Here is a 174,186-nt window from a genome sequence, read left to right on the forward strand (position 1 = left end):
AACAATTTACTGATTATCAGTAAGATGAACAACTTTTTTCTTTTAAATCATAATGCACAACGGGTTTGTTGATATTTAAATCGAACTCACGTTAATAATATTTAGTATATTATGCTGAATCATTGAAATTTTCAATCTCAATGCAAACAGAAAAACATATGAAGAGAGTACTCCTTTTAATCTTAATACTGTCTTGCCTATCCATGGGAAAGAAAGCTGAAAAAGCACTTCCCATCTTGGGAATAGCCCATGTAGGGTTTCAGGTGTCAAGCTTAGAGCAATCACGTGCCTTCTATACGGCTTTCTATGGATTTGAATTTGCCTTTGCGGCCTATGAAGATCGAGAGGCCTGGTATTTAAAAATCAATGACGACCAGTTTGTGAAGTTGGTCTCAAAGCCCGAGGGGACGGATGACAATCGCTTAGTGGAAGTCGCATTTCAGGTTTCGGACATCGAAACTACCGTCGTGATGCTCCGAGAAAGAGGCCTCGATCCAACACCTGTGAAAAAAAGGCCGGATGGCACATTGGCGAGCGTTCTTGTGGATCCGAACGGACATAACCTGATTTTTGTGGAATACACTTCCGATTCCAAGCAAACACTAGCACGAGGCAAGCATCTAGGGTCCAGACGGGTTTCCGATCGTTTGCTTCATGTGGGCATCACCATTACGGACGAAGATGCGGCCAACAAATTGTATCGAGACGCTTTGGGCTTTCAGGAGATTTGGCGCGGATCACGCGAGGAAGGTGGTCCAGATGCTTGGGTTAATATGCAGTTACCAGGAGATAGAGGCGACTACGTTGAATATATTCTCATTAACGATATGAAACTAAATCGAAGGCAAATGGGAACAATGCACCATATGTGCCTTTTAACTGATGATATTCAAAAGGCGCATCGCGATATGTTATTTAATGCCTTGCCCGATCTTGAACGCTATGGGCCATTGATTGCCCGTAACAACCGCTGGGTGTGCAATGTGCACGATCTCGATGGTACACGTTGTGAATTAATGGAATCAAAACCGGCCGTAACAAAATGATGAATACAATAATACCTTCACGTTTCTCCCTGTTGGCAATCCTATTTTTAATGTTGAGTCCATTTATTCTTCCGCAAGCAGTTTTTGCTCAGGACGAATTAGCCACTACTTCGATTGGAAAAGAAAGTCCTCGTTTCTTCGGTGCAAGACGCGGCGCCTTGCCAGACGTTAAACAAGGTATTGCGCGAGGTGAAACCTCGCTTATGCCCGCCTACGAAGCCCTGTTGAGGGTGGCGGACGAAGCTTTAGGGATAAAACCCCCAACGGTAACAGACAAAAAACAACATCCCGTCACCGGGAATCTAAATGACTACTATACTCAGGCGCCCTACCTTTGGCCCGACCCTTCGAAATCAGACGGTCTGCCCTACCTGCCGAAGGACGGCATAATAAATCCGGAATCCAGAAACCCAGATTTCGCCGACTACTCACGCGGTCATGAAATCGGCCGTTTGGTGGAATCTCTCGCCCTCGCTTATTACCTTTCGGGTAAAGAATCATACGCCGCACATGCAGCTCGGTGCCTGCGAGTTTGGTTTATCGACTCCGCTACGCGAATGAACCCCCACCTTAAGTATGCACAGGCGGTGCCCGGCCGAAACCAAGGGCGGTATATTGGAATGATCGAAGCAGGCGGTGTAGTGAAGGCGGTGGACGCTGCGGGGCTATTGGATGGATCGAGGCATTGGAGCGAAGACGATCGGGCTACACTAGAGATTTGGATATCGGAATTTCTGGATTGGTTTATGAATAGCGATTATGGTCGCGAAGAGATTCAGATGCGACAGAATCATGGTACTATGTTCGACGTAAGAGTCGTGCGCATGGCTCTCGCTTTGGGCAAGCACGACCTAGCTCGTGAAAGGCTAGAGTCGGTAAAAGAAAACCGTATCGCTCGACAAATAGAACCGGATGGAGCCCAGCCCATGGAGCTGCGCCGCACCAAGTCGTTTAACTACTCCGAAATGAATTTGACGGGACTTGCCGAGCTAGCAACTCTTGGCGAGTGGGTCGGGGTGGACTTGTGGACCTACGAGACAGCTGATGGCCGTAGCATTCGGCGAGCGCTGGAGTTCCTTAGGCCTTATGTTGAGGAAGTGCCAGAAGGTTGGCCTCCCAGGGTCTGGCACTACAAGCAAGTAGTTCCCTTTCTGCCAGAGATTCTCGCTCCTGCATTTCGTATGGCGAGCATAGGGTATCAGGATGAGGAGTACGAAGCAATTGTTTCGCAGTTCCCTAGTTTTAGGGAATCAAGCTTTCAGCTAAAGCATCCAAAACGCTCGTTTTGAGCTTGCTCGTCATGGAGCATTCGGTTGCATTGTATTTAATAATTAACACATCAATAGCGCCCCAGAATCAATAATCGATTTTAAAAAGATTAAAAGAACCTGAAGGCCACGGCTTTATATGCAAATACTGAAGATTTATCCGAGGCTATGCGCAATCCATTGACATGTTGACGCAAGTATCTGTCAAACAAATATTTAATACACCTTTAATAGTAAGGCAACTAACGAACACTACAATGCAAAATCGAAGAAAATTTATTAAAAACTCGTCCATGGCGACTATCGGATTGACATCTGGTTTACTGACATCAGCCATGTCTATGACATCGGTCATAGGGGCGAACGAAAAAATCCGGATGGGGTTTATCGGCCTTGGTAATCGCGGGACTCTGTTGTTGAACTGGTTTATGGAAAACCCTGATGTGGAAGTGGTCGCCTTGTGTGATGTTTACGAACCCTACACCCTGCGCGACCGCTCAAAGGTGACCGAACGTTATCTTGAAATCGGCAAAGTCCCAAAAATGGGAGAAGACTTCGGATCGAAGGTAAAACGCTATACCGATTTCCGAAAACTACTTGAGCAAAAAGATATAGATGCGGTATGTATCGCCACCCCGGATCACTGGCATGCGATACAGACGATTGCCGCTTTGGAGGCCGGAAAACACGTTTATGTTGAAAAACCATTGACCATTACCATTAAAGAGGGTCGGGCCATGGTAAATGCACAAAAGAAATCCGGTAAGGTCTGTGCGGTCGGATTGAACCGCAGGGGCTCATCGATTTACCAACATTTGGCCAAAGAAGTCCAGAGTGGTATTATCGGTAAGGTCACTACTGCCCGCGCACAACGTACCAGCAATATGTACCCTAACGGCATTGGTATGCTTCAACCGGAGGAACCACCAAAGGATTTTGATTGGGATATGTGGTTGGGGCCTCGGGCTTTCCGACCGTATCAATATAATATCGCCCCATATTTTTTCCGTTGGTGGAAAGAATACTCATCACAAATGGGCAATTGGGGTGTGCATTTTATGGATGTCATCCGTTGGATGTTGAATGAGCAGGCTCCCGTTGCCATAACCGCTACCGGCGGAAAATTTGCGGTTCAAGATGATCGTAATATTCCCGATACCATGGAAGTTCTCTTTGAAATGCCTTCAAAAACGATAATAAAATTCAGTATCCATGAAGCCAGTGGAGGTGGTGCTATTTCAGGAGGAGAAGTTGAATTACACGGGGCAAAGGGTAATTTAATCGCCGACCAAAATGGCTATTCGATATCATCCGCGCAACCCGGACAGTTTCAGACCTGGAACACCTTGGTCGAGCCAATTGAAAAGAAATTGGAGGGCAGTGCCGAATTCGGAGATATGGGAAGCAAAGAGAATTCCACGGGTAACCTCATCCGTAATTTTTTGGATTGTATAAAAGATGGTGGAGAGCCGCTTTGCTCGTTGGAAGAGGGCCACCGCTCCACAAGTTTTGCGCATTTGGCCAATATTTCATTGGAACTAGGGCAACGCATTGAATGGGATGCGGTAAACGAACGTATCACCAATAGCGAAAAGGCAAACGATTACCTGCACTACGAATATCGCGCCCCTTGGAGACTCTAAATTAATAAGACTATGAAGAATAATCGAAGAAAGTTTATAAAGCAAACAGCGCTTGCGACAGCGGCCATTCCCTTTTCAAATGTAATAGCTGCAACCAAAAGTGCGCCAAAATTAAAACAATATCCAATCAATTTCTTTACCAAGCCTCTCGATAAATATGACCCAGATTTTTTGATGGATACCGTAAAAATGGCAGGTTTTGATGGACTAGACCCCACAGTTAGGCCAAAAGGTTGTGTATTGCCGGAAGCGGTGGAAGACGATTTACCCAAAATCATCGAAATGGCAAAACAAAAAGGATTGACCGTTGAGATGATGGTAAGTAACATCACAAAGGCTGACGACCCAATGGCTGAAAAGGTATTATCTACCGCTGCCAAACATGGGATTAAACATTATCGTTTAGGGTACTATAAATATGATATGAAGCTTGGGGTACGATCTTCCATTGAAAAGATAAAAAGCGAAATGGAAGCACTAGCCGAAATCAATAGACATATAGGAATCCAAGGAGGCTATCAAAATCATGCAGGAACCTGGTTCGGAGCTTCTATGTGGGATTTGGCGGAAGTGCTGAACGATATTCCCAAAGCGTGGATGAGTAATCAGTTCGATATTCGACATGCGGTTTGCGAAGGCAACAAATCGTGGATAACATCCATGCACCTATTGGCAGAAAAAATAGGCTCACTTGCGATAAAGGATTTCACATGGGATATTCAAGGAAGTCAATCAAAAGTCAAAAAACTTCCGCTTGGAGAGGGCATCGTCGATTTCGATTTATATTTTAAAACCCTGAAAACTTTGGGTATTGTTGCGCCCATAACGATTCATGCGGAATATGAGTTGTTAAGTGCTGAAGAAGAAAGATTATCGCCAGGGCAACAACAGAAAATTTTGGTTTCAAAACTTAAAAAAGATGTGGATTTCATCCGCGAGAACCTTGTAAAACATCAGTTAAACTAACCACATGGGAACTAACTCACGAAGAACATTTATAAAAAACGGATTGTTAGCCTCTGGGGCAATGGCCGTTACCCATCCTGTAAATCTATTTGCCAATTCAAAAGAACAACCCATGAAAAACATTACGATAAAAACCGTAAACTCTAATTTTGAGAGAGAACCGCTCATCCGCCCCTTTGGATTTAAAGGCGGGTATATGTCCGAAATCTGGCAAACCATCAGTTATCTTGAGAGTACTTCCGGACAGCACCAAATCGGTCTCTGTACTCAAAATGTGCTCTGGTCCGATGCGAAGGTTTTTGCCAATAATTCAGAAAGTGCCGGCAATGCACTGATGTATGCCATAACGGAACGGGCACAACAAATGATCAAGGGGCAAAGTTTTACGAGTCCCGTTGATTTGCTTGACCAAATGCTTCCTGAAGTGTACGAATATGCCAAGAAAGTAACTTCCAATCCAGATTTGAGAAAGACCTTTGCGCTTAATGCATTGGTCGGTGTCGATAATGCCTTATGGCTTTTGTATGCCCAAGAAAACGGATTTACCACTTTCGATGACATGATTCCGAAAGCGTACAAACCTTCTCTTTCACATAATCATGAAAAAGCGGCGGCCATTCCATTGATGGCTTATACGATTCCCATTGATGAGATTAAAACAGCGGTGGATAAAGGCTATTTTTTCATGAAGATAAAAATCGGGCAACCGGGTACACAAGCAGAAATGCTTGAAAAGGACAAAGCTAGATTATCAGCCATTCACAAAGCCATTGGCGCTGTACGCACACCCTATTCCAAAAATGGAAAATTACCCTATTATTTTGATGCTAATGGAAGATATGAGAAGAAAGAGACTTTGCTAAAGCTTCTGGACCATGCCAAAAAAATAGGTGCTTTCGAACAAATAGCCATCATCGAAGAACCTTTTGCCGAGGAGTTGGAATTCGACGTTTCTGATATTCCCGTTCGGTTAGCGGCCGATGAAAGCGCCCACACCGACGAAGACGCCATTAAGCGAATGGAAATGGGCTATAAGGCCATAGCTTTAAAGGCGATAGCGAAAACCTTAAGCATGACAATGAAAATTGCTCAAGCGGCCTATGAACGTGATATTCCCTGTTTCTGTGCCGACCTAACGGTCAATCCGATATTGGTCGAATGGAACAAAAATGTAGCGGCACGACTAAAGCCATTCCCAGGAATGGGAAATCTCGGTCTTGTTGAAAGTAACGGCCATCAAAACTATAAAAACTGGAACACCATGTTAACATACCATCCACATTCAAATGCCAGCTGGGTAAACGCGAAAAAAGGTGTATACAAGTTGAATGAGGATTTCTATCGGAAAAGCGGCGGTATTTTTGACCGTTCGGAACATTATGAATCTATCTTTGCAAAGCCCTAGTTAAATTTAAAAATTGTCGCATTAGCTGTTTCCTTTGGTGGGTTCTTAACAACCTGATATTCCAATACGTTCTTTACAACCTTAAGAGAAAAAGATGACCGGCACCTCTAGTAAGCCACTAGCTTGAAGACCGTTTTAGTTCGCCTCTTTTCTTCTGGCAATTTAATAATTCAAAGTAAGGGAGACCGTTAGCTATAATTTGTACAAAAATTCAGTACCATAATATTGACATGTGTTTTAATCCTCTCTTTTGTGCTTTCTTGTTTATATTCTACTTCACACCCTCAATATGATTCCCAACAGTCCTTAAACCTTCATCAACATATACATAATCACGATCTATTTGCTCAACATTTTGAAGGTAAGCATATTACAAACTAATTTGCAGTTACCAAACTCTTGATATAACAAGAGGGAAGCGAACGGAAATAAGGCAATCTTTACTAAATACCTAATAATATTTTAGTATCTTAAACTCGCTCATAGTGCTTTTCAATCTCAATCTAAACACAAAAACGTATGAAGAAATTACTCGTTTTAATCCTAATAGTATCTTGGCTATCGATGGGAATGAAAACTAAAAAAACACTGCCCATCTTGGGAATAGCCCACGTGGCGTTTCAAGTATCAAGTTTGGAGCAATCGTGTGCCTTCTATTCGGATATCTATGGATTCGAATTCGCCTTTGCGGCGGATGAGGATCAGGAGGCTTGGTATTTAAAAATCAACGACGACCAGTTCGTGAAGTTGGTCTCAAAGCCTGGGGGGACGGATGACAATCGGTTAGTGGAAATTGCTTTTCAGGTTTCGGACATCGAAACTACCTTAAAGATACTCCGAGAAAGAGGGCTCGATCCGACACCCGTGGAAAAAAAGCCAGATGGCACCTTGGCGAGCAGTCTTGAAGACCCCAGCGGACATCAATTGATTTTTGTTGAATACACCTCCGATTCCAAGCAGGCGCTATCACGAGGCAAGCATCTAGGATCGAGACGGATTTCCGATCGTTTACTCCATGTGGGCATCACAATTACGGACGAAGAGGCGGCCAACGAATTATATCGAGATGCTTTAGCCTTTCAGGAGATTAGGCGGGAACCGGCTAAGGATGGCGGTCCGTATGGTTGGGTGAATATGCAGATGCCAGGAGATAGGGGTGACTATGTTGAGTTTATAATTATAAACGATATGAAACTGAGTAGAAAGCAAATGGGAACAATGCATCATATGTGCATTATGACTGATGATACTCGAAAGGCGCATCGCGATATGTTATTTAATGGCTTGCCCGATCTTAAGCGCTACAAGCCGATGATTGGTCGCAGTAAGCGCTGGCTGTGCAATGTGCATGATATCGATGGTACGCGCGTTGAATTAATGGAATCAAAAGAAGCCGATACAAAATGATGAAGAGGTACAGATGCGACAGCATCATGGCACGATGTTCAACGTAAGCGTTGTGCACTTAGCGCTCTCTTTGGGCAAGCAAGACCTAACCCTTAAAAAGCTAGAGTCGGTAAAAGAAAATCGTATCGCTCAACAAACAGAACCGGATGGCGCATTGCGCTTGGTATTTGACCACTAATCGGACACGATTTCCCAGCTACACTTGGTTTTTCGGCGATACAGACTTTCATTTCATGGATTGGATTCCCGCCTACACTTCGACTACGCTCAGTGACCACGCGGGAATGACAGTTTCAGCGTATATTTCTATGCAAGCGCATAGAAAAGATTTTTTTTCAAAGCGATGCAAAATAGAAATTAAAGCAAGTATTTAAAAAGGGAGTTGTTCCGAGTTATTAATGGGTACTTCCTTTGTTTTGAAACTTGTCTTTATGAAAATATTTAGCCTGCTTTTGTTTACAGCTAGTATCAATTATAAAAGCACCTCTCGTTACTGTAAATCTGTAATACTTCATACTAATCCCATCACACATCCAGTCATTTAGCTTATTCCCTGTTCTCAAGCCAAAACTGAAAAACTAAAAGACATGTTCTTTTCCGACGATAAAATCTGCGTTGACAAAATTGTTAAGAAAATACATTTTAAACTGAGAATAAAATATTATATTCTTTGCATCTTTACGAAATGGAAATGAGCAAAAAATATTCTGATATCAAAGAAAAATTACAAATCGTTGTAGACAAAAAAACTACCAACGATATTGCTCATTTGACCCACTACTTTCAGAATCACAAAAACGGAGTTTCTCAATATTACAAGCCAACAGCGGAAAATTATTTAGCTGAATTACACGAGGACTTGAATATTATTGAGGAACCTGAATTTCAATATTATTTGCCCATAAAATGGGACATTCCATTTCCACCACCTGAAAACCCGATGTTCAAATTTGTCGACTTATTTGCTGGGATTGGGGGAATAAGACTCGCATTTCAAAACAATGGTGGGAAATGCGTTTTTACAAGTGAATGGGACTCATTTGCTAAAAAAACTTACGAAGCTAATTTTGGAGAAGTTCCCTTTGGAGACATCACACAAATATCCGAGAAAGAAATTCCTGACCACGATATTTTGCTTGGAGGTTTTCCTTGTCAACCCTTTTCAATTGCTGGTGTTTCAAAGAAAAAATCTTTAGGTAGGCAACACGGTTTTTTAGATAAAACTCAAGGAACATTGTTTTTTGACATTGCAAGAATAATAGAACATAAAAAACCCAAGGTTTTCATGTTAGAAAATGTAAAAAACCTTGTTTCTCACGACAAAAAGAAAACTTTTAAAGTAATCACTGAAACACTATCCGAATTAGGTTATTCAATTCATTACAAAGTTTTAGATGCAAAATATTACGTTCCACAGCATCGAGAAAGAATCATAATTGTTGGGTTTAAGAAATCCCTTTTTAACGAAAAAGAATCTTTCGAATTTCCTGAACCACCAAGTACTGAATTAGCAATTAGAGAAATACTGCAAAAGCGAGTTGACCAAAAATATACCTTATCAGACAAGCTTTGGAATTATCTTCAAGAATATAAAAAGAAGCATCAGGCAAAAGGTAATGGATTTGGTTTTGGCTTAACCAACTTAAATGGTATTTCGCGGACTTTGAGTGCACGATATTATAAAGACGGTGCAGAAATTCTAATCCCGCAAAGAGGAAAAAATCCAAGACGGTTAACACCAAGAGAGTGTGCTAGAATCCAAGGATTTCCTGATAATTTTATTATTCCAGTTTCTAACAATCAAGCATACAAGCAATTTGGCAATTCTGTTGCAGTTCCATTAATTCAAGCGGTTGGAAAGAACATTGTAAAAGAACTTTTAAAAATCAATGAATCTACAGAACCTAAAATCGCTATTCATCAATAATGGTTGTGATGAAATCTATGTAAAAAAACTCGTACCAAATGACAATTCAAAAAACCAAGTTTACTTCGGTGGAAATTTTGAAATCCTAAACGTTTTACCAATTTCAGACATAACAACGGTTGAAGCTGGAGATTGGAGAAGAGAACGCTTTAAAGCATCATTAAATTTTGCTTGGGTAACCGATGAGGGAAATCTATCACCTGCCAATCACGCTCAATTAATTCTATATCCAAAATATCCAGAAGTTAGATTTTCGGGTTTTCTAAAAGGCTCAAAAAATGCAGCTTCGGAATTAATGACTCAAAGACTTTCGGACAGATTACTATTTATTGCTGTTGGCAAAACAGGAACTGTTTTAGGATATGTTACTCATCCAAATTCGCAAATAGCAAATGAATTCAATAAAGAAAAGAATTTGGGAGAACATGGAGTATTTTCGATTATAGAATTACCTCAAATAGCAAATAATCGCTCTCTTTTGCTTAAGGAGCTTACAAGAGTTCATAATCAAGGATGGATAGATTCAAAAAGTTTAACTAAAAATGGATTAGTTCCTTGTAGAAACACTCAATGTGGAGGTTATACGTTGGAGGCAGAACTAGGAATAGTTAGAAATGGATTTTCCGAACCTGATTTTAAGGGTTGGGAGGTCAAAAACTTTGGCGTCCGTAATTTCAAAAATTTAAACTCATCTGTAATAACCTTATTTACACCCGAACCTACCGATGGGCTTTATAAGACGAAAGGGGCTGAATATTTTATCAAAACCTATGGTTATCCAGATAAAAAGGGACGACCTGACCGAATGAATTTTGGAGGAGTTCATAAAGCAGGACAAATACATCCAACGACAAACTTGGAAATGAAATTAATCGGATTTGACCAAGAGTCTGGCAAAATCAGAAATACAAATGGTCGAATTGCACTGATTGACCAAAACGACAATGAAACAGCTTCTTGGAGTTTCTCTTCGATGTTATTACATTGGAATAGAAAGCACGACAAGGCTTGTTATGTTCCGTCATTATCGGATACAAAAGGAGATAGGAAATACAAGTATGGTAGTAACATAATTTTGGGAACTGGAACAGATTTTCAGCTCTTTCTTGGACAAATGGCAAACGGAAATATTTATTATGATCCGGGAATTAAACTAGAAAATATGTCGACTAATCCAAAGATCAAGAAAAGAAGTCAATTTAGGATTAAATCAAGATTTCTGCCAAATTTGTACAAAAAGAACGAAATAATAAATCTGACTGAATAATGCCAACAACGAAAAGCACACTCAAAAAAAATAATACTACCAGTCTTAGAAACTGAAGTTAGCAAACACCCCCGCGTTAAGGATTGTAGTGGCATCCTTTTTAAAATATTGAGGAAAGCCAAAGTTCATGAAGAACAGCCATTATTGAGATTGCCACGTCGTACCTCCTCGCAATGACAGATTATTTTAAAAAGATATAACGAAAAGCCCGACCCGAGGACGGGGTTTCATAAAACGTTCTGAGGTGACATCGAGGGGAACGCCCAAATCATAATCCTTCAACAACTACTGCTCTGGCATAATCCTCTTTAAAAAGTAAGGTCAAAACTAAAAACTGCAAGTCTCGATTTCAGTAACCCTTAACGTATTCACCATCCCTTTTGCCTGGATGGGCATTGCCGCCAAACTTACCAACATATCGCCAACATCTAAATAGCCCTTTTTACAGGCAATGGAGTTTACATCTTCAATAGTTTCATCAGTACTAACAAACTTATCGTAGAAAAAGGCGCGTACTCCCCACAATAGACTTAATCTAGTTAAAATCCGCTTATTTGAGGTGAAGACCAAAATATGACAGGATGGTCTCCAGGCGGAAATCTGAAAAGCTGTGTACCCACTATTGGTTAGCGTGGAAATAGCCTTTGCGTTGATTTCGTTTGCCATTAACGCGGCATGATAGCAAACTGATTTTGTGATATAGCGATTGGTTCGTATATGCGGTGGCAATTCTGGCACCTTTATCAAAGGGGAATTCTCCACCCCTTTTAAGATATCACTCATTTGCCTGATGACCTGAACAGGATATTGTCCCACTGAAGTCTCTCCTGAAAGCATTACGGCATCGGCTCCGTCCATTACCGAGTTGGCCACGTCGTTTACTTCAGCCCGTGTTGGGGTTAAACTGGAAATCATAGTTTCCATCATCTGTGTGGCAATAATTACAGGGATTCTTGCTTTTTTGGCTCGTAGTACTAACTGCTTTTGAATCAATGGCACTTCCTCTGCAGGTACCTCAACACCCAAATCACCTCGGGCTACCATGATACCATCACATTGGGTGACGATTTTATCAATATTTTCAACAGCCTCCGGCTTTTCAATTTTTGCAACAATCGGTATTTTGTAATCGCTGTGTTCCTTTATCAAATCGCGAAGTTGCATCAAATCTTCTGCATGGCGTACAAAGGACAATGCAATCCAATCCACGTCCTGACTTACTGCAAAAATAGCATCTTCAATATCCTTCTCTGTTAGTGCTGGCTGGGAAATATCCGTATTTGGAAGGTTTACTCCCTTCTTAGATTTTAAGGGTCCACCTTGGATAACCTTTGCTTTTACCTCAGATTTTTTATCAGTGGACACAACTTCAAAAATCAATTTTCCATCATCTAATAGGATACGCTCTCCTGCTTTTGCATCCTGCGGAAAATTATCGTATGTCATGTACACGCGCTCCTTGGTACCTTCAAAACGGTTTCCTGTGGCGAAAATAATTTCATCACCTGGATTTACAATCACTTCTTCCTTCATTACACCAACGCGAAGTTTTGGCCCCTGTAAATCGGCTAAAATCGCGGCGTTGTAACCGAACTCTTCATTCAACTCCCTAATCATGCCAATGCGCTCCTTAACGTCGTCGTAGTTGGCATGTGAAAAATTTATCCGGAATACATTAGCACCCTCGTCGAGCATCCCCTTCAATACTTCCTTCGTACTGGTTGCTGGACCTAATGTTGCAACTATTTTGGTTTTTTTTGTCTGCGCCATTAATCAAAAATTAAATTCTCCTTTGATTTCAATCGGTTTACATCAATAGCATATGCCATGGCTATATGCGAAATCTTAAGAAGGTTATTTATAAAATACTTTTCCTTGTTACCGTTAAACTCACTGTCTATCTTCAAAAAATAATTCACCTTCCTAAATTCTGGAATCAAATGATAGGTTTTGATGATTTTTTGTTGCGTATTAAACAAGGTTTGGTAATCCATCTCTACCACGGTTTCCGTTTTACAAATGTTGGAAACCAAATTCCAGGTAACGAGTTGCTTTTTATCCTCCCATTCGTAAATGGAATACTTGCTCATGCCTTTGTTGAAATCTAAATCTTCGGCTTTTCTCGTTAAATTAATACTTAGATTTTTATTTAAAAGATATGCCAAACGATAGTCTTCGATAGTACAGTGCAAAGCAATCAAGGTACACGAAATATCTTCAAAAATATCATCTAAAATAAGTTTGTGTACTGCCATAACCTGACTTATTCGCGTGTAAATATAGTGCTATTTCTATTTAGAAGTAAACCGATTTACCGTTTCTTAATATGAAAAATGAACTAAAACGTTATAGTTGCGTCCCTTTTGCTTAAATCATTTTAGACATTTTACTTTGAAACGCAAAAAATGCACGTTTTGATGCCTTTTCCTCGGCTTTTTTCTTGGAGGTAGCTCTTGCTTTGGCAACAATTTTGTCGTCTATTGACAATTTTACCGAAAAATGTCTAACGTCATCATTTCCGGTGTCCTCATAAACATTATATCCAAACAACTTTTTTTCCTTTTGGCACCATTCAATTAATAAGCTCTTGTAGCTGATGACCTTACCTTCCAATTGTTCGATATCCACATGGGGATCAATAATGCGCTTGTAGATAAACTTTTCGCAGTACTTATACCCTCTATCGAGAAAAATGGCTCCAACCAAAGCTTCAAATAAATTGCCATGAATATTATCACCAAACTGCCCTGCAGGTATTTTACTTTCAACGAGTTCAATCAAATTGAGCTCTTTTCCCAGTTCATTTAGATGTTCGCGACTGACTACTTTGGAGCGCATTTTGGTAAGATACCCTTCGTCTCCTCCGGGCACCTCTTGAAATAGGTGTGAGGCTATTACTGCACTAAGCATGGCATCGCCAAGAAATTCCATACGCTCGTAATTGATGGCATTTCCCATTTTGTCCCGTATGTTCATAGAACGGTGGGTAAAAGCCGTCTGGTAAATTTCTATCTTCTTGGGTTTATAGCCTAAAATCTTAGTTAATCGCACAAAAAAATTCCCGTTTCGCTTGGAACGGGAATTTAATATGTTACGAATGTTTTTCATCTGATTTGCAATAGTTTAGCTTAATGTCAGATGTAATAAACCAAGTTTCATATGTAAAAATTAATTTATCGTTATGGTTTATTGCACTCGGGATTTAATATGCTTTCTTGAATACTACACAGGCGTTATGACCACCAAATCCGAAGGTATTACTCATGGCAACCTTTACATCTCTTTTTTGTGCCTTGTTCAATGTTAAATTTAACTCTGGATCGATATTCTCGTCAACGGTTGTATGATTAATCGTTGGAGGCACAATACCATTTTCTATTGCCAAAATACTGGAAATGGCCTCAATAGCTCCGGCTGCTCCCAAAAGATGACCGGTCATTGATTTTGTTGAATTTATATTGATGTTTTTGGCATGGTCCCCAAATACTTTGGAAATCGCCTTTAACTCGGCTACATCGCCTAACGGTGTTGAAGTGCCATGTGTGTTTATATGATCTACATCTTCAGGTTTTAAACCTGCGTTTTCTAAACAATTTTTCATGACTTCAACTACACCAATGCCCTCTGGATGAGGCGCAGTCATATGATAAGCGTCAGAGGATAAACCACCCCCTGCTACTTCAGCATATATTTTTGCCCCTCTTGCCTTGGCATGCTCGTATTCCTCTAGAACAAGTGCACCAGCACCTTCCCCCAAAACAAAGCCATCTCTTGTTGCGTCAAAAGGACGAGATGCCGTTTCTGGGCTTTCATTTCTAGTGGACAGGGCATGCATAGCGTTAAAACCACCCATACCGGCAATGGTTACTGCTGCTTCACTTCCTCCTGTTACAATCACATCGCAATGACCCAAACGTATCATGTTCAAGGCATCGAACAATGCATTTGCCGAAGAGGCACAGGCAGAAACCGTAGTGTAATTAGGCCCCATAAAACCATATTTTATGGAGATGTTTGCAGGTGCTATATCTGCAATCATTTTAGGAATAAAGAAAGGATTAAATCTCGGGGTACCATCGCCTCCAGCAAAGTTTAAAACTTCTTGCTGAAAGGTTTCAAGGCCTCCAATACCTGCTCCCCATATCACACCCACACGCAATTTATCTACCGCATCAACGTCCAGTTTGGCATCTGCAATAGCTTCGTCCGAAGCCACCATAGCATATTGCGCAAACTTATCCATTTTGCGGGCTTCTTTTCTGTCGATAAACTCGGTCGCATCAAAATTCTTGACCTCGCAAGCGAATTTGGTCTTGAATTTTTCGGTGTCATAATATGTTATAGGCGCAGCACCGCTTTTACCACCAATTAAGCCTTGCCAATATTCGTCCTTGGTATTGCCAATCGGGGTTAAAGCTCCTAATCCTGTGACTACAACGCGCTTTAGTTCCATAAAATGCTATGCTTATTTTGCTTCTTCTATATAAGAGATAGCTTGACCAACTGTAGCAATGTTCTCAGCTTGATCATCCGGAATTTGAATATCGAATTCTTTCTCAAACTCCATAATTAATTCTACAGTGTCTAAAGAGTCTGCTCCCAAATCGTTAGTGAAGCTAGCTTCAGCAACTACTTCGTTTTCATCTACTCCTAACTTGTCTACAATAATCGCTTTAACTCTTGATGCAATGTCTGACATAATCTTGTAATTTTAATGGTTTAATTAGTTGGCAAAAATAAAAAACTTTATTTTAATCCGTGCTTTTACGTTAAAAATGTGTTCGTAATTTACGAAAAATTCGAATTAAGTAATTATGAATTACCAGCTAATTGTTAATAATTATTCTCTTAACTGGCTTAAACTTTTTTTAATTGGCTCCAAAATGCTCTTTTTCACCCACTTTGTGCCTTTTTATCATTCCATAGCGAAACTATGCAATTCAAAAAAGTCTTCAATTGAGCAAAAAATTCCTATTTTTCGCGTCATTAAAAAAGCCCAAACCAGTTCTTTTTGTTTGAACAATCTTTAACACTATAGTCTGTAAATGAAACGTATTGTAATTTTTGCGTCCGGAAGTGGTACTAATGCTGAAAATTTAATCAGGTTTTTTCACAACAGCGATAATGCATCTGTTATTCAAGTACTGACCAACAATCCCCGTGCCAAAGTTTTGGAACGCGCCAAAAATTTAAAAGTTAGTGCCTTGTCGTTCAATAGGATAGCCTTTTCAAAATCGGATGATGTGTTAAATGTCTTAAAGGCATCCCAACCAGATTTAATTGTTTTGGCTGGTTTTTTATGGAAGTTTCCTGAGTTTATTTTAAATGAGTTTCCCAATAAAGTGATTAATGTGCATCCCGCATTATTGCCCAAGTTTGGCGGAAAGGGAATGTACGGGATGCATGTACACGAGGCCGTTGTAGCCCAGGGTGAAGCTGAAACGGGTATCACTATTCATTATGTAAATGAAAATTATGACGAGGGCGCAATTATTTTTCAGGCGAAATGCGATGTAAATAAAAACGATACGGCTGAGGATGTGGCATCTAAAATTCATGAATTGGAGATGGCACATTTTCCGAAAGTGGTTGAAAGTGTCCTCAAATCACAATCCCGTTAACTATCGAGACAAAAAACTAAATCCTAACGCAATCACTGAAAATCCGAGTTATCCGTGTCTAAAAAGAAAAAGAAATACTATACCGTTTGGAAAGGCCATCATACGGGTGTTTTTGAAACTTGGGATGATTGCAAGGCACAAATTAAAAATTTTGAGGGTGCTATCTATAAATCCTTCTCAACATTTGAAGCAGCTAAAAAAGCATTTAAAGGCAATTACAAGGATTACGTCGGCAAAAGCAAAACCTTTAAAAGTGAACTTTCAGAGGAACAATTGAAAAAAATTGGCCAACCCAATTACAATTCCATTGCAGTGGATGCGGCCTCTTCTGGGAATCCAGGCAAAATGGAATACCGCGGTGTGGACACCAAAACCAAAAAGCAACTGTTTATCCAAGGGCCTTTTGAGGAAGGCACTAATAATATTGGCGAGTTTTTAGCCATCGTTCACGCCCTTGCCCTATTGAAAAAAAAGAACAGTGATCGTATTGTTTACACAGATTCCAGGACTGCAATAAGTTGGGTAAAAAAGAAAAAATGCAATACCAAGCTGGAACGAAATGAGAAAAATAAGCCCGTTTTTGAGTTGGTGGACAGAGCCGTAGATTGGCTCAAAAACAATACTTACACCACTATAATCGTTAAATGGGAAACCAAAGCTTGGGGTGAGATCCCTGCTGATTTTGGGCGAAAATAGCGTTAGTTTTAGTGCCCATCTCTGTTGAAAAAATAATATGATTTAAGCATTTAAATAACTTATATTTGCAAAAAATCAGGATTCCTCTTCATGGGCAAATTAGTAATTGTTGGCACCGTAGCATTTGATGCTATTGAAACGCCATTCGGTAAGACCGATAAAATTCTAGGTGGTGCTGCAACTTTTATCGGCCTTTCTGCTTCAAATTTTAATGTGGATGCCACTTTGGTATCTGTGGTTGGCGGTGATTTTCCACAGGAATATTTAGATCTGTTATCGAATAAAAACCTTGATATCTCGGGAATCGAAATCGTAAAGGAGGGCAAAACATTTTTTTGGAGTGGTCGGTATCATAATGACATGAATACAAGGGACACTCTAATTACGGAGCTAAATACACTTGCTGATTTTAAACCTGTTGTTCCAGACGACTACAAGGATGCCGAAGTAGTGATGTTAGGAAACCTGCATCCAATCGTCCAAAGCAGTGTATTGGATCAAATGGAGAAAAGGCCAAAGTTGACAATTTTGGATACAATGAATTTTTGGATGGACAATGCTTGGGACGATTTAATCAATGTTATAAAACGAATTGACGTTATTACCATTAATGATGAAGAAGCCCGTCAGCTAACTGGGGAGTACTCGCTAGTGGTGGCAGCCAGAAAAATTCATGAAATGGGCCCAAAATATGTAGTGATAAAAAAAGGTGAGCACGGCGCATTGTTATTTCACAATGGTGAAGTATTTTATGCCCCGGCATTACCGCTAGAAGAAGTATTTGACCCTACTGGGGCTGGAGATACATTTGCCGGTGGATTTGCGGGATATTTGGCCAAAACCAATGACTATTCATTTGAAAACATGAAAAACGCAGTCATTCTTGGTTCGACATTGGCATCGTTCTGTGTTGAAAAATTTGGCACCGAGCGGATGCAGAATTTAACTCCCCGAGAGGTGGAAAAACGATTATTGCGGTTTAAACAACTGACGCAGTTTGAAATTGAATTAACATAATGCATCGCACTCTAAACGGGTGCGTTTTTATTTAAGATAACACTCCAAAATGAAAACCATTTTGGTTTCAAAAATTTGTCATTCCTGCGGAGGCAGGAATCTAAATACGTATTAAAATAATGAGTGACGCCATTAAACACGAATGCGGCATTGCAATGATAAGGTTGTTGAAACCTTTGGAATATTACAAGGAAAAATACGGCAGTGCATTTTATGGGGTAAACAAAATGTACCTCATGATGGAAAAACAGCACAATCGTGGGCAGGACGGTGCTGGGTTTGCCAGTATTAAACTGGATGTTAAACCTGGGCAACGTTATATTAGCAGGATTAGGTCTGTTGCTCAACAGCCGATTCAGGATATTTTTGACCAAATAAATGAAAGGGTGAACACAGCCTTTAAGGAGCACCCTGAATATCATGATGATGTTGCGCTTCAAAAAAGAAGCATCCCCTACATTGGTGAGCTGCTTCTAGGTCATGTACGCTACGGCACTTTTGGAAAAAATAGTGTTGAGAGCGTACACCCATTTTTAAGACAGAACAACTGGATGCACCGTAACCTGATTATGGCGGGAAACTTTAATATGACCAATGTTAAGGAGCTTTTCCAGAATTTAATTGAATTGGGCCAGCATCCAAAGGAATATACAGACACCATTACTGTAATGGAAAAAATCGGGCATTTTCTAGATGATGCCGTCAGCAAAATTTATAAAGACCTGAAAAAGGAAGGCTATAACAAACAGGAAGCCTCCCCGCTAATTGCCGAGCGGCTTAAGGTGGGCAAAATACTAAAGCGTGCGGCAAAAAACTGGGATGGGGGCTATGCTATGGCCGGACTAATTGGGCATGGTGACTCCTTTGTATTAAGAGACCCTGCCGGTATCAGGCCTTGTTATTATTACACGGACGACGAAGTCATTGTTGTGGCATCCGAGCGACCAGTTATTCAAACTGTTTTCAATGTAAAGTTTGAAAACGTAAAAGAACTTCCTCCCGGGCATGCGATTATCACTAAAAAGTCCGGTGAATTTTCGATAAAACAAATTTTAGAGCCTCTGGAAAGGAAGGCCTGTTCGTTTGAGCGTATTTATTTTTCCAGAGGAAGCGATGCCGAAATTTACCAAGAACGAAAAATGTTGGGTAAATTATTGATGCCAAAGGTTTTGGAAGCTATTGACAATGATCTTAAAAACTCTGTGTTTTCGTATATTCCAAACACTGCTGAGACTTCCTTTTTTGGCATGATTGAAACGGCGGAATCGGAATTGAACAAAGAGAAAACCTCATATATATTAAAAGGCAAACGTAGTATTTCTTCCGAAAAAGTCACTCAAATCCTTTCTGAGCGGATCCGTGTAGAGAAGATTGCCATAAAAGACGTAAAGCTTAGAACTTTTATTACCGAGGATAGCAGTCGGGATGATTTGGTAGCTCATGTTTATGATGTTACTTACGGCGTTATTAAACCTAACGATAACTTGGTGATTATTGACGACAGTATAGTACGAGGAACCACTTTGAAAAAAAGTATCCTAAAAATGCTGGACCGTTTAAATCCTAAACGTATTGTGGTTGTCTCTTCGGCCCCACAAATTCGCTATCCGGATTGCTATGGTATCGATATGGCTAAATTGGAAGACTTGGTGGCTTTTAGGGCAACACTTGCGCTTTTAAAAGAAAGGGATATCTACAATATTATTGAAGAGGTTTACAAAAAGTGTAAGGCCCAGGAAAATTTGGAGGACAAGAATGTTCAAAACTTTGTAAAGGAAGTGTATGCACCTTTCACTGATGATGAAATTTCTAATAAAATATCGGAATTGCTGAGTGACAACACTGTTAATGCCGAAGTAAAGATTCTTTTCCAGCCGGTTGAGAATTTACACAAGGCCTGTCCGGAGCACTTAGGCGACTGGTATTTTACAGGTGACTATCCTACCGACGGTGGCAACCGTGTTGTGAATCGTGCGTTTATTAATTTTTATGAAGGAAATAACGAACGCGCCTATTAATTAGCAAATCGATAAAATTCAGCGCTTTAACTGCAAAAAATGCGACTTCAACCATAAAAAATGTATTTTATCCGATAAATATGCTATTCATCTAATAAATATTTTCTTTATCTTAAATAGATATAAATTGGTCTCACCATAACATAAGTAGGTTAAGTTCATGGTAGATTTGGGGCAAAAAAAGGTGAGGACTTCCTCGCCTTTTTTTATTTATACCTCTTTCAAATTAATTTCAGCTTTCTTCTGGAAATCCCCGTACCGTGCCGTTTAACCGTATTTTCTAGCATTACCTCGGTTAAGCCAATTTATCTAGCACTTTAGCCAAAATATTTTCGCAATCTCTAGTACCCCTCTATCTTTGAACCACCATAACATAAGTAGGTTAAGTTTATGGTAGATTTGGGGCAAAAAGGTGGACATCTCGTCCACCTTTTTCATTTTACAAAGATTGTGCATCCTCGATAATATGCTCTCAAGATTATTCCAATAAAAAAACTGCCTCATAAAATGAAACAGTTCCTAGTTGAGTTATAATCTGTAGTACATCAATTTTCCTTTGCCACTTCCAACGCTGTAAGCTTGTATTCCAATATGGATAATTCTTCTCCTTTTTCTATGACCTGTTCCACAGTTAAATTATCGTTGGAATTTATAAATTCCAAAATGCCATTGATTTTAGTATTATAATACGCAATAGTTTTGTCAATTTTATCCATACAACTTGCTTTAACTACTGAATAATATGCTTTATCTCCTTACGGTAATTGGAGGCACTTTTACCAATAATCTCATTAAACTGTTTATTGAAATGCGAAAAATTATTGAATCCGCACTCATAACAAATGTCTGCTATACTCATATTACTTTCGTTGAGTAGCTTTGTAGCATGCACCACTCGATATTCGTTAACCAATTGGGTAAATGTCTTTCCAGTAGTTTTCTTGAAATAACGGCAAAAGGCAGGCACGGTCATACTTACCTTATCTGCAATTTCCTCCAAAGCAATATGTTCCTGAAAATTGGCATTTACGTATTTATAAATAGTTTTGATCTTGTCGGTATCCTGCGGCTCCGTCTCAAAAACCAAGCCCTCGGCATTCAAAATGGTATAGTCATCTGTTGTGGCCAGATATTGCAAAATCTCGAGTAGTTTTAAAATTCTTTCAAAACCGTCATATTCATTTAGTTTTTCAATCTTAGGCCCGACGGTATTCTTTGCGGTTCTATTAAACTTGATGCCTTTTTTTGCCTTTTCAAACAGCGAAATTATGGCGCCAGCCTCCTGCACACTCTCAAAGAAGTCCTTGCCTAAAAAGTCCGGTTTGAACTGAACGGTAGTCTCAATGCCTTCCGCTGTCAATCTATCCGTAAAACCATTATGAGGTAAATTAGACCCGATCAAAATCAACTGACTATTGTTAAAATAAGATAAATGATTGCCTATATGCGTTTTCCCTTGGCCTTGGTTTACATATATAAGCTCCAATTCAGGGTGAAAGTGCCAAAACATATCGTTTCTGTCCTGTTTATCCGTATGCTGATTCACCAATATACTATTACCAAATGAAGGTGAAAGCTTTTTAAATGTAGGTTTCTTATTAATCATGGGCAGCAATTTTAAAACAAATTTACCATTTATTATGCATACATTATATTCTTAATTACCACAAATGTATGCTATATTAACCTCATGGTTTATTAACATTGATTTAACAGTTAAAATAGCATATAAATATGCCAAAATTGATGTTTTCCTGCACCCATTTGGCCCATATCTTTGCAGTGTAAAGCGTGACAAATCCCAAATCATGAGTAACGTCATGAGTAACGTATTTATCAAGTTAAAAAAAGAAATCCTGATTTTAGCAATTATGGTTACGTTTATGACACTGATAAAATTATTTTAAAAGATGCAAAAAAAGCAGCTTTCGTTCTTTCAAATGTAAAACAAGGTAAACTCCTTTCTAATAAAGATTCTAACGGTTCTATAATTGATAAGGAATCGATTGAGAAAGACGGAGTATATTATAAAGGATACAACAGTGTTTCTGAACACTTAGGAACTAGTATTCCTTGAAAGCATATAGAGTACCTAAAACTTGGAGCGTATTTACAAAGGCTCCAGAAAAGGAAACTTTAAAATAGTTTATCATTCTCAAGGAAGAGAATTACAGTATACATTAATAATTAATTTTAATGTCTTATTTAGTTTAGTTGGTTGAAAGTGGGCTGTGGTGGCCCACTTTTTTCTACTCCATTTTTAAAGAGTGCTTTAGCCTTAAGGGGTTTTGATAAAACTCTTTCAAATTCGTCACGAAAGTTTTCCATAGGATGTTGCGATTAAAATAAGCAAAATTTGCCTGGGCAAAATATTTTAGTTGTGCAAAGGGTTCTCTAAATAATACTTGGCGCCACAAAATTACCTGAACTTCCTTATAATTTTTTATTTAAAACACTCACTAGGTTTTATTAATCTTTGTTTTCTGCACATGCATTGTTAAAATTTCATTAAGGAAATTAAGCCCAACTCCTGAAAAGCCATCAACCATTACAATTATATCATATTAACCCTACAATATACCATATTAACTTAACCTAAACCTAACACAAATTTAACGGATAATTTTGAATATAAATTCATCAATATCAATGTTTTACATCAGTCAACTCCTTTATAATTTTGACCTATAAAACGTTAAAAACCCAAATTATGAAAAACGTGATTAAACATTCAAAAAAAGTATTCTTAATGGTAGCTCTATTTGCTACGGTTATGGGATACGCAAACGAGTCCTTATTCTACGCCTCAACTAATGAGGACGATAGAATTGTTCTTACTTTAACTAACGTAAAGGAAGGTAACCTTTTTACTATTAAGGATCAAAATGGTGTCATTCTGTATAAAGAGTCGATTCAGAAATCTGGAAACTATACTAAAGGGTTCGATTTCACTAAACTCCCCAATGGAAGCTATATTGTAGAACTGGATAAAGATGTAGAAATCAATGTCATTCCTTTAACCGTAAAGGGCCTTGACGTATCATTCGACAAAAGTATGATCCAGACTTTTTATAAGCCTGTAACCCGCATAAAGAGTGATAAGGTATTTGTTACCAAGTTAGCCTTGGATAGATCTCCTCTTTCAATAAAGATTTACTTTGAAAATAGTGATTTTGGCTCAACAGAAGAACTGGTATATGCTGAAACTATTGAAAACGCTAAAGTAATTGAAAGAATTTACAAGCTAACAGGCTTAGAAGAAGGAAATTACAAGATAGTCTATAAATCCAAAGGAAGAACATTTGTAGAGTATATTTAGTTAACTATCTCAATGAATTTATGATGAAAAGCGGGCGATTGCCCGCTTTTTTATATCCTTAAAACAGTTTTAGTTGTCCGTCCTTAAAGGACTCGTGCAGCTCTCCATTCAATCGTGGCATACCTTTATCCTTAAAGTACCTGATTTTCGCCAGCGCCATCATTTTATTGATTTGCTCGGCAATTTTACCTTCGCCACGCATTCTTGCGCCATATCGGGAATCATTTAACGTACCCCCGTGGCAATCTTCAATTTGGTGCAGTACCTTATCGGCTCTATCCGGCATGGTTTTCTTTAACCAATCGGTAAATATCCTCCCTATGGCACCATTCAACCTCACGATCGTATGCCCAATGGATACAGCTCCGTTGTCTGAAGCGGCCTTTGCTATTGATAAAATTTCATGGCTATTGATTGACGGTATAATTGGGGCTATCATCACATTGACAGGAATACCGTTGTTACTCAAACTTTTTACCGTTTCTAGCCGTTTTTTTATCATGGCTGTCCTTGGTTCTAAAATACGTCTTATGTCTTCAGATAGGGAGGTAATAGAGATATTTACTCCGACCAATCCATCTTTTGCCAAAGCCGTCAAAACATCCAAATCCTCCAAAATTCTAGCATTTTTCGTAATAATTCCAACAGGATGTTTGTACTTTAAAAACACCTCCAAACATTGTCTGGTGATTTTGAATTTTTGTTCTGCAGGCTGGTAGCAATCCGTATTCCCAGAAAGCACTATAGTTTGCGCTTTCCATGTCTTCTTTTTTAGCAGTTGCTCTAATAGTTTTGGAGCATCTTTTTTAACTAAAATGCGTCGTTCAAAGTCGAGACCAGGGCTGTAGCCCCAATATTCATGTGTATTTCTGGCATAGCAATAAATACATCCATGCTCGCAACCCTGGTACGGGTTCATGGAATACAACATCCCAACATCTGGGCTTTCTACTTTGTTGACAATAGTTTTCGGAAATACTTCTAAATATCGGGTTTTGTTTTTGTCGGCCTCCTCGCCTTCTTTTTGGCAAAATTCCAGAAAATCGTCGCGCATTTCGTGGTGTTGTTCGAAGAAACGGTTTGGGACGTTAAGCTGTGCGCCACGCCCTTTTATAACAGACTTGGGGTTCATAAAACTAAAATTTAAGGTGCAAATGGAGTAACCTGACTCTTTAAAATTACTCATAAATCTTATTCAATAATGTTAAAAGAAATATGGGTTATCAACAAATCAGACAAACCTAAGCTAGCATTGAAAAAAATTCAATTAACTTAGCTTTTTACTGTCAATTGTCAGATGAATTGCCTATTGGAAAGTCTAAATTCAATATGAAAAAACTAAAGTTCCCTTCCGCCCAAACCATTCTTATTTTAATTGCTGTTTTTGTCGCCTTGCTGACCTGGCTAGTACCATCAGGGAAATACGATAGTCTTGGCTATGATGATGCCAATAATACCTTTCGGGTAAAAAGTTTGGATAAAACCAAGACCTTACCAGCTACCCAGAACGTTTTAGATTCCCTTGGAGTAAACATTCCCATTGAAAAATTTACTAACGGCGATATTTATAAACCCATCGGTATTCCAAACACTTATAAGGAACTACCTCCCAATCCGCAGGGGTTGGCGGATTTGGCGAAATCTCCCGTCAAAGGAATTGTCGCCGCCGCAGATATTATATTTTTGATACTTATCATTGGTGGGCTGATTGGCATAATGAATGCCACGGGAGCATTTGATGCAGGAATTTCGTGGATGGCCAAAACCTTAAAAGGCAGGGAGTTTATTTTAATAATTTTGGTTACTACTCTAATAGCGGCAGGGGGCACTACATTTGGTCTAGCTGAAGAAACCATGGCGTTTTATCCCATTTTGATTCCCGTATTTCTTGCTGCTAGGTATGACGCACTTACGGGTTTGGCCTGTGTTTTTTTAGGTTCTGCCATAGGAACAATGTGTTCCACCATAAATCCATTTTCAACGATTATTGCTTCGGATGCGGCTGGAATCAGTTGGACCAGTGGGCTTCAAAACAGATTGATTATGCTGATTATCTGTGTTGCTATCACTATATCATACATTTTGAGATATGCTAAAAAGGTCAAAGCAGACCCTTCTAAATCCCTTATTTATTCACAAAAAGAAGAAATTGAAGTTCTTTTTGGAATGAAAAAAGAAGTACAAGGTGTAGTTTTCACCAACAGACTAAGGTTCATTATTATGGTGTTTTCACTTTGTTTTGTCATTATGATTATCGGAGTATCGTTCTTGGATTGGTGGTTTGTTGAAATGACTACTGTATTTTTAATAGGCGCCATTATCATAGGATTTATAGGCAGAATAAAGGAAAGCGTATTTATAGAAACTTTTGCCAGAGGTGCTGCCGATTTGCTAAGTGTAGCTTTTATTGTGGGTATTGCAAGGGGCATCACTATTTTGATGGAAGACGGCCTAATAAGCGATACTATTTTGTACCATGCCAGCAGCATTACCGAGGGGATGAACAAAGGAGTTTTTGCCAACGCCATGCTGTTTATTTATAGTGGGTTATCTTTTTTTATGCCATCATCGTCTGGCATGGCGGTTTTGACAATGCCCATTATGTCTCCATTGGCAGATACTGTGAACATGGGCCGGGAAATCATTGTAGATGCCTATAATTATGGCATGGGGCTGTTTTTCTTAATTAACCCCACAGGGTTAATTTTGGCCGCCCTGGCCATCGTCAACATAGGATTTGATAAATGGTTGAAATTCATCATGCCTTTAGTCATTGTTTTGACCTTGGTGACTATGGCTTGGCTGACGTTTTTGGTGTATTAGCAATTACTGGTAAATTTTGACCTTTCATTAAAAAATTTGAACTTGGACTTATATAATTTAAGTATTACAAAAGGAGATTAATCCTCGAAAACTTAATGCGAATATATTTGTGAACCGCGAAATAATAGACATAAATGATTGTACCATTTTATTGGAGGAAGCCTCAACCGATAAGACAATGGTCGACTCTTGCTTTTTTGACGAACCGGTTATTGCAATTGCATTTTACGGCGCAGGAGATGTGGGGTTAAAAGTAAAATACGATAATGAGACCAAAACATTTCATCATACCAAGGGCATGGTGCTTTCGTTTTACGCGGATGATCGGGTAGAGTTTGAGCATCATGTTTCACATGAAAAGCCATTACAATGCTTGGTCATTGCAACCACCATTAAAAACTTGGATAAAATGCCTAACGGTGAAGGACAGTTTTTGGAACAATTTCTGTCGCCATTGGTTCATCCACAGGACCATTATGTTGAAGGTCCGGTATTTAACATGAGTCCAGAAATGTTTTTATTGGTAGAACAGTTCTTTAATAATAAGCATGAAGGCCATCTTAAAATGATGTTTTATAGGAGTCATATGACAGCCTTGCTTTCACATTACTTTGGACAATTAGCGCTTCAAAAGGTTAATGAAATTAAAGCTCCAGAACTTGAAAAAATTTATCTCGCGCAGGATATTTTATTGTCCAATTTGGAAAACCCGCCATCTTTAACAGAGCTGGCCCAAAGAATTGGGACCAATACCAATACACTGAAAAAAGAATTCAAAGCGCAGTTCGGTGTTCCTGTTTTCAAGTATTTACAGAACGAACGCTTAAAAAAAGCCTATAACCTAATTAAGTATGAGCAAAAAACGGTTCAGGAAACGGCTTGGGCAGTGGGTTACGATAGTTTAGGTTCTTTTTCCAACGCCTTTGAAAAAAAGTTTGGCTACAGGCCTAGTCAAGTATAAAATTCTTTTCGAATAAATCATAATGCTTTTTGAATAAGTCACTGGTTTACAGTGGTAATAGATTTGCATCATAATTAAAAACCAAAAATTATGATACGCAACAGATTACTTAGCATTGCAAGCGCCATTCTAGTTTGGGCTTTGGCCGTTAGTTTTTACCTATTATCCTTTTATGCCCCCATTTTAGACAATTCAGAGCAACAGGGAAATGTTGTGCTGGCATTAGCTATCATTCCCTCTGCGTGCTTAGGAACTTATTTATTCTATAGAAAAGGTCAAATGAAACCATCAGCATTGGCTACTACCTTTGTGGCCATAGCAGCTGTCCTAGATATCCTTGTGACAGTACCTGTGTTTGTTATTCCAGCTGGAGGTACCTATTCTGAATTCTTCAAAGACCCCATGTTTTACTTCATTGTGGTTGAGTTTTACTGTGTGGTATTGTTTTACGGAAACCATTTAACCAAAACGTTAAAAGCATGAAAACTGCTCTTATTTTCACAACCGTTTTATTAAATGCACTTTCCTCAGGCTTTTTCTTCACTTGGTCTGTTTCGGTCATCTTAGGCACAAAAAAAGTTGGCAACCTTACTTATCTGGAAACCATGCAGAATATCAATAAGGAAATCTTAAATCCAATATTCTTTATCGTGTTTTTTGGAAGCCTAATTAGCCTGATTATTGTTACATGCCTAGAATTTAACAACAAACCCCTGTTTTGGTTGACCTTGGCATCAACTATCATATATCTAGTAGGCACCTTTGGCGTAACAGCTTTTGGAAATGTACCACTAAATAATGCTTTAGAAGCACTAAACATCAACTCCTTGAGTGTATTGGAACTAGAGAATTTCAGAACCAATTATGAAAACACATGGAATTGGTATCACAACATCAGAACAGTTTCAGGATTGATTTCATTCATCCTATTACTTATACCAATATGTATTCAAAAATTAAATTAAAAAAACGTATTATGAACACAAACATTTTAGTCATCGGCGGAACTGGTAAAACTGGTCGCCGAGTAGTCGAACAATTACAAAACAAAGGTATTAACCCCAGAATAGGCTCAAGGAATGCGTCCCCCAGTTTCGATTGGGGCAATAAAGACACTTGGGTAAACGCTTTGCACGGTATCGAAAGCATGTATGTTACCTATTACCCTGATTTGGCCGTTCCGGGAGCAAAAGAAGCCATACAGAGCTTGACGTATTTGGCCAAAGAATTGGGGGTTAAAAAAATGGTTTTACTTTCTGGAAAAGGCGAAACTGAAGCTGAAGCTTGCGAAAAGATTGTTATGGGGTCAGGTATAAAATATACTATTGTTAGAGCATCATGGTTTAATCAAAATTGGAGCGAAAGTTTCTTTTTAGAGCCTGTACTATCGGGGGAAGTAGCGCTACCTATGTCTGATGTTTTAATTCCATTTGTAGACGCCAATGATATTGCCGAGGTTGTTGCCACTGTTTTGTTGGACGATGCTTACAATGGCCAAATCATTGAGGTGACGGGCCCGGAGCTAATTACTTTTAAGGATATTGTAAACACCATTGCAAAGGTGAGCAATAGAGATTTAAACTTTTATGATATCACTTTAGAACAATATGTTGAAGGCATGAAACAAATGCAAATTCCTAACGATGTGGTTTGGCTCATTGAGTATTTATTCAGCCATGTATTGACCAATCCAAAAAATCAGCTAGTGGTTCACGACGTGGAGCGTGTTTTAGGCAGACCTGCAAAAAAGTTCTCTATATATGCGGAAGAAACTGCCAAAACGGGTGTTTGGAGTCAGGTTGAGGTGAGTCAACACTAGTTGCCAGATAGAGAGAAATGTATTGAAGCGATTTGGTAATTAACCCAAATCGCTTTTAATTAGCTCGGTTTTATCTGAATATGACAACTTTTTTATAGTTATATTTCAGTATGCAAATTGATATCACCACCCAGGAAAATCAGCCTTCCGTTTTTCCAAAAATGCTGTAGTGCCTTCTTCAAAATCTTCGGTACCAAAACAGTTACCAAATTCGGTAATTTCAGTTTGAAAGCCGTTAACGCCTTTTTTAGCACTAGCATTTACGGCCTTTATGGCTGCCCCAATGGCTACGGGTGAGTTTTCCAGAATTTTAAGTGCTATTTTTTTACACAGCGGCAACAATTCTTCCTGAGCCGTCACATGGTTGACGAGGCCATAATTTAAAGCTTGATTAGCATCAATCATACTACCCGTCATAATTAGTTCCATTGCCCGACCTTTCCCTATGAGTTGTGGCAAACGTTGTGTGCCTCCATACCCTGGAATGAGACCTAAAGACACTTCGGGCAGACCCACTCTGGCATTATCGCTAGCCACCCTAAAATGGCATGCCATAGCCAGTTCCAATCCGCCACCTAATGCAAAACCGTTGACGGCTGCGATAACCGGTGTGGATAAATTCTCTACAAAATCAAAAAGTATTTTTTGGCCATTGGCCGCTAAATGTGTGCCTTCTTCTACGTCGAAATCGGCGAATTCACTAATGTCGGCACCCGCAACAAAGGCCTTTTCTCCACTTCCAGTCACAATAATAACTTTTATGTTTTTATCTTCATTTGCAACAGTAAATGCCTCATGTAACTCCTGAATTGTTTCTTGATTTAACGCATTCAACTTTTTAGGTCGATTGATGGTTATTGTTGAAATACCGTCTTCCGATTGAACTAAAATATTATTATAAACCATAATTTGAATATTTGAAACTAGTACTTATCCTTTTGGAAACACTACTTTAAACACAGTACCCTTACCTTTTTCCGACTCAAAAGAAATAGTGCCATTATACGTTTCTACTATGTTTTTGACCATAGCCAGACCTAAGCCCATCCCACTGGTTTTTGTAGTAAACTTGGGTTCGAAAACCTTACTTTTATTCTCCTCTGAAACCCCTGTACCATTGTCCGCAACCGTGATATGCACATCGGTATCCTTTTCGCTAACCTGCACCACAATTTGGGGTGTTTTATCATCCGTAGTAGCCTGGATGCCGTTCTTCACCAAATTGGTTACCACACGGATTAATTGTGTCCTATCAAATTTAGCAATTATCTCCTTTTTATCCGAAGTGAATACGATATAATCTTCGTTGAAAATTTCCAGTGCCAGCTTTACAATGTTCACAACGTTTAGAGTTTCGTTTTTCTGCGCTGGCATTTTAGCAAAGTTTGAAAATGCGGAGGCAATCGAGCTCATTGTATCAATCTGCTGAATTAGGGTTTTACTGTATTCGTCAACCTTTGTGGTAATGTTTTCGTCATCGGGATTGAACTTCCTTTGGAAATTTTGTACCGTTAAGCGCATCGGCGTCAAAGGATTTTTTATCTCGTGCGCCACTTGTTTTGCCATTTCACGCCAGGCCTGTTCGCGCTCGCTAGTCGCCAGTTTTACTGCACTTTCTTCCAATTCGTCAATCATTGAATTATAGGAATTGACTAGGGTTGAAATCTCTTCGCTGGTGTCGTCAATAACAATCTTTTCATTGCGCTTTTCCAAACTCGTAGCATTGATTTTGTCACTAATGGTCTTCAATGATTTGGTAATATAACTTGACAGGAAAAAGGCAATAGCGATTGCGGCACCCAATATAAACAAGTATGCATAGCCCAAACGCCCTAAAAACTCGCTCAGCTCCCGTGCCAGAAAATCATCTTTTTCTAAATAAGGTAGGTTTAAAATAGCAAGAGGTTTAGACCTGTTATCGTATAAATATGTATAGGAGGATTGATAGGCTTCTCCGTTTTCCTCAATTTTATCCACAAAGCGATGAGAGGGTCTATTAGAAATAGTATTTAGTATTTCTGTTTCTATACACTTGTCAGCTTCGTTTGGCTTTAGGTCGGCTTTTGAGGTAATCAACAAATTACCTTCCAAATCATATAAATTGATTTGCAGTTTGTGGATGTCGGCAATATTGCTGATTTGATCCTTAAAAATAAGGGGGATATTCCTTGTTTTGACTTCCCAAGTGTTTTGTCTGCCGTTGAGTACCCTGCGCAAATGGGTTTTTATATTATCCTCTTTTCGTTGTAGCCGTTGTGTATGATAATCGGTAGTTTCTTCGTTATACTGATAAATGGCCACTGCGGCGATAAGTACCGAAGCGAGTACCACAAGCAGAATCATAACGATAAAAATACGGGTACGTAAGGATAGGGTTCTTAGTTTCATCTATGGTTTCAATGGACTAAATATAGCAATAATCAAACCAAAAAAAAATGCCCCACCTAACCTCCCCAAAGAATGAGGAACCCATGAACCTATTGAAATAAAAGCCAAAAGATAAATTGTTCACATTGATATAGTGAGAAAATTGGGAAACCGTTACTCTAAACCGAAAATTTTGCGAACAGGTTACCTTAGGGATTTGAATAATGAAAGATTTTTCGATTGTACTAAACAGGTGCCAAAACATTTCAGATACTTACTGTACTATTGATCATTTTAGTACTGTTTAAAACCTTGCCTGTATATTCAAACTAAAGCAAGGTTCTTTATTTACAAATCAAATTTTATCCCCTGTGCCAAAGGCAATTCGGTAGTATAATTAATCGTATTGGTTTGACGGCGCATATAAATTTTCCAAGCATCGGAGCCAGATTCTCGGCCACCTCCGGTTTCCTTTTCACCCCCAAAGGCGCCACCTATTTCAGCACCCGAAGTTCCAATATTGACGTTTGCAATACCGCAATCGGAACCTGCGTGGGATAGAAAACGTTCTGCCTCCCTCAAATTATTGGTCATTATAGCTGAAGACAATCCTTGGGCTACATTATTCTGAATCTCGATAGCATTTTCCACATCACCCCAATATTTCAAAAGGTATAACACAGGCGCAAAGGTTTCGTGTTGTACAATTTCAAAATGAGGTTCCGCCTCAGCAATGGCAGGTTTTACATAGCAACCACTTTCGTAGCCATCACCTGAAAGCGCAGCACCTTCCACAACTATAGTCCCACCTTCATCAACGACTTTTTCTAAGGCCTCTTTGTACATTTTTACTGCATCGGTATCAATTAATGGCCCAACATGATTGTTTTCATCAAGTGGATTTCCGATTTGTAATTGCTCATAAGCATCAACTACTGCATTTTTCACCTTATCGTAAATGGATTCATGGATGATAAGTCTTCGAGTAGACGTACAGCGTTGGCCGGCAGTACCCACTGCCCCAAAAACAGCTCCGATTACGGTCATTTTTATGTCGGCATCAGGGGTAACTATAATGGCATTGTTGCCTCCCAATTCTAAAAGCGATTTGCCTAAACGTCCTGCCACTTCTTGCGCTACAATTTTACCCATTCGAGTAGAACCGGTAGCCGAAATTAATGGGATTCGGTTGTCCTTCGTCATAAATTCACCAACTTTATAGTCACCATTGATTAAACATGAAATCCCTTCAGGCAAATCATTTTCTTTTAAGACTTCTGCAATAATATTTTGACAAGCTACACCACAAATCGGTGTTTTTTCAGAAGGTTTCCAAACACAAACGTCACCACAAATCCAAGCCAAAGCGGTATTCCAAGACCACACGGCGACTGGGAAATTAAAGGCTGAAATAATGCCGACAACGCCCAGCGGATGATACTGCTCGTACATGCGGTGTCCGGGGCGTTCGGAATGCATGGTTAGTCCGTGCAATTGCCGAGATAATCCCACCGCAAAATCACAGATATCAATCATTTCCTGAACTTCTCCCAATCCCTCTTGGTAACTTTTGCCCATTTCGTAGGATACTAGCTTGCCCAACGCCTCCTTCTTTTCACGGAGCTTTTCCCCAAACTGACGTACAATTTCACCACGTTGTGGCGCGGGCATCAAGCGCCAAGTTTTAAAAGCAGAGGTTGCCACCTTCATAACAGTTTCATAATCCGCCTTTGTGGTAGACTTCACTTTTGCAATCAACTGTCCATCCACTGGCGAGTAACTTTCAATAATGTCGCCATTTGAAAAATGAAATGACCCTGTTGAGGTGCCTTCGTTCACCGCTATTATTCCTAAGGTTTGTAATGCGTCATTTATACCAAAATCCGTCCCAATTGCACTCATTAATTATTGATTTTATAGTTATATTGAAATTATTTGCGAATATACCAATTAAAAGTCGATTTTGTTAAACTTATTGAAAGTTAAATTTAATTACCTTTAGAGGCAAATTCATATCAACAGCAATGAAAAACATCCTTTGTATTCTAAGTGCTATTATCATTTGCTATTCTTGTAAAGAAAGCTCAAAGAAAGTTGAAGAACCCACTCAAAATACAACCGAAAAAGTATCATTTGCCATTTTAATTCATGGGGGAGCAGGCAACATTCAGCAAAAAAACATGTCTGATGCCAAACAAATACAATATCGCCAGATATTAGAGGAGGCCATTCGGGCTGGACACAGTATTTTAAAAAACAGAGGTGCTAGCTTGGATGCTGTTCAAAAAACAATCACTATCCTTGAAGATTCACCGCTTTTCAATGCAGGACGAGGTGCTGTTTTGACGAATACTGGAACCTGTGAGCACGATGCCTCAATTATGGATGGTAAAATGTTGAACGCCGGGGCTTCTGCAGGCACCAAAACCGTAAAAAATCCTATTACTTTAGCACGGGCCGTCATGGAGCATTCTCCTCATGTAATGCTTGCCAGAGATGGAGCGGAAACCTTTGCAAAGGAGCAAGGATTGGCTATTGTGGAACCCTCCTATTTTTACACTGAAAAAAGCCGGAAATCCTTAGAGTACATAAAAGCGTTGGAAAAAAATAATGAAGTTTCTTTTTACAATGCCGATATAAAAGATTCAAAATTTGGAACCGTAGGCTGTGTGGCATTGGACAAACATGGGAATTTAGCTGCCGGAACCTCAACCGGAGGCATGACCAACAAACGCTGGGGGCGAATCGGGGATTCGCCGATTATCGGAGCAGGAACATACGCCAACAACAAGACCTGTGCTGTATCCTGCACAGGTTGGGGCGAGTATTTTATCCGGGGGATGGTAGCTCACGATATTTCTGCACTCGTGGAATACAAAGGTTTAAGTTTGAAAGAAGCTTCTAAAGAAGTGATTCAAAAGAAACTACCGAGTATTGGGGATGGTGCCGGAGGTGGGGGCATCATTGCTATTGATAAAAACGGCATGATGGTAACGGAGTTTAATACCAAAGGTATGTTTCGAGCATCGATGGACGATAAGGGCGAATTAAATATAGGAATGTTCAATAAGTGATGTAACAATTTAATATATTTAGTACTTATTAATACGCCAACCCTCTCTACACTTATAACTTAGCTAGCTTTTAAGCCTTGCTAAATGATTAAATTCTTTAGGCGTATTCGCCAAAAACTCCTCTCTGAGAACAAGTTTTCAAAATATCTACTGTACGCCATTGGCGAAATTGTGCTTGTGGTGATTGGGATATTGATTGCCCTTCAGATAAATAATCAAAATGAACTTAGAAAAGAACAATTAATTACAGACAAATACTTGCAAGGTTTTGTAGAAGACCTAACAGCAGATAAAGCATTGTTGGATACATTAATTTATGTGCGTAACAAACAACGAGTTTGTGCAAAGGCCTTAATTGAATCTGTTGAACGAAAGGAAATCCAATTAGATTCATTCTATAATAATTATTACTATATATTTCCCTTTTGGAAGTTTAGCCCAAGTACAAATACTATGGAAGAAGTTTTGAACAGTTCCCAGCTTAGACTGATTACCGATGAAACTATAAAAACGAAACTACTTGAACTTCGCAGTTTATACAGTAGGATCAAAGTAGCCGAAGATCATGTTTATGAACATCGAGCAGTCTATTTATACAATCATAGAACATTGGATCATATTGAATTCAATGGACTCTACATAAATGCCGAAAACAAATCGTTTTTAGAAAGTAAGGATGTGGAGCAATATAAAAAGGACGCCGAATATTTTTTGAATGATAGGTACTTTAAGAATTTTATGAATCTTTTGACTTTGAATTTGGATTACCTGATTCCATTGCTCGAGGAAGCCATTAAAGAATGTAATCTCATACTTGAACTGATTGAAAATGATTAAATTCTTTAGAAAAATTAGACAAAAACTGCTCTCTGAAAATAAGTTTTCAAAGTATTTGCTATATGCCATAGGCGAAATTGTTCTCGTTGTGATTGGGATTTTGATTGCGCTTCAGATTAATAACTGGAATGAGAACAGGGTTGCAAAAATTGAAGAAAAAACAATACTAAAAAACATTAATACAGAATTTTTACAGAATAAGAAAGTTATACAACAGACTTACGAATATTTTGAAATAGGGAATAATTCAATAAAAACTATTATGTCTCTTATCGGTAAACCCAAAGAAGAAATAGGCAGGTATAATATTGATAGCTTATTATTCACGGCTTTAGAAACGGGGTCGTTTAGACCTTCAGAAAACACAATTTCAGATCTTTTACAATCTGGTCGTTTACAACTATTACAAAATGAAAATTTAAAACATTTGCTTTATCAATGGACGAGAAATCTAAAAGCTTCCAACGTTAGGTATGAGAGAGTAGAACAAAAAGTTGATAATGAATTAGTGCCCTACTTATCCAAAAATTATGCGCTTAAAGATATTGATATGTTTGGAGAGCTTGGATGGAAAACCAAATCGCTTTTAAAAATTGACAAACTTAAAATATTTGAAGATATAGAGTTTGAAAATATAATGGATGATTATATGTATAGAGCACAGGTTGCCCAAAATGGATTGAATGAATTAACCATTGTTATTGATAACATCATTAAAGAAACGAAACCTTACAATGATTAAATTCTTCCGTAAAGCCCGCCAAAAACTACTCTCTGAAAACAAGTTTTCAAAGTATTTGCTTTATGCTATTGGCGAAATTGTGTTAGTAGTTATTGGGATTCTTATTGCACTTCAAGTCAATAACCAAAATCAAATCAAAAACGAAAAAAAAGCCCTCAAGAACTACTTGGATAAAATCGCAATAAATGTAAAAAGTGATATTAAAGTTGCAGAATCTATGATTGAGACAAGGACGCAACAGTCAAAATTGTGTGCACAAGCAACGGAATTGATTTCCAAAAAAGACTGGAGTGACCAACAAAAAATCACCAATGCTGTATTTGCAATGATAATAGAACAACCTTTGAATTTTAATCGTAGTGGGTTTGAATCTTTAAAAAACTCTGGATATTTACAACATCTTGACGACTCTAAAATAGAAGAATTGATATATAAGTATTACAATTCAGTTGACAAGGTAATATTTGAGGAAACAAGTTTACAAGTATGGGCTAATGATTTGGATTTGGAATTACATAAAAGCGGTTTCTTTTCAAGGTGGTTGGAACTTGAAAAAAGACCTAACCAGAAAATGCGAGAAGCCTTAGGTAACTACACAGATACATTGACCGAACACAAAGGAAATGATATTGTATTATCAATTTTATATAGAGGTTTTTTGTTCACAGCAGAACTAACAGGCTTTTATGAAGAACAAGTCACCTTTGGAAATGAATTATTAACAGCGATAGAAAACTATAATTAAAGATTACGAAATCACAACAACGTGCGCTTCATTATAACCAACCATTAACCAATGATAAAATTCTTCCGTAAAATCCGCCAAAAACTACTCTCAGAAAACAAATTTTCAAAGTACCTACTTTATGCTATCGGAGAAATCGTGTTGGTGGTGATTGGGATTTTGATTGCGCTTCAGATTAATGATTGGAACGAACAACGTAAAAACCAAGACAAATATCAAAGTATTTATACCTCAGTATATGCTGATATTGAAAATGACTTGAATGATTTACAAACCAATAGAGATTTCTTCCTTCAAAAGAAACCAGTGTTTGAACGCGTGCTTAATGATTCCATCACCCCAGATTTGCTAGATTTAGGATTGTCCAGATTATTGGCCCATGGCACAAAAACTTCTCTGAATACTTCTGGTATCAACCAATTAAGAGAACTTGAAAACAAGGATAGTCTTGCGCTCGCCATAATTGATGTTTACGACCGGATGAGAACCCAATTGTTAAGTGCTGAAGTTCGAGTAACTACTGATATCACTGAACATTCAAAATATGTAAGAGACAACTATGAATGGTATGGCGAATGGATAAGTAAAACGATAATGAAAGATAATAGTAGTGATGCTTTACAAAACTATTTCTTAAGGGGAATAGATTACAGAAATCGAGTTATATACGCGTATCAACAGCTGTACAATAGCTACAACTATATTCCGTCCGTAAACTACTTTATCGAGCGTTTAACACAACTTAAACCGGAAATACAAAACGTTTTATCTAAAAGCAATGATTAAACTACTTTAAAAAATATGCCAAACCAACCATTTAAACCCATTTCCAAAAGCGAACGGATAGCCTATCTGGATATTCTTAGAGGTATAGCTATTCTTTTTATTTATTCGGCCAATATTTTGATGTTTTCCGGTATTTGGTTTTTTCCTGAAGACACTCCGCGAAGGATTTACACTTTGCCCACTGATGATGTGCTTAACTTCCTTAATTACGTCTTGGTAGATGGTAAGTTTTATTCCCTCTTCTCTTTACTTTTTGGTATCGGCTGTATGATACAATACAATAACATTAGGGCCCACAACAAGGCATTTGCTCCATTTTTTAGACGAAGAATGTTTTGGTTGTTGATTATCGGTCTAATTCATTTAGTATGCTTTTGGCCAGGGGATATTTTAACACTGTATGCGGTTTTGGGTTTCTTTCTTGTTTGGTTTGTCAATACCCCTAGTAAAACACTTTTGATTACCGCCTCATTATTGATTTTATTCCCCATTGTGAATTGGGCATTCATCCATTTTACGGATATCTTTTATCCGTTAGTGGTCTTTCAGAAAAGCACCGAAGTCTACCAGCATTTTGGCATGCCGGTCACGGAAATGGACGGCTTTTTACAGCCAGATGTGGTTCAATTTTTGCTGAATCAAAACGTGGTCGATTTTTTTAAAATGAATTTTGGCAACACGTTTATCCGAATCGGGATGATTTTGGAAGAAGGTAGAATATTCAAAGTTTTCGGTATCTTTTTAATTGGACTTTGGGCAGGGCGGAAAATATTGAATGAAGGACTATTGGACAACACCAAATTCCTAAAAAAAGTATTCCTTTTAGGGATGCTGATAGGCTTACCAGTTAACTTGATTCGAGGGTGTTTTGAGTTTTATGCTGAAGGAGGCGAATACGACAAATTATTCCATATTTTAGCTTATGCCGTGGGTACGGTACCCTTAGCCTTGGGCTATGCTGCCGGCATTGCACTATTGGTAAAACGCAAAGTAAAACTGCTCAATTGGTTCAAGCCCGTTGGCAAAACTGCATTGTCCAATTACCTGTTCCAAACGGGTATTTCAATTATTATTTTTTATGGTTTTGGATTTAATTTAACAGGTGTTTTTGGCTTTACCTACGTTATGCTGATTGGGGCTGGGATTTTTGTTTTCCAAATCATCTGCAGTAAAATTTGGCTCTCCTATTTTAAATACGGTCCTATGGAATGGGTATGGCGAAAATTAACCTATGGTGTCAGGCTAAAGTTCAAAAGATAATACGTTTTGCTAAGGCCTCTTTCAAACAAATGGCTTGAAATGATTTTGAAAAAGCGATTGATGAGCTAAAAACCCACCCCTAGCCCCTCCAAGGAGGGGACTAAGGGGTGGGTTCAAAATTAGATATTATTTGAATCACCTCGCTTCTTAAAAAACAGTTGAGTGAAATAATAAGTTTCATTACCATTCTTAATAACCGCAATACCAATATGCGTAAACTCACCTTCAATATTTCTGCGATGGCCAGCACTGTTTAACCAAGCGTCCATAACGGCTTGAGCGGAACGTTGTCCGTAAGCCACGTTCTCGCCAGTTCTAGAGGCACTTTCTTCATCAAACAATCTGTCCGAACGCTCATCAAAATCGTCATGACTGATGTCTCTTTGGTCTATCATATACAAGGTATGTTCATAGGCTAAATCGTTTGCCAAAGTATTAAAAGACAGGGCATTTTTTCCAATACTGGCTCTATGTGCATTTACCAATTGCAGAATTTCATCGGCCATCGACAGCGTTTCAGATAGTTCAATATTTTCTTCTGAAATATCATCTTTAGAACAAGATGTAATGGCTACCACCAATGCAAAACAGCATAGAACTCCGTAGGTTTTTAATCGAAAAATTTTCATGACTTAAGTAGATTGGGTTCTGGAAATATACGAGTATCAATGATTTAGAGATGGATTAATTCCTGAAATTCGACTATTTGACACAAAAACCTACCATTCATCGATGCTTTTGCGGTGCTACTTAAACCTTAAGACTTATTTAACATTTGCCAAAGACTAAACCTCAAATTTCGAACGTAATTAAATTAACGAGATTCTACCTACGTTTTCGTTTTTAAGAGATTATTTAAGAATGTGTGATTAGAATTTTTATTGATCATTTTTGATGCACTTTTAGGCAAGATTTTTTAGCATAGCCGTAGCTATGGTAAAAAAAATTAACGAAGAAGGGCGCAAAAAGGGGTATAAAAAAATAATTGACATATTTTTAAAGAGTCTCATAGTAATTTGTTCATTTAAATATTTTCTTCATGTCATTCAAAAAACTCCTTGTTATCGCATTCGTAATTGCGCTAGCTACTTCCTGTAAAAAGAAAGCCGTAGAAACCGATAACATTTTCAAGTTTAGGGATTATGTGAGTTACACTACCTCTGGAATGACCTCTGTAGCGAGTCCCATTCAAATTAATTTAGCCAATGAAGTTGAAGCTTGGGAAATGGGAAATGAAATTACCGACAATATTGTTTCAATAAAACCTCATGTTGAAGGCACTTTAAAAATTGCCAACAAACATAGCCTAATATTTACTCCTGACGAGCATTTAGATTCAGATACTGAATACACGGTTATCGTTAAGCTTACTGATATTTACAAAAACATGCCAAAGGGTTTTGAGAATTACACCTTTCAGTTTAAAACCATTACCCCAAGTTATAATGTGCTTACCAATAGTTTACAATCTTATAGCAAGGAGTGGCAATATTTAGAAGGTGCTATAAAATCAGCAGATATTATTACCATTGAAGATGCAAAAACCTTAGTTGAAGCGTCGCAAAACGGAAAAAAATTAGCAGTAGTTTTTAATGAATTAAATAAAAGTTCAAAACACTTTGAGTTCAAAATTGATAGTATTCATCGTTTGGTAGACGATAGCAAAATAGTGGTAAAATGGAACGGAAACCCTATTAAAGCTGACAATAAAGGAGAAAATACCGTGAATATTCCTGGGCGAAATCATTTCACTATTGTAGATACCGAAGTAGTACAATCGCCAGAGCAATATTTGTCTATTAACTTCTCAGATCCTCTTAAAAAACAGCAAAATTTTGATGGCTTAGTCTCCATTCAAAAAGTTAAAAACCCAAGATATATTGTTGAAGGGAACTTACTTAAAGTATATCCTGACGGTAAATTGGTGGGCAATATTCAAGTAGATGTATTTCAAGGCATTAAAAATGACGAAGGTTATAAATTGAAAACGCCTTTCTCTGAAACAATTGCTTTTGAAGATTTAAAACCACAGGTAAGATTGATTAGCAATGGTACTATTTTGCCAAATTCTCAAGAATTGAAATTCAATTTTGAAGCAGTGAATTTGAGTGCAGTAGATGTTCGAGTGATTAAAATATTTGAAGACAATGTGCTTCAGTTTTTACAGGACAACAACCTAAATAGTAATAACCAATACGATATTAAAAAAGTTGGGAGACGCATTGCGAAACAAACCATTAAGCTACAAACCGCCTCTGAAAACACTGGAAAATGGAAAGCCTATAGCATCGATTTATCTCAATTTTTTCAAGCCGATGCAGGCGCTATTTATCGCATTGAATTGAGTTATAACAGACGTTATTCTTTATACGATTGTGAAGCCAATGCTGGAATTTCAAATGCTGAAAATGATGATTATGATGACTATTACGAGGAAGAATACTATGATGATAGCTACAGCGATATGGCTTCGGAAGATGAAGATTTACGCGAAGAACAGTATTGGGACAACCTGTTATACCGCTATAAAAACTACACCTACAACTGGCGCGAAGAACAAAATCCTTGTCACGATGCGTATTATAACGAGCGCAAAATCGTATCGCAAAATTTATTAGCATCAAACCTTGGTGTTATTGCAAAACGTGGTGGCAATAATTCCTATTACTTTGCCGTAACCAATATTTTAAATACAGAACCCGAAGCCAATGCTAAAGTGTCTTTATACAACTTCCAACAACAAGAATTGGCAAGTAGAACAACAGATGCTGAGGGTTTAACCACCATTGATGCAGATAAGCATGCCAACTTCGCTATTATTTCAAAAGGAAATAATACCACTTACGTAAAGTTACAAGATGGAAACTCGCTATCGTTAAGTAAGTTTGACGTTTCTGGTCATCGTTTACAACGCGGATTAAAAGGTTATTTATATGGAGAACGTGGGGTTTGGCGACCTGGAGACACGCTTCATTTAACGTTTATGTTGAATGATAATGCAAATCCACTTCCAAAACGACATCCTATAAAATTGGAAATCACTGATCCAAACGGAAAATTGGTGTACAAAAATGTAACAGCAGATAACCTCAACAATTTTTACAAGTTCACGGTGCCAACTTCCACTGAGGATAAAACTGGAAATTACAATGCCAAGGTTTCTGTAGGTGGTGCCACTTTTAACAAAGGTTTAAAAATTGAAACCGTAAAACCTAACCGTTTAAAAATAAAGATTGATTTTGATGATGATATCCTTTCAAGTACTAAACCTCTCAACGGCGATTTGGATATAACTTGGTTACACGGTGCCCCAGGAAAAAACTTGAAAGCTGAAGTTAAGGCGAAATTTAGTTCAGTATATACCGCTTTTGAAAACTACAAAAACTATACGTTTAACGACCCAACACGCAAATTTCAAACGGAAGAAACCAATGTGTTTGAAGGGAAAGTAAATGCTGAAGGCTTAGCTACAATTAATAAAAAACTTAACATAGGGAAGAATGCTCCAGGGATGTTGAACGTCCAATTTTTAGTCCGAGCTTTTGAAAATGGAGGCGATTTCTCTTTAGATGCCTTTACCAAAAAATATGCGCCTTATGATGCTTTTGTCGGGTTGCGATCGCCTAAAGGCAATACCTACGGCTCTTTTTTTACGGATGAAAATCAAACCTTTGATGTAATTGTGGTTGACAAAAACGGTAATCCCAAACAGCGTAACAATCTAGAAGTTAAAATCTACAAGGTGGAATGGCGCTGGTGGTGGAATTCCTCCTACGATGATTTGGCAAGCTATGTGTCGAGCAATTATCACCGTCCTTTTAAATCTTTTAAAGTGAAGACTGATGCCAACGGAAAAGCGAATTTTAAAGTCAATATTCCAAATAATGAGCGTGGGCGTTATTTAATTCGTGTAGTAGATCCTATTAGTGGTCATGCCACAGGACGTACCGCCTATTTTTATAAAAACTGGTGGAAAAAAGCGCCATCGAGTGATAAAGAGGCCTCTAAAATGCTGGTATTTTCGGCAGATAAAGAAAACTATAATGTAGGTGAAACGGCTAAGGTTACGTTTGCCTCAGGAAGTGAAGGTCGCGCCTTGGTGAGCATTGAAAATGGCACCGAAGTATTGGATCATAAATGGGTAAAAACATCAAAAGGGGAAACAGTGGTTGATATTCCTATTACAGAAGAAATGGCGCCCAATGTCTTTGTGAATATTTCGCTATTGCAACCACATGTGATTACCGCTAATGATTTACCCATTCGATTATACGGCGTCATGCCAATTATGGTGGAAAATCCGAGCACCAAATTGCATCCAGAATTACAGATGCCCGATAAATTGAAGCCTGAACAAATCTTTGAGGTTAAGGTATCTGAGAAAAATGACAAACCCATGACCTACACCATCTCCATGGTAGAAGAAGGCTTGTTGGATTTAACCCGATTTAAAACCCCAAATGCATGGAACGAATTTTATAAACGAGAAGCTTTGGGTGTAAAAACCTGGGATGTTTTTGATGATGTGATTGGGGCCTATTCTGGAAGTATTGACCAAGTATTTGCCATTGGTGGTGATGGCAGTGCTGCAGGTGGCAAAAACAAAAAAGCAAACCGTTTTAAACCAGTGGTGACTTATTTAGGGCCTTTTACATTAGAGGCTGGAAAAACCAAAACCCACCAAATAAAACTACCAAATTATATTGGTTCGGTGCGTACCATGGTAGTGGCTGGAAATAATACAAATGAAGCTTACGGAAGCACAGACAAAACCGTACCAGTTAAAAAACCTTTGATGGTTTTAGCTACTTTGCCACGGAAATTAAGTCCAGGTGAAAAAGTAACCTTACCGGTTACTGTTTTTGCTATGGAACCTAAAGTAAAAAACGTAAACATCAGCTTGAAATTAAGTGATGGTATTTCCATTGTTGGCGATACCAGAAAGACCTTAAGTTTTGCAAAACCCGATGAGCAAATGGCGTATTTTGAATTAGACGTGAGTAAAGCCAAAGGCATCAATACGGTTGAAGTGATTGCCACCGGACATGGTGAAACCTCTAAATATAAAGTAGAATTGGATGTGGTAAACACCAACCCGATTACCTCAAAATCTATTGATAAAACATTAACAGCTAATGCTTCTGAAACCTTAAACTTTTCAACCTTTGGTGTTGCAGGTACAAATTCAGCCACGGTAGAATTTTCGACGTTGCCACCAATGGATTTTACAAGACGATTGGAATACCTGATTCGTTATCCTCACGGATGTGTAGAACAAACCACATCAAGCGTATTTCCACAGTTATTTTTGGAGGATATTTTTGATCTAACCTTTGACAAGAAAAAGAACATACGTGACAATGTTGAAAAAGGTATTAAACGTTTAGGACGTTTTCAAAGACCACACGGAGGTTTAAGCTATTGGATGGGAGAAAACAATGCCAACGATTGGGGCACAAGTTACGCTGGACATTTTATGATTGAGGCCGAAAAGAAAGGTTACGTTTTGCCATTAACCTTTAAGAACAATTGGTTGAAATACCAAAAACAAACGGCTAGAAATTGGAGACCGAGTTACAGACATTATAATTCTGATTTAGCTCAGGCATATCGTTTATACACATTGGCTTTGGCGGGCAGTCCAGATTTAGCAAGTATGAATCGGTTGCGGGAATTCAGCGAAATTTCCAATGAAGCCAAATGGCGATTGGCAGGAGCTTATGCCTTGGCAGGTCAAAAAGAGGCTAGCGACCAATTGTCGCAAACGGCTAATGTTGAGTTTAAACCACATCGCTATAACTATTACACCTATGGTTCTGTGGACAGAAACCGTGCCATGGCTCTTGAAACTATGGTGTTGTCTAAAAACCCTAAAACGCGCGAGTTGGCAGAAACCATTGCCAAGGATTTATCGAGTAACCGCTGGATGAGTACCCAGACAACCGCTTATAGCCTATCGGCGATGGCCAAAATGGTAACGGCCAATGGAGGCAAAGCCTTAAATATCAATTACAGCATCAACGGAAAAACCGAAACTATAGCTACTAAAAATGCAATCGCACAACGGCAACTGAATATTGGGGACGGTGCCAATAGTTTAGTGCTGAATAATACGAAAGACAATGTGGTATATGTCCGCATATTGAATTCGGGGAAATTGCCTTTGGGTCAGGAATTGACAGAGCAACGTGGTTTAAGTGTGTCGATTCGATACAAAGATTTGAGGGGGAATACTATCGATATTTCCAATTTACAACAAGGGCAGGACTTTGTGGCAACGGTGAGTGTAAGTAATCTTAAAAACAATGCCGTTAAGGATGTTGCGCTCACTGAAATTTTTCCATCAGGCTGGGAAATCGTCAATACCCGTTTTACCGCTTTTGGAAATTCAACCACAAGTCAGGCTAGACATAGCGATATTCGCGACGACCGTGTGTATTTCTATTTTGATTTGCCAGAAAAAGGAAAACACGGTACCAAAACCTTTAACGTGATGCTGAATGCGGCTTATTTAGGCACTTATTATTTGCCTGGTATCCAAGCGGAAGCGATGTATGATAATGAATTTTTGGTAAGGACCAAGGGGAAGTGGGTTACTGTTGGGAAGTGAAACACCTCTTGACTTTATCAGAAAAAAATACGAATTTCGTTTAATGTCTAATATAAGCCATTGAAACGGCGCATATCCGTGCCAACATTAGCGACAAATATCCGACCTTAATTAGGATGAAAAAAACACTAATTTTATCATTATTGATTATTGCGATTGGCTATAAATTGCAAGCTCAGGACACATTGGTAAATATTCACAATTCAGCTGATAGCTATCTTTTCTATCTTCATGGTGGAGTGGTTCAAGCACAAGGAATTCCTGCTGTAAGTGAATATTTTGGAACATACAAATACCTTGCGATTCTTGATAGCCTAAGTAATTACCACACAAATATCATAAGTGAAGTAAGACCCAAGGATTCCACAATTGAAGGATATGGCCAAAAAATATTTTTTCAAGTAGACTCTCTTCTCAATATGGGAATCTTACCCGAAAAGATAACTGTGGTTGGTGCTTCGCTGGGAGCATATATGACAGTAGAGGCTTCTTTGCTAGTGAACAATCCGTCTGTTAATTATGTATTAATTGGACTTTGTAGTGACTCTGCTGTTAATCGCTTCAGGAAATACAACGGACAGTTAATAGGAAGATTCCTTTCCATCTACGAGAGCTCTGATGCTAAAGGATCATGCTCTACATTATTTGAAGGATTATCCCCAGCTTCGAGCTTTGATGAAATAAGACTTAATATGGGTATAGATCATTCATTTCTATTCAAACCCTACGATGACTGGGTTAAGCCTATGATGAAATGGATCAAAAAAGCTTGTGATGAACAAAGAAGAGGATTTGCTAAAGGAAATGGGGCACTACATTGAGCTCCATTCAGTAGATGGAATCAAGAACTGTTTTAAAAAGGGTTTAAACCCTAATGCTCAATATGAAGGCAAAACTCTTTTTGAGCTTCTCACCAGCATGTATACCCGAACTTCTAGGTTTAGGAATTGTGTCCAACTTTTTGTGGATTACGGGCTTGAATTTGAAAACGAATCCCTACTGTGTGTTCTTCTAGATGATTCAAGCGAATTAAGTAGACAAATTCAAAAGAACCCTGAATTGGTCAAACAGAGAATCACTTTGGAGTGCGCATACACACCATTAGAAAGAGCCTCCTTGCTTCATGTCTGCGCTGAATTTAATCACATTCACTGTGCTCAAGTGTTACTTGATTCGGGAATGGATGTTGATATCAAATCAGGATTTGATGAAAATGGTTTTGGAGGCCAAACCCCAATATTCCATACAGTTAATCAAAATATGAATAACTCCAAAGAAATGATGCACTTATTGCTTGATAATGGCGCTGATCTAAAATACAATGTGCAAGGTTTAATCTGGGGTAAGGGTTTTCCGTGGGAAACGTTTATCCCGTGTATCAATCCTATTAGCTACGCGATGTTTGGACTTTTGCCTCAAATGCATAGAAACGAACACATAATAAATGATGTCGTGAAAGAACTGATGAGAAGAGCATTTGGTATGGATTACGAAATTCCAAATATTCCAAATGTTTATTTAAGTCAGAACTAAAAATTGACTATCAGTAGCTAACAAACGTTAAACGAAACTCCAAAAAAATAGTAGCCCCGAATTTTGGAATTACTTTGGCAAACACACCCGCGTTAGGGATTGAACGGCATGTTGGAGCTCCCGACCTAAGGAGGAGCGACTAGTGAAAGCCCGACCCTTGTGGTAGCGCCAAAAAAACCTAAAGTTTTGATGTAACAGTGTACGTTCTTTTTACGCAATTATAACCATAGACAGCTTTGTAATATAAGGTTTCGTTTATAATCGTTTCGCCTAGGGCGTGTCCTTTTTTTATAACCTTTTCTGTGGTTTGAACATACTTGCCTACGGCGCCATCTATCCATACTTTGTCTGTAATAATTTTACATCCGTTTTTTACGATAATAACGTCTTTGTAGGTTTTAGCAAGTCCTTTTCTATCAATATACATGCGGGTTATTCTTGGTTCTTCTATAGAAATATTTACTCGAGTCAATCCCTTTTTTACTAAGTCTGTTGTTTTTTTAACCTCAGGTCTTTTTAATACTATAGGCTTTTCTTTTGAAATACTTATTTCATAAAAATCTGAATACGAATAACACAACGCATTATTTAAATTTTGAGGGTTTTCGGCAACTTTTGCCCTGTAAAACACTTTAGAGCTTGTAGCGGGCACTTTATAAGTTTCCTTTTTGGCACCTGGAATATCCTCCCAATTTTTGCCATCTTTACTTGTTTGCCACTGGTAAAAGTGATTGGAAAAAACAGTATAATCTGGCTTTAACCTTAATATGGTTGAAAATGGCAAATAACTCTTGTTAACAGATATACCCATTTTATTATTCTTGTCTTCAATTACTACGTTATCTCCACATGGTTTAAATTCAATATCATCTAATGCTAAATCGTTACCACAACCACCTTTTCCGTTATTTCTGATTTTTAAAATGACTGATGTTTCATTTGGTCTGGTTTGAAATACTAATGCATATTGCCTCCATGTTGGCTTAGAGCCTCCGTATATTGCTCCTGTGCTTCCACTAGCAAGTAGTGTTTTATTTGATTTATTCCATATTTCAAAAGTAACGTCAATGGGAATACCTCGACCACATGCTTTTGTATACTCTCTGGTTAGATTGACTATCCATGATGAAAATTCATAGGATGTATTTTCACAAAGCCCAGAAACTGGTACCCTAAAAAACTCTCCAGGTTCATAACCAGCGTTAACAATAAGCATTCTTCCGTTTTTGTCACCAGATGTATGGTCCTTAAGTTTATACCAATTATAATGTTTATGCGTGTTCGAAACCACATAACAACCATCTTTTGGCCTGTTTGCTGTAAACTTGTATGTGGTTGTTCCGAATGGAAGCTTCACATTACCGACCCCACTCCCAAAATCTTCTGTAAAAATAGGATCGCCCGTATTTCCATTACAAAAGCCTAATTGCGCCTCTACGGTTAAGGGGAATAAAAAAATAAGCAGAATTGTTGTTGTAGTTTTTGACAAAACTAATTGCATGATTTTATGTTGATTGATGTAAGTTTATTTGTATGTAAATGTTATTGATGCTTTGTTACAGTTTTAATCTGTTAATTCTAAAAAAACTTCGAAATTTAGTTTTAAATCCCAATTAGTGAATAAGTACGCCTAGGATTAAGACCGCGATAGCCATCGGGATTGAAGCTCCTAGACAGGAGTGAGCGACTCCCGAAAGCCAGACCCTTCCGATAGCTATCGGTAGTAGGTAACGCCCAAAAAATGAAGATTTCAATTTCTAATCTTAAAAAAAAGATGTAGGTTTGCATCACTAAAAAAGAAGCATATTATGTCGTTTTCAGATTTGTTCGATAGTGGATTTAAAAGGCGTAACGAAAGCCATTTTGCAGCAATTGTTCGCGTGGCTATGGCCGATGGTGTAATCACTGATGATGAAAAGGCCTTTTTGGATCGATTGGCTCAGAGATTGGAAATTGGGGAGGGTGATTATAAATCCATTTTAAAGAATTATAATTCACACCCAATCAATCCGCCAGTATCTTATGACCTTCGCTTGGAACGTCTATACGATTTAGTGCGTATGATTCATGTGGATACCATTACTGGAGATCCGGAGATGTTGTTGTTGAAGAAAATTGCAGTTGGACTTGGATTTCATGCGGTAAACGTAAAATATATCATCGACAAGGCACTGACTTTGGTAAGCCATGGTGCTGATTTGGATGATTTTGCGGACCAAATAAAGAATATGAATAGATAAAAATTTAGATATTCAATATAATTTAAAAGCGTCCAACATTTTTGGACGCTTTTTTTATGGCCTCACCCGAACTGCCCAAAAGCAGTTTCGACCTCTCCAAAGGAAAGGTATCGAGGAAAGCGTAAAAAATATTTTGAAAAATTTGATACAGAAATTTAAACACTAAAATACTAGGCATTGAAACGTAAGCAACTGGGAGACAAACTTTTGCCATACAACGTAACTATCTGTTGAAAAACGGACGGCCATTTCTATATCCAACAATTAAATTAACTATTTGATTATAAGTAAATTACATTGATATTTATTTGGAAGTTTCAAAAATTCCATTTTATATTTGCACCGCAGTTTTGAGTTAACAACTCCAAGAAAAAATAATTAAAAACTATAAGCCATGTTGAAGCATTATATAGCATTTCAGGATTGGAGTTGTAACCCAGGATTATGGCTCAGGCTTCGGTTTTTTCTGGCCGCCTGCTTTAAGTAGGTAAATTACTTTCCAGAAAAAAATCCGAAGCAATATAAACTGTTTCGGATTTTTTTATTCGGATTCCCGTCCCGATAGCTATCGGGATCACGGGAATGACAAATTCAAACGGAACCTCTATAGAGGAAGTTTTCTAGAATTTTCGATTATATCAATCTGAATCGGAGTTAGGTTCACAAAAATTTTGTGTGCCAATAAATTAGTTATGAATCAAAAAGAAAGGAGGTTATGGAAACTAATATGCACAATATATACTTGTTTAGGGCCATTGAGGCTTACCCCTACGAATTGGAGAGGGCTGTTGAAGCATTGAACTATGCTTTGGCCTATGATCCAAATAGCGTAATGGCGCTTTGCCTCATGGCTAGAGTATATGACGAACAACTTGGAGACAAAGCCACAGCAAAAACATACTATGAAAGGGCTATGGCCAATAATATGGATATTCCGGCAATCTATCCTGATTTTATTCGCCTATTGATAAACAATGGCGATTTTGAGGAAGCTCAGAAATTGATAGACTTTGCGATGACAATAAAAGGTATCGATAAAGCCGGAATACTTTTGAACCAAGGGTACTTGTTTGAAGCTCAAAAGGATTTTAAACGAGCTGCTGAAGTATTGCAGGATGCTAAACTATTTGCATTGAACAACGACTTTATTTATTTCGCAGATGAAGTGATAAAGCGAGTGGACAAAAAAGCAAAAATGCAAAACAACAAAAATCGAAAGGATGAGGCAGTAACCAAAAAAGAGGCTGAAAAGCCCAAAGTCAACTGGTTTCAAAATCGATTGAACAATTTGCTGTGATATCAATATCGCTTTTTATATGCGCTAGTAATAATGCTAGCGCATATTTTATTTTCTACCTTTACCCTCTTATGAACAACCATTTCAAATCCATAATTCTACAAAAAACGGGAGCCACTTCTTTAGTTGAAAAAGAGCTAATACAAGAACTTTGGAGCGGTTATGGTATGATTGTTCGAATTACCTTAGAAAACGCCGATTTGGAAAGTGTGGTTGTAAAGCATGTGCAACTACCAAGAAGAAATAATCACCCCAGAGGATGGAACTCGGACATTGGCCATCAACGAAAGTTGAAATCCTACGAAGTAGAAACCACTTGGTATCAGCAATACAGTAGAATGAGTATGGCGCGCTTGCCAAAATGTTTTGCTATTGAACGTTATCAAAATGAAGTCCTGATAGTCCTTGAAGATTTGGACAAAGCAGGTTTCCCCCTGCGAAAACATAGTGTAAAATGGGAAGATATAGATAGGTGCCTAGAATGGTTGGCAAAATTTCATGCGAGTTATTTGGGGAAAGTACCCGACGGACTTTGGTATGTTGGTACCTATTGGCATTTGGACACCAGACCTCAAGAATTGGAAGTTTTAGAAGATAAGGCATTGCAGAGGACTGCTTCAGCTATTGATGAAAAATTGAATTCCTGCACTTTCAAAACGTTCGTTCACGGCGATGCCAAATTGGCCAACTTTTGTTTTTCTGAGAACGGCGAAGTAGCTGGGGTAGATTTTCAATATGTTGGTGGTGGATGTGGCATGAAGGATGTGGCTTATTTTATTGGGAGTTGCCTCAATGAAAGTGATTGCGAACGTTTGGAACTGAAAATACTAGACACCTATTTTTCACATTTGCATATAGCTTTAGGTGAAAAAAATGAAGCACTGGAAAACGAATGGCGATCGTTGTACCGTGTGGCCTGGGCAGATTTTCATCGGTTTTTAAAGGGTTGGAGCCCTGGACACTGGAAAATTAATAGTTACAGTGAACGAATCACTGCCGAAGTCATTAAAAATCCATAATAATGGATTTACAATACCTAGCAAACATAGCCATTGAAGCAGCGCTTTCAGCTGGAAAAATCATTCAAAAGTATATGAATGATGACATCGTTGTAGAGACAAAAGAAGGAGGTTCAACTTATGCTTCTCAAGTTGTGACCAAAGTAGATCGGGAATGCGAAAGCACAATTTTATCACACTTAAACGCCACCTGCAAAGCGTTTGACATTGGGCTACTTTCTGAAGAAACAAAAGATGACGGCAGCCGATTTAAAAAGGAATATTTTTGGTGTATTGACCCAATGGATGGCACACTTGCTTTCATTAATAAACGCCCTGGGTTTTCGGTTTCAATCGCTTTAATTTCCAAAGATGGAACACCTATAATTGGGGTTATATTTGACCCAAGTTCCGAAACCTTATACCATGCCATAAAACGCAAAGGAGCTTATAAAAACCAAAAGCCTTGGGCCATTAAAAACACAAATGATTACCTAACCTACGCGACGGATAAAAAATTAAAGGACACCCCTAGGGCTGATGAAATTCAGAATATTCTCAACACACATCAAACAAATTTAGGGTTGAAACGCATTAAAGAAACTTCAGGAAAAGGGGCTGTAATGTGCGCCATTTCAGTTTTAGAAAACGGACCGGCCTGCTTTTTAAAACTCCCAAAAAAAGATATTGGTGGAGGTAGCACTTGGGATTATGCCGCCTCTGTTTGTATATATCGTGAACTGGGTTTACCAGCAACATCCTTTAATGGCGAACAGCTAGATTTAAATAAAAGGGACGGTACTTTTATGAATCGCGAAGGGGTTTATTATTCCAACTTAAATACGGAATAACAAAAAAAGGGATTTGTATTACGTTGTGCTGAAAAACAAACCCCATCAAAAAAACTTTTGACGGGTTTTCACATTCAATGTATTGAATTAGTCAATATCTTGGGGATAACCCAACATAATTATGTAGGTAGTGTTTAGTCTAAGGCAGGAATGCGCAATACTTGTCCCGGATAAATTTTATCAGGATCGGTAAGCATTGGCTTATTCGCTTCAAATATTACTGGATATTTCATGGCATTGCCATAATATTTTTTTGCTATTTTCCCCAAGGTATCTCCGCTTACAACAGTGTGAAATTGGGCTTCTGGCTCAACATTTTCAACCGTCATTTGGTCATCAACAAATGCAATGCCACTGGAATTTCCAACCACCAATACAACCTTCTCTTTCGTAGCTTGGTCATTAGCAGCTCCACTTACCGTCGCAGTTTCATCATCGATAAATACATTTAAGTTTTCTACCTGCAGTTGCAAGTCGTTAATGGTTTCTTCCAACTTTTGAGCTGCCAATTGCTCCATTTTTAATTCTTTGGCCGCCACCTCCGCAGCTTCTTCTGCATCCGTCTTTCCGATTCCGAATACTTTGGCACCCGCGTTTTTAATGAATGAAAATAATCCCATTTTAATTTATTTTTTAGGGTTAATACTCTATTTAATCTTTAACAGAAAGTGTTCACCTAAAGCTACACATTTTTAAGACACGGAGAATTTGGATTGGTCACAATTTTAACAAAAAAAGAAACCGCTTAATGCACAGTGCCTTAAACGGTTTCTAAACTAAATAACCAACCAAAATTTTTATGCGTTTACCCTGGTATTTTCTCTAGGGTTTTCTTTTCTTTCTTTTTTAAACTTACGCTTCTTCTCAGTTTTAGTAGTCGCAGTTTTTCCTTTTACATTACCAGTTTTTAAATACTGGATATAGCCTCTTCCCTTAAATTCATAAATCGTTTCCGAAGAAGGGTGGAACAACTCTATGGTTCCGTCATCAATAACGCTCAATTCAAAGAATTCATTGTCGAAGAAATCATAATCTAATGTTAAAGTTTTCAAGTAAAAATTATTTGCCACATTACCTACGCCATACACTCCCGTATAATCCCAATATAAATTGTTGGGGTGTACTCCAAAATCATCCTGAGAACTTCTAAAGGTAGAATCATTACCGCCAGCTAAAAACTGTATATAATTCTCATTATCAAATTCGTTCAGCACCCCCATTTCGCTGGTATATGTTTTTTCCCAAGCTTCATATTCCTGAAGGAAATAGTGGATGTTATCATAAAACACAAAATCATAATCGAAATTGTTGCGCTGATAGCCCTCCAAAAAGTAGGAGGTATCATTGTTTGGATTGTACAATTCAATCGTATTGCCGTCAACTTGAAACACATCAAACGTATGGAACCCATCCAAATCGTGGTTCACGTCAAGAATCATATTATAGGCATCGTATTCGGCCACATCAATCCCAAAACCATTGCCACTATTTCCAATGCCCACCAAATTGTTATTGGCATAAATTACCCCGTTTCTAAACGAAATGGTAAATGCCTTTTGCAGAAAGGGTGTCTCACCGTATCCAACCGTTTGGTTAATATCCACATACCATAATTCGTGGGAGTTCAATAGTTGATGTATCGAAATTCCGGGTGCGCCGTTGTCAAAATCATCTACCACAACTTCGGTATAACAGGAAGTCAACATTAGGGATGCCAAAACAGCGCTCAAAAATAATTTTACAGTCCTCATAATTCGTCTTTTTTTGATTTCAATTAGTTAATTTCAAAACGCGTGCCAAAAACCGTTTTTATAATTTCTATAGTTCAAAAGTCTTCTTTAAATTCCTTATTTTTGGACATAACTCAGTTGAGAATTCTATGAACAACCCTTTAAAGTACGCGGTATTTGGAGCAGGCAGTTGGGCCACGGCCATTGTGAAAATGCTTTGTGAGAATTTGGATGAAGTGGGCTGGTACATGCGAAGCGTTTACACTAAGGAGCATTTGCTGAGAGAGCAACACAACCCCAACTATTTAAGCTCGGTAGAGTTCCATTTGGAGCAGTTGAAATTGAGCAACGATATTAACGAAATGGCTGAATGGGCCGATGTTCTAATTTTCGTGATTCCTTCCGCATTTATGCATAGTGAACTGGAAAAATTGTCGGTGGATATCTCCGATAAAACCATTGTATCCGCGGTAAAAGGCATCGTTCCGGAAACAGGCCTTTTGGTTGGTGAACATTTCAACGAGCATTATAAAGTACCGTTTGATAGCATCGCTGTTATTGCGGGGCCTTGCCATGCCGAGGAGGTAGCTTTGGAGCGCCTGTCCTATCTTACCATTTCCTGTTGGGATGCCAAAAAAGCGCAGCACATTGCCGATAGCCTTTCCAGCGATTATATAAAAACGAAAATAAGTGACGATGTGATTGGCGTGGAGTACGGGGTAATGCTGAAAAATATTTACGCCATTGCCGCCGGAATCGCCCACGGTTTAGGTTATGGGGACAATTTCCAGAGTATTTTAATGAGCAATGCCATTCGTGAAATGAAGCGCTATATAAAGCGGGTTCACAAAATGAAACGCAACATCAATAATTCTGCATACCTGGGCGATTTATTGGTAACGGGTTATTCTACGTTTTCCAGAAACCGCATGTTTGGCAATATGATCGGAAAAGGCTATACCGTGAAGTCTGCACAAATGGAAATGAGTATGGTAGCCGAGGGTTATTATGCCACAAAAAGTGCGTATCTAATGAACGAAAAAAATGAGAAAAAGGCGGATACCCCCATCATCGATGCAGTTTACGAGATACTTTACGAAAACAAAAACCCAAAAAAAGTGTTTCAACGGTTAACTGAGAAGTTGGATTAGAGGCCTCCTCTATCCCGATGGATATCGGGTTATTTTGTTTTCTGTAATTGCATTAATGAATTCAATCCATAAATACCTTTACAGCCAACCAATTCCTTCCCTTTTTAAGGGAAGGTGGATTTAATTCTTCTCAAAAGAATTAAATTCGGAAGGGTTAAAACACGCTCTTTTATGACAAAAATCCATAACCATAAATATCTGGAAGAACGTAGAAAGGAATTACGAAAGAATTTAACTTCGGCAGAGGCCACCTTATGGAAATCACTTCAAAGAAAACAATTAAATGGGCGAAAATTTAGAAGACAACATAGTATTGAACACTTTATCGTGGATTTTTACTGTCCAAGTGAAAAACTCATCATTGAATTAGATGGTGCCGTACATTTTGATTTTGCACAAGCCAATTATGACCTCGAACGAACTCGGCGTTTAGAAGAACTAGGATTTAAAGTAATAAGGTTTGAAAACAAATCCGTTTTTGAGAATTTGCCCATAGTACTTAATGAGATATCGCTTTGTTTTAAAGATAAATAAACCACCTCGTCTTTATCCCCTCAATGGGATAAAGCCACTCCTCCTTTTAAAGGAGGAGAGTTATTTTACTTATCTATTTCAGACTATGCAGGCGCTTCGAACCAATATCTTCCGCTTTTTTAATTTCCAGCGACACCCTAAAGAAGGGTCGCACAGACAGCTAGTATTGAGAACTGCGAGAACGAGTTTAATCACTACATATCCATAGGCAGCACTAATGTACTAATCCGTCAAAGTCAAAGCTCCCAATAAGTAAGGCATACTTGCTATAAGATTCCTGTTTTCACAGGAATTGGTTACTTAACCAAAACACCTTTTACATCCATCAATGGGATGGGTTGCAACGCTTTGGAATTAATGGTGTTCTTTCTAAAAACATAAGTTTTATCAAACATCTGATTACCCTCAAAAAAAGACACTTTAAAGCTATTGTTAAGCACGAAAAGTTCCTTTGGCATCAATTCAACTTTAGCATAACTTTTTGCAGGTAGTTTGTCAATTCGCTTCCTAAATGTTGCGGTCTTTTTAGTTTCGGAGTAACCTTCTGAAACAATAATCACCATTTCTAGTTCTAAATCTTTATCGTTTATGATGTAGGCATTCCAGTCTTCCGTTTTATAAATAGCGTTAAACTCGCTGACGACAGCCATATAAACGCCTTCTACCTTTGGAACTTCAATATCTTTTTTCAACGATGGTCTATTTTTATGATGCAAAAATAAAGATTTCCTTAGGTATTGCGTAACTTCACAAATCCATAAAATAACTTGTTATGAAATTAGTATCTCTTTTGAAAATCACACTGTTTATTTTCTTATTTGGTTTGAATGTCTCTGCACAACAAACAGATGAAAAAGCAATAACAATAGCCAACAAAGTTGTTGATGCCATGGGGGGCATGGAAAATTACAACAATACCCGGTTTATAAAATGGGACTTTGGCAAACGCATCTTGTTTTGGGATAAATGGAGCGGTGATGTTAGGGTGGAAAGCCCAAAGGATTCGATTGTTATTTTGGTTAACATCCATACCCTTAAAGGAAAGGTTTTTGAAAAAGACAAACAACTTGATGAGCGTTCAGCTAAAAAATGGCTTAATAAAGGCAAAAACTGGTGGATCAACGATTCGTATTGGTTGGTAATGCCCTGGAAACTGCAGGATCCGGGGGTTACATTGAAGCATATCAAATCCGAAAAACTTGAAAACGGAAATACGGCCGATGTACTGCAGTTGACCTTTAGCGAGGTGGGCGTTACGCCAGACAATAAATACTATGTTTATGTTGACCAGACCGATAACCTGATTAAACAATGGGCTTTTTTCAAAAATTTTGAGGATCCAGAACCCAAGTTTATCCATCCTTGGGATAATTATCAAAAGACTGGGAATATTCTACTCTCTTTTGACCGGAGCAAGTTTGGACCAAAAAATGTTGTAGTAAAGCAGGATTTTAACGAAAAACTGTTCAAGGATTTGGTGTATGAATGATGACATAAAAAAGTATATCCACCAAAGTGTATTGTGTTGGTTGGCCACCTCTTCCGAAGACAATATCCCAAATGTTTCACCGAAAGAAATATTCGCTTATTTTGGTGATGCTATCATTATTGCCAATATCGCCTCTCCTCAATCCGTTAGAAACATCAAACAAAACCCCAACATATGCGTAAGTTTTATCGATATTTTGGTGCAAAAAGGGTTTCAGCTAAAAGGAGAAGCAACAATTCTAACAAAGTTAGATGACGACTTTTCAGCCATGGAAGCGGAGCTTTTAAAACTAACCGAAGGCAAGTTTCCTTTTTCGGAAATTATAAAGGTAGATATTAACAGCTCGAAACCCATTATTGCGCCCAAATATTTGCTGTATCCTGAGACTACGGAAGCAGAGCAGATTGAGAGTGCTAAATGTGCTTATGGGGTCTAAAACGCCGATTTAAACTGCTCCAAAAACCGCACATCGTTTTCACTCAACAAACGAATATCACTGATTTGATGTAATAACAAAGCAATACGGTCTATCCCCATTCCGAAGGCAAAACCCGAGTATTCCTTTGAGTCGATGCCACAATTTTCCAATACATTGGGATCCACCATACCGCAGCCCATAATTTCTAGCCAACCTGTGCCTTTGGTCATTTTGTAATCGGTTTCGGTTTCCAAGCCCCAATATACATCCACCTCGGCGCTTGGTTCTGTAAACGGAAAGTACGACGGACGCAAACGTATTTTACTTTTCCCAAACATTTCGGTAGTAAAGTGTTGTAAAGTCTGCTTTAAATCTGCAAAACTTACATCCTTATCAATATACAAACCTTCCACTTGATGGAAAAAACAGTGCGAACGTGCTGAAATCGCTTCGTTTCGATACACACGCCCTGGGGAAATTGTCCGGATTGGTGGTTTGTTATTTTCCATATAACGTACTTGCACCGAACTGGTGTGCGTACGCAATAAAATATCTGGATTGGTTTGGATAAAAAATGTATCCTGCATATCCCGTGCTGGGTGATGCTCGGGCAAGTTTAAAGCCGTAAAATTATGCCAGTCATCCTCAATTTCTGGGCCCTCGCTTACATTAAAACCAATTCTAGAAAATATGTCAATAATTTGATTCTTGACTATGGAAATAGGATGGCGTGCTCCAATTTCAATAGGTTGCCCCGGTCGGGACAGGTCGCCGTAAATACCTTTGACTTCTTCCTTGCTTTCCAATTCAGCTTTTAAGGTATTTACCCTTTCTTCGGCAGTTGTTTTTAGCTTGTTAATGATTTGGCCAAACTCCCGTTTTTGATCGTTCGCCACATTTTTTAACTCACTGTAAAACTCCTTCAACAGGCCTTTGGAGCCCAAATATTTTATTCTGAACGCTTCAACCTCTTCCTTCGTTTGCGCTTTAAAGGTTTCGGCTTCAGCTATTAATTCTTGGATTTTATCTATCATGATATTCTGAAACTGATGGCAAATTTAATTAATTTATTGAGATTTACTCTAGTGATTGCTATCGTTTAAGCAGGTAAATAGTCACTTTAGTTTTTAAAGAAAAAAAAGGGCTTTGAACGAAAATTACTAAATTCTTTGAATCACTCCTACAAAATTCTCTACTTTTAGATTCTTACAGTCTTGGGAAGAAAATTAAACCATCTTAAATAAAAAAACAGTCTATATTAATTCAAAACTTAGTTAACGGCATGAATCTATCAAAAATCAAAAACTTACTTGTAGGATTAACAATTATATTTTTTATGGGCTGTGAAGGAGAACAAGGCGCAGTTGGCCCAACAGGTTTAGATGGCTTGAACAGCTTAGTGAATATTGCTAATGAACCAGCAGGCAATAATTGTGAAAATGGTGGCATTAAGGTGGAAGTTGGTATTGATAACAATTCAAACGGGACATTGGACAGTAACGAAATTCTTAATACCAGCTATGTATGTAATGGTGTTGATGGTAATAGCAGCCTAACTACTGTAACAACTGAGCCCTCTGGTGACAACTGTGAAAATGGTGGTGTTAAAATTGATTCTGGAATCGATGAAAACGGAGATGGAACGCTAGACAATACTGAAATTACGGCTACGGCTTACGTTTGTAATGGTATTGATGGCAATGATGGACTAATAAAAACTACTAATGAAGCCGTAGGAACTAACTGTGAAAATGGAGGTATAAAGATTGACTCTGGAATAGACACGAATGGAAATGGCTCACTTGATGTTGAAGAAATAACTGCAACCACCTATGTATGTAACGGTATTGATGGTAACAATAGCTTAACTAAAATGACTAACGAAGCCGCAGGAACCAATTGTGAAACTGGTGGCGTTAAAATTGATTCGGGTATTGATACCAACGGAGATGGAACTCTTGATGAGTCTGAAATAACGGCAACTGCTTATGTTTGCAACGGTATTGATGGTAATGATAGCCTTACCAAAATCACTAATGAAGCCGCAGGGTCTAACTGCGAAAATGGCGGACTAAAAATTGATACTGGAGTTGATACTGATGCTAACGGCATTCTTGACGATACTGAAATTAGAGCCACAGCTTATACTTGTAATGGTGTAGATGGTAATATTAGTTTAGTAAATGTTACTGATGAACTCGCAGGAGAAAACTGTGAAAACGGTGGGGTTAAAATAGAATCTGGAGTTGATGATAATGCCAATGGCACCTTGGATGAGGAAGAAGTCAGCATTGAAAGGTTCATTTGTAATGGTGTTGATGGTGGATTTGATTTACAAGTAAGGCTTTTTCTTTTAAGCGGAAGTGTTGCTAGAGGTACTAATGGCCCTCCAACCCTAGGGGGAGAATTCCTTGATTTTGATAAACGCAATTATATTGGTGTAGATTCCATAATTTTTTCACCAAGACTAAAAGCAGATAGAGCAAATAACGCCGTGACTGTTGAATTATATGATGTTACTAATGATAGAGTTATTGATAATACGGCTCTCTCAACAAACAGTACTGATGTTATTCGTATGAAATCTCCTGATATTTTCGACGATTTACCAGAAGAAGAAATTGATTTAGCTGTTCAAATGTCATCGGAAAATTTCGTTTGTGATGTTTGTACTACTGGTTTAATTCAAGGCGAAACTTATTTAATTTTATATCGTAGTAATTAATAAAAAGTGAAATAGCTTTTAAATTTAAACCTTAGCTAGCAAGTAATTGCGTTAGGGATTGTAGTGGAAATCCTTTTTTGAGGCAAGAAAAAAAGATTGGGAACGGAGAGCCCGATCGAAGCGATCCCGCAAGGTTTTACTTGTGCTGAGCTTGCCGAAGTAAAAACCTTGTAGGTATGAGCGAAGGTAACGCCCTAATTAACGTGAGCTCGATGTATTACTATTTGATAATCAATTATTTAAAGGCATTTGTTGTTATTAGTATGTCATTCCGAATGAGGAACGAGGAGGAATCTCATCATTATGAGATATCTCGTCGCTCATCCTTCGCTCTGTCGATATGACAAAGCGCGGTTTTCAATATTTTAATAATAATTTATTTGTTGATATTTAAATCGAAGTCACGTTAATTAATATATTCCGTCTCCAAAAAATAATTGACCATAGCTTTAGCAATTCATTCGTTGATTTTATCTATCATGTCATTCCGAAACTGATGACCAATTAGATGAAATTTAGCCATAAAAAAACTCCCTCTGACCGAGGGAGCTTTATTTTTTGAATGCTTTTTTACTGCTTTTGGAAAACTTGAACAACAGTATCACCATCATCCATTACAGTTACTGAAAAAGTATTACCGCTGAAGGTAAATGGCGCCGTAAATTCGTCTTCATCCGGAGTTCCTATTTCAGATGTAATCTTATAAGAACCTCCGCCAACATTTTCCCATCTACCGTTGTCTATTCCATCTGAATCACAACCTCCAGAGCCATTGTCATCAAAAGATTCCGAAGTGAAGGTACCGTTTGAACTTACGATGATGGTTTCCATCTTTTGGCAGGCATCCAATACTACTAAATTTCCGTTAATAGAACCCGATATAAGCTTCCAAGTTCCAACAAGAGGATCGCTACCACCTGATGTGTCGCCACCGCCACCACCATCATCCTCACCACAAGAGGAAAAAGTCAACGCCAGTACACTAAAAATTAAGAATAGTTTTTTCATGATTTTTTGTTTAGATTTATTGTTGCTTAAATATAACGTTAAATTCTGAAGAAAAAAACGATTCAATATTATAAATAGCTACAAAACAGATAATTAATCAATAAAGTCCGTTTCCAAAAAGTAATTGACGATAGCCTCTTTCATCAAAACAGATTGCTCGCCCGCTTTTAAAAATGGTAAAGCCTCTAAAGGCTTATAATGGGGCCACCCATCGTCATCCACAAAATCTAACTCGTAGTAACCATAAGGCGACAACAACTTGCAGATGGCAATATGCATTAAATCGATTTTTTGATCCTTTTTAAAGGTTCTGTTCAGTTGTCCCAGCTCTTGAACGCCAATAAGGTAAATTATGGCATCTAAATCCAAGATATCCCCATCGGCAAATTGATTAGACAACTTATTTACTACCAATTCCCAACGTTCTTTTAATTTTTCGTCTCTGGACATACTTTCAGTTCAAAGTTCAAAGTTAGTAAACGTTTATCGACTTTTTTACGTTTTAAATAACAAGGTTAGAATTTGTCTATATTTACAAAAACGAAACAACCATGGCAGTTATCGATATTATCTTAGGCGCCCTGATTCTTTTCGGTGTAATACGAGGGTTTTCTAAAGGGCTTTTTGTAGAAGTGGCTTCTTTGGTAGCTTTGGTAGCCGGAGTTTACGGTGCTATTCACTTTAATTATTTTGCCTCTGATTTTTTAATGGAAAAGGTGTCGTGGGACGAAAAATACATCAATATTATGGCATTTGCGATTACCTTTATAGTAATTGTTATAGCCATTGCCATGGCTGGAAAGGCTTTGACAAAATTAGCCAACTTTGCGGCCTTGGGAATTTTAAACCGTCTACTTGGTGCTATTTTTGGAGGCCTGAAAATTGGGGTTATTTTGAGTGTTGTCCTAATGGTTTTTGCTAATTTAAACAACACGATTCCATTTGCAAGTGAAGATGATCTGGAAGATTCCGTATTATACGAACCTGTCAAATCCCTTGCGCCGATGCTGTTCCCAAATCTAATCAAGACTGACAAAACGGAAAATTCCGAAAAAACTCAAAGTGCATAAAAAAAGTCGCCAATGGGCGACTTTCCGTGTTTTATATCATTTCGACCTTTCCCGAAGACAGCATATAAACGCCTCCAACAATTTTAATCTCGCCGTCCAGCTCCATTTGCCTTAAAATAGCACTACGTTCACGAATGCGTTCTATGGTAAGCTTTACATTATTTTCGACCGTTTTAGCCACAAAAGTTTTGTTAGTGGAATCATGAGTACCATCTACCTCGTCTTCGCTTTGCTTTACTGCTGGTAGAATGTTATACAATAACGGGGTGATATTTCCTAACTCCACTCTATCACAAGCCGCTTTTACGGCACCACAGCTTTCGTGACCCAAAACCATTACCAACTTACTACCTGCCACTTTACAGGAATATTCCATACTCCCCAAAATATCGGTGTTTTCAAAATTCCCTGCCACACGGGCTACGAAAATATCGCCAATAGCCTGATCTAAAACGGTTTCAACAGGCACTCTAGAATCAATACACGATAGCACAACTGCCTTAGGGTACTGCCCGCTTACGGTTAGTGATACCAAGGCTGAATGGTCAATTTCCTGCATATCATTCTCTACAAATCTTTTATTGCCTTCCAGCAAGTCATTTAACACATCTGAGGGAGTTAAACTACTTTGAATGTCCTTTGTTATTGCTATATTTTTCATTGTTCTATTTTATCTTAATTAATATTCGTCTTTAACGTTGACTTTTATCCATACTATACAGCCCTTAAATGTATCAAATACATGCTTGTTTGGCACAAAATACAGAGTAATATCAAGATCAAGTTCCATCAGATACCTTGGTTACCAATTCAAAATCTAATCTATCTGGTAATTTTATCTAATTTGAAAAATTCAATATAACTTTCGGGATTATCGATAGTCCCTCGTTCCGAAATCAATTTGATATCAATATTTCGTTCTTTTGCCTTCACGGCAAAATCTTCAAGAATTTCTATGATGTCATTATCCAAATAACGTGTTTTAGTGACATCCAGTTCCAAAAATGAATCTGATGGCAATCGATCCAATTCCTTCAAAATAGCACCTTTATTAAAAAAGGTAACTTCCTCCGCCAGCGTCATTTTTATCTTACCGTCATCTACATCCTCGCCTTCCTTGTGCAGAAAATGGGAATTCTGAAAACTTTTTATCAAAATAACAATAATCCCTACACCCAGCCCGAGCCCAATGCCATACAATAAATCCACGAACACAATTCCAACAATAGTGACAATAAATGGAATAAACTGCTTCCAACCTAAATTATACATTTTTTTGAACAACATGGGCTTTGCCAATTTATAGCCTACAACCAATAAAATAGCTGCTAAAACGGAAAGTGGAATCATATTCAGCAAATCAGGAATCAATATAATAGATATCAAAAGAAAGAAACCATGGATAATGGCTGACATCTTGGATACACCTCCTGATTGAATATTAGCGGAACTCCGCACAATTACTTGTGTGATTGGCAGACCACCAATCATACCCGAAATAATATTACCAGTGCCCTGAGCCAAAAGTTCCCTATTAGTGGGTGTTACGTTTTTATGTGGGTCCAACTTATCGGTAGCCTCAACACAAAGTAGGGTTTCCAAACTTGCAACCAGAGCAATAGTAAATGCTACGACCCATACCTCACCAGTGGTGATGATATTAAAATTAGGAAAGCTAAATTGCGCTAAAAAAGAGGCAGCGTCTTCCGGAACCGGTACACTTACCAAATGAGAACTGTTAATAGCAAGCGTATCGTGTCCTTTTGTTAATATATAGAAAATAATACCTATGATTACTGCCACAAGCGGGCCTTGAACCAACTGAAATATTTTGGCCTTCTTGGTGAGGACCCTTTCCCATAAAATGAGAATTCCTAAACTAACTATTCCAATAACCGCTGAACCAGGTGTAATATAATTTAGGGTTTTGATCAGATCTGAAAATGTGTTTTCGCTATCGACTTGGAAAAATGCAAAATCCCCTGTGGGATCAGCATCGTAACCAAAAAAATGCGGAATTTGTTTTAAAATGATGATGACACCAATACCTGTTAGCATCCCTTTTATCACGGAAGACGGAAAATAATAGCCGATAATACCTGCCTTTAAAAATCCGAATATCAACTGAATCACACCACCCAATACTACAGCAACCAAAAAGTTTTGATAACCTCCTAACGTACCAATGGCGGTTAATACAATGGCTGCCAATCCGGCTGCCGGCCCACTTACTCCAATTTTGGAGCCACTTAGGCTACCTACTAGAATACCACCGACAATTCCAGCAATCAGGCCTGAAAACAAGGGCGCCCCACTAGCGAGGGCAATACCCAAACACAAGGGCAACGCCACAAAAAATACGACTATACTCGCTGGTAAATCATTCTTAAGAGTTTTAAACATTCTAAAATGAATTGTGCTTTCAAAATCTTTTTTAAAAGCTATTAGTTAAAATAATGTTGTCGGAGATATCAAGAAATCCGTAAAGCTAAATCTAAATTAAAGCGTGAAGCTTTCGGGAGGTGGGGAAATGATGTTTATGTAAGGCCTCCAATAGCGTTTTATAAAATACTGCGAATTGTTGTCTTTATCACCTAAATCAAAATCGTACTCCCCATTTAAAAAGGGATTCAACACCAATAGTTTATCAACATCCTTTTCTTGCCCTTTTTTTTCCTCTTCCTCACTGGCTGCATAAAACGCAGACACATCCGACGTTTCATCAATCATCATGATGACCGTAGGCGCGGTTAGGAACAAAAGGAATAGTGCCGAAAGCACAATGGCTGTTATACGATTTAGCATAGTTTGATTTGTGTTGGTAATTTCAAATATAAGATTTTCGAAGCAATGTGGGTTAATTCTTCGTTAACATTCTTATATCTTCGGTTGGAATCCACCCCGTTTTTCCGTCCGTTAGCTGTATCTGTTTCCAGTTGTTTACAGTATCCAAAATTTGAACCTTCGTGCCCTCGTGCAACCTAAAGGCTTCCTCACTACGATTATTGGGTTCTGTTTTTACCTTGGTTTCCTGAGCAAAAACAATAGCGGGGTTATCTTTTTTGTCTATTTCATATTTATAAAAGGCGAATGCCAATGCAATACACATAGCCAATAAACAGATATTACTTGCGATAAAGGTAATGCGCTTTTTCAAGGATGAATGCGAGAAGTAATAAATTAAGAATAAAATCACATAAAGGAATACCATGAGGACAGCCAAGATTGCCCAAGTATCAAACCTGAACGTATTCGTCAAATTTTTAATGAGTTTTGAAAACCCAACCTCTGGCACATTATCAATCGCATCAATGGTCATATTTTGAGCAAAACCTAAATTGTTTTTAATGCCCTCATCCTTTGGAGCCAATTGTAAGGCTTTTTCATAATAGAAAACACTGGGTGCTACATTATTCAATTTATAATGGGCATTGGCCAGATTAAAATACAATTCCGGTGAGTGGTGTTCCGTCTCAAGAATGGCCATGTATTTATCAATAGCTTCGGCATACTTACCTTCGTTATACAGCCTATTGGCATCCTCAAATAGTTGCAGGTTCTGTGCTCCTAAAACCCAGCAACTAAACAATATAAAACATATGCAAAAAACGTGTTTCATACCTATCTCGCCTGTTTATCGATTAATGAAATTGTTTTTGCCGCCTTATCGTAATCCTCTTGCATGGTAACGTTGGTGATGGGTGTGTATCGTGCCAGTTCGCAATTTTCAAAAATGGCAATAAAATCACCCACAACCTCAGTCTCAATCCCACGTTCATTCAGCAGATTTTGGATTCTTTCCTTGCTCAACTCACTGGTTTCAATACGAAGTTTGGCTTTCAAATAATTATGCAACGCCTTCTCCAATGCCTCATAAAATGCTTCCTTTTTACCCAATTGCTTTTTGGCGCCTTTAAGATACTTTCTGGCCAATTTATCAGCCTGGCGTATCCTATTTCCAATCACATCTGCATCCCTGTAAGCCTTTTTCCGTCTGATGACTATTGCCAACGGAATGGCTAAAAACGGCAATAAAAGTGCGCTCCAAAATATCCTAGACTTAAAAAAATAGGTGTTATGGACGGAAGTAAATTCCGTTTTTGTCTTGATAAATGCAAATTGATTGCTCGTATTCAAAACGGGTTGTTTGGTAGTATTAGTTCCTGAAGTATTCGATGTTGAATTAGAAGCTGTTGGCCCCTCTAAAACATCAATAATGATTTCATCCGAAGAGATGCGCTTATAGCTTTCCGTCTTTAAATCGAAATAGGAAAATGAAATACTTGGGATAGGATACTTTCCTTTATATTGGGGGACCACAGTATAACTATCGGAAATACTGCCCTGCATCCCTCTGGAGTTGGTGCTTACATTTTCACTATGCTCTGGTTCATATACCTCCAATGAGCTAGGAAGCGAAATCTTTGGCAGTTTAAACAACTTTAAATTGCCCTTGCCCCTTACCTCAACCTTGGCCTGCAAGGATTCAGTGGCATTCAATTCATTCTTTGTCGTGGACACCTTAAAGCTAAAATCGCCAACAGCACCTGTGAAATCAGCTGGTCTGCCTTTTTCGGGTAATGGTTTAACATCAATGGTTCTATTACCTGCGGATACTGTTTTGTTTACCCGGGTCATTAATCGGCTTCCAAAAATGTCACGCTTGTTGGTGGGCACTTGTACAGACACATCCAAACTGAGCGGTTCAATATTTAATTTCCCCGTTCGTTGTGGATACAACACTGTTTTTCTCAAAACTAAAAATCGATAATCTTCACCGTTATATGTGCCATTTTGAACGCGCTGTCCTTTGGTATCAATACTTTGGCTCCAAAAATCATCGTATCTCGGAATATCCATTTCTCGCCAATTGCTCACTCCGGTCCCTGGCGCCACGTATAGCTTATAAACCACCGTGATAGCTTCGTTTAAATAAGGATTAGCTTTTGAAACCTCAGCTACTAAGTGGATGCTTTCCGACGCTACATAATCGGGGTCATTCGGGTCTTTAGGTTTGTCAACTGCAGCCGTAATTTCAACTTTTACAGGCGTGGTTTTATAGGTTTCACCTTCAATAACAATGGTAGCTTGACCAATGGTGAACGTACCCCGTTTCTTTGGTGCTAAAAAATAAGTATACGTTTTTTTGTAGGTGTGTTTCCCATTCACCCATGAATTACTAACGGACTGACTTGGACCACCAACTACGGTAAAGCCGGAAAAACTCGGAGGGCTAAAATTGTCCCCATCCTTATTCATTTCAAAATTTATCTGGAGGCGTTCGTTGATGCCCAGTTTTTTCTTGCTGAGCTTCGCCACAAAGTCCACCTGTGCAACAACACCTTGGGCCAAAAGGATAAAAATTGATATGTAGAGTAACTTTATAAGTTTCATTTTTTCTTTTCTATACTAACGCTCATGGTACTTCGCGCTTCTAACCTCAGGCTTCTAATTTTCTACCAATCCTTTTCAGAATAGACACGTTGGCCTTTGGCTTCCTTCATTTTTTCCTCCTTTACTTTTTCCTGAACCTTTTTCTCTTGATTGTTCATGGCCTCTAAAAGACTTCTGATTTGTTGTGGCGATAATTGTTGCTGGCCACGCTTTCCTTGGCTGTCATCACCTTCATTATCAAAATTCCCGTCCTTCTTTCGCTCTTCATCCTCTTCTTTGTTTTTATCATTTTCATCGCCTTCAGACTTATCCTCTTTATCTTCTTCCGAATTTTTTTCATCATCATTCTTGCCGTCTTGGCCCTCTTTTTCACCTTTATCTTTGTTGGACTCGTCTTCGTTTTGATTCTCCTTGTTTTGCTCGTCCTCTTTTTTATCCTCGTTTTCTTGGTCCTCGTTTTCTTCGTTTTCTTTGTTTTGTTCTTGTTGGTTATCCTGATTCTGATCTTGCTTTTCGTTATTCTCCTGGTCCTGGTTTTTATCTTGCTTGTCGTCGTTTTTCTGTTCCTCGGCACATTTTTGAGCTAAGACCAAATTGTAACGGGTTTCATCATCCGTAGGGTTGTTTCTCAGCGCATTTTTGTAGGCTTCAACAGCGAGTTTGCACTGCTTATTCTTCATGAAGATATTTCCCATATTGTGAAATGCCTTATGTTTTTCACTTTTAGAAGTGGACAATTTTGCAGTTTGTTGGTGACGATATAAAGCCTCATCCAGATTACCATTATTGTAATAAGAATTCCCTAAATTATAATGCCCAGCGATGTTGTCGGATTGGTTTGAAAGCGCTTTTCTATAGGCCATTTCCGCCTCCACAAAATCTTCATCTACCAAATCATTGCCTTCATATACATAATTATTGGCCTTCTTTTGCGCCAATTGTAACTCCTTATCCTCTTGGGAATAAACGATATAGGATAAACACAATATGATAATAAAAATTAACCGTTTCATTTTACTAAAATTCATTATTCCGAAATTATAAAACCCTGTTTTTAATGGCGTTAAAAAAAATATAAAAATCCCAAAGCCACATTTCTACAAATTCTCATTGAACAAATTCAGTTTCTTTAGCCAAGCTGTTTTGCGCTCCAAAAGGAAAACATCCACAAATAAAAAGAAAATGGCAAAGCCCAAAAACCATTGGAACTGGTCTTTGAAATCCGAAAATTCCTTGGCCTCAAATTCAGTTTTATCCATTTTATTCAAAATCTCCCGGATGCTTTCAACCACCTTATCCGTGTTCTTTCCATTGATATACAACCCGTCAGCACTGGATGCGATACCTTCCAAATTTTCAGCATTCAAACGGGTAATCACCGTTTCGCCCTGAGCGTCTTTTTTATAGCTGACCACCACGCCGTTTCGTTTTATCGGAATAGGTTTACCCTTTTCCTCACCCACACCAATAGTGAAAATTTTAATGCCTTTTTGCTCACTGGCTTCCTCTGCCGAGCGAATGGCGGCATCCCCGAAATGGTCTTCACCGTCAGATACGATAATCAATACCCGATTCGTTTGCTCTTCGTTATCAAAGTATGTCTGGGCTAGTTCAATCGCGCCACCGATTGCGGTACCACTTGAAGGCAACATATCGGTATCCATATTGCCCAAAAACATTTTTGCTGAGGCGTAATCGGTTGTAATGGGCAACTGTGGATAGGCTCTTCCGGCATAGGCAATAATACCAACTCGGTCGCTGGCCAAATTATTGATAATTTGAGTAACAAGCTGTTTGCCCTTTTCCAAACGATTTGGGGCAATGTCCTCGGCCAGCATACTTTTCGATACGTCTACTGCAAAAACGATATCTACACCTTCACGTTTTACAGTTTCCAGTTTTGTTCCAATTTTTGGATTCACAAGAGCTATACTCAGGCACAAAAAAGCTAAACATAACACTGCGATCTTCAAAAATGACTTGAAAATCGAACGGTCTGGGCTTAATCTTTTAAGCAAGCCAGAGTCGGCAAACTTCTTCTGAGCTTTTCTTTTCCAAAGTTGAAGCAATAAAAAGAACAGCACAATTACCGGGATAATTCCCAGTGTCCAAAACCATATTTGCTCTTCTAATTGATACATTTACTGTTTATTTGTTTGCCGTGGAGTTGTTTAGTTGTTTTACCACGGATTCACTATCTTATCTTTATAAATACCTACAAGGTTTTTACTTTGGCAAGCTCAGCACAAGCAAAACCTTGCAGGAGGGTTTAAACAAAACTTCTGAAAATTGTAAATCGCAACAACAATTCCAAAAGCAGAAAAATACCGGCTAACCACACTAGCGGACGGAATTTTTCATCGTAATTATAAAATTTAAATTCCTCTATTTCTGTTTTTTCCAGTTTGTTAATTTCTGAATAAATTTCCTCCAGCTTTTTATTGTTGGTGGCCCTAAAATATTTTCCTCCCGTAGCCTCGGCAATTTCTTTTAAAAGGTCCTCATCAATTTCAACTTGAACCCGACCATATTGCAATCTCCCGGTTCGGCTATCAATTGCAATAGGCGACAGTGCCATCCCATTACTACCCAATCCAATAGTATAGGTTTTAATGCCGTACTCCACTGCCAATTCACTGGCCGTCCTAGGGTCGATAAAACCTGTGTTGTTCACCCCATCGGTCAATAAAATAATCACTTTACTTTTGGCCTTGCTGTCTTTAATACGGTTTACCGCCGTGGCCAACCCCATACCTATTGCCGTACCCCCCTCAATAATGGTGTTGTATTTTATATCGCTTAAAGAGCGTAACACGATTGACTTATCACTGGTAATCGGGGTTTTTGTATAGCTTTCACCAGCATATTCTACAAGACCGATTCTATCGTTAGGGCGACCCATAATGAATTCTGCTGCCACTTCTTTTAGTGCTTCCAGTCTGTTTGGTTTTAGATCCTTGGCAAGCATACTAGCAGACACGTCAATAGCCATCACAATGTCAATTCCTCTTGTGGTTTTGGTTTTGGTTGACACATCCACAGATTGAGGTCGCGCTATGGCCATTATTAACAGGGTCAAAGCTAAAAGTCTAAACACAAACAGTGAATGCTTCAGTTTAGGCAACCAGGAATTGGTAATCTTAAACCCTTTTAAACTTGAAATCTTTAGTTCGGCCGTTTGTTTTTTATGCTTGAAGACATACCATGCTATGGCTATTGGCAAAAGCAAAAGCAACCAAAACAATTCTTTATTTAAAAACTGAATACCTTCTAACATTTATTGCGCTTCATTTTGTACTTCAATAGAATTTAAAATGCGTTCTATCATCTGTTCAGCATAACTATCATCGGCCTTTCGCGTGAGCATCACTTGCTGAATAACGTTTTTAGCATTAAAAATTAGTATCACATAGTTACCCGACTCCTTTTCATCATTGATTAAAGATGGAAAACTACCTGAGCCATGAATTTTTAAACCCTTTCCTCCATTTGGGGTTTCAAACTCCTCTGTTTTAACCAAAATATTTTCAACACCTTGGGATTCCATCAATTTGATGGCCTGATCAGAAACCTGTTCCAAATCCACTTTGGCCTGTCCTTTAATTTTTGTGGTTGCCACAACAACGCTAAACTTATCCAGCAAACTTCCATAGGCGAACATGCTAATTTCCACTTGTTGTTTGACTTCTTCAGGAATTGGAGCAGGTGTTCGTTTAAGTACCTTTGGTGTTGTGACCGTAATGGGTGGCGCTCCATATTCGCTAGTAACCCATTCACCCTCCAAAAGTTCTTTGCTTTCATGACCAATGATAGTATCTTTTACAAAGTCGAAGCCATATTTTACCGAAAACCCAGTGATGGTCATCAACAACAGGAAAATACATATTCCCACGGTGAGCCATACTTTTTTACGCTTCTTTTTGCGCTCCTGCTCCTCACGATATGCTTCATCCAGTAATTTCTCTTCTTCTGAAGGCTCGGGCAGTATTTCTTTTACATGATCTATTTCCGCATCAATAGTGTTTCTGTCCATTTCGGCTAAGGCGATGTCCGGGGAGGACTTTGCAAATTTCACCAAATCGGCACGCTTTAGAATGCTTTCCAAATTTTTGATCGTTTCAGCACTTAAATCGATTTGATTGCCGTCCTTTAGCAACCTCAATCTGCTAATTAATTCATCCGTAGTACTTTCCAAGGCGTGGTCATAGACTTTTTCGTCTAGATACTTTCGGATGATTAAGGTCAATTCCGAATAGTAGTCCTTTAATTGTTCGTGTTCCAAATAATGGCTTTCGTCCAATTTTTGAAGTGCCATTTTTGCCCTGTCATAGGGTGGCAACAAAGCAATTTTTTCTTCTTCTGTCAGCGGTTTTTGTCGCCAAATAAACCACCAAAGAATGGCTGCTATAATCCCTACCGCCAAAAGACCAATTAACAGATATTTCCACCAATTGCCACCACTTTTCTTGACTTCAATAATGGGTTTGATGTCGTAAAGCTTCTGTTTTGTGGTATCAACTTCAATGGTATTGACTTCAACCATCAAGGAATCGGTGAAAACCGTTCTATTGTTAATTAGGACTTTCTGTTTTGGAATTATATAGGTTCCCGAATCAAATTGCGTAAGTCCGTATTTTTTAATCAGGTTGAATTTATCCTTGTTTTTGATGGTATCCACTGGGTAAGAATCCACCATTTCAACCGGCATAAAGGTTTGCCCTTCGGGGAATACGACCAGATTTGTAGTGTCGGTTTCTACTTCAATTTTATAGGTGATTTGCTCGCCTATTTTGATGGAATTTGTATCGATTGAAGAGGTTACTTGTGAAAATGAGACAAGAGAAAAAAGAGACAAGATACAAGAAAAAATGACCGAAGACGGAAGACCGAAGACGGAACTTTTAGTTTTCATAAATCGCAAATCGTAAATCATAAATCGTACTTCCCTTATCCTCTTCGTTTAAAATAACCTAACAACTTTTTTACATAGCTTTCGTCTACCCTGCAATTGATAACTCCGGCTCCGGAGCGCGAAAACGTTTCCTGATAGTACCTTACTTTATTTCTATAAAACTTTGCATAGTTGTTACGTACTGTTTTTGAACTCGTATTCACCAGCATCAGTTCCCCAGTTTCTCCATCCTGCATTTGCACTACTCCCAAATTTGGAATTTCTTCCTCTCGTTTATCATATACCCTGATTCCAGTAACGTCGTGTTTGTTGGATGCGATTTTCATAGTCTGCTCGTAGTCGTCAGCAATAAAATCGGAAAGCACAAAAACGATGGCCTTCTTCTTCATCACGTTTTGCATGAACTTAAGAGCTTCGGCCAAATTGGTTTGTTTGCTTTCAGGTTCAAATTCAATTAACTCCCTAATAATCCGTAATACGTGCGATCGTCCCTTCTTCGGCGGAATATAAAGCTCCACCTGGTCTGAAAATAAAATAAGTCCTATTTTATCATTGTTTTGTGTTGCCGAAAACGCCAATGTTGCGGCAATTTCGGTAACGACTTCATTCTTAAATTGTTCGCCCGTCCCAAATAATTCCGAACCCGAAATATCCACCATAAGCATCATGGTGAGTTCGCGCTCTTCTTCAAAAACTTTAACAAAAGGCTCGTTGTATCTGGCCGTAACGTTCCAGTCGATATTCCGCACATCATCTCCATAATGGTACTGCCTTACTTCACTAAAGGTCATACCACGCCCCTTGAAGGTAGAATGGTATTCCCCTCCAAAAATATGATCAGACAACCGTCGTGTCTTAATCTCTATTTTGCGTACTTTTTTTAGTAATTCTTTAGTATCCATTTGGAATGTTCAAGGTTTAGGGTTTATGGTTCAAGGTTAAAAAAACTTTGAACTTGAAACTTGGAACTTGGAACTGCTATGGAACTTCTATTTCGTTTACAATCTTGTTGATGATGTCTTCAGAGGTAATATTTTCGGCTTCAGCTTCATAAGTGATCCCAATTCTATGGCGAAGCACATCATGAACCACAGCGCGAACATCTTCTGGCACCACGTAACCTCTACGTTTGATAAAGGCATAACACTTGGCCGCAGTGGCTAAATTGATACTTCCACGCGGTGAAGCTCCAAATGAGATTAAAGGTTTCAAGCTGGTGAGCCTATATTTCTCAGGATATCGGGTAGCAAAAATGATATCCAAAATGTATTTTTCAATTTTTTCGTCCATGTAAACCTCACGCACTGCTTCTTGAGCAGTAAGAATCTGTTTCAGCGAAACCACTGGCTTCACTTTTTCAAAAGCGCCTTTTAAATTAGCTCGAACTATGAGCTGTTCCTCGTCCAGCTTTGGGTAATCAATTACCGTTTTCAACATAAAACGGTCTACCTGCGCTTCCGGTAATGGATAGGTTCCTTCCTGTTCTACAGGGTTTTGAGTAGCCATTACCAAAAACGGTTTGTCCAAAACAAAGGTCTCGTCCCCAATGGTCACTTGCTTTTCCTGCATGGCTTCAAGTAAGGCAGATTGCACTTTAGCTGGTGCCCTGTTAATCTCATCCGCCAAAACGAAATTCGCGAAAATGGGACCTTTCTTTATAGAAAAGTCATTTACCTTCATATTATAAATCAAGGTACCCGTAACATCGGCCGGCAATAAATCCGGAGTAAACTGGATCCGGCTAAAACTGCCGTCCACCGCCTGAGCCAAGGTGTTAATGGCTAAGGTTTTTGCCAGCCCTGGCACGCCCTCCAAAAGGATATGCCCCTGACCCAAAAGCCCAATAAGCAACCGCTCCACCATGTGCTTTTGGCCTACAATAACTTTATTCATCTCCAAGGTAAGTAAATCAACAAAAGCACTCTCCTTTTCAATTTTCTCGTTTATCGACTTAATATCAATTGTACTTGTTTCTTCCATCATCTTTAAGTTTTTATCGCCCGAATATAGCGCCCTATTTTGAGCATTGCAAATTGTTAAAATTTTTATTTTAATCCTGTTAAAGATTGGTTAAAAAAAATGGGGATGCGCCATGAGGACTGACTTTAACCAATAATTATGATAAGATTGTCTTAAAGGTGGTGTAATGGTGAATAACTATTGATTATTTCTTTCTTAAAGAAAACCGTTTTCATTGTCTTTTAGGTATTTTTAAAGGAAATATTCGGCATGAAAAAAACAGCATTAATAACCGGAGCCACAAGTGGCATTGGAGAGGCAACGGCCTATGAATTTGCTAAACAAGGCATTAGGCTGATTCTTTGTGGAAGGCGCTTACCTAGACTGGAAACTATAAAGGAAGCCCTAGCCCGTTTGACGGATGTGCATATTCTAAATTTTGATGTACGTGACAGACCCGAGGTTTTAAAGGCCATTGATGGTTTACCTGAAGATTTTAAGCAAATCGACATTTTAATTAATAATGCAGGCAATGCCCACGGGTTAGACCCTATTCATCAAGGTAATTTGGACGACTGGGACGCGATGATGGATATCAATGTGAAAGGCTTGCTGTATGTCAGCAAAGCGATTATCCCTCAAATGACTGCACGGAAATCTGGGCATATCATTAATATTGGTTCTTCGGCGGGAAAAGAAGTGTACCCAAAAGGCAATGTGTATTGTGGCAGTAAGCATGCGGTGTTGGCCATTACCGAGGGGATGCGAGTGGATTTAAATCCATTTGGGATAAAAGTGGGTGCGGTAAATCCGGGCTTAGTGGAAACCGAATTCTCAAAAGTGCGTTTTAAAGGAGGAGAGGAAGCTGATTCCGTTTATACAGGGTTTAAGGCTTTACAGGCTGAGGATGTTGCTGAGGTGATTTACTTCGCGGTGTCCAGACCGGCCCATGTGAATATTGCAGATGTGCTTATGTTTTGCACAGCCCAAGCGAACTCGGTAACGGTTAAAAAGGAAAACTAAATAAGATTCCCGCCTTCGCAGGAATAGGATTATGATCAACAAACGCCTTCTAATCAAACACCTTTTGGCTCACAATGACGAAAACAGCTTTTATGACAAAAAGCGCAAAATCGATATTGGGCAAAAGGAAGGGAAGGCCAAGTTTTTAAAGCACATTTGTGCGCTTTCCAACAGTAATCCTAAAAACAATTCTTATATCGTCATAGGGGTGGACGACGCAGACAACAACATCATAGGTGTAGATTTTTTTGACGACAGCAAAATTCAAAACCTGATTAATGCCTATTTGACCAATCCGCCCATTGTACAATATGAAAACATCCCTTTTCCGCATTTGCCCGATGATAAAGTAGTGGGGTTGGTAACCATAAGGCCCATTGGCAAATTGACCGCATTAAGGAAAAACATCTGGAAATACTACGGTGGCTCGGTGTTTTTTAGGGATGGGAGCATCAGTATGCCCAAGGTTTTTGAAAGCGATATCAAAGATGTGAATTCCAAAATTGTGGAGGCTATTGAAAAAAATGCCCAAAACAATATTGAACACACTTTGGACGGCGTCATTGATTTTATGGACAAACGAAAGGATTTCAATGCGCAATACAAGGTGTTTAAAGAATATTTTGTGGTGTGCTGGGCGGGGCAGAAAAAAACAGTAAAAAAGGAAGTATTTTATTCCAGGGTGGACATTGAACTCATCAACGAGCAGGTACGCCTATTTTTTTCAGCATTGGACGAAGTGGCCATCACCATTACCGATGACACCTTCGAAATTATCGAATACGTCAACCTAGGTTTTCAAAAAAGTTTTAAATATTATCCTTTGGAGGAAACCATCATTCATTTTCAGGACAATGCCCATTATAATATTGAAACCAAATTACTTTTTGAACCTCCACAATTCAATAAAAAAACACTACATCATATTTATAATAGCAATAATGCGCTCCTGGAAAAACTAAAAAAAGGACTGGCCCTAACGGAAAATGAAACTTTGGACCTAAAAAATCTGCCATCTGCCTATTTAATTTGTTATCTCAATCTTTTTCATGAGGCATTGGACAAATTGACCGAAGCCAAACCTTACTTAAAATCCTATAGCAAGGATATTTATGCCATTTACAAGGAAACGATACGCATCCTGAGGAAGGTGAAATACAATTAACATTTGTTAATAAATTTAACCATAAATTAACATTAAAATTTTTGGGTTTTACGGAAAAACCGTAGTTTCGCACCGCTATTAATCATTTTAATTAAACCTTGTGCTCCAAATCGAAAACAGAGTCAAGGTTTTTTTATTTTCCGCCATTAAGAAATATTCAATTTCTAAATATTTCCGGTTACAAATCTGAAGATAATCCATTTTAAATCTTAGGGTTTGATATTCATTGATAGATATTACCCATCAGGGTATTAGATTTTTTCAGTATTTTAGCATCTCACTAACTAGAAATTTTAAAAATTATGTTAAAAGAATTCAAAGAGTTTGCAATGAAGGGCAACCTTGTGGACATTGCAGTTGGTTTCGTTATGGGTGCTGCCTTTAAAGAAGTAGTATCCTCATTTACCGGAGGAATTGTATCGCCATTGATTGGTTTGATATTCGATTCGGACTTTAAGGCATTAAGATATAAATTAAAAGACGGTACATTAAACGACGCAGGTGAAATGGTAGGAGAAGTGTTTTTAGAATACGGTACATTTATTACCAACGTAATTGACTTTATTATTGTGGCATTTGTGATGTTCCTAGTAGTAAAAGGTGTTAACAAAATGAAGAAAGAAGAGGAGCCTGCTCCGGAACCGCCAGCAGGACCAACTCAAGAAGAACTATTAATGGAAATCAGAGATGCTTTAAAAAAATAACAAATTGTTAATTAAATAACAGACTGTTATATGTTGTTAAAAAGCCCACACTTCTCAGAAATGTGGGCTTTTTTTAATTTTATAATTGGAATTAATACTTAGTTTTGCACACGCAAATTATTTAAAAACGTAAAAATATACAGATGAAAGTAGCTGTAGTTGGTGCCACTGGAATGGTAGGCGAAGTGATGTTAAGAGTACTTGCAGAACGCAATTTTCCCGTTACAGAATTAATCCCGGTAGCGTCTGAGCGCTCGGTGGGCAAAACTATTTCTTATAACGGAAAGGATTATAGTGTAGTTGGCCTGGAAACAGCAGTTTCCATGCAACCAGATATTGCTTTATTCTCCGCTGGCGGAGGCACTTCCTTGGAGTGGGCGCCAAAATTTGCCGAGGTCGGCACCACTGTTGTCGACAATTCCTCAGCATGGCGTATGGATCCCACTAAAAAATTAGTAGTGCCTGAAATCAATGCAACTGAGCTGACCGAGGCGGATAAAATTATTGCCAACCCAAATTGCTCCACTATTCAATTGGTGATGGCCTTAAACCCATTGCACAAAAAATATAAAATGAAGCGTGTTGTAGTTTCAACCTATCAATCCGTTTCAGGTACTGGGGTTAAAGCGGTACGTCAGTTGGAAAATGAAATTGCAGGAGTGGAGGGTGAAATGGCCTATCCATACCCTATTGGACGCAATGCGTTACCACATTGTGATGTGTTTGAAGACAACGGTTATACCAAGGAAGAAATGAAATTGGCCAGAGAACCGCAAAAAATTATGAACGACAGAACATTCTCCGTATCAGCTACTGCGGTAAGAATCCCAACGGCAGGAGGACATTCGGAATCAGTAAATGTGGAATTCGAAAACGATTTTGATTTAGCTGAAGTACGTCAATTATTAAGTGCAACCCCTGGTGTTGTGGTGCAGGATGACACCGCCAATAATAGCTACCCAATGCCTATTTTTGCCCACAATAAAGATGAAGTTTTTGTGGGTCGCATCCGCAGGGATGAAACACAACCTAATACATTAAACATGTGGATTGTTGCCGATAATTTACGCAAAGGCGCAGCAACAAATACCATTCAAATTGCTGAATATCTAGTTGAAAATAATTTAGTGTAAATTAGATTTTAAGAGTGTTAATTTAAAACTCCTTCTAAAACCGGAAGGAGTTTTTGTTTTTATATGCTCCGTTCAATTTGATTAGCTTTTATTGCACCTGGTCGAAATCATTCGGTGCATTACCCCTCATAATCTTTCATTTTACTTATTTTTGAACCGATTAACGTTTTTGCCAAATTACTAATATCAATTAATAGACTTTTTTCGCATTGCGCAACATTTGATTTTAGCTTCTCCCGGTAAAACTATTGGGAATAAAAAAGACAAACCATGAGTCTAACTGCCCTAAAAGAATCCCTGAAAACCAAAAAGGTTAAGGCCATATTCACTGACTACTATGACACCCTTATTCATAGAACGGTACACCCGAACTACGCCTTAAGGCTTTGGGCCAAGTTTTTGATTAAAGAATGTGGTTTAACGGCTTCTATTGATGAAATTTATTTCTTTAGAACCTCTGCAAATAAGTACCTATCTGAAAAGTTTAAGACCGATGTGCTAGAGGTGCCATATGCCGTTCTTAAAGAAGAAATTTATCGTAGGTTAGTCAATCATAACGTATTACAAGGCTATTCAAAATCAGAGTTCTTCGAAGTTTTTGAAAAGGCCGATTTGAAGGCTGAAACCCAAGTGCAGTTTCTAAATGATGGTGTGGTTCAATTGTTGAAAGACTTCAAAGCCGATGGAGGCAGAGTGTATTTGGTTTCGGATTTTTATGGTTCAAAATCCCTATTTGAAAGCCTACTTTCCCATCACGGCATTTTAGAAATCTTTGATGGTATTTTTAGCTCGGCGGATATGGAGTTGAGCAAAGCAAATGGGTCTATTTTTGAACCGCTTTTAGTCAAACTTTCGCTTCAACCAGAGGAGGTAATGATGATTGGAGACAATAAAGTGAGTGATTTTGAAAATTCCCGAAAGCATGGACTCCATGCTTTTCAATTGCCTCATGGGAAACATTTAAGGCGCAACAAGCTCAACAATTTTGGTAATGATCATAAAGCTTTTAAAAATACAATCGAGGACATTCATTCCGAGTGTACCAAAAGCTCGGTAATGCCTTTTGTAGAATACATTATTTTCTATCATTTTTTTACGGAGCGTCTATATGAACAATGCAAGCGAAATAAAGTTAAAAACCTCTTTTTTCTGTCACGGGAAGGCATGTACTTGAAAAAGTTGTTCGATGCCTATCAGGCGCGTCATCAATTGGATAAGACATCTGCTATCAAAACACACTACCTCAAAATATCAAGACAGGCCTCTATGCAGATTAACCTTAAAGAACTGGAGAAAGAGGAGTTTAAATACCTAAAGGAAAAATACCCAGCCATGAGCTTGGAGGACTTTTTGTCCTTTTTTAGCTGTCCAGAATCCGCCAAAGCCACTATCGCCAAGGAATTGAGTGCAGACAGTTCTGCCATTTTGGAGGACTTTTTTAATTCGAAATTATTTCAAAGTTTACTGGCCAGCCCATCATTTAAAAGCTTTTATAAAAATCATAGAACTTCCAATAAAAAAGATTTTGAAGCCTATATGAATTCCTTTGGTACGGATTACAAAAAAGAGGGCATCCATTTGGTAGATATCGGCTGGGGTGGCACCATGCAGGAATCTATTTTTGGTTTTCTGAATGAAGACGTTCCCGTTACCGGCTACTATTTGGGTATCCGCGATATTTATAATTTACAGGAAGCAACGAAACGTTCAGGATTATTGTTTTCATTACTTCCCTATACGGATTACAACGACCATATATTGATGGCCAATACCCAATTCTATGAACAGTTTTCGGCTGCAAACCACGGCAGTGCTCTAGGTTATACCAGTGAAGAAAATGGTTTTGTTTTAGAAAAACACAACCCACAGGAAAAATGGCTGTACGACACCTATATTGAGCAACATCAACAACAGATGTTTGATATTCATTTAGAAATGCTAAAACGATTAAGTCCAATATGTTACAACCAAAACATGGTGCAAAAAGCATTGAGTGAATTGGCATTAAAAACTGGACTTTTTGTCAATTCCAGAAAATTAAAATTTGTTCAGGAACTTAACAGCGGATTCTTTCAAAATATTGGAACAAATAAGGTTGGCCTGGAGTACAAAAAAGAAAAAGGTACAGGAGTGTTGGGCTACCTAAAAACCTTTATAATGAAGCCGGAAGTGCTGTTTAGATATGTGGTAAAGCTAAAACCGGTACTCTATTCGAAAAACAAAGTTTTGGCATTTTTTACACCAGTTTACTTCATTTATCTTTATTATAAGTTCAATAAATTTGTGAGGTACTCGGTGTTGAGGCATTCATTTTTATTGAAATCCAATTATTTTAGAACAGATAAAACACAATAGTTTTTGAATTCCCAATTGCTCTATGCTTAAAGCGCAAAACATTTCTTTCAAGTATAAAACGCAATATGTCCTAAAGAATGTTTCATTTGAAGTGAAGCAAGGCGAGCACTTTTCCATTATTGGCGAAAGCGGTTCTGGGAAAAGTACCCTTTTGAAACTTTTGTATGGTACCTATGATTTGAATGAAGGTAAACTGTTTTGGAAAAAGCAACCTATTTTAGGTCCAAAATTTAACCTAATTATTGGTCCCGAATACATGAAACATGTAGCACAGGAGTTTGATTTAATGCCTTTTACAACCGTTTCTGAAAACATAGGTGAGTTTCTTTCCAATTTTTATCCAGAGGAAAAGCAAGAACGCATCAAAGAATTGCTGGAAGTTGTAGAACTAACTTCCGTGGCCAACGTGAAAGTAAAGGAGTTAAGTGGTGGGCAGAAACAACGGGTGGCATTGGCACGAGCGATGGCTAAACAACCAGAAATAGTTTTGCTTGATGAACCCTTTAGTCATATTGATAACTTTAAAAAACAATCTCTGCGCCGCAGTCTGTTCAAATATTTAAAGGATAAAAATATCACATGTATTGTAGCAACGCATGATAAAGACGATGTGCTTTCTTTTTCAGACCGAATGATTGTCTTGCACGACGCGCAAATTTTGGCCCAAGGAACTCCAAAAGACCTTTATGGGAGTCCTAATCATCAACTTGTTGCTTCTTTCTTTGGTGAATTCAACGAAATAAATGGGCAACTAGTTTATGCCAGCCAGCTTGAAATTGTTGAAAAATCCAAGCTGAAGGCATCGGTGGTGCAATCCTATTATAAAGGTTCTCATTATTTAATCGAGGTAATGTTAGACGGGAAATCGGTATTTTTTGAGCACCCTACAGCTATTACATCTAAAGAAAACATTTATTTAGGGGTTAAGGCAAATGCTTTATAATACCATTTGAACCTTAAACTCCTGCCCCCTAAAAGAAACCCTATCCCCTGTGGTTTTACCAATAAGTAACTTAGCTATAGGTGTATTGGGAGAAATAGCGTAAAAGGTTTGGGTTTCAACCATTAATTCCCCAGCACTTATCGAAATAAAATAATTATGGATTGAAGTATATACAACACTTCCGAGGCTAATAGTGTCGGAAGGATTATCTAGATTTATTTTGGAAAGGGTGTTTTTAGTTTTTTGAATTTCGGCCAGTTGTTGTCCAGCTTTTTCCCGTTCCAATTGCATCATGGCCCGACCTGTTTCGTGCTTATCTCCTGCCGAACTTTTAGTTTCAGATAATAATGCGTTTTGAATGTCTTCAATACTTTTCTGAACCGTTACTAAACGGTTTTCAATAAAGACTTCGCATTGCTGGTAGAGTTGTTTTTTTATGTCCATCTGTTCGTAAAAAGTAGATTCCTGCCTTCAGTTCGACCCCGCTCCCTGTGACACGCAAGAATGAAATAGTCAAACTAATTCGGCCAATTCCTTTCCCACCAAGCTTCCAATGGCAACGCCCATTCCTCCGAGACGCACCCCACAATATACATGGTTTGAAATCTGCTTCACTATGGGTTTCTTTTGACTACCAATTCCCATAATACCTGACCAGCGATGTTCGATTTCGAAATTGGTTTTAGGCAGAATCATTGTTTTTAAAAGGTGTTCCAATTGTTCTTGAATTAAATTGGTTTGTCCAAATTCAGTGGTGCTTTCACCTTTAAAATCAAGATTTCGGCCTCCACCAAATAATATTCTGTTATCTATATTTCGAAAGTAATAATAGCCTTTATCCAAATGAAATGTGCCTTTGATTTCAAGATCTTGGATGGGCTTAGTGATCAGTACTTGCGCCCTGGCAGGGTTGACGCTTTCATCTAGGAGTTGCGATGCAAAACCATTAGTAGCTATCAAAAGTTTGCCACAAGCGAATTCAAAATCATCGATGTAAAGTTTTACGGTATCGTTGACCTCCGAAAAGGCTCTAACTTCAGCATTGTTAAGTATCTTAACGCCCTTGGATTGCACTTTGTACAGCAGTGCCTCCATCATTTTGCCCGTATCGATTTGGGCCTCAAATGCATTGTATATGTATTGCGAGCCCACATTTTCGAAGCCGAATTTATTTTCAGCTACAGAAAACACCTCATCCTTAAAAACCGGAAGTAGCATTTTATTTGCACTATCTATTTGTGCCAAACAGTTTTCAAACAAATCTGCATGGGTGTCCAAAAAAAGTTCGTAGCCTCCATTTTGCTGATAGCCCAAGGCTTTATCACCTAAAGTATGGCGAAGTAATTGAAGGCCATCAACCCGCTTTTTTGCGATTTGAACCACTTCCTGCTCTGAGTGTGTTTTTAAGTCTTCTAGAATTTCGCTTAAACTACCAAAACAGGCGAAACCCGCATTTTTGGTACTTGCGCCTTGTGGTAACATCCCTTTTTCAAGAATTAGGATTTTAGATTTGGGATACCTTTGCTGCAATACCAAGGCACAATTTAGTCCGACAATGCCACTTCCAACGATACAGAAATCAACGTTAGAGAACCACGATTTTATTTCCCAATAGGATAGATGCATATTGCTAAGGTAGTATTTTCCTGATCGATTTTGTGGCTTTCAAATTTGACCAAATAGAAATAAAAAACTCCGAAAATTATTTCGGAGTCTCAGTAGTTTAATCTTCAGCTGGCTTTTGCATTTCGAAGTCTTCCATAAACTTCGTGGTGTAATTCCCGGCTACATAATCGGGATGATCCATCAATTGCCTATGGAATGGAATTGTGGTTTTTATACCTTCAATCACAAATTCATCAAGCGCACGCTTCATTTTACTAATAGCTTCCTCTCGGGTTTGTGCCGTAGTAATCAATTTTGCAATCATAGAATCGTAATTTGGCGGAATAGCGTAACCCGCGTATACGTGAGTATCTAATCGTATCCCATGCCCGCCCGGTGCATGCAAGGTTGTAATCATTCCTGGTGAAGGCCTAAAGTTATTAAAGGGATCCTCGGCATTGATTCTACATTCGATGGAATGCAAATTAGGGGTATAGTTTTTACCAGAAATCGGCACACCTGCAGCTACTAATATCTGCTCGCGAATCAAGTCGAAATCAATTACCTGCTCGGTAATTGGATGTTCCACTTGGATTCGAGTATTCATTTCCATGAAGTAGAAGTTCCTGTGTTTATCCACTAAAAATTCTACGGTTCCAGCACCTTCATATTTGATGTATTCGGCGGCCCTAACAGCGGCTTCACCCATTTTTTTACGAAGAGCGTCCGTCATAAATGGTGATGGCGTTTCTTCGGTCAATTTTTGATGGCGTCGTTGTACGGAACAATCTCTTTCAGAAAGATGGCAAGCTTTCCCTCGAGAATCACCAACTACTTGGATTTCAATATGTCTTGGTTCTTCAATGAGCTTTTCCATGTACATATCGTCATTCCCAAAAGCAGCTTTACTTTCCTGCCTAGCAGAATCCCAAGCATCTTTTAACTTGTCTTCGGACCAAACGCCACGCATCCCTTTTCCTCCTCCTCCGGCACTGGCCTTCAGCATTACGGGATAACCAGTTTCCTTGGCCAATTTTTTACACTCCTCAAAACTCTCAATAACACCATCACTTCCTGGAACGCAAGGCACCCCAGCCGCTTTCATTGTCGCTTTGGCATTGGCTTTATCCCCCATTCTATCGATCATTTCCGCAGAGGCACCAATAAATTTGATACCGTGCTCTTCGCATATTTTGGAAAATTTCGCATTTTCAGAAAGAAATCCGTAACCTGGATGTATGGCATCGGCATTGGTAATTTCAGCAGCAGAAATGACGTTAGCCATTTTTAAATAAGAATCCGTACTTGGCGGAGGGCCAATACACACAGCCTCATCGGCAAATTTTACGTGCAAACTTTCCGCATCAGCCGTGGAATAGACCGCAACAGTCTTTATCCCCATTTCTTTACAGGTTCTAATAACGCGCAAGGCTATTTCACCTCTATTGGCAATCAATATTTTTTTAAACATAACTTTTCTAATTAAAAATTTCAATTTCCAAGCTCCAAATTCCAAGAATTGGGTTTTGGGATTTGTGGATTGGAATTTTCAATGGTTATGATGGATCTACTAAAAATAGCGGTTGGTCAAATTCAACCGGAGAAGAATCGTCCACTAAAATCTTAACAACCTTTCCTGAAACTTCGGATTCTATTTCATTGAAAAGCTTCATGGCCTCAATGATACACAACACATCACCCTCGGCAATGGTCTGTCCTACCTCAACAAAAAGTGGTTTGTCCGGGGATGGCTTTCTATAGAATGTACCTATCATTGGGGATTTTATAGTGATGTACTTAGAGTCGTCATCTTTAGCCTCGGCTGCAGGCGCCTCTGCCGCAGATTTTGCTGGAGCCACTTCAGCTGGCGGCGCAACTGCCTGAGGGATTTGTGGTGCCGCAACAGGAGCATATTGAACTGTTGGCGCATCTTGATCCGAACTTGTTTTAATGGTGATTTTTACGTCTTCCATTTCCAATTTAACCTCGCTTGCTCCCGATTTGGCTACAAACCTGATTAAGTTTTGAATCTCTTTTAAATCCATAATTTAGCTATTAGTTTTAATGGTTAGTCTTTAAGAATTATAGGCCCATTTTAAATAGATGGCGCCCCAATTAAATCCGCCCCCAAAGGCGGCAAAGATCATATTATCGCCTTTTTTTAATTGCGATTCATAGTCATACAAAAGCAAAGGTAAGGTGGCTGATGTTGTATTTCCGTATTTGTGGATATTTACCATCACCTTTTCTTCCTCTAAATTTATCCGTTGCGCGGTGGCATCAATTATTCGCTTATTGGCCTGATGGGCCGCGAGCCAATTTACGGTATCCCGTGTGAGGTTATTGCGCTCTAAAATTTTTACAGTAGAATCCGCCATATTAAACACAGCATTTTTAAAAACCGTTCGCCCCTCTTGGAAAGCATACTGTCCTCCTTTTTCCATAGCTTCAGGGGTCAAAGGATGTGATGACCCGCCATAGGTAGCCTGTAAAAACTCCCTTCCAGTACCATCACTTCTCAAATATTCATCCTGAAGACCAAGGTTTTCTGTATTCGACTCAAAAAGCACGGCTCCTGCGCCATCACCGAAAATGATACACGTAGCTCTGTCTTTGTAATTAATGATGGAAGACATTTTATCGGCTCCAATTAAAAGTACGTTTTTGTAACGTCCAGACTCAATATAGGAAGCCGCCACAGACATGCCATATAAAAAACTAGAACATGCCGCGTCCATGTCAAACGAAAAGGCATTAACTGCACCGATTCCCGCGGCAGTGAAAGAGGCCGTTGAGGCCGCCTTCATATCTGGTGTTGCAGTAGCTACAATCACCAATTCTATATCCTTTGGGTCCAACCCCTTTTTATCGATGAGGTCTTTTGCGGCCTTTATAGCCAAGTAAGAAGTTCCTTTGCCTTCGTCTTTTAGAATCCGACGTTCCTTGATTCCAGTTCTTGTCGTAATCCATTCGTCATTGGTATCAACCATGTTTTCAAGCATTTGATTGGTCAATACATAGTCAGGAACATAGCCCCCGACCGCAGTTATCGCTGCTGAGATTTTACTCATACCGTGTAGTTAATTGAATAAAAAACGCCTAAAATGAACAGAAATCATCCAAATTTGATGTAAAATATGAAATTTTGGATAAATATATTCAAATTCGATCGATTTTTAACCCAGAAAAGCGCAAAACAAAAAAAACGCCCACAAGTGAGCGTTTAATTATGATGCATGCATATTACCTATGCCAAATTTTCTTCTTCTGAATTGTCGATAAGCACCTGCCCTCTGTAGTATAATTTACCTTCATGCCAGTGCGCTCTGTGGTATAAATGAGCCTCTCCCGTAGTTGGGCAAGTTGCAATAGTTGGCGCAGTTGCTTTATAGTGCGTTCTTCTTTTATCCCTTCTCGTTTTAGAGATTTTTCTTTTAGGATGTGCCATTTTATATGTTATTTATTGTCCGTTAATAATTTTTTCAAAGTATCCCATCTTGGGTCAGTTTCGTCAACTGTTTTTTCATTTTTTTCGCCAGGACTTAGTTCCTCTAATTTGTTCAGTATGTCTGATTTTAAAGTGCCGTCCTCAATTCCTGGATGAATCCGTTTTAAGGGTACGGCCAAAATAATCAACTCGTAAATGTATTGCTGAATATTCACTTCGTGTTCACCATGTGGAATAATGAGGATATCAATATTTTCATCATTGAAATCCTGGCCAAACTTTACCACCAAATCAAATTCATTTTCAATATCTTGATTATAAGGCTCATTGGTTAGATCACAATTCACATTTACAAAACCCGAAATCTTAAAATGTAACTCTAGCAATGTTGTTTTCTTATCCAATTCAACATTGACTTTAACAGTTACATCATTAAAATCATCATACTCAAAATAATCAAAGAACGTTTTGTCTATTCCGTACTCAAAGTCGTGTTTTCCAATCTTTAATCCCTTAAAAGGAATCGAATACGCTTTAATCGGCTTCATTACCACAACTTTTTGAGCCTGCAAATATAAAAATTTTTATTATAAGCCCAGACAGTTATTTTTATTTTTTTGCTCCTACTTTTCTTGGTGCTTTTTTTAATATGTTGGCTGTAAGTTTCTCAAAATCAAGTCTGTTTCTAAAAACATGTATCCCCATAAACAGCGCTTCTTTAAAAGACCCAGGGTCTGCCAAGCCCTTTCCAGCAATTTCGTAAGCCGTTCCATGGTCCGGAGAGGTTCTTATCCGTTTGAGCCCGGCCGTATAATTTACACCTTGACCAAAGGACAAGGTTTTAAACGGTATGAGCCCTTGATCGTGATAGGAAGCGATAATCGCATCAAAGTTTTTATAATTGTCGGAGCCAAAAAAACTATCCGCTGCATATGGGCCAAACACCAATTTGCCGTCTTCCTTTATTTTTTTCAGGGTAGGGCGCATTACGTCGTCGTCCTCGTTACCAATCACGCCATTGTCGCCCGTGTGCGGATTAATGCCAAGTACAGCAATTTTTGGCTTTCCGATACCAAAATCCTTTCGAAGTGTATCGTAAACTGTATTAATTTTCTGAGTAATCAATTCTGGGGATATGTGCGTTGATACATCCTTCACCGGAACATGGTCCGTCAACAAACCTACTTTCAAGGTATCGGTTACCATAAACATTAAACTTTGTCCGCCCAGCTCTTGCGCCAAATAGTCTGTATGGCCAGGAAAGGTAAATGCTTGGGATTGAATATTTTTCTTGTTGATCGGCGCAGTCAATAAAATATCAATGGTTTCGCTTTTTAAGGCTTTGGTGGCCGCTTCTAATGATTTGAAGGCAAACTCTCCTATTTTTTCATCCTCTTTTCCAAACTCAATGGAGACCCCTTCCTTCCAACAGTTAAAAACGTTTAATTTGTCATCAACCGCCTGCTCCATCTTATGAATGCTATTGAGGTTTACTGCAGAACCAAAGTGTTTCTTCAAGAAATCCATCACCTTAATGGAAGCAAAAACTACGGGCGTGCAGAACTCAAAAATCCTGGAATCCTCAAAAGTTTTTAGAATGATTTCACCTCCAATTCCGTTCAGATCACCAACAGAAATACCTACAACAATTTTTTCTTCTTTCATTATTAAGAATCCTAGCTTTTGTTCGTAATTTTGAATTTTGATGTGCAAATTTAACCAATTAAACACAGATTAAAATGTTTACTGGAATTATTGAATCCCTTGGAACGGTTACTGACTTAAAAAAGGAACTTGACAATCTACATATCTCTATCAAAAGCAATATTACGGATGAATTGAAAATCGACCAAAGTGTAGCACACAATGGGGTATGCCTTACAGTAGTAGATATAAATAATGATATTTATACTGTTACCGCCATAAAGGAAACCTTGGACAAGTCCAATCTGGGGAGTTTAAAATCAGGTGATAGGGTGAACCTTGAACGCGCCATGAAATTAGGCGATAGGCTTGATGGCCATATCGTTCAAGGGCATGTTGACCAAACGGCAACATGCACCAATGTAGAAAACGCCGACGGCAGTTGGGTTTTTACTTTTGAATATGACCCTTCATTGAACAATGTTACCATAGAAAAAGGCTCCATTACTGTCAATGGAACGAGTTTGACCGTCGTGAATTCAGGGGACAATAGTTTTAGTGTGGCCATAATTCCTTATACATACGAACATACCAACTTCAATACCTTCGAAATTGGCACTGCGGTTAATCTAGAATTTGATGTTTTGGGAAAATATGTGGCCAAGCTAATGGCAACGCGATAGCGTCTACTTTTTCAACATTTTTTTACCGCCGTAAAATAAAGCAACGAATATCCCAACAAGAACACCACCATCGATTGGGAAACCGGGTGGAGGGGGCGGTGCAGGTGGCGGAGGCCCTTGGGCTACGCATACAATGCTTATTAATACAAATAAGACTGAGGCAAATATTCTTTTATTTTGTATCATCATTGGGACGCAAATGTAACAAAAAAAGGGTCTTAGCAAAAGAAATATACTAAAAAAACATCCATAAAGCGTTAAATATTATCGATGAAATGCATATTTCTTAATTGAAATTGCTATTCTAGCAAACGTCAAAAACCATTAAAAAGTATAATCCTGGCTAAATTAATCCCTTTATTTTTACATGATTACAGCACAAATATAAAAAAGTTTAGACGACACGGGGGTTAAAGCCAATAAATTATTAACAAATGTAAAGTTAATAATTTGGAAGACCTTCTTTAGGGCTAAAACAAGTACTATATAAAGGCATAGTTATGCCAAAATTGAAGTAATAATTTCACTTATTCCGTTTAAATCCCCAGTTTGAATATAATAGTTGGAAGCATCCATTTTAGTTCTTCCGTTTAGAAGTGCGCTTTGCGGAAGAATCCGTTTTTTGGAAATAATTTCTTGAAGAAATATTGAGTGGGTCATAAACCCGGGGATGTCATAAAACCAATCTTCGGCTGAAATCAATCCAAATAGTTCGTTTTTTTCAACTTTATCCGAATAAAACAACCTGTTTTTTCTAAGGATATTTTTAATGTCCGGCTTTATTCTGATAAATACGAAAAAATCATATCGATAGGTGTTGCCGTTTTCTAAATTGGGAAGGTAATGCCCTTTGTGATTCCAATCTTTTTCTTCAAGCAACAACAAGTTGGAAAAAAAAGCGGCCGATTTTACATTGATATGCTTTCCATTCACCACAAAATCAGAATCGTCCCAAAGATTTTGTCCCATAATTCTAAAATCTACTGGGGAGCATTCCAAGCCACTTGACGTGAAAAACTGAAACAAAGCTATCTCAGCCAATTTTCCCTGAAAGGTATTTGAAAATTTCTCGCCATTGCGCCTGTTGGACTGACCGCCAGACCTGTGGTCTCGGTGAAACCCACTACCGAAACACATTTCATAAGCAAAATCAAAGGCCTTTTTTATGTCATTTTTATGGAGACGGTTGCCATTAAAAGGTCGCTTAGAATTGATGAAATACCCATTGGGGGCGTTGAATGATAATGGCCTCACGATTTAAAGCACTTTTACGATTTGCTTTGCAATCCTTTCCACCAATGGCATGGTGACCGAATTACCAGCTTGCATATACAGTTTGCTATTCGCAATGTTTGGCAAAACATAATTGTCCATCGGATAACCCTGAAACGCAAAGCATTCCTTTGGGGTCAATTTTCTAATACCAAAATCGTCTTTAATTAATGGCACATTGTGTCCGCCAGTACCCATATTGGCCGTTAAGGTTGGGCACACATTGCTTTTGTTTTCGCGCACATATACCCTTCGCCATTGATACATTGTATTCGGATTAGTCATGGTTTTCACCAATTCCGGATAATACTTGTGTTGTGGCGAATAGTAATATTTCTCGTCCTTTTTGTCGCTTTCCAAAAGGTCGTGAATGGTTTTGGTCAAAGGTACTTTCTCTGGAAAATTAAAGTCTTTATAATTTGTTACTTGTTTAGGGTCAAAAGCCACGACGAATATGCGCTCCCTGTTCTGCGGAATATTGGCATGCGTCATAGAATTTAGCACCTCATAGTACACCTGGTACCCAAGTTTTTTCTCCAAAATCTCTAAAATGACTTTGAAGGTTTTCCCTTTATCATGGGATACCAGATTTTTCACGTTTTCAAGAAATACCGCTTTTGGTTGGTGTTTTTCAATAATTTGCTCCACATCAAAAAACAAAGTACCTCGTGTATCAGAAAAGCCCTTTCTATAGCCCGCAATGGAGAAGGCTTGACAAGGAAAACCAGCGCAAAGAACATCAAATTTTTCAGGAATAAACTGCTTTATGGATTCATCAGTAATATCTCCAAAAGGAACCTCGCCAAAATTGTCTGCATAGGTAACCTTGGCCTCTTTGTTCCATTCACTTGTAAATACGCATTTACCCCCAACATTTTGCAATGCCAATCGAAAACCTCCAATACCGGCGAAAAGGTCAATGAATTTGAATTTTGGGGATTCCGGTGATGGGAAAGGAATGTTAATTTTAAAAGATTCGGTTTTAATCTCTTTCAGATTTTCTACTAATTGCATCCTGTATATTGCCAAAATTTACTCGAACAAGATAGGAAGTCTTTTAAAAAGTATTGGTTTTAAAATTGGATGGTTTTACATTTTTTTTGAACAGGATGCTGATAGATACGATTAAAAAAGCCTAAACTACATCAGTAATTTAGGCTTTTTAGTGGTCCCACCTGGGCTCGAACCAGGGACTTTCTGATTATGAGTCAGATACTCTAACCAACTGAGTTATAGGACCCATTGCAAGTAAACTGCAATCCTCTTAAATAAAGAGTGTGCAATATTACTATATATTTTAAAATCCTACAAGAGAATTTAGTTCAAAAGAACACTCTAAGGCACATCGTTCCTTAGTTTCCAAAAAATTGTCACTCCCGCGAATGTGGGAGCCTAATCTCTTGGCACAACTCAATCAACACCCCATTGGAGGACTTCGGGTGTAGGAACGCCACCAACTTGTTATCCGCCCCTTTTTTAGGGGTTTCATTCAATACTTTGAATCCCTCTTTGGTCAATCGTTTTATCTCTGCTTCAATATCATCCACATCGAATGCAATATGGTGGATGCCCTCACCTTTTTTTTCAATAAACTTGGCTATGGGGCTATCTTCTTTTGTGGCTTCCAGCAGTTCTATTTTGCTCTCGCCAACCTTAAAAAAGGAAGTACTCACCCCCTCACTGGCTACTTCCTCCACTTTATAATGTGGTTCGCCAAAAAGCTTTTCAAATAAGGCGTTTGAGTCTTTTAAGCTCTTTACCGCTATCCCGATATGTTCTATTTTGTTCATTCCCTGTTACTTTTAAAGAAAGATACAAAATATGCACTATTTTTGCACCAAAGGTGTATCAATATTTCTATGGAAGAAACGCAAAGACAAAAAAAAATAAGTTCGGTATTGCAACGCGATTTGGCCGATATTTTACAACGCTCGGCAACGGATGGTGGCATGCATGGGGTGATTATTTCGGTTTCAAAAGTAAAGGTGACCGTAGATTTGTCGGTGGCCAAAATATACCTGAGTATTTTTCCGAACGATAAAGGGAAGGAACTTGTTGAAGGTATCAGAAGCAATACACCGCTTATTCGGCATGAATTGGCGCAACGCACTAAGAATCAGTTAAGGCGCATGCCCCAACTGGAATTCTTCATTGACGATTCATTGGAATATATTGACCGCATCGAACAATCCTTAAAAGGCAAGGAAAACCCCATTGACAATCCCGATTTACTGGATAAAAGAAAAAAGTCTTAGTCGGTTTTAAAAAAAACCTTCAATAATTACGTTATAGTTTTTAATTATCTTTTTTATTAGACAATAGTATTGAATGTTCCGTTTTATATAGCCAAACGTTACCTGCGCTCCAAGAGCAGTAATAATGCTATTAATTTTATCACCATCATCGCGCTTATCGGCGTGGTTTTAGGCGCCGCATCCTTGTTTGTGGTGCTGTCCGGTTTTGCTGGTTTAAAGGATTTTACCTTGCAATTTTCCACTATCGTTGATCCCGATTTAAAGGCTGAAACGGTGGTTGGGAAGTCTTTCGTTTTAAGCCCATTCCAACGAAAAGCACTTGATTCTATTGATGGCATAGCCCTCTATTCCGAAGTGATTGAAGAACGGGTTATCGTACTGTCCGATGGCAAAAATTACCTGGCCAGCATCAAAGGTGTTGATGGGAACTATAACAAAGTAAGCGCCATAGACTCCGTAATTAGTTATGGCAATTGGCTCGAACAAAAAACCAACCAAATTGTGGCTGGTTGGGGGGTGTCTCAAAACCTGTCTTTCGGAGTGTTGGACTACGGAAAAGCTGTTAACCTTTATGTGCCCAAACCAGGAACAGGTCAGATCCAATCGATCAAAAATGCTTTTAACTCCGTTCGGGCTATAAATGTAGGTATATTTGATATTAATGAAGAGCTGAACGATACCTATGTATATACTTCCATCAGTTTGGCAAGGCGGTTGTTAAGTTATCAACCGAATCAAATATCGGCCATTGAATTCAAGCTTAAACCTAATGCTGATGAAGCCCATATAAAATCGCAAATCCAATCTATTTTAGGGAATAACGTAGCGCTAAAAAACCGTGTCCAACTTAATGATGCGCTCTATAAAATGCTCAACAGCGAAAACCTGTTGATTTACCTACTGCTCACACTGGTATCGGCACTGTTGATATTCAACGTTATCGGCTCCATCATCATGATGATACTGGAAAAAAAGCCATCGCTCAGCACGCTTTTCAACTTGGGCGTACCCCTTAAAAACATGCGCAAAATCTTCTTCCTTCAAGGATCGGCCATTACGCTTATCGGTTGTGTGGTTGGTTTGTGTTTAGGGTTTTTAGTAGTGTTGCTTCAACAAACTTTTGGGCTTGTGCCCATCACGCCAACATTGGCCTATCCCGTTAGTATTAAACTGGAAAACTTTGTCATCGTATTCCTTACCATTTCGATTTTGGGCATTTTATCTTCTAAAATAAGTGCTACGAAAATTACTGAGAAGTTGGTTACTGGGTATTGATGTTTTGGGCGAGTTGCCATTTCCAAAAAAAATGGCAACCGAGCTTTCGGTAACTGCTTTCTCCCAAGAGGGAATTCAACAAACCCCAGCTGAACGCAGTCTAAGCATGCCTCAATCCCTATCGCGGGTTATATTTGCAAAGGTTTTTTCTTAATCAACGCCTAGTTTATTTGCTAATACGTTTGTAATAGCATCTTTATGCACGGTAATACTGATAGCTTTCAAACGCATGTAGCTTCGGCTAAAATATATATAACCCCCATTGGCATTTCTATTAACATCTGTACCCCAACTGTTTTTTACCTTGTAATATTTAGTCCCATTTTCGTCTTTTAAAATGCCCGTAATGTGCATTAAATGATCGTCGGTAGTGGTGAAGTTTTCAAATTCGTCCTGACGGTATTGTTGCGTAATTTGTTTTTCAGGATAAATGGCCTCTAAGGCTTTTTCGTTGTTTTCTGTTGATGCTGGAATTATTGCCACACCGCTTTTGGAGGAAAATGTTGGTTCGCTCACATCGCAGTCTAACTCTACTGTAAATCCATTTTCCAGAGCATTATCAATAGTTTGTATCATCTCGTCCAAATTCACATTATAAAAACTGCCATAGCTCCAATTATCTGGAATATTTAAAATAAATTTTGAATAAAATGGCGCATGCGTAAAGGACGTGATGCTTACATAATCTGACGGATTAATTTTTGTCATTTCTAAAAACGACTGCGGTGTATAGGTTTTGCCGTCATACTCAAATGTCTTTGGGTTTTCGCCAATATATGTCGACAGCACAGCTTCTATGGCTGGTTTCCATTTTTTGCTTAATTTTTTTCCAGGATTATCCACATAGGTTTCTACCATTCCGCTTAAAACTGCCACTAATTCAGCATGGTTATGATAGGTTTCGCCTCCAAATAAACCACTAAATGCAGTATTCGGCACCAAGCCGTATTCTGCTACAGAATTAAGGACATCATGCGCTAAACCACCTTCACTAAATTGCGCTTTGCCTTGGCGCATCACAAAATTATCTGCCTTTTTGGGATAGGTATTGCGTACCGTGTACATTTCAGATAAGTCAATTTGCTGTCCTATAAGTCTAATAATTTCTGATTCTAAAAACGACGTGCTTGAAAAGCTCCAACATGTCCCAGTGCGACCTTGACTAATGACAGGCGTTGCTTCTAAATCAATAACTTCGGTAAACTGATAGGGCTCTTGTGCTTTAAGACCTGTAAATGAAAGTGAAACTGTGAGTAGCGAAAAAATGAATTTAAACATAGCGAGTAATACTTTTAGATAAATAGTATGCTAAGGTATAGAAATGATTCTGCTTAATACAACGACCAATATTGATTATTTTTTACGATCAATATGCCCCAAATCCTTGTCAGGTGCAATCACATCCCGAACAAGGCGTTTCAATTCGGTTATTTCCGGAAAGCCGTTCATCGCCTTTCGTGACCAAACTTGTGCCTCATTAGCATAAACTTCAAAAACACCTCCAGAGCCAGGAACCAAGGTCAATTCATCGATTTCATCAGCAAAAGTAGTTAACAGTTCTTGGGACATCCAAGTGGCGCGTAACAGCCATCGGCATTGGGTGCAGTAGATAATTTTGATTGTATTTTTCATTAATCAATCTGGGTTTTAAAAACTATGCTAAAGGAACAAAAAAATTACACGGTGTTGTCATTCCTGCGAAGGCAGGAATCTAAAATCGTTACTAAAAGAGGTGGATTCCTGCCTTCGCAGGAATGACAGAACGTTTTTCAGGTGGTTCTTAGCTCGTAAACTCATATCCCGCAAATCGCTCCAAAACCTCATCAAAAGTCGCAAAAACATCCTCGGAATGATCGCTGGTCACCATTTTCATGCGGTAGTCCTTAAAATGCGGAATGCCTTTAAAGTAGTTGGTATAATGACGACGGGTTTCAAAAACCCCAAGCTTTTCGCCTTTCCAATCAATGGACATTTGCAAATGGCGACGGGCAGCTTCCACACGTTCCTCTAAAGATATCGGAGGCAAATGCTTACCTGTTTTAAAATAATGTTTCACCTGTTTAAAAAACCAAGGGTTTCCTATACTGGCACGACCAATCATGGCACCGTCCAAGCCATAGCTGTCGCGCATTTCAACAGCACGCTCAGGGGTATCTACATCCCCGTTTCCAAATACGGGAATATGCATTCGTGGATTGTTTTTTACCGCCGCAATGGGTTTCCAATCGGCATGGCCCTTGTACATCTGCGCCCGTGTACGCCCATGTATAGCGATTGCCTTGCAACCCACATCCTGCAAGCGTTCGGCAACCTCAACAATTTTTATAGAATCGTGATCCCATCCCAAACGGGTTTTTACCGTGATTGGTAAGTTGGTACGCTTTACCATTTCGGCAGTAAGCTTCTCCATCAAACAGATGTCCTTTAAAATGCCGGCTCCAGCGCCCTTGCTAACCACCTTTTTCACTGGGCAACCAAAGTTGATATCAATAATATCCGGGTTGGATTTTTCAACGATATCAATCGTTTGGAGCATACTGCCCAAATTAGCCCCAAAGATTTGGATACCCACAGGACGCTCCTTTTCGTAAATATCCAGTTTCATCACGCTCTTGGCTGCATTTCGTATCAATCCTTCACTGGACACAAATTCGGTATAGACCACATCTGCCCCCTGCTCCTTGCACAAGGCTCGGAACGGCGGGTCGCTGACGTCCTCCATCGGTGCTAAAAGCAACGGGAAATCAGGCAGTTCTATGTTGTCTATTTTGACCACGTGTATAAATTTTGCGCAAAAATAAAAGAATTTCCTGAAACCAACTACCTCCACAGCAAGCCACAGGGGTGTTTCGCTCGTTTCATTTTTACGAAAGGGTTCTCTTACTGTTTTACCACACGTTTCATGAGTGAGGTTTGGTCCTGAAAATTCACCCTCACCAAATAAACGCCCGAGGACATATTGCTCATATCTATTTGTGTTTGCTGGCCTCTAGACAGCAATACTGACTTTGTATCGAAAAGCTCCACTGAGACTATATCTTCTCCATTTATGTACAGAACATCAACTACTGGGTTTGGAAGAATTTTGATGCTTTCGTTGTTTTCAAAATTGGAATTACCAAGCGCGCCCTCATCTATTGAAAACGCCATTAGCTTGGCATCATCAGAAAAGGTAATTCCCAAACGAGTGACGGAAAAAGATTCCGAAGTCATTAAATAGCGGTTTGCGCTAACGGAAGCAATACCCTCAATTTGTTCCTGCCCAACATCCAAAGCTGATTTTGTATTGGTTCCTGAAAACACATCGTTCCCGTTAAAACTCTCACTTGTCCAAATAAAAGGCACCAAAAGACTGGAATAGCCCACCAAATACAATTTCCCCGAAGCATCATTAAAAAACCCACCCGTAATGAGGCCATCACTTTCCAAAGTGGAATTTAACCGATTTACGGCAAATGTCCCCGGCGTTTTTGGAATAAGATAGCTTTTCGTAATGTTATTAACCCAATCTTTTGTGAACAGTATTAAATGCGTATCACTGTAAGATACTAAAGCCTCCGCATCCCATTCGGTATTATTTAAATTTGGCGTAAAATCGGATTGATCGGCATAACTGAAGCCAATCGTTTCCGCGTTAATATTGGTAGAATTGAGATAATCTACTTTACTGATTTTATAAACCTTTAAGTCGGTTCGGTCACCACTATTGTTGCCAATATCGCCAATAAAAATCGATGTATCGTCCTGCGTCAAAGCTTCCCAATCGAAATTCGTGGCGTTGGAGATAGTCACGGTTCTTGTGATATTTCCAGACAGGGTGTCCAATTCGTAAAGCTTGTTTTCCCCTCCCGAATCTGTAATCGTAATCAATTTATCATTAAAAAAGATGGCTCCCGAAGACTCCGTCAAAGTACTGGGCAAATTGAATTTCTGAGACACCTCGATGGTTTGCCCGAATATGGGATTCAGTCCGCAAACAACAATAACAACCAACACAAAAAGCCTCATACCTAAGGGATATACTGCAAAAGTAGCACAAAACAGGTATATTTAGAAAATTTTACGATTTGGACATCCCCTTTGAGCCCCAACTTTTTGGCTACGCCATTAATGTACATTTGGTACTGGAATATCTGGCCTTTTTTGTGGCATTTAGGTACTACGTAGTATTAAGGCGAAAAAGTAGCGACCGTATTTCCTCAAATAACCGACTGTCCATCATCCTTGGGGCTGCTTTGGGCGCCTTAATCGGGTCGCGTGTGGTTGGGTTTTTAGAAAATCCTGTTCTTACGATTTCACAAGAAAACTTGATTCAATTATTAAACACCAAAACCATTATGGGCGGTTTGTTCGGTGGGCTTTTGGGTGTGGAACTGATGAAAAAATATATTGGCGAAACCCAATCCTCAGGGGATTTATTTACGTTCCCAATTATTTTGGGCATTTTTATTGGAAGGATTGGTTGCTTTTTATCCGGTACCAATGAATTTACCTTTGGCAAGGAAACTTCATTTTTTGCGGGAATGGATTTGGGGGATGGCCTTTTGAGACACCCTACTTCGCTTTATGAAATGGTGTTTTTGGTGCTATTGTTTTATGGTTTGAAACAATTACAAAACAAAGCAACTTTAAAAAACGGCGACCTCTTTAAATGGTTTATGATACTTTACTTTGGGTTTCGGTTTTTCATTGAATTTTTAAAACCGAATGTGTTTTATGTTTTTGGATTGAGTACGATTCAAATATTGTGTTTAGTTTGTTTACTTTACTACGGGAATACGATAGTTAAGGTAATTAAAATTAGATGGTTTTGTAATAAAAATGTTTTTAAATGAAATTCCTTTATAAAACAATAATCTTATCGTGTTTATTTTTTTCCATAACCTCTTATGCTCAAATAAAAGGGAAGTGTGTAGATATCTTTGGAAAAGGAATCGCGTATGTTAATATCTCTGTTAAAGGAAAATCTATTGGTACTGTGAGCAATCAAAAAGGAGATTTTTATTTAAATCATTCTTCTATCAACCAAAATGATTCTTTAATTTTTTCACACTTAAATTTTAACAAAAAAACAGTTGCAATTCCTTTAAGTGTTAAAGAAATTGAACTCACGCCTAAAGTAGAAACTTTAGAAGAAATTGTTATTTCTCATAAAAAAAGAAAATTAAAAATTGTTGGGACTAAAATAGTAAGTAGAGGAGATTCTAAACTCTTTACCCGTTCTAACAATCTGGGGTATGAGTCTGGGAAGATAATTAAAGTAAAAAAGAATAAAATTTACGATATAAAAAATGTTCAATTTACTATTGAAGAATTTGGATTTAAGTCTGCAACTTTTAGAATCAATTTTTATAATATCAGAGATGATATTATTGATTTAGAAAAAATAAATAGAACTGACTTTATCTATAAAATCATTGATAATGGAATCGTTAACATTGATTTATCAAAACAACATCTATCGTTCCGTAATAAATTTTTAGTTTCGATTGAATGGATTGATTTTGAAAACGATGATGATATAGAAGAAGGATGGAAAAGAATTGATATTCCCTTAGCTAATGATGCTGGTCCTATCTGCTCTAGAAAGAATGTAAATGAAAAATGGCGTATAAAAAGAATCGGTAATAATCTTGGATTGGGAATACACTTAGAGGTTGAACAATATTCTCAATAAAAACTAATGCAATAGAAAAAACTATTGAATTCTCAAAAATTAACTTAACAAACTCAAACTATACTAAAAATAATTTTCAATGAAATTACTTAATAAATCAATAATCTTATTTTGTTTATTTTTTTCTATAACCTCTTATGCTCAAATAAAAGGAAAGTGTGTAGATACATTAGGTATAGGAATCGCTTACGTTAATATTTCTATTAAAGGAAAATCTATTGGTACTGTAAGCAATCAAAAAGGGGACTTTTTTTTAGAACATTCTTCTATAAAAGAAAATGATTCTTTAATCTTTTCACACTTGAATTTTAACAAAAAAATCGTTTCAATTCCTCTAAGTACTCAGAAAATTGAACTCACACCTAAAGTAGAAACTTTAGAAGAAATTGTTGTTTCAAATAAAAAAAGAAAATTAAAAATTGTTGGGACCAAAATAGAAGATAGAGGAGATGTTGCTTTTGCGTTTACTCGTAAAAGTCCCATGGGTGTTGAGGCCGGAAAAATAATTAAAGTAAGAAAGAATAAAGTTTACGATATAAAGAATATGCAATTTACAATTATAGAATTTGGATTTAAGTCTGCAACTTTTAGAATCAATTTTTATAATGTTATAGATGGTGTTGTTGATTTAGAAAAAACAAATAAAACCGATTTAATCTATAAAATTATTGATGATGGAATCGTTAAAATTGATTTATCAAAACAAGATCTATCGTTCAGTAATAATTTTTTAGTTTCAATTGAATGGATTGATCTTGAAATCGATGATACTATAGAAAAAAAATGGAGAAGAATTTTTATTCCTATGGCTAATGATACTGGCCCTATGTGTGGTAGACCTACTGCACATCAAAAATGGAAAATAGGAGGATCTCGCAATAATAAGGGGTTGGGAATACATTTAGAGGTTGAACAATATTCTCAATAAAAACTAATAGCTATAGTAAAAAACTATTGAATACTCAATATCTTAACGCAACAAACACAAACTATAATAAAAATGTTTTTAAATGAAATTCCTTTATAAATCAATAATCTTATCGTGTTTATTTTTTTCTACAGCCTCTTATGCTCAAATAAAAGGGAAGTGTGTAGATACATCGGGAAAAGGAATCGCTTACGTTAATATTTCTATTAAAGGAAAATCTATTGGTACTGTAAGCAATCAAAAAGGGGACTTTTTTTTAGAACATTCTTCAACAAAAGAAAATGATTCTTTAATCTTTTCACACTTAAATTTTAACAAAAAAATCGTTTCAATTCCTCTAAGTACTCAGAAAATTGAACTCACCCCTAAAGTAGAAACTTTAGAAGAAATTGTTATTTCTCATAAAAAAAGAAAACTAAAAATTGTTGGGACTAAAATAGAATTTGGAGGAGATATTGATCTATCAATTCGTCCTCAAGATTTGGGGTATGAGTTTGGGAAGATAATTCAGGTAAAAAAGAATAAAATTTACGATATAAAGAATGTTCAATTTACTATTAAACGATTTGGATTTAAGTCTGCAACTTTTAGAATTAATTTTTATAATATTATAGATGGTATTGTTGATTTAGAAAAAATAAATAGAACTGACTTTATCTATAAAATAATTGGTCAAGGAAGCGTTAAAATTGATTTATCAAAACAACAGCTATCGTTCAGCAATAATTTTTTAGTTGCAATAGAATGGATTGATTTTGAAAACGATGATGATATAGAAGAAGAATGGAAAAGAATTCATATTCCCTTAGCCTTTTATACTGGTCCTTCATGCAATAGAGCTAATGTACATGAAAAATGGCGTATAAAAAGACACCGTAATGATACAGGATTGGGAATACATTTAGAGGTTACACAATATTCTAAATAAAAACTACTGGAAATAGTAAAACATACATTAAAATCTAATGGCTAAATCACAAATAATCATATCGTTTTTTTTACTTTTTGTTTTTAAATTGACTGCTCAAATAAATTTAAGAGGAACTGTTTATTTTGACAATAAACCAAAGAGCGATGTAACTGTATATCTCAATAATACTACAATAGGAGCTATTACAGATAACAACGGTGAATTTAATTTAGAGGTAAACAATGGGGTTTATGAATTAATAATTTCACATATAGGTTTCAAGACTATGAAGTATAATTTTGATACCTCCAATTACACAAAACCACTCGTTTTTTCACTTTTAGAAGAAGAAGTTGTATTGGATGAAGTTGTTATAAAAGAGAAAAAAAACAATGATGAATGGGAACATAATTTTTCCGTTTTCTTTCGTGAATTTATGGGTACTACTAAGTTTTCGAAATCTTGCACTATACAAAATCCAGATGTTTTGTTTTTTGAATTTGATTCAGAAAATAATATTTTAAGAGCAGAAGCTATAGAGCCATTGCAAATAAGAAATGAAGCTCTAGGCTATGATATTTTCTGCGATTTGAAATACTTCTCAGTAGAAAAAAATAACTTTAAATATTTGGGATATTCTTATTTTTTAGAATTAAAAGGGAGTAAAAATAAGCAGAAGAAATGGCGAAAAAACAGGTTAAAGGCCTATAATGGTTCGCCAATACACTTTTACAAAAGTATTTTGAAAAATTCATCTAAGGAAGAAGGTTTTGTTATAGATGCGTTTGTAAGAAAGAAAAATAAAGATAAACCTAGTGAAGAGGAATTATTAAAAGCTAGAAAGGAATTATCTAAATCCAATGTAATACTTAATTTTTCAAGAAAACATATTGACTATTTATACAAATCCGATATAGCCTCTTCAGAAATCATTCATAAAGAGAATAATAAAACGTACCTAAAATTTGATAATAATTTAAGAATTACATATCTCAAAGAAAAGCAAGAAAAAGGTTATGTTTTAAGATACAAATCTAATCCACCTATTGTGGCGTTACCACAAGTATCGAACATAATTCCATTAACAGAAAAAATCATAATTTCCCCACAAGGAATTTTAGCCAATCCGCTAAATAATGTGTTATATGAAGAATACTGGGCTTATGAAAGATCTGCACATGCTTTACCTCTTGATTATGAACCAAATTATGGGAATTAAAAAACCTTATAGGTATGAGCGAAGAGTAACCTACCTGCAAGCAGGCAGACGCCCAAATAAAAATTAAACTATGCCAACAAGAAAATATACCTATTACGATTTTACCCTGAGCCTTTGCCCGGAATGTTTGCAACGGGTGGATGCGAAAATTGTGTTTGAAAACGGGAAGGTGTACATGCTGAAACGTTGCGATGTGCACGGCAATTCTAAGGTGCTGATTGCGGACGATATCGAGTATTACAAAAATATTAGAAACTACAATAAGCCGAGCGAAACGCCGCATACGTTTAACACGAAAACGCACTATGGGTGCCCGTACGACTGCGGGTTGTGCCCGGACCACGAACAGCATTCGTGCCTTACGGTGGTGGAGGTGACGGACCGTTGTAATTTAACCTGTCCAACCTGCTATGCGGGGTCGTCGCCCACATACGGGAGACACCGCAGTTTGGAGGAAGTCAAGGCTATGTTGGATGCTGTAGTCCGAAACGAAAAGGAACCGGATGTGGTACAAATTTCGGGTGGGGAGCCGACCATTCATCCGGAGTTTTGGGCCATTTTGGATTATGCAAAATCGCTACCCATTCGGCATTTGATGCTGAATACCAACGGGATTAAAATTGCTAAGGATTTTGGGTTCGCTGAGCGCTTAAAAAGCTATGCACCTGATTTTGAAATTTACTTGCAATTCGACTCTTTTGAGAATACGGTTTTGCAGGAATTGCGCGGTGCGGATTTGTGGGATATCCGGGTGAAGGCTTTGGAACATTTGAATGCAATGAATTTGTCGACGACACTGGTGGTAACACTTCAAAAGGGTTTGAATGATACTGAAATTGGAAAAATTATCGACTTTGCACTACAACAAAAGTGCGTGCGCGGGGTGACGTTTCAGCCCACTCAGATTGCGGGGCGATTGGACAATTTTAATCCCGAAACGAATCGAATGACCCTCACCGAAGTGCGCCGTAATATTATGGAGCAGACTGATATTTTTACTTCGGACGATTTATTGCCCGTACCCTGCAATCCGGATGCTTTAGTGATGGGTTATGCACTTAAATTGGACGGCGAAGTGTTCCCCTTGACACGCTACATCAACCCCAACGATTTACTGGATAATAGCAAAAACACCATTATTTATGAGCAGGACGAGCAATTGCACGGGAAAATGATTGAACTCTTTAGTACGGGAAATTCCGTTGAGGTTGCCGAAGAAAACTTAAAAAGTATTATGTGCTGTTTGCCAGATATCGATGCGCCGAATCTGGGATATGACAATTTATTTCGTATTATTATCATGCAATTTATTGACGCTTACAACTTTGACGTGCGTGCGATAAAAAAATCCTGCGTGCATATTGTGGATAAGGACAATAAAATTATTCCGTTTGAAACTATGAATTTATTGTATAGAGATGAGAAGAAAAAACAACTGGACGCACTTAGGTCGAATATATTATGAACACATTATTAATAGAAGCAAACTACGACGCCCTGTTATATTTGGTCTTGGCCATTATGTTCGGCCCTGCCATAATATTGACTATCATTGGCCTGCTGGTTCGAAAGAGCAACAAAAAGGCGGCCAAGGTACTTTTTATTATTGCCGTTGTTTACTGTATCATCAGCTTGGGCATTTGTGGTGCTTTGGCTGCTGGGTTTTAAAATTTAGTACAAAAATATCTTCTGTTTTTCGCATTTGAACCCATTTCTATTTACTGAAAAAATATCCACATTTTTCTCAATTTATTGAGACCTGACACGTTTTCGAAACCTGTGAAGTATGGTACGAAGTCTGACCAAAAAACAACTATATTTGCAACATCTTTTTTTAGGTGAATTGATTTATGAAGCACATTAGGAATTTTTGTATTATTGCGCATATTGATCATGGGAAAAGCACACTGGCCGACCGTTTGTTGGATTACACGGGTTCGGTAACTGCACGTGAAAAGCAGGACCAGCTGTTGGACAACATGGATTTGGAGCGCGAACGTGGGATAACCATCAAATCGCACGCCATTCAAATGGACTATGAATATGAAGGTGAAAAATATATCTTAAACCTCATCGATACCCCTGGTCATGTGGATTTTTCATATGAGGTATCACGTTCTATTGCAGCATGCGAAGGTGCCCTTTTAATTGTTGATGCAGCACAAAGCATCCAAGCCCAAACCATTTCCAATTTATATCTGGCTTTGGAAAACGATTTGGAAATTATTCCAGTATTAAATAAAGTGGATTTGCCAAGCGCCAACCCCGAAGAAGTAACCGATGATATCGTGGATTTATTGGGTTGCGACCCCGAGGAAGTGATTCACGCCAGCGGTAAAACTGGTTTTGGCGTAGATAACATTTTAGCCGCTATTATTGAGCGTATCCCTGCACCAAAAGGGGACCCAAATGCACCCTTACAGGCCTTGATTTTTGATTCGGTTTACAACACCTTTCGGGGGATCGAAACTTATTTCAGGGTATTTAATGGTGAAATCAAAAAAGGACAGCATATTAAATTTGTCGCTACCGGTAAAGATTATTATGCTGATGAAATCGGTACTTTAAAGCTAAATCAAGTTGCAAAACAAAATGTAAAAGCAGGTGATGTTGGCTACTTAATTACAGGTATAAAAACAGCTAAAGAAGTTAAAGTTGGTGATACGATTACTGATTTTGCAAAACCAACACAAAACATTGTTGAAGGATTTGAAGACGTAAAACCAATGGTATTTGCCGGTATTTATCCAGTGGATACTGAGGATTATGAAGAGCTTCGCGCTTCCATGGAAAAACTGCAATTGAATGATGCCTCTTTGGTCTTTCAGCCCGAAAGTTCTGCGGCATTAGGTTTTGGTTTCCGATGTGGGTTTTTGGGGATGTTGCACATGGAAATTATCCAGGAACGTTTGGAGCGTGAGTTTGATATGACGGTAATTACTACAGTACCCAACGTGTCCTATCATGCATTTACAAACAAAGAACCCGACGAGATAATTATTGTAAACAACCCGTCTGATTTGCCCGATCCTTCCACCTTAAACCGTGTGGAGGAACCTTATATCAAGGCTACTATTATTACCAAGGCCGATTTTGTGGGTAACGTGATGTCATTGTGTATTGAAAAGCGTGGCATCATCACCAATCAAACGTATTTGACCACCGAACGGGTAGAGCTGACTTTTGAAATGCCTTTAGCAGAAATCGTTTTTGATTTTTATGATAGGCTCAAAACAGTTTCAAAAGGGTATGCGTCTTTTGATTACCACCCCATTGGGATGAAGCCTTCAAAGTTGGTAAGGCTGGATATACTTTTAAATGCACAACCCGTGGATGCGCTTTCAGCTTTAATTCATGCAGAAAATGCGCAGACCATCGGTCGTAAAATGTGTGAGAAATTAAAAGAATTAATTCCACGCCAACAATTTGATATTCCTATTCAAGCGGCCATTGGCGCAAAAATCATTTCCAGGGAAACTGTAAAAGCTCTGAGAAAAGACGTGACGGCAAAATGTTACGGGGGCGATATTTCGCGTAAGCGTAAACTTTTGGAAAAACAGAAAAAAGGTAAGAAACGTATGCGCCAGGTAGGTAATGTAGAGATCCCACAACAGGCGTTTATGGCGGTATTGAAGTTGAATGATTAAGCACAGGCTATCAAACAGGTGCGTTAGGGATTGTAGTGGCATCCTTTTTAAGGCTCATAAAAACTAAATTGTAATTAGAAACCCATTGTTTGAGATTGCCACGTCGCTGTGCTCCTCGCAATGATGCCTTAAAAAGATATAACGGAAAGCCCGACCCTTGTGGTAACGCCCAAAAACTTATTGTTCTAACCATTTTCTAAAATCTGATGTGGTGGAGGAACTCGTCATTACTTTTTCTTTTACATGCGTCATTTGGATAAGTAACCTGTTCTTAAAATGGCTTTCTATGTTTTCGATATAATCGATATTTATAATCTCGCTACGGTTAATTTTAAAGAACTTTGTGGGGTGCAGTTGTTGATGAATGGCGCCTAGATTTTGCGATATGGTATGGCGTTTTCCATTGTTATCTGTAGCAATACAAAAATCTCCCGAAGCCTCAATAAGATTGATGTCTGACACATTTAACAGCTGAATACCTTTTGCTTTTTTGATGACAAAACGTTTTTTGTAATTGTTGTGCTCTGCTCTTAAAGCCGATTTGAGTTCGGCAATGGTTTGCTGATTTAACTTGTTATAATTTCCTTTTTGAAATAGCGATTGGTATTTCTCAATGGCTTTTTTAAAATCGGATTGTGTATAGGGTTTTAAGATATAGGCGATACCATTGGTGTTAAAGGCTTGAAATAAATACTCGTCGTGTGCCGAACAGAATATAATTGGAGATTCTATGAAAATTTCATTGTACAAATCGAATGACACACCATCTAACAATTGAATGTCTGATAAAATAAAATCGTATTTGTTTTTGAGAATTAATGCTTTACCATCGTTATTTGAGCGTGCCCAATCATGAGAAACTTCTTCTTCAAAATAATCATTTACAAAAGAAACTAATTTCTTGTATGCAGGTATTTCGTCTTCTAAAATTAAAATTTTCATACTTGAAAATTATTCAATAAGTTTAATAATTGGGATGGAAATAGTGTATTCTTTATCTGTGTTAATAATGACAACTTTTTTGTCCGATAGTAATTGATATCTTGCTTTTAAATTATCTAATCCAGTTCCAAAAGATTCGTTTTTAGAAAGGATACTCGATTTTGTATTTATAACTTTTAGTGCATTGTCTTCTACTAATATAGTAGCTTTAATTGCTTCGTTATTTTGAGGTTTGTTATGTTTTACCACATTTTCTAAAAGGGTTTGTATAGCTCCAGTGGGAATAAATTTATCTTCAATAGCAGTATTAACATCGACCTTAAAATCGTAATCATTTTCAAAGCGCGTTTTAATTAAAAAAATATAGTTCTCTGTCAATTCAATTTCTTCGGCCAATTCCATGACCTCGGCATCCTTCGTTTTAATTAAATAACGGTAAATTAAAGATAATCTGTTAATATATTCTTTTGCTTTATTTGGGTTACCATCAATTAAACAGTCTAAGGTATTTAGGTTATTAAACAAAAAATGCGGGTCTATTTGAGAACGTAATAATTTTAGCTCGTTTTCTTTTTGTTGCTTTTCAACAGTTAATAACAATGTTTGGCTTTCATAGAATTTTTTGGTTAAAAGTAATCCGAAAAGAAACCCTGTATTGTCTGAAGCTGTCGAAATTCCCAGAATAGCAAGCTTGTGCCATTTTGGGAGTTCGCTCCAGCTATAACCTTTTGCAAAAAAAACAATAGTTTCAAGTAAGGCCCCAAAAAAGGACAATATTAAAACTCCAAAGACAATAAAATAAAAGTACCTTTTCTTAAATAAATACTTTGGAATTAACACATAAAAGAAAACAACAATAATACTTACCGAAATTAATATAGATGAAAAAGTATCAGCTATAAAAACGCTGTACAGGTCATTTTTAGAATGGTATGTAACTGTCATTAAAAGGACAAATACCCCATAGTAAATTACCAATAAGATTCTATCTGATGTATTAAATTTAGTTATCATTAATTAGTATTTACCTCTAGTTTCCCGTACGCCCTTTTTCTGCTGTATTTCCAGTTTGATGTCTTTTAGCTTTAATGTTTTTATTGCCAAATTTGTAGCTCACAGATAGTTGAAACGATCTGCTGTCATAATAATATCTTGCTGTTTGAAATACGCCATTAACCCTGCTTTCATTTCTTTCTGCAGAACTTTTAAAAATATCATTTCCTCTCAAGGATATATTTAAATCCTTTTTCAACAATAAATATTGCAGGGATAAAGATAACGAACTGGCTGATTTCGTGTTAAAAATACCATTTACACCAGGAAAGCTATACCAAAAATAAACTCCCAATAGCAATGTTTTATCCGTATTCACATTAAAATCATTATAGGTTGAAATGGTTGCATTTATTCCTTTTTGATCCTCTTGTTGCTCTTCTAAATTAAATTCTGATTTGGAATAATTTACATCGAAGCTATTACTACTGCTCCACCATTTAATTTTATTGAATGAGTAGTTTTCTGAAAAGCCAATTCGATTTGTATTTATAAAATTTTCATTGGTAAAACGAATAATATTTGTAGTAGTATCTGCTAATGGCACTTGTGAAAACAAATTATCTTCATAGCTATAGTATAGTTTTGTTACGAAGTTTTTATACGTATTTATTAATTCAAAATTATCTATGAAGGCTGGTTGTAAAAAAGCATTTCCTTCGATGGTTTGAAACGGGTTGACAAAATATAAATTTGGATTCAACTCAAAAAAACTTGGTCTATCAATGCGTTTGCTATAATTAAACGAAAAATTAGCGTTTTCTGTTGCGCTATACGACAGGTAAAACGTTGGAAACAATTTTGTGTAGTTATTTTTAACAGATATATTTAAATTAGTAGATTTAGAGTTTGTTTGGGTCGCTTCCATTCTTAACCCAAATTGTACACTCCATTTATCATTTAGATTTTTATTGGCAGAAATATATAATGCTTGAATGTTTTCTTTATAATGAAAATCATTTTCGGATAATGGCAAATTTGTAACAGGAGCGTTAACCAATCCACTGTTAAAAAACAAAATATCGTTTAATGAGTTTGAGTTAGATATTTTCCCTCCAAAACTTAAATCTAACCTGTTTAAAGGATATTCAATATCTAATTTAGCAGATACATTTGTTACATCTTGTTTATTTGTGTTTGTGCCTCTATAAAATTGTTCTGAAAATGGGTTTTTTATAATTGAAACCCCATTATAGGTTTTGGTATCTGGGTTTTTATATGCGAAGTAATCCAAATTAAAAGTTATTTTTCGCCCTAAAGTATCTATGGCAACCTCATTGTTATAGTTTAATGAATGAATTTCTGGGCTTAAATCCATTGTTCCGTCCGATTGGAGAGATCTTAAAGTTTCATTGGTATTGTAATCAAAAACAGGAGTAAAAGGCGTATCTGTTACACCAAAATTTATGTTATTGTATAAATACTGTCCGCCCATTGTCCATTTAGAGGTGATTTGGTAATTTATGTCTATTCTTCCATTAAGCCTCTTAATATCGGCTTTAAAAGGAGAAGACGTGTACCAAAGCCCATCCGGAAAATAGGCATAATCGTCTTGTTCTTGATAATAAGTTCCGTTGCTATAATTATATGACGTTGCTATACTAAACTTATCTTTATTAAAATTAAAATTCCCTCCAAAGGAGCCCGTAGAATAGCGCTGTTGTCTGTAAGCAGATTTTAACTGGGCATTCCACGAATCCTTCTTGACTTGTTTTAAAGTAATATTAACCAACCCGCTATTGCCCGACGCTTCATACTTTGCTGGGGGCGTTGTAATAACTTCTATGTTTTTAATATCTTCTGATGCTATTGATTTTAAAAATTCGGAAAGATCCTCGTCTGATAATTGTACTATTTTATCGTTGACCATTACCTGAAGACTACTTTTTCCTATCATCATAATTCTGTTGTTTTGTACGCGTATTGCGGGAGTAACCCTTAAAACTTCTAAAGCATCCCCCTGAGAGGCTTTTGACGAATTTTCAACATTAAAAACTAGGCGGTCTATTTTTCGTTGAATTAGCTTCTTTTTTGCTTCAACAACAACTTCATCCAATTCTTGCGAACTTACAACACTTATAACTCCTAAGTTAATAGATTCCTCTGCTACAGTAATCTGCTTGGTGTAAAGTATTTGCCCAACATAGGTAACTTGAAAGGTGTAATTTCCTCGTTTGGCATTGAATTTAAACGTGCCCTTTTTGTCCGTTATACCGCCCGTAACAATTGAAGATTGATTAATAAGTAACGTTATTTCAGCAAACTCTAGAGGTTGTTTGTTTTCATCTGTTATTGTTCCTGAAACTTGGTTTTGAGCGTGTAATGAAATTAAGCTTAAAAGGAATGCTATGATAATTTTGATTAATACATTCATAACTGCTCGTTTTTGATTGATAGCATAAATTTATGCACACAACCTTGGTTTTGGAAACAGTTTCTGACGAATCGGGGTTAAAACAAGTTAAAGGCTGTTTTTTTGTTGATGAGTATAAAAACTAATATGCCAAGTAGGTAATGTTGAAATTCCGCAACAAGCGTTTATGGCGGTATTGAAGTTGAACGATTAATCTTTTTTGTATCTTTCTTCATGTATATTGCTTGCATGGAGGGCCGACCAAAACACATCCTTATTTGCGAAGACCATCAAATCGTTGTTGATGGCCTGCTTTCTATTTTTGAAAACCAGCCTGATTATCAGGTTAAGGGCTATATTTCAGACGGAAATAAAGTCATTCCGGAAGTAAAAAAGCATAATCCCGATGCTATTTTATTAGACCTAAATCTTCCCAATAAAAACGGTGTTGATATTTTAAGGGAACTCAAGCTTTTGTTTCCAAAGTTAAAGGTGATTATACTCACCATGTACAATAAGGAAAGTATCGTTAAAAAAGTGCAACAGCTAAAAGCGGATGGATTTTTGCTGAAAAATTGTACCTCCAATGACCTTTTAAATGCCTTTGATTCAGTTTTTGAAAATGGCAAATTTTACCTTGGGAAAGGGGTAAAAAAAACAATTGACGAAACCGATGGCTTCATTCAAAAAATAAATATCACCCGAAGGGAAAAGGAAATTATTGCAGAGCTTATTGAAGGCCTAAATGTTCCGGAAATAGCAGAAAAGCTTTTTATTAGTGCCTACACAGTAGAAACCCACAAAAAAAATATCTTCAAAAAATTAAATATCCATAATTCCATTGACCTTGTAAAACTTGTAAATGAAAAAAAGTTACTTTCATAATAGTATTCTTTTTTTCCTCATAGCGTGCTTAGGCTCTTGTCTCAGTACAAAAGCGCAGATGGATACCCTTGTATTAGACTCAAACTTCAAGACCATCAACCTAAAGCAGTTTTCGGTAATTAATCAAAGTGAAAGGCATCAGGAGCCCGACACTAGAAACTACTTTTATTTCAGTTTCAACAACACCTTCAACACTATTGATTTCGCACTAAAAAATGAGACCGACGTGGATAGAACTGTCATGTTACAGTTGAGTTATGCGTACATTAAAGAAATTGTTTTGAGTAAACATGAAAAAGGTGGTTTAATCCCGCTCTTTACGACCGGCATTGAGCACCCTATTTCCAGTAAAGCAGTTTCGCATAGGTTATTTACGTTCCCCATTCGGCTCAACCCAAAAGAAACAGGGGCTTACCAACTAAAATTGAAAAAAGAGGAAGGGAAACCATTGGCCACTTCGGTGTGCTTAAAAAGTGAAAACACCTTTGCAAAACAAAATTTTAAGCAACAGTTACTAATTGGGGGCTATTTTGGGGTGAGCCTCTTGTCCTTCGTTTTCAGTCTGTTTATCTTTTTCTTTCTAAGGAATAGTATTTATGTCATTTATGCTGCCTATATAGTTTCTTTGGGCCTGTTTATCAGTGCCTACATCGGAGTATTTTCACAGGTGTTTTTAGATGAAAACCGTACAGTAAATAAATATGCCAATTATGTAGTATTTAGTGAAGTTTCCTTAATCCTTTTTGCATTGTTTTCGCAAAAAATATTGGAGACCAAAACTTACACACCCAAACTAAAAAAAGGTATTGAGGTTTTTTTAGGTGTCGTAATAGCACTAAGGCTATCGATACACTTTGTTTTTACACATATTTTTGAAAATGCAGTTGCCGTATTTATGAAAATCTGGTATGGTTTTTTTATCATTCTCATCAGTATCATAATTGTACAAATAACGGTGTATTACAGAAAGAACAATAAGCGCACATCTCTTTTTGCGCTCGCCTATGTTTTTATGATTTTTGGCACATTTGCAAGTATTTTATACCACAGCTACGGTTTAATCGACACCTATTTTTATGATTTACCAGTGCTTTTTTACACTTCGTTTTTAGAAATACTATTCCTAACATTTACAGTGGTATTTATGGTGAAGGACATTTATGACGAACGTAATGTGCTTTCTGAAAAAATTGTCATTGAGGAACGTAAAAACTTAACGGCATTTATAAAAGGCGAGGACGAAGAAAGAAAGCGCATAGGCAAGGAATTGCACGATAACATAGGAAGCAAGCTTAGTGTTTTGAAACGTTTTGTTTCCGATAAGTTTAATGATGAAAAAGTTACCGAAACCATTGACGCCATTTGTAATGATGTTAGAAATTTATCCCATGAAATTTCGCCATCGGATTTAAAAATCGTGGGGTTTAAAAATGCGGTGGAAGACCTTTCAAAAACACTTACAGATCAAACATCGCTACAAGTTAATTTTAACAGCTTTCAATTTCCAGAGACTTTAGACGAAGAAACCTCGATTCAATTATATAGAGTTATTCAAGAAGCATTTAATAATATTTTAAAGCATGCCAACGCAAAACAAGTGGACGTACAACTTATGGGGCATGATGATAGCTTTGCCATATCCATAGAAGACGATGGCAATGGTTTTGATTTAGCGCATACTAAAAATGGTTTGGGCTTAAAAAATATGCAATCTAGAATTCAGCAAATAGGAGGTTCAATTTCTATTGATACCTCTCCTCAAAAAGGCGCATCTATTCTTATTTCAATACCAAATTAATTTAAAAATCTACCTGAACTCTGGTATTGCGCCTGATGGTGATTTTAGCCTAGTTTTACACTAATCAATTTAAAGCATACCCTAATGAAAACACAATTAGTAATTCTGATGGTGTTAGTTTGCCTTTTCAAACTAAACGCCCAAACCGATGGCTGGCACCTATTTACAAAGCCAAGCGAGATCAGCAAAATTATACCAGACGACATTAACGCCAGCGAGTTGCATATAGCTACCGACATAGGTTATATAAAATACAACACCAGTAGCAATATGGTCACCGACATGTTGAATCTGACGAGCCAGGTTCCTGCAATAACCAATGTAAAAGATATTGCCCTGGATCCAACTAGCAACGATATAGCCATGACTATCAAAAATGGAATCGCCATTTATAACGGGAGTACGCTGTCTGTTTACACATACGATACCTCCGATTTAACCATTGGCGAAAGCACCTCGCAGTTTCGTTATTTAAAAGTGGCTTATGCCAAAGATGGTACTCTTTACATTTTTAAGGAAGATGCTTTTGGCTATCAAATTTTTGATAATGGTGTTTTTCAAACTGAAAACACAACTACGTTTAGACCTCAAGATGTTGTGGAAAACAGTGCCGGCACCAAAGCATTTTTTGCCACAAGCAGTAAAGGCCTTTGGGAACTGGATAAAGGTACTGATACTTGGACAAATTTTACGCCATCAAACTCCAACGTAGTTTCAAACAACCTCACTTCGTTATTTATGAGTACCACCGATTTGCTATATATTGGCGGATATTCCGGTTTGAATACACTTAGCGATTCCGGAGTGTGGAACACATATCAGGAAAATGATCCCGTAAATGCCTTTCCCTATAATATTTTTGATATTTCTTTAAACGAAACATCAGGCGAACTGCTTTTACAAACCTCCCTCGCAAACTCATATTATTTTGGAATAACTTTGGCAAATTTAAGCACGTCTACATGGACCAATTACAGAAACGACAATGCCAATTGCCTTAATGAAAATGTTTTTACTGCAACAACTTTTGATCCGGCAGGAAAAATCTATGTTGCGCCACAAATTTTTTCAAGTATCCCCGATATAGGTAAATTAGTTGAGTTTACCCCTTCGCCAGAAAATTGTTCTACTTTAAACATTAATTATTTAAATGCTCCAGTGGCCACCAGTTCTAATACGGTTGCGGATTTTTCAATACGCAAAAAACCCTCGGGGAACTTTGATATTGGATTTACCAGAACAAACGATGTTCATATTTCTGAAATAAATCCTAACACCTTTAATGGAACATTTTCGGCACCCTCAACATTAACGCCTTCTGCTGGAAACTTTACGTACAGCATAATTGGCGATAGCAACTACTTCATAGTTGAAAACAACGCAGGTTGGGTGTTTATTGATGAAAATAATACCTTGGTGCCTTATGCTCATGGCATATCTGATTACCTGGCGATAGTGACTAAAAAATCAACCGTCGCTGATTCGAACGACGGTTTCATTACTTTGATACACAAAGGTTTTGATGCTTCCTTTAATTATCGCGTTTATAAAACCCGTTGTAATACTGCCACAGGAACTTGTACTCCACCCGAGGAACTATTTACAAACGACAGGGACCTAACTAAAAACATAATTTTTGGTTCTTCGGAAAACTCCAGTACAAACAAAACACATACTGTTGCCCTCAAAACCGATAATTCTGGAAATTTAAAACGAACCCAAGAAAGCTGGGAACCGAACCAACCCGCCGTAAATAATTGGGATAGGATACATGACGTTTTTCCTCGTTTTGACCCCGTTGTATTTTCCTTTGTATTAGATGATTTGGTAACAATTGCATCGTTATTTGCACCAGCACAAGAAACCGATCTAGATATTAGAGAGGATGATAGTGATGGAGGTACATTTACCGAAACTAAAACCTTTGACAGCAACAATAATGGCAATAATGAAGATATTGAAACAGTTACAGAACTGGTTTTAACGGATGATGAAGCCACCAAATTTATTGCAGCTATTATGATAGGACTAGAGCAATTTAATAGTGATCCCAGGTTTAATCATTTTGCGACAAAATATTTGTATTTGAAAAATATCGATCCCATAACCAAAAGACTTAATTCGGAAGAACGTGATTTGACCGACACATCTTGGGACACCAGCAACCTCCCTGAAGACTTTTCAATTAGGAAAGCTGAAATAAAGCAGTACAGTAGTACGCAAGCATTTATGGTTTTGTTTACCAACTATGGGATGCTTATTAAAACCGCAATCGATATTTCAAACTTACTGTTAGATGTCAAGCAATACCAATCAAACATTAATCGCATTGCGCTTTTCCCAAATCCCGCCTTGGACACCATAAGTTTTTCGAATAAAAGTATTTTAAAAACCGAAATATTTGATCTAAATGGAAGAAAATTACTAAGCACAAATGGATACACCATCTCAATAAAATCATTGCCAAATGGATTATATGTAGCCAAAGGTGCTACCCAGGATAATAAGACAATTTCAAGAAAATTAATAAAAATATAAACAATGCTATTAATCAGCCCTTTTGGGGTAACCAACCAAATCAAGATGTATGTTTTAAATTGATTTAACAGGTATCTTGAAAAAGGAGGTTTCAACTGAATCTGGAGCCTCCTTTACTTTAGATTATCTCAACTTTAGTATATGGAATGCTTGCTTTACAAAACTCTATGATTTCAATTTAAGATAAATATTATGACAACATTTCAACTTAATTTTACCATAAGACACTATAAGCCAATATATTATTCGATTTTTTATCGTATATTTAAACTGTCCACACCTCAACTTTCTGCTTTTTTCAATCTTCTTAAGTTAGAAAACGTAACCAATTCAAACTATATATTATGAAAACAAGACACCTTAACTTCGTTTGCATTTTAGTGCTCTTTCTTTTTTCAAACAGCATGTTTTCCCAGGACTACAACATGTTTAAATTGATTGCCGATGCTACAGAGAACACCTTTGAAATTGCCCCAACAGCAATCGAGATTGCTGAAGATGCGCCTTCGGCATTAATGGGCGTTTCGGATGATTTTAGAGAATCTTACGCCCTTGAGCCGCATGACCCTGAAGGGGCATATCTACTCTCTGCTACAATGTTGGCCCTTGGTGTGGGAATTGCTTTTGGCAATGATAATTTTTTATACTGTTTACATGCCGCCTATTTCATGCGACTGGCCTCATTAGGCAAATCATTCCTCTACGCCGCCGCTGGTTTAGCTTTAATTGGAGCAAGCAACGACTTTTTTACCCAATTTTTAGTGGAACCCTCATTACGGTTGCTGATGTTCTCACCCCTTACTATGTTTAGTCAGGTCTATTTGTTTTATGGGCTCATGCTGGCCTACGCCTTCGGCTCAGAAGATTTTGATAGTGGTGGTAAGGATGATATCACAAGATTTACCGCGGCCCTTGTGGTTGGCTTTGCCATTATCATAAGCTCTGTCTTAACATTGAGATTGGAGACCAATCTTGTGACGCATACAAGACTTACTCGAGAGCCTGACGGAGGTGGCACTAAATTTGAAACCAATAATACCATTGGAACCATAATGCAAAACAATTTCCTCTTGTTCGGAGTGCTGATAAATTTATAAATTACAAGGACAATTATAAAAGTTTAAAAAAACTCTTAAAAGCCTTCGGCAATTTACCGAGGGCTTTTTCTTATTGCGCCATGCTTTAATAAGCGGTTTTTAACCAATTATTCCATTTTATTTATGCTTTTGTAGAATTTCATAATAATTCTTTAACATCTCCATCGGATTGGCATTTTTTTTTATTGAAAATTTCCTTTTCTTTTCAAAACACCTTTTTTTTCATAAAAATTTCGTAGCCCAAAATTGTTAATAATTAATTTTGTAAATTTAGAACTGAGACTTTTACATGAAAGTCTCATTTTTGTCAAAACCCCAAAAACACTATAAGTTTCAACCATTTTTTGTAGGTAGGCAATAGTCTCAAAATTAAAAATTGTTATTAACAATTTAACATTTGTTTGGACTGTATTTTATTATATGTCAAACAATTACAACGTTCTAAAATCATATTCGTAATTATTAAAAGTAGCATCGAGAAAAGGATGTCGCGTTGCTTAAATTCCTTTCTTTTGATGAGAATTAGACTAAAAACTGACACTAAACTTTATGAAAGCACTTTTTTACACTAGGGAATTTCCGCCATATGTCTATGGGGGAGCAGGGGTACATGTTGAATATCTAGCCGATGAGCTATCCAAATTGATGGATCTGGACGTAAGATGTTTCGGCGATCAGGACACAAAAAATGGTAGTTTGAGTGTAAAAGGCTTTCCCTTTGAAGACGGGGTTTTTGCGGATAGTGACGACAAACTAAAATCGGTATTTAAAACCTTAAGCACGGCGCTGCATATGAATGCCGATGCCGTAGATGCCGATGTCGTGCATTGCCACACATGGTACTCGCATTTTGCCGGCATCATTTCCAAACTTTGCTACGGGACGCCATTGGTTATCACAACACATTCATTAGAACCATTGCGCCCATGGAAACGGGAGCAATTGGGCCGAGGTTACGATGCCTCTGCCTGGGTAGAAAAAACAGCGATTGAAATGGCGGATGCCCTAATTGCAGTTTCAGAAGAAACTAAAGAAGATGTGATTAAGCATTTTGATGTGGATGAAAATAAAGTCAAAGTCATTTACAACGGGATCAACTTGCAACAGTACGTACAAACTTCTGAGACTTCGACTTTAGATGCCTACGGTGTCGATAAAAGCAAGCCTTATGTGCTTTTCGTGGGGAGAATTACACGTCAAAAAGGGATTATTCATTTAGTAAATGCGATAAAATATATTGACCCAGACACGCAAATCGTACTTTGTGCCGGCGCTCCAGACACCAAGGAAATTGGGCAAGAAATGGAAGATGCGGTAAATGTGGTGAAAAAAACCAGGGATAACGTTATTTGGATCGATAAAATGGTCACCAAAGAGGAAATTATCCAATTGTATTCCCATGCCGATGTATTTTGTTGCCCATCAATTTATGAGCCTTTTGGCATCATCAATATTGAAGCCATGGCCTGTAATACGGCGGTTGTAGCCAGTGCGGTAGGCGGCATAAAAGAAGTAATCGTTCATGGTGAAACAGGCCTGTTAATTCCTTTGGAGCAGCAAAAAGTTGCGCCTTTTGAGCCTATCGATCCGGATAAATTTGCACGGGACTTGGCTGATGGCGTTAATAAAGTCATCAATGACGATGCCTTAAGAGCATCGATGGCCAAAAAAGGCAGAAAGCGCGTGGAAGATTACTTTGATTGGATTGCGATTGCCAAACAAACAGAAGAACTATATAAATCATTGATTTAAACTAAACATTCAACTAAATAAAAACAACTACAATATGATTAACAATAAAGTTTTAGCCATTATATTAGGTGGCGGTCAGGGCTCCAGATTGTATCCGTTAACCGAAAAACGTTCTAAGCCGGCAGTTCCGATTGCGGGAAAGTACAGGTTGGTGGACATCCCAATCTCAAATTGCATAAATGCTGATATTAAACGCATTTTTGTGTTAACTCAATTTAACTCCGCAGGTTTAAATAAGCATGTTAAAAACACGTATCAGTTTAGTTTTTTTAGCAGTGCATTTGTAGATGTTTTGGCCGCTGAGCAAACACCGGAAAACAAAACATGGTTTCAAGGAACCGCCGATGCGGTAAGACAATGTATGCCACATTTTTTAGGTAATGATTTTGAATACGCCCTAATTTTGTCTGGTGACCAATTGTATCAAATGGATTATGATAAAATGATTGAAGCCCATGAGGAGGCTGGCGCAGAAATTTCCATTGCAACAATTCCCGTTAATGCTAAAGACGCTACCGGCTTTGGGATCCTAAAGGCAGACAACGAAAATATTATCACCTCCTTTATTGAAAAACCGGACGCTAGTTTATTGCCGGAATGGACATCAGAAGTAAGTGACGACATGAAGGCTCAAGAGCGCCATTATTTGGCTTCAATGGGTATTTATATCTTCAACAAAGATTTGTTGGTTAAGCTAATGGCAAACAAGGACACCATGGACTTTGGCAAAGAAATCATTCCGCAGTCTATTGATTCACACAAAACCTTAAGCTATCAATATGAAGGCTACTGGACTGACATCGGAACCGTAGAATCATTTTTTGAAGCTAATTTAGGGCTAACCGATGCAATCCCTAAATTTGATCTTTACGACAATAACAGAAGGATTTACACACATGCCAGAATGCTACCCACCACAAAGATTGCGGGAACCGTTTTGGATGCCGCTGTTATCTCTGAAGGTTGTATTATAGCCGCTTCGAAAATTGAAAAATCTGTTATTGGCATTCGGTCAAGGATAGGAAAAGAAACCACTGTTAGTAGTACTTATATGATGGGTAACGACTTTTACGAAACCCTTGAAGAAATGGAGGCTAATAACATAGAAATTCTAATGGGTATCGGCGAACGTTGCGTTATTAAAAATGCTATCTTGGATAAAAACTGTCGCATTGGTGATGACGTTAAAATTATCGGAGGAAAGCACCTTGAGGACATTGAAACGGACACCTACTGCATTAAGGACGGTGTTGTAGTTGTCAAAAAAGATGCAACAATTCCTAAAAACACAATCATAGAATAAAAATTTTCAAATAACTTTTATATCACTATTGACCAAAACTATGCAAGACCAAAGACGTGTTGTAATTGACCATGTATCACCAAGTGTAAACAGTGGTGAGTTTTACATCAAAAGAGTTGTAAACGAAATTGTAAATGTTAGAGCACATATCCTAGCAGACGGCCACGATGTTTTAGGGGCGACCATTTATTATAAGCACGAAAATGAGAAAAAGTGGCGCGAAACTAGAATGACCCTCGATTTCAACAATGAATGGCAGGGAGCTTTTACTGTCAAAAAACAGGGGTTTTACAGCTATAAAGTTGAGGCTTGGGTAGACTACGCTTTAAATTGGAGGCACGGGATCATAAGAAAAATTGATGACGGACAATATGTGCGTTCCGAATTATTGGAAGGTGCCGATTATGTAAAAGACATCGTCGACAAAGTAGCTTCTGCTGAAGATAAAGCATATCTAAAGGAATTACAGGCCATTTTCAGCAATGAAGACAAATACGGTGAAGCGTTGAATGAAGCAACTTCCGAAAGATTATATAAATTATTTTATGATAACCCTGTAAAACTTTTAGAAGCTACTTCAAAGGAGTATGATGCATATGTAGACCGGAAAAAAGCACGTTTTAGTACATGGTACGAATTCTTTCCGCGTTCGGCCTCCGAAAAGGAAGGAGTTCACGGTACTTTTAAAGACTGTGAACGCCTATTGCCCCGTATTAAAAACATGGGGTTTGATGTGGTATATCTACCTCCAATTCACCCCATCGGCGAAGTTAACCGAAAAGGTAAAAACAATACAACCGATGCAAAACCAGATGATGTCGGCTCCACTTGGGGTGTGGGTTCCAAATATGGTGGACACAAGGATATCCATCCAAAACTGGGGTCTTTAGAGGATTTCAAATCCCTGGTACAAAGAGCAAAGGACAACAATCTGGAAATAGCCATGGACTATGCCCTGCAAGCTGCACCCGATCATCCATGGGTGAAAGAACATCCCTCATGGTTTAAATGGCGACCTGATGGGACCGTTCAGTATGCGGAAAACCCGCCTAAAAAATATCAGGACATATTACCGATTTATTGGGAAACTGAAGATTATCAAAACCTATGGCACGAGTGTTTGGACATTTTGCTACATTGGATTGATTGCGGTATTGAAATTTTCAGGGTGGATAACCCGCATACCAAGCCCTTTCACTTTTGGAATTGGATCATTACCCAGGTGAAATTGAAACATCCCAACGTTATCTTTTTGGCCGAAGCGTTTACAGCACCAAAGGTAATGGCACAATTGGCAAAACAAGGCTATACGCAATCTTATACTTACTTCACTTGGAGAAACACCAAACACGAATTGACCGAATATGTTGAGGAATTGACCAGAACGGAATTACGTGAGTACATGCAACCAAACTTTTGGCCAAATACTCCAGATATCAACCCGTTCCATTTGCAAAGTACGGGTGAATCCAAACATATGCAGCGCTATGCGTTGGCGGGGACCTTAAGTTCTTGTATTGGTATTTATGGACCTGTTTTTGAGTATATGCTATCTGATTCCCTTTTGGGAAAAGAGGAATATTTAAATTCCGAAAAATTCCAAATAGCACATTACGATTGGAACATTCAAAATAAATTGACCACGGTAATTGCCAAAATCAACTACATCAGGCACTTAAATGAAGCGTTGCAACAGACCAATAATATTAAATTCTGCTATGTAGATAACGATAATTTAATGGCCTACTACAAGTGGAACGATGCCAAAACCAACCACATTTTTGTGATTATTAGCCTTGATGCCCACAATTCGCAACAAGGAACAGTACAATTGCCCTTGCATGAACTTGGGGTACAGGCCGGCCATCACATGGAAATGCACGACTTAATAACCGACAGCCGTTATACTTGGCACAACGAATGGAATTTTGTGGAGTTGCACCCAACGTTACCATTCCACATATTTCAGGTAAACAAATAAGCCTATGCTTGAAGCTTCTTCTAAAACAACAGATAAAACCTCGTTGGTATTTGATGTAGTCTGGGAACAGCTCCTGGACGACACCAATTTTATATCTGTGTTTCTGTCTGATGTTTTGGAAGACTATATTCAACAACAACGATGGTACGGAGGTAAAGCCAGTAAATTGAAATACATCGAGCTTGAAGAATATTTCAGGATTCAGCAAAACGAAGAGGTATACTACGGGCTAATTTTAGAGGTGAATTTTGTTGAGGCCTTCTATCAGCATTATTTCCTCCCAATCGCCTTTGTAACGGATGAATCTTTTGCCAAAAAAGATAGAATCTTACCAATTTCAATAGGAGGCAAAGAAGGCTATATTGTTGATGCTATCAATTTGGAAGCATTCAGAAAACTGGTTTTTGAAAGGATAATGACCGCTGAACCCATTGACCGCACCAAAGTGCAATACCACAAAAGTGCGCGCTTTCAGGATACAGCGTATCAATCCTCAAGATTTATGGGGCTAGAGCAAAGCAACACCTCAATTATCTATAATGATACCTGTGTGTTAAAATTCTTCAGAAGAATATATGCTGATAAGAATCCTGATTACGAAATGAGCCGATACCTTTCGGAAAAAAGGGAATTTAAAAACACGCCACCTTATTTGGGAAGCATCAATATTTTAGATTCCGAAAAGGAACTAATTACCATTGGACTGATGCAGGAAATGATTCCTAATGAAGGGGATGCATGGGATTACATGTTAAAAGAATTCAAAAGGATTTTTAAGGCGTTCGATGATAAAGGTATTAATGCCTCGGCTATACCTAAAACAAAGCCCTTTTTGAAGATAGGGATAGAAGATCTCCCTGCCGTATTGGTAGATTGGGTAGGCCTGGATGTTTTGAAAAAGGTACAAACCTTGGCCAAGCGCACAGCCGAAATGCACATCGCACTCGGCTCAGAGTTTGAAGAGACTGCTTTTGCGCCAACGCATTACAATGGTGATTATGAAGTTTGGCTGAAAAATCGCCTGTTGTATCAATTTCAAAATCGGTTGAATACGGTTGAAAATAATCTGGATAAACTCGAAGGTTTAGCTAGAGATATGGCACGCGAGTTTCTTGACAAGAAGAACCTTATTAGAAAACGTTTTGTGAATTTTGATTGGACTCAGTTGAAAGGACAGCGCATTCGTATTCATGGAGATTATCACCTCGGTCAAATTTTAGTTAAAGACAATGATTTTTACATTTTAGATTTTGAAGGTGAACCCGAAAGCACCATTAGAGACAGAAAGGTAAAACAACCTCCGTTAAAGGACGTAGCAGGCCTATTCCGAAGTTTTCATTATGCTATTTATACCACTATTTTCAACCACTTAAATAACCAGAAGAACAACGAAGCAATTTTTTCGGCTGGCGAAACCTTGTATGACTACATAATTGGATTATTTTTGGGCACCTACATTACAGATATAAGAGATGCTAACTTAAATATAGGCTACAGTCAGGAACGTATTTTTTTATTGAAATATGCCTTGCTGGAAAAGGCCGTTTACGAATTGGGTTATGAACTTAATTCGCGCCCGCAGTGGGCAATAATTCCTTTAAAAGGAATTTCTAATATTATTAATAACTAACAAACCATGGCACACGTTAAACCGTACAGTTTATTTACAGAATTTGATATTAATCTATTTAAAGCGGGGAAGCATTTCAGGCTTTACGAAAAATTTGGTTCCCACCTAGTTACCGTTGATGGTATTGAGGGTACCTACTTTGCTGTTTGGGCGCCAAGTGCGAAGCAGGTTTCCGTAATTGGAGATTTTAACTATTGGATGGAAGGCGAACACCAGTTGAACGTACGTTGGGATTCAAGCGGTATTTGGGAAGGCTTTATCCCTATGGTAGGCAAAGGAGCCATTTACAAATACAAAATACAAAGCCATCATAGTGATATAAAAACCGAAAAAGCAGACCCCTATGCGCGCCGCGCGGAACATCCTCCTAAAACAGCATCCATTGTTTGGGAAGACAGCTATAAATGGAAGGACAGCAAATGGATGAAAAACCGCAAAAAAAACAATGCCATTGATGCGCCATTTTCTGTGTACGAAGTGCATTTAGGCTCGTGGAAAAAACATGTTGAAGAAGACCGCTTTATGTCCTACTATGAATTGGCGGATGATTTAGTGAAATATGTTCAGGAAATGAACTTTACGCATGTAGAGTTGATGCCAATTATGGAATATCCATATGATCCATCTTGGGGTTATCAATTAACGGGCTATTTTGCACCAACCTCGCGTTATGGCTACCCTGAAGAATTTAAATATTTGGTAGATAAACTACATCAGGCCGGTGTTGGGATTATCTTGGACTGGGTGCCGTCCCATTTCCCAGAAGATGCCCACGGATTAGGCTTTTTCGATGGGTCTAATTTATACGAACACCCTGATAGACGAAAAGGCTATCATCAGGACTGGAAGAGTTTGATTTTTAATTATGAACGCAATGAAGTACGTTCGTTCCTTATCAGTAATGCCATTTTTTGGCTGGATCAATATCACGCTGACGGATTAAGAGTGGATGCAGTAGCTTCAATGCTATTCTTGGATTACTCTAGAGAAGATGGTGAATGGGAACCCAATATTTACGGTGGTCGCGAAAACCTTGCAGTGATCGACTTCCTAAAGCAATTGAATGAAGAAGTATATGCCTCTTTCCCCGATGTACAGACAATTGCCGAAGAATCCACAGCTTTCCCAATGGTTTCTAAACCCACATTTTTAGGAGGCCTAGGGTTTGGTATGAAATGGATGATGGGATGGATGCACGATACTTTGGAGTATTTTGCAAAAGATCCAGTATATCGTAAATACCATCATAATGAAATCACCTTTAGTTTGGCCTATGCCTTCACCGAGAATTTTATGTTGCCATTATCGCACGACGAAGTGGTGTATGGTAAAAATTCTATTTTGGGAAGAATGCCAGGGGATGAGTGGCAACGTTTTGCCAACCTAAGACTGTTATATGGCTACATGTTCACACACCCCGGTACCAAATTATTATTTATGGGTGGCGAATTTGGTCAGTACAACGAATGGGATTTTCAAGAAAGTTTAGATTGGAACCTGTTGGATTTCAAACCACATCAAGATGTTCAAAATTATTTCAAGAACTTGAACAAGCTATACAAATCCACGCCAGCGCTATATGAAAAAGGGTTTAGCCATGAAGGGTTTGAATGGATCAGTTATGACGATTATGAAAACTGTGTGATTTCATATATCAGAAAAGGCTATAAGGAAGAGGAAAACGTGGTTGTGGTTTGTAATTTAACCCCAGCAGTTAGGAAAAACTACAAGATTGGGGTGCCTTCCAAAGGAAAACTTAAAGAAGTTTTTAATAGTGATGCCAAAGAATTTGGTGGTAGCGGTATTTCAAATTCAAGGCAGATCACCATTAAAAAAGATGCCTGGAATGGAAAGGACTATTCTGCTGAAATTACCTTACCACCTCTGGCAGTAACCGTGTTTGAGTTTAAGTCGTAGAAAAAGTAAAATACAGGCTCAAAAATTTCCCTAATTAATATAATAAGGGGGGTTTTTGAGTTTTCTTTTGGAATCGACTCCTTCAATAATCTTAACTCATTTAATGCCAAACATTTCAACAAATTTTTGGGCATTTTGTCGTTTTTGGCTTCCGCTAAAAGTTATTGAATTCCCGTCGTTTTGCCCTTTCTTTAAAAATCAATAATTATACCCCCCTTAAATTGTATTTTATCCAACTAATTAACTGTTTTTTTGATAAAAAGAAACAATGCAAGCATTTAAAATTTAGTACTTTCGTGGATTAATATTAATACCATTTTACATGATATTAAATACAGAATTAGAATATAAAGGGAACTTATTTCCCTCTAAAATAGTTAAGTACGAAAAGAATCTTAACGTACTCTCATTCACCGCCGAAAACGGTGTAGTCCTTCAAGTAACAGTCCGCAGGGACAGTATCCTTCGTTTTAGATTTACCACCACTGGAATTTTTGAAAATGACTTTTCTTATGCCATTACCAAATATGCCAGTAGAGGTTACAACCACCTTGAAGTTACCGAAGATGATGATTATTACATAATTACCACTGCAAAATTAATTTGCCATATCTCAAAAACTGACCTAAGAGCTTCCATCTACGATGCAAAAGATAAAACTTTAATCTGTGAGGATGAGCTTGGATTCCACTGGGAAGAAAGCTACGAATTTGGTGGGGATGTTGTGAAAATGTCTAAAACGGCTCAACCCGGGGAAAGCTATTACGGATTAGGTGATAAACCAGTAGATAACAACCTGAAAGGTAAACGTTTTGAAAACTGGGTAACCGATTCGTATGCGTATGGTAGGGAAACCGACCCAATTTATAAAGCGATTCCTTTTTACACGGGGCTTCATAATAAAAAAGCTTACGGTATTTTCTTCGATAATACCTTCCGTTCGTTCTTTGATTTTTGTAATGAACGTAGAAATATTACCAGTTTTTGGGCACATGGTGGTGAAATGAACTACTATTTCATCTATGGCCCTAAAATGTCGGACGTTGTTGCCAATTACACAGATTTGACCGGTAAACCACATGAAATGCCAGCACTTTGGGCGTTGGGGTACCATCAGTGTAAATGGAGTTATTATCCAGAATCCAACGTAAAGGAAATCACCGCAAAGTTTAGGGAATTGGAAATTCCATGTGATGCCATTTATTTGGATATCGATTACATGGAGGGCTTTAGATGTTTTACTTGGAGCAAAGAATATTTCCCAGACCCAAAACGAATGGTGAAAGAATTGGCCGATGATGGCTTCAAGACCATTGTTATCATTGATCCGGGTATCAAAATAGATATGGATTATTCGGTGTTTAAGGAAGGGCTTGAAAACGACTACTTCTGTAAGCGAGCCGATGGCCCTTACATGAAGGGTAAAGTATGGCCCGGGGAGTGTTACTTCCCAGATTTTACAAGACCGGAAGTTAGGGAGTGGTGGTCTGACTTGTTTAAGGAATTGATTGAAGACATTGGGGTAAAAGGTGTTTGGAACGATATGAACGAGCCTGCAGTTATGGACGTTCCGGGGAAAACCTTCCCTAATGATGTTCGACATGATTATGACGGAAACCCTTGTAGCCATAGAAAAGCGCACAACGTTTACGGAATGCAAATGGCACGTGCAACGTATCAAGGGTTAAAGAAATTTTCATATCCAAAACGTCCGTTTGTAATTACTCGTGCCGCTTATTCGGGTACCCAACGTTATACCTCAAGTTGGACGGGAGATAACATCGCCACTTGGGACCACTTGAATATTGCAAACCTACAGGCACAGCGTATGTGCATGTCAGGATTCTCGTTTGTGGGGTCCGATATTGGTGGATTTGCAGAGCAACCTAACGGCGAATTGTATGCCCGTTGGATCCAATTGGGTATTTTCCACCCATTCTGTAGAACGCACTCTTCGGGAGACCATGGAGACCAAGAACCTTGGGCATTCGGTAAAACCATTACGGATGTAGTTCGAAAGTTTATTGAGATCAGATACCAATTATTACCTTACTTATATACCGCGTTTTGGAGGTATGTGGAAGAAGGTATTCCAATCTTAAAATCCTTGGTGCTTTACGACCAAGAAGATCCGCAAACGCATTATAGAAACGATGAGTTCATCTTTGGTGAAAAGATATTGGCCTGTCCAGTAAATGCACCAAACCAGAAGGGAAGACGTATGTATATCCCAAGAGGTAATTGGTACAATTTCTGGAACGACGAGATTGTTGAAGGTGGTTCTGAGCAATGGGTAGATGCGGATTTGGACAGTATGCCAATTTTCGTAAAAGAAGGTTCTATCATCCCTAAATACCCAATTCAGCAGTATGTTGGTGAAAAGGTGATTGACGAACTGTTATTGGATGTATATTATAAATTAGGCAAGGAAACTTCAGAAGTGTATGAGGATGCTACTGATGGTTATGATTACATCAAAGGCCGATACAGCCACAGAAGCTTTAAATTGCTTGGAAAAAAGAAAGAATTGATCATCCAGCAACACAAAACTGGCAAGTTTGTAACCACTTATAAGACCTTTAAATTAAACTTACATGGGTTACCATTTAAAATTAAAAAGGTACAGGTAGACAACGTGGATATCCTATTAAAAGATCTGAAAATCAACGGCGATAACACCTTGACCTTAACCAAGGAGTTTACAGAATTACACATTGTTGGATAACACATATCTTACTTTTTAGGTATAGGCCCTGCTTTGATGAAAGCGGGGTTTTTGTTTATGTATCAGCTGTAATTTTCATATGTTTTATTAAATTAGTACTATACCACGCTTGTTAAGCACAATTTCAATCACATGAGAAATACTACTATTATCTTTCGAAGTGCTTTGTTCTCAATTCTTACGTCATGTGCAACGTCTTTAACGCCAGTACAAGTAAATAACATCTTGCCTAGTTTGACCAAATCTACATTTTATAATCAGCCTCAGGCAGAAGAAGCACAGAAGAGCAAGAAGTGCAAATTGTTGGTTAAAGGAAGAAACTACGTTGCACCAATAGGACTTACCGCCAAAGAAGATTTAAAAAATGGTGCAAGAGGCATTGACGAGTGGGTAAAAATGGATGGGGGCAATGCTTTTATACTTCTAAACTATAAATGGGTGACCGTTGATTTTAACGGAACAACACAACTTCACATTGATTTTGATACAATGGCTTGCGAGAGAAAAACAAATTAAAACTTTTAACACCCCCTCAGGTGGGTTTTAGATATTTTAATCCAACCTTATAGTCTTAATAATAGACTCCAACTCGAAAATATAATTACGCTTTTCAACAGAGGGTGCAAAGGCAAAACCTTCGGCTATCAGCCAACGGTTGTTGGCCTTATCCTCAATGGCGTAATTGATATACGGACCACTCATAAAGGCGTTTTTCACTTCCCATAGCCCTTTGGTTTCCAATGTAGGCTTTCTATCCAATATTATCTCACTTTGAAAGGGCGTATAGGCGTACTCAGTAATCATATAACTGCCCTCTGTAGGGCCCTCGATATGGGCCTTCCCTATGGAATCCCTGATTTTTACAATCTGGTTGATGATGCTGTCGTTTCGTTGTATGGCATCGTAAGGCAACTCATAAAGCATTAAATTCAAAGTACCTGTTCGAACATCCTTTCTAATCCAGAAAAAAGTGTCGTCGTCCTTGGCAATCCGGTAGGCCGTTTGAAATTCAATATTCACCCCCAGTTTGTCCTTGATTACTTTGGTGTTATATAATGATTTTCGTGTTAGCTTTTGCTTGTATTTCAGCTCAATCCCTTTAAAGGTCTCAATGATTTTAGAGGCATTTTCCTTTAAAAGTCCTATGACTTCCTGCTTGTTCCCAGATATTACAATCACCTTTTGGGGTTTTGCGTAAACATTATCTGCAAATACTATTCCAGCGGGTTTGCCTAGCTCTATCTTTAAAACAGTTCTTGTACGAGTAATAAAATCCGAAAATACTTGTGGTGGAATTTGATTGATGATAAAGGTAGGTTCATCCTGAGGTAGTCCATAAATCGGGGTGGCCAAAACGTCCCTGATAGCTTCGCCCACGCTTCCTTTCCAATTATCATTGCCAATCACCACTGAAACATCATTAAGTTTTCCTTCTGAATCAAACAGGATTTTATCTGAAGTTTTGCTGTCTTTACATGACAACAACACTAGCGCCAGCACTAAAACACTTAAAAATTTTCTCATTTTTTTGTCTATTTTCTTGAATTTAACCCTTGGAAATTTTGAGTTTCATTCCAGGCTTTAACGAACTACCACTAATACCGTTCCAATCTTTAATATTTTGAACAGAAACTCCCGAAAATTTTTGTGAGATGCTCCAAAGTGAATCCCCACTTTTTACTGTGTAGATGATAACATCTCCCGTTAGGGGTTTTGGTTTGGGTTTTGTACTTGTACTTTTAGCCACTGCAACATAGGGCTTTCTCGGATAAATTGTTAACCGTTGACCGATACTAAGATTATTGCTACGCAGGCCGTTCCAGCGTTTAATATCACTAACGCGAACCCCATACATTCTTGAAATTTTGCCCAAATAATCCCCCGACCTTACTCGATATCGAATTCTGTCATTGGCATTAAAAAACTGTGGTAGAGGTTTCTCGCGTTTATCCAATTCTTCTTTTGCGAAAGTATAAATTTTATCTTCATTATTGACAAAAGTGCCAAGCACATCGGTTGGTAATCGCAAACTGTAGTTTTCGCCTTTTATCACAGGAATAATGTCCAGTTTATAGGAAGGGTTTAAAAACTGCAACTGCTCAATTGGGGTCCCCGTAACCTCAGATACCTGGTCTAAAGTAATCATCTGTTTTACCACAACTGTATCCGTTTCAAAGTACGTTTTTTCAGGTTTATAACGCTTAAAACCATGCTCCTCGGCATACTCAAAAATGTACATATTGGCCAAAAATGCGGGCAAGTAGCCAGCAGTTTCACGAGGCAAATTATGGCGAATGTTCCAATAATTTTGATAACCACCAGAACGCCTAATAGCTTTGGTGACGTTACCTGGTCCGGAATTATAGGCCGCCAAAGCCAAATCCCAATCCCCAAAAATCTCATAGAGTTTTGCCAAATATTTTGCAGCGGCTTTGGTGGACTTGATGGGGTCGCTACGCTCGTCCACATAACTGCTTACGTCCAAGCCGTAAATCTTGCCGGTACTGAACATAAATTGCCAGAGGCCGGTAGCCCCCACTCTTGATTTTGCCCTTGGTTTTAACGCGGATTCAACAATGGCCAAATATTTGATTTCTAAAGGAATATTAAGGTTGTCGAGTTCCTGTTCAAACAGCGGAAAGTAGAACGAACTCAAAGTCATCAGCTTTTGAAGATGCTTTCGCCTGTGTTTTAAATAGGATTTGATAACGTTTTCCAAAGACGGATTATAGGCCACATTGAACGGCGTTCGAGCATCCAATTCTTCAAGTCGCTTTTTCAGTGTATCTGTTGGCAATTCAGGATAATCAACCTCTTCAAAGGTCATTTCGGTAACCAAATTGTAAATCGTGTCGAATAATGAATTACTATACAATTCCTCTTGCCATTTTTTGTCGATTTCGGCAGAAAAAGAATCATCAGATAAATTCTTTATGGAAAGGCTGTCGGTTTCAGCAATGGCTTCAATGGGCTTTACAACCTCAACCTTGGCATCTACCAATGTATCCTTTGGTATTTCGGATTGAACACTAAGAGAATCCTGGGTTTGGGCATGACAAATACCGCTATATAAAAGTATATTGAGTAAAAAAAAACGAAAAGCCATAATATCTATTCTCTTTTTAGCGAACGATAATATGGCTAAAATCGTGTTTTTTGTTTGAAATAAAAAATAGGCCCTCAACAGTTTTAAATAGATGAGGGCTTTTGTTATTTTACTTTCTATTTGAATATGTTCTCGATACAATTTCGCCAAAAAAGTGGAAATCACTCCAACTGACAGATAAAGACTATTATCCTGCCCCTTTGGGTTTACCAAAGGTATCCCACGTTAGGGATAGAAACGGCATCCTTTTTGCTTTCTTCATTGGGTGACCTATAGCTGTAAATTTATGCAGTACTTTGATGTGGATTCCTACCTAGGCAGGAATGAAAGAAAGCAAAAAGATATAGTGGATAGCCCGACCCTTGGGTAACGCCCAAATTTTTAAACTAGGCCAAAATTGCCGCTATCCCGGGCAAGGTTTTACCTTCCAAACTTTCAAGCATAGCTCCTCCTCCTGTACTTACATAACTTACTTTATCCTGGAATCCGAACTGCTTCACGGCGGCAACGGAATCCCCACCTCCAACAAGTGAAAAGGCTCCTTTTTCGGTAGATTCGGCTATGGAATTTCCAAGTGCAATTGTGCCTTTGGCGAATTTTTCCATTTCAAAAACACCTAATGGGCCATTCCAAAGAATGGTTTTTGATGCCATCACCACATTATGAAATTGTTCCACGGATTTTGGTCCAGCATCCACACCTTCCCAGCCATCCGGAATAGCATTAATGTTTACGATTTGTGTATTTGCATCATTACTGAATGCATCTGCCGCCAACGTGTCCACAGGAATATGGACCTGAACATTTTTAGCTTTGGCTTGCTTTAAAATATCTAGAGCTAGATCCATCTTGTCGTCCTCGCAAATGGAATTTCCAATGCTTCCGCCTTGTGCTTTTACAAAAGTAAATGCCATGCCACCACCGATAATCAAGTGGTCTACTTTATCCAAAATGTTTTCGATAATCGTGATTTTTGAAGACACTTTAGCACCGCCTAGAATGGCCAAAACAGGCTTTTCTCCGGTTTCCATTACTTTTTTAATACTGTCAATTTCTTGCGCCAATAGGCTTCCGAAGCATTTTTTATCTTGGAAGAACTGGGCTACAATAGTGGTTGAGGCATGTGCTCTGTGCGCAGTACCAAAGGCGTCGTTTACGTAAATATCACCTAGCTTTGATAATTTTTCGGCAAAGCCTACATCACCAGCGGTTTCTTCTTTATAATAGCGAAGGTTTTGCAATAACAAAATCTCTCCAGGTTGTAAATTGGCGGCCGCCGTTTCCACATCTTCGCCAATGCAATCTTCAACAAATTTTACGCCCACGCCCAAAACATCCTCAACTTTGGAAACAATGTGCTTCAACGAAAACTCATCCTGAAATCCTTTTGGACGCCCTAAATGTGACATCAAAATACAGCTGCCACCATCTTCTAAAATTTTGATGATGGTTGGCTTGGCTGAAACTATTCTTGTAGCATCTGTTACCTCAAAATTCTCGTTTAATGGTACATTAAAATCTACACGAATTAGGGCTTTTTTATTTTCAAAATTGAAATCGTTTAGCGTCTTCATTTTTATGGTTTTAAATGGATTTAGCCACAAATGTAGGCAATTCAACAGGGATAAAAAATGACTTTTTTCACGAAAACGTTTGAAGTAGAAAAGAATTTTAAAAATCTAAGGGTCAACGGTTTCATTAGGTGAAAAACCTGAGTCAATCAGCAACATCAAGTCCTTGATGCTTTCCGAAATATTTGCATTAAGTTTTGATTTGAGAAGCGGTTTCATAATTATCCCAAAGGGCTTGAAATCGGCAAAAGCTTCAATGTTCAATTTTGTTTTGCCGTCTTCCATTTCTTCCAGTACAAAATAACTATTAAAACGTTTTGTGAAGGGCACATCGCTGGTAGTTTCACCATATACCAATTGATTTTGCTCAACTTTTTTTGAAATGGTAGTTACCTCAACATCATCATTCTTGTTGAACAGGCATTTATGCTTTTCGCTTACTCTGTTCACCTTGTTCTTTTCGTACTCCAACTTATCAATGCCTTTATTCCAAAGCAATCTGTAGTCAAAATTGCTGATGACTTCATACAGGTCGTTGATAGGTAAATTAATGATTTCGGTTTCATCAAATAACTTGTGCTTTGGAACATCATCTGGAATAGGATGGACCTCTGGAAGTTTTGCCCTTAAGGGTTTTAGAGGATTGTACGAAAATGAAATATCTCCAAAATCATAAGTTGCTGTAATGACTTCTTTTGCCGTTTTGTCAATTTCCTTAACATTTTCTGTAAAAAGTGCGTACTCGTCAACAGGTACTTCGTTTTTTAACAGGCGATGCACTTGAATCACGTTGCTTCCGTATGGTTTTTTAGAGTTTTTTACTTTGATGAATTCAATTTCGCCATAATGCACCACAAACTTTAGTTTCAAATTATAGGCCGAAGAACAGGCGCCACACTGGCAAATACGCTGATATTCGTAGCGTTTTAAGTGCGCGTGAAATGCTACATACATTTTCTCAATTTGGTTATCGAGGGATGACATCTCAGATCCATCCGACATTTTATAAAAGAACAGCGCATCTCCTTCAATTTCAGCCAATTCCAAACCCATTGTATTATTGTCGATTAGCAGTTCCAATAACTCCGAAATAATATGCCGACTATGATTTATGGATGTGTGATGAACAAACTCTGTAAAGCCGGAAATATCAGGAATAAAAAGAATGGCGTTTTGACTCATGCCTTGAGGTTTCGGTTGGTTTAGAGGATAAAAATAAGGCGATTTTAATTGAATTTGTTACAATAAAAAGTTAAAACCAATACCTATATTTGCTTAATGTTGTTTTCCGAAGTTTTAGGGCAAGAGCACATCAAATCGCATTTAACGCAGAGTGCGGATAATGGCCGTGTGCCACATGCGCAATTGTTTGTTGGGCCGGAAGGAAGTGGTACTTTGCCGATGGCCATAGCTTATGCGCAATATATTTTATGCGGGAACATTAATGGTGAAAATACTTCTGGAAACGAAGCTTGTAATATCAAGTTTAAAAACTTTTCGCATCCTGATTTGCATTTTGCATTTCCCGTTACTACAAGTGACAAGGTAAAAAGCAAACCCGTTTCTAATTTTTATCTTGAAGAATGGCGCCAATTACTTAACGAGCAACCTTATGGCAACTTGTTTGATTGGTACAAATTACTTGGTGTGGACAACAAACAAGGGCAGATCGGCGTGGACGAAGCCCATGAGATCGTAAAATCTCTCACGTTAAAATCTTATGAAGGCGGCTATAAAGTAATGTTGATTTGGATGGCCGAAAAAATGAATATTGCTTGTGCCAATAAATTATTGAAACTGATTGAAGAACCGCCCAACCAAACCATTTTTTTGTTGGTTGCTGAAGACGAAGAACAGATTATCAACACCATACGTTCACGTTGTCAAATTTTACATTTTCCGCCTTTGGCTGAAGGCATTATTAAGGATGCTATTATCAAAAATTATAATCTGGAAGCCTCAATTGCTACAAAAATTGCACATCAGGCCAACGGGAATTATAACAAAGCCTGCGATTTGGTGTACCATGATTCCGAAGACACTCAATTTGAAACCTGGTTTATCTTTTGGATAAGAAGTGCTTTTAAGGCTAAAGGCAATAAGGCTGCTATCCATGATTTAATTTCTTGGAGCGAGGATATAGCAAAAACCGGCAGGGAAACCCAAAAACAGTTCCTTAATTTTTGCTTGGATTTTTTCCGTCAGGCTTTATTGATGAACTATAATGCCACCGATTTGGTTTATTTTGAGCCAAAGACCGAGAAATTTCAATTGGAAAAATTTGCACCTTTTGTGCACGGTAACAATATTATGGATATTAGCAACGAACTACAAGACGCTATTTACCATATTGAGCGCAACGGCAATTCAAAAATTATACTTACGGATTTATCGATTAAATTGACGCGGTTGTTGCATAAAAAAGCGGGTTAAAAATTGTCCTTCACCTTCTTTTTTCTGCCCATATTGAAAATACCAATTTTAAGTCCAGCACCAATAGAGAAGCCATTTAAGTTGCCCCGGTCGTAAGGCGACAAATTGAAATTGCTCGTAAATCGGTATCGAATACCCGTTTCAAACTGTGTAAATCTGGAGAAATTATAAAGGATATTAATCCCCGGTTCTACCACAAAAAACTCATCAAAATCCTCATCCCGTAAGTCGTCATATTCGTCAGTAAAACTGTTTCCAAAATAGCCTACCGCTCCACCTCCTACTAACACGGGAAACGAAACACTTATAAAGCGTTTTCCATAAAGTATTGGCTCTAAATGGATACCGGCATAACCACCAATTAAGGCAATTTTATCTCCATTAAACAGATCTGGCCGATTGTTGTCCCTTTCATTAAAAAAAGCCGTCACCCCAAACCCAACATCCAATTTTTGGTTGGCCACATAAGCCAACTTAAAATTGCCCATAAAGGCATCCTTATTTCCCGGCACGTCAAATCGTGCGTAATGGAAATTAAAGCCAAAATACACGCCATGAACTACATTTTTCCTGTCGTCAAATTGGACATAATCTGCAGATTTCTCTTTTTGGGCATAAATACTGTTCCAAGTGATTAAAACGGATAGTATTATAATTATTCTGTTCATTTTTTGATTGATTTAAAGTTCTTTAAATATGATGATGCCTTTATATCCGGTAATATCTACAATACCTTGGTTGCCTTTTCCGTATCCGGCCCTAATTTGCCGAATTTTATTTTTTTCGTCCAAAACCTTACTATTAATCCCGCTCATAGTTTTGGGCAATCGCAATACACCCTGCTCCAGCTCAGCGCTAAAATTGAAATTGGTTTCAGAGATATTGACATAAACCTCCGACGATTTTTGATGCACGTTTACAACTGGCGCCCCAGTGCCAAATTTCATCACCCGCAACTCGGCAAGGTTTAAATTTAAATTCACTTTAGAAATGACATTGCTCAATAAAACCCGAGAATATTTTATGCTTCCGAATACATTTTTGATACTATTGATTTCAATATCGTCCTTATTAGAATTGATATCCAATTGACCAACTTCATCCAAGCTTAGATTTGATCCGTCGGAGTCCAATTTTAAAGTTTCAGCCTTTTCAAAAGACAAAGTGGCATCCTTAGCATAAATACTGGTTTGGCTTAAAACATTTGCTCTTAACTTGCCGTATTTCACGGAGAGTTTTGAATCGTTTAACTCATCCGTAATTCTCAAATCACCGTGCTCCACATCCGCAATTAATTTTCCGTTCCAATCCGAAATAATGATATCGCCGTACTTGTTATATACCTCCACTTCCGCATGACGGGGCAAATAGATGGTGTAGTTGATGTCCGAATTGGCCTTATGGCTGTTTAACGGGCCTATTTTATTGATGTACTTATTGAAAAAAGATGGGTTTTTATCAGATATTTGGGTTTTAACAATAATCTGTTTGTTTGTAGTAACAAAGTCTGGATTTATGCGTTTCAACAAGTCCTTTGCTTTGTCCAAACTTTTTCCCTTCACCTCAACGGATACATCTATCCGAATACTATCCGTATCCCAACCATTTATAAAAACGTTACCATATTTGTTCTCCAAATACAGAGCACCTTGGTTATTTAAGGGGTATGCTTTTTTGATTTCCTTACTTAGCTTATCCTGCCCGTTTGCAATGCCACAGCATATTACAAAGGCTAGAAAAAGAAAGGGTTTATAGAGTAATTGCTTCATCTTCAAAGTCAGTTTTAATTGGATAAGAACGCTTTAATAGGTCTTCCATCAGTTGGATTTTCTTTCTGTAATTACTAATTATGGCTTCAATAATTTTTTCATTATTGATACCTAATTTGAGTTCGTTTTTAAGGATTTCATACTCTTCGTCTAAATCGTCAATTAAGGACAAAAAATCGTCCTGATCCTCCTTGGACAAATAGCTACTATTTTTAATCAATTCAATTTGGTTGTTTACCAAAAGCTGGTAATGGCTATCAATTTCATGGAGTTCCTGATTGACAACCTGTTGTTCGGCATCTGTGTTTCCAGATATCAAAAAGAAAAAGGCACATCCTATCAAAAGCAGGACACTGGCAGCAACCCTAAAACCCGCCCTTTTCCAAAGCGGCATGACTTTTACGGGCTTTGCGGGAAGTTCTGAAACGATGTCTCCCCAAAGTCGTAATCTATCCGCTTCGTCCAGATTGTATTCGTCAAACTTGCCTTGGTTTTCGGTGGTGTATTTCTTTAAATTGTCCATTCGCTTAATTCATTAATGCTATTAATTTCTTTTTCGCTCTGTGGTATTGGGATTTTGAGGTGGATGTACTAATTCCTAAAATTTCTCCAATTTCCACGTGGTCGTATCCTTCAATTAAATACAAATTGATAATGGTCTGATAACCCTGTGGCAACTGTTTTATAGCAAGCATTATACTGCTCACGTCCAAATCGGCTTCTTTTACATCTTCCTCGGCTTCCGAAACCCGATAATCATAATCCTCCAAGGCCACCAGCGGTATTCGTTTTAACTTTAAATGGTTAATACTTTTGTTGATGACAATTCGTTTTAACCAAGAGCCAAAGGTGCTTTCGTATCTAAAGCTGTCCAGGTTTTTAAAGGCATCCACAAAACTTTCCTGCAATATATCCTCTACATCCTCCTTTGATTTTACCATCCGCATGCTCACATTGAACATAGCATTGACGTACAGCGAATACAGCTCGTATTGCGTTTTACGGTCGCCCAATTTACTCTTCTCAATAAGACTCTTATGTGTAAATAGTACTTGGTTAGCCACTACGTTTTGATGTAAAATCGATTCTGGATTCAGTTGTTATTAGTATAGACAACAGAGTTTTTAAAAGGTTGCACCAAATTACAATTAATTTAAAATTTAGTATTTGGGCGTTACCCACAAGGGGTCGGGCTTTCCGTTGCAAGTCCTCGCACCTCTCCCGATAGCTATCGGGATCGGGCTGTGGGCTTTCCTCTTCAATCCCTAACGCGGGTAAATCCGCCAACACATAGTCACAAAACAAACTTATACGTGCTTTTGCCAAAGTCAAATTTTACTTTTCCTGCAAGGTTTTGGAAACCTTATAGATCCTGAATGATTTAATTTGAATTTATCACCGCACCATCACTGCTCGTAGATACATTTACCGTTGGATTGCCCCTGTAAAATAGTACCCCATCACTGGAAACAGAACCCGTCAAGGCATCCGCACAAGTTATAGAAATAGAGGCATCCGACGAACAATCGACATTACAGGTTTTCGTCTGAAAATCAAACCCCTCAATTTTAGCATCACTGCTCGCATCAATATCCATACTAAGCGCAGAGCCAGAAAGGGATATAAATGCATCGCTTGAAACCCTCACTCTAAACGTATCCAAGTTTTCAAAGCCCGAAAGACGCCCGAAACTGTCCGCTGAAAGTGATAATCTGTTGATGGTAGGCATCGTGATTTCCAGACGCATTACGTTCAACCTTCTTATATTTCCTTTAAGTCGGGCCACCAGTTTACCGCTATCTACTCTCGTGGTAACGTTGTAAATAATGTTATCGCTTGTAGTGACTTTTACGGACTGCAACTCACCTTGTTTGATGATAACTTCCATGTCGTCGGAAACATCAACTTCGTCAAAATTGGCTAAGGTTCGTTCTTCGGTAATGATGTTATTGGACGCCTTAATGCCGTCAATGGAGCAAGAGTTTAGCAGTATTCCATATGCTAAAAATAAACAGATTGCGTACTGTGTTTTCATGATTTTTGTTTTTTGATTAATATTTGATGTATTTGAGTGTTGTCCCCTACAGGGGGCCTTAGGGGTGTTAATTTTGAATAACACCTCCCTTATCCCGATAGCTATCGGGACCTCCTTTTTAGGAGGGAAACTGTTGTCTTAAATCGATATTATTGAAATGTGTACGATACCCTATCAAATTCGGACAACCTGAAATAGCCAAAGGCATAATTTTCTGGTGTCGTAATATTGATACAATTTCCTTTTAACTTGGAAGGAATGGCGCTAAATGGGTCGCCATCTGCATCATATTGTTCTATCAGTAAGCTGATGTAATTATCATATTGCTCAGAAATGCCATAAAGTGTAAACTCTACTACGTCGCCAGGCATAAACTGGCCTTGACCGTCGTTTTCATCTTCATCTTTCTCAAAAAACGTATCCAATTCATTTCCATTTACAAACTCATCGGGATAATCCTCAAACTCCGGCACCAAATCGCCTTGTTCTATAAATTTTATCAAATAGAAATTTTCTTCATCCGCAGGGTCATCCCAAAATATGGAGACATTCAAAACTTCATCATCAAACCCGCCTTCCAAAGATTGCTCCACACGTTTAATTGGCGATACCGATTTTAAAGTTTCCGTGGCGCGATACATCTCGCCATTATATTCCACTTCCAAAGTATAACTGTCATTTATTACTGGAACAAAATTTGAAATGGTATAAGTGCCATCATTTTGGTCTACAAAAGTATATGCCACACTACTGCTATTATTGGTCACTTTTACCGAAGCACCTGTGACCGCTGAATTTGCTGAATTTTCAAAATAAGGAGTTGAGGTACTCAATTTTACAACTTGATTGTTGCCTGTTGTGCCCTTTTCCCAATCTAAAGACGCCTCAATAACCAGTCTTGGTGAGGATGTTGGTACGTCTACATCAATAACGTCCTCGCATGATGTTAATCCAACAAGAAGTAATACTAAAAATGAGTTTATCAAAGGTTTCATAATGTATATGTTTTAATGTCCATTATGGACTAAAATTTAAAGTTATAAGTGATTGATGGTATAATGCCGAAAATGGCAATTCTTGTAGCTTCATTACTGCCTGTTTCTGCGTTTTGACCAAAACTAATGGACTGCGCATTTTTACGATTGTAGGCATTGTAAATCCCGAATACCCACTCACCCTTTAATTTTTTGTTGGCATTCTTTTTTGGGGTGTAAGTCGCAGACAAGTCCAACCTATGATACGCTGGTAACCTGCTAGCGTTTCTATCTGAAAAACTGGCGATAGATAAACCTTCATAGGTGTATTGCGCGTCCGGATATGTCACAGGTCTGCCTGTTTGATAAACGGCATTTGCGCTGAATTTCCATCTATCGTTCAATTTATATGCTCCTGTTATAGAAACGTCATGCGTTCTGTCGTAAGGGGTATTGTACCATTTGCCATCATTAATGCCTAATCCACCAGCAATTCCTCCGGGGGTTCTTTGCTCAGATTTTGATAAGGTGTAGGCCAACCAACCTGTAAAACGTCCTTTGTTTTTTCTCAACAAAAACTCCAGTCCGTAAGCTCTGGCTTCACCATTTAAAATTTCGGTTTCAATGGTATTATTACCTATTAAATCCGACCCGTCAACGTAATCAATTCTGTTATCCACCGTTTTGTAGTAGGCTTCAACCTCCAAAGAAAATATATTGTCCTTCAAATTTTTATAATACCCTACGGCATATTGATTCGATTTTTGAGGCTTGATATATTTTCCACTTGGTGTCCATACATCCACTGGTGTTACTGCCATAGTGTTGGACAATAAATGCATGTATTGTACCGACCTTGTATAACTAGCTTTAACGGAAGACGACCCATTCAACTGATAAGACAACCCAAAACGTGGTTCAAAATTGCCAAAATTTTTAATGCTTTCATTTTTTTCGAAAACCGTTTCCCCTGCTTCTTCTCCATTTTCATAAATACCTAGGTCTTCATTATACGTTACCGGCATATTGTTGACATAATTCATAATGTTTTGTCCACCAAGTCTGTTAAACCTGCTGTATCTTAATCCATAATTCAAAGTGAGTTTATCCGAAATTTGATGTTCTGCACTGGCGTAAACACCACTTTCTAAAGCACGCTTCTGTTCTAACTTTAAGTAATTAACAGCTGAATCATCATTAGTTGGTTTTACTTCACCTGGATTTAAATTGTGGAGTATCGTACTAGCACCAAAATCTATTTTAAGTTTGTCATTCAAATAATACCCAAAATCGTATTTTAAGTTGTAGTTTGTAATATTGGCAATCCAATCTAGTTCTATAAAATCTAGGACAATGCGATAATCATATTTGCTGTAAATCAAGGATAAATTGGAAAACAGCTTATCGTTAAACACATGATTCCACCTTAAATTTCCAGAGGCATTCCCGTAGTTGTTTCTCACCACGCCCGACAAATCAAAAACATCCCTCCCAAAATACCCTGAAAGGAACAGCCTATTGTTTTTGTTAAGACTGTAATTCGTTTTCAAATTGAGGTCATAAAAAGAAATTTTATCATCTTTTACTTCGGGAATCGCCTTCATCAATAAATGCGCATAAGAGGAGCGTCCTGCAATTAGGAAGGAACCCTTTTTACCAAATAAAGGTGCTTCAGCAGTAAGTCTGCTGGAAATTAAACCAATGCCTCCATTGAGTTCAAATTGTTTGCTGTTTCCGTCTTTTTGATGCACATCCAAAACCGAAGATATGCGTCCACCAAATTTTGCTGGAATATCGCCCTTATAAAGTTTTACATTCTTAATGGCTTCATTATTAAACACAGAGAAAAACCCAAAGAAATGCGAGGTGTTATAAATGATAGCTTCATCCAATAGAACGAGGTTTTGGTCAACTGCTCCACCTCTAACATTGAATCCTCCAGTCCCTTCACCAGAATTAGTAACTCCGGGTAATAATTGAATAGATTTTATAACATCCACCTCTCCCAAAACAGCAGGGATTTGTTTAATGGTTGAAGCGTTTAATTTAGAAACGCTCATCTGGGGTTTCTTGATGCTGATACGCTCGGACTCTTCGGCGGTAACCACAATTTCGTCCAATTGATTAGTGGCTTCGGCCAGCTCGAAATCCAAAATCTGGTCTTGATTAAGATTGATGGTTTTGGATATCTCTTCGTAACCCATATAAGACACAATTAGAGTATAATTGCCCACTGGAGCTGTTAAAGAATAAAACCCGTAAGCATTAGTTACTGCACCATTGGTGGTCCCTTTTAAAAATACAGTTGCCCCTAAAAGGGTTTCGCCATTTTTGGCATCTTTTACAGTACCGCGAACACTGAATGTACTTTGTGCGGTTGAGGCTATGCTTAAAAATAAGCACAACCCTAAAAACATAATTTTCATTTGGTCTGTTCGTTTTCGTGAGATGAAATTGTTTCAGTATCTCAGCATCACATGATTTATGATTGATTGTACTCTTATTGACAGACTAGAAATTGAAGGGTTGCGTATTTGTAAAATTATTTTGAAATATTTTCAAGTAGAAGCATTTCATTGTGAATTTATTTACAAATTGGCGCAACCATTTAGCACAATTCACATCTATAATACATACCTGCAATCGCAATAAATAAACTTTCAAATATCAGTACCATGAAGCATCAATCTTACCTCTTTTACGTCTTAGCCTTTTTTTTAATTCTAGTCGGGTGTACGGCAAACGATACGTCCAAATTCGTGTCGCCTTTTCAAAATGAAGCCTTAGACTTTGAAACGCCTCAAATTGAAAAATATAAGGACCATGGAGAAAATCCATTTATTGAAACTAGTGAAGCCCCCATTTCTACATTTTCTGTTGACGCCGATGGAGGCTCCTATGCCAACATGAGACGGTTTCTAAACCTGGGGCAAACCCCTCCTACCGCCTCGGTGAGGATCGAAGAATATATTAACTACTTTACTTTTGATTATCCTGAACCACAAGGTGATGATAATGTCGGTCTAAATTCAGAAACATCCATTTGTCCATGGAATACGGCGCATCATTTAATACGTATCGGAATGAAAGGTAAAACCATTCCTGAAGGGCAGTTACCAAACTCAAATTATGTGTTCCTGATTGATGTCTCCGGATCAATGAGTTCTCCAGACAAATTGGGTATCTTAAAATCCGGGTTCAAAACCTTGACCGACAATCTAAAGGACGATGATAAAATTGCTATTGTAACCTACGCTGGCAGTGCTGGTTTATTATTGCCATCTACTCCCGGAAGCGAGAAGGATAAAATTAAACAGGCCATAGATCAACTCGGAGCAGGTGGTTCTACCGCCGGAGCCGAAGGCATTATTACGGCTTATAAAATTGCTGAGGAAAACTTTATTAATAATGGCAACAATAGAGTGATTTTAGGATCGGATGGCGACTTTAATGTTGGCCCTTCATCCACTGAAGATTTAGTAGAACTTATTGAAGCAAAAAGAGAAACTGGAATTTATTTGACCGTGCTTGGTGTTGGTGGAGGAAATTTGAATGATTACGGCATGGAGCAAATTGCAAATAAAGGTAACGGCAACTATGAATATATTGACAATGCCGAACAGATTCAAAAAGTGTTTTCTTATGAATTAGGCAAGCTATATACCATAGCTAAAGATTCTAAAATTCAGATCACTTTTAATGAAAATAAGGTGTCTTCTTATCGGTTGATAGGCTACGAAAATAGAGCATTGGATAATGATGATTTTGAAGATGACACAAAAGATGCTGGAGAAATTGGATCATCCCAAACCATTACGGCGCTTTACGAAGTGGTCTTAAAAAATAGCCCCAATGAAGATATTTTTGCCACCTTCGATTTTCGTTACAAAAAACCGAATTCCGCTGAAAGTATTCCCATTACGCACGAAATTAAAAGTACTGGAAACACCATCTCAGAAAACATGAAATTTGCAACAGCTGTTGCAGGTTTTGGGCTAATAATGAAAGACTCGGAATATAAAGGAGATGTAACTAAAGAAATCATTCTTGATTTAGCCAATGCTTCCACATCGTTCGATCCGCATGGGTTTAGAAAAGAATTTATAAAGCTTGTTGAAAGCTGGCACGACTAACAGTTTTGATTTAAGGCATAAAAAAACCTGATAAACAATTGTTTATCAGGTTTTTAAATTAATTTTCAATATTTATTTATCCTTATAAGACGCATTCAACGCCTCTAAAATTGTCTGGGTCAAATCATTTTCCTCGGTACCGTAAAGTACTGAAGCTGCCGCATCGCTAGTGCCTAAAATGTACGTATATCCATTTTGCTTTCCATAGTCTTTTACAAAGCCCTTTACCTTTACAATCAATGTATCGATTTCTGCTTGAAATGCTAAAGTTAAAGCTTGGGCCTCACTTTGCTTTTGTTGGTCGTTAATCTGTTTTAGCTTGCCCAATTCCTCATAGCGCTCTTGTGCTTTCTTTTGGGACATTTTGCTAGCCCTTACTTGAAATTTTTGAACTTCAAATTGAAAAGCCTCTTCAATGCTATCGAACCGCTTAGTAAACAATTGTTCCTTGCCCTTAAAACGTGCTTCAATATCCTTCTTTTCTTGATACTCATTGATTACAACACTATTGTCAATATAACCAATTTTATTTGGTTTTTGACAGGACGCCAAAACCAATAACAGTAGTCCGGTATAAAATATATGTTTCATGTTTCTTTTAATTTACTTTAGTGGAACTCGTTTTTCAAATTCGCACAAATGTACTAAAGTCTATCAATATGAAATGGCTAATGTCTTGGATTTTAGACAATAAAGAATAATTATTGCTTGTTTTAAATTCAATAAAAATATTCTATAAAAAACAACACAAAATAAAGCGATTTAAGAGGCTTTCAAATTTTGGGTTGGTATTTCCCTTTTGAATGCCAAAAGCCCAAAGCAAACATTTCCCCATGCCTTTTTAACTATTATTAATGATGTAAATCAAGGATGAAGCCTCTTTTGAACTTATCGTCTTAATATTTGATAGCAGTCCTACCCAAAATCCCTTAAGCGGATTCATTTTTCCTGTTTTATATTTTTCAGAAAGAAGGCTTACATAAAAAGCATCAAACCACATAGGCTTTGTTTTTTTAATCTTAAAACCAAAAGTTCCAATAAGTTTTGAAAGCGAAACTTTGTCAAAATGCCAAAGGTGTCGTGGCACATCATACGCCGCCCAAAATTGTTTATAGTGATTGGCATCATAACTTTTATAATTTGGAACCGCTATAACTATGGTACCATTAGGTTTTAATATTTTTCTTAAAACATTAAGATGATCCTCCAATTTTGGCAAATGTTCCAGCACGTGCCAAAGGGTAATTACATCAAAACTATTTGGTTCAAACTTCAAAAGTTCATCAATTTCAAAAACTGAATTATTAGTTTTTTCATTGGCAATAACTCTTGCGTTTTCATTTGGCTCAATTCCAAAAATCTTCCAATTATTCTTTAAAGCGGTTTGCAAAAAATCACCAGTGCCACAACCTATATCTAAAAGATTTTTCCCTTCCGTTGGAAAAGAGTTTATCAACTTCAATTTCTTTTGAAGAGAAATGGCTCTCACCAAATGATATACTTTTTCAAATAAATTTCGCTTGGAATCCGTATGTGAAATATAATCTTCACTTTCGTAATATTCGGCCAATCTTTTCTCTGAAGGCCGGGGATGTGTTTCTAAAAAACCGTACTCAGAATTTTTGATTAATTCAAATTCTTCTCCTGAAACGGAGTGGTCCCTTAGTCTAAGATATATGTTTTTCACTTTGAATATACGGTCATTTCGAGAGCCTCAATGACCATTTTTGGTGGCTGAGGCTCTCGAAGTCACCAAATGTTCCACGTGGAACGTTTTATTAAATTCTAAAAGAGATTCCTGCTTTCACTTAGACTACGCTTAGAATAAACCCAGGGATTTAACGCCCCATATAAACCAACAAAACAGAAATATCATTTGGCGACACGCCACTAATTCTTGAGGCCTGAGATACTGTGGCTGGTTGTATTTTTTTTAATTTCTCTCTTGCCTCAAAACTCATGGATTTGATTTGGGAGTAATCAAAATTCTCTGGGATTTTAACATACTCCAATCGATTTAACTTGTCGGCATTGTTCTTTTCTTTGGCTATATATCCCGAATATTTTACTTGGATTTCGGTCTGCTCAATCACTTCCCTATCCAAATTATTATCCTTAATATAAGCCTCGACACTCTCAACATTTCTAACATCTTCCATCTCAATATTCGGCCTAGCAAATATCTTAAATAGTTTTCCGGACTGCTTAACAGGTGCCGAATTTTTACTTTCTAGAATTGGATTTATTTCTTCAGGCTTTACACTTTGCGCTTGAAAAAACTCCACGAATTTCTCCGCCGCGTCGTGCTTTTCCTCCATGCGTTTCAAACGACTTTCAGAAGCCAAACCTAGTTCAAAACCCTTCGGTGTCAATCTTAAATCTGCATTATCCTGCCTCAAAAGTGTTCTGTATTCCGCTCGAGATGTAAACATGCGATACGGCTCTTCAGTACCTTTTGTAATCAAATCATCAACCAAAACACCGATATAGGCTTCATCCCTCTTTAGAGTAAACGCTTCCTTTTCTTCAACTTTTAAACTAGCGTTTATCCCTGCCATTAATCCTTGAGAAGCCGCCTCCTCATAACCGGTAGTTCCATTAATTTGCCCTGCAAAATACAAGCCTTCAACCAGCTTTGTCTCCAAAGTATGCTTTAATTGCGTTGGCGGAAAATAATCATATTCAATGGCGTATCCCGGTCTAAAAAACTTAACGTTTTCAAAACCTACCACAGACCGCAATGCCTTAAATTGAACATCCTCCGGCAAAGATGTGGAGAACCCATTTACGTAAACTTCAACAGTATTCCAACCTTCCGGTTCAATAAACAATTGATGCCTATCCTTATCAGCAAATCGATTAATTTTATCCTCAATAGACGGACAATAGCGCGGGCCCAAACTTTTAATTCTACCATTAAACATTGGCGACCTATCAAACCCTTCGCGAAGCAAATTATGTACCTCTTGGCTTGTATAGGTCATATGGCAAGAACGCTGTTTTTCTAATGGTTTAGTAATGTCCAAATAAGAAAACTTTTCAGGATTTTCATCCCCAGGTTGTTCAACCATTTTGGAATAATCCAAAGACCTTCCGTCAACCCTTGGAGGAGTTCCAGTTTTCATTCTACCGGAATCGAAACCTAAATCAACCAACTGTTCCGTAATCCCTGTAGCCGCTTTTTCGCCCGCTCTACCTCCACCGAAATTCTTGTCGCCTATATGAATCAATCCATTCAAAAATGTGCCGTTAGTCAACACCACTGTTTTGGACTTTATCTCAATGCCTAGCGACGTTTTTACACCTACAACCCTGTCTTTTTCAATTAGCAAACCAGACACCATTTCCTGATAAAAATCAAGATTAGGTGTTTGCTCCAAAAGCAACCTCCAGTCCTCCGCAAATCGCATTCTGTCACTCTGCACCCTCGGGCTCCACATAGCAGGCCCTTTTGACTTGTTCAGCATTTTAAACTGAATGGCCGATGTGTCGGAAACAATGCCACTATAACCACCCAGCGCATCAATCTCCCTCACGATTTGACCCTTGGCAATACCCCCCATAGCAGGATTGCAAGACATCTGAGCAATGTTTTGTAGATTCATGGTCACCAATAAGGTTTTACTCCCCATATTGGCGGCCGCGGCCGCGGCCTCACTTCCAGCATGGCCAGCCCCTACAACGATAACATCATAAACTTCGTTAAACATAACAAATCTTTTTACCTCAGCTTGTCATGCTGAATTTAGTTCAGCATCTCCAATTGTTAATAGATTCTGAAACAAGTTCAGAATGACAATGTTTAAATTGATGTTCCACGTGGAACATCAATTTTTTAAGTGTGCAAATATACGTTGAAATCTTGAAAACACTAACCTTTTGAAAAATCAAAAATCTGTGTTTTAGATTCCCGCCTTCGCGGGAAAGACAATGTCCAATGGGACAACCTAAGATTTATGCTCTCAGAATTAGTGCTCAGTCAATTTGTTGATGTAGTGGTTTTCCTTTTCCCGCATGAGTCTCGCATCTTCCTTTGTCTTGTCCTTATAGCCACAATAATGTAATATACCATGAATGATTACGCGATGCAATTCATCATCAAACTTCGTGTTGAAATCCTTAGCATTATCTTCTACTCTTTCAAGAGAAACAAAAATATCGCCTTGTATTATTTTTCCTATGGAATAATCAAAACTAATAATGTCTGTTAACGTATCGTGATTTAGGAATTCAACATTCAATTTGTGTAAATAATCATCGTCACAGAATACATAATTAACCTCTTCAATTTTGAATCCCTCGGAAGCAATCACGCCCAAAATCCATTTCGCAACTTCGCTTTCATTTGGCAGTTTGAAATCCGTTTCGTAATTAAAATTAATCATTGGATGGTTTAAAATACTCCTGTACTTTCTTCTTATAAACTTGTTGCAAAGGTAAGGCCTGCCGGTTTAAAATTTCTGTAGTTTGAAAATATTGTTTTGCCTTGGGTATTTGGGTTCCCGAAGCGTTTTCGAATTGTTTTTTGTTTGTTTCAGATTCTCGTTTGTTATCCTCGCCCTGTTGGTGGGTAGCATTTTCCAACTTCAACAATTGATGCTTTAAATTCATCATTTTCCGAAGCGTTTGATTGGTAAAGCCCTTGTTTAACAAGTCCAATTCAATATCCTCCATTTGCCTTGATAGCCTATCTCCAATACCTCCTTTACCCTCTTTCTCCAAACGTTTATCCAGAGCCTGACGCAACTGTTGTTGCTTTTGATAAATTTCATACAATAAGCCTTCCATATCAAAATTGTCGCCTTCACCTTCTCCTCCGGTTTGTTGGCCATTCTGTCCGTTCTTGCCTTCCTTGTCACCCTCTTTTCCTTTATTTCCCTTTTCTCCTTTTTCGCCCTCTTTCTGGCCTTCACCTTCCTGCTGACCTTCTCCAGGTTTCTTTTGTCCCTGTTGCCCCTTATTCATCCCTTGCTCCATCATCTTATTCAATTCTTCCTGACTCATAATAATGTCCGGTAACTGCATATCCCCATCGCCACCTTTCCCGGCAGACATACTCATGCTTTCTTGCATGTTGTCCAAAATATTGCTCAATAAATCCGCCAAATTATTGGTGGCCGTTATCGCAAACTGTTGTTTCGACACACCTTGGTATAATTGATTTTCGGCAAGTAACTCCAAAGCCTTTTCAATATTAAAATACACTTCGGAAATCTCCTTATTCACCTGTTCCGACAGTTTTGGTTGACGCAGTGACAAGGCAAACAAACTGTCGTCAATATGTTCAAAATGTTCCCCTAGATTATTTTGCTTTTTAAGATAGGTGGCGTACTTGCTATGGTTAACATCGATAGATTTAAACTGGTCCATCAAGGCCTCCGAATCAAAGGAATACAGCACCAAATTATCCAAAATCTGTCGCAACATTTCCATGTCCTCCTGCATTTGGTCCCCACCCATGGATTGCATCGACCCCTGCATTTTACTGCTCAACTCCTTCATCTTTTGGGCCGCTTTCTTCTGATTCTTTTGAGCATTTTTTAGATTTTCCTTCTGCTTTTGCTGAGATTCATTTTGCTCTCCTCCCTGCTGTTGCTCCTGCTCCTCTTTTTGTTTCAATTCTTCGGAAGCATTTTCCTGGGCATCCTTTACTTCCTTTTCATCCAATTTGTCCTGGGGAATATCAATCGGCTTTTTTAAAGCTTGGCTGTCTTTTTTTAACTCTTCCAGCGCTTCTTGGAATTTCTTAAATTCTTCGTTAAGCTCATCCTGTTTGTCCTTCGTATTTTCCTCTTCAGAAGCTTTGGATAGCTTCTCTTGTTCTTCAGCTAACTGTTTTAAATCCTCCGTCAACTTCTCCAATTTCTTTTCAACATAAAACCGTTTGGTCAATTCAAGTAATTGCTCCAGGCTTCGTTTTTTATTTTTATTCTGTTTGGCGACTTCCTCCAACTTTTTAATCAACTCTTCATTACTGATTTTTTCCTGAAGCTTTTTCAACTCATCCAAAAGCTTTTCATCTTTCTTTAATTGCTCCTCATTCTCCTCTAAGCGCTTTTTCAAATCTTCCTTAAAAGCATCTTCCTTCTGATTTTCCTTTTGAAATTCATCAAGATTCTCTTTTAGTTTTTTGTTGAAGTTTTTCATCATTTCGTCCTGCTGTTTCTGACGTTGAAAAAATGAAGCCAACTTCTTTTTGTCGTTAAAATTCAAATTCTTCTTTTCCCGCCCCATCTTTGTGAGCTCATCCAAACGCTTTTCCTGCTCCTTAAATTTCTTAAGCGACTGGTTTAAATCCTTGATGGTTTCCCCCTGTTGTTCCAGTTGCTTTTCTTCTTCCTCTTCCAAGGTTCGCTTACGATAATTGAAAACAGGGCTTTTTTTACTTTTGAAACGGTTTACGCGGTCATTATCAAATACTTGGAAATAAAGCTGATACGGTATTCCGGCTTCGATTTCTAAATTATCCGGAAAGGCAGATATAAAATCCTGCACATTGCTTGAGGTAATTGAAATTTCCTTTTTCATTTTATACTCCTCATTATCAGTTGGATAATACACCAATTGTAGTTTGCTCAACCCATAATCATCACTCACCTGTCCGTAAAAATACAAGGTTTGCAAATCGAGACTGTCCACCTTCATTTGCACGTTCAATTCGGGGTATTCATCTTTAACCACATCAATGGAAAAAGTCAGATTCTCATAATCCTTAAGGTTTTTATTGCTCGTGCTCAGGGTGTAATCGTAGTTGTTGAAGACTCGCTTTGAAGCCTCAAAAACACCAACCTTATCTGATTCAAACCCAACAGTATCCTTCGCATATAAAAACACCTCATCCGTAGATTTTGTTTGCAATTGCCATGTAATATTTGTGCCCTCGGGGACAATGGCATTACCCGTACTCTTTTGGGTTTCGTCCCTCTTTTTTGTGTGGCTAGGGTAATCCAAAACCATTTCAAAACTCAGGAGTGATGGCACTTCAATAATCTCAATTTGATAGGGTTTGGAGTTTACATCATTTGCAGACAGCGTAAATTCAATGTCTTGATGGGGTTGGGAAAAAATATACTCAAACTCCCCCACACCCGACTGTTGCAAAAAATAGGTTTCATCATTAAAGGTAATTTGGGCATTTTCAGGCACCAACTCCCCGGCAGTTTTTACCTCTAATTTAAAGTCTTTCCCTTCGATTGCTTTTAGGTTTTCATTCACTACAAAAAACTGAAAAGGTGCTGGCGGCTCATAGGCGGTTTTGTAATGCACCACGCGCTTGTAGCTGTCACTGAACCAATTGAAATTGCCAGTTGCATAAACCAACAACAAAATTACAATCGGGATGACCGCATATTTTAAATAAGACAGGTTTTGCTTAAAGTTTACGGCCAATTTAAAGGGAATCGGGGTTAATTCCACCGACTTTTGCTCAATACTGGCCAAAAGCAATTCAGACTGCTGGCTACTATTTTTAAGTTGAATGACATTCAACAATTTATCATCCACCTCGGGGAAATGCTTGCCGATAATTTTCGCAGACTTTTCATAATCAATGCCTTTTTTCAGCTTAAACAATTTCGCCAAAGGAATAGCAACAAACTTTACCAATAAACCCAATTCCACAGCAATAAATAGCCAAAACAGCACTGTTCTGGCCGTTGTATCCAACCACAAAAAGTGTTCAATCAACAAAGTAAATAGAAAATATAGCAGACCAATGGCGAAAAACAAAATGCCTCCTTTCAGCAATTCATTCGTATGATAACGCCGTATAAATCGCTCTAATTTTTGCTTTATGTGTTCAAAATTATCCATGATAGACGTTATAAAAGTAGTGCTTTTACAAAAAATAAAATCCTAATCTTTGTTAAACCCGTTGCAAGGTTCTAAAAAACAAAACTACTAAAGACCAAAAATTAGTGCTTATGAGGACTTATTTAGCCTTTCTATTTTTGATTTCGGCCCAAATTATAAATGCCCAAAGTGGGTGGACACAAAAAAAGGGTGAAGCCTATACCCAAATTGCTTTTACTACCATTCCCAGCTACAGCGAAATTTTTGGTAATCCAGAGTACCTCACCGAACGTGAAATTCTAGATAATACACTTCAGTTTTATGCTGAATATGGGTTGACCGATAAAACTACCATCATCCTTAATTTACCTATAAAGTTTATCAAAACTGATGGGTTGGCTGGAAATTCAAGTGGTGTCACTAGTGCGAATTCTTCATCAAAATTGGGTAATGTTGAAATAGGCCTGAAACAACAATTTTATAACAAGAAATGGGTGATTGCCGGACAACTGAATGTTGAAGCCAATACAAGCTCTTTTGATAATACTTCAGGAATTAGAACTGGTTATGATGCCTGGACGTTTGCGCCAACCCTAAATGCAAGCCGAAGTTTTGATACCTTCTATATTCAAGGGTTTACAGGCGTAAACCTAAGAACCAACGGTTACAGTAGTAATTTCAAAATTGGTGGTGAAATAGGCACAAAACCTTGGGAAAAGATTTTACTTATTGCTTTTTTGGACATTGTTGAATCCTTTAGAAATGGAAGTATCAACTTGCCGATTAGCAATCAATTGACAGCGCTTTATGTCAATAATCAGGAATACACCACTTACGGTTTGAAAATCATAGGAGAAATCACTGATGCGTTTGGTATCAATGCCGGTTTTGGCGGAGCATTTTCGGGAAATAATGTAGCCAAAAGTCCAGCTTTAACTTTAGGGTTGTATCATAAGTTCTGATGTGTTTTAACATGGGTTCGATTTAAATATCAACAAATAAATTATTAAAATAATGAAAAACCGCGCTTTGTCATATCGACAGAGCGAAGGATGAGCGACGAGATATCTCATTATTATGAGATTCCTCCTCGTTCCTCGTTCGGAATGACATACTTGTAATATAAAATACCCCTAAGTAGTTGATTGTCAAATTATATCACATCGCACTCGCGTTATTTTAAGGCTTTATAAAATGATTAGGTATTAACATTCCAAATCCTAAATATCGTTTTATCTTTGCAGGCATCAACTGAACCCTTTTTACTCATATTTTATGACCAAAAATGTTCGTGTGCGCTTTGCACCAAGTCCAACAGGGCCTTTGCATATTGGCGGTGTTCGTACCGCACTGTTTAATTATCTATTCGCTAAAAAACATGGAGGCGCTTTTATTCTTAGAATTGAAGATACTGACCAAAATCGCTATGTAGAAGGTGCAGAGCAATATATTATCGATGCTTTGAATTGGTGTGGGATGCCTGCTGATGAAAGTCCTGTAAACCCAGGAAATTATGGCCCTTACCGACAAAGTGAACGCAAAGCGTTATACAAACAATATGCGGATAAATTGATTGCTTCAGGTAACGCCTATTATGCTTTTGATACCGCTGAAGAATTGGATTCTCATAGAAAGGACCACGAAGCAAAGGGCAAAACTTTTATATATAACTGGCACAACCGACTGAAACTGAAAAACTCCTTATCGCTTTCTGAAGAAGAAGTAAAAGCCAAATTGGATTCAGGTGAAGATTACGTCATTCGTTTTAAATCGCCACAAGATGAAACCTTAAATTTGAAGGATATCATTCGTGGGGATATTCAAATTGACACCAATATTTTAGACGATAAAGTATTGTTTAAAAGTGACGGGATGCCCACATATCATTTGGCCAATATTGTGGACGACCATTTAATGGAAATCACCCATGTGATTCGTGGCGAGGAATGGTTGCCATCATTGGCTTTGCATTATCAATTATACGAGGCCTTTGGTTGGGAAGCACCTGAATTTGCGCATTTACCATTGATTTTAAAGCCTACCGGAAAAGGAAAATTAAGCAAACGTGATGGTGATAAAATGGGATTCCCAGTGTTTCCATTGGAATGGACAGACCCTAAAACTGGAGATGTTTCCAGAGGGTATAAGGAAGATGGCTACTTCCCCGAAGCTATGGTAAATTTCTTGGCTTTTTTAGGTTGGAATCCGGGTACAGAACAGGAAATTTTCAGTTTAGCCGAATTGATTGATGCCTTCAACTTGGAGCGTGTGAATAAGTCTGGAGCCCGTTTTGACCCTGATAAAACCAAATGGTTTAACCACCATTATATGCAGGAGCAGGATAATGCTGAATTGGCAAAAGCTTTGAAACCCATTGTTGACCACAAGCTAGACGTCATTGCGAGTGAAGCGAAGCAATCTGCTTCCTTGGGTGAGATTACTTCGTCGCAAACTCCTCATAATGACGTAGATGTAAACTACATGGAAATGGTCGTCGCCCTAATTAAAGAACGTGCTACGTTTATTTCAGATTTCTGGAACCTAAGCCATTTCTTCTTCGTTGCTCCGACGTCTTATGACGAAAAAGCTTCAAAAAAGGCCTTTAAAGACGGTACAAAAGCCATTTTAGAGCAAGTTGTGTCCATTATAGAAGATATTGAGGATTTCACTGTTGAAATCATTCAAACTAAAATCAAAGGTTGGATTACGGCAAACGAAATCGGTTTCGGAAAAGTAATGATGCCTTTACGCTTGGCTTTAGTTGGAGCTTTACAAGGGCCCGATGTATTTGATATTATGTTTATGATTGGGAAGGGTGAGAGTAAAAAGCGGATTGAAAATGCAATAAAGCAATTGTAGCCTTCCAAAAACCAGAAATGAAAACAATAATTTTCACTTTCCTGACTGTCTTTTCCTTTGCATTAGTCCATGCTCAGTACCATGAAGGCACTGTTTATTTTAAAGGTGACTCCACCTCGACAGGCTTAATCAGGGTAAAAACATTTGAAGGTATAAAATTCAAACGCTCAAAAGAGACAGAGCCTGTGGATTATAACCGTGAACAAATCCAAGGCTATGATGTAAAAGGTTGGCAATATAGGTATATAAAAAAGAAGCCTGGCGCCACGCCAAAGCTGTATAAGCTGCTTATTGACGGAAAAGTATCCCTATACGCCGATACCCCAAAAAGCCCAAGCCATTTAATAGCTGATAGCCCTCCAAACAGTGTCTCAATCATGATAAACCCTTATGAGATTTACTATTTGAAAATTGAGGATATGCTTTACAAAGTAGTAAATATGCTTAAAAAGAAGCATATCGAGGCTTTAAAGGATTGTCCAATACTTATGGAAAAAATTAAAAATAAAGAGTTTAAAAAATGGGAAGTATATGATATAGTTGAATTTTACAACTATGATTGTCAGCCTTGAATTTATTCAGTGCTTTTTTCGATTTAAGCCTTAGTTACAAACGCTCTGATCTGGCCCATCGCGTATTTTTATATAAACTTAATTTAGCAATACGCTCCCGGTTGTAGAGGTATACAAAGTCTTCCGTAACGCGCCTATTGCGATACCCCAACAGGTGAAAAATAGGTTTAGCCAAAAATCGGGTTACTCTTAAATTTGACTTTAGCACCCCGGCGTATTTGTCATGCCAATATATGCCCGGCAGTGCAATAAGCAAGCCGTCCACTTTAAAACGTCTTAAAATCCGGGAGAGTTTTAAAAAGAATTGAGGGATAGGTTTAATAATAAAAAAGCCCTCGCCCCCCCTCTTTTGATATAAGGGCATAAAGATATGCCCATCATGGCCAGACTGAATCTCAGTGCCATTAAGCAAAGCCAATGGCGTCCCTTTGGCTATGCTTTGGAAGCTTTTAAAGCCTTCTTTCATTTTGAACTCATCATTAGGTTGAATTCTAAGCAAATGGACGATTTCAAAAAAACGCCTAGCGCCTTCGGAAGCTTTTACCAATGTTTGAAAATGCACATCAAAATCTATCTTTTCCTTTTCCAAAATCCTTGTGTTCACTAATACTAGATTGATGAAAGCAATATTGTTCTCCACGGAAGCGACGTCCGTATGCTGTCCGGATTCAAAACCGATAGAAACATAGCCTAAAGTATTGATATAGCTCAATAAAGCGCCTTCCAAATACTCCTCGATGCCCAAAACGATAGGCACGGGAAACTGTTTAGAAAAGGCCCTATTAATCATAGCATCATTAATGGTAATAAAAGGCAATGTTTTACTGGATGTGGTGTGTAGGTCGATAAAATATAAAGGGCCAGTATTCGATTTTAATATGTTCTGTAGAAGGTTATATAGCGTAATTAATTGGATCTCCTCCGTGTTCGGGTGTTCCTTTGAAAAAATGGCCTCAATGCGGTGCTTTGTCCAAAGCCTATTCATGTCGGTGTCAATAAAGCGTTGCTCTTTTTCCAGAGCCTTGATATTCCCTAAGACACCGTATACATTACCTCTTATTTGGCTCTTGTCCAAAGATTTATAAACATGATTAAGCGCAACAACCCCAGCCTTTTCATTCCCATGTATCCCGGCAAAAAACACAATGGTTGGCGCATCGGTGCTTTTTTCAATCTTGAAGAGAACCCTCGTCATAGTTTGTGTTTGAGGCATTATGTTATCGATGTTGGTCTTCAAAATCAAAAATCATTTGAGGTGATCAATCCGATGAGCTTGCCATTTTTGGTGACCGGCAAAAGGTGGATATTGTGCCGGGCCATCATGCCTTTTGCCTTTTCAATGCTGTCTCTTTCGCTAATGACAACGATATCCTTCTCCATAATGGATTCCACGGACTGTTGCTTTTTTTCCTTGTCGTCCAAATAATCCTTAACGTCTGTCCAGGATAGCACCCCAAGCAGTTCCTTGGCATGGTTAATCACAGGTAGGTGATGAATGTTTTTCCATTGCATAATATTCAAAACCAATTCAACGCTATCGTTTTTGTCCACCGAATACACATCCGTACTCATAATGTGTTTTACAACCCTATTTTCCGGCTCAGGAAGTTCACTGGTTTCCTGTAAAATACGCCAAGTTGAAACTGGATAATCCTTTATTTGTTTTTCGTATAATTTTGAAGTTAAAATCTGCATGGCCTCAAAGCGCCTATGGCTTTTTAACAGGTGCCTGTAGCTTCTTACCGTCCATTCCGAGCCGTTTAGTCCTTTCACCCTATTTTCAATCACTGCCAGATAATACTCGGCATCCTTCGGATCGACACCAAACCTGTATAATCCTTTATAGGCCATGGGAAGAAGCTCGTCCAAAATCAAATCCTTGCAGGACACGTATTTTCCATCCCAATATATTTGGGCGGCCATGCCGTAACGGGCCGCATTGAAGAAATTGGTTTTTACATCTTTGAAATCCCAAGTTTCATGTATGTTATTATACTTCTTGTGTTTGCCCATCATCACACCTACCCAAAACACCATATTCGCCATTTCGTCAACGACAGTTGGTCCGGAGGGAATATACCTGTTTTCAATGCGCAAGTGGGGCTTCCCGTTACCCACACCATAGCAGGCGCGGTTCCACGGATACACCGTGCCATTGTGCAATTGGAGTGCAAGTAGCCGTGGTACTTTGCCTTCTTCAATCAAACTGACGCTATCGTGAATAAAATCCGAAGTTAAAAAACTTCTGAACCGTGAAATATTGTCCTTAAAAATATCGGTAACCGAACCCGTGTACCAACCACGCCCAAAGCTTACGCGCGATTGATTTTCATTCAACTGATAGGAATTGGCCCGAGTATCGATACTCTGGGTAAACAGCGCAATACGCGTTTCGCTCCATAGTTCCTTGCCAAAAAGCAAAGGGGAATTGGAGCAGGTGCTCAAAACAGGGCCGGCAATGGCCTGCGCCCAATTGTACGCGTCAATAAAATTATCCGGAGCTACCTGCAAATGCACCTGAAAACTGGTGTTACAACCTTCCAACATCACGGAATCGAACAGCAAATTCAACTCGTCCACACCCTGAATGTGAATGTTAAAATCTTGTTTTCGGGATGCTTTTATAACTTCATTCAAAATGGTATAGCGTTGAAGGGGTGTCATTTGCTTTTCCCCTACATTGTCCAATCCTATAGAGGGCAATATACCCGCCAATACAATTTTAGTGTCCTTTTTGGCAGCCGCTTCCTCCGCTTTTTTCAGAAGGGATTTTAATTGACGGTGCATTTCGGAAAAACAGGAGCCCTTAAGTTCCAAAGGGTCCAGGTTGGCTTCTAGGTTATAGTCACCTATTTCGGTAGCAAAATGTGGGTCGTCAATGTCATGCAAAATATCCAACGCATTGCTGCTAGGGGAAAAATTATGCTTTACCAAACAAAACTCCTGTTCCGCGCCTATTCGGATGGGCTCAGACTCAATCCAGCCCTTTTCCAATAGCCTTTCCAGAGCCTCAATATCATTGAGCAAGTGATGCACATAATTGGCCCTGTCTTTTTTCCTGTGCAGTTTCGAAACGTTTAAATCTCCCATATTCCAACATTTTAAGTCTTTACCAAATCCAAAAATACCCTTAAAACCTAATGGATTCTATGATTTTTGTCATGGGTATTAGTGTGTGTTTTAAAGTTAGGGAATTTTACCGACACCGAAAATGACTTGTCTTTGCCAAAATTTCCCTTAACTTCGTTTCAGCATGCCACTAGGTAAAGTAATTCTTTGTATGCATCCCTTAATGATTCAAGTCGACTGCTAAAACTAATCGTAGGACAAGCTTGACAGAGATTATAAGAAACACTACAATTGTTAAATGAATAAATAATTATGACTACAACAACATTTTTAACTTTCGTAGGTGACCAATGCGGAAAAGCCCAGGAAGCCATCAAGTTTTATACTTCCATATTTCCAAATTCAGAAATTAAAAGGATAGTCAAATACTCCGAAGGAGAGGAAGGAGGCACGCCCGAATTGGTTAAATATGGTTTATTTTCGTTAAATGGAACTGATTATATGGTAGCCGAAAGCAATTATAATCATGCTTGGTCGTTTACGCCCGCAGTTTCAATTTTTATATCTGATAATTCAGATGAAATGATCCAAACCTTATTCGAAAAACTTTCTTCCAACTATGGTAAGATAATGATCCCCCTTGACAATTACAGAGGGGAAGGGGATTATGGTTTTGGAAAAAAATTCGGATGGTGTGAGGACAAATATGGCGTATCGTGGCAATTTCTGCTTACAGAATAATGAATTGTAAATGATATTTCAATTTATAAACAATTGCCGTCAACAACGGTAACGAAAAAAACCAACCCTCCAAAATTGTTACCTTTAGCCCCAAAATAAGGCCTGTTGAAATTCACCTATTCCAAAAAAGAAAAACTTAAAAGTAAAGTTTTGATTGACCAACTCTTTTCCGAAGGGCAATCGGTTTCCGCATTTCCGTTACGTTTGGTGTATCTAGACACTACTTTTGAGGAAGCTATTTTGGTAAAAACCGGGGTTTCGGTGAGCAAGCGCAATTTTAAAACAGCAGTGGACAGAAATCGTATAAAACGCTTGTTAAGAGAGGCTTACCGATTGAATAAACCTGATCTTTTTAACAATTTAAAAACACAACATGCGTTTATGATTTTGTACATTGGCAAAGACAAACCAAGCTTTGCCCAAGTAGACGCCAGCATGAAAAAGCTGTTCGGAAAATTTTTAAACCAACATTCCAAATCTTAAATAAGTTCTATGAAACGTTTATTAAAAACCAAAATACTAATTCCAATAGCACTATGCGCCGTGTTTTTAAGCACCACTGCCTTTAAAAACGATTTTTTTGAAATCGCGAAGCAGATTGAAATCTTCACCACGTTGTTCAAGGAACTGAACATGAATTATGTGGACGAAACCAACCCTGGGGATTTAATGGATACTGCCATCAAAAGCATGTTGGACGATTTGGACCCCTACACTCGTTTTATGAACGAACAGGATGTAGAAGCGGCCAGAATTAATAATACCGGCGATTATACGGGCATTGGCGCCAAGGTAATGACCAAAAAAGACAAGTTGGTGATTATTGAGCCTTATAAAGATTACCCTGCGGACAAAGCTGATTTAAAGGCTGGGGATGAAATCATAAAAGTGGGCGAGGTTATGGTTTCAGACTATAAAGATGATGCAGGAAATCTGCTGAAAGGACCATCAGGGTCATCGGTAAATGTGACCTTCAAACGCAACAACGACACCAAAACGGCAACGATTCAACGTGCCGAAGTGGATATTAAGGCTGTGCCTCATTTCTCTATGGTAAACGAGCATACGGGTTACATTGTCTTAAGCAAGTTTAACAGCAAAGCATCCGCTGAAACCAAGTATGCACTTCGGGATCTTAAAGCCCAGGGGGCAACGCGAATTATTCTCGACTTAAGGGGTAATCCCGGCGGTTTATTGAACGAAGCAGTTAATGTAGTGAACCTGTTTGTTCCGAAAGGGCAATTGGTGGTTACCACAAAATCAAAAGTGAAAAAATACAATCGTCAATATTTCACCCAAAAAGAACCTATAGATACAGAAATTCCTTTGGTAGTGCTGATTGATGGTTCCAGTGCCTCTGCCAGTGAAATTGTTTCGGGCACTTTACAGGATTTGGACCGTGCCGTTATCTTAGGCTCACGCAGTTTTGGTAAAGGCTTGGTACAACGCCCAAAACGATTAACCTATGGTACCCAAGTAAAAATCACCATTTCTAGATATTACACACCTTCAGGTCGCTGCATTCAATCCTTGGACTATTGGAACCGTAACGACAAAGGTGAAGCGGTGCGTGTGAAACAGGAAAACTACAACGAATTCAAAACCAAAAATGGCAGAAAAGTATTTGATGGAGGCGGTATTTTTCCTGACGTTACTTTTGGAAAAACGAAGAATTCTACCATCACTAAAGCCATCATCCAAAGTAATTTGATTTTCGATTTTGCCACGGATTATTATTACAAACATCCTGATCAGGACATAGTGAATTTTCAATTGACGGATATTGATTTCAATGATTTTAAAACCTATTTGGAGAAAAACAACTTTTCCTTCACTACGGATACCGAAAAAGCATTGTTTAAAGCTTATGACACCTCTGTAAAGGAAAATTTAAACGATGATATAGAATCCGACTATAACGCCCTTATTTCAGGTCTAAAAGCCTCCAAAAATAAAGCTATCGATGCGCATAAAGATTTTATTCTGAAGATGCTTACTGAAGACATCGTAAAACGTTATACGTATCGCGAAGGGTTGTACGATTATTATAAAACCCATGACGAATATATTAAGAAAAGCACGCAAATCCTCGGAAATACCATGACGTACATGGATTATTTAAGGTAGATTTTCAAAAAATACTATCTTTAAACATTATTTATTGCTCCCAAACATGCATAGACTATTAATAGCCATATTAGTATGCTTTCAGGCGTATCTCGGATTCTCCCAAACCGAATATACCCATGACGTGTATTTCAACACGGACGAATATGTGGTGCCAAAAACTGAGGAAAACAGGCTTTTACTTTTCATTTCAAAACTTCAGGATATCGAAATTGAGTCTATTGCTATTTATGGGTTTTGTGATGATGTTGGTGCCGACACCTACAATATGAAGTTGTCGCAACAGCGTGCAGATGCCATAAAGACTATCTTTTCTAACAATGAAATAAGTGAATCGTTGATTACCAACGTAGATGGAAAAGGTGAAATTCTTCTGAAAATAGTAGATGAAAAGGACGTTTTAAAAATCAGAGGACTTAACCGAAAAGTTGAAATCATCGTCACCGAAAAACTTCCGGAACCAGAGGTAAAAGAAGTGGTAGCCGAGGTAAAAAAGAAAACAGTTCCACAGAAAATTAAAGGCCATTTAGAGGTTGGGGATAAGATTATTTTCGAAAATATTTTGTTCAAAACGGGTTATAGCACCGTAACGCCACCTTCAAAAAAAATATTGCAGAATATAGCACAAGCTTTGGTTGAGCGGGATGATATTTATTTCACCATTCAAGGACATGTATGTTGTACCAAATATACTAGGGACGCCATTGATAAGAAAACCAAAAAACGTAATCTTTCCGTGGCCAGAGCAAAATATGTATATGACTATTTCGCTAAAAAAGGCGTGGATAAAAAACGTATGCGCTACTTGGGCTTAAGGCGAAAATTTCCTCTGGGCGGCGATCCAAAATATGATAGGCGTGTAGAAATCCTGATTACTTACGTTGGTAATAATGAAAGTCAATAGTGCTTTCAAACTTCCAATTATAAAATTTCAGCCAAAATTGATGCAATATATAGGCGTTTTGCGGTAAAGCGTTAACAAATATTTACCTTTAAACTCAATTTTTCCGTTGTGTCCTCAAAGTACCTGCATTTAGTCGTCCTATTATTGGTCTATGGTTACGCTAAGCCACAAAATACCTTTGTGCCCGATGCTATTTTTGAACAAGCTCTGATTGACAAAGGCTATGATACTGGACCTTTGGACAACCTCGTGCCTACCGCCAACATCAATACTATAATTGATTTGGATGTTTCTCAATTGAATATCAATGATTTAACCGGAATAGAAGACTTCTCTTCCTTAGAAGTTCTAGATTGCTCAGAAAACCGATTATCAGCTCTTGATATTTCTCAAAACACCAATTTGAAACAACTGTTTTGTGCTTTCAATAGAATTACAAGTTTGGATATTTCGAATAACATTGGCTTAAGCATTATCTGGTGTAATTTTAATCGGATTCCCGTTTTGGATGTGTCCAACAATACAGGATTGTTGTCTCTGGTTTGCAGTAATAATTTGTTGACGGAGATTGATGTATCAAACAATTTATCACTGAATACATTTTTATGCGTTGGTAATCAGATTTCGAGTTTTGACGTATCCCTAAATTCTAATTTAAAGGTGTTTCATTGTAGCAATAATAGGCTTACCGAAGTGGATGTGACCAATAACCCAGCGTTGAACGTGCTGAATTGCGAATACAACTTCATCAGTACTTTAGACCTTTCTCAAAATCCCGCTTTACAGCAATTATATTGTATGGGAAATATGATATCCTCACTTGATCTTTTCAATAATGGAGACCTTGGTATTTTGAGTTGTGGAAATAACATGTTGTATGATTTGGACGTATCCCGAAACCCAAATTTGGTGGAATTAATTTGCAACGACAACACTTTAACCACACTCGAATTGAATCGAAACGGTTCATTAAACCATATTGATGTAGCTAACAATTCACTTTGCAACCTTAATATTAAAAACAGGGCAAACACCAATGTGACTTTTTTTGATGCTCGGGAGAACCCAGACCTATTTTGTGTATTTGTGGACGACCCTCGCTATAGTGCTTTAAATTGGACAAATATTGAGCCAATTACCAATTTTGTTACCAATCAAGAGGAGTGCGATGAAGTGGCAGATATCACCCCTGATGTTGACATACTAAATGATTTTTTTGGGAACCAGTTTATCTTACCTACACTTAATGACGGTTCCTATTTTACCGGATCCAATGGTACAGGACAACCCCTTTTTTCTGGTGAAATTATTACTGTCTCACAGACCATTTATATCTTCAATACCAACGGTTGCTACAGCAATGAATCCCGATTCAATGTAATTATTTCATCTCCAGGAAGCCCAAATTACTTCATTCCAAAATATTTCACTCCCAACAATGATGGTGAACATGATTTTTGGGGAATAGTAGATACCTTCAATGAGATTAACCATATTTCAATTTACAACAGAAATGGGAAACTGTTGAAGTTTTTATTGCCCAGTTCAAAATGGGATGGCATATTCAATGGGCAATTACTGCCATCGGATACTTATTGGTACGAAATTGTCTTAAACAGCGGTGGAGCGGTTCGAGGGTATTTCGCCTTAAAGCGCTAATAGCCTATTCCTTGATCATGGCCACGTGTGGTATCCCATCCTCGAGATAAACTTCTCCCACAGCTTCAAAACCTACTTTATTGTAAAACCCTTTTAAATAACACTGTGCTGATAACCTAATAGTCTTTTCCTTAAAATTATGCTCTACCGCTTTAACTGCTGCGTACATTATATCATAACCATATTTAAAAGCTCTTTCCTTTTTGGATACCACTACCCTTCCTATACTGGCTTCTTCAAAATAATCTCCTGGCTTAAAAGCCCTGGCATAGCCCACTAATTCATCAGCTTTAAAACCTAAAATATGGATGGCATTTTGATCTTTTCCATCGATATCTTGATATACACAATCCTGTTCAACCACAAAAACTTCACTTCTTAAACGCAAGATCGCGTACAATTCCTCTACAGTTAATTCTGAAAAGGCTTTTACTTTTATACTTAACATAGTTTCGTTTTGTTAATCCTGTACAATCACTTCCTTGGCATCATCCTTACCATATTCTGGTTGAATGTTAACATGGTTGATATCGTACTTTTTGAACACATGAGTTTCTATTTCATGTAAAATTTCATCGAATTTGGACAAGGTAATATTTTCATGAAAATCAATATGGGCCTCCAAGTGAATTTCCTCTTCGTTTAACTGCCAAACATGTACATGATGCACATTTTTTATGGATTCAAAAGCATTCAATTCGTCAACAATTTTCTGAACAGGGATGTCATCTGGCGTAAACAGCATCAACACTTTGGTTGAATTCTTCAACAAATCAAATCCCATCCAAACTAAATACAAAGCTATGGCCAAGGTCAATAAACTATCTACCCAATATATCTGATAAAATAACATTAAAATACCTCCAACCAATACGGCCACACTGGCCATCATATCCGTCAGTAAATGCAGATAGGCACTTTTCATATTCATGTTAGCATTAGCGTCTTTTTTCAACAACAGTACGCTAAAGCCATTTCCTAAAATAGCAACTATAGATAACCAAATGACTAGACTAGACTCTATTTCCTGCGGATTTTGAAAACGCTCAATAGCTTCTACAATCAATAAAATAGCAACAATCATTAAAGTTGAAGCATTGATAAAGGCTGCTAAAATTTCAGCTCGCTTATACCCGAATGTCCTTTGTGCTGAGGCTTTCTTTTTGGTCAACCGGTTGGCTACATAACTAATAATCAGCGATAGTACATCACTAAAATTATGCAAGGCATCGCTCAACAGAGATAAACTTCCGGAAAGCAGGCCACCAATCACCTGTGCCACAGTAATGGCAATATTTAATAGAATGGATATAAGAAGATTGCGACCCTTTAGATCGCCATGATGGTGATGTGAGTGATTATGCCCATGAGCGTGTCCCATGATTTAACAGGACAAGGGAATTTTATCAATGCGGTTTTGGTGCCTTCCACCTTCAAAATCGGTATTCAAAAACGTGTCAACCATTTGAATCGCCTGAGGAATAGCTGTAAAACGCGCAGGAATACACAATACATTGGCATTGTTATGTTGACGGATAAGGCTAACTATCTCTTTTGTCCAACACAATCCAGCTCTAATGTCCTGGTATTTATTGGCCGTCATTGCTACGCCATTCGCGCTACCACAAATCAAAATACCAAAATCAGCTGACTTATCTACAATAGTTTTGGCTACAGGATGTACAAAATCCGGATAATCCACACTGTCGTGTACATCTGTTCCATAATTATTAACGGTATGACCTTTACTTTCTAAATAATCCTTAATAGCAAATTTATAATCCGTACCTGCGTGGTCGTTCCCAATAGATATAGTCATAATTTCGAGGTTTTGAGTGTCCCCTCTAAAAAGAGGAGAGTAAGGGGTGTGTTAAAATCAATTATCATTATATCCCACAAAGTTACGAAACCAAATCCTGTTAACTAGCCTTTTGATGACTTGTTAATATCTAGTAATGATTTTTTATAAAAATGATTTGGATTTGAGGGGATTTTTTCAAATTGGTAACCTTTAGATAACATCCAAAATAGTTAATGTAAATTTTTGGTTAAGTTATCAGCACCACAATCTATACTTTTCAGATTTGTTAATTACAATACTTATTAAAAATATATTGTCAATAGCAGTTTTAAACAATTGTTGATAGAAAAAGGAAAGCTATTAAAATTTAAGTATTTACCAATTTTTAAGCTGTTAATTTCCTATCAACAACATTCAATAAAAAACAATTCAAAATAAAGCTTAAAAAAGTTATGCCACATATTAACACACTATAATCATCACCATTTATTTTTTTAAATTTTAAAAAGAAAATATAATAATTGTAATATATGTGAATAAGTTATCCTTTTATCGAAATCTAATTGTTTTGAAAGTAAATTTATTTAGGTTTATCAAGTTATTATTACTATTGTAGTACCTAATATCAAGCACTTTTATGAAAAATTTACTCTTTGCACTCTTAGTTCCCTTTATCAGTTTTGGACAAACTCAAATAGGTCAAGATATTGAAGGTATAAATGGTAATGATGTCAATTATTTTGGTGAGAGCGTTAGTATATCTTCTGATGGAACAATTATGGCTGCTGGAGCTCCAAGTAATGATGGAATAAATGGAACAAACTCAGGTCATACTCGTATTTATGAAAACATAAATGGTATTTGGACACAAATAGGGAATGATATAGATGGAGAGGCAGAAGGAGATTTGTCAGGAACAAGTGTTAGTTTATCATATGATGGTAGTATTTTGGCTGTTGGTGCACCTGGAAATGATGGAATAAATGGAGAAAACTCAGGTCATGTTCGGGTATATCAAAATATGAGCGGTACTTGGACACAAATAGGGAATGATATAGATGGAGAGGCAGAAGGAGATTTGTCAGGAACAAGTGTAAGTTTATCTTCAGATGGTAGTATAGTTGCTATTGGTGCATATAATAATAGTGGTAGTCTTAATGGTTCAGGCCATGTTCGGGTATATCAAAATATGGGTGGAACCTGGACTCAAATAGGAAATGATATAGATGGAGATGGTGGTTGGTTTGGATATAGTTTAAGTTTATCAGATGATGGAAACACATTAATAGTTGGTGCTTTTCGTTATTCGGGGCCTAATGGTAATCAATCTGGTCTTGCACGTATTTATCAAAATATAAATGGTATTTGGACTCAAATAGGTAATGATATAAACGGTGACGCAACAAGAGATCAGTTAGGTCATAGTGTAGATTTATCTTCAGATGGTACCATTGCTGCCATAGGCGCTAGACAAAGTAACGGTTCTATATTATCTTCAGGAGATGTTAGAGTTTATCAAAATATCGGAAATGTATGGACTCAATTAGGAAGCACTATTGATGCGGAATTAGGAGATGATATTTTTGGATATAGCTTAAGTTTATCTTCAGATGGTTATACTTTAGCAGTTGGTGCACCACTAAGTGATACGACAAACTACAGATCTGGTCTTGTTCGAGTTTATAAATATAATGGTTTTACTTGGAATAGTGTTGGTTCAGATGTTAGGGGAGAAGGAAAATTAGATTTTTGTGGTGAAAGTGTAAGTTTATCTTCAGATGGAAATACCCTAGTAATTGGTGCTTCAAGAAACTCTGGTAATGGATATTACGCAGGTCATGTTCGGGTATATCAAAATATGGGTGGAACCTGGACTCAAATAGGAAATGATATTGATGGAGATTTAGGTGTTTCTCGAGATGCTTTAGGGGAAAGTGTTAGTGTTTCTTCAGATGGAACTACTATAGCTATTGGCGCTCCTAGATACGATTCTGCAAAAGGTAGCGTACGTGTATATGAAAATAAAAATGGTGTTTGGACTCAAAAAGGTTTAGATATAATCGGGGAAGCTAATCATGATTTATCAGGATCAGTTGTAAGTTTGTCCTCAAATGGAAACATTGTTGCTATAGGTGCTCCAAGACATGATGGAATTAACGGATTTAATTCTGGTTATGTTCGGGTTTTTAAATTTAATAATGGTAATTGGATACAAATAGGGACCGATATATTTGGACCATCAATTATTACCAATTTTGGAGAAAGTATAAGTTTATCATCAGATGGAAATATACTAGCCATTGACAACTTAATTGTATATCAAAATATTGGAGGAAATTGGGTTAAATTAACCGAGGATATAGATGAGCAATCTGCTATAGGTTCGGAAATTGTTAGTTTATCTTCAAACGGAAAAGTTATAGCTTTAGGGGTGCCTTCCGATCCTAATATAGTAGGTGGACGTGTTTATATTTTTGAAAATATAAATGGAATATGGACTCAAAAAGGTAATGATATTTTAGGTGAAGCAGAGTTTGATAGATTTGGATCTAGTTTAAGTTTATCTTCAAATGGTAATATTATAGCAATTGGAGCTCCTTTTAATGATGGTGAAAACGGTTCGGATTCAGGTCATGTTCGAGTATATGAATATTTGAATGGAACATGGACTCAAATAGGAGATGATATAGATGGAGAAGCGAGTAATGATTATTTTGGAGAAAGAGGTATAAGTTTATCTTCTAGTGGTGAAGTGCTTGCTATAGGATCAAGTCGTAATGAGGGTGCAAATGATTCATTTTCTGGTTATGTGCGTATTTATAAAAATATAAATGGTGTTTGGAATCAAATTGGAAACACTATTGACGGTGAAGCAGCTGGTGATCAATTTGGACGAAGTGTAAGTCTATCTTCAGATGGAAGTATTGTAGCAATAGGAGCTCCCTTTAATGACGGCAATGCAATAGATTCCGGTCATGTTCGTGTATATGATTTAAGCGCTGTTTTATCCACTCAAAGTTTCGAAAAAGATTATTTTTCATACTATCCAAATCCAGCAAAAGATATTTTGAATATCCAGTTAAACAAAGGCTTAGAACTAAAACAAGTTAACATCTATAATCTACAAAGTCAATATTTATATTCAGTAAAAACATCAAAGATAGACTTAAGTAAATTATCAAGTGGGATGTATTTTATTGAGGTAGAAACCAATCAAGGTAAATCTGCTAAAAAAATAATTATAGAATAGTTTAAATTACGATTACAAGCATTTAATATTAAAACCGTAGCTTTGTCTCAACTCAATTAATTCACTTCACCTAAAGAGAGTTGAGATAGAATGAATTCCTGCCTGACATTGATCCTCAGGAAATGACAATTGACAAAAAATTAAATGGCAAAACGAAAAAAGAGAAAACGCTCCAAAAACAAAATACCGAACCTCACCAATGCAATCCTAAGCATTTTAAAAAAAGATAGAAACCAATCCTTTAATTATAAGCAAATTGCTTCAAAACTTGGCGTTAACGACGCCAGCAGTCGCAATCAAATTATCAAAACCTTAGCTAAATTAGCAGGGCGCCAAGAGATTGAACAAGTAGATAGAGGTAAGTACAGAGCTATTGTTAACGCAGAATACCACACTGGTATTTTGGATATTTCAGCACGAGGTTCGGGTTATGTGATTTCAGAAGATTTTGATGAAGACGTGTTTATAGCTTCTAACAACATCAACAAAGCTTTGGATGGTGACGAGGTAGAATTTTATGCTTATAAACGCCGTAAACGTGGTAAAATAGAGGGCGAAATCACAAATGTTATAAAAAGAGCTAAGTCTGAATACGTTGGAGTGATTCAAATCCAAAAAAACAGCAATTATGCCTTTGTGGTACCAGACAGCACCAAAATGTATAAAGATATTTTTGTGCCTATCAATAAGACCTTAAAGGCCGAGGATGGTGATAAAGTGCTGGTGACATTGGAGGACTGGCCTGAAAATGCAGATTCACCTTATGGAAAAGTGATGCAAGTTTTAGGAAAACCTGGGGAGCATAATACTGAAATCCATGCTATTTTAGCAGACTATGGTTTACCACATGAATTCCCACATGACGTTGAAGCATTTGCTAATGAACTGGATACTTCAATCACGGAAACCGAAATCGCCAATCGCCGTGATATGCGCAAGGATTTGACTTTTACTATTGATCCAAAGGATGCCAAGGATTTTGATGACGCACTGTCGTTTAAGGTATTGGATAATGGGCTATATGAAATAGGTATTCATATTGCTGATGTTTCACATTACGTGAAAGAAGGTACCCTTTTGGACGATGAAGCATTTGAGCGCGCTACCTCCATTTATTTGGTGGATAGGGTAGTGCCTATGTTGCCAGAGGTATTATCGAACAATGCCTGTTCCTTGCGACCGCATGAGGAAAAATATACCTTTTCGGCAGTATTTCAAATCAATGAAAATGCCGAGGTAAAACACCAATGGTTCGGCAGAACGGTAACTTATAGTGATGCACGATATGCTTACGAAGAAGCACAGGCTGTTATTGAGCAGAATGCAAAGGTCACTGAGGCTCTCGAAGTGACCAAGGACAATGTAGCTTCGAGAGCCTCAGCTACCAATATAATAACCCAAATCCCCGTCGATGTTTCCCTTACTGGCAAAGCCTACAACACCACTCCAGAATTAGCTCAAGCCATTCTCACTTTAGATAAACTGGCCAAAATTATGCGTAGAAAACGTATGAAAAACGGTGCTATTTCGTTTGACAAAGTTGAAGTAAAATTCAATCTGGATGAAAACAACAATCCGGAGGGCGTATTCTTTAAAACCAGCAAGGATGCCAATAAATTGATTGAAGAATTTATGCTATTGGCCAATAAAAAAGTAGCAGAATTTATAGGGAAACAATCCCCTAAAAAGACCTTCGTCTATCGTGTGCATGACGAACCAGATGATGAAAAACTGGCATCGCTTCAAAATGTGGTGGGGCGCTTTGGCTATAAACTGAATTTTAAGGATAGAAAGTCCACCACTGCCTCTTTGAATAATTTACTAAAGGAAGTAGTTGGCAAAAAGGAGCAAAATTTAGTGGATACCTTGGCGATACGCAGCATGAGTAAGGCCGAATATACCACGCACAACATTGGGCATTATGGACTGGCTTTTGATTATTACAGTCATTTTACCTCACCTATTCGCCGTTATCCGGATGTTATGGCGCATCGGTTATTACAGCATTATTTAGATGGTGGTAAATCTGCCAACGAAGAGAGTTACGAAAAAAAATGCCAACATTCCAGCAATATGGAAATGCTGGCTACTAAAGCTGAACGCGATTCCATTAAGTATATGCAGATTCGTTTTATGGAAGACCATAAGGACCAGGAATTTGTAGGTGTAATTTCAGGGGTAACTGATTGGGGTATTTATGTAGAAATCATTTCCAATAAATGTGAAGGGATGGTTAGCGTTAGGGATATGACAGATGATCATTATGCGTTCGATCAAGACCATTACGCCATGGTGGGACGTAGTACCAAAACCATGTATCAGTTAGGCGATGAAGTGGTAGTGAAAGTCAAAAATACCGATTTGGTCAAAAAGCATTTGGATTTTCATTTGATTGGGAAGGCACAATAGAAGAAGTTTTCAAAATCAACTTTTCAACTTCCCCTTCAAATACCCAAAAGCATCATCAATCTCTTCAAAAACATCGGCTTTTGGTACCAAATCAGGAATAATATCTACGGCTTCTAGCATATCCATAGGTTGTTCTTTTAAGCCTACTAACAATACTTCAATACCTTCTTCACGCAAATCAAAAATGGTATCTTCCAAAGCATACAAACCCGATTGGTCCATATAAGGCACGCGGTCCATTCTAAGAATCACTGCTTTTACTTCATTGGGTAGTCCTTTTATTTGATCTTTAAAATAAGAGGTAAATCCAAAAAATAAGGCACCGTACAAGTGTTTGATGATGACTTTATCTTTGTATTTTTCGTAAAATTCTATCTCGTCCTGCCAAGGTTTGTTGCCATCAATATCTGCAACGGCACCAACCTCTAATCCTTGTTCGCTAATATCACCGGATTTTTTCATAAACAACAAGCATGCTAGTGCCACGCCAATGCCAACCGCTTGAATCAAACTACCGAAAGTAGTAATCAACAGCACTAAAACTAAGACGATAGCATCAGCTCTGGGTACTTTTAATAAGTGTTTCAACCCTTTAAAATCAACAATTTTAAAACCGATTGGAATGAGCAGACCCGCCAGTACACAAAGCGGAATATGGGCCGCCAATTGTCCTAAACCTAGCAATACAGCTAAAAGAAAGAGGCCATGCAAAATACCCGATAACCGTGTTCTTCCTCCCGCATTAATATTTACAACAGTGCCTTTGGTGGCCCCCGCACCCGGAATACCGCCGATGGCAGCCGCAAGCATGTTCCCAATGCCTTGCCCAATCAATTCGCGGTTACTGTTGTGTCTTGTTTTGGTCATATTATCAGCAATAACAGAGGTCAATAAAGAATCAATACTTCCAAGAACAGCCAAAACAATAGCATACTCCAAAATTGTACTATATGCACTAGAATCAATATCTAAAACACCTCCCAATTGAAAGGATGGCAAACCAGAGGGGATTTCACCAATTAAAGGCACATCCATTTTGGTAAAATAAGCGATTAAAGTCGCAACAATCAAAGCCACCAAAGCGCTTGGTATAGCTTTAGTAATTTTAGGAAATACGAAATAAATAAGAATGGTAATACCTCCTAACAGCAGTGCATAAAGATTGGCCTCTTGAAAAAGCCTAGGAAAATCTTGAATTACCGCCAAAGTGGATTTTGCCGAACCCAGTCCAACAAAGGGAAAAAGCTGTAGAATAACAATAATTAGTCCCACGCCGCTCATAAAGCCCGATACCACTGGGTAGGGGAAGTATTTCACATATCCGGCAATATTTAAAAACCCGAAAATCACTTGAAATAAGCCTCCCAATAAAAAGGCGGCTAGAATAATCCCCATTGCATTTTCAAGACTTCCTGTCATTTCAATAGCTGCCGCTACCAGTGTTGCTGAAACAACGGTCATCGGTCCGGTTGGCCCACTAGCTTGGGTTTCGGTACCGCCAAACATGGCGGCAAAAACACCAACGGCAATAGCGCCATATAAACCTGCAGTGGCACCCATGCCCGATTGTACACCAAAGGCAAGGGCTAATGGCAACGCAACCACTCCAGCCACTAAACCTCCTGTAAAGTCGCCTTTTAAATTTTTAATGTTGTAGAATTTTGATAGCATATTTTATTTATAAGATTTATTCATATGAACATCGCTTTATGTTTCATGACGTGTTCGTTTATGATTCCGTAGCGAGTGAATTCGATTAGAATACGGTCATAGGAATCAGTGAGATTTAAAGGTAAGGAATATTCTAAATTTTAAAAATACACAGCTATGGATTATACCCGTTGTTTAGCTTTCGTTATTTACACTTTTTATTTTTTAATAATTCTATAGGTTCTTGTGTAGCCTATCCCTTTTTGTAGCCTTCCCTAAAAACAGGACGGGTCATAATGTTTGCCAACGGTCTCGTATAAGAATAGTAGCGGTGTTTTATGTACTTACCATTCCGTTTGTTATTATTGTTTGATTTATATCTTTCACTTTCGTTTAAGCGACTTAACCGCTATTATTTTTATACTATGTGCCTGTTGCACAACCACTCGCTAAATATACAGAAAATTCGTATATTTCTGTATGCAAGGCAAGAAAGATTACCAAGAAAAGTTATTTGCTCAATTTCAGTTAAGCGAGCGC

Annotated in this window: 149 protein-coding genes and 1 tRNA gene; 78 read left to right on the forward strand and 72 right to left on the reverse strand. The window is 38.0% G+C overall.

Annotated elements, in window-relative coordinates:
* Nucleotides 1-158: 158 nt before the first annotated feature.
* From ACFSR8_RS05530 to ACFSR8_RS05570, 9 genes are all read left to right on the forward strand, one after another.
* The gene (locus tag ACFSR8_RS05530) at nt 159-1,046 is read left to right on the forward strand and encodes a VOC family protein (protein WP_380289876.1); all 888 of its coding nucleotides are present in this window, start codon (nt 159-161) and stop codon (nt 1,044-1,046) included.
* The gene (locus tag ACFSR8_RS05535; protein WP_380289878.1) at nt 1,043-2,335 is read left to right on the forward strand and encodes an alginate lyase family protein; all 1,293 of its coding nucleotides are present in this window, start codon (nt 1,043-1,045) and stop codon (nt 2,333-2,335) included. Before ACFSR8_RS05530 ends, ACFSR8_RS05535 begins: the two co-directional genes overlap by 4 nt.
* 272 nt (nt 2,336-2,607) lie before the next feature.
* Nucleotides 2,608-3,957 (forward strand): Gfo/Idh/MocA family protein, encoded by a 1,350-nt coding sequence (locus tag ACFSR8_RS05540; protein ID WP_380289880.1) that lies wholly within the window; start codon nt 2,608-2,610, stop codon nt 3,955-3,957.
* Between the two features lie 12 nt (nt 3,958-3,969).
* Complete coding sequence (locus ACFSR8_RS05545; RefSeq protein WP_380289882.1) at nt 3,970-4,923, forward strand: sugar phosphate isomerase/epimerase family protein; 954 nt, start codon at nt 3,970-3,972, stop codon at nt 4,921-4,923.
* 4 nt (nt 4,924-4,927) lie between these two features.
* Nucleotides 4,928-6,328, forward strand: coding sequence for a hypothetical protein (locus tag ACFSR8_RS05550; protein WP_380289884.1), 1,401 nt, complete (start codon nt 4,928-4,930; stop codon nt 6,326-6,328).
* 519 nt (nt 6,329-6,847) lie between these two features.
* Nucleotides 6,848-7,735 (forward strand): VOC family protein, encoded by an 888-nt coding sequence (locus ACFSR8_RS05555; protein ID WP_380289886.1) that lies wholly within the window; start codon nt 6,848-6,850, stop codon nt 7,733-7,735.
* Between the two features lie 13 nt (nt 7,736-7,748).
* Complete coding sequence (locus ACFSR8_RS05560; protein ID WP_380289888.1) at nt 7,749-7,913, forward strand: hypothetical protein; 165 nt, start codon at nt 7,749-7,751, stop codon at nt 7,911-7,913.
* A 492-nt stretch (nt 7,914-8,405) separates the two neighbouring features.
* Nucleotides 8,406-9,662, forward strand: a complete 1,257-nt coding sequence (gene dcm / locus ACFSR8_RS05565) for a DNA (cytosine-5-)-methyltransferase (RefSeq protein WP_380289890.1) — start codon at nt 8,406-8,408, stop codon at nt 9,660-9,662.
* A complete protein-coding gene (locus ACFSR8_RS05570; RefSeq protein WP_380289892.1) occupies nt 9,625-10,929 on the forward strand; it encodes an MvaI/BcnI family restriction endonuclease in 1,305 nt (434 codons plus the stop codon). Before dcm (ACFSR8_RS05565) ends, ACFSR8_RS05570 begins: the two co-directional genes overlap by 38 nt.
* A 327-nt stretch (nt 10,930-11,256) precedes the next feature.
* Here the strand turns inward: ACFSR8_RS05570 and pyk are convergent, their stop codons facing one another.
* The 5 genes from pyk to ACFSR8_RS05595 all read right to left on the reverse strand — a co-directional run bounded on the left by pyk (nt 11,257) and on the right by ACFSR8_RS05595 (nt 15,628).
* Nucleotides 11,257-12,699 (reverse strand): pyruvate kinase, encoded by a 1,443-nt coding sequence (gene pyk / locus ACFSR8_RS05575; protein ID WP_380289894.1) that lies wholly within the window; start codon nt 12,697-12,699, stop codon nt 11,257-11,259.
* A complete protein-coding gene (locus ACFSR8_RS05580; protein ID WP_380289896.1) occupies nt 12,699-13,184 on the reverse strand; it encodes an IPExxxVDY family protein in 486 nt (161 codons plus the stop codon). Before ACFSR8_RS05580 ends, pyk begins: the two co-directional genes overlap by 1 nt.
* Nucleotides 13,185-13,296: 112 nt before the next feature.
* Entirely contained in the window at nt 13,297-14,037 is a 741-nt protein-coding gene (gene rnc, locus ACFSR8_RS05585) for a ribonuclease III (RefSeq protein WP_186563755.1), read from the reverse strand.
* A 94-nt stretch (nt 14,038-14,131) separates the two neighbouring features.
* Nucleotides 14,132-15,382, reverse strand: a complete 1,251-nt coding sequence (gene fabF / locus ACFSR8_RS05590) for a beta-ketoacyl-ACP synthase II (protein WP_380289899.1) — start codon at nt 15,380-15,382, stop codon at nt 14,132-14,134.
* 12 nt (nt 15,383-15,394) lie between these two features.
* Nucleotides 15,395-15,628 (reverse strand): acyl carrier protein, encoded by a 234-nt coding sequence (locus ACFSR8_RS05595; RefSeq protein ID WP_009778413.1) that lies wholly within the window; start codon nt 15,626-15,628, stop codon nt 15,395-15,397.
* A gap of 346 nt (nt 15,629-15,974) precedes the next feature.
* Between ACFSR8_RS05595 and purN the strand changes: the two genes are divergently transcribed.
* The 4 genes from purN (at nt 15,975) to ACFSR8_RS05615 (ending at nt 20,281) form a co-directional block, all read left to right on the forward strand.
* Nucleotides 15,975-16,550, forward strand: coding sequence for a phosphoribosylglycinamide formyltransferase (gene purN / locus ACFSR8_RS05600; protein WP_380289901.1), 576 nt, complete (start codon nt 15,975-15,977; stop codon nt 16,548-16,550).
* Nucleotides 16,551-16,604: 54 nt separating this feature from the next.
* Nucleotides 16,605-17,246 (forward strand): ribonuclease H1 domain-containing protein, encoded by a 642-nt coding sequence (locus ACFSR8_RS05605; RefSeq protein WP_380289903.1) that lies wholly within the window; start codon nt 16,605-16,607, stop codon nt 17,244-17,246.
* 90 nt (nt 17,247-17,336) lie between these two features.
* Entirely contained in the window at nt 17,337-18,263 is a 927-nt protein-coding gene (locus ACFSR8_RS05610; protein WP_380289905.1) for a PfkB family carbohydrate kinase, read from the forward strand.
* 119 nt (nt 18,264-18,382) lie between these two features.
* Nucleotides 18,383-20,281: an amidophosphoribosyltransferase gene (locus ACFSR8_RS05615; RefSeq protein ID WP_380289907.1), complete on the forward strand. Its 1,899-nt coding sequence runs from the start codon at nt 18,383-18,385 to the stop codon at nt 20,279-20,281.
* Between the two features lie 545 nt (nt 20,282-20,826).
* Here the strand turns inward: ACFSR8_RS05615 and ACFSR8_RS05620 are convergent.
* Together ACFSR8_RS05620 and ACFSR8_RS05625 are read right to left on the reverse strand one after the other, a co-directional pair.
* Complete coding sequence (locus ACFSR8_RS05620; RefSeq protein ID WP_380289909.1) at nt 20,827-20,997, reverse strand: hypothetical protein; 171 nt, start codon at nt 20,995-20,997, stop codon at nt 20,827-20,829.
* Between the two features lie 14 nt (nt 20,998-21,011).
* Nucleotides 21,012-21,887: an AraC family transcriptional regulator gene (locus ACFSR8_RS05625; protein ID WP_380289911.1), complete on the reverse strand. Its 876-nt coding sequence runs from the start codon at nt 21,885-21,887 to the stop codon at nt 21,012-21,014.
* Between the two features lie 1,104 nt (nt 21,888-22,991).
* On the opposite strand from ACFSR8_RS05625, the gene ACFSR8_RS05630 reads away from it, so the two are divergent.
* The gene (locus ACFSR8_RS05630) at nt 22,992-23,600 is read left to right on the forward strand and encodes a hypothetical protein (RefSeq protein ID WP_380289913.1); all 609 of its coding nucleotides are present in this window, start codon (nt 22,992-22,994) and stop codon (nt 23,598-23,600) included.
* Between the two features lie 58 nt (nt 23,601-23,658).
* On the opposite strand, the gene ACFSR8_RS05635 is transcribed toward ACFSR8_RS05630, so the two are convergent.
* The gene (locus tag ACFSR8_RS05635) at nt 23,659-24,732 is read right to left on the reverse strand and encodes a PA0069 family radical SAM protein (RefSeq protein ID WP_380289915.1); all 1,074 of its coding nucleotides are present in this window, start codon (nt 24,730-24,732) and stop codon (nt 23,659-23,661) included.
* 197 nt (nt 24,733-24,929) lie between these two features.
* Here ACFSR8_RS05635 and ACFSR8_RS05640 point away from each other — a divergent pair, with 197 nt between their 5' ends.
* From ACFSR8_RS05640 to ACFSR8_RS05660, 5 genes are all read left to right on the forward strand, one after another.
* Complete coding sequence (locus ACFSR8_RS05640) at nt 24,930-26,423, forward strand: YfcC family protein (RefSeq protein ID WP_380289917.1); 1,494 nt, start codon at nt 24,930-24,932, stop codon at nt 26,421-26,423.
* A gap of 109 nt (nt 26,424-26,532) precedes the next feature.
* A complete protein-coding gene (locus ACFSR8_RS05645; RefSeq protein WP_380289919.1) occupies nt 26,533-27,384 on the forward strand; it encodes a helix-turn-helix domain-containing protein in 852 nt (283 codons plus the stop codon).
* A gap of 90 nt (nt 27,385-27,474) precedes the next feature.
* Nucleotides 27,475-27,867: a DUF5367 family protein gene (locus ACFSR8_RS05650; RefSeq protein ID WP_380289921.1), complete on the forward strand. Its 393-nt coding sequence runs from the start codon at nt 27,475-27,477 to the stop codon at nt 27,865-27,867.
* A complete protein-coding gene (locus ACFSR8_RS05655; RefSeq protein ID WP_380289923.1) occupies nt 27,864-28,349 on the forward strand; it encodes an anthrone oxygenase family protein in 486 nt (161 codons plus the stop codon). Before ACFSR8_RS05650 ends, ACFSR8_RS05655 begins: the two co-directional genes overlap by 4 nt.
* Before the next feature lie 11 nt (nt 28,350-28,360).
* Nucleotides 28,361-29,203: an SDR family oxidoreductase gene (locus tag ACFSR8_RS05660; protein WP_380289925.1), complete on the forward strand. Its 843-nt coding sequence runs from the start codon at nt 28,361-28,363 to the stop codon at nt 29,201-29,203.
* Between the two features lie 123 nt (nt 29,204-29,326).
* Here ACFSR8_RS05660 and ACFSR8_RS05665 read toward each other — a convergent pair whose 3' ends face one another.
* The 3 genes from ACFSR8_RS05665 to amaB all read right to left on the reverse strand — a co-directional run bounded on the left by ACFSR8_RS05665 (nt 29,327) and on the right by amaB (nt 33,472).
* Nucleotides 29,327-30,109 carry an enoyl-CoA hydratase/isomerase family protein gene (locus tag ACFSR8_RS05665; protein WP_380289927.1) on the reverse strand — a complete coding sequence of 261 codons (783 nt, stop codon included), beginning with the start codon at nt 30,107-30,109 and terminating at the stop codon, nt 29,327-29,329.
* A 24-nt stretch (nt 30,110-30,133) separates the two neighbouring features.
* Nucleotides 30,134-31,591, reverse strand: coding sequence for a sensor histidine kinase (locus ACFSR8_RS05670; protein ID WP_380289929.1), 1,458 nt, complete (start codon nt 31,589-31,591; stop codon nt 30,134-30,136).
* Nucleotides 31,592-31,918: 327 nt separating this feature from the next.
* Nucleotides 31,919-33,472, reverse strand: a complete 1,554-nt coding sequence (gene amaB / locus ACFSR8_RS05675; protein ID WP_380289931.1) for an L-piperidine-6-carboxylate dehydrogenase — start codon at nt 33,470-33,472, stop codon at nt 31,919-31,921.
* A gap of 122 nt (nt 33,473-33,594) precedes the next feature.
* On the opposite strand from amaB, the gene ACFSR8_RS05680 reads away from it, so the two are divergent.
* The 6 genes from ACFSR8_RS05680 (at nt 33,595) to ACFSR8_RS05705 (ending at nt 39,014) form a co-directional block, all read left to right on the forward strand.
* The gene (locus ACFSR8_RS05680; protein ID WP_380289933.1) at nt 33,595-34,644 is read left to right on the forward strand and encodes an isoaspartyl peptidase/L-asparaginase family protein; all 1,050 of its coding nucleotides are present in this window, start codon (nt 33,595-33,597) and stop codon (nt 34,642-34,644) included.
* Nucleotides 34,645-34,728: 84 nt separating this feature from the next.
* Nucleotides 34,729-35,481 (forward strand): hypothetical protein, encoded by a 753-nt coding sequence (locus tag ACFSR8_RS05685; protein WP_380289935.1) that lies wholly within the window; start codon nt 34,729-34,731, stop codon nt 35,479-35,481.
* Nucleotides 35,474-36,223 carry a DUF6090 family protein gene (locus ACFSR8_RS05690; RefSeq protein WP_380289937.1) on the forward strand — a complete coding sequence of 250 codons (750 nt, stop codon included), beginning with the start codon at nt 35,474-35,476 and terminating at the stop codon, nt 36,221-36,223. The genes ACFSR8_RS05685 and ACFSR8_RS05690 overlap by 8 nt, the downstream gene beginning before the upstream one ends.
* A complete protein-coding gene (locus ACFSR8_RS05695; RefSeq protein ID WP_380289939.1) occupies nt 36,216-36,968 on the forward strand; it encodes a hypothetical protein in 753 nt (250 codons plus the stop codon). Before ACFSR8_RS05690 ends, ACFSR8_RS05695 begins: the two co-directional genes overlap by 8 nt.
* A 51-nt stretch (nt 36,969-37,019) precedes the next feature.
* Complete coding sequence (locus ACFSR8_RS05700; RefSeq protein ID WP_380289941.1) at nt 37,020-37,754, forward strand: DUF6090 family protein; 735 nt, start codon at nt 37,020-37,022, stop codon at nt 37,752-37,754.
* A 15-nt stretch (nt 37,755-37,769) separates the two neighbouring features.
* Nucleotides 37,770-39,014, forward strand: a complete 1,245-nt coding sequence (locus ACFSR8_RS05705) for a DUF418 domain-containing protein (protein ID WP_380289943.1) — start codon at nt 37,770-37,772, stop codon at nt 39,012-39,014.
* A 119-nt stretch (nt 39,015-39,133) separates the two neighbouring features.
* On the opposite strand, the gene ACFSR8_RS05710 is transcribed toward ACFSR8_RS05705, so the two are convergent.
* Nucleotides 39,134-39,643: a CAP domain-containing protein gene (locus ACFSR8_RS05710; RefSeq protein ID WP_380289945.1), complete on the reverse strand. Its 510-nt coding sequence runs from the start codon at nt 39,641-39,643 to the stop codon at nt 39,134-39,136.
* A gap of 410 nt (nt 39,644-40,053) precedes the next feature.
* Between ACFSR8_RS05710 and ACFSR8_RS05715 the strand changes: the two genes are divergently transcribed.
* The 3 genes from ACFSR8_RS05715 (at nt 40,054) to ACFSR8_RS05725 (ending at nt 47,157) form a co-directional block, all read left to right on the forward strand.
* Nucleotides 40,054-45,624 (forward strand): alpha-2-macroglobulin family protein, encoded by a 5,571-nt coding sequence (locus ACFSR8_RS05715; protein WP_380289947.1) that lies wholly within the window; start codon nt 40,054-40,056, stop codon nt 45,622-45,624.
* 116 nt (nt 45,625-45,740) lie between these two features.
* The gene (locus ACFSR8_RS05720) at nt 45,741-46,445 is read left to right on the forward strand and encodes a hypothetical protein (RefSeq protein WP_380289949.1); all 705 of its coding nucleotides are present in this window, start codon (nt 45,741-45,743) and stop codon (nt 46,443-46,445) included.
* Complete coding sequence (locus ACFSR8_RS05725; protein ID WP_380289951.1) at nt 46,399-47,157, forward strand: ankyrin repeat domain-containing protein; 759 nt, start codon at nt 46,399-46,401, stop codon at nt 47,155-47,157. The genes ACFSR8_RS05720 and ACFSR8_RS05725 overlap by 47 nt, the downstream gene beginning before the upstream one ends.
* Before the next feature lie 178 nt (nt 47,158-47,335).
* Here the strand turns inward: ACFSR8_RS05725 and ACFSR8_RS05730 are convergent, their stop codons facing one another.
* Entirely contained in the window at nt 47,336-48,658 is a 1,323-nt protein-coding gene (locus ACFSR8_RS05730) for a hypothetical protein (RefSeq protein WP_380289952.1), read from the reverse strand.
* Between the two features lie 307 nt (nt 48,659-48,965).
* On the opposite strand from ACFSR8_RS05730, the gene ACFSR8_RS05735 reads away from it, so the two are divergent.
* From ACFSR8_RS05735 to ACFSR8_RS05750, 4 genes are all read left to right on the forward strand, one after another.
* A complete protein-coding gene (locus ACFSR8_RS05735) occupies nt 48,966-49,397 on the forward strand; it encodes a TerB family tellurite resistance protein (RefSeq protein ID WP_380289954.1) in 432 nt (143 codons plus the stop codon).
* Between the two features lie 715 nt (nt 49,398-50,112).
* Nucleotides 50,113-50,694, forward strand: a complete 582-nt coding sequence (locus tag ACFSR8_RS05740) for a hypothetical protein (RefSeq protein WP_380289956.1) — start codon at nt 50,113-50,115, stop codon at nt 50,692-50,694.
* Nucleotides 50,695-50,765: 71 nt separating this feature from the next.
* On the forward strand, nt 50,766-51,713 hold the full coding sequence (locus tag ACFSR8_RS05745; protein ID WP_380289958.1) for an oxidoreductase family protein: 948 nt from the start codon (nt 50,766-50,768) through the stop codon (nt 51,711-51,713).
* Between the two features lie 2 nt (nt 51,714-51,715).
* Complete coding sequence (locus ACFSR8_RS05750; protein ID WP_380289960.1) at nt 51,716-52,543, forward strand: 3'(2'),5'-bisphosphate nucleotidase CysQ family protein; 828 nt, start codon at nt 51,716-51,718, stop codon at nt 52,541-52,543.
* Between the two features lie 134 nt (nt 52,544-52,677).
* Here ACFSR8_RS05750 and lysM read toward each other — a convergent pair whose 3' ends face one another.
* Entirely contained in the window at nt 52,678-53,163 is a 486-nt protein-coding gene (gene lysM, locus ACFSR8_RS05755) for a peptidoglycan-binding protein LysM (RefSeq protein WP_380289962.1), read from the reverse strand.
* Between the two features lie 177 nt (nt 53,164-53,340).
* Entirely contained in the window at nt 53,341-54,294 is a 954-nt protein-coding gene (locus ACFSR8_RS05760; RefSeq protein WP_380289964.1) for a nicotinic acid mononucleotide adenyltransferase, read from the reverse strand.
* 128 nt (nt 54,295-54,422) lie between these two features.
* On the opposite strand from ACFSR8_RS05760, the gene ACFSR8_RS05765 reads away from it, so the two are divergent.
* Together ACFSR8_RS05765 and ACFSR8_RS05770 are read left to right on the forward strand one after the other, a co-directional pair.
* Complete coding sequence (locus ACFSR8_RS05765; protein WP_380289966.1) at nt 54,423-55,424, forward strand: NAD(P)H-dependent glycerol-3-phosphate dehydrogenase; 1,002 nt, start codon at nt 54,423-54,425, stop codon at nt 55,422-55,424.
* Between the two features lie 171 nt (nt 55,425-55,595).
* On the forward strand, nt 55,596-55,958 hold the full coding sequence (locus ACFSR8_RS05770) for an endonuclease domain-containing protein (RefSeq protein ID WP_380289968.1): 363 nt from the start codon (nt 55,596-55,598) through the stop codon (nt 55,956-55,958).
* Nucleotides 55,959-56,254: 296 nt separating this feature from the next.
* On the opposite strand, the gene ACFSR8_RS05775 is transcribed toward ACFSR8_RS05770, so the two are convergent.
* Nucleotides 56,255-56,650, reverse strand: a complete 396-nt coding sequence (locus ACFSR8_RS05775; protein ID WP_380289970.1) for a hypothetical protein — start codon at nt 56,648-56,650, stop codon at nt 56,255-56,257.
* A gap of 80 nt (nt 56,651-56,730) precedes the next feature.
* On the opposite strand from ACFSR8_RS05775, the gene ACFSR8_RS05780 reads away from it, so the two are divergent.
* Together ACFSR8_RS05780 and ACFSR8_RS05785 are read left to right on the forward strand one after the other, a co-directional pair.
* Nucleotides 56,731-57,447, forward strand: a complete 717-nt coding sequence (locus ACFSR8_RS05780; protein WP_380289972.1) for a hypothetical protein — start codon at nt 56,731-56,733, stop codon at nt 57,445-57,447.
* Entirely contained in the window at nt 57,440-57,883 is a 444-nt protein-coding gene (locus tag ACFSR8_RS05785; RefSeq protein ID WP_380289974.1) for a pyridoxamine 5'-phosphate oxidase family protein, read from the forward strand. The genes ACFSR8_RS05780 and ACFSR8_RS05785 overlap by 8 nt, the downstream gene beginning before the upstream one ends.
* Here ACFSR8_RS05785 and pheS read toward each other — a convergent pair.
* Complete coding sequence (pheS, locus tag ACFSR8_RS05790; RefSeq protein WP_380289976.1) at nt 57,880-58,899, reverse strand: phenylalanine--tRNA ligase subunit alpha; 1,020 nt, start codon at nt 58,897-58,899, stop codon at nt 57,880-57,882. The genes ACFSR8_RS05785 and pheS overlap by 4 nt on opposite strands.
* Before the next feature lie 302 nt (nt 58,900-59,201).
* Between pheS and ACFSR8_RS05795 the strand changes: the two genes are divergently transcribed.
* Nucleotides 59,202-60,590: a DUF7151 family protein gene (locus ACFSR8_RS05795; RefSeq protein ID WP_380289978.1), complete on the forward strand. Its 1,389-nt coding sequence runs from the start codon at nt 59,202-59,204 to the stop codon at nt 60,588-60,590.
* 570 nt (nt 60,591-61,160) lie between these two features.
* Here the strand turns inward: ACFSR8_RS05795 and ACFSR8_RS05800 are convergent.
* Together ACFSR8_RS05800 and ACFSR8_RS05805 are read right to left on the reverse strand one after the other, a co-directional pair.
* Nucleotides 61,161-61,598, reverse strand: a complete 438-nt coding sequence (locus tag ACFSR8_RS05800; protein ID WP_380289980.1) for a lipocalin-like domain-containing protein — start codon at nt 61,596-61,598, stop codon at nt 61,161-61,163.
* A 93-nt stretch (nt 61,599-61,691) separates the two neighbouring features.
* Nucleotides 61,692-62,048, reverse strand: a complete 357-nt coding sequence (locus ACFSR8_RS05805; protein ID WP_380289982.1) for a hypothetical protein — start codon at nt 62,046-62,048, stop codon at nt 61,692-61,694.
* Nucleotides 62,049-62,149: 101 nt separating this feature from the next.
* Here ACFSR8_RS05805 and ACFSR8_RS05810 point away from each other — a divergent pair, with 101 nt between their 5' ends.
* Complete coding sequence (locus ACFSR8_RS05810; RefSeq protein WP_380289984.1) at nt 62,150-62,668, forward strand: CvpA family protein; 519 nt, start codon at nt 62,150-62,152, stop codon at nt 62,666-62,668.
* Nucleotides 62,669-62,699: 31 nt separating this feature from the next.
* On the opposite strand, the gene ACFSR8_RS05815 is transcribed toward ACFSR8_RS05810, so the two are convergent.
* The 11 genes from ACFSR8_RS05815 to ACFSR8_RS05865 all read right to left on the reverse strand — a co-directional run bounded on the left by ACFSR8_RS05815 (nt 62,700) and on the right by ACFSR8_RS05865 (nt 74,954).
* A complete protein-coding gene (locus ACFSR8_RS05815) occupies nt 62,700-63,329 on the reverse strand; it encodes a carbonic anhydrase family protein (protein WP_380289986.1) in 630 nt (209 codons plus the stop codon).
* Between the two features lie 161 nt (nt 63,330-63,490).
* The gene (locus tag ACFSR8_RS05820) at nt 63,491-65,071 is read right to left on the reverse strand and encodes a SulP family inorganic anion transporter (RefSeq protein ID WP_380289988.1); all 1,581 of its coding nucleotides are present in this window, start codon (nt 65,069-65,071) and stop codon (nt 63,491-63,493) included.
* 96 nt (nt 65,072-65,167) lie between these two features.
* Nucleotides 65,168-65,473, reverse strand: a complete 306-nt coding sequence (locus tag ACFSR8_RS05825; RefSeq protein WP_380289990.1) for a hypothetical protein — start codon at nt 65,471-65,473, stop codon at nt 65,168-65,170.
* Nucleotides 65,474-65,525: 52 nt separating this feature from the next.
* Nucleotides 65,526-66,287: a tetratricopeptide repeat protein gene (locus ACFSR8_RS05830; RefSeq protein WP_380289992.1), complete on the reverse strand. Its 762-nt coding sequence runs from the start codon at nt 66,285-66,287 to the stop codon at nt 65,526-65,528.
* Nucleotides 66,288-66,289: 2 nt separating this feature from the next.
* Entirely contained in the window at nt 66,290-68,062 is a 1,773-nt protein-coding gene (locus ACFSR8_RS05835) for a BatD family protein (RefSeq protein WP_380289994.1), read from the reverse strand.
* Nucleotides 68,063-68,124: 62 nt separating this feature from the next.
* A complete protein-coding gene (locus ACFSR8_RS05840) occupies nt 68,125-69,075 on the reverse strand; it encodes an aerotolerance regulator BatC (RefSeq protein ID WP_380289996.1) in 951 nt (316 codons plus the stop codon).
* Nucleotides 69,076-69,159: 84 nt separating this feature from the next.
* Nucleotides 69,160-70,203, reverse strand: coding sequence for a vWA domain-containing protein (locus ACFSR8_RS05845; RefSeq protein WP_380289998.1), 1,044 nt, complete (start codon nt 70,201-70,203; stop codon nt 69,160-69,162).
* Nucleotides 70,204-70,331: 128 nt separating this feature from the next.
* Nucleotides 70,332-71,339, reverse strand: coding sequence for a vWA domain-containing protein (locus ACFSR8_RS05850; RefSeq protein ID WP_380290000.1), 1,008 nt, complete (start codon nt 71,337-71,339; stop codon nt 70,332-70,334).
* The gene (locus ACFSR8_RS05855; RefSeq protein WP_449272392.1) at nt 71,340-72,974 is read right to left on the reverse strand and encodes a hypothetical protein; all 1,635 of its coding nucleotides are present in this window, start codon (nt 72,972-72,974) and stop codon (nt 71,340-71,342) included. It lies immediately after the preceding gene.
* A 35-nt stretch (nt 72,975-73,009) separates the two neighbouring features.
* Nucleotides 73,010-73,876: a DUF58 domain-containing protein gene (locus tag ACFSR8_RS05860; RefSeq protein WP_380290004.1), complete on the reverse strand. Its 867-nt coding sequence runs from the start codon at nt 73,874-73,876 to the stop codon at nt 73,010-73,012.
* 76 nt (nt 73,877-73,952) lie between these two features.
* Complete coding sequence (locus ACFSR8_RS05865; protein ID WP_380290159.1) at nt 73,953-74,954, reverse strand: AAA family ATPase; 1,002 nt, start codon at nt 74,952-74,954, stop codon at nt 73,953-73,955.
* A 249-nt stretch (nt 74,955-75,203) separates the two neighbouring features.
* Here ACFSR8_RS05865 and ACFSR8_RS05870 point away from each other — a divergent pair, with 249 nt between their 5' ends.
* The 6 genes from ACFSR8_RS05870 (at nt 75,204) to ACFSR8_RS05895 (ending at nt 82,256) form a co-directional block, all read left to right on the forward strand.
* Nucleotides 75,204-75,956, forward strand: a complete 753-nt coding sequence (locus ACFSR8_RS05870) for an SDR family NAD(P)-dependent oxidoreductase (RefSeq protein WP_380290006.1) — start codon at nt 75,204-75,206, stop codon at nt 75,954-75,956.
* A 31-nt stretch (nt 75,957-75,987) separates the two neighbouring features.
* Nucleotides 75,988-77,121 (forward strand): ATP-binding protein, encoded by a 1,134-nt coding sequence (locus ACFSR8_RS05875; RefSeq protein WP_380290008.1) that lies wholly within the window; start codon nt 75,988-75,990, stop codon nt 77,119-77,121.
* Between the two features lie 302 nt (nt 77,122-77,423).
* On the forward strand, nt 77,424-77,825 hold the full coding sequence (mscL, locus tag ACFSR8_RS05880) for a large-conductance mechanosensitive channel protein MscL (protein WP_186563804.1): 402 nt from the start codon (nt 77,424-77,426) through the stop codon (nt 77,823-77,825).
* Between the two features lie 143 nt (nt 77,826-77,968).
* The gene (locus tag ACFSR8_RS05885) at nt 77,969-78,958 is read left to right on the forward strand and encodes an aspartate-semialdehyde dehydrogenase (RefSeq protein ID WP_380290011.1); all 990 of its coding nucleotides are present in this window, start codon (nt 77,969-77,971) and stop codon (nt 78,956-78,958) included.
* A 270-nt stretch (nt 78,959-79,228) separates the two neighbouring features.
* The gene (locus tag ACFSR8_RS05890) at nt 79,229-81,313 is read left to right on the forward strand and encodes an HAD family hydrolase (RefSeq protein ID WP_380290013.1); all 2,085 of its coding nucleotides are present in this window, start codon (nt 79,229-79,231) and stop codon (nt 81,311-81,313) included.
* Nucleotides 81,314-81,335: 22 nt separating this feature from the next.
* Nucleotides 81,336-82,256: an ABC transporter ATP-binding protein gene (locus tag ACFSR8_RS05895; RefSeq protein WP_380290015.1), complete on the forward strand. Its 921-nt coding sequence runs from the start codon at nt 81,336-81,338 to the stop codon at nt 82,254-82,256.
* On the opposite strand, the gene ACFSR8_RS05900 is transcribed toward ACFSR8_RS05895, so the two are convergent.
* The 8 genes from ACFSR8_RS05900 to pdxA form a co-directional block, all read right to left on the reverse strand.
* Entirely contained in the window at nt 82,251-82,700 is a 450-nt protein-coding gene (locus ACFSR8_RS05900) for a 3-oxoacyl-ACP synthase (protein ID WP_380290017.1), read from the reverse strand. The two genes, ACFSR8_RS05895 and ACFSR8_RS05900, sit on opposite strands and share 6 nt — an antisense overlap.
* 69 nt (nt 82,701-82,769) lie before the next feature.
* The gene (locus tag ACFSR8_RS05905) at nt 82,770-83,882 is read right to left on the reverse strand and encodes an NAD(P)/FAD-dependent oxidoreductase (protein ID WP_380290019.1); all 1,113 of its coding nucleotides are present in this window, start codon (nt 83,880-83,882) and stop codon (nt 82,770-82,772) included.
* Nucleotides 83,883-83,979: 97 nt separating this feature from the next.
* On the reverse strand, nt 83,980-85,332 hold the full coding sequence (accC, locus tag ACFSR8_RS05910) for an acetyl-CoA carboxylase biotin carboxylase subunit (protein WP_380290021.1): 1,353 nt from the start codon (nt 85,330-85,332) through the stop codon (nt 83,980-83,982).
* Nucleotides 85,333-85,417: 85 nt separating this feature from the next.
* Nucleotides 85,418-85,906 (reverse strand): acetyl-CoA carboxylase biotin carboxyl carrier protein, encoded by a 489-nt coding sequence (gene accB / locus ACFSR8_RS05915; RefSeq protein ID WP_380290023.1) that lies wholly within the window; start codon nt 85,904-85,906, stop codon nt 85,418-85,420.
* Nucleotides 85,907-85,936: 30 nt separating this feature from the next.
* Nucleotides 85,937-86,932, reverse strand: coding sequence for a beta-ketoacyl-ACP synthase III (locus ACFSR8_RS05920; protein ID WP_380290025.1), 996 nt, complete (start codon nt 86,930-86,932; stop codon nt 85,937-85,939).
* A 176-nt stretch (nt 86,933-87,108) separates the two neighbouring features.
* Complete coding sequence (rpmF, locus tag ACFSR8_RS05925) at nt 87,109-87,309, reverse strand: 50S ribosomal protein L32 (protein WP_186563814.1); 201 nt, start codon at nt 87,307-87,309, stop codon at nt 87,109-87,111.
* Nucleotides 87,310-87,317: 8 nt separating this feature from the next.
* Nucleotides 87,318-87,857 (reverse strand): YceD family protein, encoded by a 540-nt coding sequence (locus ACFSR8_RS05930; RefSeq protein ID WP_186563815.1) that lies wholly within the window; start codon nt 87,855-87,857, stop codon nt 87,318-87,320.
* A gap of 61 nt (nt 87,858-87,918) precedes the next feature.
* Complete coding sequence (gene pdxA, locus ACFSR8_RS05935; protein ID WP_380290161.1) at nt 87,919-88,977, reverse strand: 4-hydroxythreonine-4-phosphate dehydrogenase PdxA; 1,059 nt, start codon at nt 88,975-88,977, stop codon at nt 87,919-87,921.
* A gap of 71 nt (nt 88,978-89,048) precedes the next feature.
* On the opposite strand from pdxA, the gene ACFSR8_RS05940 reads away from it, so the two are divergent.
* Complete coding sequence (locus ACFSR8_RS05940) at nt 89,049-89,636, forward strand: riboflavin synthase (RefSeq protein WP_380290028.1); 588 nt, start codon at nt 89,049-89,051, stop codon at nt 89,634-89,636.
* A 498-nt stretch (nt 89,637-90,134) separates the two neighbouring features.
* Here the strand turns inward: ACFSR8_RS05940 and ACFSR8_RS05945 are convergent, their stop codons facing one another.
* The 4 genes from ACFSR8_RS05945 to mce all read right to left on the reverse strand — a co-directional run bounded on the left by ACFSR8_RS05945 (nt 90,135) and on the right by mce (nt 92,698).
* Nucleotides 90,135-90,890, reverse strand: coding sequence for a hypothetical protein (locus ACFSR8_RS05945; RefSeq protein ID WP_380290030.1), 756 nt, complete (start codon nt 90,888-90,890; stop codon nt 90,135-90,137).
* 3 nt (nt 90,891-90,893) lie between these two features.
* Nucleotides 90,894-91,922 carry a DNA cytosine methyltransferase gene (gene dcm, locus ACFSR8_RS05950; RefSeq protein WP_380290032.1) on the reverse strand — a complete coding sequence of 343 codons (1,029 nt, stop codon included), beginning with the start codon at nt 91,920-91,922 and terminating at the stop codon, nt 90,894-90,896.
* 152 nt (nt 91,923-92,074) lie between these two features.
* A tRNA-Ile gene (locus ACFSR8_RS05955) sits at nt 92,075-92,148 on the reverse strand.
* 130 nt (nt 92,149-92,278) lie between these two features.
* Nucleotides 92,279-92,698 carry a methylmalonyl-CoA epimerase gene (gene mce, locus ACFSR8_RS05960; RefSeq protein ID WP_380290034.1) on the reverse strand — a complete coding sequence of 140 codons (420 nt, stop codon included), beginning with the start codon at nt 92,696-92,698 and terminating at the stop codon, nt 92,279-92,281.
* 69 nt (nt 92,699-92,767) lie between these two features.
* Between mce and rbfA the strand changes: the two genes are divergently transcribed.
* Nucleotides 92,768-93,163: a 30S ribosome-binding factor RbfA gene (gene rbfA / locus ACFSR8_RS05965; protein ID WP_380290036.1), complete on the forward strand. Its 396-nt coding sequence runs from the start codon at nt 92,768-92,770 to the stop codon at nt 93,161-93,163.
* A gap of 69 nt (nt 93,164-93,232) precedes the next feature.
* Nucleotides 93,233-94,438 (forward strand): ABC transporter permease, encoded by a 1,206-nt coding sequence (locus ACFSR8_RS05970; RefSeq protein WP_380290038.1) that lies wholly within the window; start codon nt 93,233-93,235, stop codon nt 94,436-94,438.
* A gap of 150 nt (nt 94,439-94,588) precedes the next feature.
* Here ACFSR8_RS05970 and ACFSR8_RS05975 read toward each other — a convergent pair whose 3' ends face one another.
* The 4 genes from ACFSR8_RS05975 to ACFSR8_RS05990 form a co-directional block, all read right to left on the reverse strand.
* Nucleotides 94,589-95,716: a C1 family peptidase gene (locus tag ACFSR8_RS05975; RefSeq protein WP_380290040.1), complete on the reverse strand. Its 1,128-nt coding sequence runs from the start codon at nt 95,714-95,716 to the stop codon at nt 94,589-94,591.
* A gap of 75 nt (nt 95,717-95,791) precedes the next feature.
* Entirely contained in the window at nt 95,792-96,070 is a 279-nt protein-coding gene (locus ACFSR8_RS05980; RefSeq protein WP_380290042.1) for a SelT/SelW/SelH family protein, read from the reverse strand.
* Nucleotides 96,071-96,218: 148 nt separating this feature from the next.
* Nucleotides 96,219-97,214 (reverse strand): tRNA dihydrouridine synthase DusB, encoded by a 996-nt coding sequence (gene dusB / locus ACFSR8_RS05985; RefSeq protein WP_380290043.1) that lies wholly within the window; start codon nt 97,212-97,214, stop codon nt 96,219-96,221.
* Between the two features lie 104 nt (nt 97,215-97,318).
* On the reverse strand, nt 97,319-98,446 hold the full coding sequence (locus ACFSR8_RS05990) for a T9SS type A sorting domain-containing protein (protein ID WP_380290045.1): 1,128 nt from the start codon (nt 98,444-98,446) through the stop codon (nt 97,319-97,321).
* Between the two features lie 59 nt (nt 98,447-98,505).
* On the opposite strand from ACFSR8_RS05990, the gene ACFSR8_RS05995 reads away from it, so the two are divergent.
* From ACFSR8_RS05995 to lepA, 8 genes are all read left to right on the forward strand, one after another.
* On the forward strand, nt 98,506-99,273 hold the full coding sequence (locus ACFSR8_RS05995; RefSeq protein ID WP_380290047.1) for a prolipoprotein diacylglyceryl transferase: 768 nt from the start codon (nt 98,506-98,508) through the stop codon (nt 99,271-99,273).
* Nucleotides 99,270-100,115, forward strand: coding sequence for a carboxypeptidase-like regulatory domain-containing protein (locus ACFSR8_RS06000; protein ID WP_380290049.1), 846 nt, complete (start codon nt 99,270-99,272; stop codon nt 100,113-100,115). Before ACFSR8_RS05995 ends, ACFSR8_RS06000 begins: the two co-directional genes overlap by 4 nt.
* Nucleotides 100,116-100,194: 79 nt before the next feature.
* A complete protein-coding gene (locus ACFSR8_RS06005; RefSeq protein WP_380290051.1) occupies nt 100,195-101,043 on the forward strand; it encodes a carboxypeptidase-like regulatory domain-containing protein in 849 nt (282 codons plus the stop codon).
* An 82-nt stretch (nt 101,044-101,125) separates the two neighbouring features.
* The gene (locus ACFSR8_RS06010; RefSeq protein WP_380290053.1) at nt 101,126-101,971 is read left to right on the forward strand and encodes a carboxypeptidase-like regulatory domain-containing protein; all 846 of its coding nucleotides are present in this window, start codon (nt 101,126-101,128) and stop codon (nt 101,969-101,971) included.
* 37 nt (nt 101,972-102,008) lie between these two features.
* Nucleotides 102,009-103,172, forward strand: coding sequence for a carboxypeptidase-like regulatory domain-containing protein (locus ACFSR8_RS06015; protein ID WP_380290055.1), 1,164 nt, complete (start codon nt 102,009-102,011; stop codon nt 103,170-103,172).
* A 70-nt stretch (nt 103,173-103,242) separates the two neighbouring features.
* Nucleotides 103,243-104,637: a radical SAM protein gene (locus ACFSR8_RS06020; protein WP_380290057.1), complete on the forward strand. Its 1,395-nt coding sequence runs from the start codon at nt 103,243-103,245 to the stop codon at nt 104,635-104,637.
* Nucleotides 104,634-104,840, forward strand: a complete 207-nt coding sequence (locus tag ACFSR8_RS06025) for a hypothetical protein (protein ID WP_380290059.1) — start codon at nt 104,634-104,636, stop codon at nt 104,838-104,840. The genes ACFSR8_RS06020 and ACFSR8_RS06025 overlap by 4 nt, the downstream gene beginning before the upstream one ends.
* A gap of 182 nt (nt 104,841-105,022) precedes the next feature.
* Entirely contained in the window at nt 105,023-106,819 is a 1,797-nt protein-coding gene (lepA, locus tag ACFSR8_RS06030) for a translation elongation factor 4 (RefSeq protein WP_380290061.1), read from the forward strand.
* A 10-nt stretch (nt 106,820-106,829) separates the two neighbouring features.
* Here lepA and ACFSR8_RS06035 read toward each other — a convergent pair whose 3' ends face one another.
* From ACFSR8_RS06035 to ACFSR8_RS06050, 4 genes are read right to left on the reverse strand one after another with little or no spacing between them, the layout of a single operon-like run.
* Complete coding sequence (locus ACFSR8_RS06035) at nt 106,830-107,012, reverse strand: hypothetical protein (protein WP_380290063.1); 183 nt, start codon at nt 107,010-107,012, stop codon at nt 106,830-106,832.
* Nucleotides 106,997-107,761 (reverse strand): LytR/AlgR family response regulator transcription factor, encoded by a 765-nt coding sequence (locus ACFSR8_RS06040; protein WP_380290065.1) that lies wholly within the window; start codon nt 107,759-107,761, stop codon nt 106,997-106,999. The genes ACFSR8_RS06035 and ACFSR8_RS06040 overlap by 16 nt, the downstream gene beginning before the upstream one ends.
* Nucleotides 107,762-107,770: 9 nt before the next feature.
* On the reverse strand, nt 107,771-108,775 hold the full coding sequence (locus ACFSR8_RS06045; RefSeq protein ID WP_380290067.1) for a sensor histidine kinase: 1,005 nt from the start codon (nt 108,773-108,775) through the stop codon (nt 107,771-107,773).
* Nucleotides 108,776-108,791: 16 nt separating this feature from the next.
* Entirely contained in the window at nt 108,792-111,188 is a 2,397-nt protein-coding gene (locus tag ACFSR8_RS06050) for a TonB-dependent receptor domain-containing protein (protein WP_380290069.1), read from the reverse strand.
* Nucleotides 111,189-111,401: 213 nt separating this feature from the next.
* Here ACFSR8_RS06050 and ACFSR8_RS06055 point away from each other — a divergent pair, with 213 nt between their 5' ends.
* The 11 genes from ACFSR8_RS06055 to ACFSR8_RS06105 all read left to right on the forward strand — a co-directional run bounded on the left by ACFSR8_RS06055 (nt 111,402) and on the right by ACFSR8_RS06105 (nt 129,309).
* Entirely contained in the window at nt 111,402-112,052 is a 651-nt protein-coding gene (locus tag ACFSR8_RS06055) for a response regulator (RefSeq protein WP_380290071.1), read from the forward strand.
* 58 nt (nt 112,053-112,110) lie between these two features.
* On the forward strand, nt 112,111-113,850 hold the full coding sequence (locus tag ACFSR8_RS06060; RefSeq protein ID WP_380290073.1) for a sensor histidine kinase: 1,740 nt from the start codon (nt 112,111-112,113) through the stop codon (nt 113,848-113,850).
* A gap of 84 nt (nt 113,851-113,934) precedes the next feature.
* Nucleotides 113,935-116,388 carry a T9SS type A sorting domain-containing protein gene (locus ACFSR8_RS06065; protein ID WP_380290075.1) on the forward strand — a complete coding sequence of 818 codons (2,454 nt, stop codon included), beginning with the start codon at nt 113,935-113,937 and terminating at the stop codon, nt 116,386-116,388.
* Nucleotides 116,389-116,732: 344 nt separating this feature from the next.
* Complete coding sequence (locus ACFSR8_RS06070; RefSeq protein WP_380290077.1) at nt 116,733-117,485, forward strand: hypothetical protein; 753 nt, start codon at nt 116,733-116,735, stop codon at nt 117,483-117,485.
* Between the two features lie 549 nt (nt 117,486-118,034).
* A complete protein-coding gene (gene glgA / locus ACFSR8_RS06075; protein ID WP_380290079.1) occupies nt 118,035-119,237 on the forward strand; it encodes a glycogen synthase in 1,203 nt (400 codons plus the stop codon).
* Nucleotides 119,238-119,271: 34 nt separating this feature from the next.
* Nucleotides 119,272-120,540, forward strand: a complete 1,269-nt coding sequence (locus tag ACFSR8_RS06080; RefSeq protein ID WP_380290081.1) for a glucose-1-phosphate adenylyltransferase — start codon at nt 119,272-119,274, stop codon at nt 120,538-120,540.
* A 40-nt stretch (nt 120,541-120,580) separates the two neighbouring features.
* Nucleotides 120,581-122,521, forward strand: coding sequence for an alpha-1,4-glucan--maltose-1-phosphate maltosyltransferase (locus ACFSR8_RS06085; RefSeq protein WP_380290083.1), 1,941 nt, complete (start codon nt 120,581-120,583; stop codon nt 122,519-122,521).
* Between the two features lie 4 nt (nt 122,522-122,525).
* On the forward strand, nt 122,526-124,151 hold the full coding sequence (locus ACFSR8_RS06090) for a trehalose synthase (RefSeq protein ID WP_380290085.1): 1,626 nt from the start codon (nt 122,526-122,528) through the stop codon (nt 124,149-124,151).
* A 6-nt stretch (nt 124,152-124,157) separates the two neighbouring features.
* Nucleotides 124,158-126,068, forward strand: a complete 1,911-nt coding sequence (glgB, locus tag ACFSR8_RS06095) for a 1,4-alpha-glucan branching protein GlgB (RefSeq protein ID WP_380290087.1) — start codon at nt 124,158-124,160, stop codon at nt 126,066-126,068.
* Nucleotides 126,069-126,390: 322 nt separating this feature from the next.
* Nucleotides 126,391-128,793, forward strand: a complete 2,403-nt coding sequence (locus ACFSR8_RS06100) for a glycoside hydrolase family 31 protein (protein ID WP_380290089.1) — start codon at nt 126,391-126,393, stop codon at nt 128,791-128,793.
* Between the two features lie 132 nt (nt 128,794-128,925).
* Nucleotides 128,926-129,309, forward strand: a complete 384-nt coding sequence (locus ACFSR8_RS06105) for a hypothetical protein (protein WP_380290091.1) — start codon at nt 128,926-128,928, stop codon at nt 129,307-129,309.
* A gap of 36 nt (nt 129,310-129,345) precedes the next feature.
* On the opposite strand, the gene ACFSR8_RS06110 is transcribed toward ACFSR8_RS06105, so the two are convergent.
* The 4 genes from ACFSR8_RS06110 to ACFSR8_RS06125 form a co-directional block, all read right to left on the reverse strand.
* The gene (locus tag ACFSR8_RS06110) at nt 129,346-130,317 is read right to left on the reverse strand and encodes a DUF4837 family protein (protein ID WP_380290093.1); all 972 of its coding nucleotides are present in this window, start codon (nt 130,315-130,317) and stop codon (nt 129,346-129,348) included.
* A 22-nt stretch (nt 130,318-130,339) separates the two neighbouring features.
* Complete coding sequence (locus ACFSR8_RS06115) at nt 130,340-131,899, reverse strand: LysM peptidoglycan-binding domain-containing protein (protein ID WP_380290095.1); 1,560 nt, start codon at nt 131,897-131,899, stop codon at nt 130,340-130,342.
* Between the two features lie 386 nt (nt 131,900-132,285).
* Nucleotides 132,286-133,473 carry a phosphoglycerate kinase gene (locus ACFSR8_RS06120; RefSeq protein ID WP_380290097.1) on the reverse strand — a complete coding sequence of 396 codons (1,188 nt, stop codon included), beginning with the start codon at nt 133,471-133,473 and terminating at the stop codon, nt 132,286-132,288.
* A gap of 105 nt (nt 133,474-133,578) precedes the next feature.
* Entirely contained in the window at nt 133,579-134,652 is a 1,074-nt protein-coding gene (locus tag ACFSR8_RS06125) for a DUF2652 domain-containing protein (protein WP_380290099.1), read from the reverse strand.
* A 96-nt stretch (nt 134,653-134,748) separates the two neighbouring features.
* Here ACFSR8_RS06125 and ACFSR8_RS06130 point away from each other — a divergent pair, with 96 nt between their 5' ends.
* On the forward strand, nt 134,749-135,903 hold the full coding sequence (locus tag ACFSR8_RS06130) for a DNA polymerase III subunit (RefSeq protein ID WP_380290101.1): 1,155 nt from the start codon (nt 134,749-134,751) through the stop codon (nt 135,901-135,903).
* On the opposite strand, the gene ACFSR8_RS06135 is transcribed toward ACFSR8_RS06130, so the two are convergent.
* The 7 genes from ACFSR8_RS06135 to ACFSR8_RS06165 form a co-directional block, all read right to left on the reverse strand.
* Nucleotides 135,900-136,571: a hypothetical protein gene (locus ACFSR8_RS06135; protein WP_380290103.1), complete on the reverse strand. Its 672-nt coding sequence runs from the start codon at nt 136,569-136,571 to the stop codon at nt 135,900-135,902. The two genes, ACFSR8_RS06130 and ACFSR8_RS06135, sit on opposite strands and share 4 nt — an antisense overlap.
* Before the next feature lie 12 nt (nt 136,572-136,583).
* The gene (locus ACFSR8_RS06140) at nt 136,584-137,672 is read right to left on the reverse strand and encodes a hypothetical protein (protein ID WP_380290105.1); all 1,089 of its coding nucleotides are present in this window, start codon (nt 137,670-137,672) and stop codon (nt 136,584-136,586) included.
* Nucleotides 137,653-138,195: a hypothetical protein gene (locus ACFSR8_RS06145; RefSeq protein WP_380290107.1), complete on the reverse strand. Its 543-nt coding sequence runs from the start codon at nt 138,193-138,195 to the stop codon at nt 137,653-137,655. Before ACFSR8_RS06145 ends, ACFSR8_RS06140 begins: the two co-directional genes overlap by 20 nt.
* Nucleotides 138,196-138,199: 4 nt before the next feature.
* Nucleotides 138,200-138,736, reverse strand: coding sequence for an RNA polymerase sigma factor (locus ACFSR8_RS06150; RefSeq protein WP_380290109.1), 537 nt, complete (start codon nt 138,734-138,736; stop codon nt 138,200-138,202).
* A 317-nt stretch (nt 138,737-139,053) separates the two neighbouring features.
* Complete coding sequence (locus tag ACFSR8_RS06155; RefSeq protein WP_380290111.1) at nt 139,054-139,707, reverse strand: GIN domain-containing protein; 654 nt, start codon at nt 139,705-139,707, stop codon at nt 139,054-139,056.
* Between the two features lie 149 nt (nt 139,708-139,856).
* The gene (locus tag ACFSR8_RS06160; RefSeq protein ID WP_380290113.1) at nt 139,857-140,702 is read right to left on the reverse strand and encodes a DUF4249 domain-containing protein; all 846 of its coding nucleotides are present in this window, start codon (nt 140,700-140,702) and stop codon (nt 139,857-139,859) included.
* A gap of 29 nt (nt 140,703-140,731) precedes the next feature.
* Nucleotides 140,732-143,107 carry a TonB-dependent receptor gene (locus ACFSR8_RS06165; protein WP_380290115.1) on the reverse strand — a complete coding sequence of 792 codons (2,376 nt, stop codon included), beginning with the start codon at nt 143,105-143,107 and terminating at the stop codon, nt 140,732-140,734.
* A 249-nt stretch (nt 143,108-143,356) separates the two neighbouring features.
* Here ACFSR8_RS06165 and ACFSR8_RS06170 point away from each other — a divergent pair, with 249 nt between their 5' ends.
* Nucleotides 143,357-144,814: a vWA domain-containing protein gene (locus ACFSR8_RS06170; protein WP_380290117.1), complete on the forward strand. Its 1,458-nt coding sequence runs from the start codon at nt 143,357-143,359 to the stop codon at nt 144,812-144,814.
* A gap of 72 nt (nt 144,815-144,886) precedes the next feature.
* On the opposite strand, the gene ACFSR8_RS06175 is transcribed toward ACFSR8_RS06170, so the two are convergent.
* The 5 genes from ACFSR8_RS06175 to ACFSR8_RS06195 form a co-directional block, all read right to left on the reverse strand.
* Entirely contained in the window at nt 144,887-145,405 is a 519-nt protein-coding gene (locus tag ACFSR8_RS06175; RefSeq protein ID WP_380290119.1) for an OmpH family outer membrane protein, read from the reverse strand.
* A 250-nt stretch (nt 145,406-145,655) separates the two neighbouring features.
* A complete protein-coding gene (locus ACFSR8_RS06180) occupies nt 145,656-146,501 on the reverse strand; it encodes a class I SAM-dependent methyltransferase (RefSeq protein WP_380290121.1) in 846 nt (281 codons plus the stop codon).
* A 151-nt stretch (nt 146,502-146,652) separates the two neighbouring features.
* Nucleotides 146,653-148,524: a tRNA uridine-5-carboxymethylaminomethyl(34) synthesis enzyme MnmG gene (gene mnmG, locus ACFSR8_RS06185; RefSeq protein ID WP_380290123.1), complete on the reverse strand. Its 1,872-nt coding sequence runs from the start codon at nt 148,522-148,524 to the stop codon at nt 146,653-146,655.
* A 258-nt stretch (nt 148,525-148,782) separates the two neighbouring features.
* Nucleotides 148,783-149,199: an rRNA maturation RNase YbeY gene (ybeY, locus tag ACFSR8_RS06190; RefSeq protein ID WP_380290125.1), complete on the reverse strand. Its 417-nt coding sequence runs from the start codon at nt 149,197-149,199 to the stop codon at nt 148,783-148,785.
* Nucleotides 149,192-152,626 carry a hypothetical protein gene (locus ACFSR8_RS06195; RefSeq protein WP_380290127.1) on the reverse strand — a complete coding sequence of 1,145 codons (3,435 nt, stop codon included), beginning with the start codon at nt 152,624-152,626 and terminating at the stop codon, nt 149,192-149,194. Before ACFSR8_RS06195 ends, ybeY begins: the two co-directional genes overlap by 8 nt.
* Before the next feature lie 110 nt (nt 152,627-152,736).
* Between ACFSR8_RS06195 and ACFSR8_RS06200 the strand changes: the two genes are divergently transcribed.
* From ACFSR8_RS06200 to ACFSR8_RS06210, 3 genes are all read left to right on the forward strand, one after another.
* Nucleotides 152,737-153,567 carry a hypothetical protein gene (locus tag ACFSR8_RS06200; RefSeq protein ID WP_380290129.1) on the forward strand — a complete coding sequence of 277 codons (831 nt, stop codon included), beginning with the start codon at nt 152,737-152,739 and terminating at the stop codon, nt 153,565-153,567.
* 313 nt (nt 153,568-153,880) lie between these two features.
* Entirely contained in the window at nt 153,881-155,464 is a 1,584-nt protein-coding gene (gene gltX / locus ACFSR8_RS06205) for a glutamate--tRNA ligase (protein WP_380290131.1), read from the forward strand.
* Between the two features lie 17 nt (nt 155,465-155,481).
* A complete protein-coding gene (locus ACFSR8_RS06210) occupies nt 155,482-156,036 on the forward strand; it encodes a hypothetical protein (protein ID WP_380290133.1) in 555 nt (184 codons plus the stop codon).
* A gap of 34 nt (nt 156,037-156,070) precedes the next feature.
* Here ACFSR8_RS06210 and ACFSR8_RS06215 read toward each other — a convergent pair whose 3' ends face one another.
* A complete protein-coding gene (locus tag ACFSR8_RS06215; RefSeq protein WP_380290135.1) occupies nt 156,071-157,231 on the reverse strand; it encodes a succinylglutamate desuccinylase/aspartoacylase family protein in 1,161 nt (386 codons plus the stop codon).
* A 44-nt stretch (nt 157,232-157,275) separates the two neighbouring features.
* Nucleotides 157,276-159,126, reverse strand: coding sequence for a CBS domain-containing protein (locus tag ACFSR8_RS06220; protein WP_380290137.1), 1,851 nt, complete (start codon nt 159,124-159,126; stop codon nt 157,276-157,278).
* A gap of 291 nt (nt 159,127-159,417) precedes the next feature.
* Here ACFSR8_RS06220 and ACFSR8_RS06225 point away from each other — a divergent pair, with 291 nt between their 5' ends.
* The 5 genes from ACFSR8_RS06225 to ACFSR8_RS06245 all read left to right on the forward strand — a co-directional run bounded on the left by ACFSR8_RS06225 (nt 159,418) and on the right by ACFSR8_RS06245 (nt 164,536).
* Nucleotides 159,418-159,846 carry a VOC family protein gene (locus tag ACFSR8_RS06225; RefSeq protein WP_380290139.1) on the forward strand — a complete coding sequence of 143 codons (429 nt, stop codon included), beginning with the start codon at nt 159,418-159,420 and terminating at the stop codon, nt 159,844-159,846.
* Nucleotides 159,847-159,951: 105 nt separating this feature from the next.
* Complete coding sequence (rnpA, locus tag ACFSR8_RS06230) at nt 159,952-160,329, forward strand: ribonuclease P protein component (protein ID WP_380290141.1); 378 nt, start codon at nt 159,952-159,954, stop codon at nt 160,327-160,329.
* Nucleotides 160,330-160,338: 9 nt separating this feature from the next.
* Nucleotides 160,339-161,973: a S41 family peptidase gene (locus ACFSR8_RS06235; protein ID WP_380290143.1), complete on the forward strand. Its 1,635-nt coding sequence runs from the start codon at nt 160,339-160,341 to the stop codon at nt 161,971-161,973.
* 46 nt (nt 161,974-162,019) lie between these two features.
* Nucleotides 162,020-162,877, forward strand: a complete 858-nt coding sequence (locus ACFSR8_RS06240) for an OmpA family protein (RefSeq protein ID WP_380290145.1) — start codon at nt 162,020-162,022, stop codon at nt 162,875-162,877.
* Between the two features lie 108 nt (nt 162,878-162,985).
* Nucleotides 162,986-164,536 (forward strand): T9SS type B sorting domain-containing protein, encoded by a 1,551-nt coding sequence (locus ACFSR8_RS06245; RefSeq protein ID WP_380290147.1) that lies wholly within the window; start codon nt 162,986-162,988, stop codon nt 164,534-164,536.
* Between the two features lie 4 nt (nt 164,537-164,540).
* Here ACFSR8_RS06245 and ACFSR8_RS06250 read toward each other — a convergent pair whose 3' ends face one another.
* The 3 genes from ACFSR8_RS06250 to rpiB are packed head-to-tail and all read right to left on the reverse strand — an operon-like array spanning nt 164,541 to nt 166,355.
* Entirely contained in the window at nt 164,541-164,984 is a 444-nt protein-coding gene (locus ACFSR8_RS06250) for a GNAT family N-acetyltransferase (protein ID WP_380290149.1), read from the reverse strand.
* A 12-nt stretch (nt 164,985-164,996) separates the two neighbouring features.
* Nucleotides 164,997-165,917 (reverse strand): cation diffusion facilitator family transporter, encoded by a 921-nt coding sequence (locus ACFSR8_RS06255; protein WP_380290151.1) that lies wholly within the window; start codon nt 165,915-165,917, stop codon nt 164,997-164,999.
* Between the two features lie 3 nt (nt 165,918-165,920).
* A complete protein-coding gene (gene rpiB / locus ACFSR8_RS06260; protein WP_186563880.1) occupies nt 165,921-166,355 on the reverse strand; it encodes a ribose 5-phosphate isomerase B in 435 nt (144 codons plus the stop codon).
* Between the two features lie 619 nt (nt 166,356-166,974).
* Between rpiB and ACFSR8_RS06265 the strand changes: the two genes are divergently transcribed.
* On the forward strand, nt 166,975-169,587 hold the full coding sequence (locus ACFSR8_RS06265) for a T9SS type A sorting domain-containing protein (RefSeq protein ID WP_380290153.1): 2,613 nt from the start codon (nt 166,975-166,977) through the stop codon (nt 169,585-169,587).
* Between the two features lie 144 nt (nt 169,588-169,731).
* The gene (locus ACFSR8_RS06270; protein ID WP_380290155.1) at nt 169,732-171,996 is read left to right on the forward strand and encodes a ribonuclease R family protein; all 2,265 of its coding nucleotides are present in this window, start codon (nt 169,732-169,734) and stop codon (nt 171,994-171,996) included.
* A gap of 15 nt (nt 171,997-172,011) precedes the next feature.
* Here ACFSR8_RS06270 and ACFSR8_RS06275 read toward each other — a convergent pair whose 3' ends face one another.
* Nucleotides 172,012-173,667 (reverse strand): SulP family inorganic anion transporter, encoded by a 1,656-nt coding sequence (locus ACFSR8_RS06275; RefSeq protein WP_380290157.1) that lies wholly within the window; start codon nt 173,665-173,667, stop codon nt 172,012-172,014.
* Nucleotides 173,668-174,186 lie beyond the last annotated feature (519 nt).

The organism is Hyunsoonleella rubra (assembly GCF_042684665.1).
Classification (GTDB): domain Bacteria; phylum Bacteroidota; class Bacteroidia; order Flavobacteriales; family Flavobacteriaceae; genus Jejuia; species Jejuia rubra.

What these genes read in the sequence shown, in the direction of transcription:
- ACFSR8_RS05530 (WP_380289876.1), top strand. Translation starts at nt 159, where the DNA reads ATGAAGAGAGTACTCCTTTTAATCTTAATACTGTCTTGCCTATCCATG.
- ACFSR8_RS05535 (WP_380289878.1), top strand. Translation starts at nt 1,043, where the DNA reads ATGATGAATACAATAATACCTTCACGTTTCTCCCTGTTGGCAATCCTA.
- ACFSR8_RS05540 (WP_380289880.1), top strand. Translation starts at nt 2,608, where the DNA reads ATGGCGACTATCGGATTGACATCTGGTTTACTGACATCAGCCATGTCT.
- ACFSR8_RS05545 (WP_380289882.1), top strand. Translation starts at nt 3,970, where the DNA reads ATGAAGAATAATCGAAGAAAGTTTATAAAGCAAACAGCGCTTGCGACA.
- ACFSR8_RS05550 (WP_380289884.1), top strand. Translation starts at nt 4,928, where the DNA reads ATGGGAACTAACTCACGAAGAACATTTATAAAAAACGGATTGTTAGCC.
- ACFSR8_RS05555 (WP_380289886.1), top strand. Translation starts at nt 6,848, where the DNA reads ATGAAGAAATTACTCGTTTTAATCCTAATAGTATCTTGGCTATCGATG.
- ACFSR8_RS05560 (WP_380289888.1), top strand. Translation starts at nt 7,749, where the DNA reads ATGCGACAGCATCATGGCACGATGTTCAACGTAAGCGTTGTGCACTTA.
- ACFSR8_RS05570 (WP_380289892.1), top strand. Translation starts at nt 9,625, where the DNA reads ATGAATCTACAGAACCTAAAATCGCTATTCATCAATAATGGTTGTGAT.
- pyk (WP_380289894.1), bottom strand. Translation starts at nt 12,699, where the DNA reads ATGGCGCAGACAAAAAAAACCAAAATAGTTGCAACATTAGGTCCAGCA.
- ACFSR8_RS05580 (WP_380289896.1), bottom strand. Translation starts at nt 13,184, where the DNA reads ATGGCAGTACACAAACTTATTTTAGATGATATTTTTGAAGATATTTCG.
- rnc (WP_186563755.1), bottom strand. Translation starts at nt 14,037, where the DNA reads ATGAAAAACATTCGTAACATATTAAATTCCCGTTCCAAGCGAAACGGG.
- fabF (WP_380289899.1), bottom strand. Translation starts at nt 15,382, where the DNA reads ATGGAACTAAAGCGCGTTGTAGTCACAGGATTAGGAGCTTTAACCCCG.
- ACFSR8_RS05595 (WP_009778413.1), bottom strand. Translation starts at nt 15,628, where the DNA reads ATGTCAGACATTGCATCAAGAGTTAAAGCGATTATTGTAGACAAGTTA.
- purN (WP_380289901.1), top strand. Translation starts at nt 15,975, where the DNA reads ATGAAACGTATTGTAATTTTTGCGTCCGGAAGTGGTACTAATGCTGAA.
- ACFSR8_RS05610 (WP_380289905.1), top strand. Translation starts at nt 17,337, where the DNA reads ATGGGCAAATTAGTAATTGTTGGCACCGTAGCATTTGATGCTATTGAA.
- ACFSR8_RS05615 (WP_380289907.1), top strand. Translation starts at nt 18,383, where the DNA reads ATGAGTGACGCCATTAAACACGAATGCGGCATTGCAATGATAAGGTTG.
- ACFSR8_RS05620 (WP_380289909.1), bottom strand. Translation starts at nt 20,997, where the DNA reads ATGGATAAAATTGACAAAACTATTGCGTATTATAATACTAAAATCAAT.
- ACFSR8_RS05625 (WP_380289911.1), bottom strand. Translation starts at nt 21,887, where the DNA reads ATGATTAATAAGAAACCTACATTTAAAAAGCTTTCACCTTCATTTGGT.
- ACFSR8_RS05630 (WP_380289913.1), top strand. Translation starts at nt 22,992, where the DNA reads ATGAAAAACGTGATTAAACATTCAAAAAAAGTATTCTTAATGGTAGCT.
- ACFSR8_RS05635 (WP_380289915.1), bottom strand. Translation starts at nt 24,732, where the DNA reads ATGAACCCCAAGTCTGTTATAAAAGGGCGTGGCGCACAGCTTAACGTC.
- ACFSR8_RS05640 (WP_380289917.1), top strand. Translation starts at nt 24,930, where the DNA reads ATGAAAAAACTAAAGTTCCCTTCCGCCCAAACCATTCTTATTTTAATT.
- ACFSR8_RS05650 (WP_380289921.1), top strand. Translation starts at nt 27,475, where the DNA reads ATGATACGCAACAGATTACTTAGCATTGCAAGCGCCATTCTAGTTTGG.
- ACFSR8_RS05655 (WP_380289923.1), top strand. Translation starts at nt 27,864, where the DNA reads ATGAAAACTGCTCTTATTTTCACAACCGTTTTATTAAATGCACTTTCC.
- ACFSR8_RS05660 (WP_380289925.1), top strand. Translation starts at nt 28,361, where the DNA reads ATGAACACAAACATTTTAGTCATCGGCGGAACTGGTAAAACTGGTCGC.
- ACFSR8_RS05665 (WP_380289927.1), bottom strand. Translation starts at nt 30,109, where the DNA reads ATGGTTTATAATAATATTTTAGTTCAATCGGAAGACGGTATTTCAACA.
- ACFSR8_RS05670 (WP_380289929.1), bottom strand. Translation starts at nt 31,591, where the DNA reads ATGAAACTAAGAACCCTATCCTTACGTACCCGTATTTTTATCGTTATG.
- amaB (WP_380289931.1), bottom strand. Translation starts at nt 33,472, where the DNA reads ATGAGTGCAATTGGGACGGATTTTGGTATAAATGACGCATTACAAACC.
- ACFSR8_RS05680 (WP_380289933.1), top strand. Translation starts at nt 33,595, where the DNA reads ATGAAAAACATCCTTTGTATTCTAAGTGCTATTATCATTTGCTATTCT.
- ACFSR8_RS05685 (WP_380289935.1), top strand. Translation starts at nt 34,729, where the DNA reads ATGATTAAATTCTTTAGGCGTATTCGCCAAAAACTCCTCTCTGAGAAC.
- ACFSR8_RS05690 (WP_380289937.1), top strand. Translation starts at nt 35,474, where the DNA reads ATGATTAAATTCTTTAGAAAAATTAGACAAAAACTGCTCTCTGAAAAT.
- ACFSR8_RS05695 (WP_380289939.1), top strand. Translation starts at nt 36,216, where the DNA reads ATGATTAAATTCTTCCGTAAAGCCCGCCAAAAACTACTCTCTGAAAAC.
- ACFSR8_RS05700 (WP_380289941.1), top strand. Translation starts at nt 37,020, where the DNA reads ATGATAAAATTCTTCCGTAAAATCCGCCAAAAACTACTCTCAGAAAAC.
- ACFSR8_RS05705 (WP_380289943.1), top strand. Translation starts at nt 37,770, where the DNA reads ATGCCAAACCAACCATTTAAACCCATTTCCAAAAGCGAACGGATAGCC.
- ACFSR8_RS05710 (WP_380289945.1), bottom strand. Translation starts at nt 39,643, where the DNA reads ATGAAAATTTTTCGATTAAAAACCTACGGAGTTCTATGCTGTTTTGCA.
- ACFSR8_RS05715 (WP_380289947.1), top strand. Translation starts at nt 40,054, where the DNA reads ATGTCATTCAAAAAACTCCTTGTTATCGCATTCGTAATTGCGCTAGCT.
- ACFSR8_RS05720 (WP_380289949.1), top strand. Translation starts at nt 45,741, where the DNA reads ATGAAAAAAACACTAATTTTATCATTATTGATTATTGCGATTGGCTAT.
- ACFSR8_RS05725 (WP_380289951.1), top strand. Translation starts at nt 46,399, where the DNA reads ATGAACAAAGAAGAGGATTTGCTAAAGGAAATGGGGCACTACATTGAG.
- ACFSR8_RS05730 (WP_380289952.1), bottom strand. Translation starts at nt 48,658, where the DNA reads ATGCAATTAGTTTTGTCAAAAACTACAACAACAATTCTGCTTATTTTT.
- ACFSR8_RS05735 (WP_380289954.1), top strand. Translation starts at nt 48,966, where the DNA reads ATGTCGTTTTCAGATTTGTTCGATAGTGGATTTAAAAGGCGTAACGAA.
- ACFSR8_RS05740 (WP_380289956.1), top strand. Translation starts at nt 50,113, where the DNA reads ATGGAAACTAATATGCACAATATATACTTGTTTAGGGCCATTGAGGCT.
- ACFSR8_RS05745 (WP_380289958.1), top strand. Translation starts at nt 50,766, where the DNA reads ATGAACAACCATTTCAAATCCATAATTCTACAAAAAACGGGAGCCACT.
- ACFSR8_RS05750 (WP_380289960.1), top strand. Translation starts at nt 51,716, where the DNA reads ATGGATTTACAATACCTAGCAAACATAGCCATTGAAGCAGCGCTTTCA.
- lysM (WP_380289962.1), bottom strand. Translation starts at nt 53,163, where the DNA reads ATGGGATTATTTTCATTCATTAAAAACGCGGGTGCCAAAGTATTCGGA.
- ACFSR8_RS05760 (WP_380289964.1), bottom strand. Translation starts at nt 54,294, where the DNA reads ATGAGGACTGTAAAATTATTTTTGAGCGCTGTTTTGGCATCCCTAATG.
- ACFSR8_RS05765 (WP_380289966.1), top strand. Translation starts at nt 54,423, where the DNA reads ATGAACAACCCTTTAAAGTACGCGGTATTTGGAGCAGGCAGTTGGGCC.
- ACFSR8_RS05770 (WP_380289968.1), top strand. Translation starts at nt 55,596, where the DNA reads ATGACAAAAATCCATAACCATAAATATCTGGAAGAACGTAGAAAGGAA.
- ACFSR8_RS05780 (WP_380289972.1), top strand. Translation starts at nt 56,731, where the DNA reads ATGAAATTAGTATCTCTTTTGAAAATCACACTGTTTATTTTCTTATTT.
- ACFSR8_RS05785 (WP_380289974.1), top strand. Translation starts at nt 57,440, where the DNA reads ATGAATGATGACATAAAAAAGTATATCCACCAAAGTGTATTGTGTTGG.
- pheS (WP_380289976.1), bottom strand. Translation starts at nt 58,899, where the DNA reads ATGATAGATAAAATCCAAGAATTAATAGCTGAAGCCGAAACCTTTAAA.
- ACFSR8_RS05795 (WP_380289978.1), top strand. Translation starts at nt 59,202, where the DNA reads ATGGGCTGTGAAGGAGAACAAGGCGCAGTTGGCCCAACAGGTTTAGAT.
- ACFSR8_RS05800 (WP_380289980.1), bottom strand. Translation starts at nt 61,598, where the DNA reads ATGAAAAAACTATTCTTAATTTTTAGTGTACTGGCGTTGACTTTTTCC.
- ACFSR8_RS05805 (WP_380289982.1), bottom strand. Translation starts at nt 62,048, where the DNA reads ATGTCCAGAGACGAAAAATTAAAAGAACGTTGGGAATTGGTAGTAAAT.
- ACFSR8_RS05810 (WP_380289984.1), top strand. Translation starts at nt 62,150, where the DNA reads ATGGCAGTTATCGATATTATCTTAGGCGCCCTGATTCTTTTCGGTGTA.
- ACFSR8_RS05815 (WP_380289986.1), bottom strand. Translation starts at nt 63,329, where the DNA reads ATGAAAAATATAGCAATAACAAAGGACATTCAAAGTAGTTTAACTCCC.
- ACFSR8_RS05820 (WP_380289988.1), bottom strand. Translation starts at nt 65,071, where the DNA reads ATGTTTAAAACTCTTAAGAATGATTTACCAGCGAGTATAGTCGTATTT.
- ACFSR8_RS05825 (WP_380289990.1), bottom strand. Translation starts at nt 65,473, where the DNA reads ATGCTAAATCGTATAACAGCCATTGTGCTTTCGGCACTATTCCTTTTG.
- ACFSR8_RS05830 (WP_380289992.1), bottom strand. Translation starts at nt 66,287, where the DNA reads ATGAAACACGTTTTTTGCATATGTTTTATATTGTTTAGTTGCTGGGTT.
- ACFSR8_RS05835 (WP_380289994.1), bottom strand. Translation starts at nt 68,062, where the DNA reads ATGAAACTTATAAAGTTACTCTACATATCAATTTTTATCCTTTTGGCC.
- ACFSR8_RS05840 (WP_380289996.1), bottom strand. Translation starts at nt 69,075, where the DNA reads ATGAAACGGTTAATTTTTATTATCATATTGTGTTTATCCTATATCGTT.
- ACFSR8_RS05845 (WP_380289998.1), bottom strand. Translation starts at nt 70,203, where the DNA reads ATGTATCAATTAGAAGAGCAAATATGGTTTTGGACACTGGGAATTATC.
- ACFSR8_RS05850 (WP_380290000.1), bottom strand. Translation starts at nt 71,339, where the DNA reads ATGTTAGAAGGTATTCAGTTTTTAAATAAAGAATTGTTTTGGTTGCTT.
- ACFSR8_RS05855 (WP_449272392.1), bottom strand. Translation starts at nt 72,974, where the DNA reads ATGAAAACTAAAAGTTCCGTCTTCGGTCTTCCGTCTTCGGTCATTTTT.
- ACFSR8_RS05860 (WP_380290004.1), bottom strand. Translation starts at nt 73,876, where the DNA reads ATGGATACTAAAGAATTACTAAAAAAAGTACGCAAAATAGAGATTAAG.
- ACFSR8_RS05865 (WP_380290159.1), bottom strand. Translation starts at nt 74,954, where the DNA reads ATGGAAGAAACAAGTACAATTGATATTAAGTCGATAAACGAGAAAATT.
- ACFSR8_RS05870 (WP_380290006.1), top strand. Translation starts at nt 75,204, where the DNA reads ATGAAAAAAACAGCATTAATAACCGGAGCCACAAGTGGCATTGGAGAG.
- ACFSR8_RS05875 (WP_380290008.1), top strand. Translation starts at nt 75,988, where the DNA reads ATGATCAACAAACGCCTTCTAATCAAACACCTTTTGGCTCACAATGAC.
- mscL (WP_186563804.1), top strand. Translation starts at nt 77,424, where the DNA reads ATGTTAAAAGAATTCAAAGAGTTTGCAATGAAGGGCAACCTTGTGGAC.
- ACFSR8_RS05885 (WP_380290011.1), top strand. Translation starts at nt 77,969, where the DNA reads ATGAAAGTAGCTGTAGTTGGTGCCACTGGAATGGTAGGCGAAGTGATG.
- ACFSR8_RS05890 (WP_380290013.1), top strand. Translation starts at nt 79,229, where the DNA reads ATGAGTCTAACTGCCCTAAAAGAATCCCTGAAAACCAAAAAGGTTAAG.
- ACFSR8_RS05895 (WP_380290015.1), top strand. Translation starts at nt 81,336, where the DNA reads ATGCTTAAAGCGCAAAACATTTCTTTCAAGTATAAAACGCAATATGTC.
- ACFSR8_RS05900 (WP_380290017.1), bottom strand. Translation starts at nt 82,700, where the DNA reads ATGGACATAAAAAAACAACTCTACCAGCAATGCGAAGTCTTTATTGAA.
- ACFSR8_RS05905 (WP_380290019.1), bottom strand. Translation starts at nt 83,882, where the DNA reads ATGCATCTATCCTATTGGGAAATAAAATCGTGGTTCTCTAACGTTGAT.
- accC (WP_380290021.1), bottom strand. Translation starts at nt 85,332, where the DNA reads ATGTTTAAAAAAATATTGATTGCCAATAGAGGTGAAATAGCCTTGCGC.
- accB (WP_380290023.1), bottom strand. Translation starts at nt 85,906, where the DNA reads ATGGATTTAAAAGAGATTCAAAACTTAATCAGGTTTGTAGCCAAATCG.
- ACFSR8_RS05920 (WP_380290025.1), bottom strand. Translation starts at nt 86,932, where the DNA reads ATGAGTAAAATCTCAGCAGCGATAACTGCGGTCGGGGGCTATGTTCCT.
- rpmF (WP_186563814.1), bottom strand. Translation starts at nt 87,309, where the DNA reads ATGGCACATCCTAAAAGAAAAATCTCTAAAACGAGAAGGGATAAAAGA.
- ACFSR8_RS05930 (WP_186563815.1), bottom strand. Translation starts at nt 87,857, where the DNA reads ATGAAGCCGATTAAAGCGTATTCGATTCCTTTTAAGGGATTAAAGATT.
- ACFSR8_RS05940 (WP_380290028.1), top strand. Translation starts at nt 89,049, where the DNA reads ATGTTTACTGGAATTATTGAATCCCTTGGAACGGTTACTGACTTAAAA.
- dcm (WP_380290032.1), bottom strand. Translation starts at nt 91,922, where the DNA reads ATGCAATTAGTAGAAAATCTGAAAGAGATTAAAACCGAATCTTTTAAA.
- mce (WP_380290034.1), bottom strand. Translation starts at nt 92,698, where the DNA reads ATGAACAAAATAGAACATATCGGGATAGCGGTAAAGAGCTTAAAAGAC.
- rbfA (WP_380290036.1), top strand. Translation starts at nt 92,768, where the DNA reads ATGGAAGAAACGCAAAGACAAAAAAAAATAAGTTCGGTATTGCAACGC.
- ACFSR8_RS05975 (WP_380290040.1), bottom strand. Translation starts at nt 95,716, where the DNA reads ATGTTTAAATTCATTTTTTCGCTACTCACAGTTTCACTTTCATTTACA.
- ACFSR8_RS05980 (WP_380290042.1), bottom strand. Translation starts at nt 96,070, where the DNA reads ATGAAAAATACAATCAAAATTATCTACTGCACCCAATGCCGATGGCTG.
- ACFSR8_RS05990 (WP_380290045.1), bottom strand. Translation starts at nt 98,446, where the DNA reads ATGAGGCTTTTTGTGTTGGTTGTTATTGTTGTTTGCGGACTGAATCCC.
- ACFSR8_RS06000 (WP_380290049.1), top strand. Translation starts at nt 99,270, where the DNA reads ATGAAATTCCTTTATAAAACAATAATCTTATCGTGTTTATTTTTTTCC.
- ACFSR8_RS06005 (WP_380290051.1), top strand. Translation starts at nt 100,195, where the DNA reads ATGAAATTACTTAATAAATCAATAATCTTATTTTGTTTATTTTTTTCT.
- ACFSR8_RS06010 (WP_380290053.1), top strand. Translation starts at nt 101,126, where the DNA reads ATGAAATTCCTTTATAAATCAATAATCTTATCGTGTTTATTTTTTTCT.
- ACFSR8_RS06015 (WP_380290055.1), top strand. Translation starts at nt 102,009, where the DNA reads ATGGCTAAATCACAAATAATCATATCGTTTTTTTTACTTTTTGTTTTT.
- ACFSR8_RS06020 (WP_380290057.1), top strand. Translation starts at nt 103,243, where the DNA reads ATGCCAACAAGAAAATATACCTATTACGATTTTACCCTGAGCCTTTGC.
- ACFSR8_RS06025 (WP_380290059.1), top strand. Translation starts at nt 104,634, where the DNA reads ATGAACACATTATTAATAGAAGCAAACTACGACGCCCTGTTATATTTG.
- lepA (WP_380290061.1), top strand. Translation starts at nt 105,023, where the DNA reads ATGAAGCACATTAGGAATTTTTGTATTATTGCGCATATTGATCATGGG.
- ACFSR8_RS06035 (WP_380290063.1), bottom strand. Translation starts at nt 107,012, where the DNA reads ATGGTTAGAACAATAAGTTTTTGGGCGTTACCACAAGGGTCGGGCTTT.
- ACFSR8_RS06040 (WP_380290065.1), bottom strand. Translation starts at nt 107,761, where the DNA reads ATGAAAATTTTAATTTTAGAAGACGAAATACCTGCATACAAGAAATTA.
- ACFSR8_RS06045 (WP_380290067.1), bottom strand. Translation starts at nt 108,775, where the DNA reads ATGATAACTAAATTTAATACATCAGATAGAATCTTATTGGTAATTTAC.
- ACFSR8_RS06050 (WP_380290069.1), bottom strand. Translation starts at nt 111,188, where the DNA reads ATGAATGTATTAATCAAAATTATCATAGCATTCCTTTTAAGCTTAATT.
- ACFSR8_RS06055 (WP_380290071.1), top strand. Translation starts at nt 111,402, where the DNA reads ATGTATATTGCTTGCATGGAGGGCCGACCAAAACACATCCTTATTTGC.
- ACFSR8_RS06060 (WP_380290073.1), top strand. Translation starts at nt 112,111, where the DNA reads ATGGATACCCTTGTATTAGACTCAAACTTCAAGACCATCAACCTAAAG.
- ACFSR8_RS06065 (WP_380290075.1), top strand. Translation starts at nt 113,935, where the DNA reads ATGAAAACACAATTAGTAATTCTGATGGTGTTAGTTTGCCTTTTCAAA.
- ACFSR8_RS06070 (WP_380290077.1), top strand. Translation starts at nt 116,733, where the DNA reads ATGAAAACAAGACACCTTAACTTCGTTTGCATTTTAGTGCTCTTTCTT.
- glgA (WP_380290079.1), top strand. Translation starts at nt 118,035, where the DNA reads ATGAAAGCACTTTTTTACACTAGGGAATTTCCGCCATATGTCTATGGG.
- ACFSR8_RS06080 (WP_380290081.1), top strand. Translation starts at nt 119,272, where the DNA reads ATGATTAACAATAAAGTTTTAGCCATTATATTAGGTGGCGGTCAGGGC.
- ACFSR8_RS06085 (WP_380290083.1), top strand. Translation starts at nt 120,581, where the DNA reads ATGCAAGACCAAAGACGTGTTGTAATTGACCATGTATCACCAAGTGTA.
- ACFSR8_RS06090 (WP_380290085.1), top strand. Translation starts at nt 122,526, where the DNA reads ATGCTTGAAGCTTCTTCTAAAACAACAGATAAAACCTCGTTGGTATTT.
- glgB (WP_380290087.1), top strand. Translation starts at nt 124,158, where the DNA reads ATGGCACACGTTAAACCGTACAGTTTATTTACAGAATTTGATATTAAT.
- ACFSR8_RS06100 (WP_380290089.1), top strand. Translation starts at nt 126,391, where the DNA reads ATGATATTAAATACAGAATTAGAATATAAAGGGAACTTATTTCCCTCT.
- ACFSR8_RS06105 (WP_380290091.1), top strand. Translation starts at nt 128,926, where the DNA reads ATGAGAAATACTACTATTATCTTTCGAAGTGCTTTGTTCTCAATTCTT.
- ACFSR8_RS06110 (WP_380290093.1), bottom strand. Translation starts at nt 130,317, where the DNA reads ATGAGAAAATTTTTAAGTGTTTTAGTGCTGGCGCTAGTGTTGTTGTCA.
- ACFSR8_RS06115 (WP_380290095.1), bottom strand. Translation starts at nt 131,899, where the DNA reads ATGGCTTTTCGTTTTTTTTTACTCAATATACTTTTATATAGCGGTATT.
- ACFSR8_RS06120 (WP_380290097.1), bottom strand. Translation starts at nt 133,473, where the DNA reads ATGAAGACGCTAAACGATTTCAATTTTGAAAATAAAAAAGCCCTAATT.
- ACFSR8_RS06125 (WP_380290099.1), bottom strand. Translation starts at nt 134,652, where the DNA reads ATGAGTCAAAACGCCATTCTTTTTATTCCTGATATTTCCGGCTTTACA.
- ACFSR8_RS06130 (WP_380290101.1), top strand. Translation starts at nt 134,749, where the DNA reads ATGTTGTTTTCCGAAGTTTTAGGGCAAGAGCACATCAAATCGCATTTA.
- ACFSR8_RS06135 (WP_380290103.1), bottom strand. Translation starts at nt 136,571, where the DNA reads ATGAACAGAATAATTATAATACTATCCGTTTTAATCACTTGGAACAGT.
- ACFSR8_RS06140 (WP_380290105.1), bottom strand. Translation starts at nt 137,672, where the DNA reads ATGAAGCAATTACTCTATAAACCCTTTCTTTTTCTAGCCTTTGTAATA.
- ACFSR8_RS06145 (WP_380290107.1), bottom strand. Translation starts at nt 138,195, where the DNA reads ATGGACAATTTAAAGAAATACACCACCGAAAACCAAGGCAAGTTTGAC.
- ACFSR8_RS06155 (WP_380290111.1), bottom strand. Translation starts at nt 139,707, where the DNA reads ATGAAAACACAGTACGCAATCTGTTTATTTTTAGCATATGGAATACTG.
- ACFSR8_RS06160 (WP_380290113.1), bottom strand. Translation starts at nt 140,702, where the DNA reads ATGAAACCTTTGATAAACTCATTTTTAGTATTACTTCTTGTTGGATTA.
- ACFSR8_RS06165 (WP_380290115.1), bottom strand. Translation starts at nt 143,107, where the DNA reads ATGAAAATTATGTTTTTAGGGTTGTGCTTATTTTTAAGCATAGCCTCA.
- ACFSR8_RS06170 (WP_380290117.1), top strand. Translation starts at nt 143,357, where the DNA reads ATGAAGCATCAATCTTACCTCTTTTACGTCTTAGCCTTTTTTTTAATT.
- ACFSR8_RS06175 (WP_380290119.1), bottom strand. Translation starts at nt 145,405, where the DNA reads ATGAAACATATATTTTATACCGGACTACTGTTATTGGTTTTGGCGTCC.
- mnmG (WP_380290123.1), bottom strand. Translation starts at nt 148,524, where the DNA reads ATGTTTAACGAAGTTTATGATGTTATCGTTGTAGGGGCTGGCCATGCT.
- ybeY (WP_380290125.1), bottom strand. Translation starts at nt 149,199, where the DNA reads ATGATTAATTTTAATTACGAAACGGATTTCAAACTGCCAAATGAAAGC.
- ACFSR8_RS06195 (WP_380290127.1), bottom strand. Translation starts at nt 152,626, where the DNA reads ATGGATAATTTTGAACACATAAAGCAAAAATTAGAGCGATTTATACGG.
- ACFSR8_RS06200 (WP_380290129.1), top strand. Translation starts at nt 152,737, where the DNA reads ATGAGGACTTATTTAGCCTTTCTATTTTTGATTTCGGCCCAAATTATA.
- gltX (WP_380290131.1), top strand. Translation starts at nt 153,881, where the DNA reads ATGACCAAAAATGTTCGTGTGCGCTTTGCACCAAGTCCAACAGGGCCT.
- ACFSR8_RS06210 (WP_380290133.1), top strand. Translation starts at nt 155,482, where the DNA reads ATGAAAACAATAATTTTCACTTTCCTGACTGTCTTTTCCTTTGCATTA.
- ACFSR8_RS06215 (WP_380290135.1), bottom strand. Translation starts at nt 157,231, where the DNA reads ATGACGAGGGTTCTCTTCAAGATTGAAAAAAGCACCGATGCGCCAACC.
- ACFSR8_RS06220 (WP_380290137.1), bottom strand. Translation starts at nt 159,126, where the DNA reads ATGGGAGATTTAAACGTTTCGAAACTGCACAGGAAAAAAGACAGGGCC.
- ACFSR8_RS06225 (WP_380290139.1), top strand. Translation starts at nt 159,418, where the DNA reads ATGACTACAACAACATTTTTAACTTTCGTAGGTGACCAATGCGGAAAA.
- ACFSR8_RS06235 (WP_380290143.1), top strand. Translation starts at nt 160,339, where the DNA reads ATGAAACGTTTATTAAAAACCAAAATACTAATTCCAATAGCACTATGC.
- ACFSR8_RS06240 (WP_380290145.1), top strand. Translation starts at nt 162,020, where the DNA reads ATGCATAGACTATTAATAGCCATATTAGTATGCTTTCAGGCGTATCTC.
- ACFSR8_RS06250 (WP_380290149.1), bottom strand. Translation starts at nt 164,984, where the DNA reads ATGTTAAGTATAAAAGTAAAAGCCTTTTCAGAATTAACTGTAGAGGAA.
- ACFSR8_RS06255 (WP_380290151.1), bottom strand. Translation starts at nt 165,917, where the DNA reads ATGGGACACGCTCATGGGCATAATCACTCACATCACCATCATGGCGAT.
- rpiB (WP_186563880.1), bottom strand. Translation starts at nt 166,355, where the DNA reads ATGACTATATCTATTGGGAACGACCACGCAGGTACGGATTATAAATTT.
- ACFSR8_RS06265 (WP_380290153.1), top strand. Translation starts at nt 166,975, where the DNA reads ATGAAAAATTTACTCTTTGCACTCTTAGTTCCCTTTATCAGTTTTGGA.
- ACFSR8_RS06270 (WP_380290155.1), top strand. Translation starts at nt 169,732, where the DNA reads ATGGCAAAACGAAAAAAGAGAAAACGCTCCAAAAACAAAATACCGAAC.
- ACFSR8_RS06275 (WP_380290157.1), bottom strand. Translation starts at nt 173,667, where the DNA reads ATGCTATCAAAATTCTACAACATTAAAAATTTAAAAGGCGACTTTACA.